Annotated in this window: 198 protein-coding genes, 1 tRNA gene and 1 pseudogene (1 of these 200 cut by a window edge); 103 read left to right on the top strand and 97 right to left on the bottom strand. The window is 72.4% G+C overall.

Annotated elements, in window-relative coordinates:
* Positions 1 to 484: 484 nt before the first annotated feature.
* Positions 485 to 832 carry a PRC domain containing protein gene (locus IO36_RS07660; protein WP_037618426.1) on the top strand — a complete coding sequence of 116 codons (348 nt, stop codon included), beginning with the start codon at positions 485 to 487 and terminating at the stop codon, positions 830 to 832.
* Between the two features lie 482 nt (positions 833 to 1,314).
* The gene (locus IO36_RS07655) at positions 1,315 to 2,556 is read left to right on the top strand and encodes an NAD(P)/FAD-dependent oxidoreductase (protein WP_037617523.1); all 1,242 of its coding nucleotides are present in this window, start codon (positions 1,315 to 1,317) and stop codon (positions 2,554 to 2,556) included.
* 109 nt (positions 2,557 to 2,665) lie between these two features.
* On the opposite strand, the gene IO36_RS07650 is transcribed toward IO36_RS07655, so the two are convergent.
* From IO36_RS07650 to IO36_RS07630, 5 genes are all read right to left on the bottom strand, one after another.
* The gene (locus IO36_RS07650) at positions 2,666 to 5,011 is read right to left on the bottom strand and encodes a SpoIIE family protein phosphatase (RefSeq protein WP_158997268.1); all 2,346 of its coding nucleotides are present in this window, start codon (positions 5,009 to 5,011) and stop codon (positions 2,666 to 2,668) included.
* Between the two features lie 363 nt (positions 5,012 to 5,374).
* The gene (locus tag IO36_RS07645; RefSeq protein ID WP_037617520.1) at positions 5,375 to 5,569 is read right to left on the bottom strand and encodes a hypothetical protein; all 195 of its coding nucleotides are present in this window, start codon (positions 5,567 to 5,569) and stop codon (positions 5,375 to 5,377) included.
* Positions 5,569 to 5,997, bottom strand: a complete 429-nt coding sequence (locus IO36_RS07640; RefSeq protein WP_051900149.1) for a hypothetical protein — start codon at positions 5,995 to 5,997, stop codon at positions 5,569 to 5,571. Before IO36_RS07640 ends, IO36_RS07645 begins: the two co-directional genes overlap by 1 nt.
* 47 nt (positions 5,998 to 6,044) lie before the next feature.
* Positions 6,045 to 7,535: a sensor histidine kinase gene (locus tag IO36_RS07635; protein ID WP_037617518.1), complete on the bottom strand. Its 1,491-nt coding sequence runs from the start codon at positions 7,533 to 7,535 to the stop codon at positions 6,045 to 6,047.
* Entirely contained in the window at positions 7,532 to 8,236 is a 705-nt protein-coding gene (locus tag IO36_RS07630) for a response regulator transcription factor (protein ID WP_037617516.1), read from the bottom strand. The genes IO36_RS07635 and IO36_RS07630 overlap by 4 nt, the downstream gene beginning before the upstream one ends.
* A gap of 238 nt (positions 8,237 to 8,474) precedes the next feature.
* Here IO36_RS07630 and IO36_RS46740 point away from each other — a divergent pair, with 238 nt between their 5' ends.
* Complete coding sequence (locus IO36_RS46740) at positions 8,475 to 9,359, top strand: hypothetical protein (RefSeq protein WP_158997266.1); 885 nt, start codon at positions 8,475 to 8,477, stop codon at positions 9,357 to 9,359.
* Positions 9,360 to 9,640: 281 nt separating this feature from the next.
* On the top strand, positions 9,641 to 10,375 hold the full coding sequence (locus IO36_RS07620; RefSeq protein ID WP_245173166.1) for a DUF4232 domain-containing protein: 735 nt from the start codon (positions 9,641 to 9,643) through the stop codon (positions 10,373 to 10,375).
* Positions 10,376 to 10,728: 353 nt separating this feature from the next.
* On the opposite strand, the gene IO36_RS46735 is transcribed toward IO36_RS07620, so the two are convergent.
* Positions 10,729 to 10,884, bottom strand: coding sequence for a hypothetical protein (locus IO36_RS46735; protein WP_158997264.1), 156 nt, complete (start codon positions 10,882 to 10,884; stop codon positions 10,729 to 10,731).
* Between the two features lie 362 nt (positions 10,885 to 11,246).
* Here IO36_RS46735 and rpmG point away from each other — a divergent pair, with 362 nt between their 5' ends.
* The 4 genes from rpmG to IO36_RS07605 all read left to right on the top strand — a co-directional run bounded on the left by rpmG (position 11,247) and on the right by IO36_RS07605 (position 13,145).
* On the top strand, positions 11,247 to 11,411 hold the full coding sequence (rpmG, locus tag IO36_RS42965; RefSeq protein WP_051900145.1) for a 50S ribosomal protein L33: 165 nt from the start codon (positions 11,247 to 11,249) through the stop codon (positions 11,409 to 11,411).
* 77 nt (positions 11,412 to 11,488) lie between these two features.
* Entirely contained in the window at positions 11,489 to 11,749 is a 261-nt protein-coding gene (locus IO36_RS07615; protein ID WP_037617515.1) for a type B 50S ribosomal protein L31, read from the top strand.
* A 41-nt stretch (positions 11,750 to 11,790) separates the two neighbouring features.
* Positions 11,791 to 11,913: a type B 50S ribosomal protein L36 gene (gene ykgO / locus IO36_RS07610; RefSeq protein ID WP_037617513.1), complete on the top strand. Its 123-nt coding sequence runs from the start codon at positions 11,791 to 11,793 to the stop codon at positions 11,911 to 11,913.
* A gap of 626 nt (positions 11,914 to 12,539) precedes the next feature.
* On the top strand, positions 12,540 to 13,145 hold the full coding sequence (locus IO36_RS07605) for a GOLPH3/VPS74 family protein (RefSeq protein WP_037618416.1): 606 nt from the start codon (positions 12,540 to 12,542) through the stop codon (positions 13,143 to 13,145).
* A gap of 346 nt (positions 13,146 to 13,491) precedes the next feature.
* Here the strand turns inward: IO36_RS07605 and IO36_RS07600 are convergent, their stop codons facing one another.
* Positions 13,492 to 14,649 (bottom strand): hypothetical protein, encoded by a 1,158-nt coding sequence (locus IO36_RS07600; RefSeq protein ID WP_051900142.1) that lies wholly within the window; start codon positions 14,647 to 14,649, stop codon positions 13,492 to 13,494.
* Positions 14,650 to 15,035: 386 nt separating this feature from the next.
* Here IO36_RS07600 and IO36_RS07595 point away from each other — a divergent pair, with 386 nt between their 5' ends.
* From IO36_RS07595 to IO36_RS07570, 6 genes are all read left to right on the top strand, one after another.
* Positions 15,036 to 16,028 (top strand): LacI family DNA-binding transcriptional regulator, encoded by a 993-nt coding sequence (locus tag IO36_RS07595; protein WP_245173164.1) that lies wholly within the window; start codon positions 15,036 to 15,038, stop codon positions 16,026 to 16,028.
* Between the two features lie 628 nt (positions 16,029 to 16,656).
* Positions 16,657 to 17,967, top strand: a complete 1,311-nt coding sequence (locus tag IO36_RS07590; RefSeq protein WP_037617512.1) for an ABC transporter substrate-binding protein — start codon at positions 16,657 to 16,659, stop codon at positions 17,965 to 17,967.
* Between the two features lie 8 nt (positions 17,968 to 17,975).
* Entirely contained in the window at positions 17,976 to 18,956 is a 981-nt protein-coding gene (locus tag IO36_RS07585; RefSeq protein WP_037618411.1) for a carbohydrate ABC transporter permease, read from the top strand.
* Positions 18,953 to 19,849 carry a carbohydrate ABC transporter permease gene (locus IO36_RS07580; protein WP_037617511.1) on the top strand — a complete coding sequence of 299 codons (897 nt, stop codon included), beginning with the start codon at positions 18,953 to 18,955 and terminating at the stop codon, positions 19,847 to 19,849. Before IO36_RS07585 ends, IO36_RS07580 begins: the two co-directional genes overlap by 4 nt.
* A gap of 50 nt (positions 19,850 to 19,899) precedes the next feature.
* Positions 19,900 to 21,225 carry a glycoside hydrolase family 36 protein gene (locus IO36_RS07575; RefSeq protein ID WP_037617510.1) on the top strand — a complete coding sequence of 442 codons (1,326 nt, stop codon included), beginning with the start codon at positions 19,900 to 19,902 and terminating at the stop codon, positions 21,223 to 21,225.
* Entirely contained in the window at positions 21,222 to 23,255 is a 2,034-nt protein-coding gene (locus tag IO36_RS07570; RefSeq protein WP_037617507.1) for a beta-galactosidase, read from the top strand. The genes IO36_RS07575 and IO36_RS07570 overlap by 4 nt, the downstream gene beginning before the upstream one ends.
* Before the next feature lie 43 nt (positions 23,256 to 23,298).
* On the opposite strand, the gene IO36_RS07565 is transcribed toward IO36_RS07570, so the two are convergent.
* From IO36_RS07565 to IO36_RS07520, 12 genes are all read right to left on the bottom strand, one after another.
* On the bottom strand, positions 23,299 to 23,841 hold the full coding sequence (locus IO36_RS07565) for an SMI1/KNR4 family protein (protein ID WP_037617505.1): 543 nt from the start codon (positions 23,839 to 23,841) through the stop codon (positions 23,299 to 23,301).
* Between the two features lie 23 nt (positions 23,842 to 23,864).
* Positions 23,865 to 24,251 carry a hypothetical protein gene (locus IO36_RS47995; protein ID WP_245173162.1) on the bottom strand — a complete coding sequence of 129 codons (387 nt, stop codon included), beginning with the start codon at positions 24,249 to 24,251 and terminating at the stop codon, positions 23,865 to 23,867.
* A gap of 77 nt (positions 24,252 to 24,328) precedes the next feature.
* Positions 24,329 to 24,523 carry a hypothetical protein gene (locus tag IO36_RS47990; RefSeq protein WP_245173161.1) on the bottom strand — a complete coding sequence of 65 codons (195 nt, stop codon included), beginning with the start codon at positions 24,521 to 24,523 and terminating at the stop codon, positions 24,329 to 24,331.
* An 11-nt stretch (positions 24,524 to 24,534) separates the two neighbouring features.
* The gene (locus tag IO36_RS47985) at positions 24,535 to 24,672 is read right to left on the bottom strand and encodes a hypothetical protein (protein ID WP_245173160.1); all 138 of its coding nucleotides are present in this window, start codon (positions 24,670 to 24,672) and stop codon (positions 24,535 to 24,537) included.
* 193 nt (positions 24,673 to 24,865) lie between these two features.
* Positions 24,866 to 25,279, bottom strand: coding sequence for a gas vesicle protein K (locus IO36_RS07555; RefSeq protein ID WP_037617502.1), 414 nt, complete (start codon positions 25,277 to 25,279; stop codon positions 24,866 to 24,868).
* On the bottom strand, positions 25,276 to 25,548 hold the full coding sequence (locus tag IO36_RS07550) for a gas vesicle protein (protein ID WP_037617499.1): 273 nt from the start codon (positions 25,546 to 25,548) through the stop codon (positions 25,276 to 25,278). Before IO36_RS07550 ends, IO36_RS07555 begins: the two co-directional genes overlap by 4 nt.
* The gene (locus IO36_RS07545; protein WP_078943097.1) at positions 25,545 to 26,570 is read right to left on the bottom strand and encodes a GvpL/GvpF family gas vesicle protein; all 1,026 of its coding nucleotides are present in this window, start codon (positions 26,568 to 26,570) and stop codon (positions 25,545 to 25,547) included. Before IO36_RS07545 ends, IO36_RS07550 begins: the two co-directional genes overlap by 4 nt.
* A 5-nt stretch (positions 26,571 to 26,575) precedes the next feature.
* Positions 26,576 to 26,989, bottom strand: a complete 414-nt coding sequence (locus IO36_RS07540; RefSeq protein ID WP_051900138.1) for a gas vesicle protein — start codon at positions 26,987 to 26,989, stop codon at positions 26,576 to 26,578.
* A 66-nt stretch (positions 26,990 to 27,055) separates the two neighbouring features.
* Positions 27,056 to 27,307 (bottom strand): gas vesicle protein GvpG, encoded by a 252-nt coding sequence (locus IO36_RS07535; protein ID WP_037617498.1) that lies wholly within the window; start codon positions 27,305 to 27,307, stop codon positions 27,056 to 27,058.
* Positions 27,308 to 27,317: 10 nt separating this feature from the next.
* On the bottom strand, positions 27,318 to 28,031 hold the full coding sequence (locus IO36_RS07530) for a GvpL/GvpF family gas vesicle protein (protein WP_037617495.1): 714 nt from the start codon (positions 28,029 to 28,031) through the stop codon (positions 27,318 to 27,320).
* Between the two features lie 3 nt (positions 28,032 to 28,034).
* On the bottom strand, positions 28,035 to 28,502 hold the full coding sequence (locus tag IO36_RS07525; protein WP_209441160.1) for a gas vesicle structural protein GvpA: 468 nt from the start codon (positions 28,500 to 28,502) through the stop codon (positions 28,035 to 28,037).
* Positions 28,503 to 28,529: 27 nt separating this feature from the next.
* Positions 28,530 to 28,880: a gas vesicle protein GvpO gene (locus IO36_RS07520; RefSeq protein ID WP_037617492.1), complete on the bottom strand. Its 351-nt coding sequence runs from the start codon at positions 28,878 to 28,880 to the stop codon at positions 28,530 to 28,532.
* A 188-nt stretch (positions 28,881 to 29,068) separates the two neighbouring features.
* Between IO36_RS07520 and IO36_RS46730 the strand changes: the two genes are divergently transcribed.
* Both IO36_RS46730 and IO36_RS07510 read left to right on the top strand, forming a co-directional pair.
* The gene (locus tag IO36_RS46730) at positions 29,069 to 30,034 is read left to right on the top strand and encodes a hypothetical protein (protein WP_037617490.1); all 966 of its coding nucleotides are present in this window, start codon (positions 29,069 to 29,071) and stop codon (positions 30,032 to 30,034) included.
* A 4-nt stretch (positions 30,035 to 30,038) separates the two neighbouring features.
* A complete protein-coding gene (locus tag IO36_RS07510) occupies positions 30,039 to 31,064 on the top strand; it encodes an SRPBCC family protein (protein ID WP_037617488.1) in 1,026 nt (341 codons plus the stop codon).
* A 766-nt stretch (positions 31,065 to 31,830) separates the two neighbouring features.
* Here the strand turns inward: IO36_RS07510 and IO36_RS07505 are convergent.
* Positions 31,831 to 32,433, bottom strand: coding sequence for a hypothetical protein (locus IO36_RS07505; protein ID WP_063764835.1), 603 nt, complete (start codon positions 32,431 to 32,433; stop codon positions 31,831 to 31,833).
* Positions 32,434 to 32,616: 183 nt separating this feature from the next.
* Between IO36_RS07505 and IO36_RS44235 the strand changes: the two genes are divergently transcribed.
* The 4 genes from IO36_RS44235 (at position 32,617) to IO36_RS07490 (ending at position 40,395) form a co-directional block, all read left to right on the top strand.
* Positions 32,617 to 32,790 carry a CsbD family protein gene (locus IO36_RS44235; RefSeq protein ID WP_078943057.1) on the top strand — a complete coding sequence of 58 codons (174 nt, stop codon included), beginning with the start codon at positions 32,617 to 32,619 and terminating at the stop codon, positions 32,788 to 32,790.
* A 434-nt stretch (positions 32,791 to 33,224) separates the two neighbouring features.
* On the top strand, positions 33,225 to 34,778 hold the full coding sequence (locus IO36_RS07500) for an MFS transporter (protein WP_078943056.1): 1,554 nt from the start codon (positions 33,225 to 33,227) through the stop codon (positions 34,776 to 34,778).
* A gap of 313 nt (positions 34,779 to 35,091) precedes the next feature.
* Entirely contained in the window at positions 35,092 to 37,440 is a 2,349-nt protein-coding gene (locus IO36_RS07495; RefSeq protein WP_037617486.1) for a M4 family metallopeptidase, read from the top strand.
* Between the two features lie 408 nt (positions 37,441 to 37,848).
* On the top strand, positions 37,849 to 40,395 hold the full coding sequence (locus IO36_RS07490) for a discoidin domain-containing protein (protein ID WP_037617484.1): 2,547 nt from the start codon (positions 37,849 to 37,851) through the stop codon (positions 40,393 to 40,395).
* A gap of 78 nt (positions 40,396 to 40,473) precedes the next feature.
* Here the strand turns inward: IO36_RS07490 and IO36_RS07485 are convergent, their stop codons facing one another.
* The 8 genes from IO36_RS07485 to IO36_RS07450 all read right to left on the bottom strand — a co-directional run bounded on the left by IO36_RS07485 (position 40,474) and on the right by IO36_RS07450 (position 47,158).
* Positions 40,474 to 40,767 (bottom strand): hypothetical protein, encoded by a 294-nt coding sequence (locus IO36_RS07485; protein ID WP_245173159.1) that lies wholly within the window; start codon positions 40,765 to 40,767, stop codon positions 40,474 to 40,476.
* A gap of 165 nt (positions 40,768 to 40,932) precedes the next feature.
* Positions 40,933 to 41,823: a Ppx/GppA phosphatase family protein gene (locus IO36_RS07480; protein WP_280923717.1), complete on the bottom strand. Its 891-nt coding sequence runs from the start codon at positions 41,821 to 41,823 to the stop codon at positions 40,933 to 40,935.
* Positions 41,824 to 42,074: 251 nt separating this feature from the next.
* Complete coding sequence (locus IO36_RS07475) at positions 42,075 to 42,545, bottom strand: ATP-binding protein (RefSeq protein WP_051900133.1); 471 nt, start codon at positions 42,543 to 42,545, stop codon at positions 42,075 to 42,077.
* Positions 42,546 to 42,665: 120 nt separating this feature from the next.
* Positions 42,666 to 43,094 (bottom strand): OsmC family protein, encoded by a 429-nt coding sequence (locus IO36_RS07470; protein WP_037617480.1) that lies wholly within the window; start codon positions 43,092 to 43,094, stop codon positions 42,666 to 42,668.
* A 51-nt stretch (positions 43,095 to 43,145) separates the two neighbouring features.
* Entirely contained in the window at positions 43,146 to 43,823 is a 678-nt protein-coding gene (locus IO36_RS07465) for a response regulator (protein ID WP_037617478.1), read from the bottom strand.
* The gene (locus IO36_RS07460) at positions 43,820 to 45,178 is read right to left on the bottom strand and encodes a sensor histidine kinase (RefSeq protein WP_051900131.1); all 1,359 of its coding nucleotides are present in this window, start codon (positions 45,176 to 45,178) and stop codon (positions 43,820 to 43,822) included. The genes IO36_RS07465 and IO36_RS07460 overlap by 4 nt, the downstream gene beginning before the upstream one ends.
* A 199-nt stretch (positions 45,179 to 45,377) precedes the next feature.
* Positions 45,378 to 46,226: an ABC transporter permease gene (locus IO36_RS07455; protein WP_037617475.1), complete on the bottom strand. Its 849-nt coding sequence runs from the start codon at positions 46,224 to 46,226 to the stop codon at positions 45,378 to 45,380.
* On the bottom strand, positions 46,223 to 47,158 hold the full coding sequence (locus IO36_RS07450) for an ABC transporter ATP-binding protein (RefSeq protein WP_037617473.1): 936 nt from the start codon (positions 47,156 to 47,158) through the stop codon (positions 46,223 to 46,225). Before IO36_RS07450 ends, IO36_RS07455 begins: the two co-directional genes overlap by 4 nt.
* A 299-nt stretch (positions 47,159 to 47,457) precedes the next feature.
* On the opposite strand from IO36_RS07450, the gene IO36_RS07445 reads away from it, so the two are divergent.
* From IO36_RS07445 to IO36_RS07410, 8 genes are all read left to right on the top strand, one after another.
* Positions 47,458 to 48,078 (top strand): TetR/AcrR family transcriptional regulator, encoded by a 621-nt coding sequence (locus tag IO36_RS07445; RefSeq protein ID WP_051900128.1) that lies wholly within the window; start codon positions 47,458 to 47,460, stop codon positions 48,076 to 48,078.
* Positions 48,075 to 48,836: an LmeA family phospholipid-binding protein gene (locus IO36_RS07440; protein WP_037617472.1), complete on the top strand. Its 762-nt coding sequence runs from the start codon at positions 48,075 to 48,077 to the stop codon at positions 48,834 to 48,836. The genes IO36_RS07445 and IO36_RS07440 overlap by 4 nt, the downstream gene beginning before the upstream one ends.
* A 205-nt stretch (positions 48,837 to 49,041) precedes the next feature.
* The gene (locus IO36_RS07435; RefSeq protein WP_245173158.1) at positions 49,042 to 51,222 is read left to right on the top strand and encodes an MMPL family transporter; all 2,181 of its coding nucleotides are present in this window, start codon (positions 49,042 to 49,044) and stop codon (positions 51,220 to 51,222) included.
* A 240-nt stretch (positions 51,223 to 51,462) separates the two neighbouring features.
* Positions 51,463 to 52,299, top strand: a complete 837-nt coding sequence (locus tag IO36_RS07430) for a PP2C family protein-serine/threonine phosphatase (RefSeq protein WP_037617469.1) — start codon at positions 51,463 to 51,465, stop codon at positions 52,297 to 52,299.
* Between the two features lie 175 nt (positions 52,300 to 52,474).
* Positions 52,475 to 53,470 (top strand): MASE1 domain-containing protein, encoded by a 996-nt coding sequence (locus IO36_RS07425; RefSeq protein WP_037617467.1) that lies wholly within the window; start codon positions 52,475 to 52,477, stop codon positions 53,468 to 53,470.
* Positions 53,471 to 53,631: 161 nt separating this feature from the next.
* Positions 53,632 to 55,272, top strand: coding sequence for a phosphoglucomutase (alpha-D-glucose-1,6-bisphosphate-dependent) (gene pgm / locus IO36_RS07420; RefSeq protein ID WP_037617466.1), 1,641 nt, complete (start codon positions 53,632 to 53,634; stop codon positions 55,270 to 55,272).
* Positions 55,273 to 55,460: 188 nt separating this feature from the next.
* Complete coding sequence (locus IO36_RS07415; RefSeq protein ID WP_037618391.1) at positions 55,461 to 56,492, top strand: medium chain dehydrogenase/reductase family protein; 1,032 nt, start codon at positions 55,461 to 55,463, stop codon at positions 56,490 to 56,492.
* Positions 56,493 to 56,634: 142 nt separating this feature from the next.
* Positions 56,635 to 59,655: an AfsR/SARP family transcriptional regulator gene (locus IO36_RS07410; RefSeq protein ID WP_037617464.1), complete on the top strand. Its 3,021-nt coding sequence runs from the start codon at positions 56,635 to 56,637 to the stop codon at positions 59,653 to 59,655.
* A gap of 28 nt (positions 59,656 to 59,683) precedes the next feature.
* On the opposite strand, the gene IO36_RS07405 is transcribed toward IO36_RS07410, so the two are convergent.
* Complete coding sequence (locus IO36_RS07405) at positions 59,684 to 60,016, bottom strand: putative quinol monooxygenase (protein WP_037617461.1); 333 nt, start codon at positions 60,014 to 60,016, stop codon at positions 59,684 to 59,686.
* Between the two features lie 230 nt (positions 60,017 to 60,246).
* Between IO36_RS07405 and IO36_RS07400 the strand changes: the two genes are divergently transcribed.
* Complete coding sequence (locus tag IO36_RS07400; protein WP_037617459.1) at positions 60,247 to 60,894, top strand: DUF2975 domain-containing protein; 648 nt, start codon at positions 60,247 to 60,249, stop codon at positions 60,892 to 60,894.
* Complete coding sequence (locus IO36_RS07395) at positions 60,894 to 61,121, top strand: helix-turn-helix domain-containing protein (protein WP_037617457.1); 228 nt, start codon at positions 60,894 to 60,896, stop codon at positions 61,119 to 61,121. Before IO36_RS07400 ends, IO36_RS07395 begins: the two co-directional genes overlap by 1 nt.
* 121 nt (positions 61,122 to 61,242) lie before the next feature.
* On the opposite strand, the gene IO36_RS07390 is transcribed toward IO36_RS07395, so the two are convergent.
* The 4 genes from IO36_RS07390 to IO36_RS07375 form a co-directional block, all read right to left on the bottom strand.
* Positions 61,243 to 62,022, bottom strand: coding sequence for a phosphatase PAP2 family protein (locus IO36_RS07390; RefSeq protein ID WP_037617456.1), 780 nt, complete (start codon positions 62,020 to 62,022; stop codon positions 61,243 to 61,245).
* Positions 62,023 to 62,976, bottom strand: coding sequence for a YihY/virulence factor BrkB family protein (locus IO36_RS07385; protein WP_037617454.1), 954 nt, complete (start codon positions 62,974 to 62,976; stop codon positions 62,023 to 62,025).
* A gap of 1 nt (position 62,977) precedes the next feature.
* Positions 62,978 to 64,720, bottom strand: coding sequence for a bifunctional phosphatase PAP2/diacylglycerol kinase family protein (locus tag IO36_RS07380; RefSeq protein ID WP_037617452.1), 1,743 nt, complete (start codon positions 64,718 to 64,720; stop codon positions 62,978 to 62,980).
* Between the two features lie 190 nt (positions 64,721 to 64,910).
* Positions 64,911 to 65,408, bottom strand: a complete 498-nt coding sequence (locus tag IO36_RS07375; RefSeq protein ID WP_037617450.1) for a lamin tail domain-containing protein — start codon at positions 65,406 to 65,408, stop codon at positions 64,911 to 64,913.
* 335 nt (positions 65,409 to 65,743) lie between these two features.
* Between IO36_RS07375 and IO36_RS07370 the strand changes: the two genes are divergently transcribed.
* The 4 genes from IO36_RS07370 to IO36_RS07355 all read left to right on the top strand — a co-directional run bounded on the left by IO36_RS07370 (position 65,744) and on the right by IO36_RS07355 (position 67,919).
* Positions 65,744 to 66,058, top strand: coding sequence for a DUF6400 family protein (locus IO36_RS07370; protein ID WP_037617448.1), 315 nt, complete (start codon positions 65,744 to 65,746; stop codon positions 66,056 to 66,058).
* The gene (locus IO36_RS07365; RefSeq protein ID WP_037617446.1) at positions 66,045 to 66,302 is read left to right on the top strand and encodes a hypothetical protein; all 258 of its coding nucleotides are present in this window, start codon (positions 66,045 to 66,047) and stop codon (positions 66,300 to 66,302) included. The genes IO36_RS07370 and IO36_RS07365 overlap by 14 nt, the downstream gene beginning before the upstream one ends.
* A gap of 396 nt (positions 66,303 to 66,698) precedes the next feature.
* On the top strand, positions 66,699 to 67,190 hold the full coding sequence (locus IO36_RS07360) for a hypothetical protein (protein WP_051900241.1): 492 nt from the start codon (positions 66,699 to 66,701) through the stop codon (positions 67,188 to 67,190).
* 357 nt (positions 67,191 to 67,547) lie between these two features.
* Positions 67,548 to 67,919, top strand: a complete 372-nt coding sequence (locus tag IO36_RS07355) for a hypothetical protein (protein WP_078943054.1) — start codon at positions 67,548 to 67,550, stop codon at positions 67,917 to 67,919.
* Between the two features lie 54 nt (positions 67,920 to 67,973).
* Here IO36_RS07355 and IO36_RS07350 read toward each other — a convergent pair whose 3' ends face one another.
* From IO36_RS07350 to IO36_RS07330, 5 genes are all read right to left on the bottom strand, one after another.
* Positions 67,974 to 68,660 carry a hypothetical protein gene (locus tag IO36_RS07350; protein WP_063764834.1) on the bottom strand — a complete coding sequence of 229 codons (687 nt, stop codon included), beginning with the start codon at positions 68,658 to 68,660 and terminating at the stop codon, positions 67,974 to 67,976.
* Complete coding sequence (locus IO36_RS07345; protein ID WP_037617442.1) at positions 68,657 to 70,312, bottom strand: serine/threonine-protein kinase; 1,656 nt, start codon at positions 70,310 to 70,312, stop codon at positions 68,657 to 68,659. Before IO36_RS07345 ends, IO36_RS07350 begins: the two co-directional genes overlap by 4 nt.
* 127 nt (positions 70,313 to 70,439) lie before the next feature.
* The gene (locus IO36_RS07340; protein WP_280923715.1) at positions 70,440 to 71,303 is read right to left on the bottom strand and encodes an oxidoreductase; all 864 of its coding nucleotides are present in this window, start codon (positions 71,301 to 71,303) and stop codon (positions 70,440 to 70,442) included.
* 69 nt (positions 71,304 to 71,372) lie between these two features.
* Entirely contained in the window at positions 71,373 to 72,428 is a 1,056-nt protein-coding gene (locus IO36_RS07335) for a PucR family transcriptional regulator (protein WP_037617439.1), read from the bottom strand.
* 287 nt (positions 72,429 to 72,715) lie between these two features.
* Entirely contained in the window at positions 72,716 to 73,285 is a 570-nt protein-coding gene (locus IO36_RS07330) for a TetR/AcrR family transcriptional regulator (protein ID WP_037617437.1), read from the bottom strand.
* A gap of 79 nt (positions 73,286 to 73,364) precedes the next feature.
* Between IO36_RS07330 and IO36_RS07325 the strand changes: the two genes are divergently transcribed.
* Complete coding sequence (locus IO36_RS07325; RefSeq protein WP_037617435.1) at positions 73,365 to 73,856, top strand: FBP domain-containing protein; 492 nt, start codon at positions 73,365 to 73,367, stop codon at positions 73,854 to 73,856.
* A 312-nt stretch (positions 73,857 to 74,168) separates the two neighbouring features.
* Here the strand turns inward: IO36_RS07325 and IO36_RS07320 are convergent, their stop codons facing one another.
* Positions 74,169 to 74,930, bottom strand: coding sequence for a hypothetical protein (locus IO36_RS07320; RefSeq protein ID WP_063764833.1), 762 nt, complete (start codon positions 74,928 to 74,930; stop codon positions 74,169 to 74,171).
* A gap of 381 nt (positions 74,931 to 75,311) precedes the next feature.
* On the opposite strand from IO36_RS07320, the gene IO36_RS07315 reads away from it, so the two are divergent.
* The 3 genes from IO36_RS07315 (at position 75,312) to IO36_RS07305 (ending at position 78,436) form a co-directional block, all read left to right on the top strand.
* The gene (locus IO36_RS07315) at positions 75,312 to 75,731 is read left to right on the top strand and encodes an ATP-binding protein (RefSeq protein WP_037617433.1); all 420 of its coding nucleotides are present in this window, start codon (positions 75,312 to 75,314) and stop codon (positions 75,729 to 75,731) included.
* Positions 75,732 to 75,786: 55 nt separating this feature from the next.
* The gene (locus IO36_RS07310) at positions 75,787 to 76,311 is read left to right on the top strand and encodes a hypothetical protein (RefSeq protein ID WP_037617432.1); all 525 of its coding nucleotides are present in this window, start codon (positions 75,787 to 75,789) and stop codon (positions 76,309 to 76,311) included.
* Positions 76,312 to 76,453: 142 nt separating this feature from the next.
* Positions 76,454 to 78,436 carry a glycoside hydrolase family 15 protein gene (locus IO36_RS07305; protein ID WP_078943052.1) on the top strand — a complete coding sequence of 661 codons (1,983 nt, stop codon included), beginning with the start codon at positions 76,454 to 76,456 and terminating at the stop codon, positions 78,434 to 78,436.
* 36 nt (positions 78,437 to 78,472) lie between these two features.
* Here IO36_RS07305 and IO36_RS07300 read toward each other — a convergent pair whose 3' ends face one another.
* Complete coding sequence (locus tag IO36_RS07300; protein ID WP_051900123.1) at positions 78,473 to 79,294, bottom strand: maleylpyruvate isomerase family mycothiol-dependent enzyme; 822 nt, start codon at positions 79,292 to 79,294, stop codon at positions 78,473 to 78,475.
* A gap of 344 nt (positions 79,295 to 79,638) precedes the next feature.
* On the opposite strand from IO36_RS07300, the gene IO36_RS07295 reads away from it, so the two are divergent.
* Complete coding sequence (locus IO36_RS07295) at positions 79,639 to 79,998, top strand: DUF1330 domain-containing protein (protein WP_037617428.1); 360 nt, start codon at positions 79,639 to 79,641, stop codon at positions 79,996 to 79,998.
* A gap of 122 nt (positions 79,999 to 80,120) precedes the next feature.
* Here IO36_RS07295 and IO36_RS07290 read toward each other — a convergent pair whose 3' ends face one another.
* Together IO36_RS07290 and IO36_RS07285 are read right to left on the bottom strand one after the other, a co-directional pair.
* Positions 80,121 to 81,347 carry a chitinase gene (locus IO36_RS07290; RefSeq protein ID WP_051900122.1) on the bottom strand — a complete coding sequence of 409 codons (1,227 nt, stop codon included), beginning with the start codon at positions 81,345 to 81,347 and terminating at the stop codon, positions 80,121 to 80,123.
* A 218-nt stretch (positions 81,348 to 81,565) separates the two neighbouring features.
* Positions 81,566 to 82,204, bottom strand: coding sequence for a TetR/AcrR family transcriptional regulator (locus IO36_RS07285; protein ID WP_037617423.1), 639 nt, complete (start codon positions 82,202 to 82,204; stop codon positions 81,566 to 81,568).
* Positions 82,205 to 82,808: 604 nt separating this feature from the next.
* Between IO36_RS07285 and IO36_RS07280 the strand changes: the two genes are divergently transcribed.
* Both IO36_RS07280 and IO36_RS07275 read left to right on the top strand, forming a co-directional pair.
* Positions 82,809 to 84,188: a lipase family protein gene (locus tag IO36_RS07280; RefSeq protein ID WP_037618378.1), complete on the top strand. Its 1,380-nt coding sequence runs from the start codon at positions 82,809 to 82,811 to the stop codon at positions 84,186 to 84,188.
* 304 nt (positions 84,189 to 84,492) lie between these two features.
* The gene (locus IO36_RS07275) at positions 84,493 to 87,309 is read left to right on the top strand and encodes a hypothetical protein (RefSeq protein WP_037617420.1); all 2,817 of its coding nucleotides are present in this window, start codon (positions 84,493 to 84,495) and stop codon (positions 87,307 to 87,309) included.
* 78 nt (positions 87,310 to 87,387) lie between these two features.
* On the opposite strand, the gene IO36_RS07270 is transcribed toward IO36_RS07275, so the two are convergent.
* On the bottom strand, positions 87,388 to 88,218 hold the full coding sequence (locus IO36_RS07270; RefSeq protein ID WP_037617418.1) for an aldo/keto reductase: 831 nt from the start codon (positions 88,216 to 88,218) through the stop codon (positions 87,388 to 87,390).
* A 273-nt stretch (positions 88,219 to 88,491) separates the two neighbouring features.
* Entirely contained in the window at positions 88,492 to 89,646 is a 1,155-nt protein-coding gene (locus IO36_RS07265) for a S1 family peptidase (protein ID WP_037617417.1), read from the bottom strand.
* A 421-nt stretch (positions 89,647 to 90,067) separates the two neighbouring features.
* Between IO36_RS07265 and IO36_RS07260 the strand changes: the two genes are divergently transcribed.
* The 7 genes from IO36_RS07260 to IO36_RS07230 all read left to right on the top strand — a co-directional run bounded on the left by IO36_RS07260 (position 90,068) and on the right by IO36_RS07230 (position 103,665).
* A complete protein-coding gene (locus IO36_RS07260) occupies positions 90,068 to 91,234 on the top strand; it encodes a serine/threonine-protein kinase (RefSeq protein ID WP_051900120.1) in 1,167 nt (388 codons plus the stop codon).
* Positions 91,235 to 91,509: 275 nt separating this feature from the next.
* Positions 91,510 to 95,346, top strand: a complete 3,837-nt coding sequence (locus IO36_RS48880) for a S8 family serine peptidase (RefSeq protein ID WP_037617415.1) — start codon at positions 91,510 to 91,512, stop codon at positions 95,344 to 95,346.
* Between the two features lie 257 nt (positions 95,347 to 95,603).
* A complete protein-coding gene (locus IO36_RS07250) occupies positions 95,604 to 97,412 on the top strand; it encodes a hypothetical protein (RefSeq protein ID WP_037617412.1) in 1,809 nt (602 codons plus the stop codon).
* Positions 97,413 to 97,692: 280 nt separating this feature from the next.
* Positions 97,693 to 98,970: a glycoside hydrolase family 16 protein gene (locus tag IO36_RS07245; protein ID WP_037617410.1), complete on the top strand. Its 1,278-nt coding sequence runs from the start codon at positions 97,693 to 97,695 to the stop codon at positions 98,968 to 98,970.
* A 75-nt stretch (positions 98,971 to 99,045) separates the two neighbouring features.
* Positions 99,046 to 100,245: a beta-1,3-glucanase family protein gene (locus IO36_RS07240; protein WP_037617408.1), complete on the top strand. Its 1,200-nt coding sequence runs from the start codon at positions 99,046 to 99,048 to the stop codon at positions 100,243 to 100,245.
* A 134-nt stretch (positions 100,246 to 100,379) separates the two neighbouring features.
* On the top strand, positions 100,380 to 102,476 hold the full coding sequence (locus tag IO36_RS07235) for a SpoIIE family protein phosphatase (protein ID WP_051900116.1): 2,097 nt from the start codon (positions 100,380 to 100,382) through the stop codon (positions 102,474 to 102,476).
* Positions 102,477 to 102,564: 88 nt separating this feature from the next.
* Positions 102,565 to 103,665, top strand: a complete 1,101-nt coding sequence (locus IO36_RS07230) for a YihY/virulence factor BrkB family protein (RefSeq protein ID WP_245173157.1) — start codon at positions 102,565 to 102,567, stop codon at positions 103,663 to 103,665.
* 2 nt (positions 103,666 to 103,667) lie between these two features.
* Here the strand turns inward: IO36_RS07230 and IO36_RS07225 are convergent, their stop codons facing one another.
* Positions 103,668 to 105,737, bottom strand: coding sequence for a SpoIIE family protein phosphatase (locus IO36_RS07225; RefSeq protein ID WP_037617405.1), 2,070 nt, complete (start codon positions 105,735 to 105,737; stop codon positions 103,668 to 103,670).
* A 248-nt stretch (positions 105,738 to 105,985) separates the two neighbouring features.
* Here IO36_RS07225 and IO36_RS07220 point away from each other — a divergent pair, with 248 nt between their 5' ends.
* Positions 105,986 to 108,478: a SpoIIE family protein phosphatase gene (locus IO36_RS07220; protein WP_037617401.1), complete on the top strand. Its 2,493-nt coding sequence runs from the start codon at positions 105,986 to 105,988 to the stop codon at positions 108,476 to 108,478.
* Positions 108,479 to 108,523: 45 nt separating this feature from the next.
* On the opposite strand, the gene IO36_RS07215 is transcribed toward IO36_RS07220, so the two are convergent.
* The 5 genes from IO36_RS07215 to IO36_RS07195 form a co-directional block, all read right to left on the bottom strand.
* Positions 108,524 to 110,272, bottom strand: coding sequence for a SulP family inorganic anion transporter (locus IO36_RS07215; protein ID WP_425535511.1), 1,749 nt, complete (start codon positions 110,270 to 110,272; stop codon positions 108,524 to 108,526).
* Positions 110,273 to 110,325: 53 nt separating this feature from the next.
* Complete coding sequence (locus tag IO36_RS07210) at positions 110,326 to 113,049, bottom strand: cation-translocating P-type ATPase (protein WP_037617399.1); 2,724 nt, start codon at positions 113,047 to 113,049, stop codon at positions 110,326 to 110,328.
* 57 nt (positions 113,050 to 113,106) lie between these two features.
* A complete protein-coding gene (locus IO36_RS07205; RefSeq protein ID WP_051900114.1) occupies positions 113,107 to 114,144 on the bottom strand; it encodes a polyphosphate kinase 2 family protein in 1,038 nt (345 codons plus the stop codon).
* A gap of 42 nt (positions 114,145 to 114,186) precedes the next feature.
* Positions 114,187 to 114,693, bottom strand: a complete 507-nt coding sequence (locus IO36_RS07200; RefSeq protein ID WP_037617397.1) for a three-helix bundle dimerization domain-containing protein — start codon at positions 114,691 to 114,693, stop codon at positions 114,187 to 114,189.
* A gap of 575 nt (positions 114,694 to 115,268) precedes the next feature.
* Entirely contained in the window at positions 115,269 to 115,721 is a 453-nt protein-coding gene (locus tag IO36_RS07195; RefSeq protein WP_037617396.1) for a phospholipase, read from the bottom strand.
* 561 nt (positions 115,722 to 116,282) lie between these two features.
* Here IO36_RS07195 and IO36_RS07190 point away from each other — a divergent pair.
* Both IO36_RS07190 and IO36_RS07185 read left to right on the top strand, forming a co-directional pair.
* Positions 116,283 to 116,882, top strand: coding sequence for a cysteine hydrolase family protein (locus IO36_RS07190; RefSeq protein WP_037617395.1), 600 nt, complete (start codon positions 116,283 to 116,285; stop codon positions 116,880 to 116,882).
* Between the two features lie 10 nt (positions 116,883 to 116,892).
* Positions 116,893 to 117,798: a GlxA family transcriptional regulator gene (locus IO36_RS07185; protein ID WP_051900113.1), complete on the top strand. Its 906-nt coding sequence runs from the start codon at positions 116,893 to 116,895 to the stop codon at positions 117,796 to 117,798.
* Positions 117,799 to 117,858: 60 nt separating this feature from the next.
* Here IO36_RS07185 and nhaA read toward each other — a convergent pair whose 3' ends face one another.
* Positions 117,859 to 119,760, bottom strand: coding sequence for a Na+/H+ antiporter NhaA (gene nhaA / locus IO36_RS07180; RefSeq protein WP_037617394.1), 1,902 nt, complete (start codon positions 119,758 to 119,760; stop codon positions 117,859 to 117,861).
* 258 nt (positions 119,761 to 120,018) lie between these two features.
* On the opposite strand from nhaA, the gene IO36_RS07175 reads away from it, so the two are divergent.
* The gene (locus IO36_RS07175; protein WP_037617392.1) at positions 120,019 to 122,406 is read left to right on the top strand and encodes an ATP-binding cassette domain-containing protein; all 2,388 of its coding nucleotides are present in this window, start codon (positions 120,019 to 120,021) and stop codon (positions 122,404 to 122,406) included.
* A 283-nt stretch (positions 122,407 to 122,689) separates the two neighbouring features.
* Positions 122,690 to 123,016: a hypothetical protein gene (locus IO36_RS07170; RefSeq protein WP_037617390.1), complete on the top strand. Its 327-nt coding sequence runs from the start codon at positions 122,690 to 122,692 to the stop codon at positions 123,014 to 123,016.
* A gap of 195 nt (positions 123,017 to 123,211) precedes the next feature.
* Here the strand turns inward: IO36_RS07170 and IO36_RS07165 are convergent, their stop codons facing one another.
* From IO36_RS07165 to IO36_RS07145, 5 genes are all read right to left on the bottom strand, one after another.
* Positions 123,212 to 123,799: a potassium channel family protein gene (locus tag IO36_RS07165; RefSeq protein WP_245173156.1), complete on the bottom strand. Its 588-nt coding sequence runs from the start codon at positions 123,797 to 123,799 to the stop codon at positions 123,212 to 123,214.
* 206 nt (positions 123,800 to 124,005) lie between these two features.
* Positions 124,006 to 127,305: a hypothetical protein gene (locus IO36_RS46725; protein ID WP_037617386.1), complete on the bottom strand. Its 3,300-nt coding sequence runs from the start codon at positions 127,303 to 127,305 to the stop codon at positions 124,006 to 124,008.
* A gap of 561 nt (positions 127,306 to 127,866) precedes the next feature.
* Positions 127,867 to 128,280 (bottom strand): hypothetical protein, encoded by a 414-nt coding sequence (locus IO36_RS07155; RefSeq protein ID WP_037617384.1) that lies wholly within the window; start codon positions 128,278 to 128,280, stop codon positions 127,867 to 127,869.
* Positions 128,277 to 128,651, bottom strand: a complete 375-nt coding sequence (locus tag IO36_RS07150; protein WP_037617382.1) for a cupin domain-containing protein — start codon at positions 128,649 to 128,651, stop codon at positions 128,277 to 128,279. The genes IO36_RS07155 and IO36_RS07150 overlap by 4 nt, the downstream gene beginning before the upstream one ends.
* A 130-nt stretch (positions 128,652 to 128,781) precedes the next feature.
* Positions 128,782 to 133,128 (bottom strand): ATP-binding protein, encoded by a 4,347-nt coding sequence (locus tag IO36_RS07145; protein WP_037617380.1) that lies wholly within the window; start codon positions 133,126 to 133,128, stop codon positions 128,782 to 128,784.
* Between the two features lie 411 nt (positions 133,129 to 133,539).
* On the opposite strand from IO36_RS07145, the gene IO36_RS07140 reads away from it, so the two are divergent.
* Positions 133,540 to 134,028, top strand: coding sequence for a nuclear transport factor 2 family protein (locus IO36_RS07140; protein WP_037617378.1), 489 nt, complete (start codon positions 133,540 to 133,542; stop codon positions 134,026 to 134,028).
* Between the two features lie 37 nt (positions 134,029 to 134,065).
* Here the strand turns inward: IO36_RS07140 and IO36_RS07135 are convergent, their stop codons facing one another.
* Positions 134,066 to 135,238, bottom strand: a complete 1,173-nt coding sequence (locus IO36_RS07135; RefSeq protein WP_037617376.1) for an epoxide hydrolase family protein — start codon at positions 135,236 to 135,238, stop codon at positions 134,066 to 134,068.
* 218 nt (positions 135,239 to 135,456) lie between these two features.
* Between IO36_RS07135 and IO36_RS07130 the strand changes: the two genes are divergently transcribed.
* Positions 135,457 to 136,863, top strand: a complete 1,407-nt coding sequence (locus IO36_RS07130; RefSeq protein WP_158997262.1) for an FG-GAP-like repeat-containing protein — start codon at positions 135,457 to 135,459, stop codon at positions 136,861 to 136,863.
* A gap of 64 nt (positions 136,864 to 136,927) precedes the next feature.
* Here IO36_RS07130 and IO36_RS07125 read toward each other — a convergent pair whose 3' ends face one another.
* Entirely contained in the window at positions 136,928 to 137,305 is a 378-nt protein-coding gene (locus IO36_RS07125) for a winged helix-turn-helix transcriptional regulator (protein WP_037617374.1), read from the bottom strand.
* Between the two features lie 107 nt (positions 137,306 to 137,412).
* Here IO36_RS07125 and IO36_RS07120 point away from each other — a divergent pair, with 107 nt between their 5' ends.
* Positions 137,413 to 137,778, top strand: coding sequence for a DoxX family protein (locus IO36_RS07120; protein ID WP_037617371.1), 366 nt, complete (start codon positions 137,413 to 137,415; stop codon positions 137,776 to 137,778).
* Positions 137,779 to 137,855: 77 nt separating this feature from the next.
* Here IO36_RS07120 and IO36_RS07115 read toward each other — a convergent pair whose 3' ends face one another.
* Positions 137,856 to 139,025, bottom strand: coding sequence for an amidase domain-containing protein (locus IO36_RS07115; protein WP_078943049.1), 1,170 nt, complete (start codon positions 139,023 to 139,025; stop codon positions 137,856 to 137,858).
* A gap of 511 nt (positions 139,026 to 139,536) precedes the next feature.
* Here IO36_RS07115 and IO36_RS07110 point away from each other — a divergent pair.
* Together IO36_RS07110 and gap are read left to right on the top strand one after the other, a co-directional pair.
* The gene (locus tag IO36_RS07110) at positions 139,537 to 140,493 is read left to right on the top strand and encodes a GlxA family transcriptional regulator (protein WP_037617369.1); all 957 of its coding nucleotides are present in this window, start codon (positions 139,537 to 139,539) and stop codon (positions 140,491 to 140,493) included.
* 138 nt (positions 140,494 to 140,631) lie between these two features.
* The gene (gap, locus tag IO36_RS07105; protein WP_037617367.1) at positions 140,632 to 141,630 is read left to right on the top strand and encodes a type I glyceraldehyde-3-phosphate dehydrogenase; all 999 of its coding nucleotides are present in this window, start codon (positions 140,632 to 140,634) and stop codon (positions 141,628 to 141,630) included.
* Between the two features lie 127 nt (positions 141,631 to 141,757).
* Here gap and IO36_RS07100 read toward each other — a convergent pair whose 3' ends face one another.
* Positions 141,758 to 142,690, bottom strand: a complete 933-nt coding sequence (locus tag IO36_RS07100) for a hypothetical protein (RefSeq protein ID WP_037618354.1) — start codon at positions 142,688 to 142,690, stop codon at positions 141,758 to 141,760.
* 165 nt (positions 142,691 to 142,855) lie between these two features.
* Between IO36_RS07100 and IO36_RS07095 the strand changes: the two genes are divergently transcribed.
* Together IO36_RS07095 and IO36_RS07090 are read left to right on the top strand one after the other, a co-directional pair.
* A tRNA-Ala gene (locus IO36_RS07095) sits at positions 142,856 to 142,928 on the top strand.
* Between the two features lie 89 nt (positions 142,929 to 143,017).
* Complete coding sequence (locus IO36_RS07090) at positions 143,018 to 143,335, top strand: antibiotic biosynthesis monooxygenase family protein (RefSeq protein WP_037617365.1); 318 nt, start codon at positions 143,018 to 143,020, stop codon at positions 143,333 to 143,335.
* Between the two features lie 100 nt (positions 143,336 to 143,435).
* Here the strand turns inward: IO36_RS07090 and IO36_RS07085 are convergent, their stop codons facing one another.
* From IO36_RS07085 to IO36_RS07065, 5 genes are all read right to left on the bottom strand, one after another.
* Positions 143,436 to 144,620 carry a hypothetical protein gene (locus IO36_RS07085; protein WP_051900230.1) on the bottom strand — a complete coding sequence of 395 codons (1,185 nt, stop codon included), beginning with the start codon at positions 144,618 to 144,620 and terminating at the stop codon, positions 143,436 to 143,438.
* 176 nt (positions 144,621 to 144,796) lie between these two features.
* Positions 144,797 to 146,032, bottom strand: coding sequence for a bifunctional glycosyltransferase family 2/GtrA family protein (locus tag IO36_RS07080; RefSeq protein WP_037617363.1), 1,236 nt, complete (start codon positions 146,030 to 146,032; stop codon positions 144,797 to 144,799).
* Positions 146,033 to 146,208: 176 nt separating this feature from the next.
* Positions 146,209 to 146,751 carry a hypothetical protein gene (locus IO36_RS07075; RefSeq protein ID WP_063764832.1) on the bottom strand — a complete coding sequence of 181 codons (543 nt, stop codon included), beginning with the start codon at positions 146,749 to 146,751 and terminating at the stop codon, positions 146,209 to 146,211.
* An 8-nt stretch (positions 146,752 to 146,759) separates the two neighbouring features.
* Positions 146,760 to 147,275 (bottom strand): SigE family RNA polymerase sigma factor, encoded by a 516-nt coding sequence (locus tag IO36_RS07070; RefSeq protein WP_037617360.1) that lies wholly within the window; start codon positions 147,273 to 147,275, stop codon positions 146,760 to 146,762.
* Between the two features lie 215 nt (positions 147,276 to 147,490).
* Positions 147,491 to 148,828, bottom strand: coding sequence for an NAD(P)-binding domain-containing protein (locus IO36_RS07065; protein WP_037617358.1), 1,338 nt, complete (start codon positions 148,826 to 148,828; stop codon positions 147,491 to 147,493).
* 253 nt (positions 148,829 to 149,081) lie between these two features.
* On the opposite strand from IO36_RS07065, the gene IO36_RS07060 reads away from it, so the two are divergent.
* From IO36_RS07060 to IO36_RS07045, 4 genes are all read left to right on the top strand, one after another.
* Positions 149,082 to 149,732, top strand: coding sequence for a TetR/AcrR family transcriptional regulator (locus IO36_RS07060; protein WP_037617356.1), 651 nt, complete (start codon positions 149,082 to 149,084; stop codon positions 149,730 to 149,732).
* Positions 149,732 to 151,444, top strand: coding sequence for a GMC oxidoreductase (locus tag IO36_RS07055; RefSeq protein ID WP_037617355.1), 1,713 nt, complete (start codon positions 149,732 to 149,734; stop codon positions 151,442 to 151,444). The genes IO36_RS07060 and IO36_RS07055 overlap by 1 nt, the downstream gene beginning before the upstream one ends.
* Positions 151,441 to 152,091, top strand: coding sequence for an acetoacetate decarboxylase family protein (locus IO36_RS07050; RefSeq protein ID WP_037617352.1), 651 nt, complete (start codon positions 151,441 to 151,443; stop codon positions 152,089 to 152,091). The genes IO36_RS07055 and IO36_RS07050 overlap by 4 nt, the downstream gene beginning before the upstream one ends.
* 227 nt (positions 152,092 to 152,318) lie before the next feature.
* Complete coding sequence (locus IO36_RS07045) at positions 152,319 to 153,245, top strand: SGNH/GDSL hydrolase family protein (protein ID WP_051900107.1); 927 nt, start codon at positions 152,319 to 152,321, stop codon at positions 153,243 to 153,245.
* A gap of 58 nt (positions 153,246 to 153,303) precedes the next feature.
* On the opposite strand, the gene IO36_RS07040 is transcribed toward IO36_RS07045, so the two are convergent.
* Entirely contained in the window at positions 153,304 to 154,737 is a 1,434-nt protein-coding gene (locus tag IO36_RS07040; RefSeq protein WP_037617348.1) for a cellulose binding domain-containing protein, read from the bottom strand.
* 302 nt (positions 154,738 to 155,039) lie between these two features.
* On the opposite strand from IO36_RS07040, the gene IO36_RS07035 reads away from it, so the two are divergent.
* A complete protein-coding gene (locus IO36_RS07035; RefSeq protein WP_051900105.1) occupies positions 155,040 to 155,927 on the top strand; it encodes a GntR family transcriptional regulator in 888 nt (295 codons plus the stop codon).
* 122 nt (positions 155,928 to 156,049) lie between these two features.
* Here IO36_RS07035 and IO36_RS07030 read toward each other — a convergent pair whose 3' ends face one another.
* Positions 156,050 to 158,896 (bottom strand): SpoIIE family protein phosphatase, encoded by a 2,847-nt coding sequence (locus IO36_RS07030; protein ID WP_051900103.1) that lies wholly within the window; start codon positions 158,894 to 158,896, stop codon positions 156,050 to 156,052.
* 180 nt (positions 158,897 to 159,076) lie between these two features.
* Here IO36_RS07030 and IO36_RS07025 point away from each other — a divergent pair, with 180 nt between their 5' ends.
* Positions 159,077 to 160,318, top strand: a complete 1,242-nt coding sequence (locus tag IO36_RS07025) for an AI-2E family transporter (RefSeq protein WP_037617346.1) — start codon at positions 159,077 to 159,079, stop codon at positions 160,316 to 160,318.
* An 85-nt stretch (positions 160,319 to 160,403) separates the two neighbouring features.
* On the opposite strand, the gene IO36_RS07020 is transcribed toward IO36_RS07025, so the two are convergent.
* Positions 160,404 to 160,850, bottom strand: a complete 447-nt coding sequence (locus tag IO36_RS07020) for an SRPBCC family protein (protein ID WP_037617344.1) — start codon at positions 160,848 to 160,850, stop codon at positions 160,404 to 160,406.
* Between the two features lie 107 nt (positions 160,851 to 160,957).
* Complete coding sequence (locus IO36_RS07015) at positions 160,958 to 161,536, bottom strand: hypothetical protein (RefSeq protein WP_037617342.1); 579 nt, start codon at positions 161,534 to 161,536, stop codon at positions 160,958 to 160,960.
* 153 nt (positions 161,537 to 161,689) lie between these two features.
* Between IO36_RS07015 and IO36_RS07010 the strand changes: the two genes are divergently transcribed.
* The 4 genes from IO36_RS07010 (at position 161,690) to IO36_RS47965 (ending at position 163,799) form a co-directional block, all read left to right on the top strand.
* The gene (locus IO36_RS07010) at positions 161,690 to 162,199 is read left to right on the top strand and encodes a hypothetical protein (RefSeq protein ID WP_037617340.1); all 510 of its coding nucleotides are present in this window, start codon (positions 161,690 to 161,692) and stop codon (positions 162,197 to 162,199) included.
* Positions 162,200 to 162,347: 148 nt separating this feature from the next.
* Positions 162,348 to 162,710 carry an ArsR/SmtB family transcription factor gene (locus IO36_RS07005; RefSeq protein WP_037617336.1) on the top strand — a complete coding sequence of 121 codons (363 nt, stop codon included), beginning with the start codon at positions 162,348 to 162,350 and terminating at the stop codon, positions 162,708 to 162,710.
* The gene (locus IO36_RS47970; RefSeq protein ID WP_037617334.1) at positions 162,707 to 163,216 is read left to right on the top strand and encodes an SRPBCC family protein; all 510 of its coding nucleotides are present in this window, start codon (positions 162,707 to 162,709) and stop codon (positions 163,214 to 163,216) included. The genes IO36_RS07005 and IO36_RS47970 overlap by 4 nt, the downstream gene beginning before the upstream one ends.
* Positions 163,217 to 163,244: 28 nt before the next feature.
* Positions 163,245 to 163,799, top strand: a complete 555-nt coding sequence (locus tag IO36_RS47965) for a TIGR03086 family metal-binding protein (RefSeq protein ID WP_037617332.1) — start codon at positions 163,245 to 163,247, stop codon at positions 163,797 to 163,799.
* 149 nt (positions 163,800 to 163,948) lie between these two features.
* Here the strand turns inward: IO36_RS47965 and IO36_RS06990 are convergent, their stop codons facing one another.
* Positions 163,949 to 166,258 carry an FUSC family protein gene (locus IO36_RS06990; protein WP_037617330.1) on the bottom strand — a complete coding sequence of 770 codons (2,310 nt, stop codon included), beginning with the start codon at positions 166,256 to 166,258 and terminating at the stop codon, positions 163,949 to 163,951.
* A 476-nt stretch (positions 166,259 to 166,734) separates the two neighbouring features.
* Between IO36_RS06990 and IO36_RS06985 the strand changes: the two genes are divergently transcribed.
* From IO36_RS06985 to IO36_RS49125, 3 genes are all read left to right on the top strand, one after another.
* Complete coding sequence (locus IO36_RS06985; protein WP_037617327.1) at positions 166,735 to 168,795, top strand: serine/threonine-protein kinase; 2,061 nt, start codon at positions 166,735 to 166,737, stop codon at positions 168,793 to 168,795.
* A 116-nt stretch (positions 168,796 to 168,911) separates the two neighbouring features.
* Positions 168,912 to 169,994, top strand: a complete 1,083-nt coding sequence (locus IO36_RS06980) for a DNA polymerase III subunit beta family protein (protein ID WP_078943047.1) — start codon at positions 168,912 to 168,914, stop codon at positions 169,992 to 169,994.
* A gap of 431 nt (positions 169,995 to 170,425) precedes the next feature.
* On the top strand, positions 170,426 to 171,337 hold the full coding sequence (locus tag IO36_RS49125; protein ID WP_063764831.1) for a lamin tail domain-containing protein: 912 nt from the start codon (positions 170,426 to 170,428) through the stop codon (positions 171,335 to 171,337).
* A 190-nt stretch (positions 171,338 to 171,527) separates the two neighbouring features.
* On the opposite strand, the gene IO36_RS06970 is transcribed toward IO36_RS49125, so the two are convergent.
* The 5 genes from IO36_RS06970 to IO36_RS06950 all read right to left on the bottom strand — a co-directional run bounded on the left by IO36_RS06970 (position 171,528) and on the right by IO36_RS06950 (position 177,339).
* Positions 171,528 to 172,550 (bottom strand): ABC transporter permease, encoded by a 1,023-nt coding sequence (locus IO36_RS06970; RefSeq protein WP_051900100.1) that lies wholly within the window; start codon positions 172,548 to 172,550, stop codon positions 171,528 to 171,530.
* Complete coding sequence (locus tag IO36_RS06965; protein WP_037617323.1) at positions 172,547 to 173,509, bottom strand: ABC transporter permease; 963 nt, start codon at positions 173,507 to 173,509, stop codon at positions 172,547 to 172,549. Before IO36_RS06965 ends, IO36_RS06970 begins: the two co-directional genes overlap by 4 nt.
* On the bottom strand, positions 173,502 to 175,079 hold the full coding sequence (locus IO36_RS06960) for a sugar ABC transporter ATP-binding protein (protein WP_051900097.1): 1,578 nt from the start codon (positions 175,077 to 175,079) through the stop codon (positions 173,502 to 173,504). The genes IO36_RS06965 and IO36_RS06960 overlap by 8 nt, the downstream gene beginning before the upstream one ends.
* Before the next feature lies 1 nt (position 175,080).
* Positions 175,081 to 176,181 (bottom strand): ABC transporter substrate-binding protein, encoded by a 1,101-nt coding sequence (locus IO36_RS06955; protein WP_037617322.1) that lies wholly within the window; start codon positions 176,179 to 176,181, stop codon positions 175,081 to 175,083.
* 144 nt (positions 176,182 to 176,325) lie between these two features.
* Positions 176,326 to 177,339 (bottom strand): LacI family DNA-binding transcriptional regulator, encoded by a 1,014-nt coding sequence (locus tag IO36_RS06950; protein ID WP_037617320.1) that lies wholly within the window; start codon positions 177,337 to 177,339, stop codon positions 176,326 to 176,328.
* Positions 177,340 to 177,498: 159 nt separating this feature from the next.
* On the opposite strand from IO36_RS06950, the gene IO36_RS06945 reads away from it, so the two are divergent.
* The 4 genes from IO36_RS06945 (at position 177,499) to IO36_RS06930 (ending at position 182,475) form a co-directional block, all read left to right on the top strand.
* Positions 177,499 to 180,102 carry a glycoside hydrolase family 2 gene (locus IO36_RS06945; RefSeq protein WP_037617319.1) on the top strand — a complete coding sequence of 868 codons (2,604 nt, stop codon included), beginning with the start codon at positions 177,499 to 177,501 and terminating at the stop codon, positions 180,100 to 180,102.
* A 190-nt stretch (positions 180,103 to 180,292) separates the two neighbouring features.
* Complete coding sequence (locus IO36_RS06940) at positions 180,293 to 181,483, top strand: MFS transporter (RefSeq protein ID WP_037618333.1); 1,191 nt, start codon at positions 180,293 to 180,295, stop codon at positions 181,481 to 181,483.
* A gap of 117 nt (positions 181,484 to 181,600) precedes the next feature.
* Complete coding sequence (locus IO36_RS47955; protein WP_245173155.1) at positions 181,601 to 182,017, top strand: hypothetical protein; 417 nt, start codon at positions 181,601 to 181,603, stop codon at positions 182,015 to 182,017.
* Positions 182,018 to 182,184: 167 nt separating this feature from the next.
* The gene (locus IO36_RS06930) at positions 182,185 to 182,475 is read left to right on the top strand and encodes a hypothetical protein (RefSeq protein ID WP_245173153.1); all 291 of its coding nucleotides are present in this window, start codon (positions 182,185 to 182,187) and stop codon (positions 182,473 to 182,475) included.
* Positions 182,476 to 182,535: 60 nt separating this feature from the next.
* Here the strand turns inward: IO36_RS06930 and IO36_RS06925 are convergent, their stop codons facing one another.
* Positions 182,536 to 183,009: a MarR family winged helix-turn-helix transcriptional regulator gene (locus IO36_RS06925; protein ID WP_051900227.1), complete on the bottom strand. Its 474-nt coding sequence runs from the start codon at positions 183,007 to 183,009 to the stop codon at positions 182,536 to 182,538.
* A 150-nt stretch (positions 183,010 to 183,159) separates the two neighbouring features.
* On the opposite strand from IO36_RS06925, the gene IO36_RS06920 reads away from it, so the two are divergent.
* Positions 183,160 to 183,525 (top strand): HGxxPAAW family protein, encoded by a 366-nt coding sequence (locus IO36_RS06920; protein ID WP_051900095.1) that lies wholly within the window; start codon positions 183,160 to 183,162, stop codon positions 183,523 to 183,525.
* Positions 183,526 to 183,577: 52 nt separating this feature from the next.
* Here the strand turns inward: IO36_RS06920 and IO36_RS06915 are convergent, their stop codons facing one another.
* Complete coding sequence (locus tag IO36_RS06915) at positions 183,578 to 183,976, bottom strand: nuclear transport factor 2 family protein (protein WP_037617314.1); 399 nt, start codon at positions 183,974 to 183,976, stop codon at positions 183,578 to 183,580.
* A gap of 205 nt (positions 183,977 to 184,181) precedes the next feature.
* On the opposite strand from IO36_RS06915, the gene IO36_RS06910 reads away from it, so the two are divergent.
* Together IO36_RS06910 and IO36_RS06905 are read left to right on the top strand one after the other, a co-directional pair.
* Positions 184,182 to 185,081: a COG4705 family protein gene (locus IO36_RS06910; protein WP_037617312.1), complete on the top strand. Its 900-nt coding sequence runs from the start codon at positions 184,182 to 184,184 to the stop codon at positions 185,079 to 185,081.
* Between the two features lie 293 nt (positions 185,082 to 185,374).
* On the top strand, positions 185,375 to 186,055 hold the full coding sequence (locus tag IO36_RS06905) for an SMI1/KNR4 family protein (RefSeq protein WP_037617309.1): 681 nt from the start codon (positions 185,375 to 185,377) through the stop codon (positions 186,053 to 186,055).
* A 131-nt stretch (positions 186,056 to 186,186) separates the two neighbouring features.
* Here IO36_RS06905 and IO36_RS06900 read toward each other — a convergent pair whose 3' ends face one another.
* The 3 genes from IO36_RS06900 to IO36_RS06890 all read right to left on the bottom strand — a co-directional run bounded on the left by IO36_RS06900 (position 186,187) and on the right by IO36_RS06890 (position 188,749).
* Positions 186,187 to 186,558: a VOC family protein gene (locus IO36_RS06900; protein ID WP_037617306.1), complete on the bottom strand. Its 372-nt coding sequence runs from the start codon at positions 186,556 to 186,558 to the stop codon at positions 186,187 to 186,189.
* A 188-nt stretch (positions 186,559 to 186,746) separates the two neighbouring features.
* The gene (locus IO36_RS06895) at positions 186,747 to 187,541 is read right to left on the bottom strand and encodes an ArsR/SmtB family transcription factor (RefSeq protein WP_037617304.1); all 795 of its coding nucleotides are present in this window, start codon (positions 187,539 to 187,541) and stop codon (positions 186,747 to 186,749) included.
* Between the two features lie 272 nt (positions 187,542 to 187,813).
* Complete coding sequence (locus tag IO36_RS06890) at positions 187,814 to 188,749, bottom strand: SDR family oxidoreductase (RefSeq protein ID WP_037617302.1); 936 nt, start codon at positions 188,747 to 188,749, stop codon at positions 187,814 to 187,816.
* A 163-nt stretch (positions 188,750 to 188,912) separates the two neighbouring features.
* Here IO36_RS06890 and IO36_RS06885 point away from each other — a divergent pair, with 163 nt between their 5' ends.
* Positions 188,913 to 189,479, top strand: coding sequence for a TetR family transcriptional regulator (locus IO36_RS06885; protein ID WP_037617300.1), 567 nt, complete (start codon positions 188,913 to 188,915; stop codon positions 189,477 to 189,479).
* Positions 189,480 to 189,621: 142 nt separating this feature from the next.
* Here IO36_RS06885 and IO36_RS06880 read toward each other — a convergent pair whose 3' ends face one another.
* Complete coding sequence (locus IO36_RS06880) at positions 189,622 to 190,539, bottom strand: NADP-dependent oxidoreductase (RefSeq protein WP_037617298.1); 918 nt, start codon at positions 190,537 to 190,539, stop codon at positions 189,622 to 189,624.
* 263 nt (positions 190,540 to 190,802) lie between these two features.
* On the opposite strand from IO36_RS06880, the pseudogene IO36_RS06875 reads away from it, so the two are divergent.
* Positions 190,803 to 191,171: pseudogene (locus tag IO36_RS06875) on the top strand (YrdB family protein); the annotation flags it as partial.
* A 276-nt stretch (positions 191,172 to 191,447) separates the two neighbouring features.
* Here IO36_RS06875 and IO36_RS06870 read toward each other — a convergent pair.
* A complete protein-coding gene (locus IO36_RS06870) occupies positions 191,448 to 191,981 on the bottom strand; it encodes a GNAT family N-acetyltransferase (RefSeq protein ID WP_037617296.1) in 534 nt (177 codons plus the stop codon).
* Positions 191,982 to 192,103: 122 nt separating this feature from the next.
* Here IO36_RS06870 and IO36_RS06865 point away from each other — a divergent pair, with 122 nt between their 5' ends.
* Positions 192,104 to 192,364 (top strand): hypothetical protein, encoded by a 261-nt coding sequence (locus IO36_RS06865; protein ID WP_037617293.1) that lies wholly within the window; start codon positions 192,104 to 192,106, stop codon positions 192,362 to 192,364.
* 62 nt (positions 192,365 to 192,426) lie between these two features.
* On the opposite strand, the gene IO36_RS06860 is transcribed toward IO36_RS06865, so the two are convergent.
* On the bottom strand, positions 192,427 to 192,651 hold the full coding sequence (locus tag IO36_RS06860) for a hypothetical protein (RefSeq protein WP_037617290.1): 225 nt from the start codon (positions 192,649 to 192,651) through the stop codon (positions 192,427 to 192,429).
* The gene (locus tag IO36_RS06855) at positions 192,648 to 193,277 is read right to left on the bottom strand and encodes a ParA family protein (protein ID WP_078943094.1); all 630 of its coding nucleotides are present in this window, start codon (positions 193,275 to 193,277) and stop codon (positions 192,648 to 192,650) included. The genes IO36_RS06860 and IO36_RS06855 overlap by 4 nt, the downstream gene beginning before the upstream one ends.
* 262 nt (positions 193,278 to 193,539) lie before the next feature.
* Here IO36_RS06855 and IO36_RS06850 point away from each other — a divergent pair, with 262 nt between their 5' ends.
* The gene (locus tag IO36_RS06850) at positions 193,540 to 195,183 is read left to right on the top strand and encodes a sodium/solute symporter (RefSeq protein ID WP_245173152.1); all 1,644 of its coding nucleotides are present in this window, start codon (positions 193,540 to 193,542) and stop codon (positions 195,181 to 195,183) included.
* Positions 195,184 to 195,234: 51 nt separating this feature from the next.
* Here the strand turns inward: IO36_RS06850 and IO36_RS06845 are convergent, their stop codons facing one another.
* From IO36_RS06845 to IO36_RS06835, 3 genes are all read right to left on the bottom strand, one after another.
* Positions 195,235 to 196,680: a gamma-aminobutyraldehyde dehydrogenase gene (locus IO36_RS06845; RefSeq protein ID WP_037617287.1), complete on the bottom strand. Its 1,446-nt coding sequence runs from the start codon at positions 196,678 to 196,680 to the stop codon at positions 195,235 to 195,237.
* A gap of 16 nt (positions 196,681 to 196,696) precedes the next feature.
* On the bottom strand, positions 196,697 to 197,098 hold the full coding sequence (locus tag IO36_RS06840) for a YybH family protein (protein WP_037617284.1): 402 nt from the start codon (positions 197,096 to 197,098) through the stop codon (positions 196,697 to 196,699).
* 69 nt (positions 197,099 to 197,167) lie between these two features.
* A complete protein-coding gene (locus IO36_RS06835) occupies positions 197,168 to 198,703 on the bottom strand; it encodes a purine-cytosine permease family protein (protein ID WP_037617282.1) in 1,536 nt (511 codons plus the stop codon).
* A gap of 109 nt (positions 198,704 to 198,812) precedes the next feature.
* Here IO36_RS06835 and IO36_RS06830 point away from each other — a divergent pair, with 109 nt between their 5' ends.
* Entirely contained in the window at positions 198,813 to 200,261 is a 1,449-nt protein-coding gene (locus IO36_RS06830; protein WP_107065655.1) for a PucR family transcriptional regulator, read from the top strand.
* A 34-nt stretch (positions 200,262 to 200,295) separates the two neighbouring features.
* Here the strand turns inward: IO36_RS06830 and IO36_RS06825 are convergent, their stop codons facing one another.
* The gene (locus tag IO36_RS06825) at positions 200,296 to 200,928 is read right to left on the bottom strand and encodes a TetR/AcrR family transcriptional regulator (protein WP_037617280.1); all 633 of its coding nucleotides are present in this window, start codon (positions 200,926 to 200,928) and stop codon (positions 200,296 to 200,298) included.
* Between the two features lie 118 nt (positions 200,929 to 201,046).
* Between IO36_RS06825 and IO36_RS06820 the strand changes: the two genes are divergently transcribed.
* Together IO36_RS06820 and IO36_RS06815 are read left to right on the top strand one after the other, a co-directional pair.
* The gene (locus IO36_RS06820) at positions 201,047 to 201,934 is read left to right on the top strand and encodes an ABC transporter ATP-binding protein (protein WP_037617277.1); all 888 of its coding nucleotides are present in this window, start codon (positions 201,047 to 201,049) and stop codon (positions 201,932 to 201,934) included.
* On the top strand, positions 201,924 to 202,682 hold the full coding sequence (locus IO36_RS06815) for an ABC transporter permease (RefSeq protein ID WP_037617276.1): 759 nt from the start codon (positions 201,924 to 201,926) through the stop codon (positions 202,680 to 202,682). Before IO36_RS06820 ends, IO36_RS06815 begins: the two co-directional genes overlap by 11 nt.
* Before the next feature lie 90 nt (positions 202,683 to 202,772).
* Here the strand turns inward: IO36_RS06815 and IO36_RS06810 are convergent, their stop codons facing one another.
* Positions 202,773 to 203,369, bottom strand: coding sequence for a TetR/AcrR family transcriptional regulator (locus IO36_RS06810; protein WP_037617272.1), 597 nt, complete (start codon positions 203,367 to 203,369; stop codon positions 202,773 to 202,775).
* Between the two features lie 296 nt (positions 203,370 to 203,665).
* Here IO36_RS06810 and IO36_RS06805 point away from each other — a divergent pair, with 296 nt between their 5' ends.
* Positions 203,666 to 204,685: an aldo/keto reductase gene (locus IO36_RS06805; protein ID WP_037617266.1), complete on the top strand. Its 1,020-nt coding sequence runs from the start codon at positions 203,666 to 203,668 to the stop codon at positions 204,683 to 204,685.
* 89 nt (positions 204,686 to 204,774) lie between these two features.
* Here IO36_RS06805 and IO36_RS06800 read toward each other — a convergent pair whose 3' ends face one another.
* Positions 204,775 to 205,161, bottom strand: coding sequence for a S24/S26 family peptidase (locus IO36_RS06800; RefSeq protein WP_037617262.1), 387 nt, complete (start codon positions 205,159 to 205,161; stop codon positions 204,775 to 204,777).
* A 197-nt stretch (positions 205,162 to 205,358) separates the two neighbouring features.
* On the opposite strand from IO36_RS06800, the gene IO36_RS06795 reads away from it, so the two are divergent.
* From IO36_RS06795 to IO36_RS06775, 5 genes are all read left to right on the top strand, one after another.
* Positions 205,359 to 206,066, top strand: a complete 708-nt coding sequence (locus IO36_RS06795; RefSeq protein WP_037617257.1) for a VanZ family protein — start codon at positions 205,359 to 205,361, stop codon at positions 206,064 to 206,066.
* A gap of 228 nt (positions 206,067 to 206,294) precedes the next feature.
* A complete protein-coding gene (locus IO36_RS06790; protein WP_037617255.1) occupies positions 206,295 to 206,990 on the top strand; it encodes a response regulator transcription factor in 696 nt (231 codons plus the stop codon).
* Positions 206,983 to 208,086 carry a sensor histidine kinase gene (locus tag IO36_RS06785; RefSeq protein WP_037617254.1) on the top strand — a complete coding sequence of 368 codons (1,104 nt, stop codon included), beginning with the start codon at positions 206,983 to 206,985 and terminating at the stop codon, positions 208,084 to 208,086. The genes IO36_RS06790 and IO36_RS06785 overlap by 8 nt, the downstream gene beginning before the upstream one ends.
* Positions 208,087 to 208,233: 147 nt before the next feature.
* Positions 208,234 to 208,929 (top strand): RNA polymerase sigma factor, encoded by a 696-nt coding sequence (locus IO36_RS06780; protein ID WP_078943045.1) that lies wholly within the window; start codon positions 208,234 to 208,236, stop codon positions 208,927 to 208,929.
* Positions 208,926 to 210,035, top strand: coding sequence for a CU044_5270 family protein (locus tag IO36_RS06775; protein ID WP_245173151.1), 1,110 nt, complete (start codon positions 208,926 to 208,928; stop codon positions 210,033 to 210,035). The genes IO36_RS06780 and IO36_RS06775 overlap by 4 nt, the downstream gene beginning before the upstream one ends.
* Positions 210,036 to 210,197: 162 nt before the next feature.
* Here the strand turns inward: IO36_RS06775 and IO36_RS06770 are convergent, their stop codons facing one another.
* Positions 210,198 to 211,607, bottom strand: coding sequence for a DEAD/DEAH box helicase (locus IO36_RS06770; protein ID WP_037617250.1), 1,410 nt, complete (start codon positions 211,605 to 211,607; stop codon positions 210,198 to 210,200).
* Positions 211,608 to 212,007: 400 nt separating this feature from the next.
* On the opposite strand from IO36_RS06770, the gene IO36_RS06765 reads away from it, so the two are divergent.
* Positions 212,008 to 213,657, top strand: coding sequence for a sigma-70 family RNA polymerase sigma factor (locus IO36_RS06765; protein ID WP_037617249.1), 1,650 nt, complete (start codon positions 212,008 to 212,010; stop codon positions 213,655 to 213,657).
* Positions 213,658 to 213,732: 75 nt separating this feature from the next.
* Here the strand turns inward: IO36_RS06765 and IO36_RS06760 are convergent, their stop codons facing one another.
* A complete protein-coding gene (locus IO36_RS06760; RefSeq protein ID WP_037617248.1) occupies positions 213,733 to 214,326 on the bottom strand; it encodes a TetR/AcrR family transcriptional regulator in 594 nt (197 codons plus the stop codon).
* A 240-nt stretch (positions 214,327 to 214,566) separates the two neighbouring features.
* On the opposite strand from IO36_RS06760, the gene IO36_RS06755 reads away from it, so the two are divergent.
* On the top strand, positions 214,567 to 215,175 hold the full coding sequence (locus IO36_RS06755) for an ATP-binding protein (protein ID WP_078943044.1): 609 nt from the start codon (positions 214,567 to 214,569) through the stop codon (positions 215,173 to 215,175).
* Positions 215,176 to 215,223: 48 nt separating this feature from the next.
* On the opposite strand, the gene IO36_RS06750 is transcribed toward IO36_RS06755, so the two are convergent.
* Both IO36_RS06750 and IO36_RS06745 read right to left on the bottom strand, forming a co-directional pair.
* The gene (locus IO36_RS06750; protein ID WP_037617246.1) at positions 215,224 to 216,039 is read right to left on the bottom strand and encodes an alpha/beta fold hydrolase; all 816 of its coding nucleotides are present in this window, start codon (positions 216,037 to 216,039) and stop codon (positions 215,224 to 215,226) included.
* Between the two features lie 163 nt (positions 216,040 to 216,202).
* Positions 216,203 to 217,180: an MHYT domain-containing protein gene (locus IO36_RS06745; protein WP_063764830.1), complete on the bottom strand. Its 978-nt coding sequence runs from the start codon at positions 217,178 to 217,180 to the stop codon at positions 216,203 to 216,205.
* Positions 217,181 to 217,498: 318 nt separating this feature from the next.
* Here IO36_RS06745 and msrA point away from each other — a divergent pair, with 318 nt between their 5' ends.
* Complete coding sequence (gene msrA / locus IO36_RS06740) at positions 217,499 to 218,011, top strand: peptide-methionine (S)-S-oxide reductase MsrA (protein WP_037617245.1); 513 nt, start codon at positions 217,499 to 217,501, stop codon at positions 218,009 to 218,011.
* Between the two features lie 373 nt (positions 218,012 to 218,384).
* Here msrA and IO36_RS06735 read toward each other — a convergent pair whose 3' ends face one another.
* Positions 218,385 to 219,875 carry an MFS transporter gene (locus tag IO36_RS06735; protein WP_037617244.1) on the bottom strand — a complete coding sequence of 497 codons (1,491 nt, stop codon included), beginning with the start codon at positions 219,873 to 219,875 and terminating at the stop codon, positions 218,385 to 218,387.
* Positions 219,876 to 220,398: 523 nt separating this feature from the next.
* Between IO36_RS06735 and IO36_RS06730 the strand changes: the two genes are divergently transcribed.
* Positions 220,399 to 221,400 carry an Lrp/AsnC family transcriptional regulator gene (locus IO36_RS06730; RefSeq protein ID WP_037617242.1) on the top strand — a complete coding sequence of 334 codons (1,002 nt, stop codon included), beginning with the start codon at positions 220,399 to 220,401 and terminating at the stop codon, positions 221,398 to 221,400.
* 154 nt (positions 221,401 to 221,554) lie between these two features.
* Here the strand turns inward: IO36_RS06730 and IO36_RS06725 are convergent, their stop codons facing one another.
* Complete coding sequence (locus IO36_RS06725) at positions 221,555 to 221,920, bottom strand: nuclear transport factor 2 family protein (RefSeq protein WP_037617238.1); 366 nt, start codon at positions 221,918 to 221,920, stop codon at positions 221,555 to 221,557.
* Positions 221,921 to 222,174: 254 nt separating this feature from the next.
* Between IO36_RS06725 and IO36_RS06720 the strand changes: the two genes are divergently transcribed.
* The 6 genes from IO36_RS06720 to IO36_RS06695 all read left to right on the top strand — a co-directional run bounded on the left by IO36_RS06720 (position 222,175) and on the right by IO36_RS06695 (position 228,615).
* Positions 222,175 to 222,486, top strand: coding sequence for a WhiB family transcriptional regulator (locus IO36_RS06720; protein ID WP_037617237.1), 312 nt, complete (start codon positions 222,175 to 222,177; stop codon positions 222,484 to 222,486).
* 110 nt (positions 222,487 to 222,596) lie between these two features.
* The gene (locus IO36_RS06715) at positions 222,597 to 222,974 is read left to right on the top strand and encodes a hypothetical protein (RefSeq protein WP_245173149.1); all 378 of its coding nucleotides are present in this window, start codon (positions 222,597 to 222,599) and stop codon (positions 222,972 to 222,974) included.
* Positions 222,975 to 223,120: 146 nt separating this feature from the next.
* The gene (locus IO36_RS06710) at positions 223,121 to 223,723 is read left to right on the top strand and encodes a GNAT family N-acetyltransferase (protein WP_078943043.1); all 603 of its coding nucleotides are present in this window, start codon (positions 223,121 to 223,123) and stop codon (positions 223,721 to 223,723) included.
* Between the two features lie 69 nt (positions 223,724 to 223,792).
* The gene (locus tag IO36_RS06705) at positions 223,793 to 224,341 is read left to right on the top strand and encodes a Rossmann-fold NAD(P)-binding domain-containing protein (RefSeq protein WP_107065654.1); all 549 of its coding nucleotides are present in this window, start codon (positions 223,793 to 223,795) and stop codon (positions 224,339 to 224,341) included.
* 541 nt (positions 224,342 to 224,882) lie between these two features.
* Positions 224,883 to 226,469, top strand: coding sequence for a peptidoglycan-binding protein (locus IO36_RS06700; RefSeq protein WP_051900092.1), 1,587 nt, complete (start codon positions 224,883 to 224,885; stop codon positions 226,467 to 226,469).
* Positions 226,470 to 226,695: 226 nt separating this feature from the next.
* Entirely contained in the window at positions 226,696 to 228,615 is a 1,920-nt protein-coding gene (locus IO36_RS06695; protein ID WP_037617232.1) for a glycoside hydrolase family 5 protein, read from the top strand.
* Positions 228,616 to 228,736: 121 nt separating this feature from the next.
* Here the strand turns inward: IO36_RS06695 and IO36_RS06690 are convergent, their stop codons facing one another.
* Positions 228,737 to 229,152, bottom strand: partial view of a MerR family transcriptional regulator gene (locus IO36_RS06690; protein WP_209441169.1) — the 3' portion only. It continues 220 nt past the right edge of the window; the window shows 416 of its 636 coding nt (coding positions 221-636); its start codon lies beyond the right edge, outside the window; its stop codon occupies positions 228,737 to 228,739.

Here is a 229,152-nt window from a genome sequence, read left to right as displayed (position 1 = left end):
AAAAGCGCGTCCATCGAACGGGTGATCATCGAGGAGTGCGACGAAGACGTCCTCATCACTCTGTGACGTCGATCGATTACCCAGTGAAACGTTCCTGTACTTGCCCCGCCCGGGGTGGTCCGGAAGTGGAGTGCGACGTTCCGGCAGACTTGGCCGTCAATGGTCCAGACCGCAACGAATTTCGGCTGCGTCGTCGGTTTCAAGACAGTCCGGACGTGGTTCTGTGAAGGACCTGTGCGCGGACGGAATCGTTCCGGGGCCGGTCGGAGGGCCGAGCGCGTCGGTGCGGGGCGTCGGAGCGCGTGTCGGCGCGGGCGGGAAATTCCGGGGAGCGGGTGTCGGCGGCCGGGAACGGGACACCCGTCGGTCTCCGGCGCAGAACGCGCCGGGAGATGGTGATCGTCATCCGGTCATCGAAGGGCGCGCCGGGGAATCCGCCACGGGATCGCGGCGCGCATCCGCTGACGAGATGGAGGACTGCTTCGTGAACGAGAACCTTTGGGGTTACGGCCCGACCAGCGGGCACACGCCCGACGCCGACCTCTCCGGCTACCGGGTGGAGGCGATCGACGGCCACATCGGCAAGGTCGACAAGCACTCCGACGAGGTCGGTTCTCAGTACATCGTCGTCGACACCGGCGTGTGGATCTTCGGCAAGGAGGTCCTGCTGCCCGCCGGGACGATCACGGCGGTCAGTCACGAGGACAGGACGGTCCAGGTCGCCCGGACCAAGGACGAGATCAAGGCGGCCCCGGAGTTCGACCAGGAGAAGCACCTCGGAGACCCGCACTACCGCGACCAGCTCGGCGGCCACTACGGCTCGGGCCACTGACGCGACGGCGAACCGCCGGTGCCGTCCCTGCGCGGGACGGCACCGGCGGTTCTTCGCTGTCGTGGGGCGCCGAGGACGGCGGACGCCGTTCACAGGGGACCCCGGCCGGACGGGGGAGACCGGCCGGGGCCGCTTACCTGGTGTGCGGAGGCCGCTCCGCTTCACATAAGGGGCAACAGCGGTACTTATCCTCTTATTCCGTCCTGGCCTCCAGGTTTTCCGGAGTGCCCGCGGCGCCGCCGGGCCTCCCCGGACGGCCCGGCCTCTCCGGGGCCGACGCCCGGACACCGCCTCCGGACGCGGGGGTCAGGACGTGCCGGGGCCGGTCCACCGGCGTGGCCCCGCATCCGCCCGGCGGGCCCGGCGGGAAGATCGGTACAGGAGGGCGCGTGCCACGGCGCCGGCCGGTCGGCCCGTGCCCGGGCCCCGCCCCGCGCGCCCGCCGGCACGCGGACGGACCGGCTGCTGTGAGGATGGTGCCCATGACCGCCAAGCGCGGTGTGCCCGATGTCCTGGTCGTCGGCGGCGGACTCGCCGGTCTGGCGTGTGCCCGCGATCTCGTCGGCCACGGCCTCACGGTCCGGCTCCTGGAGGCCTCGGACGGGGTGGGCGGCCGAATGCGCTCCGACGACCACGAGGGGTTCGTCGTCGACCGCGGCTTCCAGGTCTTCAACACCTCCTATCCGCAGGTCCGTCGCCGGCTCGCCCTGCGCGAGCTGAGGCTGCGGCCCTTCACGCCGGGTGTCCTCGTCCACACGGAGGACGGCCCCATGCGGTTCGAGGACCCGACCCGCGGCAGCAGGCGGCTGGGCGACCTGCGTCCGGGGCGACTCGCGGGAACCCGTGACCTCCTCGCGCTGGCCGCCCTCTCCGGCCGGGACATGCTCGCTCCCGCCGGATGGCTCAAGCGCGGCGAGGACCGTACGACCCGCACCGCGCTGGCCGCGGCCGGGTTCTCCGAGGAGTTCGTCGAGCGGTTCTTCCGTCCCTTCCTGTCCGGCGTGTTCCTGGAGGACCAGCTGGAGACCTCCGGCCGGGTGTTCCATCTGGTCTGGCGCAGCATGCTGCGCGGAACCCTGTGTCTGCCCGGCGCCGGCATCGGTGCGGTGCCGCGCAAGCTGGCCGAGGCGCTGCCCCCGGGCGTCGTGAACCTCGGGAGCCCGGTCGCCGAATTGACGGACGACGGGATCGGGACGGACGACGGGGACGAACACCCCGCGCGGGCCGTCGTCGTGGCCACGGGGCCGGGCCCGGCCGCCCGGCTGCTGCCCGGGCTCGGCCTGCCGGACTACCGCGTGGTGACCACGTACTACCACGCGGCGCCCCGGACGCCGCTGGCCGAACCCGTCCTGGTGACGGACACGCGACGGCGTTTCCTCAACACCTGCGTTCTGAGCGAGGTGGTCCGCGGCTACGCCCCGCCCGGCATGTCCCTGATCGCCACCTCGGTGCTCGGACACGACCAGGAGGGCCAGGAGGGCTGGCTGCGCGACGCGCTCGCCGAGGTGTACGGGACCGTCACGACGGACTGGGACCTGCTGACCGTCCGTACCGTCCCCGACGCCCTGCCCGCGATGCCGCCCCCGCAGCCGCTCTCCCGCACCGCCCGCGTCGCCCCGGGCCGCTATGTGTGCGGGGACCACCGGGCCACGGGTTCGGTGCAGGGCGCGCTGGCGTCGGGCGCCCGCGCGGCCCGCGAGGTCGCGGCCGACCTGGCGCGGTAGCCGGGAGCGGTGGCCGTGCGCGGTCCGTGTGCGGCCGGTGCCGGTGCCGGTGCCGGTGCCGGTGCCGAAGTCGGGCCGGTTGCCGCGGCCCGCCGGGATTCCGCGCCGCCTAGTCGAGCGTCTGCTGCGTCCAGATCGTCTTGCCCTGCGCGGAGTAGCGGATGCCCCAGTTGTGGCTGAGCTGCGCGCAGATGAACAGGCCGCGTCCGCCTTCGTCGGCCGTGCGGGCGTGGCGCAGCCGTGGCGCCGCCCCGCCCGTGTCGGTGACCTCGCAGGTGAGCATCCCGCCCTTGATCAGACGCAGCCGGACGGGCGACGCTCCGTACCGCACGGCGTTGGTGACCAGCTCGCTGACGATCAGCTCGGTGGCGTAGGCGGTCTCCTCGCCCACGCCCCACTCCTGAAGCCGGTCCCGGGCGTGATGCCGTGCCGTCGCGGCCGCCGTGGGTGAGAACTCCAGGGACCACGTGGCGACCCGGTCCGGAGGGAAGGGCCGGGTGCGGGCGAGCAACAGGAGGACGTCATGGCGGCCCGCCGTGTCGCTCATCCGGTAGAGGACCTCGTCCCGGATCTCGCCGAGGGGCCGGTCCAGTCGGGTGAGCGCCACGCGCAACGGGTCCCGGGCGTCGTCGTCCGGTCCTTCGGACACCGGGAACGAGGCGGTGCGCAGCGCGAGGACGCTGCCGTCCCGCACGGGGACCGAGGCGGTGGCGAAGGGCGGCCCGTCCCGGCTGCCCAGCAGCGGGCCCGTCGGGATGCGCGGCACGTGCACCACTCCGTTGGGATGGGCCACCACGGGCGCGGGATGACCGGCGGACGCCATGACGCAGGTCTCCTGGAGCGGATCGTGGATCGCGTACACACAACTGGCCCGCAGCGGCTGCCGGCCCAGCGGATCGCTGGCGGGCAGGGCCGCGCGCTCGTGGGCCAGCCGGACGACCGCGTCGTTGAGGCGGGCGAGCAGTTCGTCGGGGTCCAGGTCGAGCGCCGCGAGCGAGTGGATCACCGTCCGCAGCTGTCCCATGGTGGTGGCGGCGTCGATGCCGCTTCCGGCGACCTCCCCGACAGCCAGCGCGGTACGGGCCCCGGGCAGGCTGAAGGCGTCGTACCAGGTACCCGCTCCCGCGTCGGCCGGGACGTGCAGGGGCGCGAACTCGATGGCCGTCCGCGACGGGGGTTCCGGCGGCAGCAGATGGCGTTGCAGCGCGGCGGCGATCGTGTGCTCGCGGGTGTAGCGGCGGGCGTTGTCGAGGCTCAGCGCGGTATGTGCGGCCAGCTCCTCGGCGACGGTGAGGTCGCTCGAGTCGAAGGCGTCGTGCGGCCGTACGCGGTAGAGGCTCAGGAGTCCGAGCACGGTGCCCCGCAGCGCCAGCGGGACGGTCAGCAGCACCCGGGCGCCGGAGGCGCGGATGGCGCGGGCCCGCTCGGGGTCGGCGTCCAGCCAGGGGGTGTCCGCGTCGAGGGTGACGGCCCGGGGCTTGAGATCGCCGAGCACCTGCGAGTACGGAGTCGGCGCGGGGACGGCCCGCACGTCCCCGACGGGATGGGCCTGGGCGCGCTCGGCGGGTCCGTCGATGCGGAAGGCCGCGCGGCGCAGCGGCACGTCACGCCCCAGGGGGCTGAGGGGCGGGTCCTCGCCCCGCACCACCGCGTCGACCACCTCGACCACCGCGATGTCGGCGAAGCCGGGCACCAGGGCGTCCACCAGCTCCTGGCAGGTCGTGACGACGTCCAGGCTCCGGCCCACCCGCTCGCGCACCGAACCGAGCGCCTCCCGCCGCCTCATGGTCCGCAGTGGCTCCGTGACCTCGGTCATGGAGACGACCGCGCCGCGCCCGTCCCCGAGCGGGAACATCGACAGGTTCGCGAAGCGCTCCCATGCCGACCCTTCCACCGGTTCGAGCCCCACGGGGTGATCGGTGACGGGCGTGCCGTCGGCGAGGGCGCGCCGCAGGACGTCCTCGAACTCCTGTGGCCGGGAGGGACGGCACAGTTCGCCCAGCGGCCGGTCGAGTGTCTGGTCCGCGGCGACGTCGCACAGCGCGGCGGCGGCCTCGTTGACGCTGAGGACGCGCAGCGCGGGGTCGAGGACGAAGAACGCCTCGTGGGCGTTGGCCCGCAGGATGTCGGACACCGAGGTCCGCGTGCCGTCGAGGGCGGTGGAGCCCGTCGCCTCGAAGACGCCCCAGGCGAGGGTCCCGTCGGGGAGCGGCATCACCTGGACCCGCAGGTCGACCGGGTGTCCGCCGGCGTCGTGGACGACCAGGGGAGCGGCCCCGGACTCCGAGCCGCGGCCGGATGCTTCCGGGTCGGCGACGTCGGGCGCGACGAGGGTCAGGGCAGTTCGTCCCACGGCCTCGGCGTCCGAGCGCAGCCAGATCTCGCGTGCCCGGCGGCTCCACCGGACGACGACGCCGGCGCCGTCGACGACCATCAGCGGAGTGGCGGCATTCACCGGTGATCACCTCTGCTGTGCGTCCGGCCGGCACCCCCGTGTCAAGGGACGACTTCGACGGCTGAATCACCGGAGGAGGCCATGTCGGGGACCATGTCTCCTTTGTCGCTCATGGTCCACAAAGTCATCATCCTACGACCCGGCCGTACCGCAAGGCGATGCGGCCGGGGCGGGGACGGCCCGGGCCGGGCGCGGGAGCCCTTGCGCCCTGGACGGGGGACCCACGGCGCCGGTCGTCGTCGGCCACCGCCGATCGCCGCCGAGCGCTGTCGGTCGCCGTCGGTCGGCGGCCGCCGCGGGGCGCCGTACCCGCGGCGGCCGGGTCCCGCCCCCCCCGAGCGCGCACCCCGCCCGGCCCGGGGGTCAGTCGTGGGCCATGTCCGACTCGGCCGAACTCGCCGCGGACTCCGCGCCGTCGACCAGCTTCCGCAGATGGGCGACGTCCGTGGAGGCGGGGGCGGGCGAGGCGGGGGCGTTCCCGGTGTCACCGTGGCCGCCGCACCCGGTCAGGAGCAGCGCGGTCGCGGCGAGGGCGAGTGCCAGTCCTCGCGCGCGCATCAGGAGCCGGCTCCGTCACCGTGGCTCGCACACCACTTCTGGACGTCCGCCAGATCCTTCTGCCGGCTCTCCAGCGTCGGGACGAGCGAGCGCCGGAAGGTGAGCCGGTGGTCGAGGTACGTCTCGATCTGCGTGTGTCCCGCGGACTTGGCGTTGGCGACCCGCTGCTCCAGCCGGGCGATCGAACCGCGCTGCGAGGCGTCCCCGTTCAGCCGGCCGAGGATGCGGTCGATCCGTCGGTCGATCTTCGGGGCGCGCTTGCAGAGGGCCTTGGCGCCGTCGCCCGTCGGCGCACCCGAGGGCTTCGTCCCGCCACCGTCGGCCGACGCGCCGCCCGCGGCGCCGAGCAGGGCGCCGACCGCCAGCAGCGAGACGACGGCCGTCCTGGTCCTCGACGCCGCCGGCGTCTTCCTCGGTGTGCTCGCCATGCTGAACTCCTTCTCGTTCCGGGGCGGTTGCCCGCACGTCCGGAACGCTAGGAGCGCTCTTTGTGGAATTCTTGTGGCCGGGTGCCGGCGGTCGTGATCACCCAGTTGCGCTGCCGGGGCAGCGTCGCCTCGACGTCGTCCGCGCCGTTCGGCAGCGGGAGCAGGACCTCGACGCGGGTCCCCGTGCCGGACGGCGGTTCGAGGACGCGGACACTGCCCCGGTGCAGGTCGATCTGCTGGGCGACCAGGGTGAGTCCGAGACCCGACCCCGGACTGTCGGGGCGGCGCACGAAGCGCTCGAAGACGGTGCCCCTGCGCTCGGGGGCGACACCCGGCCCCTGGTCGTCGACGCACAGGACGGCGTGGCCGCCGTGCGCGCGGACCGTGACGTCGACGCGCGCCGGGCGCCCGTCCGGGCATCCGCCGTGCACCAGGGCGTTGATGAGCAGGTTGTCGACGACCGTGCGCAGTCCGGGCTCCCAGCCGTGGACCCGCAGCCCGGGCGGGCAGTCGGCCGCGATGTGCGCGAGCGGATGGCGCCGCCGCTGCTCGCGGGCGCTCGCCTCGACCACGTCCGCGAGATCCACGGGACCGAAGGCGTCCGCCTCGACCAGGTCGCCGCGGCCCAGTTCGCGCAGCATGACCAACAGGCCGAGCAGTCGGGCGTGTTCGCGGCGCAGGTCGTCGAGGATCTCGTCGCGGTCGGGAGCGGGGAGGGCCGGATGCTCGGTGAGGATCTCCAGATTGGTCTGCATGCTCATCAGCGGAGTGCGCAGTTCGTGCGCGGCGGCCGAGGCGAAGGAACGTGCGGTGGCGAGCGCCTCCTCGGTCCGGGCGGCCTGCTCGTCGTAGCGGCTCAGGACCGTCTGGAGGGCGTGCGCCAGATCGTCGACCTCGGCGATCCTGGCCGGAGTGTGGTCGAGGCGGGCGGCGCTGGTCCGGGGATCGAGGCCGCTCGCGCTGTCCCGCAGCCGTCGCAGCGGACGGCTCGCCCGCCCGGCCACCGCTCCGGCCAGCAGCCCCGACAGCGGTGCGGCGAGCAACGCGACCGTCACCACGCGCCGCCGCACCAGGCGCAGTTGGGTGTCGGAGGCGGTGTCCGGCGCGAAGAGCCAGAGGGTGCCGCGCACTCCGGGGCGGGTCCCGGTCACGCGGGTCGACAGGACCCGCCAGGACGCTCCGCCGGCCCGCAGGGTGACCGGCACCGGAGCGTTCGCGGGGAGTGCCACGCCCGGATCCGGCTGCGGGCCGCCGGTGAACGTCTCCGACGGGCCGACCAGTCGTACGCCGACGTCCAGGGCGGAGGTGAACAGCCGCCGCTCACGGGTCCGTTCGACCGCGGCGGACCGGTCCGCGGCGCTCGCGCGCAGCAGCCCGCGGGCGTCCTTCGCCACGGCCGCGGCGCTCCGCCGCAGATGGGCGTCCTGCTGGTCGTGCAGATCGGCGGCGACCAGCCGCAGCAGCAGCCAGCCGGTGGCCAGCACCAGGACCGGGACACTCGCCCCCACGGCGAGGGCGATACGGGTGGAGAGTCTCATCGTCCGGCCTCCGGTCCCTCGTCGCGCAGGACGAACCCGACTCCGCGGACGGTGTGGATGATCCGGGCCCGGCCGGGTGCCTCCAGCTTGCGCCGCAGATAGCTCACGAACGTGTCCACCGCGTCGGTGCGCACGTCGAAGTCGTATCCCCAGACCCGGTCCAGGAGCTGGTCACGGCTGAGCACGATGCCCGCGTTGTGCGCCAGCACGTGCAGCAGCTCGAACTCCCGCCGGGTCAGCTCCAGTTGCCGCCCGTCCAGACTGACGGTGCGCGCCCCGGGGTCCAGGGCCAGACCGCCCACCCGCACCAGATCGGTGTCCCTGGGCGGCCGGCGGCGCAGCAGGGCCTGGAGCCGGAGCACCAACTCCTGCAGGGCGAACGGCTTCACGAGGTAGTCGTCGCCGCCCGCCTGGAGTCCCGCGATCCGGTCGGCGGTCTCGTCGAGCGCGGAGAGCATCAGGACGGGTACGTCGTTGTCCTCCCCGCGCAGCGTCCGGCACACGTCGATGCCGCTGAGGCCGGGCATGGAGACGTCCAGCACGATCGCGTCCGGAGGAGTCCTCCGGGCCAGGTCCAGTGCGGGCCCGCCGCCGTCGGCGAGGTCCACCGCGAAACCGCTCAGCCGCAGACCGCGTTCGAGTGACCGCCGTATTGCCGCGTCGTCGTCGACGACCAGGACCCGGCTCCGATCTCCGCCCATCACCACACCCCAGCTCGCAGGAACGGTCCGGTCGGGCCGGGCCGTTTCGCCGCCCATGGTGCACCAGCCGTCTCGCGGCGGACGCCCGCGGTCCACCCGCGCGGGCGCCGGCCAGGCACGATACGGTAACGAAGGGAATTGTGAAGGGTGTGTGAAGGCTCGTCGGGCGTAGTCTCCCGCCTTGCCCGGGTGCTCGTGGGGGGTGACCCGGCATGGGGAGGGGAGTGTCATGGCCGCCATGACGCAGGGGAGAAGCATGCCCGGCAGCGCGCGGAGACGGCTGACGGCGGCGGTCCCCGGGGCGCTGCTCTGCGCGGCCCTCGCCGGGTGCGGGCACGGGGGCGCGGCCGCGTCCGCCGCCTCGACGGCCTCCGCCGGCACCTTGACGTCGGCGGCACCTTCGTCCGCCGCCCCGTCCACGCCCGAGCCGACGCCCTCGTCCGCCGCCCCGGCGACGCCGACGCCGACCCCGGCCACCGAGGAGGCGGCCACGACGGCGCCCGCCTCGCAGGAACCGGCCCAGGCGGGCGGTTCGGCGGCCTCGGCCCTGTGGGGCAAGGCCTACAGCGGCACGGCGAGCATCTCCGTCGACGTCTACGACTACTGCTCCACCGACGGCTCCCGGCGGCTCGCGGGCAGCCGGACCTACTCCATGAACAGCACGCTCCATCTCGACCGGCCGCGCACCGGCGGCGACCAGAGCGAGAACAACCCGTTCTCGATGCTGTTCGCGGCCGGAGCCCCGTCCCAGGCCGGCGCGGTGTCCTTCTGGTCCTCGTCGGTCAGCACGGTCTCCAGCCAGGACCTCGCGGGCAACTACCGGGATCCGAACCTCCTGCTGACCTACTGGAACATCGGCTGGTCCGGCGGGCGGATGGACGCCACCCTCACGGACCCGCACGCCCGCGAAGCCGTCGTCCTGAACCTGCTCAACTGGCCCGGCCTGCTGGTCGCCTGCCGCTCCGACCTCGGCCAGATGCCCGGCGGCTTCCCGCACGCGCTGGCGGCCGGTACGACGTTCACGGGCCGCCTCGACGGCTCCGGTGCCTCGCTCACCGCCCGGGGCGGCACCACCGACGGCGTGGTGCAGTTCCGGTTCACCTTCTCCGGCACGCCTTCGTGACTTCGGGCCCGGGCCCGTCCCCCGGCGCACCACGCCCCTGCTCGGCCGGTGTCGGGAGACGGCGCCGGGCCGCCGTTCGAGCCGGCCGACTCTGCCCGGCCGGCCTCGGGAGTCGGCGCCCGGCCGCCGTCCGGACCTGCGGCCCTCGATGACCGGATCCCCGGTCCGTCACCGTCGTGTCACAGCCGTGTCCGCAGGTGAACCGGGCACGCCGTCCCTCGATCTGTAGCGACGAGTGCCGGTGAACGACCGGCGCCCGACCATCTCTATCGGGGGACCTCATGCAGTACGGGATGCACTTCGGACCGCGTTTCCGCGGAGCCGCCCTGGCCATGGCGACCATGTCGGCGGCCACCCTTCTGATGACCGCCTGTCAGCCGGGCTCGGACTCGGCGGATTCCACCGCCACACCGGTGGGCGGCGGCACGACGAAGCCGGCGGCCTCGTCCTCCGCCTCCCCGAAGCCCGGCACGCCCTCCGGCGGGACGGGAACCTCGGCGAAGCCGGCGGGCGACTCCACCCCCAAGGCCCCGGCCTCCTCGACCCCGGCCGCCACCGCGACACCGGCGACGGCGAAGACGTGTGCCGCGGAGTCCCTGAAGGCCTTCATGTACCAGGCCGCCGTGCGTCCCCCGGGCACCGGAACCGGCGCCGCGATCGTCGAGTTCACCAACATGTCCGGAGCGTCCTGCGTGCTGCAGGGGTACCCGACCGTGGCGGGCGCGGCCAACGGCTCGCCCGACAAGAACCGCCCGCTGACCGTGACCCGGACGGGCCCCTCGTCCACGGTCGTGCTCGCACCCGCCGCGAAGGCCTGGGTCAAGCTGACCTTCGTCCAGGTCCAGGGCGAGGCCGACGGCTACTGCAAGTCCGGTTCGACCCCGGTCTCCTACCCGACCCTGGTGGTGGGCCTGCCCGGCAGCGGGGCGAACCAACTCGCGCTGGAGGACGGTGTGCTGGCCGGGTGCGACAACAAGGTCACGGTCACCGCGGTCACCGCGACGAAGCCGTCCTGACCCGTCACCGGTGCGCCGGTGGCCGCCGCGGTTCGGCCGCCCCGGCGCACCGGGTGGGTGTGCGGGGACACGGGCCGAGTGGGGAGTGCGGCGGCTCGGTCCGTAGGCCCCGGGAGCGGACGAGGGCGCGGATCGCGTGCTCCCGGCGGGTTTTCGTGCCGCGGTGCGGGTGACCGCAGGGCCGGACCTATGGACCGGGCCGCGTTCCGACCCACGGACGGGGAGGGCGCCGGCGGCCCGGAGACGTCCGGAGTGCCGGACCGGGGCGGGCGCATCGAGTCGGCCGGGTTCAGTGGGTCAGGCGGGGTGGGTCGCGCTGAGTGGGCGATGCCGGGTCGATCACGCCAGGCCCGTCACGTCGAGGCGCTTCTCGGTGCCGTGAGCGCCACCGTCGTGTACGACATCGTGGAGCAGCCTCCCAGCGCGTCGACGGCGGCGCCCACCTCGTCGAGGACGGCGGCCAGTGCGTCGACGGGAAGCCGGGTCAGGGTGCCCTGGGCAGGCATCACGTCCAGCCACGTCCTCCGGGTGTAGGACCACTCTCAGGTGAAGCTCCACTCCTCCGGCGCGCCGGGCTCTGTCCGGCCGTGTGCCTCGCGCGTCGCCCCGCCGTGTGCCTGGCCACGTGCGATGCGCTCTGCCCGGCTTGCAGCCGGTCCGACGCGCTCCGCCCGGCCGGCGACCGGTCCGGCGTGCCGCCGCCTCCGCCGCGGTGGGTCGCGGCTGCCGCCACACGCGTCACCGCAGCTGCCCCGGCGTGTCGCGCGTCACGCGCGGAGGTCGGGAATGCCGACGCCGGGGCCGCTGTTACAGAGCACGTAACTGATTGGCATGCGCGAGTCAAGGCTCGTGCGTGGACGAAGGAGGCCTCATGGCACGCAGCACCGCGCGCCCCGTCGTCACGCTGAAGTCGACAGCCGGGACCGGCGCCACGTATGTGACGCGCAAGAACCGCGGGAACGACCCCGACCGGCTCGTCCTGCGCAAGTACGACGCGGTGGCCGGCCGGCACGTCACGTTCCGCGAGGAGCGCTGACCCCGCGCCGGACGCGCCGGGCCCACCCGCCCGTCGCCCCCGCGCACGCACCCGTCCGCAACCGAGGAGGGAACCGCATGAGGCCCGACATCCACCCCGTATCCCGTCCGGTCGTCTTCCGGGACCGCGCCGCCGGAACCGCGTTCCTGACGCGGTCGACCGCGCGCTCGACCGAGATCGTGGAGTGGGAGGACGGTACCGTCCGTCCCGTCGTCGACGTGGAGATCTCGTCGGCGAGCCATCCGTTCTACACCGGGACCTCGCGGGTCCTGGACACCGCCGGCCGGGTGGAGCGCTTCGAGCGCCGCTACGGCCGCACGGCGCCGCGGCGGCCCTGACCGCCGCAGCGCGCCCAGTTCGTCAGGAGGAGGCCGGAGCCATGAAGGTACGCAAGTCGCTGCGCTCGCTGAAGTCCAAGCCGGGGGCCCAGGTGGTCCGCAGGCGCGGCGTGGTCTTCGTCGTGAACAAGAAGAACCCGCGTCTGAAGGCCCGCCAGGGCTGACGGCGCATCAGGGAGGGAACACCGGTCCGGCCGGCGCACCGAGCGTCGGCCGGACCGGCCGCGCGTACCGGCGTGCCCCCGCCCCTCGGCCGGACCGGCCGCACGTACCGCCGTGCCCCCGCCCCTCGGCCGGACCGGCCGCGCGTACCCCCGTGCCCTGCCTGTCTGCCGGACCGGCCGCACGTACCCCCCCGTGCCCCCGCCCTCGGCTTTGCCGTCCTCGGCCGGTCGGCCGCGCGTGCCGTCGCGCGGCCCGGCCGCCTCAGCCCTCGCCCCCTTGTCCCCAGCCCTCGCTCCCCCCGTGTCCCCGGCCCTCGGCCGACCCGGCCACGCCCGGCGGATGCCCCTGTCGTGGTCCTTCCGCCGACAGCACGGCCACGACAGGGCGGAGCCCCGCCCCTGGTCGGCGACGCGATCACGGAGGCCGTCCCGGAGCGGCGGCCTCTCGACCCGCCCGCGCGGCACGCGGCTCGATGACGCACGGGTCCGCCGGGAGTTACGATCACGACCGTGACGTGCCCTTCCACCGCGGGCGACCCGGTCGCCCGCGGAGGGCGGTGCGGTGGATGCGCTGGATCCGGTGCGGGACGGTCGTGCCGGGCGAGGTACACCGAGGGGAGCCGTTCGTGACCACGGCCAGGGACTTGTTCATCATCACGATGGACAAGGAGCCGGAACGTTCTGTGGGGCAGGGCGACCTGTCGCTCGCCCTCGCGGGAGCCGAGGTGATCGATCTTCTCGCCGGCGAGGTCATCACCCTGGACGGTGACAGGATGACGCCGGCCAGGCCCCCGGCGACGGACGACCGGCTTCTGGGCGAGGCGGCGTCCTCGCTCGTGCGCCAGGTCCCGTACGAGCGGGTCGAGGACTGGCTGTGGCGCCGGGGCCGGGATCTGGCCAAGGCCTATCAGACCGACCTCGAACAGGCGGGCCAGCTCACCCGGCAGCGGCGCAGCCGGCTGCCGTTCGGCGGCGAGCGCATGGAACTGGTGGACTCACCGGCCCGCAGCCGCGCGATGCACCGCTGGGCCGCGGACGAGCCGGTCCTCGCGGCGCTCGCCGAGGTCGTCGGCATCTCGTCCGAGCAGCCGGACGACAACTCCTCGGTGGAGGACGAGGCGGTGACCACGGTCCTGGTGGCCGTGCACGACGCGGTGATGGAACTGGAGGCCGTCCGCCAGCGCCGGGCCATCGAGAACGCGGCGTTCGCCAACATCTGGCGCGGCGCCTGACGGCACCCGAGGACGGGCCGGGCCGGGGCCGCGCGGCCTCGCTCGGCACCTCGCGGCGTCGCCGCACCCCCCGATCAGAGCCGCCACGCGGATGGACAACACACCGCCGCACCCCCGATCACGCACGCCACGCGGACGGACAACACCACGCCCCGTGGTGCGCTGCTCCGGCCCCAGGCGATCCGAAACGACACGGTCCAGGGCACGTGGGCAGTGTCCCGCCCGTCCGATGCCCACCCGGCAGGGCCGGCCCGCGGCAGCCGCCCCGGCTGTCACCGGAGGCCCCGGCTCCGAACGCCGGTGAGGGCGCGGGGGCGGAGCCTGGGCCCCGCCCCCGCGCCCGCCGTCACTCGGAGGCCTCGCGGGCCAGCCGCTCGCTCTCCCGCGCCTGCTGGAGCTGGGTCTCCACGCGCTGTGCCCGCCGGGGCAGCAGCGAGTCCGTGACGCGCTGAAGCGTCTTCGTCAGCGGGTGCTTGTCCTGCCCCTGCGCCGTACCCCGCACGGCGGACGCCGCGTCGCGGTACTCGGCCATGTCGGCGAGCGCCGCGTGGGCGAGCTCGGTCGCCTCGCGGTACAGATCGCGCGACTTCGTCATGGCCTCCAGGGCCTCGGAGTACGAGGCCACCAGGGCACGCGCGTGCGCGAGTTCCTCCTCCATGGTCAGCAACTGCCAGTCCTCGCGCAGCGCCGTGAGCGCCGTCGCCGCGTCGTCCGGCAGCGGCCAGGGCAGTGCCGCGAACTGGGCGATCTTGTCGAGGAGTTCCGTCGGTTCCGAACCGTCGAGGAAGACGCTGCGTACCCGGAACGCCTGCTCGTCGAACCCGGTCCTGGCGGGGTTGCCGGACAGGATGACGGCCCCGCCGCGCGGCACGGACGTCCCCAGGTCGCCGAGCGCCCAGTTCACGGCGTGGAACTGCTCGGGCGTGGCCCGGTGTTCCACGAGGCGGTGCCGCAGCGCCGGGGGCAGCAGCCGGGCCAGCGGGAGCCGGCCCTCGGCGTCGGGGGTCATGGCCTCGTGCACGACGACGTTGATGCTCCAGCTGTGCCGGGCGATGTCCTTGAGCAGCCGGCGCAGCGCCGCGTCGTCCTTCGGCAGCGGGTTGATGTCCTGGAGCAGCAGCCCGCCCGCCGCGTCACGGTCCCAGGAGAGATCGCTCCGCTCGGGCCACAGCAGCGCGGCGGGGGAGTCCCACTGGGGGTCCCACGGCCGTTCCGCCTCGGCGGCCAGGGTCCAGCGCCGCTCGCCGTCCACGTGCGGACGTGCGTCCGTGGCGAGCCGCGCCCGCACGGTGACGTCACCGTCGACGAACCAGCGCGCCTCGAAGACATGGTCCTCCGGCGTCGCTGGGTTCTCCTTCTCCAGGAAGTCCTGGATCCTTTCACTGTTCTTCAGTTCCCGCAGATGCTCCCGGAGCGCGTGCTGCGGGGCGGGGCCGGTGTGGAGCCCCGCGGCCAGCCAGACTGTTTCCGGGGCGGTGGGACGCTCTGTGGAGGACTTCGGCATGAGTCACTTTGCTGGTGGGGTGCGGTGTGCTCTCCCAGTATGGTCGCCTTTGGCCGTGAGCCGGGAGGCGAGGCCCCCTGGGATCACGGACCTCCGCCATCGGGTGACTATGGGCGTTTCGTTGACGCTTGACCGTATCGGGGTCATCGCGAGGTATGCGAGCGGTCCGCCGCGTGCCGGGGCGGCCCGCCCGGGAGAGCCCCGCGGCCGTGGTCCCGGCCGGTGCGCCGAGAGGGAGCGAAGGGCGCGTATCAGGGGAGCGAAGGGCGTGGGCCGGGGGTGGCGGCTCGCGGACCTGCGGGGACGCGAGGAGGGTCGCGCTCGGCCGTGACCTCGCCGAGGTGCGGGCGCCGGTAGGGTTGCGGTCGGAGAAGGGGCGGACGCGAATGCGGCAGCGGGTGACCATGAGCGACGTGGCGCGGGCCGCGGGAGTCTCGTCCGCCACCGTCTCGTACGTGCTGAGCGGAAAGCGCCCGGTCACGGAGGAGACCCGCAAGGCGGTCGAAGCGGCCATCGAGCAGCTCGGCTTCAGTCTCAACCCCGTCGCCCGGAGCCTGCGTACGGGCAAGTCCACCATGGTCGCCCTGGTCGTGCCCGACATCGCCAACCCCTTCTACGCGCTGCTGGCCCGCTCGATCCAGGACGAACTGCGCGGCCGCGGCTACCACGTGCTGGTGAGCAGTACGGGAGCGCGGCGGGACGAGGAGGAGGCGCTGCTGCACGAGGCGGTGCACCAGCGGTTCGCCGGCGTCGTGATGACACCGTTCCGGCTGTCCGCCGACGCCTTCGACGTGCTGCGCGCCGCCGGGGTCCCCGCGGTGGTCAGCGCCGACGTGCCCTTCGGGGACGTCGATCTGGTGACCCCCGACGCCGACGACGCCGTCCGCGAGGCCCTCGCGCATGTGGTGGCCACCGGCCGGCGGCGCATCGGCGTCCTTGCCGGACCGATCGACGCCGCGGGCGGCGATCCCCGCCTGGAACGTGTCAGGAGACACGCCGTCGAGGCGGGGCTGCACATCGCCGAGGAGCACATCGTGCACGGCGAGCACACCCGGGAGGCGGGGGCTGAGGGCTTCGAGCGGCTGATGCGCGCGCGGCTCCGGCCCGAGGCGGTGCTGTGCGGCAACGACATCACGGCCGTGGGCGCCATGGACACGGCCGAGCGGCTCGGGCTCGACATCCCCGGTGACGTGTCCCTGGTGGGGCACGACGACATCGAGTTCGCCTCGCTCGTCCGGCCCCGTCTGACGACCATCCGGTACCCGGCGCGCGAGGTGGGCCGGGTGGCCGCCCACCTCCTGCTGGAGCAGATCGACGGCCGCACGCGGCCGAGGACGGTACGGGTCGGCGCGGACTTCGTGGCCCGCGCGTCGGTCTGACGCGCCTTCGGGCCGCTTCGGCCCAGGACCGTGTCGGAGGTCCTCACCGGTCCCTCCAGGCTCCTCCCGTCATCCCCCTCCCGTTCCTCCCGTCGCCCCCTGCCCGCCCCACGGCTTTGCCGGATCGATGTCGAGGGACTGTGGCGTAATCGATTACGTTGCGCGAGACTGAGTCGCGGGCACAGGCCCGGCCAGGGGTGGACGACCCCGTGAACGCCACCGATCTGTCGGATTCGGTGGGGAGCGGCACCCGAGTCGATTTGTGCTGCCACTAAACAAAAACACCCACTCCATGTTTGCTTTTGGGTGTCCGCGTCGCAAAAGCCAACAGCGTCAATACGGGGCGGCGCGACCGTCTCGTACGGGTTCGCGCACTCGGCGGGGGCTGGTCCGGGCGGCTCGCGCGGGCGCGTGCCCGCACGGTCTTCGGCTGTCCGTGCGGGCCGTGAATGGGCGTAGGCGGTACCCGTGACGTATCGGTCACGTTTCGGGCACGGCGGGCGCGAGGTCTTGACGCGGTGACGACATGAGGCTGTCATTACGCCCACGTTGTTCGGTCGAGTTGGTTTCTGATCGATTTGGCCTCTCGCCGTCCGACCCGATCGAGCCCCAGCCCTCAGGAGCCGTCATGCACCTTCCCCTCTCGGGACCGTTCGCCCCGACGCCCAGCCGTCGCACCCTCCTCCGCGGAATGGGCGGCGCGGCCGTCCTCGGCGCCGGCATACCCCTGCTGAGCGCCTGCGGCAGCACGGACGCGGCCGCGGACCCGAAGACGGTCACCGTCGGCTCCAACGCCTCCGACGCCGTGCCGAAGAAGGCCTTCGCCGACGTCTACGCGGCCTTCAAGAAGCAGTCCGGCATCACGGTCGACGTGAACACCAAGGACCACAACACCTTCCAGGAGCAGATCAACTCGTATCTGCAGGGCACCCCGGACGACGTGTTCAACTGGTTCGCCGGGTACCGCATGCAGTTCTTCGCCGCCAAGAAGCTCGCCGCGCCCATCGACGACGTCTGGGACAAGATCGGTGGCAACTTCCCCGACGCGATGAAGAAGCTCAGCAAGGGCGAGGACGGCAAGTACTACTTCGTCCCGATGACCACGTACCCGTGGGCCGTCTTCTACCGCAAGAGCGTCTTCCAGCAGCACGGCTACAAGGTCCCCACCACCTGGGACGAACTGATCGCCCTGTGCAAGCAGATGAAGAAGGACAAGCTGGTCCCGATCGCCTTCGGCGACAAGGACGCCTGGCCGGCGATGGGCACGTTCGACCAGATCAACTTCCGTCTCAACGGCTACGACTTCCACGTCCAGCTGATGGCGGGCAAGGCCTCCTGGACCGACGCCAAGGTCAAGGCCACCTTCGACCACTGGGCCGAACTCCTCCCGTACCACCAGGACGGCTTCATGGGCCGCACCTGGCAGGACGCCGCGCAGACGCTGGTGGCCAAGAAGGCCGGCATGTACCTCCTCGGCACCTTCGTGGCCCAGCAGTTCACCAACAAGGACGACCTGGACGACCTCGACTTCTTCCCGTTCCCGGAGATCGACTCCGCGTACGGTCAGGACACCGTGGAGGCGCCCACCGACGGTCTCATGGTCAGCAAGGCCCCCAAGAACCACGCCGGTGTCCTCAAGCTGCTCGAGTACATGGGCAGCCCGGCCGCCGAGGAGCTCTACCTCAAGGGCGACCCGAGCGTGGTCGCCGCGTCCAGCAAGGCCGACACCTCCGCGTACTCGCCGCTCCAGAAGAAGGCCTTCGACATGATCGGGGGTGCCAAGTCCCTGACCCAGTTCATGGACCGCGACTCCCGGCCGGACTTCACCGCGACGGTGATGCAGCCCGGACTCCAGAAGTTCCTCCAGAACCCCAAGGGCGTGGACGGTCTGCTGGCGTCCATCGAGCGCCAGAAGAAGCAGATCTTCGCGACCTCGTGAGCGACCTCATGACCACCGACAGCACCACGAAGTCCCCGGAGGCGGCCAGCGTGCCGCCTCCGGGCGCTGCCCCCGCGCCGAAGCGGGCCGCACGCGGCCGCCGCCGTCTGCTGACCCGCCGTGACCGGTTCACGCTCGCCCTCATGGCGGGCGTGCCCACGGTCCTGCACGTGGCCCTCGTCTGGGTCACCGCCCTCGCCTCCATCGCCCTCGCCTTCACCACCTGGGACGGCATCGGTTTCGACTCGATCAAATGGGTCGGCCTGGAGAACTTCAAGCAACTCTTCAACGACAACCCGCAGTTCTGGCCCGCCGTCCAGCACAACATCATCTGGTTCGTCGTCCTCATCCTGATCCCCACACCGCTCGGCCTCTTCCTCGCCGTGCAACTGGACAAGAACATCCGCTTCAGCCGCGTCTACCAGACCGCGTTCTTCCTGCCGGTCGTCATCTCGATGGCCTGCATCGGCTTCGTCTGGCAGCTCGTCTACAACCCGGACACGGGCCTCATCAACAGCCTCATCGGCGCCAACAAGCCCGGTCACTACATCGACTGGATCGGCGACCCCGACCTCAACCTGTGGGCCGTCCTCGTCGCCGCCTCCTGGCGGCACACCGGCTACATGATGATCCTCTACCTGGCCGGCCTCAAGGGCGTCGACCCCTCGCTCAGGGAAGCCTCCGCGCTGGACGGCGCCAACGAATGGCAGACGTTCAAGAACGTCATCTTCCCGACCCTGCGCCCCACCAACACGGTCGTCCTGGTCGTCACCATCATCGAGGCCCTGCGCGCCTTCGACCTGGTCTTCGTCTTCAACAAGGGCGCCCAGGGAACCGAGTTGCTCTCGATCCTGGTGACCAACAACATCATCGGCGAGTCCAGCCGCATCGGGTACGGGTCCGCCATCGCGGTGGTCCTGCTGGTCATCTCGCTGGTCGTGATCGTCCCCTACCTGGTGGCCACCTTCCGGAAGGAGCGGCGATCATGAGCGCCCCCACCCTCGCGTCCGGGGCGCCCGAGCGGCGCGCACCCGTCCGCCCCGCCCGCGTGCTCCTGCACGTCTTCCTCGCCGGCACCGCGCTCGCCTGGCTCGCCCCGCTGCTGTGGGCGATGTTCTCGGCCCTGCGCCCGTACGGCGAGACCAGCACCAAGGGCTACGTGTCCTGGCCGGACACCCTGAACTTCGACAACTTCAAGAACGCGTTCGTGCAGTCGGACATGACGCACTACTTCGTCAACACCCTGCTCATCGCGGTGCCGGCCGTCCTGCTCACGCTGTTCCTGTCGTCGATGGTCGCCTTCTACGTCAGCCGCTTCGACTTCCGGCTCAACCTCGCGCTGCTGCTGGTCTTCACGGCCGGCAACCTGCTCCCGCAGCAGGTCATCATCACCCCGCTGTACCGGATGTACCTGCTCACCGACCTGCCGGGCATCACCCAGAGCGGCAAGCTCTACGACTCCGCGCTCGGCCTGGTATTGATCCACGTGGCCTTCCAGTCCGGGTTCTGCGCGTTCGTGCTCAGCAACTACATGCGCTCGCTGCCGCACGAACTGACCGAGGCCGCGCTCGTGGACGGGGCGTCCGTGTGGCGGCTCTACTGGCAGATCACCCTGCCGCTGTGCAAGCCGGCGATGGCCGCCCTGGCGACCCTGCTGTCGATCTGGATCTACAACGACTTCTTCTGGGCCCTCGTCCTGATCTCGACCGGCGAGAACATGCCCATCACCTCGGCCCTGAACAACCTCTCCGGCCAGTACTTCACGGACCCCAACCTGGTCGCCTCCGGCGCCCTGCTCACCGCGATCCCCACGCTCGTCGTGTACTTCGCGCTCCAGCGGCAGTTCGTCAGCGGTCTGACCCTCGGCGCCAACAAGAGCTGAGACGACACCACCCGAAAGACTCCAGGCGGCTCCACGTGAAAGAGAACGACGTGTCCCAAGCCTTCACCCCCGTAGCCTCCGTCCCCGTGGACCCGAGCACCGCGCGGGTCCACGAGGAGGGCTGGCAGTCATGGAGCCCCAGCGGCTCCTACGCCCTCGACGCGACCCCGTACCGCCCGACGAACGACAACTGGGCGACCGTCTGCTACCGGCCCGGCCGCAGCGTGCCGCCCGGCACCTTCCAGGGCGAGGGACTGCTCGCGCTGGACCCTGGCGACGGTTCCCCGGTCCGCCTGTGGGCGGCCCCGGACCCGGCGGGGGCCGTCCCCTCGATCCGGCTGACCGTCCGGGACGGCCGGGCCGAGATCACCGCCGACGGCCCCGTCACCGAGTCCTCCCACCCCGGGCCGGACGGGATCCAGGGCGCGCTCGCCGCCTGGGCCGAGGCCCTCGCGCTTCCCGTGCCGCTCCCCGCGCCCACGGTGTGGTGCTCCTGGTACGAGTACTTCACCGCTGTCACCGAGGACGACATCCACGAGAACCTCCGCGCGATGGACACCCTCGACCTGCCCGTCGACGTCGTCCAGATCGACGACGGCTACCAGAGCGCGCTCGGTGACTGGCTCACCCTCTCCGGCCGCTTCCGTTCCCGCGCGGCCATGGCCGCCGCCATCCGGGAGCGCGGCCGCCGCGCCGGCATCTGGACCGCCCCGTTCCTCGTCGCCCCGCACAGCGAACTCGCCGCGCGGCACCCCGAGTGGCTGGTCCACGACGCGGACGGCGCGCCCCTGCACGCGGGCCACAACTGGAACCACGACCTGTACGCCCTCGACACCACCCACCCCGAGGCCCGGGCGTATCTCTCCGAGGTCTTCACCACCCTGCGCGACGAGGGCTACGACTACTTCAAGACCGACTTCCTCTACGCGGGCGCCCTGGACGGCGTACGGCACTCCGGAGCCGACGCGCTGACCGCCTACCGCGACGGCATCGCCCTGATCCGCGAGGCCATCGGCCCCGACGCCTACCTCCTCGGCTGCGGAGCCCCGGTCCTGCCGTCCATCGGCCTGTTCGACGCGATGCGGGTCAGCCCCGACACGGCCCCGCACCGGCGCCCCGAGGCCGACGACTACAGCCAGCCGGGCCAGGACGCCGCCGAGTTCACCGGCGAGGGCCGCCAGTGGCAGCACCGGCGCCTGTGGACCAACGACCCCGACTGCCTGATGGCCCGGCCCGCCGTCGAGACCCGCGAACGCTGGGCGGCCCATGTCGAGGCCACCGACGGCCTGATGGCCTCCAGCGACCGGCTGCTGTCCCTCGACGAGTGGGGCGTGGCCACCACCCGCCGCCTGCTGTCCTCCGGAGGGGCCGCATGACCACCCCCGAACGCACCCTGTCCGTCCCCGGCATCGTCTACGGCGGCGACTACAACCCCGAACAGTGGCCCGAGGAGACCTGGGCCGAGGACATGCGCCTGATGCGCGAGGCCGGCGTCACCATGGTCAGCGTCGGCATCTTCGCCTGGGCCCTCGTGGAACCGTCCGAGGGCGTGTACGACTTCGACCGGATGGACCGGATCCTCGGCCTCCTCCACGAGAACGGCATCGCCGCCGATCTCGCCACCCCCACGGCCGCGCCGCCCGCCTGGTTCTTCCGCGCGCACCCCGAGGCGCTCCCGGTCGACCGGGACGGGCGCACCCTGACGTACGGCAGCCGGCAGACGTTCTGCCCGAGCAGCCCCGCCTACCGCACGGCCGCCCTGCGCGTCACGGCGGCCCTCGCCGAACGCTACGCCGGACACCCGGCCGTGGTGATGTGGCACATCCACAACGAGTACGGCTGTCACAACGCCGCCTGCTACTGCGACACCAGCGCCGGAGCCTTCCGCCGCTGGCTGCGCGACCGCTACGACGACGACCTGGCGGCCCTCAACCACGCCTGGGGCACCACGTTCTGGAGCCAGTGGTACTACGACTGGGAGGAGGTCCTGCCGCCCCGCGCCACCGGCGCCGTCCCCAACCCCACGCACCAGCTCGACTGGCGCCGCTTCTGCTCCGACGAACTGCTCTCGCTGTACACGGCGGAGCGCGACCTCCTGCGCGCCGCCGCGCCCTCGACACCGGCCACCACCAACTTCATGGTGATGGACGTCTTCGACGCGCTCGACTACTGGCGGTGGGCCCCGGAGCTCGACATCGTCTCCAACGACCACTACCTGATGTCCGCCGACCCGGCCTCCGAGATCGACGTCGCCCTCTGCGGCGATCTGACCCGGTCGCTGGCCGGCGGGCCCTGGCTGCTCATGGAGCACTCCACCGGCGCCGTGAACTGGCAGCCCGTCAACCGCGCCAAGGTCCCCGGGGAGATGCGGCGCAACGCGCTGTCCCACGTGGCCCACGGCGCCGACGGCATCGCCTACTTCCAGTGGCGGGCCGCGAAGGCGGGCGCCGAGCAGTGGCACTCGGCGATGCTCCCGCACGCGGGCACGGACAGCCGCATCTGGCAGGACGTGGTCCGCCTCGGCGCCGACCTCAAGGCCCTGGCCGAGGTGCGCGGCAGCACGGGGGTCGCCGAGGTCGCCGTCGTCTGGGACTGGAACGCCCGCTGGGCCCTCGAACTGCCCTCCCAGCCCAGCGGCGACCTGAGCTACAAGGACCTGGTCCGTGCCTGGTACGAGCCGCTGTGGCGGTCCGGCGTGGCCGTCGACTTCGTCCGCCCGGACGCGGACCTCTCGGCCTACCGCCTGGTCCTCGCCCCGAGCCTCTACCTCGTCGACGAGGCCGGGGCCGCGAACCTGGCCGGGCACGTCGAGCGCGGCGGCACCCTCGCGGTCGGCTTCCACAGCGGCGCCGTCGACGAGAACTGCCACATCAGACTGGGCGGTTACCCCGGCGCGTTCCGCGAGGTCCTCGGCGTCCGCAGCGACGAGGTCTTCCCGCTGCTCCCGGGCGAGTCGTCCGGGCTGACCGGACAGGTGCCCACGGGGGCCACGGCCACCCTGTGGTCGGAACGCGTGCGGCTGGACGGCGCCGAGGCGGTCGCCACCTACGCGGACGGCCCCCTGGCCGGGGTCCCGGCGGTGACCCGGAACGCCCGGGGCCGGGGCACCGCCTGGTACCTGGCGACCTTCCCCGACCCGGACACCCTGGCCACACTGCTGGGCCGCGTCCGCACCGAGGCGGGCATCGCGGACGCCGGGGACACCCCGCCGGGGGTGGAGACGGTCCGCCGCCGCGGCGTGGACGCCGACTACGTGTTCCACATCGACCACGCGGGCCGCGGCGCCGAGATCCCCGTCCCCCCGAACGCCACCGAACTCCTCACCGGCAAGCCCCTGTCGGGCACGGTGCGGGTCGATCCCGGCGAGATCGCCGTGGTGCGGGAGCCACGGGTGACGGCGGCTTAACCCACGGACGGTGGAGGCGGTTCCCGGTCGCCTCCACCGGTCGTCACGCCAGGATGTCGTCGTTGGAGTCGAACTGATGGCTGTCGGAGGGGAGGTCGGGAAAGTACTCGGTCCTGGCCTCGCCCGTCAGGACGGCCAGGAGGAAGGTTGCGCAGGATTCGGCGTGGCTCTCCCATTCGGGGCCTCGGCCTTCGTTGAGCAGGACGGTCCACTCCTCCGGTTTCTGCGACGGCCGCCGCAGCCAGTACAGGTAGGCGCCGCTGTCCTCGACGTACGCCCAGGGCACGACCTGTGCCTCCGCCTCGTCCTGGAGCGCCGTCGGTTTCGCTTCGGTCCGCCACAGGTCGGCGAGGATCTCGGCGCGTGCCGTGTGCTGGGACAGGAGGTTGTAGTCCTCGTCGGGGCACTCCGGGTCGAGGAGCCAGACGGTCTCGTCGAAGACGCCGCCCCCGTAGGTCTCGACGAGGTCCTTGTAGTCGTCCGGCAGAGATGTGCCGAGCCTCCGCTCGACCGCCGCCCAGTCGCGTGAGCGTGGCGGAGTGCCCGGAGGGAGGATCTTGAGCAGGCGTTCCACTGCCGGGTGCATGGCGGGACCTTTCTATAGCGGTGCTAGCGCTTGGGTGTCTCGAAAGCGGAGAACTTCGCGCCGTCCATCGCCATCTTTCCGGCGGCTGCGACACCCCGGACCTCTTTCGGCGTCTTCAGGGCCCGCTCCACGCCCCGGACGACCTCCATCGTCCCGCGCACTGCGGAACCGAGAGCTGTTTCCTCCTCTTCGACGCGGCCGACCAGCGCCACCACCTTCAGCGCCCGCTCACCGGCCATCAGGTTCGACGCCACCTCCGACGCGCCCGCTGTGAGGACCGACAGGGCCAGGCCCGCGATCTCGAACTCGACGATCTCCGCGAGGATCACGCCGATCTCGGACAGCAGCTCGTGCGCCTTGTCCGCGAAGTCGTCCAGCGCCTTCGCGCCTTCCCGCAGTGAGTGCGCCATGTCCATTGCTCTCGTGACGGCGGCCTTGGACCGTTTGTGGAAGGCATTGGCAGCCTCTCCCTCCCATCTCACTCCAGCTACGGCCCGGCCAGCGGCGGTTGACGCGTCCTCCAGCCCTTTCGACAGACGCCGCCATCTCTTCGCGATCTCCCGTCCCCGTCCGGATCCGCCGCTGGATCGGAGATGCCCAGGAACTCCAGGCCGCCGGCGACCGAGGCGCCGAACATCGGGTTGAACTTGTCGATGTAGTGAAGCGGGTTCAGATCCACCATGACGCGACGGCTCAGCCCCTCTGCGTGGGGGCCTGGGCTGCCAACAGCACGTCCAGCAGATCGAAGGCGTCGGACACCTCACCGATCAGCTTCGCCTCCGCCCGCCATTCCTCTTCCAGCTGCTCGACCAGCCCGGAGAGGGTGGTCATGCCTTTCGCTATCTCGGCCTTCGCCCCCAGCAACGACCCAGCGCTCCCAGCGCCCCCAGGTCGTGCCGCTGATGCCTGAAGTCCGCCAGCGGCTTCGTCGTGTGATGCCCTACCGTGCGCAACCCCGACGCCGCTTCGTGCGCGGGTACGGCGATGGGACGTGGACAACCGAGAGCGGGGAACGTCTGCCCGGTCAGCCGGGCGGGGGCAGTAGTGGGCCCAAGGGGCCGAGGTCGAGGTTGAGGTCCTCCAGGGTGAGGCCGTGGCTCTCGCACAGGGCCGCCATCCGGTCGTGCAGGACCATCAGGGTCTCGCCCAGCCGCTCCTCGTCCTCCTCGCTGAGGTCGCCCTGGTCCACCCGGCGCAGCGCCTGCCGTTCCATGACCTGGCGCAGGAGTTCGACCAGTGTCAGGACCAGTCGCAGCAGATCGCGTTCCACCGTTTCGGGGTCGGTGTTGATCCGCCCGGCCACCCGGTGGCCCCGGTCGTCCGGTGCCGGGGTGTCCGCGGGCCCGGCCGGGAGCAGCCGGAAGGCGCGCGCCGCGGCCTCGGCCGCCGCTTCCAGGGGATCCGCGGGTCCCGGGGCGCCGTCGCCGTCAGCCGTCATGGCCGCCTCGCGGGGGGACCGGAGTGCTCGAAGGGCGACGGATTGTCCGGGCCTACGGACACGATCAGCGCGCGCAGCGAGACGCGGACGAGATCGATGTCGGCGACGGACAGGACCACGTCACCGGCCAGGACCACCCCTCCGGCGAGAAGCCGGTCCAGCAGGTCGACGAGCGCGACCTGACGGTCCGCCAGCGGTTCGGCGACGGGCGCGACGGGCGCGACGGGTGCGACGGGCGCTGCGCGCACCGGGTCGGCGGTCTCGGTCATGGCGGGCCACCTCGTGCGGTGCCGCCCCTGTCGCTGCCGTCACGGGTGCTGTCGCTGTCGCTGCCGTTGCCGGCGTCACCTGTGTTGCCGTCGCCGTCGCTGCCCGGTGTGCCGGGCGGGTCCGTTGCTCCGGGGGTGCCGGGCCGGTCCGTGGGTGCCCCGGTCGTGGTGTCCGTGTCCGGCGGGGCGTCCTGGGGTACGGCGAAGGAGTACGGGGCCCAGGGGCCCGTGACCTCCACGCGGACCCCCGCCAGGCCCCGGCCGGCGTCGGCCGCCTCCGTACGGAACGCCTCGCTGTGCCCGCGCGGCACCAGGAACGCGTCGTTGAACACGTTCTCTCCCGTGTCGCCCGCGAGGACGCCCTGCTGGGGCCGGTGGGCCGCCCGGTCGGTCGCGTGGGCTCGGGCCACGACCGCCACGCGCTCGGCCGCCTCCTGAGCGGCCCGGTAAGCGGCCTCCCGGTCGTTGCGCTGCCGTCGTCGGGCCCTGAGGTAGGCGCGACCCGGCGTGAGGTCCGCCCCCGAGGAGGCCGGGGCGGGCTCCGAAGCGTCCTCGGCGGAGGACGCCCCGGAGGAGTCCGCGGTCGCCTCGACGTAGATCTTCACTCCCCATTCGACCTGGTCGGCGAGGTGATCCAGGCGTTCGGTGAACAGCCGCACCGCCGAGCGCAGCATCGCGCGCGCACTGCCGTCGTCGAGGTACACGGTCGCCAGCCGCAGCGGGAGAGCGGGGGTACGGGCCGCGACCCCCTCGACGACCGCGTGGTGCGCCCGCGCGACCGCCTCCAGCCAGTCCAGGTCCTCGAGGTGCCGTCGGAGCCCCGCCTCGCCGAAGTCCGCGGCCGGCACCTGGCTCACCACGAGCACGATCTCCCCGGCCCCCTCCTCCCCGGCGCCCTCGGTGATCAGACGGACCGGGGCGCCGGTCACGCCCACGCGTCCGGTCAGGGAGGCCGCCAGGTCCGGGTGCGCGCGTGCCACGGCGTACGCGTAGGTGACCGGTTCACTCGAAGACGTCGTCATCGCGTTCACTCGGCGTCGTCGTCATCGCGATCGGCCCGCGGGCGGGAGGGGGCGCGCGGTTCCGCGTCCACCTCGGGGATGCCCCGTTCCCGGCGCAGGGCGTTCAGCTCGGCCCGCAGCCGGCGGTTCTGCTCGGTCAGCGACCGCTCGTCCGTGGCGCGCGACGACAGCGAGGGGTCGTGTTCCCACCAGTCGATGCCCATCTCCCTGGCCTTGTCGACCGAGGCGACCAGCAACCGGATCTTGACCGTGAGCAGTTCGATGTCGAGGAGGTTGATCCGTATGTCGCCCGCGATGACGATGCCCTTGTCCAGGACACGTTCCAGGATGTCGGCGAGATTGGCGGACGAGCCCTGCGCGTACTGCGGTGTGGCCCGGGACGGATAGTCGCCCAGGCGGTTGGAGAGCGGTTGACTCACGACGGTGTCCTCGAGTTCGCCCGGGTCAGGGCCGGGATGCGCGGGAAGCGATCGGGATCGGGCCGGTCAGGGTGGTACGCCCTGTTGGTACGCCCTGATCTCGTCCAGTCGGTCGAGCAGTTGGTCCTCGACCCGGTCGAACGTCTCCTCGTCGATCTCACCGGCGTTCAACTGGCTTTCCAGATCGGCGAGTTGGAGCCGTATCGGCGTTGGGTCGTAGTACTCGTCCTCCGCGGCCTCCAGCACCCTGTCCATCACCCAGGCGACTCCGCGCACGGGTGCCAGGGGAAGCGTGACGAGTTGCGTGAACAGGCCCATGACGTCTCCATCAGATGAAGCTGTACGGAGGGAGGGGGCCGTTGAGCCGGAACTCGAACCCCTCGCCCATCTGGTGCGCCAGGCTCAGCTCCGTGGCGAGGAAGAGTTCGTCCTGCTCGTCGCTCACCAGGAACGAGACGTTGAGGAAGTCTGTACCGGTGGGCGGAGAGGAGTCGATCTCCCGGGCGAACGGGCGGAGCGCCTCGATCACGCCCGAGGCCAGTGCCTCCTGCCGGGCCCGGACCTCGTTGGCGACCATCTCGCCGAGCCGTACGGCCGTGTCGGGAGCCGCCGTGCCGGCGCGGATGTCGTCGTTGAGCTGCCGGGCCTGCTCCGAATCCGTGAGGATCTCCCGCAGCAGCATCTCCTCGTCCTGCGACGCCTTCAGGTTGTACTCGACGCAGCCCTCCAGCAGGCGCAGTCGGTCGGCGAACTCGTCGCCGCGCTCCTCCAGTGTCTGCTTGACCGTGTCCTCGTCCGGCGCGGTGTAGCCGAACCGGAGGGGCAGCACGGTGCCGTCCGCCAGCAGGCGCTGCTGCACCTCCTGGTGTCGGCCGATGTCTCGGCGTTTGGGGCGCAGTTCCTCCGGTGCGTCGCTCACGACCGCGCAGAGCGGCCCCGCGGTCACCGTGCGCAGCGGGGAGGCCGAAGCGCCGACCCCTTCGAGCCCGTCGAGGCGCAGCGGATGATCCTTGAACGTGATCGAGTAGATGTATACGGCCATGGCTCACTCCTCCGCGCGGGACGTGCTGCGCTCCCGCCGGGAGGATCGTTTGGCAGGCCGCCGCCGTCGTTCCGTCGTCTCCTCCTCCGGCTCGTCCTCGTCGTCGCCCTTGCCCGTCACTCCCCGGATGGTGTCGGTGACCGCCTCGGCGGCGCCGCTCAGGGCTCCCTTGGACTTGCCCTTCGCGCCGGATTCCAGGGTGTCGCCGACGATGTCGGTGAGCTTGGACGGTGCTTTGTTGCCGGATTCGAGGTCGAGGCGGTTGCACGCCTCGGCGAAGCGCAGGTAGGTGTCGACGCTGGCCACGACGATGCGTATGTCGATCTTCAGGATCTCGATGCCCACGAGGGACACACGGATGAAGACGTCGATGACGAGCCCGCGGTCGAGAATGAGTTCAAGAACGTCGTAGAGAGTGCCGGATCCGCCGCTCCGGGCGAGGTTGCCACTACTCTGCGGCACCATAGTCATGGTGCCTCCCTTCACCGGCGTGGTGTTTCAGCGCCGGTCGATCTGTCCGCGCGTATAGCGGCGCTTCCGCTCGTAGGCCACCAGATCGCCCTTCTTGTCCAGGCTCACTCGGTACGTGGCCATCACGCTGGTGGTCTCGGGAACGCGCTCCAGCTCGAGTACCTCCACATCCGCCTCCCAACCGTCGTCCGTGGGTCTGATCGCGGAAACGGACTCGGGGGTACGGCCCAGCAGGGTGTCCAGTTGTTCCACCGCCGAACGGATGGCCCGGGCCGCGCCTCCGGAGCGTGAGGGGGTCGCACGCTCCGCCGCGGGCCGCCGGCGCGCGGCACCGCCCTCGGCGCTCGGTCGCCGTTTGGCGGGCTCTGCTGCGGCCATGGTGTCTCCGGTCGTCGTAATGGACGCCGTACTTGGATAAAAGCGTGCAATCTCATCATATAGGGGTACTTGGGGCGTCAGGTGTGGATGACGTGCCCTGAGGCCGCCCCGTCGAGCGCGTGGCCCAGGGGCTGGTAGCGCGCGGCCCAGGGGAGGTGCGGGCCGCGCGGTCCGAAGGGAAAAGGTTCATGAATGACACGACCAAGATCGCTCTGGCCGCGGCTGTCGCCGGAGGCTATGTGCTCGGGCGCACGAAAAAGGGCCGCCTCGCGTTCGCCGTGGCCACCTACATCGCAGGGCGCCGATTCGCGCTCGATCCGAAGCAGTTGGCCACGGAAGGGCTGAAGCGGCTTTCGGACGTACCGGGCGTCGCGGAGCTCCAGGAACAGATGCGGGGCGAACTGCTGGACGCCGGACGTCAGGCCCTGAAGGCCGCGGCTGACCGTCGCCTCGGTGACCTGGCCGAGAGCCTCCACGAGCGGACACTGCGTGTCGGCCAGATGCCCGAGAAGGACGAGGACGAAGAAGAGGGAGAGGAGGACGTCGAGGAGGACGCCTACGACGAGGAGGACGAGGGGCCGGAGCGGGAGGACGACCGGGACGTCTACGCCGAGGAGGACGAGGAGGACGAGGGCGCGCCGCAGGGCGAAGCCGAGGAGCCGGAGGAAGAGGAAGAGCCGGAGGACGAGGAAGAGGAGCCCGAGGACGAGGCAGAGGAGTTCGAGGAAGAGGAAGAGGAGCCCGAGGAAGAGGAAGAGAAGGAGCCGGAACGACCGCGAAGGCAACGGCGGAGCGCTCGAGGCACGGAGGGTAGACGTGCCGCCGAACCCGCTTCACGGAAGCGGACCGCCAAGAAGCCGGCCGAGAAGCCCGCGGCGAAGAAGGCGCCCGCCAAGAAGGTGGCTCCGGCCAAGAAGGCAGCTGCCAAGAAGAGCTCGCCCCCGGCGAAGAAGGCCGCGGCGAAGAAGGCCGCGGCGAAGAAGGCGCCCGCGAAGAAGTCCGCTCCGGCCAAGAAGACCGCGGCCAAGCGATCCCCCGCGAGGAGGACCGCTCCGGCGAAGAAGGCCGCCGCGAAGAAGGCGCCCGCCAAGAAGACCGCCGCGAAGAGTTCTTCGTCCAAGACGGCCAAGAGCGCTTCCGGACGACGGAGGTAGGGCCATGGCCACCAAACAGAGTGAGAAGGACAATGCCGGATCCTCGGGTTTCGACGCGCTGCGCGAGGAGTTCACCGGGTTCCTGGGCGCCCAACTGCAGAACCTGGTGGAGAAGGCCGGTGACAAGATCGCGGATGTCACCGACGACCTCGCCGACTCCGCAGAGAACGGCGGCCCCCTCCTCGCGGCCGGGTCTCGCGTCCTCAAAGGGGAATCACCGCTGAAGGCGTTCGTGTCGGAGAAGGCCAAGAGCGCCAAGGACAGCGTCGTGGACAAGGTCAAGGGCGCCCTCGGCGGCCGCGGCAAGGGCAAGTCCGGCAGCACCAAGACCATGAACATCATCGAGGTGCTGGACGTCGGTGTGCCGCTCCGGAAGGCCTACGACCACTGGTGCCAGTACGAGAAGTTCAGCAGTTTCACCAAGGGCGTGCGCAGCGCCTCCCAGGACGGCGAGGGCGGCAGCGACTGGAAGGTGAAGGTCGGCCCGTCCACCCGGGGCTGGAAGGCGACGGTCCGGGAACAGATCCCGGACGAGCGGATCGAATGGAGTTCGGAGGGCGCCAAGGGCAGCACGCGCGGCTGCGTCAGCTTCCACGAACTCACGCCGACCCTGACCCGCATCGTGCTCGTCGTCGAGTACTACCCCTCCGGCTTCTTCGAGAAGACCGGCAATCTCTGGCGTGCCCAAGGCCGCCGTCTGCGCCTGGACTTCAAGCATTTCCAGCGCTACGTCACCCTGACCGACGAGGAGGCCGAGGGCTGGCGCGGGGAGATACGGGGCGGCGACGTGGTCCGCACGCACGACGAGGCGCTGGAGGAGGAGGAAGCGGCCGCCGCCGAGGAGGAGGACGGCGAAGGCTACGACGAGGAGAACCCGGAGGAGGACGAGGAGGAGACCCCGCAGGGCGAGGACGGGACTCCCGAGGACGACCTCGCGGGCGAGTACGACGACGAGGAGGACGGGGAGTACGCCGACGAGGACGGGGAGTACGAGGAGGAGGACGGGGAGTACGAGGACGAGGAGGAGTGAAGGCGGAGGCCGCGGTGAGGGACGGCGGACGAGCCGCGCCTCCGTCTTCGTACTGGGTCGGGCCGGGGCCGTCTCCGCACCGGGTCCGGCCGCGGCCGGTGCGGGACAGCCCGCGCATCCCTCTCCTCGCCGGGTCGGGCCGGGGCCGTTGCCGTGCAGAGTCCTGCGGGGCCGGTTCCGCCGCCCCGGCCGACGGGACGCCACGGAGCCCCGGTCGCCGACTCGTCCGACGGTGCGCACGCGCCTGAACCCTCCTCGGTCATCTCCCGTGCCCCGCCGCGCAGTTGCCGACGGCCGGTTTCCTCCCGGCGCGGCGGGGGACCCGTTCCGACGGCCCGGAGTCATCGATCGGGCCGTACACGACGGACCGGGCGCGCGGGACGCGGCCGGAGGCAGAAAGGACGAGAGACAGCCATGACCGCGGACAACGGCACCAGGAGCACCACGCGACCGGAGACGGGATGGGCGAAGGCCCGGCACGGGCGGCGGACGGCCCCGCGGACCTGTGTTCCGGCGAGGGCCGCCGAGACGGCCCGGTGGGACCGTGGCGCCGCGGAGGGGAACATCGTCCGGGGCGAGGACTGAGGGAGCGTCAACACGGTCCGGGCGAGCGGGCGTTCGGCGTCGCGGTGCTTGCGTACGGTCGCCGCCGCGTGAATTTGGGTGCGAGCCGGTCGCGCCCGCTTCCGAGCCGGTCGCGCCCGTCTCCGAGCCGGTCGCGCCCGTCGCCGAGCCGGTCGCGCGCGTCGCCGAGCGGCCGTGCGCCTCAGGGCGCCCTGTCCGTCTCCGAGCGCAGCCGGCGGACCTCGTCCTCCGGCGGACGCCGCTGTCCCTCGTCCACGAGGCGTTCGGGGATGTCGTCCTCGGGCAGCAGGCGGCCGGTCGTCCCCTCCGCGGGATCGGGGCCGTCGTCGTCGCCGACGTGCTCGACGATCATGTCGTGCTCGGCGTCGTCGTGGGCGCCCACGTCGAGGGCCAGAAGGTGTTCCGCGGGGTCCTCCGCACCGACCTCGTCGTCCGGGAGCCCCACGTCCTCGTCCGCCAGATCGGACCCGCCGTCGTCCTCGTCCATGTCCTGGAGGGCAGGGTCCAGACGTTCCTCGGCCAGCTTCTCGTCCAGGCTCTCCCCCTCGCGCTGCTCACGCACGGTGGTGCCCCGGTGGTTCACCGCGAGTGGGCGCTCGGGCGGCGACCACCCCTCGTCGAACGGGTCCGAGCCCCGGTACTCCAGGGTGTCCTCCGGATCGAGGATGCCCTCGTCCTCGCGGATGTCAGGACCTCCCGGCTGGTAGACCTCATCGCCCATGACGTCGTCCTCGCTCTGGCTGCCCGATTCGGGCACGACGCTCCGGACGGATCCGAGTGTCATCGGCCCATGACTCCAGGCTCGCCCAGCCCGGCGGTTCCGGCATGCCGGAACCGCATGCGAACACGGAGCGTCACCGTATCCGGAACAGGGATTCTCGGATGTCCACGTTTGACCCCGGCGTGACGGGTCACCCGGTGTCTCGACAGACACTCGAAGCCGACCGTGATGGGGAAGTGAGACATCGTGAGTGGCGAGCAGAAGGCCAAGGCCAAGATGGAACAGGCCAAGGGCAAGACCAAGGAGGCGGCCGGGCGCGCCGTCGGCAACGAGCGGATGACCGCCGAGGGCCGGGCCGAGAAGGCCAAGGGTGACAGCCGGCAGGCCAAGGAGAAGATGAAGGACGTCTTCAAGGGCTGAACCGCCCGACCCGGCCGTACCCGCCGACTTGGCCCCAAAGGCTGCGGCAGCCGCGACGGCCGCGCACTCGGGAGACCGGCCGGGCGACCAGGGGCAGCTCAGGCCCCGGTGGCCGGTAGGGCCGTCGTCCCGAGCCCACGTGGGGCCCGCTCCGGGGAGCGGGCCCCACGGCTGCGCCCGGAGGTGCCCGGCCCGACGCGCCTTGACGCGCTGCCCGGACGGTCGCCGGCCCGACGCGCTGCCGGGACGGTCCCTGGCCAGACGCGCTGCCCGGACGGTCCCTGGCCAGACGCACAGTCCGGAGGTGCCCGGCCCGACGCACCGCCCGCACGGCCCCCCGGCCCGACGCGCCGCCCGCAAGGGCCCGCGGCCAGGTGACACCGGTGCCGGAACCGAGCCGAGCCGTCCATGATCTCGAGTTGCCGCACGCCCCCATGGACCGACGATGGTGGGGGCGGCGGAGAGGAGTCCCCGGCGTGGAAGCCGACGCGCGGGCAGAGGGACCGGCGGGCCCGGCGCAGGGGCCGGCCGAGGGCGCCGATCCACGGCGGTGGCGCGCCCTGTGGGTCACGCTGACCGCGGGCTTCATGAGCCTGCTCGACGTCACCATCGTCGCCGTCGCCCTGCCGTCGATGCAGCGGGCCCTGCACGCCTCCGCCCCCTCGATCCAGTGGGTCGTCTCTGGCTACGCCCTCACCTTCGCCCTCGTCCTCGTCACGGCCGGACGCGTCGGCGACGCCATCGGCCGGCGCCGGATCTTCCTGCTCGCCCTCGCCGCCTTCGTCCTGTGCAGCGCCGCGGCCGGCGCCGCGCCGACGATCACGCTCCTGATCGTGGCCCGGCTGGCCCAGGGCATGGCCGCGGGATGCCTGGCCCCCCAGAACTCCGCCCTCATCCAGCAGATGTTCCGGGGAGCCGAGCGGGGGCGGGCGTTCGGCCTCTTCGGTGCCACCGTCGGCATCTCCAGCGCGGTGGGTCCGGTGATCGGCGGCCTGATCCTGATGCTCGCCGACGGTCCCGAGGGCTGGCGCTGGATCTTCTACGTGAACGCCCCGGTCGGCGCCGTCGCCTTCCTGCTCGGGCTGCGGCTGCTGCCCAAGGTCGCGCCGCGCCGCCGCGAGCGGCTCGATCTGCGGGGCGTCGCGCTGCTCGGATGCGGGGTCCTGGCGCTGATGCTGCCCCTCATCCTGGCCGAGTCGGGCGGTGTCCGCAGGCTGTGGTGGCTGTTCCCGGCGGGGCTCGGGCTCCTCGTGGTGTTCGCCCGGTGGGAGCGGCGCCTGACCGCGGCCGGCGGGCAGCCGCTCCTCGATCCCCGCCTGGTCACCGGCACCCGGGGCTACGCCGCCGGGGCGGCCATCGGCGCCCTGTACTTCGTGGGGTTCGGCGGGGTGTGGCTGGTGTTCGCGCTGTACTTCCAGAACGGGGAGGGCTACTCCCCGCTGCGTTCGGGGCTCGCGGTGACGCCCTTCGCCATCGGTTCGGCCGCGGCGGCCGTGGTGGCCGGACGGCTCGTGGAGCGGCTGGGCCGGCTGCTGACGGTCTGCGGTCTCGTCGCCGTCGCCGTGGGTCTCGGCGCGGCCGTGCTGGTCCTGCGCCTCGCTCGCGGGGAGCAGGTCCTTTGGTTCGCGGCTCCGGCCCTGTTCGTCGGGGGCGTGGGCAGCGGGTGTGTCATCTCGCCGAACGTCACGATGACGCTCCGGGACGTGCCGGTGCGGATGGCGGGCGCGGCCGGGGGCGCCCTGCAGACGGCCCAGCGGCTGGGCGGCGCCGTGGGCACGGCGGCGCTGCCCGGGCTGTTCTACGTGGTCCTGGGCACGGACGGGCACGACTTCCGCTCGGCGATGGCGATCTCCGTCGGCTCCGGGATCGCGGCCGTCCTGTGCGCCCTCGGCCTCGCGGTCCACGACTGGCGGCGGGACGTCGATCCGGGCCCTTCGGGGCCCCCGTCGGGCCGGGCCCAGGGCCCCTCACACGCGCGCCGGCCCTGAGGCCCCGATCGGGCCGGGCTCACAGCTGACTCACAGCGGCCGAAAGGTTTCGGGGAAGCGGCGAACGCGCAGCGTGCCATGGTCAGTTCAAGCCGATGTCTTGACGTCTTCATGACAAGACCATCCGGATGATGTCACTCTGCTGTCGGACCATCACGCTTCGTCCACACATCCTCCTCCGCGTCTTCGTGCGGCATTTCGCGCTGCCCCCGCACGCCCCGCCGGCCCTCCGACCCCCGTGACCGGCCGCACCCCGCCGGTCCCGGACGCCCGGGGCTCCACCCGGGCCCACCCCCCGCAGAAGGAGATGGCATTGAACCGGCAGAACCCCTCCGCCAGCCCACACCACCCCTCCGCCCGCCGGCGCAGACGTGCCGCCGTCCTCGCCCTCACCGCCGCGACCTCGTTACTGGCCCTGGCCGTCCGGCCGGGTTCCGCCTCCGCCGCCTCCGCGGACCTCACCACCGCGCGGCCGGTGACGGAGGTCGCCGCCCAGGGGCACACGGTTCCCGCCCGGGCCGTCACCCGGATCGCCGCCGAGCCCCGGCACGGCGCGCTCCCGGCCCCCCTGTCGCCCGCCCGGCGAGCCGCCCTCGTCGCGGGCGCCCGCTCGGCGGCCGGTGCCACCGCCGAGCGGCTCGGCCTCGGTGCCCGGGAGCGGCTCGTCGTGCGGGACGTCGCCCGGGACGAGGACGGCACGACCCACACGCGCTACGAGCGCACCTACGCGGGACTGCCCGTCCTCGGCGGCGACCTGGTCGTGCACCGGAGGGACGGCCGGGACACGGTGTCCGAGGCGAGCGGGGCCGCCCTCCGCCTGCCGGGCGTCACGCCCGGGATCCCCGCCCGCGTCGCCACGGCCAAGGCCCTCGCGGTGAGCCGGAAGGAGTCCGTCACCCGGTCCCGCGCCGACGGAGCGCCCCGGCTCGTCGTCTGGGCCTCGGACGCCCGCCCGGTCCTGGCGTGGGAGTCCGTGATCGACGGCGTCCGCCGTGACGGCACGCCCAGCGAGCTCCATGTCATCACCGACGCGTCCTCCGGCAAGACCGCCTCCCGGTACGAGGCCGTCGAGACGGGCACGGGAACCGGCCAGTACGTGGGCACGGTGCCGCTCTCCACCACCCCTTCCGGATCGTCGTACCAACTGGTCGACGGCGACCGCGCCGGCCACCGCACCTACGACCTCAACCAGGGGACCTCAGGCACCGGAACCCTGTTCACGGACGACAACGATGTCTGGGGCAACGGCGCCCAGAGCGACCGACAGACCGCCGGTGTCGACGTCGCCTACGGAGCGGCGGCGACCTGGGACTACTACAAGGACGTCTTCGGCCGCAACGGGATCCGCAACGACGGGGTCGCCGCCTACAGCCGGGCGCACTACGGCAACAACTATGTCAACGCCTTCTGGCAGGACAGCTGCTTCTGCATGACCTACGGCGACGGCGCGAGCAACACGCATCCGCTGACCGCCCTGGACGTCGCCGCCCACGAGATGAGCCACGGCGTGACCGCGGCCACCGCCAATCTCGCCTACTCGGGTGAGTCGGGCGGCCTCAACGAGGCGACCTCGGACATCTTCGCCGCGGCGGTCGAGTTCCACGAGAACCTCGCGGCCGACGTCCCCGACTACCTGGTCGGCGAGAAGATCGACATCCGCGGCAACGGCACCCCGCTGCGCTACATGGACAAGCCCTCCCGCGACGGCTCCTCCCGCGACGACTGGGACTCCTCCCTGGGCGGTCTCGACGTCCACTACTCCTCGGGTCCCGCGAACCACTTCTTCTACCTGCTCTCCGAGGGCAGCGGCGCGAAGACCGTGAACGGGGTGTCGTACGACAGCCCGACCCACGACGGCCTGCCGGTGACCGGCATCGGCATCGAGAACGCCGCCCGGATCTGGTACCGCGCGCTGACGACGTACATGACCTCCACGACCGACTACCACGGCGCCCGGACGGCGACGCTGCGGGCGGCGGGCGACCTCTTCGGGCAGTACAGCCCCACCTATCTCGCCGTCGCCGACGCCTGGGCCGGCATCAACGTCGGCGACCGGATCGCCCTCGGGGTCAACGTCGCCCCGGTCGGCGACCAGACCTCCGGAGTCGGACAGGAGGTCTCCCTCCAGGTGGACGCGTACACCACCAACACCGGCGCGACCCTCACCTACACGGCCACCGGGCTGCCCGAGGGCCTGGCCATCGGTGACACCGGACTGATCTCCGGAACCCCCGTCACCCCCGGCACCAGCGACACGACGGTCACCGTGACCGACAGCACCGGGGCGTCCGTGTCCGCGGCCTTCCACTGGCGGATCGCCTACGTCTACGCCAACGGCACGCGCGTGGACATCCCCGACCTCGGCCCGGCGGTCGAATCGCCGATCACCATCACGGGCCGGCCGGGCAACGCCTCGGCGGCCACCGAGGTCTACGTCGACATCGTCCACACCTATCGCGGTGATCTGACGGTGGATCTGGTCGGCCCCGACGGCACCGTGTACTCCCTGCTCAACCGCAGCGGGGGCTCGGCCGACAACGTGGACCAGACGTTCGTCGTGGACGCCTCCGCGCAGCCCGTCGAGGGCACCTGGAAGCTGCGCGTGCGCGACCTCGCCTCGATCGACGTCGGCTACATCCGGCAGTGGAGGATCACGCCCTGACCCGGAACTGAACCCGTCCCGTCCGGACCGCCGCAGCGGTCCGGACGGCCGCCGTCCGCAACCGAACGGCCGCGGGCGTCCCGTCCCCCTCGTAGAGGGCGGCGGGCGCCCGCGGCCGTTCGGCGTGTTCAAGCCTTGACGGATCCGGGGTGCGGTCCGCCCGCCGGCCACCCCCCACTTGCAGGTCACGGCCCCGGATGCGCCCGCCAACCCGGCTCCCGGGCACACGAGTTGAAGAAACTCGTGTCACGGGACTTGCCACCCTGATGGTTCATTACTTAAATCAAAGCGTGAACTAAGCGAGCCGGAAGGCCGGTTCACGTTTCTCCCCTCGTAAGCGGCTGTTCCCTCAGTCGCTCAACAAGTGTGTCCACTCCGCTCGTCACCCCACCCGCATGGAGTAACGGCATGAAACTCAGAACCCTGGGTGTCGCGCTGGCCGCAATGGCCGCGCTCGTCACCCTGCCCTTGCAGCAGAGACCGGCCGCCGCGGCCGATCTCCCGCTGTCCCAGGGCAAGACGGCCACGTCCTCCTCGGACGAGAACGGCGGCACCCCGGCCGCCTACGCCGTCGACGGCAACACCGCCACCCGCTGGTCGTCGGCCGCGACGGACAGCCAGTGGCTCCAGGTCGACCTCGGCTCCTCGGCCACGATCACCAAGGTCGTGCTCAACTGGGAGACCGCGTACGGCAGCGACTACCGCATCCAGACGTCCGCGGACGGCAGCACCTGGACCGACGTCAAGACCGTGACCGGCGGCGACGGGGGCACCGACAGCCTCGACGTCTCCGGCCAGGGCCGCTACGTCCGGATGTACGGCGTCCACCGCGCCACTCAGTACGGCTACTCCCTCTGGGAGTTCCAGGTGTTCGGGACCGCCGGCACCACCACGCCCGGCACCTGTGACACCGCCAACGCGGCGCAGGGCAAGGCGGCCACCGCCTCCTCCAGCGAGAACGCGGCGAACTCCGCGTCGGCCGCCTTCGACGGCAACACCGCCACCCGCTGGTCCAGCGCCTTCTCCGACCCGCAGTGGGTCCAGGTCGACCTGGGTGCGTCCAGCGACCTGTGCCGGGTCGACCTCAACTGGGAGGCCGCGTACGGCAAGGCGTTCCAGATCCAGTCCTCCACGGACGGCCAGAACTGGACGGTTCTCAAGAGCGTCACGGACGGCACCGGGGGCACCGCCTCCTACGACGTCTCCGGCAAGGGCCGCTACGTACGCATCTACGGGACGACCCGCGGCACCGCGTACGGGTACTCACTGTGGGAGGTCGCCGTCCACACCGGAACGGGTACCAGCACCCCGCCCGTTCAGGGCGGCGGGGACCTCGGGCCCAACGTCATCGTCGTCGACCCCTCGACGCCCGATCTGCAGGGCAAGTTCGACCAGGTCTTCGCCCAGCAGGAGTCGAACCAGTTCGGCACCGGCCGCTACCAGTTCCTGATGAAGCCCGGCACCTACAACGGCATCAACGCCCAGGTCGGCTTCTACACCTCGGTCTCGGGCCTCGGCCTGAACCCCGACGACACCCACATCAACGGCGACATCACCGTGGACGCGGGCTGGTTCAACGGCAACGCCACCCAGAACTTCTGGCGTTCGGCGGAGAACCTGTCGATCACGCCGTCCAACGGCACCGACCGCTGGGCCGTCGCCCAGGCGGCCCCGTTCCGCCGCATCCACGTCCAGGGCGGGCTCAACCTGGCCCCGAACGGCTACGGCTGGGCCTCCGGCGGCTACATCGCCGACTCCAAGATCGACGGAACCGTCGGCCCGTACTCGCAGCAGCAGTGGTACACCCGTGACAGCTCCGTCGGCGGCTGGACCAACGGCGTCTGGAACATGACCTTCACGGGCGTCCAGGGAGCGCCGACGACGAACTTCGACTCCGGCCCGTACACCACCCTGGACACCACCCCGGTCTCCCGCGAGAAGCCCTACCTCTACCTGGACGGCAGCACCTACAAGGTGTTCGTGCCCTCCAAGCGCACCAACGCACGCGGTGTGTCCTGGCCGAACACGGCCGGTACGTCCCTGCCGCTCGACCAGTTCTACGTCGTCAAGTCCGGTGCCACCGCGGCGACCATCAACGCGGCCCTCGCCCAGGGGCTCAACCTGCTGTTCACCCCCGGCGTCTACCACCTCGACCAGACGATCAACGTGACCCGGGCCAACACGGTCGTCCTGGGTCTCGGCCTCGCGACGATCGTGCCGGACAACGGCATCGACGCGATGCACGTGGCCGACGTGGACGGCGTCAGGCTCGCCGGATTCCTCATCGACGCCGGGCGTTCCAATTCGAACACCCTGCTGCAGATCGGCCCTTCGGGTTCCTCCGCGGACCACTCGGCCAACCCCACCACCATGCAGGACGTGTTCGTGCGCATCGGCGGCGCGGGCCCCGGCCTCGCCACCAACTCGGTCGTGGTCAACAGCGACGACGTCGTGATCGACCACACCTGGCTGTGGCGCGCCGACCACGGCGAGGGAGTCGGCTGGGACACCAACCGCGCCGACTACGGCCTCGTGGTCAACGGCGACGACGTCCTGGCCACCGGCCTGTTCGTCGAGCACTTCAACAAGTACGACGTGCTGTGGAACGGCGAGAACGGACGCACGATCTTCTTCCAGAACGAGAAGGCGTACGACGTGCCGAACGCCGCCGCCGTCACCCACGACGGCATCGTCGGATACGCGGCCTACAAGGTCGCCGACTCCGTCTCCACGCACGAGGCATGGGGCCTGGGAAGCTACTGCAACTTCACCTCGGACCCGTCGATCGTCCAGGCGCACGGCTTCCAGGTCCCGGTGAAGACCGGGGTCAAGATGCACGACATCCTGGTGATCTCGCTGGGTGGCAAGGGACAGTACGCCCACGTGATCAACAACACCGGCGCGCCCACCTCGGGCACGGACACCGTCCCGTCCAAGGTCACGCAGTTCCCGTGATCCCCGACGGCGCCGGCTGAGCGTCACACGGGTGCCGGTGCTCCCCCTGGTCCGGGGGAGCACCGGCACCCTCCCGCGTCAGCGGGCCGGGACGTCGTGGGTCCGGGGCGTCTCGCGGTCGGGCGGCCCCGCCGGTTCCACCCCGGCCGCGTGGGCGAGGAGGCGACGGGCCAGTTCACGGGCCTCGGCGGGGGTGAGCGAGGCCCACACCCCGTGCTCGTCGCCCTGGTCGGGACCGACGTCCAGCGTCACACGGCCGATCCCGCGGCCGGGCGTGGGCAGCGTCAGTTCCTTCACGGAGATCCTGCGGCCGCAGGACGTCACCAGGGGCAACTCGCCCGCCCGTAGCCGTCGTTGTCCGGACGCCGTCATCGCTCTCACGCCTTTCCACGAGCAGAACCGCCGGTGGGTCCACCGCACCGGGTGGAACTCCGCGCTCCGGCATCTGCCGGACTGTTCACGTCAGCGTCGACTGGTACGGGTTTGTTCCCGGCCGACGGCCCGGCGCGGCCCGGTCCGCGGTGTGGGCGCCGTGCGTCAGCGGTTCGCGGTGCCCTTGGTCCGCAGGGCCCCGAGACGCTCCAGCAGCAGGCCCTCCCTGGTGGACCAGGGGGAGATCTCCACCGCCGTGGCCCGGCAGGCCTCCATCAGTGCTTCGGCGACCAGCGCCCCGGCCAGCGACTGTCCGGCCCGGTGCCGTGAGATGCCGGGCAGCCGGCCGCGGCCCGCGGAGCCGTTCCTGGCGAGCACGTCCACCGCGGCCCGTACCTCGTCGAGGGTCAGCCGCTGCGGGGTCCGGGACCGGTCGCGGTCCCCGGAGGTATAGCGGGCGAGCTGGGTGAAGGTCTTGGAGCAGGCGAGCACACGCCCGTCGGGATCGGCGTGCGGCAGGTCGGGCACCTCGGCGAGGCGCCGGCCCAGATGGTCGCGCACCTCGGCGAGCCGCCGCTTCGAGGACACGGCCTCGTCGAGCTTCCAGGCGCGGGTGACCGTCCGGGCGCCCAGCGGCAGGGAGTGGGCGGTCCGGGGCCGCCGGGACGTACCGGACGCGACCTCCACGGTCCCGCCGCCGATGTCGAGCACCAGCAGCGGACCGGACTCGTGGCGCGCCCAGTGGTGTGCGGCCACATAGGCCAGCCGGGCCTCCTCCTCGCCGGACATCACCCGCAGCCGGGTGCCGGTGGCGCTGGCCACCTGGGCGAGGACCTCGTCGCGGTTCGGCGCGTCGCGGATCACCGACGTGGCGAACGCGTAGACCTCCGGCAGGTCCCCCCGGTTCTCGGCAAGCGTCTCGGCCACGGCCCGCTGCACACTGCGCACGCCCGACTTGCCCAGCCGGCCCGTCGCGTCCAGCGTCTCGTGCAACTGGAGCCGTACCTTTCGGGACAGCACCTCCTCCATGGCGACACCGGCGCGGCGCCGCGCCACGGTGAGCAGAGCGCTGTGACACCCGACGTCTAGTACACCCGCCTGTCGCACTGTGTTAACCACCCGTTTCCCTGTCGACGGCGATCCGCGAACGCACCATTGTCCCGCAAGGCGGGCGTTGTGACGCGACACGATTTCGTTTCGGCTCGTCAGGCACCCTTCGGGGCGTCAGGGAGCCGCCGTGCGACGGCCGGAGGGCACGCCCGGCACGCTGCGGTGTGTCCGCCGTCACAGCGGCGGGGGAGCCGGCGTCAGGACGCCGAGGGACTCAGATCGATGTCCGGCGTGTCGGCCAGCGCCACCACGGCGGTGATCCGTTTGCCGACCGGTTCGCGGCGCACCTCGAACGCGTGGCACAGGGCCATGACGATCTCCAGCCCGTGCTGGCCGACACGGCCCGCGTCGGCGGCGCGCGCCACCGGAAGGGTCGGGTCGGAGTCCCAGACCGTCGCCCGCACGCTGCCCCGCTCGACCTCCAGGGACAACAGACAGGGGCCGCCCGCGTACTTGACCGCGTTGGTCACCAGTTCGCTGACGACCAGCGGGACCGTGCCCATGACCCGGGTCGAGACGGGCAGCCCGGCGACCGCCTGCACCCGCGTCAGGAAGTCCCGGGTGAAGGCCCGCGCCTCGGCGATGCACACGGAGTCACCGTCGTACGCGACCGAGGCCTCGATCAGCGCACCCCGCCGTCCCTGCTGTTCCGCTTCGCTCACCGGCATGCCCACACGATCCGTTCCGCGTCCACCTCTTCGACGTTCGCCGTCTGCCCCGGAAATCCGGCTTCACTCCTCCCGGCGGAGTGATCGTCCCCGCGGACCCGAAGCCGGCCCCCGGCGAGGTCAGGCGTCGGCGACCGTCACGGTGACCGGGGTGCCGGCCTCGATCGTGCGGCTGACCGTGCAGAGCCGGTCGTGCGAGGTCTTGACCGCGCGGGGGAGGATGGCGCGGGCGCGGTCCCCGGACTCGCCGTCCGGGAACGTCACGGTGAAGGTGACCGCGAGACCGGTCATCCGGTTCCCCTCCTCGTCACCGATCTTGTCGCCGGTGACCGTGAGGGAGAACCGCGTGGGCTCCGTGTGACGGCTGGTCGCGACGTCGACGTCGGCCGCGGTGCAGCCCCCGATGGCGGCGAGCAGCAGCTCGACCGGGGTGAACTCGGCGTCCCCGGTCGTCCCGAAGGCGATCGTCCCGCCGCGTTCGTTGGTCGCGGTGAAGTGCCCGGTCGCGGTCCGCTCGACGGTGACGCGGCGCAAGGTGTCGTCAGTCATACCGCCGACCCTAAGCGTGCCCCGCGCCGCCCGCCTCGGGGGACCACGGCGTCAGGCCGGCGGGTTGGGGCGCACGACACCGAGGTCGTAGGCGAGGATGACCGCCTGGACACGGTCGCGGACGCCCACCTTCGCCAGCACACGGCCCACATGGGTCTTGACCGTCGACTCCGCCACGACGAGGCGCTCGGCGATCTCGTTGTTGCTCCAGCCCTCGCCGATGGCGACGAAGATCTCGTACTCGCGCTCGGTGAGGGCCCGGACGCGGGGGTCGTCCACGGGTCTGCTGCCCGACGGATCGTGCGGGAGGTGCCGGGCGTAGGCGTCCAGGAGACGCCGGGTCAGGGCCGGGGCGATCACCGCGTCGCCCGCGGCGACCGCCCGGATGCCGGCGAGCAGCTCCTCCGGATGGGCGTCCTTGAGGAGGAAGCCGCTGGCGCCCGCGCGTAGCGCGGCGTACGCGTACTCGTCCAGGTCGAACGTGGTCAGGATCAGCACTCGGGAGCGGCCGCCGGAGGCGACCACCCGGCGGGTGGCCTCGATGCCGTCCATACCGGGCATCCGGACGTCCATGAGGATCACGTCCGGGCGGAGTTCGGCGGCCCTGCGGACGGCGTCGGCGCCGTGGGAGGCCTCGCCCACCACGTCGGTGTCCGGGGTGCTCTCCAGCAGCATCCGGAAGCCGAGGCGCTGGAGCGGCTGGTCGTCGACGATGAGCACACTGGTCACGCCGCACCGCCCGCCACGGCCGGCGGGGCGAGATCGGACCCGGCTGGCGGGGTGAGGTCGAGGGTGGCCCGCAGGGTCCAGCCCCCGTCCGGGCCGGGGCCGGCGGCCACCGTCCCGTCGTAGAGGCCCGCGCGTTCTCTCATGCCGGCGATCCCGTGTCCTTCGTCGTCGTGCGGCCGGGGACGGACGGTGCCGGTGCCCGGTCCGGTGTCGTGGACGTCGATGGTCAGCCGCGTCCCCTCGACGCCCACCGCGAGATCGACGCGGGTGTCGCGGCCCCCGTGCCTGAGCGCGTTGGTGAGCGCCTCCTGGACGATGCGGTACACGGCCAGCTGGACCCCGGGGTCCAGTGTGCGCAGGTCACCCTCGGAGCGGTGCACGACCCGCGGGCCGGCGGCCCGGATCCGCTCGCACAGGGCCTCGATGTCCCCGACGCCCGGCTGCGGGCTCAGTTCCGGTGCGCTGGGGGCCAGTGGCTGCTCGCGCAGGACGCCGAGCATGCGGCGCAGTTCGCCGAGTGCCTGCCGTCCGGTGTCGCCGATGAGCAGCAGGGCCTCCTTGCCGCGTTCGGGCGCGCGGTCGTTCGCGTACGCCCCGCCGTCGGCGAGGGTGATGATGACGGAGAGGTTGTGCCCGACGATGTCGTGCATCTCCCGGGCCACCCGGGTGCGTTCGGCGGCGGCGGCCAGTCTGCTGCGCTGGTCGCGTTCGACCTCCAGCCGGGTCGCCCGGTCGCGCAAGACGGAGAGCTGGGCGCGCCGGATCCGCACGGCCAGTCCGAGCGCGACGGCCGCCGTTATGGCGCTGAAGAGGAAGAACAGCGCGTCGAGCACGTGCACCCCGGTCGGGAGCCGTGCGGCGACGAGACCCAGGGCACCGGCCGTGACCGCGCAGGCCATGGGCAGCCGGCGCAGTTCCCCGTGCAGGACCAGGCTGTAGAGGGCGATCAGGACGGCGACGTCGGCGCGCAGCCAGACGCCCAGCGCCAGCTGGAGGACGAACACCGCGGTGATCACACCGAAGGCGGGGAAGGGCCGTCTGCGCCGCCACAGCAGCGGCAGCACCAGTCCGGCCTGCAGCGCGAGGGTGCCCGCCAGCGACAGGTGCGTGAACTCGGGGTCGAACGGATGGTGCCGGCGGTCCCCGTCGTGCACCAGGTCCGGCACGCAGAACAGGAGCGCGACGACGGCGGTCACCGCCGTGTCGAGGATCCACGGCCGGCGCCGGTCGCCCTGTTTGAGCCGGCGGCCGAGCCGGGACAGGGCACGGGCCAGCGGGTGGTTCCACGGCAGGTCCGCCTCCAGGAGGGGAGGGGGGTCCGTCGGCCCGCGCGGGGTGGTGTCGTCGAGGTTCATGGGAGTCACCGGTCCGCGTTCATGGGTCTCACCCGTCCATTGTGGGTCGGCCGCTCTGTCGTCGGTGCCCCCGTGTCCCCCGAAGCGGCACGGCACTCGGCCGGGTGGTCCGGTCGGGTGCCGCGCCGGCCGTCCCCCCGCCCCGCCTCGGCAAGGGAGGGGGAGGGGGACGGTGCCAGGCGCTCAGGCGCTCAGGCGCTCAGGCGTCCGTGCGGACGAGACGGTACGCGGCGCCCGCCAGGGCGAGCACCGTCCAGCCGAGGAAGACGGCCAGCCCGGCGCCGGGGGACAGCGAGGTGGCGTCGTGGGTCAGGGCGAACATCGACTCGCCCGCGTTGCTCGGCAGGTACGGGCTGATGTTGTCCTGCCACGAACTGGGCAGCAGCGAGATCAGACCGGGCACCAGCATCAGGGAGGCGACCAGTACGGAGATGCCGCCGGCCACCGAGCGCAGCAGGGCGCCCAGGGCGGTGCCGATCACGCCGACCAGACCGAGGTAGAGGCCCGCGCCGAACAGGCTCCGGACGACGCCGGAGTGGGACATCGTGAGGGCTGCGGGCGTGCCCGAGACGATCCCGCTGTCGATCGTGAACGCGACGAAGACGCCGGCGGTGGCGACCACGAGCGCGACCAGGCCGAACACGGAGGCCTTGGACCACAGGACCGGCAGCCGGCGCGGCACGGCGGCCAGCGTGGAGCGGATCATCCCGGTCGAGTACTCGCCCGCGGTGATCAGCACCCCGAGCACGCCGAGCGCGAGCTGCGCGAAGTTCGTACCGAACACCGAGAGGCTGAGCGCGGTGGCCGCGACGTCGTCCCGGTGCAGCGGACGTCCCGAGTCGAGCTCGGACTTGTAGTGCGCGGCGGCGATCACGCCGAAGGCGACGAGGAACAGCAGTCCGAGCCCGAGCGTGATCCAGGTGGAGCGCAGGGACCACAGCTTCGCCCACTCGGAACGCAGCACCCGGCGCCCGGTGACCTTGTACTCGGGACGGGCGGTCCGCGCGGGTGCCGGCGCGGGGCTGCCGGTGACGGTGACGGTGCTCATGCCGCCCTCCCGGGGGTCTCGACGGTGGCGGTGGCGTGGTACTCGACGGCGTCGCGGGTGAGGTCCATGAACGCCTCCTCGAGCGAGACGGTCCGGGAGCTGAGCTCGAAGAGCGGGATGCCGTGCTCGGCGGCCCTGAGGCCGATGGTCCGTGCGGTCAGACCGGTCACCTGGAGTTCCTCGGATCCCGAGGCGCCGGTGATCTCGACGCCGGGTCCGGCCAGGACCTCGCGCAGCCGTGCCGCCTGGTCGGACGCCACGGTGACGGTGTCACCGCCGGCCTGCCGGACCAGGTCCCGCACGGTGGTGTCGGCCAGCAGGCGTCCGCGTCCGACGACGATCAGATGGTCGGCGACCAGCGCCATCTCGCTCATCAGATGCGAGGAGACGAAGACGGTGCGGCCGTCCGCCGCGAGTCCGGTCAGCAGGTTGCGGATCCACAGCACGCCCTCGGGGTCGAGGCCGTTGACCGGTTCGTCGAGCATGACCGTCGCCGGGTCGCCGAGCAGGGCCGCGGCGATGCCGAGCCGCTGGCCCATGCCGAGGGAGAAGGCGCCCGCGCGCTTCTTCGCCACGGACTGCAGGCCGGTCAGCTCGATGACCGACTCCACCCGGCGGCGCGGAATGCCGTGGGTGTGGGCCTGGGCCATGAGGTGGTCGAAGGCGGAACGGCCCGGGTGGATCGACTTGGCCTCCAGCAGCGCGCCGACCTCCTGGAGCGGGGCGGTGTGCCGGGCGTAGGCCTTGCCGTTGACCGCGACGCTGCCGCCGGACGGCGCGTCCAGTCCGACGATCATGCGCATGGTGGTCGACTTGCCCGCGCCGTTGGGGCCCAGGAAGCCGGTGACGGTGCCGGGCTTGACGGTGAAGTCCAGCCGGTCCACCGCCGTCTTCTCCCCGTACCGCTTCGTCAGCTGATGTGCCTCGATCATCGAAGTTCCCTTGCTTTCGGGGGCAGGCCCCCCTCAGGACTGCTCACCCACCACGCTAGGAGACGACGATCACCGATCCGTGGTACCGCGGAGCCCGGTCCGGGTGCGCGGCGTAGTACCGCGGTATCACCCGGCTACGGCGCTCGGATGACGGGACCGGGGCCGCCGGCCGGTCAGGGTCGGGACATCCGGCCCCTGCGGCCGCCTCCGGGCCGGGATCAGCGGGCCCCGATCGGGCCCTCGGCGAACTGGCAGGGCTGACAATTGACAGAACCGGCGCCTGTGGTGAGGGTGTCACCATGCCAGAGAGAACCGAGGGGCCCGGTCTGCGCGAGCGGAAGAAGGAAGAGACCCGGCGCACGCTGCGCGAGGCCGCGGGACGGCTCTTCGCGGAGCGCGGGTTCGCACAGACGACGGTGGCCGACATCGCCGCCGGGGCGAACGTGTCGGAGCGGACGTTCTTCCGCTACTTCGACAGCAAGGAAGCCCTGCTCCTGCCGGACGGGATCGAGCTCTTCGCCCGCATAGAGGAGGCGTTCCTGGCCCGGCCGGACGACGACTCCCCGCTGGAGGCCGCCTGCGGTGCCATCACCGACGCGGTCTCCTACTTCGCCTCCAGCAGTCTGACCGCGCTCGCCCATCCGCTCGGCGAGATCCGCGAACAGGCGCGCGAGGGACTGTCCCGTCAGTTCCAGCAGTTCGAGGCCCGGCTGACCGCGCTCGTCCTCGAACGCCTCCCGGCCGACGAGCCGGACGCCGACCTCCGGGCGGCCGTCATCGCCAACTGCGCGCTGGGAGCCGCGCGCGCCGTCCTGCGGACCCTGCGCGACCGCCGTACGGCGGGAGTTCCCGTGGAGCCCGACCGTCTGCTCCCGCAGGCGTTCACCTTCCTGACCATGATCGGAGCCACCCCCTCGTGAGCCGTCGCCGTCGACTCGTCGTCACCGCCATATCCCTGACGGCCGTGGCCGCGGCGGCCACGGCCACCGACCTCGTCGTGGAACACCGGGTGGCGGGCCGGGTGGCGGACACCGCCCGGTGCCGCCTCGGCGCGACCAAAGGGGTGCAGGTCGACCTCGACGACACCCTGGCCGGACTCAAGGCACTCACCGGCACGGTCGGCGCCGTCCACGTCAGCGCCGAGGGGGTGCGCCGCCAGGGCACCGACATGGACGTCGACGTCCGGCTGCGGGACGTGTCGACCGGCGGTGCCACCTCGGGCGGGACCGCCACCGCCACCATCGCGTACGACGCCCTGGACCGGAGCGCCGGTGTGCGGGGCGGGTCGGACGGCCTGAAGACGGGCACGGACGGCACGCGTCTGACCCTCACGGGCGCGGCGGGAGCCGCCGGACTGCCCGTCACCGTGGTCACCACCCTGTCCACCACTGCCCACAGCCTGACCATCACGCCCGCGAGCGTCCGTGTGCTCGGCCGTGACGTTCCGGTGTCGACGCTCTCCGCGCTGCCGGGTTCCGGGGGGCTCGCCGCCAAGCTCAAACCGCGCACGGTCGACATCCGGAAGCTGCCCCGGGGCACCCGCCTCGTCGGCGCGCACGCCGAACCCGCGGGTCTCGTCCTGGACTTCGAGGTGGCGGCCACCGGGGCGCGGACGGCGGTACGGGCGGACGGCGCGGGTGCCTCCTGCGCCACCGGCGGCGGACAGGTGGACAGTTGACGGCCTGACGCCCGACGAGGCCGCTTGAACAAGGTAGTTGGGCGCCCGCCGGGTGCGGGGTGCGGCGTGCCGCGGGCGGGGTCCTGCGTCTGGGGCACCCCGGGGCAGGACCCCGGAAAGAAAAAAATGGCAGAGCTGACAATTGACGGCGCTGCCATCTTTCCGCTTGGGTTGTGGCAGTCCTGCCACTTCTCCTGGAGGCGCGGTGTCCCTACCCCCTGCCCCGCTGTCCCTGGCGCCTCTTCCCGTCGCGCCCCGGCCGTCCGCCCTGCACCGCACGGGCGCGTTCTGCGCCCGGCACTCCGTCTGGGTGATCGCCGCCTGGCTGCTCGTCCTGGTGGCCGCGTTCGCGGGCCGGCACGCGGTCGGGGCGACCTTCGGTGACGAGGTCACCCTCCCCGGCAGTCAGGCGAGCGCCGGCTCGGACCTGCTGAAGAAGTCCGACCCGGCGGCGGGCGCGCCCGGCGGGAAGGTCGTCTTCCATGTCGGCTCGGGCGCCGTCGCCGACCGCGCCGCCGCGCTGGAGGCGACGCTCGGCCGGCTGCGGGACCTGCCGCATGTCACCGCCGTCGCCGAGCCGGTGACCAGCACGGACGGCGCGACCGCGTACGCCGCGGTGTCCTTCGACCGGAAGCTCAAGTCGCTCGGCCACGATTACACCGAGCGGCTCGACGAGGCGACGGCTCCCGCCAGGGACGCCGGGATCGGCGTCGGCTACGGAGGAGACCTGCACGACATCGTGCGCGCCCCCGCGAACGACGTCGCGGCCGAGGCCGCCGGTGTCGGCGCCGCGCTGATCGTGCTGCTGCTCGCCTTCGGCAGCGTCGCCGCCGCCCTGATGCCCCTGGTCACGGCCCTGATCGGCGTCGGTGTCGGCCTCGGTGTGGTCGGCATCGTCGCCGGCACCCTGACCTTCGCCACCTCGGCGCCCACCCTGGCCACCATGATCGGGCTCGGGGTGGGCATCGACTACGCGCTCTTCCTCATCACGCGCTTCCGTCAGTACCTGATCGACGGCGACGATCCCCGTACGGCGGTCGGCCGCACGACCGCCGCCAGCGGAAAGGCCGTTCTGGTCGCCGCCGGCACCGTCGCCGTCGCGCTGCTCAGCCTGTACGCCTGCGGTCTGACGATGATCGGGCGGCTGGGGCTCGCCGCCACCGTCGCCGTGGTCGTCACCGCCGCCGCGGCGCTCACCCTGGTGCCCGCGGCCATGGGGCTCGTGGGGCGACGGGTCGACGTCCTCAGGGTCCGCCGCCGGCCGGTCGCCGAGAGCGCCGGCGACCACGACGGATGGCACCGCTACGCCCGCCTGGTCGCCCGGCGTCCCTGGACCTTCTTCACCGCCGGATTCGTCCTCCTGGCCGTGTGCGCGACACCGCTGTTCTCGCTGCGTCTCGGGCACATCGACGACGGCGCGGATCCGGCGGGGAGCACCACCCGCCAGGCCTACGACTGGATCGCCGACGCCGACGGTCCCGGCTTCGGGCCGGGCGCCAACGGCCCGTTCACCCTGGTCGTCGACCTCGCCCACGCGACCCTCCCCGCCGACCGGGTCGCGGCCCGCCTCACCGGCGACCTGCCGAAGACCCACGGCGTCGCCCACGTCACGCCACCGGTGACCAGCGCCGACGGCGAGGTCCTCGTCACCACGGTCGTCCCCTCCACCGGCCCTCAATCCGCCGAAACGGGCGCCCTGTTCGCCACGCTCACCGACACGGCCGTGCCGGCGGCCCTCCACGGCACGGGCGCGACGGGGCACTTGACCGGAAGCACCGCGGGCCAGCTCGAGTTCCGCGACACCGTCACCGGACGCCTGCCCCTCATCATCGGCATCGTGCTGGTCGCCGCGTTCCTGCTGCTGACGGTCGTGTTCCGGAGCCTGGTGATCCCGCTCAAGGCGGTCGTCCTGAACCTGCTCACGACCGGGGCCTCGTACGGTGTCCTGGTCGCGGTCTTCCAGTGGGGCTGGGGCGACCGGCTGCTCGGCATGAGCGAGCCCGTGCCGATCGAGTCCTACGTCCCGATGATGATGTTCGCCATCGTCTTCGGCCTGTCGATGGACTACGAGATCTTCCTGCTCTCCCGCATCGCCGAGGAATGGCACGCCACCCGGGACAACGAGCGGGCGGTCGGCATCGGTCTCTCGCTCACCGGACGGGTCATCACCTGCGCCGCGCTCATCATGACGGCCGTGTTCCTGTCCTTCACGGGATCGCCGGCCGTCGTGGTGAAGATGCTCGCCCTCGGCCTCGCCGTCAGCGTGGTCCTCGACGCCACCGTCGTACGCCTCGTCCTGGTGCCGTCCCTCATGTTCCTCATGGGACGGGCGAACTGGTGGCTGCCCGCCTGGCTGGACCGCCGCCTGCCGCACACCACCGTGTGACGCCCCAGGGTCGCGGCGGGCGCGCGGGGGCCGGTCGGGCGGGTACGGCCCGACCGCGTCCCGGCTGCCCGTGGGGCGGCCGGGTCCGTCCGTGCGGCGGCCGGGCCCGCCCGTGCGGTGGTGCGTGGGGAGCGGCCGGGGAAGCGCCGATGTCGGGTCATGCCTCCGTGGTCGCTATCATCTGATAGTGCCCATTCGCTGACATTTGTTTCCTGTGTGGCCTCTGCTCCGGGGTGGTCGATGTCCCGCAAGCTGCCGACGACGGACGGCGGCGACGAGCTGCTAGCCCGGCTCGGATCGCTGACCGCCCAGGCGCGTGAACGCGCGGAGTTCCAGCGCTCGCAGGTCGAACTGGCCATCGCGCTCCAGCGCGGCATGCTCCCCGACGAGCTGCCCTCCGCCCCGGGATTCGACGTGGCCGTCCAGTACGCGCCGGCCTGCCACGGACTGAACGTGGGCGGGGACTGGTACGACGCCTTCACCCTGCCCGACGGGCGCATCGGCCTGTCCATAGGCGACGTACAGGGCCACAACATCGAGGCGGCCGCGTTCATGGGGCAGGTCAGGGTCGTCCTGCGGGCCCTCGCCTCCGTCGCCGGCGACCCCGGCGAGCTGTTGGAACGGACCAACGACCTGATCCTGTCCATCGGCTCCGACCTCTTCGCGACCTGCACCTTCATGCGGCTCGACCCGGCCACCGGCATGCTGGAGGGCGCCCGGGCCGGGCACATACCCTGCGTCTGGGCGTCGGCCGACGGGAAGTCCGGCGTCATCGAGGACGACGGCGGCCCCCCGCTCGGCATCGAGCCGGGGACGCGGTACCCGGTGACCCGGCACCGCCTCACCACCGGCGGCGTGATCGTCCTGCTGACCGACGGGGTCGTCGAGGGCCCGTCGATGCCCGTGGACGAGGGGCTCGACCAGGTCGTACGCCTCGCCGGGGTGGCCGCCGTGGCGGGTCTGTCGGCCGGTTCGCTGGCCTCCGCGGCGATCAAGGGCGCCGAGCGCGTGGGGCACGAGGACGACGCGGCCGTGCTCGTCGTCCGCCACGGCCCGCCCACCCTCCGGCTCCGCTGACGCCTCCGGCGCGGGACCCGGCCCGTGTCCGCGCGGGCGTCCGGTGACACCTCCGGCGCAGGTCCCCGGGACGCCACCGCTACGGGACCCGGGCTGATGCCCCGGCCGCCCCGCCGTGCGGCACGAGGGCGGTGCTCGCCTCGCCGACAGGGCCCCGGCGGTGTCTGATGGCTCTGTGGTGGCCACACGGGAGATGCGCCGACCCGCCGTCGTCGCTCTCCAGACGCTCGTGATCGCCGCCTGCTACTACGGAGCAGGGCGGCTGGGACTCATGCGGCGGCTCTCCGTCGAAGGAGCGGTCTTCACCCCCATCTGGCCGCCCACAGGCGTGGCCGTGGCCGCTCTGCTGCTCGTGGGGATCCGGGCGTGGCTCGGGATCGCGATCGGGGCCCTGCTGGTCGTCCTGTCCCTGTCCTCGTTCTCCTCGCTCGAGCCCTCCTCGGCGGGCATCGTCGCGGGCAACACCGTCGCGCCCGTCTGCGCCTACCTGCTGCTGCGCGCCGTGCACTTCCGCGACGACCTCGGCCGGTTCCGCGACGGACTGGCCCTCGTGTTCCTGGCGGCCCTCGGCGCCATGACGATCAGCGCGAGCGTGGACGTCGGCCTGCTCGTGGGCACCGGGAAACTCGCCCTGGACGACTTCTGGCCGGTCTGGCTGGCGTGGTGGGTGGGTGACGCGATGGGCGTCCTGATCGTCACCCCGGTCATCCTGATGCTGTACACGCTGCGCCCGCCGGTGAGCCTGACCCGGTGGAAGGAGGCCGCCATGATCCTCGTCGCCGCCGCCGTCCTGGTGCCGATCGCCACGCGCAGTTCCATCAGCATGCTGTTCCTGATCTACCCGCTGCTGATCTGGGCCGCCCTGCGGTTCGAGCTCCCGGGCAGCCTGGTGTGCGCCCTCTTCGCCTCCGTCATGGCCACCGTCGCGGCCACCGAGGGCGTCGGTCCGTTCCACCGGCTGAGCCACACCGAGGTCATGATCAAACTCCAGGCCTTCAACGGGACCATGGCCCTCACCGCCCTCCTCCTGTCCGCGGTCATCACCGAACAGCGCAACACCCGGCGCTCGGTGGAACTGGCCTGCCAGGAACTGGTGGAGGTCCTGGAGCATCTGACGGCCGGGAATCCCACGCCCCGACCGCCTCCGGCGCGTGAGGACGGCCGCGGCTGATCCCCCGGTGCCGCCGTCGCCCCGTTCCCGAGTGCCCGGACGCCCGCTCGAAGGGGTGCGGGCACCGCCGCGGGCCGCCCTCGGGCACGGTGCCGCCGCGGGGCCCGGTGGGGAAAGATGGGAGCACCAGCGATGAACCACCGATGCGGAGGTGCGGGTACATGCAGCACGAGCGAGCGGGCCGACCGGCCGGCCCCGAGGACCTCGTCGACGTGGCCCGGTTGGTCACCGCCTACTACGCGCTCCACCCCGACCCCGCCGAACCCGGCCAGCGCGTCGCCTTCGGCACGTCCGGACACCGCGGTTCCTCACTGGCGACCGCGTTCAACGAGGACCACATCGCCGCCACCAGCCAGGCCATCTGCGAATACCGCGACGGCCAGGGCATCGACGGCCCCCTCTTCCTGGGTGCCGACAGCCACGCGCTCTCGGAACCCGCGAAGGTCACCGCCCTGGAGGTGTTCGCGGCCAACGACGTGACGGTGCTCCTGGACGACGCGGACGGCTACACGCCCACCCCGGCGGTGTCGCACGCCATCCTCACGTACAACCGCGGACGGTCCGCCGGCCTCGCGGACGGTGTGGTGGTCACCCCCTCCCACAACCCCCCGGCCGACGGCGGCTTCAAGTACAACCCGCCGAACGGGGGCCCCGCGGGCTCCGAGGCGACCTCCTGGATCCAGGACCGGGCCAACGAACTCATCAGGGACGGCCTCAAGGACGTACGGCGCATCCCGTACGCGCGGGCGCTCGCCGCGCCCGGAACCGGCCGGTACGACTTCCTCGGCACCTATGTGGCCGATCTGCCGCAGGTGCTGGACCTGGACGCGATCCGCTCGGCCGGTGTCCGCATCGGCGCCGACCCGCTGGGCGGGGCCTCCGTCGCCTACTGGGGACGCATCGCCGAGGAGCACGGTCTCGACCTGACCGTGGTGAACCCGCTCACCGACCCCACGTGGCGGTTCATGACGCTGGACTGGGACGGCAAGATCCGCATGGACTGCTCCTCGCCCTACGCGATGGCCTCCCTGATCGAGCGGCGCGACCGGTTCCAGATCTCCACGGGCAACGACGCCGACGCCGACCGCCACGGGATCGTCACCCCGGACGGCGGGCTGATGAACCCCAACAACTACCTCGCCGCCGCCATCGCCTACCTCTACACCCACCGGGACCGGTGGCCCGCCGGGACGGGGATCGGCAAGACCCTGGTCTCGTCCGGGATGATCGACCGGGTCGCCGCCGACCTCGGGCGCCGGCTGGTCGAGGTGCCCGTCGGATTCAAGTGGTTCGTGGACGGACTGGTGGACGGCTCGCTCGGGTTCGGCGGCGAGGAGTCGGCGGGAGCCTCCTTCCTGCGCCGCGACGGCTCGGTGTGGACGACGGACAAGGACGGCATCATCCTGGCCCTGCTCGCCTCCGAGATCACGGGAGTCACCGGGAAGACGCCCTCCGAGCACTACACGGGTCTGACCGAGCGCTTCGGCGAGCCCGCCTACGAGCGCATCGACGCTCCCGCGACGCGCGAGGAGAAGGCCCTGCTGGCCAGGCTCTCGCCCGCGCAGATCACCACGGACACCCTCGCGGGGGAGCCGGTCGGCGCGGTCCTCACCGAGGCGCCGGGCAACGGCGCGCCCATCGGCGGCATCAAGGTGACCACCGAGAACGCCTGGTTCGCCGCCCGGCCGTCGGGCACCGAGGACGTGTACAAGATCTACGCCGAGTCGTTCCTCGGAACCGACCACCTGCGCCGGGTGCAGGACGAGGCGAAGGCGGTGGTCTCGGCGGCCCTGTCCGCCTGAGCCGGCCCGCGCGGCGCCGTTGTCTCCCGTGACACGGCGCCGTCAGCCGTGCCTCGCCGCAGGAGAAGGGCCCGGCAACCCTCGGCGTTAGAACCTCTAACAGAAGCTCTTGACGCTCACGCCCGTCAGTTATAGCCTCTAACTAAAGCGAGAGTTGATAACGCGCCAAGAGTGCGGTGGAGGTCGTCATGCACGCCGAAGGACTCGTCGAGGTCGTCCTGCCGGGCAAGGTGGAGCCGGAGGGGCTGGAGATCCGGCACGGCGCCGTGCCCGTCGCGGGCCCCGGTCAGGTCGTTGTCCGGATGGAGGCGACCGGTGTCTCCTTCGCCGAACAGCAGATGCGCCGCGGGCGGTACTACGACCAGCCGCCCTTCCCCTTCGTGCCCGGCTACGACCTCGTCGGCACGGTGCTGGCCACCGGCCCGGGAGCCGACCCGGAGCTGGCCGGCACCCGCGTCGCGGCCCTCGTCAAGGTCGGCGGCTGGGCCAGCCATGTGCGCGTGGACGCGGCCGACGTCGTACCGGTGCCCGACGGCATCGGGGCGGCGGAGGCGGAGACCGTGGTCGTCAACGGCATCACGGCCTGGCAGATGCTGCACCGCAAGGCGCGCGTCCGCCCCGGTCGGACCGTGCTGGTCCACGGAGCCAACGGCGGCGTCGGCTCGGTCCTGGTCCAGCTCGCGCGCGCCGCGGGCGCGAAGGTGATCGGAACGGCCTCGGAGCGCCACCACGAGGCCCTGCGGGAGCAGGGCGTCGTCCCCGTCGACTACCGCGCCGGGAACGTCGCGGCACGGGTGCGCGAGCTCGCGCCCGGGGGCGTCGACGCCGTGTTCGACCACGTCGGAGGCCGCAGCGCCGTCGACTCCTGGCGGCTGCTCGCCCCCGGAGGCACCCTCGTCTGCTACGGCAGCGCCTCCACCCGCGACGACACCGGATCCAAGCAGTGGCCCGTGCTCAAACTGCTCGGCCGGGTCTGGGCGTGGAACACCCTGCCCAACGGCCGCCACGCGTACTTCTTCAACATCTGGGCCGGCCGTGCCCTGTCGAGGACCCGGTTCCGGGCCCGGCTGCACGCCGACCTCACCCAGGTGTTCGCCGCCCTCCAGCGCGGTGACGTCACCGCCCGGATCGCCGCCCGGCTGCCGCTGACCGAGGCGGCCCGGGCCCTGCGGCTGGCCGAGTCCGGCACGGTCGCGGGAAAGGTCGTCCTCAACCCGTAGGCGCGGAGCGTCCTGGTCCGGACCCGCGGGCCGGTGGCCGGACCTCGACCTGCCCCGTCGGCGTCCCGTCCCGCCCCCGATATCCTTCAGGCCGTTCTCCGTCCACGACTTCGGGTGCCCCCACCTGGAAGGGATCGCACCTGTGGAGTTCCGGCTGCTCGGCACGGTGTCCGTCGACACCCTCGTGGGGCCGCTGCCGCTCGGCCCGGCCAAACGCCGCAGCCTGCTCGCGGCGCTGCTGCTGTCCCTCAACACCCCCGTCTCCGTCGGGCGCCTGACGGACTGCCTGTGGGACGACGCGCCACCGTTGCACGCCCGCAGCGTCATCCAGGGGCACGTGTCCCGGCTGCGGGCCCTGCTGGCCGGCGCGGACGCAGCCGACTACGGGGTCGAACTGGCCACACTGGGCGACGCGTACACCCTGCGGGCCCCCGAGACGCTGCTGGACGCCCAGCGGTTCGAGGAGCTGCTCGCGCTGGCCCGGGAGCAGCAGGACGCCCACGACGCCGTACTGATGCTCAAGGACGCCCTGTCGCTCTGGCAGGGGCCCGCCCTCGCCGGTGCCTTCCCCGGCCCGCCGCTCCAGGCCGCCGCCCACGCGCTGGAGGAGTCGCGGCTGGCCGCGGTCGAGCAACTGGCCCGTGGCTACACCACGTTGGGGGAGCACGACCGTGCCGCCGCCGTCCTGCGCGCGGAGGCGGTCGTCCACCCCATGCGGGAGCCCCTGGCGGCGTCCCTGATGACCGCGCTCTACCGGGCCGGGCGCCAGTCCGAGGCCCTCGACTGGTTCCACCGCACCCGGCGGCTGCTGGTCGACGAACTCGGCGTCGAGCCCGGGCGTGAACTCGCCCAGGTGTACGCGCTGATCCTGCGGGGCGACCCGCTCGGCCAGGACGGCCCGGACGCCTCGGCGGACCCGGTTTCCGTGCCGCCCCAGGAGAGGTCCGGGGAGCGCGGTTCCCCCGTTCCCGGGGCGGGGGAGCAGGGGGCGGGACGTCAGGCGGCGGGACCCGGGCCCGGGTCGTACGGCGCGGATCCGGCCGCTTCGTCCTCCGGGACGTCCGTGTCCTCCGGGGTGTTCGGGTCCTCCGGGGTGTTCGGGTCCTCGGGTGTGTCCGGGTCCTCGGGCGGTGCGGACGGCTCTGCGCACGTGCCGCCGTCGGCACCCGGTATCCCCGTGGGCGAGGCGCCGGGATCAACGGCCGTTCGCACGGATCCCGTCGCCCTTCCGCCGGCGGCGGGCCCGTCCTACCCCACCGATCTGCTGCCGCGGGCGCCCCGGGGGTTCCACGGAAGGGAGGCTGAACTGGCCGCCCTGACCCGGGCCGCGGCGGGCGAGGCTCCCGTCTGTCTGGTCACCGGGCTGCCGGGCGTGGGCAAGACCGCGCTCGCCGTGCAGTGGGCCCACCGCAACGCGGACCTGTTCCCGGACGGGCGGCTCTTCGCCGACCTGCGCGGTTTCAGCGACGCCGGCGAGAGCGCCCTCACCGAAGTCCTCCGTGAGTTCCTGCCGGCGCTCGGCGTACCCCCGCGCCGCGTGCCCGAGTCGGCCTCGGCCGCCGCCGCGCTCTTCCGTTCCCTCACCCACCGGCGCCGGCTGCTCGTGGTCCTCGACAACGCCCGCGACTCCGCCACCGTCCGCGCGCTGCTGCCGAGCGGCGCCGGCTGCGTCACCCTGGTCACCAGCAGGCACCGGCTGGACGGACTCGTCGCCTCCGAAGGGGCCGGAGCGCTCCCGCTGGACAGCCTCGAACCCGGCGACGGCACGGCCCTGCTGGCCGCGGTCCTCGGCGAGGACCGGGTGCTCGCCGAACCCGGGGCCGCCCGCAGGCTCGCCGAGCTGTGCGGGGGACTGCCGCTGGCCCTGCGGGTCACCGCCGCCCGCCTGGCCGGACGCCCGCGACGGACGCTGGCCGACCTCGCGGACGAACTCGCCGACGAACAGAACCGGTTGACCTATCTCGACGTCGACGACGCCAGTGTCGTCGCCGCCCTGCGTCTGACCGTGCAGCAACTGCCGCCCGACGTACTGCGTCAGTTCAGCCGGCTCGGCCATCATCCCGGCTCGCACTTCGACCCGTTCACCGCCGCGGCGCTGGCCGACACCGCCCCGCCCGTCGCCGCCGCGGCACTGGAACGCCTGGCCGCCGCCCACCTGGTGACCGAGACGGCACCCGGCCGCTGGGAACTCCACGACCTGGTCCGCCTCTACGCCCGTACCCTCGACCAGGAGTCAGGGCTGGAGGCCCTCACCGGCGTCCTCGACCACTACATCGCCACCGCGCTCGCCGCCACGGACACCGCCCAGCCAGGCGGCGAGCCCTGCTTCACCCTCCCGGAAGGCTTCCACCGCCCCGCCGCCGTAAGGGACTTCACCGACCGGGCTTCCGCCATGGGATGGCTGGCCGGCGAACGCGAGGACCTCGCCCTGGCCGTCGGAGCGGCCCGGGCCGCCGGCCTCGACGACCGTGCCTGGCGCATCATCCTGCTCCAGTGGCCCCAAGTCGTATGGCGGGTTAGGGACAACTGGGTGCCGCTGCTGAAGGTCGCGCTGGAATGCGCCCGGGCCGAGCGCGACCCGTACGCCGAGTCCCGTGTCCTCACCCTGCTCGGCTGGGTGCTGAGCGAGGAGGGCCGGCCCGCCGAGGCCCTCGCCCTGCTGGAACTCTCCCCACCGCTCGCCCGGCAGGCCGGCGACCGGCTCGGCGAGGCGACCGCGCTGGTCAACCTCGCCGTCGTCGAGGCCGAACAGGGCGACCTCGCGGCCGGGCTGGAGAACTGCGCCCGTGCCATCGAGCTGGCCCGCGAGGAGGACGACGCGCACACGGAGATGCTCGCGCTGCAGCACCTCGCCCGGATCCAGCTCACCGCGAACCAGCCCCGGGAAGCACTCCGCTCCGCCCGTACGGCCCTCGACCTCGGCCCCGAGCACGAGGAGGCGGCGCGCCGCGCGCTGCTGCTGACCGTCTGCGGCGAGGCCCACCTGGCGCTCGGGGCCGAGGACGAGGGAGTCCTGCTGCTCGACCGGGCCGCCGCGGAGGCCGAACGCGCCGGCTACGACGAGGGCGCCGTCCAGGCACTGGCGGCGCTGCTGCGGGTGACCCCGGGGGCGGACTACCGCACGCGGCACGAGGACGCGGTGCGCCGGATCGCCGCCGGCTGACCCCGCCCCCGGAGGACCCGGACGGCGCCTAGGCCTGCTCGTCGACGCTCATCTCGCCCAGGAGCGACCAGTCGTCCTGGGGGACGTCCATGTTCACGATGCGCGGGGTCGCGGCCAGATGGCGCGGCAGGGTCCGCTGCGCCTCCCGGAAGTGCGCCGACTGGACGTGGGACGCCCCGGCCTCGCCGTCCCGGAACGCCTCGACCAGGACGTACTCCGTCGGGTCGTCGAGGCTGCGGGACCAGTCGAACCACAGACAGCCGGGCTCGGCGCGGGTGGCGGCCGTGAACTCGGCTGTGATCTCCGGCCACTTCTCCGCGTCCTCGGGGCGGACGCTGAACTTGGCGGTGATGAAGATCATGAAGGCTCCTCGGTTCGGTGTCGGGACGTTCTGTTCCGTCCGCGGCGGTCGACACCATGATCCCGTAGCCCGGCCGGGGGAGACGCCCGCGACGAAGGCACGCGGCGAAGGCCCGCGGCGACGGCCCGCGGCGAAGGCCCGGTTTTCCACAGCCGCTCGAACGGCCTTGCGGCCGCCTGTCGGGCTCTGTATCGTTTTTCGATAACATCGATAATCGATACGGGGGAGTCATGGTGAGGGTACGTAATCCATTGGAGCCGCTGTCGAGCGCGGTCACGATCATTGTTTCGATGTTCGCGATCGCCCTGGTCCTGGGCGTGTTCGGCTCGATGTTCGCGGACGGGGTGCACATCCTCGGCATCGGCGAGAAGCAGATCTGCGTCACGGACAGCAGCGTGTCGGTGGGAGGCGGTGGCCCGGAGGGGCCGATCGGTATCAAGGCTGCGCCCGGAGCCAAGGTGCTCCTGGACGCCAGCCCGAGCTTCTGCACCGAACATCCCAGCACCGCCCAGGCCGTGCTCAACACCGCGACACAGCTGCCGTCCTTCCTCTTCACCGTCGGAGTGCTCCTGCTGGTCCTCCAGTTGATCCGGGGCGCCGAGCGCGAGGGCCTCTACACCCCGCGCACGGCTGCGCGGCTGCGCGGGGTGGGCTGGTGGATGCTGGCCGGCAGCGTGCTCGCCGCGATCGGGAAGTCCGTGAGCGAGAACGCGCTGATCGACTCCCTGAGCCGGGGCGGCGACGCGAGCGCCCTGACGGGGCTGCTGACGTGGGACGCTCCCTACATGGCGATACTCACCGGTCTCGGCATACTGTCGTTCGCGCGGATCATGCGCGTCGGCGTCGCCATGCGAGAAGACCTCGACGGAACGGTCTGATGCCCGAGGACAAGGAAGAGCACGCGATCGAGGTCCATCTCGACCGTCTGCTGGAAGAGCGCGGAATGACCCTGGCGGAGCTCGCGGACCGGGTCGGTGTCACCCATGTGAACCTGTCGATCCTGAAGAACGGCCGGGCCAGAGCCGTACGGTTCACCACGCTCACCCGGCTGTGCGAGGTGCTGGAGTGCCAGCCGGGGGACATCCTCAGTCACCGCCCGAGCTGAGGCCGGCGGGCGCGGAGGTCCCGTCGTACGCGCCGGGGCGGGGCTCATGGGGAGGCGCCGTCGTCCGAGCCCCGGGCGGGGCTCGCTTGGAAGCCCCCGCAGTCCGAGCCGGCGTCGGCGCTCACGCGGAGGCGCCCGCCTCGGGCCGCTCCTCGGTGAGTTCGGGTTCCAGGCCCTCGCCGACGGCGGCGGGAGGCCTGCCCGTGTCGGCCCGCCAGGCGTCGAAGGCGCGAGCGGTGAGGGCGACGACCGTCAGCCCGAGCAGCCAGCCGCCCAGGACGTCGCTGAACCAGTGGACCCCCAGGGCGACCCGGGTGAAGCCGACACCCACGACGGAGAACACGGCCGCGCCCCAGCACAGGGGGCGCCAGGAGCGCGGCACCAGAGGCAGCAGGACCAGCAGCAGCACGGCGAACGAGGTGGTGGCGGTCATCGCGTGACCCGAAGGGAAGGAGAACCCGGGCGCCCGCGCCACCGGATCCTGCAACGACGGACGCGCCCGCTCGACGACCACCTTCACCAGGAGCCCGATGCAGCCGCCCGCCACGGCCGTCACCGCGGACCACGCGGCCAGCCGCCACGCCCGGCGGTACACCAGCCAGCAGGTCAGCAGCGCGACGGCGGTGCGCAACGTGACCGGGTCCCAGACCCGGTCGGAGAGGAAGCGCAGCACGCTCGTCCAGACCGGATGCCCCAGCGCGATCTCGTGCAGCCGACGGGCGGCGCCCGCGTCCACCCGGCGCAGGGGACCCCACCGCCCCTCGACCAGCACGAGGAGCAGGCCGAACGGCACCGCGGTGACCGCCGCCGCCGCGATCGAGCCGAGCAGCCGGGCACCGAAGCGGCGGTCGGCCTCCCGGCGGGCCTCCCGCCGGCTTCGGAAAGTCGCACGCGTCGCCATTCAGACTCCCGGGTCGGGCTGGACCGGACCGGGGCGCCGCGCGCGGGAGGCCTCCAGCTGCGCGGCGAAGGACAGTCCGAGAAACAGGGCGATGGAGGTGAGATAGGCCCAGAGCAGCAGCGACATGAACGCGCTCAGCGGGCCGTAGACCGTGTCGAAGGAGCCGCTGATCCCGAGATACAGGCTCAGCAGCCAGGTCAGGGCGGTCCACAGGACCAGATAGACGGCGGCGCCGAAGACCAGCCAGGTGTAGCCGGGCTGACGGCGGCGGGGAGAGCGGCGGAAGATCGCGCTGGCCGAGATGAGGGCGAGGAGGAGACCGGAGGGCCAGCGCAGCACGTCCCAGGCCGTCTTGGCGGCCCCGTCGAGGTGATAGACCGTCACCACGGCCGAGGCCAGGTCGCCGCCGGCCACCATCAGGACGAAACCGAGGCCCAGCGGGATGCCCGCGCTCAGGGACATCACCAGACCGCGCAGGTACTTCCGGTGGAACTCCCGGTCGCGCTCGTTCCCGTAGATCCGGTTCGCCCCGCGCTCGATCTGGCACATCGCGGTGGTGACGTTGACCAGGGAGAAGCCCAGCCCGAACCACAGGGCGACCTGTGCCCCGTCGCCGGCCGTGTGCCGGCTGCGGCGCAGCGCGTCGTCGACGACATCGGCGCTCGGGCCCGCGGCGATGCGGCGGATCGTCAGTTCGGCGACCCTGCCGATGTCCTCGGTGTGCAGGGCCGAGGACAGGCCCACGAAGGCGATGGCGAGCGGGATCAGGGCCAGGACCGTCTGGAGGGCGAGCGCGCGGGAATGGCTGAAGCCGTCGGCGTAGCGGAACCGGACGAACGCGTCCCGGAGCAGGGGCCAGCCGCCGTACCGGCGCAGGGACGCCAGGGCCTCGTCGGCGGAGAGCTCGTCGCCGGACATGGCACGGGTCTCCGGGACCTTGGTCGCGGTACCCATGTCACTTCTCCGCGGAGGGCAGCAGGACGGTCAGCACGCCGGGGCGGACCTCGGCGGTGAGGCGCCGGCCGGGTTCCACCGGATCCCCGTCGAGCTCACGGGACTGCGGGGTGTCGAAGGTGAGCTCGGCGCGCCGGAAGGTGAAGAACTCGACGGGGACCCCGCGGCCGCCGTCGCCCTCGGCCTTGAGGGTGGTCAGGGTGGACGGCCGGGACGGCGCGGTGCGCCCGCGGAGCAGCGTTCCCACGGCGCGCAGCCATCCTCCCGGTCCGCGCGGGTCGAGGACCAGTAGGTCGAGGAGCCCGTCGTCGGGGCGGGCGGCCGGCACGAGGGTGATCCCGCCCTGCACGGTTCCGACGTTGGCGACGAGCACCATGCGGGCGGTGCGGCGGAACGCCGGGGCCTCGTCCAGCCGGATCGTCACCCGCATCCGGGGCGTGCGCAGGGTGCCCAGCCCGGCCAGCGCGTAGGCGGGCCAGCCGAGGGCGGCCTTGGCCCGGCGGTCGGTGTGCTCCATCATCGCGGCGTCGAGTCCGGCTCCGGCCATCGCCGCGAAACGAGTGGCCGGCAGACCGTCGCCCTCGATGCCGGCGAGGTCGAGCCGACGCGGGGCCCCGCCGAGGGCGGCGTCGAGCGCGGCGACCGGGGAGAGCGGCAGACCGAGATTGCGGGCCAGCAGATTCCCGGTGCCGCAGGGGACGACGACGAGGGGAATCCCGCTTCCGGCCAGGGAGTCGGCGACGGTGCGGACCGTGCCGTCCCCGCCGCAGACGACGACGAGCGTCGCTCCCTCGCGGAGCGCGTCGGCCGTCTGGCCGGACCCGGGATCGTCCGCCGTGGTCTCGAGGAACCGGGGTTCGCGGTGTCCGTGCCGTTCGAGGGCCTGCCGCAGCGCGTCGCGGGTGGAGGCGTCGGTCACCGTGGGATTGAGGATCACGGCGGTCGACCCCGGCGGACGCTCGTCGGCCGTACGGGCGGCGCGAGTGCCGCTCTTGGACGGCCTCGCGGTCGGCGCCCGGTCCGTCAGCAGGGCGCGTCCGACGATCAGCAGGGACAGCCCGCCGTTGACGAGACCGCCCAGGACGTCCGTCGGGTGGTGCATGCCGCGGTAGAGCCGGGCGAGGCCCACGAGCAGCGGCAGGAGGAGCAGCAGTGCGGCCACGACCCGGCGCCACGGTCCGCGGATCCGGTCGAGCGCGAGAACCGCCAGCCCCGCGTAGAGGGCGGTCGCCGCCCCGGTGTGTCCGGAGGTGTAACTCGACGTGGGCGGGGAGGCGTCGAGGCGGTCGACCTCCGGCCGGTGGCGGTCGACGGACTCGGTGACGGCCAGGAAGACCAGCGACTGGAGCGACACGGCGACGGCGAGGAACGTCGCCTGACGCCACATCGGGAGGCGGGGTATCAGGAGCAGGCCCAGACAGGTCAGCAGCGTGACGGCGACCACCGTGAGGGTGTTGCCCGCCTCGGAGGCGATGGACGACAGCGTGGTGAGGGTGCCCGTGCGGGCCGCCTCGAGGTGTTCGTTCACCGCGTCCTCGGCCGAGAGCGGCCAGATTCCGCGGGCCGGTCCGGTGATCAGCAGCCCGAACCCGATCACCGACGCGGCCTGGCAGGCGGTCAGCGCGGCGATCCGGGCGGTGGTCCGGCCGGTGCCGCGGGGCAGAGCGAACGAGCGTGCGGAGCGGACGGGTTCGGCCCGGCCGCCGGTGAGGTCGGCGGCTCCGTCCGGTACGGCGGTCGGCATCGGGGACTCCCAGGGGCAGCGCGGTGCGTCCGGATTCCGCCCGGGCCGCGCCTCCTCCCGGGTTCACCGCCGTCTGCCCCCGATCGCCCCGGTCAGACCTGTCGCGACGCGGATCCGGACGGGAACCGCCCCGGGCGGAACGACCTCGCGGCCGTTCCGCCCGGGGCGGTCGGTGTCCTCGGTGCCCGGCTCAGCCGTGGAACGTGATGTAGCCGTTGCCGTCCCGGTCGTTGGCCGACTTGGTGTAAGCGTGGGAGTCGGCGTGGGCGCCGGACGACTTGTACAGGTAGATGCTGTCCTTGTCGTTGTTCCAGATGAAGTTGCAGTTCTGGCGGTAGACGACGTTGCCGGCGTCCGAGTCGGTGCCGTGGCCGCCGCGGAGCTTCACGTAGTCCCCGGGCTCCAGGTAGTGGTTCGCCGGGAAGGTGAACTTGTTGCCCGTGGCGTCCTTGACGACGTAACCCTTCAGGTTGACGGTCGTACCGGCCGAGTAGTTCTTGATCGTCAGGTACTCGTCGCGGGTGTTGCCGCTGGAGCAGCTGTTGGAGTCCCGGCCGGGAGCGTCGTACTGGACGCCCTTGATCTTCAGCGCGGACGAGTACTCGGTGGCCTGGGCCGGGGCCGCGGCGATGGCGGCGAACGTGCCGGCAGCGGCGGCGGTGACGGCCAGGGCCGTGCGGATGCGCATGAGGAATCCCCCCTCGATGGTGCGGATGGAGCCCCAGGAGCATACCGATCATGTGATCGGCTGATGACGGATATGTGGGAGATCCGTGAACACCCGCCGCTCCTGAGGCCCTCGCGCGGCCCGGCGAGGCCGGAGCGCCGCACCTGCGGGGGTGCCCGGCGAGGCCGGAACACCGCATCCGTGGGGGTCCCCGACGAGGTTGGCACGCCGAACCCGTGGGGCCTCGCGGACGGGTCCTGGGGCCGGTCGCGGATCCGTCGGCACGGCCCCGACCTGCTGTGACTTCGCCCACCTCCTCTTGTCCCGACAAGGAAGGCATTCCTAAGTTCTCTCCCATGGCCCCACGAAACACCCCGCTCCCGAACGGCCCCGACGGCGCCGGAGCGCCGCGTCCCACGGGTACCGGGCGGCCGGACGCCTCCGGGCTGGTCGCGTTCGACGTCGACCTCACCGCCCAGGAGGTCCTGCGGCAGGCCCAGGTCCTGGCCGTCCTCGGTCCGGACTGGGACCCGGTCGAGGTGATGCGCCAGGAGGAGGCCGCGTACGCGCTCCTGTACTCCGGCCTCGACGACGAGCAGCAGCGCGTGTACGACGACCTCGTCGCGGCCGGTGTGCTTCCCCGCCGTGGAGACGGCCGTGCTGCCGCTTGACCCGGGGGCGGACGTCGGACGGCGCGCCTGGGTGGCGTGCCCGAACTGCGCCGACAGCCGCGGCTGCGCCTCCTGCGAGCAGCGGCGGTCGTGCTCCGACCACTGGCGCTACCTGCTCTCCACCACCGGAAGCCTGCTCCACCTGCAGTGTCCGTCCTGCACCCATGTGTGGTCCCACGAGACCGGATTCGGTGCCACCCGTTCCTTCTGGAGCCGCGTCACGCGCGGGCGCACCGGACGCTGAGGGGCGGGCCCGGCGCGGCCGGAGAAGATTTCACCCACCCCCCAGGTCACACGGGTCGCGGCGGGGTTATCCTCAGGGGCCCCAGGCGGGTCGAACTCGTCCGATGCGCCGCTGTGGGAAGATCGCAATCCCGCGCGACAGCAGTCCGGGCCCGCGCACGCCATCGCTCGTAGATTCGAGGACGCTCGCGGCCCACCGGTGAATGACGGACCGGCCCGCGCGGGTAAAGAAACTCCATGCGCATCTGCGCGAACTCCCACTGCCGAAGGACTGCCGGTCTTGGACCTCCCACACTCCGAATCACCTGCCGTGCGACGTCCGGGACGCACGTGGACCGTCCGTATCTCGGGCCACAGCGACCGCACCGCTTCGGTCACCTGCTCCTCTCCCTGCGCCATGCCGCCCCGGTCCCGTGACCTCGCCGCACTGCGCCGGTTCGCCGAGGCCCATGTCGGCGCGCACGCGCGTGCCGCCACCGTCCACGCCGACGCCGCCTGCGCCTGCCGGCAGACGCAGTGCGCCTCCCACGAGGGCACCCAGGTGCACTGCATGGGCAGTGTGCTGCTGGTGCTGCGCCATGATCCGGCCATTGCCCAGGTGTGGACGCTGATGGAAGTCTGCGCCGCCTGTGCCCCGTTGATGACGCACACCCGCGTGGTGGGCCGGGCGCTGCCCCGTACACGTACCCCCTCCGCGCCCTCCGCCCCGGCGGCCACCGCCGGTGCCCCCGCGGTCGCTCCGGCGGTTCCCGGCGGGTTCAGCGCCCCGAGCGGGCCCGGGTTCAACAGCGCGGACGCGCCCCCGGCGCCGTCCCGCCGCCGGTCCGGCGGACGGGGCCGCACGCAGCCCCGGCAGGGCCGTCGTGACCAGGGCAGATCGCGCGGCTGAGACGTTCTTCGCAGCCGGTCACGGGCTCCCTCGTGCCCGGCTGGACCACGGTCCCGCCCGCACCGGGCCGACCGTCCTTCGTGGCCCTCCGGCACCTTGCCGCCGCGGCCCCTCCCGACCTCGGCGCGCCCTCGGGGCGCGGCGGACACGCCGGTCCGCCGCGCGGCGGACCCATGACGAGCCGAGGCAGGCGCAAGTCCCGGCTCGGAACAACCAGGTGAACGGCACCGACGCGGTTGAGCGTTCACCCGCGACTGAAAATTGTTGCAGGACTTTGCGCAAGTCTTGCAGGCGTTGCAAGGTGGCACGCGCCGCGGCTCCACGGCCGCCGCTCCCGCCGACCCGAAGGACGCCACCATGTTCACCACCAGCCGCTCCGTCCACCCGCGCGGGCTCAGCGCGGCGCTGGGTCTGTCCGTCGCCGTTCTGGGGCTGCTGGGCGCCGCCGGGGCACCGGCGCAGGCGCGGGACGGCGGCCGGTCCGTTCCCGCCGGCCAGGCGGCCGACCCGGCCCCCGTACCCGACTGCGTCCACTACTACAGCGACTGGCGCTACACGACCGTCGTCAACGACTGCGACACCACCGTGGACGTCACCGTCCAGTACACCGACGGGCAGGGTGCCCCGTGCCGCACCCTGGATCCCCGGGCGATCGCCACCTTCGCCGGGTACGGCCCCCAGCTCAACTACGTCACCGGCCTGAGCGGCTGCACGCCGCCGAGCGCCTGAAGCCCGCCGGACGAGGCCGGGTGACGGGGCTTCCCGCTCCTGATCCCCGGCCCCTCACGGGCACTGGTAGGTGAACTCCGTCGAGACGGTGCGGCGCACGGGCGAGAGCAGGTGCAGCTCGGCCCGTGCCTCGTAGCGTCCCTCGCCCTGGAACGTCCACAACAAGTGCAGCCTCGCCCGCTTCTGATGGAGCGTCACGTCCTCGTGCAGCACCTTGGAGGAGGTGCCGTCGCTGCGGACCCAGCGGTAGGACAGTTCGCCGGGCCTGCCGTTGGTCGTGACCGTGCCGGTGATGTCGGCGGTCCCGCCGCACCCGGGGGAGGTCCGCTGGGCCGCCACCTCGACGTCGTCCACGCCGAGGGACGGCGTGGCGCGGTGCCACAGGAGGAAGGCGAGGACGGCCAGCAGCACCACGGCCGGCAGCGCCTGGCGGCGCCAGGTCCGGCGACGTACGGGCGTGGCCACCGGGGCCGCGCCGAGCCGGCGCATCGTGTCGGCGTTCACGCCCGGCCCGAAGCGCAGCAGGGTGCCCTCGACCCGGTCGGGCGCGACGCCCTCGGCCGGGGGATCCTCGACCTTGGTGCCCTCCGGTCCGGTTACCGGCAGCGCGAGGGTCGCCCCGTCGTTCAGGGCGAGCGTGTCGGGGGAGTCCGGCCGCTGGATCCAATGACTGGCCAGCACGGTCGCGCTGTAGTCGTCGTCGAAGGAAGGGGCGCCCGGGGCGCCGGGGTTGTCGCTCATGTCAGCGTGCACCGCCGGGTGAGAAGCTGCTGGAAGGCGCCGCCGTCCGCGGAGGCCGGCTGGGTGCGGGCCTGTACACCCCAGTAGCAGCCCGCGCCCGAGAACGTGTGGTCGAGGGCGATCGTGTACTGGGTCGCGCCGCTGCGCGTGTACGTGTCGGCCGCCCCGTCCTGGGTGCCGGGCTGCCCGCTGACCTCGCCGGTGGACCAGGAGACCGTGAGGGTGATGGGCCCCGTTCCGTCGGTGGTGACGGTGACCGTGGCCGCCGCCGTCGTATTGCCCGTCTGCCGGAAGCCGCCGAACGAGACGGACTTGACGCTCACGGTGGGGGAGGGCGACGGGGACGAGGAGGAGGGCTCGGACGTCGGAGTGGCCGTCGTCGTCGGAGGGGCGACCGTGGCCGAGGCGGTGGTGTCGGTGGTCGCGGACGCCGACACGGTGGGCTGCGCGGTGGCGTCCGAGGCAGATCCGGACGGGGTGGGCGAAGCCGACGGGGACCCCGAGGAGGACGGCGTGGGGGAGCCGGGTTCCGCCGTCGCCGTGGGGCCGCCGCCACCGGCCGGCTGCGCGCTCGTGGTGGCCAGCGCCTCCGCGGCCCTGCGCGGGGTGCCGAAGTCGGGGGCGTGCCGGTCGATGCCGTACGTCAGCAGGAGGGCGGCCACGAGCGCCGCACCCGACACGAGCAGTCCGCGCAGGCTCGGCCGCCAGGCCCGGAGCCAGTCCGGCACCCGGCCGAGGACCGTGCGCGCCGTGTCCGTCGCGTGGCGGGGCATGGAAGGCGCGGCGGGAGCGGGGACCAGGAGCAGACACAGGGCCGCGAGCGCCGCGAGACGCCGGCGGCCGCGCTCCTCCCACTCGGGACCGTAGGCCCCGCCGGCCGTCGCCTCCAGCTCCGCGACGAAGTCCTCGGCGTGGGCCGGCCGTTGCTCGGGCGTCTTGGCCAGACCCCGCAGCACGAGGGCGCGCACGGGTTCGGGGACGTCGTCGGCGGGGATGACCCCGTCCACGTGCTGGAGCGCGAGTTCGGCCAGGTTCTCGCCCGTGTAGGGCTTGCGGCCGGTCAGACACTCGTAGAACGTCGCGGTCGCCGCGTACACGTCGGCGGCCGGTGAGGCCGGAGCGCCGGTCCACTGCTCGGGAGCCATGTACGACGGGGTGCCGGCGATACCGGCGGTGGTGCCGTCGGTGGCGGCGATCCCGAAGTCGACGAGTTTCGACGTGCCGTCGGCGCGGACGAGGACGTTCTCCGGTTTGTAGTCGCGGTGGACCACGCCGAGACGGTGGGCGTCGGCGAGACCGAGCAGCGAGCCCTTGAGGAGGACGAGCGCCGCCTCCGGCTCCAGGGGGGCCTGCCGGCCGAGCAGGGTCCGCAGCGACACCCCGTCGACCAGTTCCATGACGATGGCCGCGCCCTCGGGACCCTCCACGTACTCGTAGAGACCGGCCACGTGGTCGCTGCGCAGCCCGCCGAGCAGCCGGGCCTCGGCGCGGAACTCCTGCACGAAGCCCGGCCGGGTCCGCAGCGAGTCACTGAGGTACTTGACCGCGACCGGATGACCGGTCTCCTCGTGAACGGCCAGCGTGACCCGTCCGCTCGCCCCCGAACCGAGCTCGCGGGACTCGGCGTAGCCCGGTACCGCCCATGTGCTCATGACCCCTGCCTCCCCAGGACACGGGGCGCGCGGGGTGTTCCGGTCCCCAGGCGCTCCGGTCGTGTGCTGAGACACGATAGGGGCCGCTTCGGTTGCAGACGGCGGCGAAGGGATCGTCCGGCGCCGGTCACCCCAGTTCGGCGAGGTCCTCCGCGGTCAGTTCGAGCGACCCGGCGGCGATGTTCTCCTCCAGGTGCGCCAGGGAGCCGGTGCCGGGGATGAGGAGGATGTTGGGCGAGCGGGCCAGGAGCCAGGCCAGGGCCACCTGGGGCGTGGTCGCGTCGTGGCGGGCCGCCACGGCCTCCAGGTGTTCGGCGGTGACCGGCTGGAAGCCGCCGACCGGGAAGAAGGGGACGTAGGCGACCCCGGCCTCCGCGCAGGCGTCGACGAGCGGGTCGTCGCCGCGCTGGGCCAGGTTGTAGAGGTTCTGGACGCAGGCGATCGGCGCGATCCTGCGGGCCTCGGCGAAGTCGTCCGCCGAGACGTTGGAGATGCCCAGGTGCCGGATCAGGCCCTCCTCGCGCAGCGCCAGCAGCGCCTCCAGCGGCTCGGCCAGGGACACGGCGTCGCTCCCGCCGAGGTCGCCCATCCGGAGGTTCACCACGTCCATCCGGTCCAGCCCGAGCGAGCGCAGGTTCGCCTCGACACCCCGGCGCAGGTTGTCGGCGGTCAGGCCCGTCTTCTCGGCCGCGGGCAGGGCGATGTCGGAGCCCTCCACCAACGCGCCCACCTTGGTCACGATCACCAGGTCGTCCGGATAGGGGTGCAGTGCCTCCCGGATCAGCTCGTTCGCCGAGACCCCGTCCCGGTCGTAGTAGTACGAGGTGTCGATGTGGTTGACCCCGAGCTCCACGGCGCGCCGCAGGATCGCCAGGGAGGTCTCCCGGTCCGGCCGCTCGCCCCTCGGCCAGCCGGTCAGCTTCATCGTGCCGTACCCGATGCGCGCGACGCTCAAGTCGCCGCCCATGTCCCATCGTTCAGTCGTCGTCACGACGACCACCCTAGGTGCTGTCGTCGTACCGCCAACGGCATCCGCTCGTCGCGTCGGGCGGCATGGCGGTCACAGGCTCCGGGCGGGCCAGTCCAGCAGGCGGGCGCCGATGACGGCGGTCTGGAGTGTGTAGCGGTGTGCGGGGTCGGCCGGGTCGGAGCCGGTGAGCTGGTGGATGCGTTCCAGACGGTACGTCAGGGCGCGCACGCTCAGGGAGAGACGGCGGGCGGCCGCGGCGGCGACGCAGCCCGTGTCGAAGTACGCGGTGAGGGTGTCCAGGAGTGGCTGGGCACCGCCGCGGGCCCCGGTGAGCGGGCCGAGCGCGACGAGCACCAGGTCGGCCATCGCCTGCCGGTCCCGGGTCAGCACCGGGTACACCAGCAGGTCGGCGGCGTGCAGCACGGGTGTGTCCAGGCCGAGCCGCCCGGCCAGTTCGAGGGCGTTCAGCGCCTCCTCGTAGGACTGCACGATGCCGCCGGGGCCGGGCCGGGCCCGGCCGATCGCCACCTGTCCGCCCCCGGCCGCCGCGTGCGCCTGCTGGGCGAAGTGGCCTAGGACGTCGTCCTGTTCACCGGGCGCGATGCACACCATCCTGCCGTCCTTGGTGGTGAACAGGATGCTGCGGTCGCCGAAGCGGGCGATGAGCGCGCGCTCCACCTGGCGGGGCACGGGCGCCGACTCGTCGTAGGCCGTCGGACCCTGAGCGACGGCGACGGCGTGGGTGGGGGAGAGCCGCAGGCCGAACCGCTCCGCGCGTTCGGCCAGGCGCCCCAGGTCGCTGCGGCCGTAGAGCAGGTCGTCGATGAACTCCCGCCGGGCGGCCTCCTCCTTGCGTACGGCGAGGAGCTGGGCCCGGCCGTACCCTTCCGCGAAGGCGTCGATGACCTGCTGGACCGCGGCGAGCGCCAGGTCGGCCGAGCCGCAGGAGGCGGGCCAGGCGGCGCGGGCGGCGGAGAGGTGCGCGCTGACGAGGGCGGGCAGGCCGTGGCCGGCGTCCGCGGCCCGTTCGCCCAGGCACCGCCGGGACTCGATCTCGTCCCGGGTGAGGCGTCTGCCGGTGAGGGAGACCTCGGTCAGTATCCGGGCGTAGCCCTCCAGATACTGCTCGGATGTCCGGCGCTCCATCGGTTCGTCCCCCGGGTCTCGTGACGGCCCGGTGTCGACTTCTCGACGGTGACCGGCACGCAGAGCCTAAGCAACACTGCCGGGAACCGGCAATGCGCCTGTGACGCACGGCGATGCACGATGTCGGCAGGGGAGCAGGACGGACGGTTCTGTGCCGGACACCGGCAGCGTCGGCGGGCCCGGCACAGAACCACGACGACCGGACGCGGGCCGCCGCCGGGAAGGCGGGCGCGGTCACCACCGGAAGGGCGGCGGCTTCCCGTGCGCGCCCGGCGGAGGCGCCTGATTCAGGGTGCGGGCCAGTTGCGCAGGAGGGCGTCGAGGGCGTCCAGGACGCGCGCCCAACTCTCGTCCGAGTCCGGGGCGCTGTGGCTGAATCCTCCGCTCGCCTCCAGGCTCACATAGCCGTGGAACACGCTGCCGAGCATCCGGACGGCATGGGTCTCGTCCGGTTCCGTGAGGTCGTAGCCCCGCAGGATCGCCCGCATCATCCGCGCGTGCTTGACGCCCGCGCTCGCCGCCGCGGTTTCCGGGTCCAGTCGGAGCTGGGCCGCGGCGTAGCGTCCGGGATGTTCCCTGGCGTAGTCGCGGTAGACGTTCGCGAAGGCGGTCAGGGCGTCCCGTCCGGCCCGTCCGGCCAGCGCGGCGGCCCCACGCTCGGCGAGTTCGTCCAGGGCCAGCAGGGCGATACGGGTCCTGAGGTCCTGGGAGTTCCTCACGTGCGAGTACAGACTCGCCACCTTGACGTCGAACCGCCTGGCCAGCGCCGAGACGGTCACCTCGTCGAAGCCGACCTCGTCGGCCAGTTCCGCCCCGGCACGTGTCAGGCGTTCGGCGTTCAGTCCAGCGCGGCCCATGACCCTCCTGCACTCCAGCTCGTCGACGTTGCCGATTATGCATTTGCCTAAAGCTTTTAGGCAAATTACCGTGAGCTCTATGAAGCCGTTGACCGAGCAAGAGATCCGCAGCGCGTTCGTGAACTGCAGCAAGGGTGAGGCGAAGCGCCTCTCCGTCCCGCGCGACCTGGCCGAGCGGCCCTGGGACGACCTGGACTACCTCGGCTGGCGGGACCCGCAGGCGCCGGACCGCGCCTATGTCGTGGCCGAACTGGGCGACGGCTTGAAGGGCATCGTGCTGCGCTGCCCGAGCGCCATGGTGGGGCAGTTGCGGCGCAGCATGTGCTCCATGTGTGTGACCACCCACACCGGTGGTGTCTCCCTGATGGTCGCGCCCAAGGCGGGCAGGGCCGGTCAGCAGGGCAACTCGGTCGGCGCCTACATCTGCAGCGATCTGGCCTGCTCGCTGTACGTACGCGGGAAGCGGGACGCGGGTGTCGGCGGGCGGCTGCACGAGTCGCTGACCCTGGAGGAGAAGATCCGGCGGACCGTGGACAACCTCGCCGCGTTCATGGCCAAGGTGACGGCCTGAGGGCATCGGCGGGGTGACGGCCCGGGCGCGCCACCGGGTGACATCCCCTGCCGTTTCCGGCGCGGCTTCCGGGCGCGCGGCACCGCGTCGGTGACATGCCTTGCGGTGGCCCGGGGCACGGCTGCGGCCCGGGGCACGGCTGCGGCCCGGGGCACGGCGGCGGGCCGCGGCGCGAGCGCCGCGGCCGTGGCACCGGACTTCACTTACGCGTGCGGGGCCGGAGGGGGCGCGAAAGGCTCAAGTCCCTTATGCCGACGCTTCGGTGCCGACCGGCTCGGCCGCCGTCCGGTTCAGCCCCCGTCCCGGTCCGGGTCAGTTGCTGTGCGTCCCCGCGCCGGCCTTCGCCTTCGCGCCCGTCTTCGCCTCGGTCTTCGTCTCGGCCTTGGTCTCGGCCTTCGCCTCCGGCTTCACCGGCTGTTCGGTGCCGGGCGCCGGCACGGACACGTCCTCGGCGTCGACGGAGGTGTAGAACACGGACGTTCCCTGCTTGGCGCGGTGCGCGTGGCTCTTGGCCACCAGGTTCTCGAGGGAGGTCCGGACCACGTTCGTCTGGATGCGACGCTCCGGATGGGTCTGCTCCAGTGCCGTGGAGACCTCGGCGGCGGAGCGCGGTTCCCGTTGTTCCGTCAGGTAGCGGCGGATGAGTTCGATGAGGGTGGGCTGGGCCGAGGCGGCCGCGGCCGCGCGCTTGCCGGCTCCGGACGTCCGCGCCGCCGGGGCCTTGGAGTTGGCCTTGCCGCCGTCGGCCTTCCGCGTGTCCGCCTTCTTGGCGTCGGCCTTCCGGACACGGACCCGCTTGCCCGCTGCGGGCCCGGCGGACGCCTTCTGACGGGGCACGGAGGGTGCCACGGCCGGCTCCGGGTCGGCGGCGACCGGCGATGCGGCCGTGGCCCCCAGCGCCTGCTGAAGGTGGGTCAGGACGGCGTGGTCGTGCCGCAGGGCGTTCAACTGCTCCTGCAGCGCCTCCATTTCCGCCCCGATGCGCTCCTGGTCCTTGGCGTTGCGTTCCAGGTCGGCGACGACCTGGGCCGTGTACTGCGATGTCAGTTCGGTGGGAGTCCTGGTCTCGGACACGATGGGACCTCTCTTCCGTACGCGGTCGCCACATGAAGTCCCCGGAAGGTGTCGCGGGGCAGGGCGTGTTGGCGGGAGACCGCTGCTGCGTGGCTGGGCGAGCGCACTTGATGCGTATGCCCCGGGTTACAGATAGTACGGACACTGTTGGCGTGTTGTTCCATTCGCGTGCCGGTTCGCCCCAAAGAGGAGTTCGCGTCAAGGTGTTGTCATGACTGCCCCCACACGTCCTCCGGGTTCCGGCCGAGCACATGTACGTGTCCCGTGGGCCCGCCCGCCGGGCACATGAAGGCCCCCGGGCGGCGGACTGCGCGAACGGCTTGCGGGTAGACGGCCCGTACGGCAGGACATGAAAGACGCGAAGGGAAGCGGGGTCGGACGATGGCGGTCAAGGCGATGGGCTGGGCGCACTCGTTCCCGGTGTCCGGCGGAGTGAGCGCGGGACGGCGCTGGACCCGCCGGCACCTGGAGTCGCTGGCGTGGACCGCGGAGGAGCCCGAGACGGTGGACGCCGTCGTGCTGACGGTGTCGGAGCTGCTCACCAACGCCCACATCCACGCGCACAGCGACGCGCATCTCGTGCTCACCTGGGACGGCGACCGCCTCCAGGTGAGCGTCCACGACGAGGACCCCACGCTCCCGCGCAGGCGGGAACCGGAGCCGGGCGCGGTGTCCGGCCGCGGGGTCGGGATCGTGCGGATGCTCGCCGACGAGTGGGACATGACGAGCCGGGGCCACGGCAAGACGGTCACGGCGTGCTTCCGCCGTCCCGCCGCGCGACGGCGGGACGAGGGCGACTGACCCGTACGGCCTGCTCGCCGGGCACGGCCAGGGCCCGCCGCCTATCGTGAAACGGGTGAGTGGCTCCAGCGTTCCGCCCGAGAGCGACGACGGCGCAGACCGGACGGCCGACCACCGGACCGACTACGCGGGTGCCATCTACGGCTCGATCCTGGCGGCCTCCGTGGTGGCCACGGCCGGGACCACGGGGGACTACCCACGGCTCCAGGCCGTCGTGCTGCTGGTGATCACCGGACTCGTCTTCTGGGCGACCCACGTGTACGCGCAGCTCGCCGGGGAACGCATCGTCGGCCAGCGCTGGTCCGTGCGCCAGATCCGCCGGATCGGCATGCACGAGTGGTCCATCGTCGAGGCGTGCACGCTGCCTGCCGCGGCCGTGGCCCTCAGCTCCGTCTTCGGGACGAGCGTGAGCACCGGCCTGTGGATCGCTCTGGCCGTCGCGGTGGCCCAGCAGGTCGTGTGGGCGTGCCTGGGAGCCGTCCGCGCCGGCGCCTCCCGGGGGCTGGTCGTCGCCGAGGGCGTCGTGAACCTGGCCCTCGGACTGATCATCGTGGCCGCCAAGGTCGTCCTGAAGCACTGAGCACCGAGCACCGAGCACCAGCACTGAGCGCCGAGCACCAGCGCTGAGCGCCGGGCGCTGAGCACCGAGGCGCCGGGCCCCGGGCGACTCGTTAGCCTGGAGCGGAGGGGGAGGCTCGGGTGACGGCCCAGAGGAGGCCGGTATGGCCGGTACGGCAGACACGAACCCCGGGGTCGGCGAAGCGACCCGGGAGACGCCCCCGGGCCCGTACGGCGCCTCGCGCGGCGCCCCGTACGGCGAAGGGACCCCCACTCCGCCCGACGCCCCGTACGAGGACGGGACCTCCGGCGCCCCCGGCACCGCGTACGGCACGGGCACTCCCCGCTACCTGCCGATCGCCGACCACGGTCTGATCGGCGACCTGCGCAGCGCGGCCCTGGTCGGCACCGACGGCACCATCGACTGGTACTGCTGCCCGCGCTTCGACGCGCCCAGCGTCTTCGCCTCGATCCTGGACGCCGACCGGGGCGGCCGCTTCGAACTCGCCGCGGACGTCCCGGCACGGACGAAGCAGTTCTACTTCCCGGACACGAACGTGCTGATCACCCGGTTCTTCGCGGACGACGGGGTGGGGGAGATCCAGGACTTCATGCCGGTCGTCGACGAGTCCCGCGAGGCCGACCGGCACCGGCTGATCCGCCGGGTGGTGTGCGTCCGCGGAACCCTGCCCTTCCGGGCGCGGGTGGCCCCCCGCTTCGCCTACGGGACGGTCCCGCACACCGTGCACGTGGATGCCGGCCAGGCCGTCTTCGCCACGCCCGCGCTGAAGCTGGCCCTGACGTCCACGGTGCCGATCGAGTCCGCGGGCCCCGACGTGTGGTCGCTGTTCAAGCTGCACGAGGGGGAGACCGCCGTCTTCGCGCTCGACCGGATCACCGACGAGGTGGCCCCGCGCTTCTGCGCCGTGACGGAGGCGGAGCGGGACTTCAAGGCCACCGTCCGCTACTGGCGGCACTGGTTGTCGCAGTCGCGCTACCGGGGCCGCTGGCGGGAGATGGTGCACCGCTCGGCGCTCACCCTGAAGCTGCTCACCTACGCCCCCACCGGCGCCATCATCGCCGCGCCGACCACCAGCCTGCCCGAGCGGATCGGCGGCGAGCGCAACTGGGACTACCGCTATGTGTGGATCCGCGACGCCGCCTTCTGCGTGTACGCCCTGCTGCGGCTCGGCTTCACCGACGAGGCCGAGGCGTTCATGGGCTTCCTGTCCGAGCACGTCCAGACCGGGGTGCCGGAGGACATCGGCCCCGACGGTCCGTTGCAGATCATGTACGGCATCGATGGACGCCGTGACCTGCCCGAACAGCAGCTCACCCATCTCGAGGGCTACCGCGGATCGGCGCCCGTACGGATCGGGAACGGCGCCGTCGGCCAGCTCCAGCTGGACATCTACGGCGCCCTGATCGACTGCCTGTACCTCTACGACAAGTGGGGCCAGCCGCTGTCCAGCGCGCACTGGGACAACATCCACGGACTGGTCGACTGGGTGTGCGAGCACTGGGACCAGCCCGACGAGGGCGTGTGGGAGACCAGGGGAGGCCGCAAGCCCTTCCTCTACTCCCGGGTCATGTGCTGGGTGGCCATCGAACGGGCCATGCGGCTGGCCCGGCACCGGGGTCTGCCCGCCGACATCCTGCGCTGGGGCGACGCCCGCGACGCGATCTACCAGCGCATCATGAGCCAGGGCTGGTCCAGCAGACGCAACGCCTTCACCCAGTGCGAGAACAGCGACATCCTCGACGCCTCGCTGCTGATGATGCCGCTCGGGAAGTTCATCTCCCCGACCGACCCGAAATGGCTCGCCACCCTCGACGCCCTCGGCGAGGACCTGGTCTCCGACTCCCTGGTCTACCGCTACGACCCGCAGACGAGCCCCGACGGGCTGGAGGGCGAGGAGGGCACCTTCTCGATCTGCTCGTTCTGGTACGTCGAGGCACTGACCCGGGCGGGCCGTCTCGACGAGGCCCGGCTCGCCTTCGAGAAGATGCTCACCTACGCCAACCACCTCGGCCTGTACGCGGAGGAGATCGGCCACACCGGCGAACAGTGCGGCAACTTCCCGCAGGCGTTCACCCACCTCGCGCTCATCAGCGCGGCCTTCAACCTCGACCGCAGGCTCGGCTGACCCCCTCGGCACCGCCGCCGGAAGCGGTCCGCGTGCTCAGGGCGCGGTGAACAGGCCGGGGAAACGGGGCGCGAGCCAGGGCTTGCGGCCCCGGACGAGGATCCGGCCCCGGAGGAGGGGGCTCACCTGCCCCTGCCGGCCGAGCGCCATCAGCAGGAAGGTGACCGGCTCGATGGAGATCGTGCAGTCCGCCCCGGCCGGGGGCTGCTCGTCGACGCTCACCACACCGTCGGTGAGCGTGACGCCGAACGCCCCGCCGCCCCACAGCCGTATCGCGTAGCGGGCGTTCATACCGGCGGTGTTGCGCGGTTCGGCGACCCGGGGCATCGCCCGGAGCAGGAACGGCACCGTCAGCCCGACCCGGGCCCGGTCGAGCATGTGCGGCCGGCCCAGCGCGCGGGCGAGGTCGTAGCCGTGGCCGAGCATGTGCGTCAGCAGGTACGAGCCGAGCTCCCGGGCACTCATCGTGCCGAGCGGCGTGTCCACGGGCCCCTCGGGGCCGCCCTCCTCCAGTGCCTTCGCGCAGGCGTCGGCGTGTTCGACGATCATCGCGGCCAGGGGCTCGGGCCGTCGTTCCGTGAACTCCGCCAGCGACCGTTCGTTGGCACCGGCGAGACTCTGCGGGGTGCCGTCCCCGTAGGGTCGCGCGTGTCCCGCCGCTATCGCGGCCATCAGTTCGTTGGCCAGGGCCAGATGCGCCGCCGCCTCGCCGACGCTCCACTCGGCGCCGGGGATCCGGCGCTCCATGTCGGTGCCGCCGGGCAGCAGCGCGGCGATGTCCGCGGCGGTCCCGTGCAGCGCCGCGCCCAGTCCCTCGGGCAGCGGCCGTCGTACGTCCCGCCCCGCCACTGAGTCCACGTCGTCCCGCCCTTTCCGCCGGCCCCGCCCCGTGCCGGGCCGACCGGCGGACCGTGAGGAGGCGAGGCGCCCTGTGTGCGCACCGGTCGTACAGAAGACCAGGCATCGGAGGCGGCGGCAAGACCCTGAGCAGGCAGAACGCGGCCGGACGGCAGGACGTCGAGGGCAAAGCGGGCATTCGCCGCGGGAGCGGAGCCCGGCGGCCCGGGGGATTCGTGTCCCCGGGTGTGCGGCCTTCCCGCGGCGGGCCCGCCGCCCCTGCTTACCTCCCGCGTAATCGACGGTCTCCCGGGCGACTGGCAGGGTCGTTCCCACAAGGAGCCCGAACCGTCGGAAGGGACGCCATGACCGCGTACGTCATCGGAAGTCTGCGGGAAGCCGCGCCGCACCCCGAGATCGCCGAGTACATCGAACGGATCGGCGCCACCTTCGAACCGTACGGCGGCCGCTTCCTCGTCCACGCCGCGCAGCACGAGGTCCTGGAGGGCGGCTGGCCCGGGCACGCCGTCGTCATCGGCTTCCCCGACGTCGCGCAGGCGCGCGCCTGGTGGGACTCGCCCGCGTACCGGGAGATCGCCCCGCTGCGCTCACGGCACATCGTCGGGGACATCGTCCTGGTGCCGGGGGTTCCCGAGGGCTACGACCCGGTGGCCACCGCGAAGGCGATGAGGGAGGCTCCGGCCCCTGCCGGGGACACGCGGTGAGGGGACGGCGCCGCCCGGACTTCGGGTGACGCCGTCCCCTCGGGGTACCGCGCGGCGGGAGGCCGTGAGCCGCAGGCGCCGGAGGGGTCCCTAGAGGGGTCCGTCCGGCGCCGGGGCGGATGTCAGCAGGCGCCCTCGTCCTGCCAGGGCCCCCAGTCGGTCGCGGCCGGCGTCTCGTTCTGGGTCCACCACTTGGCCTTCCAGTTGTGGTGGTTGTACGAGGCCTCGTTGCCCGCGGTGTACACCGTGCTCGCGCTCCAGGCCGCCTTGCAGGCGCCGCCCGGAGGCGTGGGTGTCGGGGTGGGAGTCGGCGTCGGGGTGGGCGTGCCGGTGGGCGGGGTCGCGCCGGCGAACTTCACCGAGTACTTGGCGAAGTCCCAGGAGTTCTGCGCCACGCTGGAGCAAGTGCCCGACGTGCGGCCGCCGTTGTCGGCGGGCGAGCACTGGCGGTCGCGGTTCAGGGACCAGAAGGTGAAGCGGTCCATGCTGTGGCTCGTCGCGAAGTCCAGCACCGTCTGGAAGTCGGCCTGGGAGAAGTACTCGCCCGTGTCACTGCGGCCGTTCATCCCGGAGAAGCCCTCGTGGGCGTACGCGGTCGCCTGGTCCCAGCCGAAGGTCGACTGGAGGATGGTGTTGAAGTTGGCGAGCGCGCTGGTCTGGGAAGCGGCGCCGTTGAAGCCGCCGTCGAACGGCATGATGGAGAAGTTGTTGGGGGTGAAGCCCTGCGACTTCGCCTCCAGCAGCATCTGCTTGCCGAACCAGCCCGTGCCGTCCGCCGTTCCGGCCGTGGTGACGGACACGTACAGACCCGGGTTGTTCTGCTGGAGGATCTTGGCGGCGCCGATCTCGTTGTGCACGGCCGCCGTGTTCTCGTACTCCGGCTCCTCGAGGTCGAAGTCGATGGCGTGCAGGCCGTACTTGGTGATCACCTGCTGGTAGGCGGCGGCGGTGGAGGCCGGGTCCGAGCACGCCTGGCCGAGCTTGGTGCCGCCGTAACCGCCGATCGAGACGGAGACGTCGCCGCCCTTGGCGCGGATGGTGTTGATGACCGACTGCACGGCGGTGTCGGAGGACACCGCCGACGTCCCGCCCCAAGTGGGCGAGCAGCCGCCGCCGTTGGGGGCGAGGATGAAGGCGAGCTGGAAGGCCTTCAGGCCGGTCGCGTCCATGATGGCGCCCGCGTCCGGCGGGTCGTTGTCCGTCGGCATCAGGTAGGGGGCGGCGGCGTACCACCGGTTGCCGAGCGCGGTCGTCGCGCCCGAGGCGCTGCCCGCGACGAGAGCGGTCGTGCCGACCGCGGCCAGGCTCACGGCGGCCGCCGCGCCCAGACATGCGCGAAGACGTCTCACTGTGCCTCCAGAGGGGTGGGGGAGGCTCACAGCTTCCGGGCTCTGTCGCGATCACGTCAATATGTTGGACTAGACCAAATAGCTCTTTGGACTAGACCAGGCGAAGTCTTTACCCGCCCGCGCTCACTCGGTCGTGCGCGACTGTCCGGCCGTTCGCCGTCCCGCTCTTGCCGCACGGTGGCACTGAGGGTCAACTGGTGCGTCGCGAGGCTTCGTTGTCAGTACGGCAGGCCCTCCGACGCCGCGTGGAGCGCGGCGTGCAGACAGGCGGCCAGGTCCTCCTCCGAGGCGTGCGCCCGGTCGGCGAACCGTACGGCGAAGTCCTCGGCCGCCGCGCGCAGGGCGCCGTTGACGGTGGCCGCGTGCACCTTCACCCGCAGGTCGTCGGCGCTGCGGCCGGAACGCCGGGCGAGGGCTTCGGTGAGGACGGGGAGCGCGTCGTCGTGCGCCTGGAGCCAGACGGCACGCAGTGCGGGCTCCGTGGGGGTCATGCGGATCAGGTCGAGCACCGCGGGGTCCGCGGACGGCAGCGTCCCGTGGCGGCAGGAGAGGGTCAGGAAGTCCAGTAGGCCGGTCTCGGGCGGCCAGTGCCGCAGTCGATCCGTGGCGGCGTCGAGTCCCGCGGTGAGTAACGGGCGTACGCAGCTCTCCTTGGTGGGGAAATGCCGCCAGAGCGTGCGGGTCGAGACGCCCACCGCCTCCGCGATCTGGTCCCCCGTGGTGGTCGTGACGCCCTGGGAGACGAACAGGCGCACGGCCTCGCGGGCTATCTCCAGCCGGAGGGCCTCCTTGCGTCGTTCGCCCAGTGACGGCCTCGCTGCCGTCGCGGTCCGGTCTGCGGGTGCCGCATCGCGCACCGTCGCCCCACCACCCCTGTCCCCTCGACGGGAGGCAGCATACCGAGCCGCTCAGAAATGACGCACGCAGACATCTTGTCACTGAGTGACATCCACTCCTACTCTCCAGATGTAACTCGGGAGTAACTAGCGGGTGTCGAACGGGACTTCGGCATCCGCACCTGCCGAGAACACCTTCAGGAACAGGGCGGCAGGGACAGCGGGACAGCACGTCACAGCGGAGCCGTAGCCACGAGCACCCGGGCTCCACCGGACACGGCACCCCCATGCCGTACCGCCCGCCCGACGTCGTACGACGTACCGGCGGACGCCGCACCGCGCACCGCCGGGCCGACGGCGCGCGGGCGGTTCCCACGTCCTGTCCACCTCCGCGACGCGGCCGGGCACGGTCCTGCCCTGCCCGCTTCCGGAGCCGATCCGCCCTTCCCCCTTCACCGGCCCGGTCCGCCACCCGTCAGTCCCGCGGTGGCGGCCCGGACGGCACCCCAGCCACCACCGGCGTCACTCCATGGACGCCGTCGGCCGCCCGCACGACCCCCACGTTTTGACGAAGCAGGGAGTGAGCCGTATGCAACGACCCCACAACACCCGTCAGCCGCACCAGATGCCCGGACGGCGTCCCCGCGCGGAGCGCCCCACCCCCGCCCCCCGCCCCGCGCCCGCCGCACGCGGCCGTCTCCTCGCCACCGCGCTCGCGGTCCTCGCCTGTCTGAGCGTCCAGGCGCTGCCCGCCGCCGCGGCCGACGCGAGCGACGTGGTGTCCCGCGGCGTGACCATCCCCGCGTTCTACACGCCGCCCACGAACCTCCCCGCCGCCAACGGCGCCCTGATCCGCAGCGAACCCCTTCCCCTCGCGCTCAGCCTGCCCGGCCTCGACGGTCCGCTCCCCGGCACCGCGACCCGCATCATGTACAAGTCGACCGACTCCAACGGGCAGCCCGTCGCCGTCACCGGCGCCTACATCGAACCCTCGGCCGACTGGAAGGGCGACGGTCCGCGCCCCCTGGTGGCCCTGGCACCCGGCACCATGGGGCAGGGCGACCAGTGCGCGGCCTCCATCGGCCTCCAGCACCCGATCACCTTCAACGGCCAGACGGTCTCCGTCGGTTACGAGGACCTCGCGATCTACCGGCTCCTGGCCTCCGGCGTCTCCGTGGTCGTCACCGACTACGTCGGGCTCGGCGCCACCGACCGGCTCCACACCTACGTCAACCGCCTCGACGGCGGGCACGCCCTGCTCGACGCCGTCCGCGCCGCCCGCCGGCTGACCGGGGCATCGGTCACCGCCGCCTCGCCCGTCGGCCTCTACGGCTACAGCCAGGGAGGCGGCGCCAGCGCCTCCGCGGCCGAACTCCAGCCCGGTTACGCCCCGGACGTCACCCTGGCCGGCACCTACTCCGGCGCGCCGCCCGCCAACCTCTACGACGTCATCAAGGGCATCGACGGCAGTGCCCTCGCCGGCGCGCTCGGCTGGTCCCTCAACGGCTTCCTCCAGGCCGACCCCGCCCTGCAGTCCATCGCCGACGACCACCTCAACGCCTCCGGGAAGGCCGCGCTCGACGACCTGTCCACGATGTGCGTCGGGGACGCGATCCTGAAGTACGCGTTCAAGAAGAGCACGTCCTGGACGAAGGACGGCGAATCCGTCAGCGACCTCGTGGAGAACTCGCCCGAGCTCCAGCGGACCCTCGACAACCAGCGGATCGGAAACCTGAAGCCGACCAGTCCCGTCCGCCTCGCCACCGGCGTCCAGGACGACATCGTCCCGCACGCCCAGGCCCGGCAGCTCGCCGTCGACTGGTGCCGCAAGGGCGCCGACATCACCTACGACGCCGTCATCCTGCCGAACCTCGGCGACAAGCTGCTCACCAACCACATGGCACCCCTGCTCACCGACCAGGGCGACGCCATCGACTGGATCACCGACCGCCTCGCCGGCAAGCGTGCCACCTCCAACTGCTGGACGATGCCGCTCCAGCCCTGAGCCGCACGGTGCGGGCCCCGGCGCCGGTCACCGGAGCCGGGGCCCGCACGCGCGATCCGCGACGCAAGCCGTCGCAGGCGGTCTGCGCCGGTACGGAAGTCGGCCGCAGCACGTCCGACTCCGTGCGCCGGTGGGGAAGTTGGCCAGGAAACGTCAGACTCCGCCCGCCGGTAAGGAAGTTGGCCGTGAAACGCCCATGACGTGAGGCAACCCTCCTGCCTCCTCCTCCGTCCTCGTGGGACGGGGGAGCGCTCCGGGACCCACGGGGCGACGGGGGCGCAGGCCGACCAGGAGGAGAAGAGACTTGTTCCGTGTCCGGCGCACAGGTGTTGTCGCCGCGGTGCTGCTCGCAGCGGTCGCGGGAGCACCAGGATCGACCCAGGCACAACAGGAGCCGGCCGGCTCCGCGCGGCCCGCCGGACAGGCGTCCGCCGCGGACGCCGGCAGCGGACTTCCGAAGGGCTGGAGCGTCACCGGCGAGGGAGCGGCGCGACAGCTCGTCTGGCGCTCGGACCAACCGGTGCCCGTCAGCGACGCCGGTGTCGCGTTCTACGACGGGGACCGCTTCCTCGGCCGGCCCGTGGGAACCGCGGACGGCCGCTCCTTCCGGCTCGCGCTGGGCACGGCCCGGCTCGCGAACCCCACCGGGCTCCAGGCGCGGACCGGCGCGAGGCGCCTGGACGCGGCCGGAGCCGCGACGGGCGGGTCCGCCGGACCGGCCGGGCCCGGCGCACCGCCCTCCATAGCCGCCCGGCCCCCGTCCCCGTCGCCCGCGAACTCCGTGGACCCGGGCAAGCCCGGCCACTACCGGACCGCGACCGGCGACTACGACCTTCCCTCGGTGCGGCTTCCCGGCCTCGCCCGGAGCGTGGAGATGCACGCCGTGGTGGTCGCGCCGACGAACGCCCCCGGACACCGGCCGCTGGTCCTGTTCCTGCACGGCCGCCACGCCACCTGCTACAGCGGCCACGGCCACGACACGACCGGCGCGTGGCCCTGCCCCGCCGGCACCCGCTCCATCCCCAGCTACCGGGGCTACCTAGCCGACCAGAAACTGCTGGCCTCGCAGGGGTACACGACCGTGTCCATCGCCGCCAACGGCATCAACGGACAGGACTACGCGGCGGAGGACGGTGGCGCCCAGGCCCGGTCCTCGCTGGTGCGACAGCACCTGGCCCGCTGGGCGGCCTGGTCGGCGAAACCGGCCACGGCGCCCCCGATCGTGCGGCGGACCGCCCCCGCCGACCTCGCACGGGTTCTGCTGGTCGGCCACTCGCGCGGCGGCGAGGGTGTGAACCGGGCGGCCATGGACAGCCAGTACGCCGCTCCGGCCGACCAGGACGGCTACCCCGGACCGGTGCGCTGGCACATCCGCGGCACCGTGCTCATCGGCCCCACGCTCTTCGGGCAGAATCCGGCGCCCGACGTGCCCTCGGCGACGATCCTGCCCGGCTGCGACGGCGACGTGTCCGACCTCCAGGGCGAGATGTACCTGGACGCGACCCGGGGCGTCAGCAGCGGAACCGCCCTGCACAGCGCCGTCTACATGGTCGGCGCCGACCACAACTTCTTCAACAGCGAATGGACGCCCGGCCAGGCCCAGGCGCCGGCGGAGGACGACTTCTGGAACGGGGACACCCCCGACCGGGTGTGTTCACCGGGCACCGCCACCCGGTTGACGGCCCGTCAGCAGCAGACCGCCGGCGCGACGTACATCGCCGCCGCGGCACGGCTGTTCGTCGCTGGTGACGACCGGGTACGGCCGCTGCTCGACGGTTCGGGACGGCGGGCGCCCTCCGCCGGTCCCGCGCGGGTCCTCACCCACGCGGTCGGCGGCCGCCGTACCCCGGCGTTCCTGCCCGACGCCCAGGTGTCCGTCGACGGGGGCAGGCTGTGCGAGGAGGTCACCGAGGTCGTCTCGGCGGCCTGCCTCGGCTCCGGCCGCGGCGGCGTCTCGCCGCACTTCGCCTCCTGGGCGGCGTCGGACGAGCCCGGACGCCATGCAGTGGCACTGCGGTGGACGGCGGCGGGATCCACCGTCCGGGTCCGCCGGGACCGGCCGGTCTCCCTCGCCGGATCCCAGGCCCTGGCGCTGCGCCTGATCGTCCCGCCGAACAGCAGGGACAACCGGTTCGACATCCGGCTGACCGACAGCTCGGGCCACCGGGCCACCCTGGGGCAGGTCCGGCTCGACGGCCTGCCCGGGACCGACCGCACCGCCTCCTACTGGGGCCAGGAGGTCCGGCTGCCGCTGACCGCGGCCGCCCGCGCGGGAGTCGATCCGCACCGGGTGAAGGCCCTGGAGATCGTGCCGCGCACCCGCTCCGGACAGGCGTGGCTCGTCGACGCGTGGGGATGGCGGGCCGGGACCGCCCCGGTCCGGGCCGCGGACCTCGTCCGTGTCGACCTCGGCCGGCTGACCGTCGACGAGGGTGACGCGGGTGTCCGGACCTACCACGTGCCGGTGCGGGTCACCGGGCACGGGAGCGGCACGGTCCGGCTGTTCGTCGCCGATCCGGACACCGGCCGGACCACCTCGCGCGAGGTGACCGTGCGGCCGGGCGGTGAGGTGCCCGACGTGGCGATCGAGGTCAGGGGCAACAAGCGGTACGGCTACGACGTGGCGCACGACGTCTTCGTGAAGGCGGTCCACGGCGCGGTGACCGGCGCGTTCCGGGGCGGTGTCACCGCGCGGAACGACGACGCGGCGCCCACCGTCCGGGTCACTCCGGCCGCCGCGAGCGCCACCGAGGGCCACAGCCTGACCTGGCACGTCAAGCTCTCGGAGGCCGCGGACGCGGAGATCGCGGCCGACGTCGTCGTCCTGCCCGTGACCTCGGGCGCGGAACTGTCCACCACCGACGTCGATCCCCGGTGGCTGACGACCTACTCGGCCGAGGCACCCCTGCCGTCGCGACCGCTGTCGCGGCTGCGCGGCCTCTCCCTGTACGCCGACATCCCGCCCGGCCGGACGAGTGCCGAGATCACCGTCCCCGTCGCGGCCGACACCCTGACCGAGCCCGCGGAGACGGTACGGATGCGTCTGAGGGTCTACGAGGGTGAGGACGGCACCCGCCGCAACGGTCCCGAGTTCACGGGGACCGTGCACGACCCGGCGTAGCCCGGCACCCGCCCGTGGCCGGCACGCGCCTTCCCTCTGCCGAAGGCGCGTGCCGGCCACAGCCATGCGGGAGAGGCCTCAGAACTCCTCGTGCGTCGTGGGGTCGCCGCCGAGCCGGCGGTGCGGACGATCGCCGACCGCCGCCATCTCGGCGGGCGTCAGCTCGAACCCGAAGACGTCGAGGTTCTCCCGCTGCCGCCCGGCGTCGGCGGACTTGGGGATGGGGACCGCTCCGAGCTGGGTGTGCCAGCGCAGCACCACCTGGCCGGGCGTCACACCGTGTGCCTCGGCGATCTTTCCGAGCGCGGGGTCGTCCAGCAGCCGGGAGCCGCGGCCCAGCGGACTCCAGCTCTCCGTGACGATGCCCTTGGCGGCGTGGAAGGCGCGCAACTCGTCCTGGGGAAGCGCGGGATGCAGCTCGATCTGGTTCACCGAGGGCAGCACCCCGGTCTCCGCCTCCAGCCGGGAGACGTGCTCGGCGGTGAAGTTCGAGACGCCGATCGACCGCACCAGGCCCGCCGCGCGGAGCTCGATCATCGCCTTCCAGGAGTCCACGTACTTGTCCACGCGGGGCAGGGGCCAGTGGATCAGGTACAGGTCCACGTAGGACAGCCCGAGGCGGGCGCGCGACTCCTCGAAGGAGGCCAGCGTCTCCGCGTGGCCGTGGTGCCTGCCCGGCAGTTTGGTGGTGACGACGATCTCCTCGCGAGGGACACCGGAGCGGGCGATGCCCCGTCCGGTGCCGGTCTCGTTGCGGTAGTTGGCCGCCGTGTCGACGAGCCGGTAGCCCAGGCCGAGCGCGCGGCCCACCGCCTCCTCGGCCTGGGCGTCGTCCATCGGCCAGGTGCCGAGTCCGACCGCCGGGATGTGCGTACCGTCGTGGGCCGTGCGGTCCGGGATGCTGGTCACGAAGAGCCCTTCCGAAGCTGCGAGAGGTACGCGCCCATCGTGCCCGGCGGTCGTCCTCGCCGTGCCCCGGGCGCGCCGCCGCCGACGGGGCCGGACGGCGGACGTGCGCACTCCCTCACCCGCGCGGCTCCGCGGGCGCGGAAACGGCCGGTGCGACGGCCGCGGAGGCGGCCGACCCCGCCAGGTGCTGCCGGAGGTTCCCGCCGCGTGCCCCGCACCCCGCCGCGTGCGCCGGCCCGCCCGCCGGGCGAGCGGGCCGGCGTCCGCCCCGGGTCAGGCGGTGTGCAGTCGGAGCCCGTAGCGGTTCAGGATCTCGTTGACGGGCTGGAACCAGGTCTGGCCGCCGCTGGTGCAGTTGCCCCAGCCGCCGGAGGTGACGCCCTGTGCCTGGTCACCGCTGATGAACGAGCCCCCGGAGTCGCCGGGTTCGGCGCAGACGCTCGTCTTGGTCATCTGGTGCACCGCGCCCTGGCTGTAGTTGACCGTCTCGTTCTTCGCGAGGACGGTGCCGCAGTGCCAGTGGGAGGTGGAGCCGGAGCGGCAGATCGAGGCTCCGACGGGTGCCTCGCCCGAGCCGCGGACGAGCTGGTCGGAGACGGTGCCCCAGCCGAGGACCACGGGCACGGTCCACCAGCCGCTGCCCACGTTGACCCAGGCGTAGTCGTTGTCCGGGAACGAGGAGCCCTGGAAGTTGCCTATGTAGCTGCCGTCCCAGCCGCGGACCCCGGCGCCCGGCTGGGCGCAGTGCCCGGCGGTGACGAAGCCCCCGTACACCGAGAAGCCGATGGAGCAGCGGACGTTGCCCGTGTAGTACGGGTCGCCGCCCACCGTGCCCGCCGCGAACGTCCTCGGCGCCCGGTCCGTGGTGTGCACGACGACCGGACCGGCCGCGCGGGCGCGGGAGACGAAGGCGCGGACATCGTTGTCACCGCGGTGGGCCGACACCACGTCGACGACCACGGAGCCGGCCTCGGGGTCGACGTGCCAGCCGGCCACCCCCGCCGGCGCTTCGAGCGCGTCGATACGGGTCTTCGTGGTGTCCAGCTGCCGCTGGCTGTGCTTGACGAGGGTGACGCGGGCCCCGGTCGCCGCCACGGCCTCGCGTGAGGCGGCCTCGGTGACGGCCACGACGAGCCTGCCGCTCGCGGCGTCGAACCACGAGCCCCCGTAGGAGGCGCCGGCCGCGCGCCGGGCGGCGCGCTCGACGCCGCGTGCGGCGGTTTCCTGGGCCAGCCGGTCGGTGGCCTGCTGCCGGGTGAGTCCGAGATCGCGCTGCATGGCCGACACCAGTGCCGATGAGGCCGGCGCCCTTGATGTCGTGATGCTGAGGGGAGCTTCGCTCGCGGCGGCCCGGGTGAGTCCGAGCGTCGCGGCGCTGACGAGCAGGCCCGCGGATAAGGCGGTGCGCAGAACTGTGGTGCGTCTCACGGGAGTTGCCTTTCGTCGGTCCGATGGACGGTGAGTGGGGCGAAGGGCAGGAGAGAGCGCTCTCAGAGTTGCGTGGAAGAGGGTAGTGTGAGGCTCCGGCAAGGTCCATACCAATGCGCGGACCGGTTGTCCGGCTCGTGCCGGAACGTGCCCGCTCTCCCGCCCTCCCCGGCGGCCGGAACGACCTTCGTCCGCCCATGTCACAGGCGTCGGAGCGGCTTTCGGGATCACGTTCCGTCAGAGTCCGGTGGCGCACCGGAGGGTTCTTCGTGATCTTGTGGCCCTGGGTGAACAGCGTCTGATCACGGTCCTGTTGGCAGTAGGCTCAACCTGCCGCGGCGCCCCGATGATCACTGATGCTCGGTAGGGCATTGTCCGATGGCGACCGACGGAATCCCTACGGCGTGAGGATGAAGCACAAGTGCTGATAGCGGGACGGTATCGGCTGCAGACCACTCTCGGGCGGGGCGCGATGGGGGAGGTGTGGCGGGCCTACGACGAGATGATCGGGCGATCCGTGGCCGTGAAGCTCCTCCTCTCCCAGGACGCCGACCCGACGGCCGCGGCCCGGTTCCGTCTGGAGGCCCAGACCGCGGGCCTGCTCAACCACCGTCATGTGGTGGGCGTGCTGGACTTCGGGGCCTTCGAGAACCGGCTGTTCCTCGTGATGGAGCTGGTCGAGGGCGACAGCCTCGCCAGTGTCCTCACCGGCGCCGGGCGGCTGCCCGCCGACCGGGTCGCGCGGATCGCCGCCGAGGCGGCCGCGGGGCTGGCCGCCGCGCATCAGCAGGGGATCGTGCACCGGGACATCAAGCCCGGAAACCTGCTGCTGGACGCCGAGGGAAGCGTCAAGATCGGCGACTTCGGGATCGCCCGCTTCATGGACGACCCGGCGGGCGGTCTGACCGCGACCGGGCAGATCGTCGGCACCAGCCTGTACCTGGCTCCCGAGCGGGCCCTCGGCAAGACCGCGGGGCCGCCCTCCGACATGTACTCCCTGGGCTGCGTCCTGTACCAACTCCTCACCGGACGGCCGCCGTTCCAGGCGGGCAGCCCCGTCGCGGTCCTCCACCACCACCTCGACACCGCCCCGACCCCGCCGCGCGAGCTCGGTGCCGAGCTGCCGCCCGCCTTCGAGAACTACCTGCTCAGCCTGCTCGCCAAGCAGCCCGAGGAACGGCCCACCGCCGTTCAGGCCGCAGCCTGGTACGGCTCGGGCGCCTGGCGGGGACGTCCCGAGCCGCTCCCGGCCGCGACGCCTGAGCCGCGACGGCACCGGCAGGACGTGAGGGCCACCGGTCCCGCGACCACGTACGCCCTGCCGTCGGTGATGAGGGACGCCGCGGGAGGCGGTCACCGCTCGCGCCGGCGCCCGCGCTCGGGGGTCGGTGAACTCCTCGAGGACCGGCGGCGGGTGGTGGGGGCCGCGGCCGGAGCCGTGGTCTTCCTGCTGGCGGTGCTCGTCGGTGTCGAGGTGTTCTCGCCCGACAGCAGCTCCGCGGAGACACCGACGCCCGGCTCGACCGTCCCGGTGAACACGTCCTCTCCCGCTCCCACGGCGCCGGGGGGCACTCCCACCGGTTCCTGACCGGGCGGGCGGCGGCGCGAGGGCGGGACGACGGGGCCGGGAGGCGCCGACGGGCCAGGGTTGCGCGGGTGCCGACGTGGCGTCAGCCGACGCTGCGGGGCCGACGGGCCCCAAGCTGCCGAGAGGCCGCCGCAGGCCGGGACCAGGAGTGCGGCGATTGAGATAACTCCCCTGTATTTGTGGGGAGTTCGTCGATCTGGCACATGTGAGACGTGGCGCTTTCGTGCCATCGTCCGGCGCTCCCCCGACGACGCCGGGCGGGTAGAAAACGCACCATGATCTCCCGCATACCTCCCCCTCGCAGCAGTCGAAGAGCCCTCGCGGCAGCGGTGGGCACCCTCTCCGTCCTCACCTCACTGGCCCTGCCCGCCGGTCCGGCACTGGCCGATACCACATCAACACCCGCCGCACCCGCGCCTGTTGCGGCCACCGGGTCCGGACAGCACACCGTGACCCTCCTCACCGGCGATGTCGTACGCGTCACCGGACTTGCCGGCGGCGGGCAGACCGCCGACGTCACCCGCCCGTCCGGCGCCCTCGGCGGCGTACGCACCGAGACCGTCGGCGGGGATCTGTACGTCTACCCGGACGAGGTGATGCCCTTCCTCGCCGCGAACCGGCTGGACCGGCGGCTGTTCGACGTCACCGCCTTGATCGAGCAGGGCTACGACGACGCCCACAGCGCGGGCATCCCCCTGATCCTGGGCTACGGTTCCAAGACGGCGCCCTCGGCCGCGGCCACGCCCGGCGGCGCCACCCGGGTGCGCGACCTCCCCGCCATTCATGCGACGTCCGTGCGCGCGGCCAAGAAGCAGGCCCGGAAGCTGTGGCGGTCCGTCGCTCCCACCGCCTCCGCCGCCGGTGCCTCGGCGAAGGCCCTGAACGGATCGGCGTCCGGTGCTCCCCGGCTCGCCGACGGACTGTCCAAGATCTGGCTGGACGGCCGGGTCGAGGCGACGCTGAAGGACAGCACGGCGCAGATCGGCGCGCCCGACGCTTGGGGCAAGGGCCTCGACGGCAAGGGCGTCAAGGTGGCCGTGCTGGACACCGGCGTCGACACCCACCACCCCGATCTCGCCGACCGCGTCGGTGCGTCGCAGAGCTTCGTGCCCGACGAGACCGTCGAGGACGGCCACGGCCACGGCACCCACACGGCCTCCACCGTGGGCGGCAGCGGAGCCGCCTCCGACGGCGCCGAGAAGGGGGTGGCGCCGGGCGCCGATCTGATGGTCGGCAAGGTGCTCTCGAACGACGGCTACGGCCAGGACTCCTGGATCATCGCCGGCATGGAGTGGGCCGCCGGGCACGGCGCCCGGGTCATCAGCATGAGCCTGGGTTCCTCGGAACCCTCCGACGGCACCGACCCGATGAGCCAGGCCGTCGACAAGCTCACCGAGGACACCGGCGCGCTCTTCGTGATCGCGGCCGGCAACTCCGGCGGCGAGGCGAGCATGGGCAGCCCCGGCGTCGCCGACGCGGCGCTGACCGTCGCCGCCGTGGACTTTGCCGACAAGCGCGCGTCGTTCTCCTCGCAGGGCCCGCGCCTGAACGACTACGCCCTCAAGCCCGACATCTCCGCCCCCGGCGTCGCCGTCCTCGCCGCCAAGGCGGGCGGCAGCGCCGAGACCGGCTGGTACCAGTCGATGAGCGGCACCTCCATGGCGACGCCCCATGTCGCGGGCGCCGCGGCGATCCTCGCCCAGGAGCACCCGGACTGGAAGGCCCGGCAGCTCAAGGACGCGCTGATGAGCACGTCCAAGAAGCTGACGGCGTACACCGCCTATCAGGTGGGCGCGGGACGCGTGGACCTGACCGCCGCGACCGCCACGACGGTGACCGCCACCGGTTCGGCCTACTTCGGCATCGACATCTGGCCGCACGAGGGCGCGCAGTCGGTCGACCGCACCGTCACCTACACCAACAGCGGTGACACTGCGGCTGAGTTGAACCTCGCCCTGAACGCGACCGTCGCGGGCGGTCCGTACGACACCGACCCCTCCGCCGACAAGGGCAAGCCCGCCCCCGACGGGATGTTCACCCTCTCCGCCGACACCGTTACCGTGCCCGCCCACGGCACCGCCACCGTGACCGCCACCGCGAAGCCCGGCCTCGGCGCCGACGGCCGCCGCTACCTCGGCGAGATCACCGCCACCGACGCCTCCGGCGCGGCACTGGCCCGCACCCAGGTCGGCCTCTACCGCGAGGACACCCGGCACACCCTGCACATCAGCCTCAAGGACCGGTCAGGCAAGCCCACCGCCGGCTATGTCGAGATGCAGCAGTTCGGCAGCGACCTGGACCCGTGGGCCGTGTACGTGGACAACAGCGGCGAGCTCGACCTGCGCATGCGCGAGGGCACCTTCAGCCTGCTCGCGTTCCTCGACGTACCCGGCAGCCGCGGCCCGGACTCCGTCGGCATGGCCCTGCTGGGCGACCCCGAGGTCGTGCTCGACCAGGACCGGGACGTCGACCTCGACGCGAGCAGAGCCCGTGCGGTGACCGCCGAGGTCCCGCGCCGGACCGAGGACCGCACGCTCTCGATGAACTGGTACCGCGCCGACGGCACGGACGCCAACCAGTACGGGATCGGCATCCTGGAGGTGCAGTACCTGCTGGCCGCCAAGTACGACAGCATGTACGTACTGCCCACCCGCAAGGTGACCACCGGCTCCTTCGAGTACGAGACCCGCTGGCGCAAGGCGGTCCCCTTCCTCACCCTCACCGACGACGGCCGTGAACTCCGGCCGATGGGCCAGGCCCGCTCCGCGCTGTACGACGGGCACAAGCGCCTCGACGTGGTGTACGCCGGCACCGGCACCCCAGCCGAGTACGCAAAGCTCCAGGTCAACGGCAAGGTGGCCCTGGTGACCCGCTCGGACGTCCTCTCCGCCGCCGACCGTGGACAGGCAGCGGCCGACGCCGGGGCCGCGCTGCTGATCGTCGTCAACGACGGGCCCGGCAAGCTCCTGGAGTACGTCGGCACCGGGAGCGGTGACTACAGCGCCGTGCCGGTGTTCTCGCTGACCGCGCGCGAGGGCGCGCCCCTGGTCGCCGAGGCGAAGCGCTGCCGGCTGCGGCTCGACGTCGAGGGAGTGCCCAACTCTCCTTACGTGTACGACCTCTCCGACGCGCACCCGGACCGGATCCCCTCCACCGGGCTGAGCTACCGTCCCCGCCCGTCCGAACTGGCCACGATCGACATGCGGTTCCACGGAGCCGTCAAGACGCCCAGCGGCGAGTACCGGTCCGGCTTCCGCCCCTACCGCAAGTACGGCTCCGGGTTCCTCCAGCGTCTGGACATCCCCGGCACCCGCACCGACTACGTCTCGACGCAGCCGGGCACCCGGTGGGTGGAGAGCCTGGGCACCGGGCCGGGACTGGTGCTGTCCTCGCAGAGCGTGCGCAACGCCTACGAGCCGGGCTCCCGTCAGGTCCGTGACTTCTTCGGAGCGGTGACACGCCCCGCCAACGGCGGCACCTACTGGTGGTCGCAGCGCCAGAAGGCGCAGATCGCGTTCAACGTCCAGCCCTGGTCGGACAGCGGTGCCGGTCTGCACGCCGGCGTCATGCAGAGCGGCAACACGATCGGCCTGAAGGTGTACCAGGACGGCACCCTGATCAAGACCAGCACCTCGCAGGCCGCCACGATCTACCCCGCGCCGAAGACCCCGTCGGTCTACACCCTCGACCTCACCGCCGAACGCGACGCGGACACCTACCGGTTGTCCCCCCGCACCCATACGGTGTGGCAGGTGACGTCCGACCCGGTGACGGACCCGACGAGGATCGACAGGATGGCCGTGCTGCAGATGGACTACGGCGTCGACACCGATCTGGCGGGTGACGCTCGTGGCGGCCGCCAGACGCTCCGGCTGACCCCGCGTCACCTCGAGGGCGCGGCCGGTGCCGGGACGGTGCAGGGCGCGACGCTGTCGGTCTCGTACGACGACGGGGCGACCTGGACACCGGCCAAGGTCACCGGCAGGTCCGGTACCTGGACGGCCGTCTACGACGCCCCGCGCCACGGATACGTGTCGCTGAGGGCCGAGGGCTGGGACGACGCGGGCAACCGCGTCACACAGGAGGTGATCCGCGCCTACGGCCTGAAGTAGTCCGACCGCAAGGGCCGTCGCCCCGGCCGTCGTGCCGCCGTCCCCCGGCGGCCCGACCGGGGCGGCGGCCTCCGGGTTCCGGCGGCCCGACCGGGGCGGAGGTCTCCGGGTTCCGGCGAAGGCAACCGACGGCGCAACGGCCTGAGTTCGGGCGCTGAAGGGAACCAACAGCGGAGCGGCCCGAGTTCGGGCGGTGAAGGCAACCATTGCGGGCACTTGGCCGTCCTCTGGTCAAGGATCCCGGACGGGAGGCGCCGATGGGGCTCGTGCGTGTACTGCTGCCGTTGTCGCGGACGGCGGCCCGGCTGAGCCCCGGCCCCGGCCGGCGCCTGCTCGGCGCCACGCTGACCCGCTGTCTCGCCCCGCGCTGGGTGCTGCTGCGACCGCCCCCGTCGGGGCGCCGGCTGGCCTGGGCCGAGGAGGCGGCGGCCGTGTACCGGGAGCTGGCCGGGGCGAGGAAGGCCCACCAGCGGGACCGGGACCTCCTGGCCCGCGCGCTGGTGTGGCACGCCCACACACTGATGCTCGTCAACCGCTGCGAACAGGCGCACGCGGCGCTGGACGCGGCCACGGCCGTACCGGGTGCGCGGTGGTCGCCGGCGCAGCGGGCCTTCGCGCTGCATCTGCGGGCACAGGCGCGGTTCGGCCTGGCGCGGCTCGACGACGCGCTGGGATCGGCGGAGGAGTGCGTGGCCGTCTACCGCCGGCTCGTGCCCACCCGGGGCGAACGTCCCCTGGGCGGACTGCCGGGGGCGCTCCGCACGTACGCGCTGGTGCTGAGGGCCCTGAACCGCACGGAGGACTCGGTGGCCGCCTACGAGGAGTGCGCCGGGCTGCTGCGGGACATGTCGCTGCGCGAGCTGAGCCGCGTGACCCTGGTGCGGGTCCGGGTGCTGTGCGAACTCACCGCGGGGCTCGTGGCGTTGGGCCGGCACGAGGAGGCGCTGGCCGTGGGGCGGGAGGCCCGGGACAACGCCGATCCGGTCATGCTGCGGGTCGTACCCGAGGTCGTACGGCCGCTCAGGGCGCGGCTCTTCACGGACCTGGCGCGCGCTCTGGAGGTGACGGGTGACCCGTCCGCGGCGCGGACGACGGCGCAGGAGGCCGTGGCCGAGGCCCGGACCGTGGTGCTCCGGGACCGGGCGACGGGCGAACCACTGCTCATCCTGGCGCTCGACCGCCTCGCCGACCAGTTCCGCGAACTGGGCGACCCGGCCGCCGAGTCGGCCCCCCGGCGGGAAGCGGTGGACCGGTGCGCCGGTCTCGCCGACGAACGCCCGGACGTCTACGCGCCCCTGCTCGCCGTCTGTCTCGAGCGGCTCGCCGACTGCCACCGGGAGGCGGGCGATTCCCACGAGGCCGTCCTCGTGGGGGAACGCGCCGTGGCCGCCCACCGGCGGGCGGTCGACCTCGACCCCACCGCCCACGAGCCGCAACTGGCCCGTGCCCTGACGGACCTGAGCCGGCTGCGGCTGGCCGGCGGCGACGCCGACGGAGCCACGGGGGCCGCACGGGAGGCGGTCGCCCTCACCCGCCGCCTGGCCGAGTCGCACTGGTCCGCCTACCACGCCCTGACGGCCCGCCGGTTACGGGTCCTCGGCCGCGCCCTGCGCCGCGCCGGCGACCACGGGGCGGCCGTCGCCTGCTACACGGAGGCGGAGTCCATCCTGGTCGACGAGTCGTCGGGACCCGACGACCGCCGGTACGCGACCTCGCTGTCCGCCGCGCGGTCCGGGCTCGCCCGCGCGCTCGACGCCGAGGCCCGCGCCCATCTGGCCGACGGCCGGGCCGACGACGCCGTCGCGGCGCTGCGCTCCCTGCTCGCGCTCACCCACCGCACCGGCCAGACGCACGTCCACGCCCGCTGTGTCACCTCGTTCGCCGACGCCCGCGCGCAGTACCCGGAAGCGGTCGTGCCGGCCTGGAGGCGGGCGACCGGTGAGGAATTCCCGACCTTCGTGTACCGCTTGTCCGGGGCCGTGAGCGGGGAGTCACCGGCCGCCGGAAGCCGACCTCCCGAGGCTGGGCGGGCGGATCCGCGACAGACCGGGCAGATCGCACCGTGAAGCGGAGGGCTTCTTCTTAAGTGCGGGTTAAACGCGTCTTAAGCAACCGTGGGTGCCCTCCGCTTCCTCAAGTAACCGCAGGTCAGGGCGATTTGGTGAACGGCCGGGACAGTTGGCCTCGCCATGACTCGTGCGTAGCATCAGGGCCCACCGGTACGGACCAGTACGGGCAGAGAGCGCTCTCAGGGACGGAGAGCCGCTGTCGCCGCCCGCGCGGGGGGGCGTGGTCGCCGCGCCGGTCCCCACTCCCCACAGCCGCACAGACAAGGGGTGTTCAGTCATGGCTGTTCATCGCGCACGCCGATGGTCCCTCGGGGGACTGGCACTGCTGCTCGCCACCGGCGCGGCCGGTGGTGTCCTGTTCACCGCCACGGGTCCCTCCGCCGGCCGGGCCCACGCCGCCTCGGCCGTGCAGACCTGGTCCGACGAGTTCGACGGAGCCGCCGGAACCGCGCCGAGCTCCGCCAAGTGGACCCTGGAGACCGGCGGTTCGGGCAACGGCAACCACGAGCTGCAGTACTACACCAAGAGCACCGACAACGCGGCCCTCGACGGCAACGGCCACCTGGTCATCACCGCGCGCAAGAACGGCGACGGCGGGCTCCAGTGCTGGAACGGAACCTGCCAGTACACCTCGGCCCGGCTCAACACCGCGAAGACCTTCACCCAGGCTTACGGCCACTTCGAGGCCCGCATCAAGATCCTGCGGGGACAGGGCGTCTGGCCCGCGTTCTGGATGCTGGGCGACAACCTGGGCAGCGTGGGCTGGCCGAACAGCGGCGAGATCGACGCCATGGAGAACGTCGGCAAGGAGCCCGGAACGGTCCATGGGACCATCCACGGTCCCGGCTACTCGGGCAGCGGCGGCATCGGCGCCGCGTACACGCTGCCCGACGGCAAGGCCTTCGCCGACGACTTCCACGTCTTCGCCGTCGACTGGAGCCCCACCGCCATCACCTGGTCCGTGGACGGGCACGCCTACGAGACCCGCACGCCGGCCGACGTGAACGGCAACAAGTGGGTCTACGACCACCCGTTCTTCGTCATCCTGAACCTCGCGGTCGGCGGTGACTGGCCCGGCAGCCCGGACTCCTCCACCTCCCTGCCGCAGAGCATGACCGTCGACTACGTGCGGGTCACCGCCGCGGACTCCGGCAAGCCCACCACGGGTACCGGCACCACCGGCCCCATCAAGGGCATCGGCGGCATGTGCGTCGACGTGGCCGGCGCCTCCAGCGCCGACGAGACCCCGATCCAGCTGCACGGCTGCAACGGGGCCGACGCCCAGAAGTGGACCGTGGGCACCGACGGCACCGTACGGGCGCTCGGCAAGTGCCTCGACGTACGCGCCGCCTCCACCGCCGACGGAGCCCCGGTCCAGCTCTACGGCTGCAACGGTACGAAGGCCCAGCAGTGGAGCGTCGGCTCCGGCGGAGCCCTGACGAACACCGGCTCGGGCAAGTGCCTCGACGCCAAGGACAACTCCTCGGCCGACGGAACCCGGCTGCAGATCTGGACCTGCGCCGGCACGGCCAACCAGAAGTGGACGCTCGGCTGACCCGACGGCCGCCTTCGTCCCTCCCACCCCCCACCGCCTCTCCATCAGGCGCAAGCACCAAGGAGCACAACGCACATGACGGCTCGTCACCAGCGGAACCTGACCCGTCGCAAGACCCTGTTCGCCCTCGGGGGCGCGGCCGTCGCCGCGCCCGCCATCGCGGCGATCGCGCCGTACGCCATGGCCGGTCAGACGGGTGCCTCCACCAAGGCCGCCGCGGGCTCGCTCCCGCTGACGATCGTCAACAACAGCGGCTCGTTCGGCAACCGGTCGGTGCACGTCTACATCGTCGGCAACCAGGACGGAAAGCAGGTCCGCGTCACCCAGGACGGCAAGCTGGCGCCCGTCTCCCTCGCGGACAACCGGGCGGACGGGTTCACCGACTACGCGCTGACCCTGGCGGCGAGCGGGGAGACCCGGCTGAACCTGCCGTTCATGTCGGGTCGCATCTATGTGTCCCTGGGTGCGAAGCTCAAGTTCAAGGCGGTCAAGGACGGCAACGGCAACGCCGCCCTGCAGTTCCCGGCCGGCTGGGTCAAGTCCGACCCCAGCTTCGGAGTGCTGCACGACTGCGCCGAGTTCACCTTCAACTCCGCCGGCATGTTCTGCAACACGACCATGGTCGACATGTTCAGCGTACCCATGAACATCCGGCTGACCGGGGCCAAGCAGCAGACGACCGGCACCATCCGCAAGGGCGGACGGGCCGCCGCGTTCGCCGCGATCAAGCGGAACCCGGACTTCGCTCCCCTCGTGGTCGGCGACCTCCGCATCATGGCCCCGGGCCACGGACTCGACGCGGGCGTGTTCGCCAAGGACTACCTCGCCCCGTACATCGACCAGGTGTGGAGCACGTACACCGGCAAGAACCTGACCGTCAGGACCAACGCGGGCACGTTCACCGGCCGGGTGCGCGCCGACAGGTTCACCTTCACGGGGCCCGCCTCCGTCTCGTTCGCGAAACCGTCCACCCGTGACGTCCTCTTCTGTGACGGCACCCTCGCCGCGCCCAACGACGGGACGACCGGTCCTGTGGCCGCCGTGCTCGGCGCCGGGTTCAACCGTTCCACCCTGCTCGGCAATCCGGCGCAGCCGACCACCAAGGCGGCGGACTTCTACCGGACCAAGCTCACCAACCACTACTCCAAGGCCGTTCACGCGGCCACCGTGGACGGGAAGGCCTACGGCTTCGCCTTCGACGACGTCGCCGACTTCGCCTCCTTCATCCAGGACACCGCCCCCACCGCGATGCGCCTGACCCTGTCCCCCTTCTGAGGTCCCGATGCCCCGCCCCGCGTGGGCGGGGCATCCGGTCCGGCGGCGCTCCGGTCGCGCGTCGCCGATGAGCGCATAAGGTGGAACCCTGACAAACCGGAATGTTTAGGTGGTCAACGGTCTACGGAAGTGTCATGGTTGCATCGCTGGGCGGACATGGCCGACCGGGGTCGGAGCTGGACCACGCCGTTCTCGGGGCCCTCTTCTCCGAGTCGACGGTCGGCCTGCACGTCCTGGACCCGCAGCTCCGTCTGGTGCGCTTCAACACGGCGGCCCGCTACGTCAAGGCGTTCGCCCTGGAAGAGGCCCTGGGACGTCATCCGAGGGAATGGGCCGGCGACTTCTACTCCGGGAACTACGAGGCGACGCTCCTGGAGGTGCTGGACACGGGCGTGCCGTCCCTGGACGTGGAGGTACGCGGCCATCTCAGTCCCGACCAGCCCGAGATCGTGCTGTCGGTGTCCTGCTTCCGGCTGGAGGACACGGCGGGCGGCGTCCTCGGACTGGCGACGGCGGTCGTGGACATCACCGAGCGCAAACGGGCGGCGGCGCGACTGGCCCTGCTGGAGCGCGCGGGCGGGCGCATCGGCACGACCCTGGACATCTTCCGCACGGCGCAGGAGTTCGCCGACGAGATGGTTCCCGCGCTGGCCGACACGGTGGTCGTCGAGGTGCTCGACTCCGTCCTGCGGGGCGAGGCCGGCGCGGCGGGCACGCCCTTGGACTACGGGGCCCTGCGGTGCACGAGCCGTCGCAGCGCCGCCCTCGACGCCGAGCGCTATCTGCCCTCCATCGGCGAAGCGCTCGGGCTGTCCGCCGCGACGCCCTTCGCGCTGTCCCTGTCCGACCTCCGGCCCCGCATGGTCGAACACCTCGGTCCGGAGACCGGCTGGCTCGTGGGGGAGCCGGTGCGGGGCCGGCGGCTGACCGAGGCCGGGGCGCACTCGCTGCTCGTGCTGCCGCTCACCGCCCGCGGGTCCGTGATCGGGGTGGCCCACTGCTACCGGAGCCGCACCCCGCACGCCTTCGACGAGGGCGAACTGGCGCTGGCCGCCGAACTCGCGGACCGGGTGGCCCTGTGCCTGGACAACGCCCGGCTCTACGCCAGGGAGCGGTCTGCGGCCCGTGTCCTCCAGCTCAGCCTGCGTCCGGCCCGGGTGCTCGGACACGGAGCGGTGGAGACCGCCTACAGCTACTGCCCGCTGGGCGCGGGCGGGGACTGGTTCGACGTGATCCCGCTGTCCGGGGCTCGGGTGGCCCTGGTGGCCGGCGACACGGCGGGCCGCGGCCTGGAGGCCGCCGCCACCATGGGCGAGGTGAGGGCGGCGATCAGCGCGCTGGCGGTCCTCGACCTGTCCCCCGAGGAGGTCCTGGAACGGCTGCACGCCCTGGTGACCCGGCTCCACGGAGAGCGGGACCGGCGCCCGGACACCGCGGTCGACGACGAGCGCCGGGACACCACGTGCCTCTACCTCGTCTACAGTCCCGTCACCCGCCGCTGCGCCGGCGCCAGCGCGGGGCATCCGCCCCCGGTGCTGGCGCTGCCCGACGGGACCGTCGAGTACGCGATGGTGCCGTCCGGGCCGCCGCTGGGCCGGGGCCTCGCGAAGTACGGCGCCGCCGAGTTCGAGCTTGCCGAGGACAGCGTCCTCCTGCTGTCCAACACCGCCCTGCTCCGGGCCGTCTCCGACGACCCCCAGGTCCAACTCGAGCGGGTCGGCGACGCGTTGCGGCCCACCGGCCGGCCGCTCCAGGAGATCTGCGACGAGGTGCTGTACAAGCTGACACCGGAGCAGATGGAGAACGACGCCGTCCTGCTGCTGGCCCGCACCCGGGGCCTCGGACCGGACCAGGTCGCGGCGTGGACGCTGCCCAACCACCCGGCGTCCGCCGGAGAGGCCCGCACCCGCACCGAGCGCGCGCTGGAACACTGGGGCCTCGCCCGCCACGCCTTCACCGTGACCCTCGTGATCAGCGAACTCGTCACCAACGCGGTCCGGTACTCGGACGGCCCGATCGGCGTGCGGCTCATCCTCGACGGATCCGCCGTCGTCTGCGAGGTCACCGACGACAGCAGCACGGTGCCGCACCTGCGGCACGCGGAGGAGGTCGACGAGGGCGGCCGGGGCCTCTACCTCACCTGGCAGGTCAGCCGCCGCTGGGGGACCCGGCCGGAGACGCGAGGGAAGACCATCTGGGCGGAGGTGTCCGTGTCCGAGGACGACGACTGAGCCCGACCGGTCCTGTCGTCGTCCGAGGACACGCGACCTCCCGGCCGGCGCGCGCTCCGCTCGTACCCGAAGGCGTCGTGGCCCGGCCGTGTCGTCCGCGGCGGCCCGGGACCGTCCGTTACGCTCGCAGCGCCATGGCGGGCCCGAGGAGACGGAGGACAGCACGGCGGGGATCAATCGCGAGCGCCTCGTCCGGACGCTGACGTTCTGGCTGCGTCCCGCCTTCGCGCTGCGGGTCGTCAACAGGTTCCAGAAGATCGTGGGCTTCGACCGCTCGATGGCCCTGGCCTCCAGCGCGCTCACCGCGCTCATCCCGCTCACGATCCTCATCGGCGCCCTGCTGAGCAGCTTCTCGAACTACGACGCCGCCGACCGGATCATCCAGCGCTACGGCCTCACCGGCCAGGGCGCCGAGGCGGTCAAGTCGCTCCTGGACCCGGCGGAGAGCGCCAGTGCCGGAGTGGGCGTCTTCGGGAGCCTGTTCCTGATCATCTCCGTCCTCAGCTTCGCGCGCGCCTCGCAGCGGCTGTTCGAACAGACCTGGGAACTGACCCCGCTGAGCGTCCGCAACACCCGGAACGGACTGTGGTGGATCCTCGGACTCGGCGGCTACGCGGTCGTCACCGGCTGGCTCCACGCGCTGCTCGGCGGGGGCAAGCTGGAGGTGGTGGCCTCCGCCTGCGAGATCCCGGTGAGCGTCGCCTTCCTCGTGTGGAGCGGCTGGGCGCTGTCCGCGAAGCGGATCCCCTGGCGCGACCTGCTGCCCTTCGCCGTCACCGCGGGTGTGCTGACCGCGCTCTACTCGGTGGGCGCGGCCGTCTATCTGCCGCGCCTGTTCAACTCCTACGCCGGGCGCTACGGGGCCATCGGTGCCGTCTTCGCGATGATCTCGGCGCTCTTCGCGGCGATGTTCGTGATCGTCGCGTCGGCCGCCCTCGGACGCGAGATGCGCGACGAACTCGTCCGGATCCGCGCCGGTGACCGTCCCTCCGACGACGAGGTCCGCCGCGAGTGGGACAGCGTGGTCGAACAGGCCAGGTCCCGCTGGCGCACCACCCGCGACCAGGTCTCCTCCCGCCGGCGCGCCAAGGACGCGAAGAACGGGAAGGCGAAGGGTGCGAAGGCCGCGAAGGAGGACCCCGGGGACGTGCCGAAGGACGACCCCGAGGACGGTCCGGTTGGGCTGTAGGGCTAGGTCGCGCGGGCGATGAGCAGCGCGACGTCGTCGTGGTCGTCGGAGTTGCGCAGCCCGTACAGGAGGAGGTCGCAGATCTCCTCCAGGGGCCGGTCCGCGTCGTCGAGGAAGCCGAGGAGGACGTTGAGCCGGTCGTCGATGGCGTGCAGCCGGGTCTCCACGAGACCGTCCGTGTAGAGCACGAGCAGATCGCCGGGGTCGAGTCCGACCGTGGTGGTCTCGAAGGACACGCCGCCCACCCCGAGCGGGGCGCCCGAGGGCAGCTCCAGGAGCTCCGGAGCGGCGCCGGAACGCACCAGCGCGGGCGGCATGTGTCCGGCGTTGGCGATACGGCACTGTCTGCTGTGGGGGTCGTACACGGCGTACAGGCACGTCACGATGTAGTGCTCCAGATCGCACGTGATCTTGTCGAGGTGGTGGAGCACCTGGCCCGGGTCCAGGTCCAGGTCGGCGTAGGCGCAGGTGGCCGTGCGGAGCCGGCCCATGGTGGCGGCGGCGTCGATGCCGTTGCCCATGACGTCGCCCACGACCAGCGCCGTCCGGTCGCCCGCCAGCGGGATCACGTCGTACCAGTCGCCGCCGACCTCGCTGGTGGACTGGGCCGGCTGGTAGCGGGACGCGACCTCGAGGCCGGTCAGGTGCGGGGGATGCTCGGGCAGCAGACTGCGCTGGAGCGTGACGGCCGTGTTGCGCACGCTCTGGAACCAGCGGGCGTTGTCGATGGCGACGGCGGCGCGGGTGGCCAGCTCGCCCGCGAGCACCACGTCGTCCTCGTCGAAGGGCAGGGGGTTGCGGGTGCGCTTGAGGTCGAGGGCGCCGAGCACCTCGCCGTGCGCGATCAGCGGCACCGCGAGATAGGAGTGGACCCCGGCCTGCGCCAGCAGGGCCGTTCCCTCGGCGTCACGGGCGATGCGCGGCAGGTCCCGTTCGCCGACGTGCCGCACCAGGACCGGCCGGCCGGTGTGGACGCACAGGGTCACCAGCCGGTCGCCGTCGTATGTCGCCAGGTCGCCGGGATGGTCCGCGGCACGCAGGGCCACGGTCGGGTGCGAGGCCTTCAGGGCGAGGGCCCGGAAGAACTCCGGGCCGTTGTCCGGACGGCGCTTGCGGCGCAGCGCCAGGACGGAGTCGAGGACGTCCACCGCGACCACGTCGGCCAGTTCGGGGGTGGCGATGTCGGCCAGCTCTCTCGCGGTCTGCTCCACCTCCAGGCTGGTGCCGACGCGGGTGGAGGCGCTGGCCACGAGCGCCAGGCGGCGCCGCGCCCGGTCGGCCTCGGCCGCCGCGCGATGGCGTTCGGTGACGTCGACGACCGAGGTGGCCGCCCCCAGGACGCGTCCGCCCGGGTCCGCGAGCCGGTAGAAGGACAGCGACCAGGCGTGTTCGTGCTCGGGATCGGCCGGCGGGCGGCCCACGTGGTACTGGTCGAGCAGCGGGGTGCCGGTCGTGAGCACCTGCCGCAGCGCCGACTCGACGGTGTCCACGTCCGGGAAGGGCAGCGTCTCCCGCAGATGCCGGCCGACGTGGTCCTCGGCGGGGATGCCGTCGATCCGCTCCAGCGCCGGATTGACCATGAGATAGCGCAGGTCGGGGTCGAGCAGGGCCAGCCCGATGGGGGACTGGTTGATCAGCTGCTCGGAGAGGGCCAGATCGGTCTCGACCCGCTGGAGCAGGGTGTGGTCGGCCGCGATGCCCAGGGCGTAGACGTCCCCGAGGTCGTCCAGGAGCCGCATGTTGCGGAACTCCATGAGCCGGGTGCTGCCGTCCTTGTGCCGGATGGGGAACGCGCCCGCCCAGCTGCGCCCCGTCTCCAGCACGTCGGTGAACAGCTCGGTGACGGACTGCAGGTTCTCGGGATGGATGATCAGCCGCGCCGCGTACTTGCCGAGGGCCTCCTCCGCCGTGTACCCGATGAGCTCCTCGGCCTGCGGGGTCCAGAACACGATGCGTCCGTCGGCGTCGAGCACCAGCGCGCCCACCCGCAGGACGTCCAGCAGTCCGGTCGGCCGGGACGTCCCGGTTTCATGGCTGCCCGCAATGTCGGACTGCGTGGACTCGGCTTTCATCCCTGGCCCTCCTCCACCGGCCGGCGCGGTGTGCCGGGCTGCGTGGCCGCCGCCGGGCACGTGGGTGCCGAACCCGGCCCTTCCATGCTGCGCCCTGCCCCCGGGCTTGCCCACTCCAGCGGCCTCCTTGGCATGTCCGGGTACAGAGGTCGGGGTGCGGCGGGGCGGCGTCGCGGGGGTGATCGCCCGCCGGGCCTGCGCATCGGACGGACAAGCAGGAACATGGTCGTGTAGAGGATGAGAGCTTCATGGTTTCTTCGCAGGAAGGTTCCGACGCGCCCGTGTCCGAAGGACCGGGCGATCCCCTTGACGCGTCCACGGACGCCGCGGCGGTGGTGTCCGGCGACGGGGTGGTGACCGGCTGGACCAAGGGCGCCGAAGCGCTCCTCGGCCATCCCGCGGCCGAGATGGTCGGCACCTCGGCCGCGCGTCTGCTCGCGATCCCCCGGGACCCGTCACGGGTGGCGGCGGTCGCCGAACGCTGCCGCGGCGGCATGGGGTGGAGCGGCCACATCCCCCTGCGGCACCGCGACGGCCGCCGCGTCGACGCGGACCTGCGCGTCTCCGCCTCCTTCCGCATGGGCGGGAGCGAGTGCTTCCTGATCTCGGCCCGCGACCGCTCACGCCAGTGGACGGTGGGCCCGGCCTTCCTCGACGGCTTCCTGACCCGCTCGCCGGTCGGCATGGCGGTGCTCGACCTCCAGCTGCGCTACGTCTGGATGAACGACACCCTGGAGCACCTGGGCGGGGTGCCCCGGGGACAGCGGCTCGGGCGACGTCTGACCGACCTGCTGCCGGGACTCCAGGCGGAGACCATCGAGGGACTCATGCGCAAGGTCCTCGCGACCGGCGAACCGATGATCGACTACGAGTACCTGGGCTGGAGCTGGGCCGACCCGCACCGCAGGCACGCCTACTCCTCCTCGTTCTTCCCGCTGCTCGGCGTCGACAACTCCTACACCGGCGTGTGCTACATGGTCCTGGACGTCACCGAGCGCTGGAACGCCCGGCAGCTCCTGTCACTGGTCAACGAGGCCGGGACCACCATCGGCGGGACCCTCGACGTCATGCGCACGGCCCAGGAGATCGCCGACTTCGCCGTTCCCCGGTTCGCCGACTTCGTCATCGTCGACCTCCTGGAATCCGTCCTCAGCACCGAGGGACACGGAGCCTGGCTGTCGGACGCGGGCCCCGCCCCCGCCAAGCCGGTCATGCGGCGCGCGGGCATGAGGTCGGTGCGGGAGGGGTGCCCGGAGGCGGTGGCCCGGGTCGGCGACCGGGCCGACTTCCTGCCGCCGCCCCACGACGTGCACCTGCTCACCAGCGGCGAACCGGTCCTCATCCAGGTCCTCGACCCGGACGACGACCTGTGGCTCGCCGAGGAGCCCGCGCGCGCGGCCAGCATCCGCCGGTACGGGCTGCACTCCCTCATCTCCGTGCCCATGCGGGCGCGCAACACCGCCCTCGGGCTCACCACGTTCCTGCGCTCGCTCAACCCGGTCTCCTTCCAGCCCGACGACGTCCTGCTGGCCCGCGAGGTGGTGGCCCGCGCGGCGCTGTGCGTCGACAACGCCCGCCGCTACACCCGGGAACACACCGCGGCGGTCACCCTGCAGCGCAGCCTGCTGCCCCATGCCCTGTCGGGCGGGACGGCCCTGGAGGTGGCCTCCTCGTATCTGCCGGCGGACCCGAGCGGCGGGGTCGGCGGCGACTGGTTCGACGTCATCCCGTTGTCCGGGGCCCGGGTCGGCCTGGTCGTCGGCGACGTGGTCGGCCACGGCATCACCGCGGCGGCCACCATGGGCCGGCTGCGCACCGCGGTGCAGACCCTCGCCGACATGGAACTGCCCCCCGACGAACTGCTCGCCCACCTCGACGACCTGGTGCTCCGGCTCAGCGAGGAACGCACCCAGGAACAGCGGGCCGGCCGGAGCACCCCGGAGCAGGAGGCCGACCGGAACACGACCGCGTCCTTCCTCGGAGCGACCTGTCTCTACGTCGTCTACGATCCCGTCACCAGGCGCTGCACGATGGCCAGGGCCGGACACCCGCCGCCCGTGCTCGTCGGCCCCGACGGACGGTTCTCCTATCCGGAACTGCCCGCCGGGCCCCCGCTCGGCCTCGGCGGGATGGCCTTCGAGAGCCGGGAGGTCGAGCTCGACGAGAACACCCTGATCGGCCTCTACACGGACGGTCTCGTGGCGGGGGCGCACTACGACATGGAACTCGGCATGGCCCAACTCGGGGACCTGCTGGCCCGGCCGGACCCCGACCTCGACGCGCTCTGCTCGGACGCGGTACGGCAGTTGGTCCCCGTTCCCCAGCCCGACGACATCGCCCTGCTCCTGGCCCGCACCCACACGCTCGGCGACGACCACGTCGTCTCCTGGGAGGTCCCGGTGGACCCGGCTGCTGTCTCCGCGATGCGCGCCCGCGCCACCGGCGCCATCGAGGGATGGGGACTCGGGGACCTCACGATGACCACCGAACTCATCGTCAGCGAACTCGTCACCAACGCCATCCGCTACGGCGTCCCGCCGATCCGGCTGAGGCTGCTCTGCGACACCCGGCTGACCTGCGAGGTGTCCGACGCCAGCAGCACCGCCCCGCGGCTGCGGCACGCCCGGAGCACGGACGAGGGCGGCCGGGGCCTGTTCCTGGTGGCCCAGCTCGCCCACCGCTGGGGCGCCCGCTACACGGCGGAGGGAAAGATCATCTGGGCCGAGCAGGAGATTCCCTGAGCGGTGCCGCTCAGTCCGGGCCGTCCTCGTCACCAGCGGTGGCGCTCAGTCCGGGCCGTCCTCGTCACCCGGATCGACGCCGTGCTCGCGGCACCAGGAACGGAACGCGGCGACCGCCGTGGGCAGCGTGGGGAAGATCCGGTCCTCGCCCACGGACTCGCTCAGCCCGTAGGCGTCCAGGTCGTCGCGCAGATCCTGTTTCACCCGAGCCATCCCGAACTCGACTCCCCGCTCGCCGAGTTGGCGCCGCAGCTCGTCCAGCGAGTCCAGCGCGGTGATGTCCACCTCCACGTTGGCCTCCGCGTTGAGCACGAACCACCGGACCGGGACCGCCTGTTCGTCCACCGCGAGGAGGGCGCTGCGCCGGAAGTCCTCCGCGTTGGCGAAGAACAGCGGGGAGTCGTAGCGGTAGACCAGCAGACCCGGGATCACCCGGGCGTCCGGGAAGTCGTCGACGTCGTGCATGCCCGCCAGGCCCGGAACCAGCCCCTGGACCGCGTCGTGCGGGCGCGCCACCCGGCTCAGCAGCTCCGCGACCGACAGACCCACGGCCACCAGCACCCCGTAGAGGATGTCGAGGGCGAGGACGCCGATCAGACAGCCGACGGCCAGCAGGAGTTCCCGGAGCCGGAAGGACGCCAGCCGCCGGAAGCCGGCCAGGTCGATCATCCGGATCGCCGCGTAGACCACCAGCGCGCCGAGGACGGCCGACGGCGTGTCGGTGAGCAGGGGACTCAGGAACAGCAGCACCGCCAGCACGGACAGCCCGGCCGTGAGCCCGTACGCCTGGGTGCGCGCGCCCGTGGACTGCGCGAGGGCCGTACGGCTGGCGCTGCTGCTCACCGGGAACCCCTGGAGCGTGCCGGCCCCGAGGTTCGCGGCGCCCAGCGCCAGCAGCTCCTGGTTGGCGTCCATCGCCGTGCCGCCGTCCTCGGTGGTGAAGGCGCGCGCGGTGAGGATGAAGTCGGTGTACGCCACGAGCAGCACCCCGACGGCGGGCAGCAGCAGTTGCGGCAGGGTGTCGAGCGGGGGGAAGTCGGGGCGGGGGAGCCCGGCCGGGATCTTCCCGATCACCGCGAGACCGTGGTCCTTCAGGTCGAAGGCCGCGGACACGGCCGTACCGGCGACCAGGACCAGCAGCGGCCCCGGGACCCGCCAGCGGAACCGCGTGGCCACGTACAGGACGGCCAGCGTCGCCGCGCTGAAGGTCACCGTGGCCGGATGGATCTCGTCCAGGTTCCCGAGGAAGGAGAACAGCTTCGGGAAGAACTCCTCACCGTCCGTCGGGACACCGGTGAGCTTCGTGAGCTGATCCACCATCATGATCAGTGCCACGCCCGCCAGATATCCGATCAGCACGGGCCGGGACAGCAGATCGGCGACGAACCCGAGCCGGGCCGCCCAGGCGACCAGACACATCAGTCCGACGGCGACCGCGAGCGCCGAGGCCAGTACCGCGTACCGCTCCGGATCGCCGCCCGCGAGCGGCCCGACGACCGTCGCCGTCATCAGCGCCGTCGTCGACTCCGGCCCCACCGACAGCAGCCGGGACGATCCCAGCAGGGCGTACAGCACGATGGCGGGCAGGATCGCCCACAGGCCCACCACGGGCGGGAGCCCCGCGACACTGGCGTACGCCATGACCTGAGGCACCAGATAGGCCGCCACCGTCACCCCGGCCAGCAGGTCGCCGCGCAGCCAGGTCCGCCGGTAGTGCCGGAGCACCGGGAGGCCGGGCAGCGCCGGCACAGGGGGCCGCCACCCTCCGTGCGGGATGCCGTGGTGCTTCGACACGGGCCAGTCCTTCGGATCGTGCCGGCGGGCTCGGGGACAGGGGGCCCGCGCGGTCAGTCGGTGCGCCGCGCCCTGCGGGCCAGGAGCTTACCCACCTCCCACACGACCAGGAGAGCGACGGCGGACAGCAGCGCCCAGCCGAACTGCCGCGCGTCGATCTCGGTGGTGCCGAGGATGCGGCGGAAACCGTCCAACTGCGTCACCGCGACCGCGAGGACGAACTGCGCGAGCGCCGTCCAGTTCATCTGCTTGCTGTCGAAGGTGCTCGCGGACAGCACCGACTCCGTCTCGCTGCGGCATTCGAACGCGGCCACGATCAGACAGAGCGCGAACGCCGTGAACGCGATCGAACTGCCGATGCCGACACTGTCGTAGCGGGACTCGCCCAGTTTGATCAGCCCGAGCAGGATCAGAGTGATCGCCAGTCCGCTGAGACCGACCGTCACCATCACGGGCCGGGTCAGCACCGACTCGCCCCGGGGACGCGGCCGGCGCTGCATCAGCCCCACGCTCTCCTGGTCGAAGCCGAGCGCGAAGCCGAACGAGGCGTTGACCACGAAGTGGATCCACAGCACCTGCGGCGGGGTGAAGGGTTCACCGGCCGCGATGTTGAAGATGGTCGCCCCGAGGAACGTCAGGACGAAGGTGACCAGCAACAGCAGCACGAAACGGATGTACTTGGTCAGGTTGTCGTAGAGCTTGCGGCCCTGCTCCACCGCGTACACGATCGTCGTGAAGTTGTCGTCGGACAGGATCATCCGGGCCGCGTTCTTCGCCACGTCCGTACCGCTGCCCATGGCGATGCCGATGTCGGCGGCCTTGATGGCCGGGGCGTCGTTGACCCCGTCGCCGGTCATCGCGACGACGGCGCCCTTCTTCTTCAGCGTGTCCGCGAGCAGCACCTTGTGCTCGGGTGCGACCCGTCCCACCACGCCGATGCCGTCGATCCGCTCCAGCCGCTCGCTCTCCGACAGCGCGGCGAAGTCGGCGCCGAGGACCGCCTCGCCCGGAATCCCCAGCTGCCGTGCGATCGCGGCACCCGTGGTGACGTCGTCCCCGGTCACCATGCGGACCCGGATGTGGGCGGCCTGGGCGCTGGCCACGGCCTGCTTGGACTCCTCGCGCGGCGGGTCGACCATCCCGACCAGACTCGTCATCCGCAGCCCGACGACATAGCCGAGCAGGTCGCCGCCCGGGTCGAAGTCGGCCGGGTCCAGGTCGCGGGTGGCCGCCGCCATCACCCGGCGCCCCTCCCCGCCCATGCGCTCGCCCTGCGCGTCGGCCCGGCTGTTCAGCTCCGTGTCCCACGGGACGGTCGTGTCGCCCGAGAGCGCGGTCGTCGCGCGGGCCTGCACCGCCGGGGCCGCGCCCTTGACGAAGCAGCGCACCACCGGACGCCCGCCGGCGTCCACGGTGGAGTTGAAGGTGGCCATCAGCTTGTACGTCGGGTCGAAGGGCAGCGTGGCGAGCCGGGGCAACCGCTCGCGGGTGGCCTCGATGTCCAGGCCGGCCTTGTGGGCCAGCACCAGGAACGCGCCCTCGGTCGGATCGCCCACGACCTCGCCGTCCACCAGCTTCCCGTCGTTCGCGACGAGGTACGGGAGGATCGCCTCCTCGATGCCCGCGGAGGAGCCCGCCGCGTGGTGGATCCGCCCATCGAGGCCGTACCCCGTGCCCGAGACGGTGTAGCGGTCGGTGGTGGTGACCACCTCGACGGCCGTCATCTGGTTCATGGTCAGGGTGCCGGTCTTGTCCGAGTTGATCGCCGAGGTGAACGCCAGGGTCTCGACGGACGGCAGCTCCTTCACGATGGCGTTGCGCTTCGCGAGGTTGAGGCTGCCGACGGACAGGATCGCCTGGGTCACCGTGGGCAGGGCCTCGGGGATGGCGGCGATGGCCAGCGAGACCGCGCTGACGAACAGGGCGTCCCACGCCTGGTCGCGGCGGTACCCGAGCGCGAACATCACGATCATGGTCAGGCCCGCGGCGGCCGTGATCCACAGCGTCAGCGTGTCGAGTTCCCTGGTGAGCGGCGCCTCCTCCTTCTCGGTCGCCGACAGCATCTCCGAGATCTTGCCCAGCTCGGTGCCCTCACCCGTCCCGGTCACGATCACGAGACCGCTGCCGTGGGTGACCGGGGTGTGCATGAACGCCATGTTCGACTGGTCCCCGGGACCCAGCAGGACCTTCGGCAGGGTCAGGGCGTCCTTCGACGCGGGGACGCTCTCGCCGGTGAGCGCCGACTCGTCGATCTGCAGCGCGTGGGCCTCGACGATCCGTCCGTCCGCCGGGACCTGGTCCCCTGCGGAGATGTGCAGGACGTCGCCCACCACGACCTGTTCCGCCGGGATCTCCGACTCCGTCCCGTCCCGCCGGACCCGGGCCGTCGCGGTGAGCATCGACTGGAGCGCGTTCATGGCGCTCTCGGCCTTTCCCTCCTGCCGCAGTCCCACGACCGCGTTCAGCAGGGTCAGCAGCACGAGCAGGATCGCGGTGGTCCACTCCGCGATCGCCAGCGACACGACCGCGGCCGCCAGGAGGACGACCTGCATATAGCTGCGGTACTGCTCGACGAACCGCCGCCAGGCCGGCTTCGCCTTCTCCTCCGGCAGCGCGTTCGGCCCGTTCTCGGCCAGCAGTTCGGCGACCCGGGCCGCGGTGAGTCCCGACGCGGGGTCGACGCCGAAGGCCGACGCGACGTCCTGCGGATCACGCGCGTACCAGAGCTCCGGAGCGGCACGCTCCGGAGCCTTCGGACCGCTCGACTGCATCGCCATCTCTGCTCTCCGATCTGGATCCGGTCCGCCGCCGGTGCCCCGGACGGCGTGAGGGACCTACTCGCCCTTGCGCTTCCCGGTCCGCGAGGCCCCGCCGGACACCTTCGACCCCTTCGCCCCGTGGCCGCCGCTCCGCTCTTTGCCGCCCGCCTCCGGGACCCGGTGCCGGGCCGCGTACGGATCGGCCGGCGCACCCTTCGGAGCGTCGGCCTCCAGTTCCCGCCGCGCGGCCCGGAGATCCTTGCGCGCCTCCTTGCCGAGCACCGGGAACGCCGGATCGATGTCCATGAGCGTGTGCACCAGTACCGCCGCGGTGGAGATGCGCGCGAACCACTTCCGGTCCGCCGGCACGACGTACCAGGGCGCCCACGGCGTACTGGTGTGCGTGAGCATCTCGGAGAACGCGTGCTGGTACTCGTCCCATCGGCGGCGTTCCCGGACGTCGGCGGCGGAGAACTTCCAGTTCCGCTCCGGCACGTCGAGCCGCTTCATGAACCGGGTGCGCTGCTCTTCCTTGGACAGGTTCAGGAAGACCTTCACGACCTTGAACCCGTTGTCCGTCAGATAGCGCTCCCAGTCGTTGATCGCCCGGTAGCGGCGGTCCCAGATGTCCGGGCCGCGCACGTCCTTCGGCAGCCGCTGCCGTTCGAGGACCTCCGGGTGCACCCGGACGACGAGCACCTCCTCGTAGTGCGAACGGTTGAAGATCGCGATGTCGCCGCGGGCGGGCAGCCGGGCGGCGTAGCGCCACAGGTAGTCGTGGTCGAGCTCCTCGGTGGAGGGCTGCTTGAAGCTGCTGACCTTGACGCCCTGCGGGTTCACCCCGCTCATGACGTGCCGGATCGTTCCGTCCTTGCCGCCGGCGTCGAGCGCCTGAAGACACAGCAGCACGCCGTACGTGTCCTGGGCCGCGAGCCGTTCCTGGTACTCGGCGAGCAGCGAAACACCGGTGCGCAGCAGCTCCACCCCGTGCTTCTTCTTCAGACCGCCCTTGTACCGGGGGTCGAAGTCCTTGCCCAGGTTCACCCGGGAGCCCGGCTCGACCCGCAGCGGCGCGATCAGCCGTGCGACGCGTTCGGCCCTGTCATCCGTCATGACGGCCCCGCCCCTTCTTCTGTCATGGTGAGCACCGCACGGTCATGGGCCGTCACCGGCACCACCCAGGTCGGACGCGGACGCGGGGGCCGGGCGCAGCCGTGCGGGTATCCACCGGCCCAGCAGGGGAGTGCGGCGCGGACGCTCGGCGGACCGTTCGGCCGTCCCGGCCGTCCTCGGCGCGGCTGAACCCGTGTCGCCGGGGGCGGTCCCTCCCGGGGTGCCGTCCGCTTCCCCGTCGAGGCCGGCGAGCAGGGCGCGGACCCGGCGCTCGACCAGGATGGGGACGTAGGTCCTGACCTTCGCCTGCCGGAAGGATCCGCGGGCGGTGTCCACGACCTGGTCCACGACGGCCGGGTCGACGGAGGGGTAGGCGGCCTTCAGACGCGCGGTCAGGCGGCCGAGGGCGACGGCCTCGTCGTGGCGGGTGTTCCCGGGGGGCGCCGGGTCCCCCGGCGGAGCGCTGTTCGCGGGCGGGGCGGGCGCGCGACTCGCCCCGCGTGATGCCCGGCTCTCGTCGGCCGCTGCTTCCGGTTCGTCCGTCTTCATCGTTCGACCACCCGCGCGCTCGCAAGTCCCGAGCCTCAAGGGGCCGGGACCGCAAGGCCAACGGTCACGCTCCGGCTGCCCCGAGACGGCTCGACGGCCGGGTACGAGGCCGTCCCCATCATTCTGAATCCGACCGGTCGAAACCGCCTCACGGACGATCGCCGCACGCGGGGCCCACCCCGCCCCGGGTGTGCCGGTCCGGGGCGGGGCGGGCCCCGGGCGCCCGCGCCGCCCGCCCCGGCTCACGGCGGTCCGTACCGCGCACGGCTCACAAGGGCCCGTGCCGTCCGGCTCGCGCCCTTGGTCATGACCGGGTCCCGGGCGGTCCGGTGGACGGCACGGGGACGAGGGCAGGACGGGGTGAGGCGGGGCGGGCGGTGCGGGGTGCCTCGCGGCGGTACGCGTGGGCCAGGGGTGGGACGGGCGGGGTCGGCCATCCGTGAGGGAACGCGGAGGGCGGTCCGTCACCGGGCTTCGGCCGGGGCGGGTCGGCCGGGATCACACCGGTGCGCGGGCGGACTCGGGTCGTCGGCCGCGGGTGTCGCCAAGGGCGTCGGCCGTGGCCGGCCCGGGCGTCAGCCGAGGGCCTTGACGGCCTGGTAGTAGGTCCAGGCGGTGCTGTCGCACGTGGTCTTCGTCGCGCCGCTGTAGTTGGCGCAGACCCGGCCCAGATCCGCGTACAGGGCGCTGTCGAGGCGCGCCTTGTTGGCGCTGAACGTGCCGGCGGCCTTGTAGTTGCGATAGCCGAAGTCGTGGCGGGCGCACGAGGTGGCGAACGGGAAGCCGAACGGGTTGTCCGGCGAGGTGGAGCAGTAGTCGGTGGACCAGTCGAAGGCGTACGCCGACCAGGCCGACTGGTTGGCCCGGGCGGCGACCCAGGTGTTGTAGCTCGACGCGCTGGTCTGGGTGAAGTTGGACAGGACCTGGGCCTTGTCCGCGGGGACCGCGCTTGCGGCTGTTGCGGTCGCCGTGACGGCTGCGAGGGCCATGGCCGAGGCGGCGAGGCCGGTGGCGAGTCTTCGGTGCATCCCAACACCTCCATGAGGCTGCGACCCGCCGATCGGGTTGCAGGTTCATGACATGGATGATCGGCACCGCGACCCCTCTTGCCTAGTCTCTGGACCCCAACAATCAATTAACTCGCGGGAGTTGGGGGGACATGTTTCATGCCCCCGACCACCATGACGGTCTATGGCTGGATGTGTTCCATGGGACAGCAGGTGTCCCGATCCCATGCCATTGGCCCCACCCCTGCTCCTCGACCGGTGTTCATGCCTCATGCGGGGCTGCGTTCATGGGTTCACGCGTTGATGGGTTCACGCGTTCATGCGTCCATGGCCGGCCCGTGTCCCTGTCCGCCCCGTGTTCATGTGTGGGGCTGCCCTGTTCATGTGTCCATCGCGGGCGGGCGCCGGAAGACGGGATCGGGTAAACGCTGGTGGCACCCGCACCCGCACCCGCACCCGCACCCGCATCCGCCCGCACCCGCACCCGCGCACCCGGACCGACGGCGGGTGTGACCGGATCGGTCCGGACCCGGACCCGATGCGGCCTGTCCGGGGGAGTGGCGGGGCGGTCAGAGTGGGGGCATGACCCGAGCACTGATCGTCATCGATGTCCAGGAATCCTTTCGTGCCCACCCGCTGTGGGAGACCATCTCCGAGCCGAAGATCGCCCAGCAGGTCGACCGGCTCGTCGGGCTCGCCCGGCGGGCCGGGGACACCGTCGTGTGGGTGCTGCACTCCGAGCCCGGCAGCGGCGACGTCTTCGACCCCGCCCTCGGCCATGTCCGGCTCATGGACGAGCTCCGGCGCGAGGACGGCGAGCCGCTGCTCCACAAGACCTCCCACAACGCCTTCACCACCACCAACCTCCAGCAGCTCCTGACGGAACGCGGGGTCCGCGAGGTCACCGTCTGCGGGATCCGGACCGAGCAGTGCGTGGAGACCACGGCCCGCGTCGCGAGCGACCTCGGCTACCGGGTCACCTTCGTCACCGACGCCACCGCCACCAACCCCATCCCGCACCGCGACGCCCCCGAGGGACAGAGCGTGGCGGACCTGCTGGCCGACCCCCGCACCCTGAGCGCCGAGGACGTCGTCAAGCGCACCGAGTACGCCCTGGCCGGACGCTTCGCCGCCATCGCCACGGTCGAGGCACTGGAGACCGCGGCCGCCTCTCGGGCATGATGACCGGATCGTGAGCCACGTCGTCTTCTTCCTGGTGCCCGGAGTCCATCTGCTGGACCTGGCCGGACCCGCGCAGGTCTTCTCCACGGCCGCCGACTTCGGGCACCCCTACACCCTCGGCTACGTCGCCGAGCGGCCGCAGATCCTCACCGCCCAGGGCCTGCCCCTGGTGACCGGGCTCGACTGGCCCGAGCTCGGCCCCGAGGACCTGATCGTCGTGCCCGGCTGGCGCGCGCTCACCCTCGCCGAGGGGCCCGCCATCGACGAGGCGAGCCTGCGGGTCCTCGCCGGCCACCACGCCCGCGGCGGCACCGTCGCCAGCGTCTGCGCCGGCGCCGACGCGCTCGGCCGGGCCGGGCTGCTCGACGGCCGCCGGTGCACCACCCACCACGACGTCCAGGACGAACTCGCCCGCCGCCATCCCCGGGCGGTCGTGGTCCGCGACGTGCTGTACACCCAGGACGACCGGGTCGTCACCTCGGCCGGCATCGCCAGCGGCATCGACCTCGCCCTGCATCTGATCGCCACCCGGCACGGCCCCGCGGTGGCCGCGCAGGTGGCCCGGGACATGGTGGTCTACGCCCGGCGCAACGGCCACGAACCCCAGGCCAGCGCGATGCTCCGGCACCGCTCCCACCTGGACGACACCGTGCACCGCGCCCAGGATCTCCTCGACGCCCGCTTCGACGGGCCGGTGCCCCTGCCGGAACTCGCCGCGGCCGTCGGCGTCAGCGAACGCACCCTCACCCGCCTCTTCGCCCGCGCGACCGGCGGCCTCACCCCCCTGCGCTACCAGCAGTCCCTGCGCCTGGAGCGCGCCGAGCATCTCATCAGCCGTGCCACCGGACCTAGCCCTCATGGCGCGTCCGTGCCACCGGACCTAGCCCTCATGGCGCGTCCGTGCCACCGGACCTAGCCCTCATGGCGCGCCCGTGCCACCGGACCTAGCCCCTTGGCTCGCCCGTGCCACTGGCCCTCAGCCCTCCTGGCCCGCCCCCGTGAGCGTCGTCCGCTGTCGCGCGGCGCGCACGGCCTCCGTCAGCGAGACGATGTCGTAGGCGCCGTAGTGACGGCGGCCGTTGACGAAGAACGTCGGCGTGCCCGAGACACCGCTGAGGTCGGCCGACTCCACGTCCCTGGCGATCCGGGCCGCGCCCGGGCCGCCCCGCAGGTCCTCGCGGAACCGGGCGCCGTCGAGACCGAGCCGGGCCGCGTACCGGAACAGGTCCTTCGCGCCCAGCTCGCCCTGGTGGCCCATGAGCAGGTCGTGCATCTCCCAATAGCGGTCCTGACGGGACGCGGCCTCGGCGGCCTGCGCGGCGAGCTGGGCGTTCGGGTGCACGTCGTTGAGCGGCAGATGCCGCCACACATAGCGGACGTCGCCGAAGTCGGCGAGCAGCTCGCGCACCACGGACTCGGCCAGACCGCAGTACGGACACTCGAAGTCCCCGTACTCGACGAGGGTCACCGGCGCGTCGAGCGGCCCGCGCACATGGTCGCGCTCCACGTCGACGGGCTCGCTCAGGTCGACGATCGCCTGCCCGGTGCCGAGCAGCGCCCGCGCCCGGGAGCGCCCGGTCAGGGCACCGAGCACCAGGGTGACGAGCCAGGTCAGCAGGAACGAGCCCGCGACCGCCGCCAGGATGCCGATCTTCGCCTGTTCCAGCCGGTCGCCCTCGAAGGCCAGCGACGCGATCAGCAGGGCCACGGTGAAACCGACCCCGGCCAGCGTGCCGCCCGCGGTGATGGCGCCCCAGCCCACCGGCGGGTGCAGCCGTCCCCGCGCGGCGCGGGTGGTGAGCCAGGTCCCGGCGATGACACCGACGGGCTTGCCCACCGTGTAGCCGAGCAGGATGCCGAGCGTCACCGGCGAGGTGAAGGCGTCGGCCAGCTGCCCCGCGCTCAGCGTGATACCGGCGTTGGCCAGGGCGAACAGCGGCACGATCACATAACTGGTCCAGGGATGGAACATCTGCTGGAGCCGCTCGTTCGGGGAGAGCGTCGAGGCGAGACCGCGTCGTACCGTGCGCTCCAGCTCCGGCGTCGGCTGCTCGCGAAAACGCCGGAACAGCCGGCTGGCGTGCTCCAGATCGCCGCGCTCGGCCGCGTACGCGTAGGTCAGCATGCCCATCGCCAGACCCGTCACCACCGGGTCGATGCCCGACTTCAGCAGCGCCACCCAGATCGCCACGCCCAGCACCCCGTACAGGGACGGGACCCGGGCCCCGATCGTGCGCCGCAGCAGCAGGACGACCGCGAACAGGGCCAGCGCCGTCAGCAGCGCGGGCACCTCGATGGTGTCGCTGTAGACGAGGACGACGACGGCCAGCGCCAGGAAGTCGTCCACGACGGCGATCGTGAGCATGAAGACCCGCAGCGCGCCGGGCAGCCGTGAGCCGAACACGGCCAGCATGCCCAGCGCGAAGGCCGTGTCCGTCGACATGGCGGCACCCCAGCCGTGCGCGTCCGGACCGTGGCCCGCGGTGACGGCCAGGTACACGACCACCGGGACCACCATGCCACTCAGCCCCGCCAGCAGGGGCAGCGTGACCCGGCGGCGCTCCCGCAGCTCGCCCAGGTCGAACTCGCGGCGCGCCTCGAGACCGACGACGAAGAAGAACAGCGTCATCAGCCCGCTGTTCACCCACGCGCGCAGGTCGAGCGACACCCCGCCCGATCCGAGGCGGACCGACAGCTCGGTGCTCCACACCTTCTCGTACGAACCGGGACCGAGGTTGGCCCAGGCCATCGCCACCAGGGCGGCGGCGAGCAGCACGGCCGCGCTGCCGGTCTCCGTGCGCAGGAACGCGTGCAACGGGCTGCGGGCGCGGCCACCGCACTCGGTGCGACCGGACATGGGCGAGGCGTCGGAAGGCATGGTCACCCTCCGATTCTCGCTCGGGACCCGACACTTCCCCACGCGGTGAGGATCTCGGGACCCGACACTTGCCCACGAGGTCAGGAGCTCCCGACCCGGCACTTCCCGACGAGGTCAGGATTCGAGAAGCGCCCGCGGCCTGTTTTCGCCTAGCGTGGCGCAAGGTGCGCCCTGACGGCCGCGCGACGCCGGCCGGAACGGGGCCGGCGATGCCGGCGGGAGGCGTGAAGGCGGCCCCGCCCGACAGATGGAGACACGATGAGCAAGGCCACGAGGACGGACACGCGGCAGTCCGCGCCGCACGGTGCCGACAGCCACGATCTGATTCGTGTGCTCGGCGCGCGCGAGAACAACCTCAAGGACGTCAGCATCGAGATCCCCAAGCGCCGGCTGACGGTGTTCACCGGTGTGTCCGGCTCGGGCAAGAGCTCCCTGGTGTTCAACACGATCGCCGCCGAGTCCCAGCGGCTGATCAACGAGACGTACAGCAGCTTCGTGCAGGGCTTCATGCCCACGCTCGCCCGGCCCGAGGTCGACGTCCTCGAAGGACTGACCACCGCGATCATCGTCGACCAGCAGCGGATGGGCGCCGACCCGCGCTCCACGGTCGGCACCGCCACCGACGCCAACGCGATGCTGCGCATCCTGTTCAGCCGACTCGGCAAGCCGCACATCGGCCCGCCCAGCGCGTACGCGTTCAACGTCCCCTCGGTCAGCGCGAGCGGGGCCATCACCGTGGAGCGCGGCGCCAAGACGGCCGTCAAGGCGAGCTTCAACCGCACCGGCGGCATGTGTCCGCGCTGCGAGGGCCGTGGCACGGTCTCCGACATCGACCTCACCCAGCTCTACGACGAATCCAAGTCGCTCAACGAGGGCGCGATCACCATCCCCGGCTACGGCTCGGACGGCTGGAACATGCGGCTCTACAAGGAGTCGGGCTTCGTCGACCCGGACAAGCCGATCCGCAAGTACACCAAGCGGGAGCTCCACGACTTCCTTCACCACGAGCCGACCCGTATGAAGATCGCGGGCATCAACATGACCTACGAGGGTCTGATCCCGCGGATCCAGAAGTCGATGCTCTCCAAGGACAAGGAGGCGATGCAGGCGCACATCCGGGCGTTCGTGGACCGGGCCGTCACCTTCGCCCCCTGCCCCGAGTGCGAGGGCACCCGGCTCAGCGAGGGCGCCCGCTCGTCGAAGATCAAGCGGATCAGCATCGCCGACGCCTGCGCGATGCAGATCAGCGACCTCGCCGCATGGGTCCGCGAGCTGGAGGAGCCCTCCGTCGCGCCCCTGCTCTCCGCGCTCCAGCAGACCCTCGACTCGTTCGTGGAGATCGGTCTCGGCTACCTCGCCCTGGACCGCCCCGCCGGCACCCTGTCCGGCGGCGAGGCCCAGCGCGTCAAGATGATCCGCCACCTCGGCTCCTCCCTCACCGACGTCACGTACGTCTTCGACGAGCCCACCGCGGGACTGCACCCGCACGACATCCAGCGGATGAACGACCTCCTGCTGCGGCTGCGGGACAAGGGCAACACCGTGCTCGTCGTGGAGCACAAGCCGGAGACCATCGTCATCGCCGACCATGTCGTCGACCTCGGTCCCGGCGCCGGAACGGGCGGCGGCTCCGTCTGCTTCGAGGGCACCGTCGAGGAACTGCGCAAGGGCGGCACCGTCACGGGCCGCCACTTCGACGACCGGACCCACGTCAAGGAGAGCACGCGCGAGCGCACCGGCACGCTGGAGATCCGTGGCGCGTCGGCGAACAACCTGCGGGACGTGGACGTCGACATCCCGCTCGGCGTGCTGGTCGTCGTCACCGGCGTCGCCGGCTCCGGAAAGAGCTCGCTGGTGCACGGGTCCGTGCCGGCCGACGAGGGCGTCGTCTCGGTCGACCAGGCGCCGATCCGCGGGTCACGGCGGAGCAACCCGGCGACGTACACCGGTCTGCTCGACCCGATCCGCAAGGCCTTCGCGAAGGCCAACGACGTGAAGCCGGCGCTGTTCAGCGCCAACTCCGAGGGAGCCTGCCCCACCTGCAACGGCGCCGGCGTCATCTACACGGACCTGGCGATGATGGCCGGGGTCGCCACCACCTGCGAGGACTGCGAGGGCAAGCGGTTCGACGCCTCGGTCCTGGAGTACCACCTCGGCGGCCGTGACATCAGCGAGGTCCTCGCGATGTCGGTGGACGAGGCCGCGGAGTTCTTCGGCGACGGCGAGGCGCACACCCCGGCCGCGCAGCGCATCCTCACCCGCCTCGCCGACGTCGGACTCGGATACCTCACGCTCGGACAGCCCCTCACCACGCTGTCCGGCGGCGAGCGCCAGCGGCTCAAGCTCGCCACGCACATGGCCGAGAAGGGCGGCGTGTACGTCCTCGACGAGCCGACCACCGGGCTGCACCTCGCCGACGTCGAGCAGCTGCTCGGCCTGCTCGACCGGCTCGTGGACTCCGGAAAGTCGGTCATCGTCGTCGAGCACCACCAGGCGGTCATGGCCCACGCCGACTGGATCATCGACCTCGGCCCCGGAGCCGGCCACGACGGCGGCCGGCTCGTGTTCGAGGGCACCCCCGCCGACCTGGTCGCCGCCCGCTCCACCCTCACCGGCGAACACCTGGCGGCGTACGTCGGAGCCTGACCGGACCATCGACACGTGGGACGAGGACCGGGGGCGGTCGTCGTCCCACGCGGTTACTGGTCAGGGAGCTCACCGGCGCCTGGCTCGCCGGTCCCGGGCGCGGTGCGCGAGGGACCGGCGAGTGCCGGATGCCCGTCCGGTCGTGGCGGGCCTCTCCGGCCCCCTCGGCTCCGCGCGCGCCCTGTCCGAAATGCACCTACGGTTGACGCATCCAGTGGCGCCGGCGGACACCGATTCCCTCCGCCTGCAGCGCCCCCGTCCGCGCATCAGGAGACCGGCAGCCATGACCACTGCATCAGACACCCCTGTCCTCGACACCATCGCCGCCATGACCGTCGACTCGGTCGAGCGGTGCGAACTGCCCACGGACCAGCTCCTCCTCACCCGTATCGCGGCCCTCGCGGCCTCCGACGCGCCGCCCATCTCCTACCTCGCGCACATCGACCCCGCCATCCAGGCCGACCTGACCATGGCTCAGGTGCAGGACGTCCTGGTGGCCATCGCGCCCATCGTGGGCACGGCCCGGGTCATGACGGCGGCCGGCAACATCGCGAGGGCGTTCGGTATGGCGATCGCGGTGGCCGAGGCCGAGATCGACTCGGAGGGCTAGGGCCCGTCTGACAATTCCCGTCTGCCCGGCGGGCCGCCCTCCGGGCGACGACGCGAATTGTCAGACAGGCCCTAGAACCCGTCCGACGGCAATCGTCGGACAGCGCCTCAGGGCGGACAGGGCCCTGGTGCCCCGGCATCGACGACCGGTGCCGGGGCACCAGGGCCCCGGTCACGACGGGACCCTGACCCCGGATCAGTCCTCGCTCGGTGGAGCGCCGCCCGGCGCGCCGGACCCGGGGACGCCTGGTGCGCCGGGCGGCGACGCCCCCTGCTGGAGCCTGCCCTGCTGGACCGCCGAGACCAGCAGCCGGGCAGCCACACCGATCAGCAGCACGTTCACCGCCATCTGCCCCGTGACCAGCGCCCGGGCCGTCTCGCTGCGTGCGGTGATGTCCCCGAAGCCGACCGTGCTGAAGACGGTCACGGTGAAGTAGAGGGCGTCGGTGCGCGTCAGCGCCTCACTGAAGCTGCTCGGCGCGCTGCGCTCCATCAGGTAGTAGACGATGGCGAACAGGAGCAGGTAGAGCGGGGCGCTGGTCGCCAGCGCCTCCATGGCCCGCAGTTCGGGCCGCCTGGCCCGGGTGATCTCGCGGATCTGCCAGGACAGGAGCACCCCCACCGCCGCGATGCCCGAGACGAGTGTGAAGACGGTCTTCGGGGAGAAGGATTTGTCGAGCGGCAGCAGGTAGTACAGGGTCACGAGGACCGCCGAGGTCAGCAGCGATCGCAGGGCGGAGCGGAGCGCCTCCCGATGGCGCCGCCAGAAACCCCTGCCCACCACTGTGCCCCGCCGCCTTCTGCCACGAACCGAGCGACGACCGTGCCGGCTCGTCGCGCCAGCCTCGCCGGTTCCGGCTGCTCCGCGCCGGAGGCGCACCAGCGGGTCACCGGGATGGCGGTGTCCCTCCGGGACGAAGGACGGCGGCGCGTCACCCACGCCGTGCGCGGGCGACGGGCCGCCGCCTGTTCCTGTGAGAGCCCCGGCAGCTAGATGCTTTTGGCTTCCACCTCCGTCAGCCCGTACCGCACGGCGATCGGGTTCCACAGCGTGGCGAAGTCCCGCTTGGCCTCGTTCGCCTCGTCGTCGTGGTCCTTGGGCAGGTCCGCGAGGGTGCGCGTCTCACTCTTCCCGCACGCGTAGACGCCGTACTCGTCGATCCAGTCGGCGGTCTGCGACACCCAGGAGGCGTAGCCCCGGTCGGCGTCGGCCGATGCCGACCAGGCCCGGGACAGGTCGCCCAGCGCCTCCGCGAGGTCGCCGTCCGCCTGCGGGGCGAGCAGGTCGACCTGCCGGGCGAGGTCGTCGCGCTTCCCCGCCACCTTGAGCAGGTCCTTCTGCGCGTCCCTGACCGGCCGTGATCCGTTCGAGCAGTTCTGGCCCGTGGTGATGGCCTTCGACACCCGTCCGCGCTGGAGGGCGCTCTCTCCCAGCAGGCTCTGTACCTGGTTGGCGATGTCCTCGGGCGACAGCTGTGACGCCGAGGGCGACACATCGGAGCCGGAGGGCACGGTGGACGGGTCGACGGGGGCGGCCGGGGCCGGCGTCGACGACGTGGAGGGGGCGCCGGCGCCCGGGGCGACGGCATCCTCGGTCGCGCGCGTGGTGTGCGACGAGGTGGCCGACCGGTCCGAGGTCAGCCACACCCCGGCGGCCGTGACGCCCCCGGCGACGACGGCGCTCGCCACGAGCGTCACCACGACGACACCCCACCCGATCTTGCGCCGTGCGGGGTGCGGCACGGGTGCGTGAACGACCTGCGGCATGGGGGCGTGAACGGCGTACGGCGCGGGGGCGTGAACGCCGTGCGGCACCGGCACGGAGGCGTGGACAGCAGGGTGCGCGGGTGCCCGAAGGGTCGGGTGCGCGATGCCGGGGTGCGGCATGCTGCCGGTCGGCAGGTTGGCGAAGGCGGGGGCGGCCGGGGGCGCGGGGGGAGCGGCCGCCGGGGTGGGCGCGGCCTCCGTCCCGGCTTCCTCGGCGCGGTGACCCTGCCCGGCGTCGGACGTCACCGTCGGGGCGTCGGCAGGAGCACCGACCGCGGTGGGAGCGGGCCCGGCCGACGGGTCCACGGGTACGGCGACTTCGTCCCCGTCAGTGGCCGGTTCGTCCGCCGATGCGGATGCCTTGTCGACCGACGTGGCCGGTTCGTCGGTGGGTTCGGCGGGTTCGACCGCCGCAGCGGCCGGTTCGTCCGTGGGGACGGCGGGTTCGTCCGCCGACGCGGCCACCGTGTTCGCCGCCGCGGCCACCGTCTCCGCAGACGCGGCCACTGTGTCCGCAGACGCGGCCGGTTCGTGCGTCGGTTCGGCGGGCTCCTCGGCCGACGTGGCCGGTTCGTCCGCCGGTTCGGTCGCCTCAGCCACAGGTTCGGCCTGCTCGTCGGCCGTCGCGGTCGACTCACCCGCCGGTTCGGCTGCCGGAGCGACGGTCTCCGTGGCCGGGCCCGCCGGGTCGGCTTCTTCGGTCGGGTTCGCCGCAGAGGCGGTCGACTCACCCGCCGGGTCGGTTTCTTCGGTCGGTTCGTCCTCCGCGGGACCCGGTTCGTCGGTCGGTGCGGTGGACCCGGCCGGTTCCGTGGCAGGGGCGGGCACCGTCTCGTCCGCGGTCTCCTCAGTGGAGGGCGCCGATCCCGCACCGTCGGCAGGGGCCGACTCAGCCGGTGCGGCCTCCGGTTCCGTCACCGGCGCCGACGGCACCGACGGTTCCAGGGACGGGGCGACGGCGGCCGGGACGACGGACGGAACCGGCACGGGGACGGGGACGGGGGCGACGGTCGGGGCGTGGGCGGGAGCGGGGGCCGTGAAGGCGACCGGCACGGCGGTCGACGCGGAGGTGCGCCGGCCCCCCAGCCGCTCGCGGACGGCCGAGAACCCGAGGACGTCCTCGATCCGCGCGATCCCGAGCCGGCGGGCCAACGCCGGTACGCCGAACGCGCCGAGCGCGGCCCACACCGTCGCCGCCAGCAGGACGCCGGGGACGGACGGTCCGACCGCCAGCGCACCGCCGTCGGTCGGCGAGATGTCCAGGAACATCGCGAACACGTAGGCCAGGGACGACCCGTCGTCGAACGAGGTCGACAGCTCGACGGCGATCCCCGTGGTCACCGCCAGCAGCAGGAAGCCCGCGACGAAGCACACCAGCGCGCGTACGGCGGCGGCGGGCCGAGCCGACTCCCGGAGGACACCCGCGCCCAGCACCACCGCGGCCACCACGCCGAGCAGCACGGACAGCCAGACCCATCCGCCGAGTTGGTGGAGGTCGAACAGGGAGACGGCGATGTCCGAGCCGTCGCCGCCCGGGTCCGAGGAGGAGTCCGTCATGACGAGCGTGTTCGTGAAGTCGACGGACGCTCCCGAACCGAGGGCCAGGAGGGCCGTACCGAGGTTCGGGGCGAGCAGCACCGCGGGTATCAGGGCGGAGAAACCGCCTTCGGACACCAGGAACACGACACCGACGACGCCGGCCAGCGCGACCGGGACGGCCAGCGCCAGACCCGCCCCGCGCGCCGCGCGGAGCCAGTCACCGAGGCCCGGCCGGCGGACGGTCCACGTTGACATCGATGTCCGGCAGAGCGTGGGGAACAGCACCACGGACGCCAGCACCAGGGTCCACCCGGCCGCGCGCAGCGGGGAGCAGGTCACCGACAGCGCGATGTCCGGAAGGTGCATCAGACGCGCCAGGTACGGCGCCGACGTGTCGGAGGTGTCCGACTGGGCCGGAGCGACCGAGGTACCGGCCGCCCAGGCGAGCAGGAGCGACCCGAGCACGGCCGACAGCACGCTGCGCACGCCGAGCAGCAGGGATTCGCCGGTGTCGAGGTGCTTTCCGGCGGCCGCCGCGCCGCGGAGGTAGATGCGGCCGCCGAACCACAGGGCCGCCGCCCACAGCAGCGTCACTCCCAGCGGTACGAAGGAGAGTTCCAGCGAGGCCAGCGGCGAGCCCTGCTCTGCCAGTTCGATTCCGGGCCGGGCGCCGAGGGCGGACAGCACGACGGCGAGTGCCGTGGGGAAGGCGTCGCCGAAGGGGACGTCCTCGGCGGTCGACGCCAGGATCAGGGACAGCAGCAACAGGAGCGCCGCCGGCAGGGCGGCGATGCGGGCGGGCCCGACCCAGTCGCCCTTCAGCAGACGGGTCAGGGCCGTCGTCGCGGCGGACGGCGTCTGCCCGGCGCCCGGGGCGGCCGGCGGCGATGAGGGAAAGGGCGGCGGCGTCGCCGGGGACGGGGCGGACGCCGGAGCGGCGGTCGGCCGGCCGCACGAGGCGCAGTGGAGCGCCTCGACGGTCACGGAGCCACCGCAATGCGGGCAGAAAGCAGGCATCGGTTCCCTCGGTGAAAACAGCTGAGCAGATGTGAAGGTGGTGAAAAGGCCGGAGCGGGCTCCTCTTCGCGGGGAGGCGAAGAGAACGGGGCCTGTCGGCAGGCCCGGGAATCGGCGCGGCCCGACGCCGTCGCCGGCCGTGGAGCACGGCCGGTGCGGGGTGTCGTGACCGATCGGCGGCCCGAGGTCAGCGCTCCGTCGGAGCGTGCCGCCGAAGATCCCGGGGTGTGGCCCAGGGTGTGGCCCAGGGCGTGGCCGCTAATCGTGCCGCGCGGGTGAGACGGGTCGTCAAGAGCTCTCTCAGGTCGTCTGGATGTGAAGATCATGTAAGCAAGATGTGGTCATAGATATCAGGGCGTGAACTCGTGATCAATAGATTCGGGGCAAGTAGCTGCGGGTTGCACGAGTCGCCTGAGGCATCCTTGTCGGCGGCCGGGTCCGGGGGAGCGGGTCCGGTGGTGCCAACTCGGCTTTCCCTCAGGCGACTTCGCGTGCGGTGCGGTGGCGCGGTGCGGTCGTCTCCGGGTCTCAGGGACGGATGAGCGTCACCTCGCGGCCGTGGGCGTCCTGGACGGCGGGGGACCAGTCGCCGGTGCAGTAGACGGACACCTCGCTCATCGAGCCGTCCCGCACCTCGGCGCGCAGCATCTCCCGGCAGTACCAGGTGCCTTCGGCGTCCTCCCAGCGCTCCTCGAACTCGAGGACCATCCCGGTCCCGGTGACGTCCACGCGGTGGCGTGGAACGGTGCCGAGGGCGGGGTGGCTGCCTTGGCGCAGGGCGACGAGGTTGTCGCGGCCCGCCGTCTGGAGCCGCCACTGGGGCAGACTGAAGTCGACGAACACATCGTCCGTGAACAGCCCCTCGGGGGCGCTGTTCGTCTCCAGGAACTCCACGAACAGATCGGCGAGTTCCTTGGCCCGGCGGGCGTCGAGGGCGCTCATGACGTCGCCTCCGCGAGATTGCGGCCGACGGTCCGCATGGTGCGGTCCAGCTCGGCGGTGGGGCTGAACTCGACGACCTCGGTGCCCGCGAAGAGGAGGGGCAGATGCCCCGGCGCGCCGTAGTAGGCGTCGCCCGCGTGGAAGACCTCGTCGTGGTCGGCGTACCGGAACACGATCTTTCCGGAGAGCACCTGGCCCCAGTGCGGGCACTGGCACCGGTCGTCGGGCAGCCCCCGGAAGAGCGGACCCGGATCCATGTCCGCCTTCATGGTCTCGTACGAGACGGTGTACGGGCCGACCTCGGCGTACCGGCCCTCGATCACCGGCTCGTCGACCTTCAGTTCCGCTTCTGCCTTGGCTGTGCGCGGCATGACGTCCGCCCTTCGTTCCCCGGCCGTACCCGGTTCCGTACGGCGCCTTCACCCCACAGGCGTGAGGCCGGACGGCACGATGTGAGGTGCGGGCTCACCCGGTCCCGGCCCCCGCTCGGACGTTCCGGGCTCACAGCCGCCAGGCGGGCGGGTTCTCCGGCTCGTAGACGCACAGGGTGCCCGTGCGGACGGCGGTCCCCAGGTGGCGTCCCAGCTCCGGGTGCACCTCGGCGACCCGGCGTACGGCGGCGCGGACCCGGGCCGTCACGGCCGTACGGGCGCGTTCGGCGGGGGAGCCGGCGCGGCGGACCCGGCCGCCGATGCCGTAGGCGGCGGACAGCTGACGGACGAGCGCGTCCTTCTCCTCGGCGATCCGGCGCGACCGTGCCGCGTCCCCGGCGGTGTCGGCGTCCTCGGCCTCCTCCTCCAGCTCGCGCAGCCGTCGCCGGTACGCGGCCCGCGCGGTGGCGTCGACGACCTCGCCCAGATCGCCGGGAGCGTGCAGATCACCGGCGTCCGTCCCGGCGGGGCCGGCGTCACCGGCGGTGCCACCGGGGGACGCCAGGTCGACCGCCGGGACCGGGGTGCCGGGGCGGCCGAGAAGCACCGCGATGTCGTGCAGACCTTTGCTGTCGGGCAGGCGGGCCTCGCGGCCGGCGTACACGAGGAGCCACAGGGGGCCTTCGCGGCGGAACTGTGGTGCGGGGGGTGGCGGGGCGTCCGCCTGCGGCCCGGTCGCGCCCGGTCCGGCCGTCCCCGGCCCCCTCGCGCCGGCTCCCGCCGGGCCGGCACCCGGGGACGCGCCCGGTCCGGCAGTTCCCGGGCCCGTCACCCCGGTTCCCGCCGGATCCGCCCCCGGCCCCCTTACGACGGTTTGTGTCGGGTCCGCACCCGGTCCCCTCAGGCCGGTTCCCGCCGGGACCCCGGTCCGCACGTCGCCAGAGCCTGTTTCGGGCGGGCCGTCACCCCGCCCGCCCTGTACCGGCGGGGCGTCGCTGAGCCCGCCCTGCATCGGCGAGCCGCCATCCCGTCCGCTCAGCGCCGGTGAGCCCTCACTGCGCCCGCCCGCCACGGGCAGGTCCTCACCCCGCCCATCGGTCCCTGGCGGGGCGCCGCTCAGCTGACCCCGCACCGGTAGGCCATCTTTCCGCCCGCTCTGCACCGGCGGGCGCTCACTGCGCCCGCCCGTCAACGGCGGGTTGTCTTTCCGCCCACCTTGCAACTGCGGGCCGTCATCCCGCCCGCCATGCACCGGCGGGGCGTCGCTAGGCCCGCCTTGCATCAGCGGGTCGTCACCCTGCCCATTCTGCACGGGTGGGCCCTCACTCCGCTCGCCCCGTACCGGCGGGCCCTCGTTCAGTCCGTCCCGCAGCCGCTCGGTGTCGGCGCGGAGCTCCGGCGGTGCCGGTACGGCCGGCCCGGGCGTGGTGTCCGTCCGCGGGATCGCTCGCTCCGCCGCCGTGCCGGTGAACCCCGCGGACCCCGCTGCCGGGGACGTTCCCGGAGTCTCCTCCGCGATGCGCTCGGCGAGCGCGGACGCCCCCGCCTCGGCCGCGGCCCGTACGGCGCGGTCACGGTGCGCGCGGGCCGCCCGCCCGTCCCCCATGGACCGGGCCAGGAGCGCCAGATGACGGTCCACCGGGCCCCGGATCGCCGCGCCGATGCCCTCCACCGCGAACAGGCCCGCGTACGGTGCGAGGGCGTCGTAGAGCGAGGACGCGGCCGCATGGGTGCCCACCGCGCCGACCGTCTCCGCGGCCTGCGCCATCGTCGGCAGCCACTCGCTGTCCCGGGGCAGGGTGGGCAGGGCGGGCAAGACTCCGGCGAGGCGCCGCGAGGCCTCCTCCGGCTGCCCCGACTGCGCCGCGATGAGCGCCAGGGTGACGCGCGGCCACACCCCGGGCATCCGCTCCAGAGGCGCCCGCTCCCGGAGCCTTCGCAGGTTGTCGCGGTCGCCGGAATCCGCGTAAAGGCACCAGCGCTGCGTCTCCGCGAGCAGGGCGGCGTTGGGGCTGCCCGCCGCCCCGCCCAGTGCCTCCACCTCGTCGAGCGCGGCGGCACAGTCCGCGTGACGTCCCTCCATCAGCGCCCGGGTGCCGCGCCACAGGGGCACGTACCAGGCGTAGAGCGGCTGACGCAGAGGCCGGGCCGCGGTGTCGTACGCGGCTGCCTCGGCGTCCGCCCCGGCGAACTCGCCGGTCTCCATGAGCGCGACCAACCGCAGCCGCCTGCCGAGGAGTTCGAGCGGGAGGTCGTGCCGGGCGCGGGCCCCGTCGATGATCTCCCGGGAGCGGTCGAGGCGTTCGCGGCAGTGGTCGGGTCCCGACCGGGCGTCGCACAGGGCGGCCAGGGCCGGTCCGAGGGCGGCCGGGTCCTCGGCCTCGCGTGCCGCGGCCACCGCCTCCTGGGCGAGCGCGACCCGGTGTTGCTCGGGTTCGAGGAACCCGGCCGCGAGCGAGAGCCGGGCGGTGACGGCGGCGCGCAGCGCGGCGTGCGCCGCGTCGCCCGCGAGGGCGGAGCGGGCCTCGGCGAGCAGGTCGGCCTGTTCGCGGTCGGCCGCGTCGACCTCGAAGCCGGCGGGGCCCGTGCCCAGGCCCAGAGCGGCCCGCGCCAGCAGATCGGGACGGCCCGCGCGCCGGGCGAGCGAGGCGGCGCGCAGCAGTGCCGCCCGCGACTTCTCCCAGTCCCCGGACCCGAGCCGCGCCGCCCCGAGCCCCAGCAACACCTCGACGAGCGTCCCGTCGGCGACACCCTCCCGGCTGCCCGCCCCGCTGACCTCGCCGATCCCGGCAGTCCCGGCGGCCGAGGTCTGGACGGCGTCCTCGCGGCCGGTGCCTCCGTCACCGTCGGGTCCGTTTCCGGCGCCGCTGCCTGCCCCAGGCGTCCCGGTGGTCGAGGTCCGTACGGCGTGACCACGGTCAGTGCTTCGGCCGCCCGCGGGCCCGTGCCCGACCCCGTCGCCAGCCCCGGTTGTACCCGTGGTCTGCACGGCGCCCCCGCGGTCGGCGTCTCCATCACCGTCGGGTCCATTGCCGGCACCGTCGCCGACCCCCGGCGTTCCGGCCGCCGTGGTCGGGACAGCGTCCCTGCGGCCGGTGTCACCGACACCGGCGGGCCCGTACCCGGCGCTCTCGGGCCCGTACCCCGCACCGGCGCCGGCGGTGGTCCCGGCGGCCTCCGAGATGTCGGCTCCCGCGGTCGCGTACGCCTGTACCGCCCTCCCGTACCAGCGGGCCGCCTCCTCGAACGCGAGGAGCGCTGCGGCGCGGTCGGCGGCCTCGTGGCAGTGTTTGGCGGCCTCGTGGGCGTGTTCCGGGCCCGCGAGGAGGAGATGGTGGGCGACCTCGGCCGGACCCGTGTCACGGCCGCGCCGGGCGTGGCCGGCCAGTACGGTCGCCAGCGCGCGGTGCAGCTCCGCCCGCTCGGCCGGCCCCGGCCTGCCGGACAGGGCCTCGCGCAGGAGATCGTGTCGGAAGCGACCCTCGTTCGCCCCGGCCTCCGCCAGCAGCCCGGCCCCCGCCGCCTCCCCGAGCAGTGTCCTCACCTCGTCGAGGGGAACGGCCGCGGCCTCGGCGAGCACGTCGAGCCGGAACCGGGTGCCCAGCAGGGCGGCGAGATCCAGCAGCCGGGCGGCCCGGGGCGACAGTCCGGCGGTACGGGCGCGCACCGCGTCCCGGATCCGGACCGAGACGGCCGTCGCCGTGGCCCCGGGCGCGGGACCCTCGACTCCGCCGCCCGACCGGAGGACTTCGGTCACGAAGAACGCCTCGCCGCCCGTGTACCGGGCCAGGGCGTGCACCGCCGAGGGCGCGGGTGTGCGGCCCGTCGCCGCGTCGAGCAGCGCCGCCACGTCCTCGTCCCGCAGCGGCCCCACCGGCAGCACGCTTCCGCGGCGCAGCAGCCGGGCGCGGGCCCAGCCGCGGTCCTGCCACGCGGCGTCGTCGTCCCGGGCCGTGGCCAGAAGCAGGACCCGGGCCCCGCGCACCGCGTCCGCGGTCTCCATGAGCAGCCGCAACGAGGAGGCGTCGGCCGCGTGGACGTCGTCGAGGACGAGCAGCAGCGGCCGCCGCCGGGCCACCGTGGTCAGGATCTCGGCGACGTCCCCCGCCAGTCTCAGCCGCGCCGCCTCCGGGTCCACCTCGGCCGGTCCGTGTGCCGCGGACCCGGCGAGCACCGCCCGCAGCGGGGGTGAGGCGGCGGCCAGCCGCCCGCAGCGCACGTCGTCCACGACGAGTTCGCGCAGCAGCCGGGACCAGGGCCTGAGCGCGTGTTCCACGGCGTCCGGCGGACACCACGTCCACAGCGTGCGAAAGCCCTCGGCCCGGGCGGCGGCCTCCTCGGCGACGCACGTCTTGCCCGCCCCCGCCGGTCCCGTCAGGGTGACGAGTCCGCCCCGGCCGACGGCGGCTTCCTCCCGTGCCCGGCTCAGCTCGCCGAGCACGTCCTCGCGTCCCACGAACGGGAAGCCCGTCACCATGGCAGTCCTCGCCGGTCCCTCGCCGCAGCGCTCTCCTCTTGAGCCTAGGCAGGGCGCGCGCGGGCCGCGAGGCGCCGGGAGGAGAGGAGGCCATCCGGTGCCGGGCCGCCCGCTGGGCCCGAGAAGCGGTGACGACGGGGGAGGAGGGCAGGGGGTGCCCGGGCTGGCGGGGCGTACGTGCCCAGGGCCGGACGCGTCCGAGGCTCCGCCGCCCGCCGGTGCGGCCGGCGGGAGGGGCGTCCGGGCCGCCAGGGCTGTCGGGCTGCACGTCGGGCCGGGCCACATGGGGACGACCGGCGGGGGGGCCTCCCGGGGCCGCCAGGGATGCCGGGCTGCGCGGCGGGCCGGGCCACGCGGACGCGGGGCGGAAATCAACTCGTGTGCCCCGACAGCCGGTTGATATCAAGAGGGATGACCACACACGATCTCGATCCGCTGCAGCGCCTGCTCGCCGAACGCGCCTGTGAGCGGCTGGTCCTGGAGCTGGTGCGCCGGCTCGACCTCGGTGAACCGGGCACGGTCTGCGACCTGTTCACGGCCGACGGCGTCTGGCAGTGGCCCGACGACGAGCGACGGATCGTGGGCCGGGACGCCCTGCGCGCCTATTTCGGCTCGCGCCCTGCGGACCGCCTCTCCCGCCGGATGTGCAGCAACATCCTGATCACCCTCGACTCGCCGGACACCGCGACCGCGACGACCTACTTCGTCACCTACCGGGTCGACGGTCACACCGAGGGAACCCTGGTCCCCACCCCGCTGCCCGCGAACGCGGGCCACTACGAGGACACGTTCCGCAGGGTCGACGGCGAGTGGCTCATCGCGAGCCGCACCCTCTTCCTGGCGTTCGGCGGGCCGACGCGGAGGCTGGACCCGACGGACGGCTCCCCCGCTCCCCGGTGATCCCGGTGGCCCGGCGCGGACGGCGGGCCGGCCGCGGTCAGTCGACCGCCGCGCGGTAGGGGCGGAAGAACGCGCGGAGTTCCTCCGCGTAGAGCTCGGGTTCCTCGAAAGGGGCGAAGTGGCCGCCGCGGGGCGGCTCGGTGAGGCGCACGAGGTTCGTCGTGCGTTCGAGCCAGGCCCTCGGCGGGCGGACGAGGTCCCCGGGGAACAGCGAGAAGCCGGAGGGCACCTCGACCCGGCGGGCCAACTGGGCCGCCGGGAGGGCCGCGTTGGCGGCGTACATCCTCATCGACGAGCCGATCGTCCCGGTGAGCCAGTAGAGCGTCACGTTCGTGAGGATCTCGTCCTTGGTGAAGGCCCGCTCGACGTCGCCGCCGCAGTCGCTCCACGCCCGGAGCTTCTCGACGATCCAGGCGGCGAGCGCGGCCGGGGAGTCGTTCAGACCGACGGCGGCTGTCTGGGGTCTCGTGCGGTGCATCGCGGCGTACGCGCCCTCGGCGGCGCCCCAGGCCGCGGCGTCCGTCAGCCACGCGCGCTCCTCGGGCGTGAGATCGGCCGGGTCCCCGGTGAACACGGGCAGTCCGCCGTCCATGCGGTGTACGGCCACCACACGGCCGGGGTGGTCCAGTGCGAGGTAACGGCTGACGTGGCTGCCGATGTCACCGCCGGCCGCGCCGAACCGCTCGTACCCGAGGACGTCCATGAGCCGGGCCCACAGACCGGCGACGGCGACGGAGTCGAGCGGCGCTCGGGCCGGGCGGTCGGAGAATCCGTAGCCCGGCATGTCGGGCACGATCACGTCGAAGGCGTCGGCGGGGTCGCCCCCGTGCGCGCCGGGGTCCGTCAGCAGCCCGATCACCTTCGTGTACCGCCAGAACGAGTCCGGCCAGCCGTGGCCGAGCACCAGCGGAAGGACGGGGGCGGCCGGGGCCACGGCCCGGGCGTGCACGAAGTGGATCCCGAGCCCGCCGAGCCGGACGCGGAAGCGGGGGAGCCGGGCCAGCTCCGCCTCCCGGGCCGGCCAGTCGAACCCATCGGCCCAGTACGCCACGAGCTCGCGCAGATAGCCGAGGTCGGTCCCGAGGGACCACCCGGCGTCCTCGGGGGCGTCCGGCCAGCGCGTCGCGCGCAGCCGTGACCGCAGATCCTCGAGCGCGGCCGGGTCGGTGCGCGCGGTGAACGGCTCGGGGCGGGAAGAGTCGTCGGACATGCCCGCATCCTAGGGAGCGGTCCGGTCGGTTCTGGGTCACCGGCTCCCACCGTGGTCGCGCGGGCCTCCGGACGGCCGCATCGCGGTGAACCGGAGGTGACGCGGCGGCGTACGGCCCTCGCCCGCCGCGTACAACCATCGGTGCCGGGCGCGGGTCTTGTGGGACACCAGCCGTCGGGATGCCCCGTCGCGCCGTCACCGTCCTCAAGGGGTGCGTCTTGTCCTCGCGAAAGCTCCGCCTGCCCGCGGCCGCAGCGGCCGCCGTCGTCCTGGCCGTCACGGGTGCCGCGCCCGTCGTGGCCTCCCCGGGCCATGCCCCGGCGACCGCCCGCACCGCCGCCGTCCCGGGCGCGGTCCGGGCCGACTTCGACGGGGACGGATACCTGGACGTGGCGATCGGCGCCCCCGGCGGCACGGTCAACGGCCGTGCCGGGGCCGGGTACTTCACCGTCGTCTACGGCATGGGCCAGGGCCCCGACGGCATCAAGCGCCAGGTGATCAGCCAGAACCGCTACGGAATCCCCGGCACGGCGGAGGCGGGCGACCGCTTCGGCAGCGACCTGACCGCCGCGGACCTCGACGGCGACGGATACACCGACCTCGTCGTCGGCTCGCCCGGCGAGGACGTCGGCAGCGCCCGTGACGTGGGGCGTCAGACCGTCCTGTGGGGGAGTGTGGGCGGACTCGTCACCGCGGCGATCGTCGGCGAGGGCAGGGCGGCGACCCGGGCCGGCGACTTCAACGGGGACGGCCACATGGACCTCGTCACGGCGTACGAGACGCGGTACGGGCCGATCAGCCGCGCCGGTGTCCCGGCCCGCACGGGTCCGCTCGTCGACGCGGACGTCCGGGTCTACGGGATGGCCCAGGGGGACGTGGACGGCGACGGCACGACCGACCTCGTCATCAGCGCGGGACCGTGGGACTCGGACGGAGACGGGACGGTGCCCCCGCCCCGGCTGCAACTCCTGTGGGGTACCAGGGGCGGCTTCGCGGAGGGCCCGCTCATCGCGCCCGCCGACACCGTGTCCGCCGACAGCATCGCCCTCGGGGACGTCGACCACGACGGCCGCCCGGACGTCGTCTTCGGCCGCAGCACCGCCCCCGGAGGCGGACGCGTGGGCGTGGTCCGGGGCGTGCCCGGCGGATTCGCCGCGCGGGCCACCCTCATCGGCCAGGACACCCCCGGAGTCCCCGGGACGGGCGAGAGCGGCGACCGCTTCGGCACCGACGTCTCCGTCGGGGACGTCACCGGCGACGGCTACGACGACGTCGTCGCCGGGATACCCGGGGAGGACCACGCCGGACGCACCGACGCCGGCACCTTCGCCGTCCTGCGCGGGAGCGCGGCCGGTCTGTCCGGCGGCGCCGTCCAGGTCTTCAGCCAGAACACGGCCGGCGTGCCCGGCACGGCGGAGAACGGCGACGCGTTCGGCGCCCGTACCGCCGTCGTCGGCGGGTACGTCGTCGTCTCGGCGCCCAAGGAGAACAACGGCAACGGGGGCGTCTGGGTCTTCCGCGGCACCGCCTCGGGCCTCACCGCCGACGGATCGGTGAGCTACGGACCCCACGCCCTCGCCGCGCCCGAGACCGGCGCCCAGCTCGGGGCCGCGCTCCAGCGCTGACCCCCGGCCGCGCACCCGGCCCCACCGACATCAGCCCGCCCGCGTTCCCCGGCCCCCACCGGATTCAGCCCGCCCGCTCCCCGTACGCCGCCCTGCTGGCCTCGATCTCCGCGATGTGCTCCATCGCCCAGCCGGCCAGGGCCAGGGCCGGCGGGATGAGGCTGCGGCCGGTGGGGGTCAGCGCGTACTCCACCCGGGGCGGGACCTCCGCGTACACCGTCCTCGACACCAGGCCGTCGCGCTCCAGGTTCCGCAGCGTCAGCGTCAGCATCCGCTGCGAGATGCCCGGGATCTGCCGCTGCAGATCCGTGAACCGCAGCCGGCCCCCTTCGAGGGTCGTCACGATCAGCAGCGTCCACTTGTCGCAGATCCGGTCGAGGACGGCGCGGATCGTCTGTCCGCCGTCCCCCCGGATCATGCAGGTGTGCTCGTACTGCGACACGACAGCTCCCTGTGGGTAGCGCACATCCCTGTGCCTTTTGTGGACCCCTCGTCAGTAACTCATCATGGGGCAACTTACGCCTGGTAACCATCGTGCGAGGGGCCGCCATGAACGTCGCCTACTGGATCGTCGCAGCGCTGCTCGCGGCCTTCTACCTCTATGCCGGAGGCATCAAGATCCTGCGGACGCAGGAGCAGTTGCGGCCCATGATGGGCTGGGTCGACCGCATTCCCATGCCGGTCGTGCGGGGCATCGGGACACTGGAGGTCCTCGGCGCCGTGGGCCTGGTCCTGCCGCCGCTCACCGGGATCGCGCCCGGGCTCGCCGTCGCCGCCGCGACCGGTCTCGTCCTCGTCCAGATCGGCGGCATAGCCGTCCATCTCGCGCGCGGCGAGGCGCGGATGATCGGCCTCAACATCGTCCTGCTGGCCGCCGCGGCGGCGGCCGTGTGGCTGGGCACCACCTGGCTCTGACCCGTCCGGCACGCGGCAACGCGAAGGGCGGGGGCCCGGCACAGGATGCCGGGCCCCCGCCCTCGGAACGCGACCGCTCAGGTGCGGTAGGCGTAGTACGCGGCGTTCGGGTACGACGCGATGATGCTCGCCAACGACCGGTTGTAGGTGTTGGTGGAGTGGTACGACAGGTACGGCACACCCTGGGGGCTGCGGTACGTGACGATCATCGTGTGGTCCTTCGACCCGTCCTTGTTGAAGTCCATCTGGACGACATCACCGATGTCGGCCTGATAGACGTTCGCGAGGCTGGTGACACGCTTCGAGGACAGCGCGAACCACGAGAACTCGTTGACACCGACGAACGAGTCCGACTGGATGTCCGAGTTGCCGAACCACTTGTGGAAGTCGTTCACGTAGCCGGGAACGTGCTTCCAGCCGCCCGCCTTCAGGGACTGGCTGACGAAGTTCGTGCAGTCCCCGCCCGCGCCCTCCCCGTTGAAGTTCGGGTACGCCGGGTTGTAGTTCTTCCAGTACTTCGCGGCGTACGCGGCCATGGCCTTGTAGTCGTAGCCCGACGCCGTGAAGTTCTTCGCCTTGGCGGGCGCCGGCCACGTGGTGGCGGAGCGCGTCGCCGACGGCGGCGTGCTGTCACCGGTCATCGGCGTGGCGACGAACGCCGTGGCCTGGACCTGGTTGACCGCGACCCCGTCGTCCGTGTCACGGACGTTCGTGAGCTGCCAGTTGCCCTCACGGTCGGCCTTGAACGTCAGCGTGTGGTGCGCCTCGAAGCCGGTGGTCTTCGGCTCCGTGCCCGTGGCCTTGTCGTAGGCCAGGGTCGTCGTCTCGGTGACGTCGACCGAGGCGTGACGGCCCTTCACCCGCGTACGGTCCAGCGTCACCTTGGTGTTCGCCGAACGGTACTTCTCGCCCAGCTCCGCCAGACGGGCCTTGCGGCTCTCCAGCTTCGCCAGCGCGGACTTCTCGGCACGCGACTGGGCCGAGGACAGCCGTACGTCGCCGGAGAACCGCGACGTCTTCTGCTTCGCTCCGTCGTCGCCCACCAGGGCGTCGGTGCGGTCGGTGAAGACCGCGTCCGCCAGCCGCTGGAAGGTCGCCTTCGTGGCGGCGTCCACCGTGGGGTCGGCGACACTCGCCGCTCCCGCGGACCAGTTGGGCAGCAGGGCTGCGCCGGCGACGACCGAGGCGGCCGCCGCGCCGACTATGGTTGCGCGTTGCCGCTTACGGCTCAGTTTCCTTGATTTCAATGGGGATCCCCTCTACACCGGTATTCGATACCGGAGCCGCATCCTCGCACGGCGTGTGTGCCTCCTGTGAAGGGGGTTGCCGAAGCGGTATCAAGGCGTCGTGGTGGAAAGCCGCAGCTAGGCGCTCGTGCGGGCAATCCCGGCGCCGGCCCGCTCCCGCCCCGCCGGGGCCACCGCGCCGGAAGCCTCCGGGGCCACCGTGCCGGACATACGCCGATGTGGGTGGTGGGGCGTCACATACCGGTGTGAGACGTCGTACTGAAGGGGAGGGCGTTGCGCCGGACGCCCCGGGGCGGGACCGTCGCCGGGAGGCGTGACCGGCCGGGACGCCCGTGTCCGCACCGGGCGCCGCGGTACGCAGGGTCGGCGGGCGGCGTCGACGGTCCGACGCGAGTTTCGCCGGGCCGGCCCCGGTCCGCCGGTCGGCACGCGCAGTTGGCGGGCGGCGTCGACACCGCGACGCGAGCACGCCGGGCCGGCCCGGTGGGTCCGGCCACGTACCCTCGTCACCGTGCCGGCATCCCCCTTGCATCGCGTCGCCGTCCTCGTGCTCGACGGGGCCAAACCGCTCGATGTCGGCATCGCCGCCCAGGTGTTCACGACCCGGGCGAGCATGCCCTACGAGGTCCGTGTGTGCGGCGCCGAACCCGGACTGGTCACCGGCGGCGACGGCCTCTCATACCACGTCGCCCACGGGCTCGAACAACTCTCCTGGGCCGAACTCGTCTTCGTCCCCGGCTACCGGCACCCGGACCGGGAGGACCCGCCGCCCGCCGTCGTCGACGCGCTGATCGCCGCCCACGCACGGGGTGCCCGGCTCGCGGCCATCTCCACCGGCGCGTTCGCGCTCGCCGCCACGGGACTGCTCGACGGCCGGCGCGCCACGACGCACTGGCACTACACCCGGGCCCTCGCGGCGAAGCACCCGCTCGTCAACGTCGACGAGAACGTCCTGTTCGTCGACGAGGGGAGCGTGCTCACCTCGGCGGGCGCCGCCTCCGGCATCGACCTGTGCCTGCACATCCTGCGCGGCGACCTCGGCGTGGCCGCGTCCAACCACGCCGCCCGCCGTCTGGTCGCGGCCCCCTACCGCAGCGGCGGCCAGGCCCAGTACGTGCCCCGCAGCGTGCCCGAACCGCTGGGCGAACGCTTCGCCGCCACCCGCGAATGGGCCCTGCACCGGCTCGGCGAACCCCTCACCCTGGAGACGCTCGCCCAGCACGCGGCCGTGTCGCCCCGCACCTTCTCCCGGCGCTTCGCGGAGGACACCGGCTACACCCCCATGCAATGGGTCATGCGGGCCCGCATCGACATGGCCCGCGAGCTCCTGGAGCGCTCGCAGTGGAGCGTCGAGCAGATCGCCGCGGGCGTCGGCCTGGGCACCGGGGCCAATCTGCGGCTGCACTTCCACCGGATCCTCGGCACCTCCCCGAGCGAGTACCGGCGCACCTTCACCCAGGGCGAATGACCCGCGCGGACGGTCCCCGGCCTGCGCAAAGCGCCCGGTGGGCACCCTGGCGCGATCCTTGCGGACCATGGCGATCTCGCCGCTGTCACCGACCCCGGCGGCGCGCGAACCTGGAGGGGAGCCGAAGGGACACCACTCATGACACGTATCGCCATCAATGGATTTGGCCGCATCGGACGCAACGTTCTGCGCGCCCTGCTGGAACGCGACACGGACCTCGAGGTCGTCGCGGTGAACGACCTCACGGAGCCCGCCGCCCTGGCACGGCTGCTCGCCTTCGACTCGACCTCCGGCCGCCTGGGCCGCCCGGTCACGGTCGACGGCGACACCCTCGTCGTGGACGGCCGTCGCATCAAGGTGCTGGCGGAGCGAGACCCGGCACAGCTGCCCTGGGCCGAACTCTCCGTGGACGTCGTACTGGAGGCCACCGGCCGCTTCACCTCGGCCAAGGCGGCCGGGGCGCACCTCGACGCCGGTGCGCGCAAGGTGCTCGTCAGCGCCCCGGCCGACGGCGCCGACGTCACGCTGGCGTTCGGCGTCAACACCGACGCCTACGACCCGGCCCTGCACACGATCGTCTCGAACGCGTCCTGCACGACCAACGCGCTCGCCCCGCTCGCCTCGGTCCTCGACGACCTGGCCGGAATCGAGCACGGCTTCATGACGACGGTGCACGCCTATACCCAGGAGCAGAACCTCCAGGACGGTCCGCACCGCGACCCGCGCCGGGCCCGTGCCGCCGGCGTCAACATCGTGCCGACCACGACCGGCGCCGCCAAGGCGATCGGCCTGGTGCTGCCCAACCTCGACGGCAAGCTCTCGGGCGACTCGATCCGGGTGCCGGTGCCGGTGGGCTCGATCGTCGAGCTCAACACCACCGTGTCCCGCGACGTGACCCGCGACGAGATCCTCGCCGCCTACCGCGCCGCGGCCGAGGGCCCGCTCGCCGGTGTTCTCGAGTACTCCGAGGACGCGCTCGTCTCGTCCGACATCACGGGCAACCCGGCCTCGTCGATCTTCGACTCGGCCCTCACCCGCGTCGACGGCCGCCACGTCAAGGTCGTCGCCTGGTACGACAACGAGTGGGGCTTCTCGAACCGCGTCATCGACACGCTTCAGCTCCTCAGCGCGAGCTGAGCCACGCCCCGGCGCGGGCACGAAACCCTCCGCCCCCACCGTGCCCGGCCCGAATCGGCCGGTCGCGGTGGGGGCGGCTTCCTTCGCGTCCGGACATGATGGCCCGGCGGGCCCGTCGGGGCAGGGCTCAGCTGCGGGGCCAGTCCGCGCCGAGGGTCACCTCACGTGCGATGCGACGCCACGCGCCTTCCCCTCCGGGCAGGGGCCAGGCCCACGTCGGCTGTTGTGCGGTGTCCAGGTCGTGGAGGAGACGGGCGAGCCGCGGGCCGGCGGTGGCCGCGCCGTCGGGGACGGTGGGACCGTGGACGGCGCGGAGTTCGGCGAAGCGTGCCAGTTCGTTCTCGTAGGAGCCCACGGCTTCATCGGTGCGCGCGGCCAGGTCGTCGCGCGGCACGGTGCGGTGCAACTGCAGCAGCGGAGGCTCGACGGACTCGGCGATTGCCGCGGCGAGTCGTGCGTGACCGTCGAGGATCAGATGGCAGTCCAGACCGCTGACCCACCAGAGCAGAACGGGTGGGAGCGTCCCCTCACGGGCCTGCTTGCGGTACGCCTTGACCCGGCCGTCGTCCGGGCCGGGCACGGGCCGCAGCGGCAGAACCTCCCACTCCGTGGAGTGGAAGTACCAGTCGATGTATCCGTCGGGATGGCCCTCGACGAGCATCGAGCTCCAGTACTCGGAGTGCGACGTGGAGGCGTGGCGCCGGCGCGGGAGCGGGCTCTCGGGCGAGAGCAGCCATCGGCCCCCGTGCAACGGCCCGCCCGGCGAGTCGACCAGGTGACGGGCGAAGCGGTGGGCCCACCGCTCGGGGCTCCCCGCCAGGGCACGCCCCGTGTCGGCGCGCAGCGGTGGGACGAAGGAGCGGTACGCGTCGGTGCGCCAGAAGTCCACGCCCTGGAGGGGCTCTTCGACGACGGCGAGCAGTACGGGCCGGGACAGCTGGGAGAGCAGCAGCCGCGGCCCGGCGCTGAGAACGCACAGGTCCGGCCGGCGGCGGTCCGGTACGTCCAGGGACAGTCCCACCCATGTGCCGTCGTCCCGCGTGACATCGCTGCGCTGCATGCCGAGAGCGTAGAAGGCGCCCACGGGGCGCCGGTGAACCGGCCCGCACGATCACAAAACCCTTCGACCGGGACCCCGGCGGCTTCGTAGCATCAGGGCACGCGACCTGCCTCGGATCGCGGTTGGCCTCGGCCGACAAGGGCGACTGCCCGGAGCGGGGCGGTTGGCTCGTAAGCTCAGTCGGCCAGAGCTCCCGGCAGCTCGTCGGGGCGCGCGGGTTCGAATCCCGCCGAGTCCGCGAAACCCCGAACGCGACCGCTGTGTGCCCGGGCCCGGCTCGGGTGGCCCCTGAGCGGTTCGGCGGCCGCCGTGCGGCAGGATGGGCTCATGAGCGTAGTCAAGATCAACGTCCTGAGCGTGCCCGCGGAACAGCGGGAGACCCTCGAGAAGCGGTTCGCCTCGCGGGCGGGAGCCGTGGAGAACTCCGACGGCTTCGAGTGGTTCGAGCTTCTCCGCCCCGTCGAGGGCACCGACGACTATCTGGTGTACACGCGCTGGCGTGACGAGGAGTCGTTCCAGGCCTGGATGGAGGGTCCGATGAAGGCGGCCCACCAGGGCGGCGCCGACCGTCCGAAGCCCGCCGCCAGTGGGTCCTCGGTCTGGTCCTTCGAGGTCGTGCAGCAGGCCGCGCCGAAAAACGCGTGACCCCTGCCGCGGACGGGACGCGCCTCGCGTACGGCGCCCGACGCCCGCCCCCCTGACGGAACGCGCCCCGCGCCGGTGACCGGTCGCGGGGCGCGTCCCGTCACGGGATGCCCACCTCGAACAGGACGTACCCGGCGTAGGACCCGGAGGCGAGGGCCGCGACCGTGAGGACCGCGCACAGCACCGGTGTGGTGAGCCTGCGCATGGCCGTCGCGCAGGGGATCAGGAGCGGGAAGGCCGGGAGCAGATAGCGGGACACGTTGCCGAAGATCTGCTGGCTGCCCAGGACCAGTGCCATGGTCAGCAGGGTGCTGACGGTCAGGACGAGGGGCGGGCGCAGCCGGAACAGCAGGGGCAGGATCATCAGCGCCAGCAGGACGGTGGCCGCGCCGATGACGTCCTCGTGCGGGTAGGCGTAGAGGTAGTCGTAGTGGCCGACCATCAGGGACGTGAAGACCTTGACGGTGTGCCGGCCCCAGTCGAACGAGTGGGCCCAGGCCTTGTCCTGCAGGGTGAAGTAGCCCCCGTAGTCGCCCATGCGGTACCCGACCCAGCCGAGGTAGCCGGCCAGTCCGAGGGGGGCGATCAGCACGGCGGCGATCGGACGCAGGACCGCGTCGCGGCGCCAAGTGCGGTGCGGGACAGGGGGGTTCTCGTGGAGGAGGTGCGGCGTACGCCGTTGCCGGACGAGTTCCGCGAGGGCGGCGAGGGCGAGGGCCGCGATCAGCGCGGTGGCCGTCGGCCGGGTGAGCCCGGCCGCGCAGGTCAGCAGACCCGCGGTGAGCCAGCGCCGGCGCATGACGGCGTGGCAGGCCCAGACGGCCAGGGCGATGTAGAGCGACTCCGAGTAGCCGGCCCACTCGACACCGGAGCCGGGCCACACGGCCCACAGCCCGGCGGCGGCCAGTCCGGCGCGCCGGCCGCTGATGCGGGCGGTCACGGCGAAGATGCCTACGGCGGCCACGAACGAGGCGACGACGGAGACCGCCAGTCCCGCGCCGAGGAGACCGAGCCCGGTGCACGAGGAGACCAGGCGCATCAGCGCCGGGTACAGCGGGAAGAACGCGGCGGAGTTGCCCTCGAGGGTGATCAGACCGGTGGCGCCGTGGACCGGTACGAGGGCGGGGTGGTAGCCGTGCGCGGCGATCTGCTGGTACCACCAGCCGTCCCAGGTGGCCAGGACGTCCCAGACGTGCGCGCCGCCCCCGAAACGGGGGTTCTTGTGGCGGAAGTCGCCCGACGAGTCCAGCAGATACATGAAGACGCAGAAGCCGACGAGTTTCATCGAGCCGTAGAGGGCGAGGACCGGGGCGTGCCTGCGTGCGGCCCGGCGGACGCGGCGCCGGAGGGAGAGGTCGCCGGCCGGGACGGGGCCGTCGGTGGGGACGACCGTGGGCCAGCGGACGCCGGTTCGTGGCCGGTCGTCCTGCCGGGCCGTGGCGGTGGCGAGGGTGGAGTTGTTCATCGTGCTCCGCCGTCCGTGTCGTCGCGCCGGGCGGTCGCGGGCGTGAACACCCAGCGGCGCAGGAGCAGGAAGCGCAGCACGGTCGCCGTCAGGTTGGCGGCGACGAGGACCGTGATCTCGGTGGGGCGCCCGGGCGCCCGTGTCCCGTGGTGCAGCGCGGCCAGGGCCCCGCTTGTGAGCGCGAGGCCGAGGCCGAAGACGGCGAGTCCCTTGGCCTGGTGGCGCAGCGCGTCGCCGCGGCCGCGCAGTCCGAAGGTGAGCCGCCGGTTGGCGGCCGTGTTGGCGACGGCGCACACCGACAGCGCCCACAGGTTGGCGGCCTGAGGGCCCGTCACCGGCCGCAGGGCCGCGTAGAGGAGTACGTACGCGATCGTGCTGAGGGCGCCCACGGCGCCGAACCGCAGCAGCTGGGCCGTCAGGGACACCGGTGGCGCGTCCTCGCAGGAGCGCCCGAGCCGTGCCGTGGGCAGGGTGCCGCGGGCCAGCGCGCGGCCGATCCTGGCGATGCCCCGCAGGTCGGCGACGGCGGTGGAGACCAGGTCGACCCGGCTGTCGGGGTCGTCCACCCAGTCGACCGGCACTTCGTGGATCCGCAGCCCGGCGCGTTCGGCGATGACCAGCAGTTCGGTGTCGAAGAACCAGCCGGAGTCCTCCACCAGGGGCAGGAGCTGTTCCGCGACCTCGCGGCGGATGGCCTTGAAGCCGCACTGCGCGTCGGAGAAGCCGACGGCGAGGGCGGACCTCAGCAGGACGTTGTAGCAGCGGGAGATGATCTCCCGCCGGGGCCCGCGGGTCACCCGGGAGCCGCGGGCCAGCCGGGTGCCGATCGCGATGTCGGAGTGCCCGGATATCAGCGGGGCGACCAGGGGCAGCAGCGCGTTCAGTTCGGTGGACAGGTCGACGTCCAGATACGCGAGCACCGGTGCGTTCGAGCCCGACCAGGCGGTGCGCAGGGCCCGCCCGCGGCCCTTCTCGTCCAGGCGGATCCATGTCGCCTCGGGCAGGTCGGCGGCCAGCCGGGCGGCGATCCGGGGGGTGGCGTCGGTGCTCGCGTTGTCGGCGACGGTGATGCGGAACGGGTACGGGAACGTGGCGCGCAGGTGGGCGTGGAGACGGCGCACGCTCGGCTCCAGGTCCGTCTCCTCGTTGAACACGGGGACGACGACGTCGAGCACGGGTTCCGTGTGGTCCGCCGGCAGCGGGAGCCGGGCGGGCAGCAAGGTCTTCGTCATGGTCTGTCCTGTTCTGTTCCCTGTCGTGGGGTGTGGCGGAGGAGCTCTCGGCCGAGCCGCGCCGACAGGGTGGGTGTGTACGTGCTGTGGGGGCCGGGGTGACGGCCCGGCCGGGTCTGGAGCTGGAGCTCGAACTGGGTCTGGATCTGGGTCTGGAGCGGGGCGGGTGCCGGGTGCTATCCGGTGCTGGCCCCGGCCGAGGAAGTGGGTTCGAGGCCGTCGAGGCCGGACGGCGGCGGTGACGACGTCGGGGTGTTGCTCGGCGTGGCCGGTTCGGTGGCCGGTGCGCTGGTCGTGGCCGTCCCCGGGCCCTCGGTGTCGGAGGCGCCCGACGTCGAGCTCCCCGTCGTGGTGGGCGTCTCGGGCGGACCGGACGTGCCGTCGGTGTTCTCGGCCGTGGCGGTGCCGGTGGCCGACTCGGTCGGGCTCCCGCTCGACGACGGGGTCGGCGACAGGGTGGCGTCGGGGGAGGTGGGGGTGACGGAGGGCCGCGGTACGGGGCCCAGGGGCCGGTCCCGGTCCGGGGCGTGCGGCAGCAGGAACAGGCCGAGGCTGATCCCGGCGGCGGCCAGGACGCAGGTCGCGGCCTTCTGTGCCGCGCGGACCCGGCGGCGGACCCGTACTCCGGCCCGGAGGCTGTTCTGCTGGGCGGGCTCGAAGGGGGTGTACTCCTGGGAGTCGCGCATCATCCGCGCCAACTCCCGCTCGAATCGGTCCATTCTTCCCTTCACCCCACCGGCTCGATGACATCCGCCAGGATCTGGCGCAGCCGCGCCACACCGCGTGACGCGTGGGAACGGGCGGTGCCCAGCGGGCAGCCCAGGACCTCGGCGACCTGCTTCTCGGGCAGGTCCTGGTAGTAGCGCAGCACGACGGCCGCCCGCTGCCGGGGCGGCAGTTGGGCGAGCGCCGACTCCAGGCGCGACCGCTCCACCACGGCCGCGGACTCGTCGCCGGTGTGGGGGAGGTCCGGCAGCGCCTCGACGGGCCGTTCGCCCCACCACCGCCGCCGTGCGGAGCGGGCGGCCGCACGGGCCATGATCTTCCTGACGTACGCCTCGGGTGCCTCGTCGGCCACCTTCGGCCAGGCGAACCACAGTTTGACCAGGGCCTCCTGGAGCAGATCCTCCGCGCGGTGCCGGTCGCCCGCGCAGAGCAGACGCGCGAGATGGAACAGCGCCGACCAGCGGGCAGCGACGAACTCGTCGAACCCGCCCGTCCCCTCGGCTCTTGCCTGTCCCATCCGCACCGTCCCCGCACTTGCCGGCTCGTACACCTGGAGAAAGACGCTGGCGGGCGCCTCACTATGCAGGCGAGCGGCGTGATCTGGGTCACGCGAAGTCGTACGGGACGCGCGGGCCGGGCGGAGACGCGGGCGGGCGCGAGGGTGGGCGGGTCGACGAAGGCGCGGCGCGGGTGCGGGGGTGGGCGGGACGGCCCGGCCCGGTGCGGGGATCCCTACTGGCCCGTGGCCCCCCGCCGGGCCCGGGCTGCGCCGTTGCGGCGTTCCCTCTTCAGTTCCCGGAGGTAGGGCTGCGCGTCCACCTGGATGGTGTGGCGGGTGGAGGCGACGTAGCGGCGGGTCAGGTTCGCGCGGTAGGTCCTGGTCTCCTCGCGCATGCGTTCCGGAGTCGGCAGTGCGCAGCGGCCCTGGAGGAGGTCCGCGACCCAGTGCGCCTGGGCCTCCGCGAGCGGCATGATCGCGCCGAGCGGCTGGACGAGGCCGATGAAGTACAGGCCGGGGCGGTCCGGTGCGACGACCCGCTGGTATAGCTCGATGTCGTTGTCCGACGGGTCGATCACCTCGTCCTTGAGGAACGGGAACGCGATGTCGTAGCCCGTGCAGTAGACGATCGCGTCGATCTCCTCCGTGCTCCCGTCCTCGAACGTCACCCGGTCGCCCTCCAGGCGTACGGGCGCGGGCCGCACCGTGAGGTCGCCGTGGCCGAGGCGTGAGAGCAGGTCGTCGGAGATGGTGGGATGGGCTCCCAGGACGCGGTGCCGTGGCCTGGGCAGCCCGTAGTCCTCCAGCCGGCCCCGGCTGAGCCGCAGCAGCAGCCGCAGGCCCAGTTCCTGCACGGCCAGGGGAGCCCTGGCCAGCCAGGACCCGGTCAGATGGTCGGTGGGTACACCGAACAGGTACTTGGGCAGGATGTGCGCGCCGCGGCGCATCGCGAGGACCGTGCGCCGGGACACCCGGGAGGTCTCCACCGCGATGTCACAGGCCGAGTTGCCGATGCCGAGGACCAGGACCCGCTTGTCGGCGAAGGGGTCCGGTGTCCTGTAGTCGTGCGCGTGCGTCTGCGTGCCGGAGAACTCATCCGCGCCCGGAAGCGCCGGCCGGGGCCAACGCGGCTTCCAGTGGTGGCCGTTGGCGACCAGCACGGCGTCGTAGACGTGTTCCGCGCTCTCGCCCGAGTCCAGGTGCCGGGTCGTGACGCTCCACCGTCCGCCGGGGCCGGGCTCGACGCTCACCACCTCGGTGCGGAAGGCGATCGACGGCCGGAGCCCGAAGTGGTCCACGAAGCTGTCGAAGTACCGGGCGATGTGGGCGTGGCCGGGGTAGACGGGGCAGTCCCGCGGCATGGGGAAGCTCGCGTACTCCATGATCTGGCGTGAGGTGTTGATGTGCAGCGAGCGGTAGGCGGACGACATCCCGTTGTCGTTCAGGTAGCGCCAGTTGCCGCCCACCTGCGATCCGGTCTCGTAGCAGTCGTAGGCGATCCCGCGTTCCGCCAGCACCTGGCAGGCGGCGATTCCGGACGAGCCCGCCCCGATGACACACACCCTCTCCATGCGACGCCTTTCCGTGTCGACGACTGTGACCACCCGGTCACATGACCGGGTGGTCACAGGCTCCGGGCCGTCGGCCGTCCTGTCAATGACCGCGACATGAGCGGGAGTTCGGAGAGGCAAGGTAACAACTGCGAAGTCCCGGCCGCCCGTTCTCCTCGGCCCGTTCCTGCCGGACTCGTTGACAGGGCATGTACACGGCACCGACCATGACCGGGCGGTCACATGACCGCCCGGTCATCCGCAGGAGACACGCATGCCCACTTCCACCTGGACCCGCCTGTCACCGGTGCGGCGCGAACGGGTCCTGGTCGCCGCGATGGACGAGTTCGGCACCCACGGCTACTCCACCGGAAGCCTCAACGTCATCGCCCGCGAGGCCGGCGTCGCCAAGGGATCACTGTTCCAGTACTTCGAGGGCAAGCTCGACCTGTTCGCCTACGTGGCCGAGCAGACGTCCCTGCGCGTCCACGCGGCCATGCGGCCCTGGCTCGACGGGTACGACGGCAGCACGGAGTTCTCCCGCTACCTCACCGACGCGCTGGAGGCGTGGCTCGACTACTTCGCGAGCCATCCCCTGGAGCGCGGGGTCACCGCCGCCACCAACATGGAACTCGACCCGGCCGTCCGCAACGCCGTACGCGCTCCGGTCCAGGACACCTACCTCGCCGGACTGCGCCCCCTGGTCCAGCGGGCGGTGGACACCGGCGACCTGCGCAAGGGTGCCGACGTCGACGCGCTGGTGTCCCTGCTGCTCATCCTGCTGCCGCACTTCGCGCTCGCGGCCCACACCCCCGGCCTCGAGGGCCCGGTACGCCTCGCGGGCGACCACCCGGAGGTGCGCCGGGCGAACATGGCCCGGCTGATCGGCCCGGTCCTCGCCGACTTCGTACCGAAGGACCGCTGATGGACACTCCCGACTACGACGTGCTCGTCATCGGCTCCGGATTCGGCGGCAGCGTCACCGCGCTGCGCCTCACGGAGAAGGGGTACCGCGTGGGGATCCTGGAGGCCGGCCGCCGCTTCGCCGACGCCGACTTCCCCCGGACCTCCTGGCACGTGCGGGACTATCTGTTCGCCCCCCGCCTCGGCTGTACGGGCATCCTGCGCATGACCCTGCTCGGCGACGTCCTCGTCCTCACCGGCGCGGGCGTCGGCGGCGGCTCCCTCGGCTACGCCAACACGCTCTACGAGCCGCCCGAGGCCTTCTACCAGGGCTCGCCCTGGGCCCGCATCACCGACTGGCGCGGCGAACTCGCCCCCTACTACGCGCAGGCCCGCCGTATGCTCGGCGTCACCCCCAACCCCCTGCTCACCGACGCCGACCGGCTTCTGCGGGACACCGCGGAGGACCTCGGCTGCGCGGACACCTTCAAGGCCGTGCCGGTCGGCGTGCACTTCGGGCCGCCCGGCACCGAACCCGGGACCCGCGTCGCCGACCCCTACTTCGGCGGCGCCGGACCGGACCGCGACGCCTGTCTGCACTGCGGGGCCTGCATGACGGGCTGCCGGCACAACGCGAAGAACACCCTGCCCAAGAACTACCTCGGCCTGGCCGAACGCGCCGGCGCCGAGGTGCTGGCCCTGCGCACGGTCACCGACGTCATCCGGGACGGCGACGGCTGGGCCGTCACCTCGGTCCGCACCGGCGCCGGCCCCATGCGCCGCACCAGGACGCTGACCGCCCGGCACGTCGTCTTCGCCGCGGGCTCGCTCGGCACTCAGAAACTGCTGCACCGGCTCCGGGAGCGCGGTTCCCTGCCTTCGGTGTCGCCACGCCTGGGCCGGCTGACCCGCACCAACTCCGAGGCCATCCTCGGCGTCCGCTCCCGGGACAGGGCCACCGACTACAGCCGGGGGGTCGCCATCACCTCCTCCGTGCACCTCGACGACAACACCCACGTCGAGGCCGTCCGCTACGGCCGCGGAAGCAATCTGCTCGGGCTCCTGGGCGCCATGCTCGTCGACCCCGTGTCCGGCCGCTCCCGGCTGTTCACCGGACTGGTGGCGATGGCCCGCAACCTGCGCGGCCTGCCGAGCCTGCACAATCCGCGCCGCTGGTCCCAGCAGACCGTCGTCCTGCTGGTCATGCAGTCCCTCGACAACTCCGTGACGACCTACCTCCGCCGCACCCTCACCGGACGCAGGCGGCTGACCAGCCGCCCCGGCGAGGGCACCCCCAACCCGGCCTGGATACCCGCCGGACACCGGGCGGCCCGCCGGGCGGCCGAGCGCAGCGGCGGCCAGCCCTGCGGCACCTGGGCCGACCTGTTCGACATCCCCACCACCGGACACCTCATCGGCGGCTGCACCGTCGGCGAGGACCCCGAGACCGGCGTGGTCGACCCCTACCACCGGCTGCACGGGCATCCCGGGCTGCATGTCATCGACGGCTCCACCATCTCGGCCAACCTCGGCGTGAACCCCTCCCTCACCATCACCGCCCTCGCCGAACGGGCCGTCGCCCTGTGGCCCAACCACGGGGAGGAGGACCCCCGCCCCGCACCCGGCGAGGCCTACCGCCCCGTACCGCCGGTACCCCCCAGGCACCCCGCCGTGCCCGCCGGCGCACCCGCAGCCCTGCGGCTCGCACCCCCCACCGGAAAGGACACTCCGTGACGAGCTACCCCGAGGAACCCTGGCACCTGGCAGGCCAGATGTACCTGTCGCTGTGGCTCGTGCCGCGGCGCGAACTGCCCCCGGCCGCGGACGGCACCCGGCCGCTCACCGTCGCCGGGCGCGGCCTCGTCGGCGCCGCCTGGGTCGTCTACGAGAACGACAGCGTCCTGCACTACAACGAACTGCTCCGGGCCGTGCTGGTACGGGACGGACGCCGCCCGCGGGTCTGCATCACCGACATCTGGGTGGACAGCGCCGCCTCCCGGGCCGGCGGCCGCGAACTGTGGGGCATCCCCAAGGAGATGGCCGAGTTCGACATCGACCGCACCGCCGGGGTACGGGCCGGAGCCGCCACGGAGCGGGACGTCCTGGCCACCGCGGCCTTCGACCCCGGCCGCCGGATACCGGGCCGCTGGCCCCTCACCTACCGGGTCGTCCAGACGCTCGACGGCGCGCTGAAGACCAGCGCCGTCCGCTCGCGCTCCGCCGTGCGGTTCGCGCGGGCCCGCTGGATCGCCCAACAGAGCAGTCCGCTGGGGGAGTTGAGCCGACGCACTCCGCTGCTCAGCCTGACCCTGGAGGACTTCACCCTCCGGTTCGGCGACGCTGCGCCCGTGCCTGCCGAGAGGCCGGCCCCGACGACGTAGCCGGGCGGCGCGAGGACGCTCCACACCGGGCGCTGTGCCCGGATGGATGAGAGTTGGACAAGTGGAGGGCGATCAAACCCTGTTCCGGCGGCCTACCGGCCGGTATACAGACCGGGTTGGGTCTGCCGGGCAGGAGCCGTCCGGTCCTCCGCGGCGCCGCGATGACGTGCGCCCGCGGGCAACCGGTACCCGTTCAGCAGGCTGTCATGGCACCAGGGGAGGGCACGATGAACGATCACACGCGTCCGGAGAACACCGCTTCGAGGCGACGGGGCGGGATGGCGCTGGGGGCCGCGCTGAGCAGCTGCGCGCTGGTCGCGGGCGTCGCTGCGGCGGCCCCCGCCGAGGCGGGCGAGGGGCACGGGAAGCACGGCGTGGACTATGTCGCCCTGGGCGACTCGTACACGTCCGGGCCCCTGATCCCCCAGCAGGTCGACGCGAACTGCGCGCGCTCCGACCACAACTACCCCTCGATCACCGCAGCCGCCCGCAAGGTCGCCTCGTTCACGGACGTCAGCTGCTCCGGCGCGAAGACCGACGAGATGTGGAAGGCGCAGGGGACCAACGGACCCCAGCTGAACGCGGTGAAGCGGGACACCGACCTGGTGACCCTGCAGATCGGCGGCAACGACATGGGCTTCGGCCCGATCATCTCCACCTGCGCCGGGCTCAGTTCCAAGGACCTCGCGGGCAACCCCTGCCAGCAGTACTACAACGCGGCCGGGTACGACCAGCTCACCGTGAACATCCTTCAGACGGCTCCCAAGGTCGCCCGGGTGCTGCGCGAGATCCACGCACGGGCCCCGCACGCCCGCGTGGTCGTCGTCGGCTACCCCGACCTGCTGCCCGACGACGGCAGCGGCTGCTACCCGACGGTGCCGTTCGCCGCGAAGGACTTCCCCTATCTGCGTGACACCGGCAAGAAGCTCAACCTGATGCTCCGCACGGTCGCCTTCCTGAACCGGGCCGAGTACGTGGACACGTACCGGCCGACCGTGGGCCACGACATGTGCAAGGCGCCCGCCGACCGCTGGATCGAGCCGCTGCGCCCGACCTCCCCCGCGGCCCCCGCACACCCCAACGCCCTGGGCCAGCAGGCCATGGCCCAGGCGGTCCTGGCCGAACTGAACCGGGGTTCGGGCCACCACCACTGACCCGTTGCGGGGCCCGTCCCGGCCATGGCCGGGACGGGCCCCGTGCGCGGCGGCCGGGTCAGGAGGATGGGACCTCGTCCACGAACGCCGTTCCGGCTCCGCGGTAGGCGGTCACCTTGGCGGTCACCTGGGCCGGGGTGAGGACCTGGTCCTTGACGTGCAGGACGTAGTCGACCTGCTCGTCGTACGCGCGGGCCGTGGTCGAGGTCTGGCCGGCGAGGTCGATCAGCCACTGGTTGAAGTTGATCGACATCGGCCGCTCGGGCAGGTACTGGGCGTCATGGGTGCCGAACAGCTGCCCGTCGATGTAGTACTTGATGCTGCTGCTGTCGATGGTGAGCACCAGGTCGTGCCAGCCGGCGTAGCTCTGGCGCGACTCGGTGTGCTGGTTGACCGCCTGCCAGGGGTCGGGGTTGTACGTCTCCCAGGAGGTCGTGTACAGGATGTTGCCGGTCTCGCCCCAGCCGCCGTTGGGCAGGTACTCGAAGTCGTACTCGGCGTAGTCGTCGGCCATCGGGGCCGTGAGGTCGTTGATGGTGAAGAACGTCTGGACCAGGTGGTCGCCGTCCGGGCCGGACTTCGGGGCGTCGGAGAACTTCACCCGGGCCGCGTAGGTGCCGTTCTTGAACTTCATGCTCTTGGTGAGGACCTCGGTCTGCCGGGTGGACTCGCCGGTGCCCGCGGTCGAGGTCTCCAGGTTCATCACCTTGTTGCCGGACACGGTCGGGAAGGTGACCTTGGACGGGTCCCAGGTCGCGCCGGGGACACCCGGGCCGCCGGAGTTGGAGCGGACGTTCCAGCCGTGCGCGGAGATCGCCGGGTCGCTGGACGACGTGTACGAGAAGTCGTCGAACAGGGCCTGGCCGCCGCCGGGCGGGTCCGTCGGGTCGGTGGGGTCAGTCGGGTCCGTGGGGTCGTTACCGGCGGGCGCCGTGCCCCACACGGTGGCTCCGGCGAGCTGCGCGGTGACCTTGTTCCAGTCCGCGTACGAGGTCTGGGTCCCGCCGAACGAGTAGTCGTCCGCCTGGTTCAGCGGCTGCCAGCTGGACTGGTAGAAGCGCAGTTGCATGTCGCCGGTGTCGGCGCCCGGTGCCAGCGTGCCTGCCCCGGAGGTGAAGCCGATCTCCAGGTACCGGTCCGCCGTCGCGGTGGGGTGGGCGAGAGTGCCGAACGTGCCGGTGACGTTCGCGCAGCCCTTGACGGCCCAGGAACAGGCGAAGCGGTACGTGGCGCTCGCGGAGTCCGCCTTGAAGTAGTAGCGGATCCTCACCTGGCTCAACTGCACCGACGCGGAGCCCGTGTTGCGCACCTTGAACCAGGGCTCGCTCTGGTCGGCGGTGGCCCCGCTCGCGCTCGTGCGGTACTGGACGGCGAGGCCTCCGGCCGCCGCGGCGGGGACGGACATCGGGACGGCGACCAGGGCGGTGCCGCCCAGCAGCGCGGACAGGGCGAGGGCCACGCGGCGGCGGCCGGAGAGGGGGCGCTTGCTCATGCTGGTTCCTTTCGGTGGGCTCCCGCCGGGCGGGCCGTGGGAGGTGGGGGTGCTCAGGAACACGGGGAGACATGCCATGCTTGACCAGTTGGCAAACGGGTTTACCAGTTGGCGTCGCCTGAAAGTGGCATAGACCAATGCGCTCGTCAACCCTCCTGTACTCAAAGGAAGTTGGGTGGAGGGGGAGGGGTGGGCCACCTGGCGCGGGCAAGCATCCGGGATGCAATCCCTTTGACCAGCAGACCAGTTAAGGTCGGAGGCCGTACCAGTTGGCCGGAACCGACGACGAGCGAGGATCCCGCATGGAGATCGATCCCGCCGCCTCCCGCGCGGTACTCAAGCGGGAAAGGGTCAGAGACACGATCCTGGAGCTCATCGAGGAGCGCCGCCCCGGCGACGCCATCCCCTCCGAGCGCACGCTCTGCGCCCAACTCGGCGTCTCCCGGCCCACCCTGAGGGCCGCGGTCGACCAACTCGTCGTCGCCGGACTGCTGGTGCGGGAGCACGGACGGGGCATGTTCGTGGCCGCCGAGAAGATCACCCAGGAACTCGTCCCCGACCGGAGGAACTTCAGCCTGCCCCAGGCCGCGGGCACCTGGACCAGCAGACTCCTGGAGTTCAGCACGGTCCCCGCGGGCGCCAGGGTGGGCCGCAGGCTGCGCATCTCTCCCGCGGCCGCCATCCGGTACGTGGCACGGCTCCGCCTCGTCGACGGCTCGCCCATGGCCATCGAGTACCTCCACGTCCCCGCGATACTCGTGCCCGACCTGACCAGTGACGAACTGGAGAACGGCGACCTGTACGAGCACCTCGGCGAACGGCACGGCATCGAGGTCGCCGAGGCGGTCCAGTCGATCGAGCCCACCGTCCTGACCCGTGACGAGGCCGGCCTGCTCGACGTGCCGGAACTGTCCCCGGCCCTGCTGTTCGAACGGCTCACCTCGGACGCCTCGGGCCGGCCGGTGGAGTACGTCCACTCGATCTACCGCGGAGACCGCTACCGCATCGTCTCCCGGCTGGCCCTCGGCCCCCGCTCCGGGCACTCCTCACCCCACGACGGCCACCATCCCGGGATCCCGCCGGGGGACTTCCTGCCGGGCGAGCCGGTCACCTTCTCCACCCGGGGCGTGGTGGCCGACGGCCTGTTCGGACAGGGCGGCGGAGCCGGCGGGGGCGCACCCGTGGCGTGAGGGCGCGGGCGCGAGGTGCCGGCCCGGCTCAGGACGACGCCGGATCAGGGTGCCGGATCAGGGCCCCGGCTCAGGACGATGGCTGAACACGCCGGCTCGGAACAGTGGCTGAAGACGCCGGCTCAGGACGGCGGGACGGGGGATCCGGCAGGCCCGTCCCCGGCCTCCTCCTGCTCCGCCGTCCCCGGCAGCGCCTGCTCGGTCCAGATCGCCTTGCCCTCCGGGGTGTAGCGGCTGCCCCAGCGCTCGCACAGGGCGTTGATGAGCTGGAGGCCCCGGCCTCCCTCGTCGGTGTCCGTGGCCCGCCGGATGCGGGGCATCGTCAGACTCGCGTCGGACACCTCGCACACGAGCGTCCCGCTGCACAGGAGCCTCAGTCCGATGGGGCCGTTGGCGTGCCGGATGACATTGCCGACCAGCTCGCTGGCCAGCAGCTCCGTCGTCATGACCAGGTCCTCGAGGTGCCACTGGGCCAACTGCTCCCGTACGTGGCGACGCGCCTCGCCCGCCGCCTCCGGACCCTCCGGCAGCGCCCAGGAGGCCACCTGGCGATCGGCCACATGGTGCACGCGAGCGATCAGCAGGGCCGCGTCGTCGGTGGTGGCGCCGTCGGGCAGCAGCCCCGCCGTCACGGAGTCGCACAGCTCCCCCAGGTCGGGGCTTCCCGCCCGGTCGGCCAGCAGACCGGCGAGCAGGCCCATGCCCTGGTCGATCTCCCGTTGCGGTGACGTCACGAGCCCGTCGGTGAACAGGACGAGCAGGCTCTCCGCCGACAGCTCCAGCCGCGTCGTCTCGAACGGGGGGAACGCCGCGCCCAGCGGCGGGTTGACCGCGACCTCCGGGAAGCCGGCGGTGCCGTCCGGCCGGACGACGAGCGGCGGCGGATGCCCCGCCCGCACCATGGTGCAGGACCCGTCGGTGGAGTCGTAGAGCGCGAACAGACAGGTCGCGTACGAGTGTTCACCGAGGCCGCTCACGATGTCGTTGAGGTGGCCCATGATCTCGTCGGGCGGCAGTTCCAGGGCGGCCAGCGTGTGCAGCGCGGTGCGCAGACGCCCCATGGTCGCCGCCTCCGACAGCCCGTGGCCCATCACGTCCCCGACGACCAGGGCCACCTGACCCGCCGACAGCGGGATCAGGTCGTACCAGTCCCCGCCCACGTCCGCGGTCTGCCCGGCCGGTACGTACCGGGCCGCCGCGGTCGCCTCGGGCACGGCCGGGAGCTCCCGCGGGAGCAGCGCCTGCTGGAGTTCCTCGGAACGGGTGAGCTCGGCCTCGTAGAGCCGGGCCCGCTCCAGCGCGTGCGCGACCAGGGCGCTGATGGTGATGAGGAGCGTGCGTTCCTCGGACGTCAGACGCCGCGCCGTGTCGAAGGCGATGACGCACACGCCGAAGGTGTGACCGGAGGCCGTCAGCGGGAGGAACGCCCACGCCTCCTTGTCGGTCGGAGGACGGCTGCCGGTGTCGGGGAAGGCCGCGGCCCATTCCTCACGCGACGAGTGGAAGCGGGGTTCGCCGGTCAGGACCGCGTCCCCGAGGGGGCCGGAGTCCGCCACCTCCATGCCGCGCGCTCCGTGCATCAGTTCCAGGAAGGAGCTCGGATAGCCGACGGACCCGATGTGCACCAGCTTCTCCTCCTCCATGACGAGGACGAGCAGGCCCTGGGCGTCGAACAGGGGAAGGACGCGCTGGGCGACCGCCGCCACCACGTCCTCGGACGTGGTGGCCGCCGCGAGCTGGGTGGTCAGCTCCGCCGTCCGGCTCGCCCGCTCGGCGGTGGCGCGGACGGCCGCCGCCTGCTCGGCCTCACGGTGGCGGCGGTCGGTGACATCGGTGAAGTACACCGTGAGCCCGCCGGGGACGGGCACGATCCGCAGGTCGTAGCAGCGTCCGGTGTCGGCCAGCGTGATGTCGAAGCCCGCGGCCGTCGACCGGGCCGCGCCGCCGCGGCACTTCTCCTCCAGGTCCGGCACCTGGCGCAGGGCCGGCAGGTCCCACAGGTTCCGGCCGAACAGCATCTCGCCGGCCGAGCCGAGAACCCGCTCCGCCTCCAGATTGGCGAAGGTGATCCGCCAGTCCTCGTCCACGGACAGGAAGGCGTCACTCATGTGCCGCAGGGCCCGGCTGAGCGCGTCACGGGTGGAGCGCGCCGCGTCGCTCGCCCAGCCCCTGCCGACGATGCGCGCGACCTGGCCCGCGTCGTCGAGCTCGACATGACCGGACGCGCGGGTCCACGTGTAGCCGCCGTCGCTGCGCCGCACCCGGTACTCGGCCTCGAACGGCGCCTGTGTACGGATGGTGCGTTCGACGGCGGCCAGGGTGCTCGCGAGATCGTCCGGGTGCACCACCTTCATCCAGGTCTCGACCGCGGGAGCGAACTCCCGCGGCTCGGTCTGGTAGACCCTCATGGCCGTGCGGTCCCACGTCAGCTCACCGGTCCGCACGTCCCACGCCCAGGATCCGACCGGGGTGGCGTCGAGGTCGGTGCCCAGCCGCGCAGGCGCCGGCATCTTCTTCAGCCGGTTCGTCGTCCAACCGGCCACCGCCGTCAGGAACGTCCACTGTTCGGCCGTCGGCTCCTGGTTGTCACCGGTCAGACAGGTGATGGCCCCGATGGCGCGGCCCTCGTACATCAGGGGCACGGAGAACCAGCCGGACCGCGACAGCAGGGGTGCGGTCGGTTCGTCCACGTCGGAGGGGAGCGCGGCCACCCACACGCGCTCGCCGGAGCGCACGGCGCGCGCGGTCGCCGTGGGCCCGTCCTGGTCGACGATCTCCCAGGCGCGGGTGGCCGACGACGGCAGTCCGGTGGAGGACACCAGACGCAGGGCCGACATGGGGCCCCGCAGGTAGACGGCCCCGCCGACGCAGCCCAGCTCCGCGATGGAGTGCTGTAGGGCGAGCCGGAAGACCTCGCTTTCCGTGATGCCGTCGTCAGCGGTGTCGAGTAGGTCCAGCCGCCTGATCACAGACCCAATATAGGGGCGAATGCCGTAAATGACATGAAAGGAAAAATGTGCCGATGGTGCCCTCGCCCCGGTCGGGGAACGCGGGTTTCCCCGGTTGCGGGGTGCGGTGAGCGACACCAACCTGGCCAGGACGCCCGTGCGGCGGGACGGACGCGACGACGGGAGGGCGGTGGCACACAGGTGAACGCCGGATCGCGTCGTCCTCGCCCGCGGCCGGGCGAACCCGGCTCGGCAGGCGCCGGGCGCCGAGCGGGCCGTGCCAGGGGCAACCGCTCCTCTCGTGGGGCCCGGTCGGTCGCCCGGGCCCGCGCCGACGCGCGCCACGGCACCGAGGACCTGCGGACCCCGGTCGGCCACGGACTCGTCGTCGCCGCGGCCTACGCGTGGCGGGTCCTCGTCGTCGGCATCGTCGCGTACGCGGTGTTCGGCCTCCTGGGGCGGCTGCAACTCGTCGCCGTGGCCCTGTTCCTCGCGCTCGTCGTCACCGCGGTCCTGCGTCCGCTCGCCGATCTGCTGGCACGGCGCATGCCGAGGACCCCGGCGGTGATCCTGAGCATCCTCGGGAGCATCCTGCTGGTGCTGGGTGTGATGGCACTGGTCGGCGGAGTCGTGGCGGGCGAGTCGGGGAAGCTGGGCCACGAGTTCGCCGGTGGCCTCGGGCGGATCGAACGATGGCTGGAGGGCTCGCCGTTCCATCTGAGCCACGCCGTGCTGTCGGACTTCCAGGGCAAGGTGGCCGATTTCGTCTCCGGACACCGTTCCGAACTGATCAGCAGCGCCCTCAGCGGTGCCGGCCGTGCGGTGGAGTTCATCACCGGCCTGGTGCTCGCGTTGTTCTGCTCGCTGTTCTTCATCCGCTCCGGGGACAGGTTCTGGCGCTGGTTCCAGGAACTGCTGCCCGAGGGTGTGCGGGACCCCTGGGACCGCGGCGGGCGCGCGGCCTGGCGGACCTTCGCCGGGTACACGCGCGGCATCATCATCGTCGCGGCCACCAACGCCATCCTCGTCGGCATCGCCCTCTACGTGCTCGGTGTCCCGCTGGCCCTGCCGCTCACCCTGCTGGAGTTCTTCGCCGCGTTCATCCCCCTGGTGGGCTCGCCCGTCGCGCTCGGTGTGGCCACCGTCGTCGCGCTCGCCACCAAGGGGCCCGTCGTCGCGCTCATCGTGCTCGCGCTGATCGTCGTCATCGGCCAGCTGGAGGGGCACGTCCTGCACCCGCTCGTGCTGAGCTGGGCCGTCCGGCTGCACCCCGTGGTCGTGGCCGTCTCCGTCATCGCCGGCAGCATCCTGGCGGGGGTGACCGGTGCCGTCGTGGCGGTACCGATGGTGTCGGTCGCCTGGTCGGTGATCACCGAACTCCGGGCAGGCCCCGAGCCCGAGCCCTCGGGACGCTCACCGGGAGGGAAGACCGCGCCGCCCTGAGCGGGGGCACGGTCCCCCATGGCCCTGTGGCCCGCAGGCGCCATCGCCCTCATGGCATCTCGGGCGGCATCGCCCTCACGGTCGCTCAGGAGGCCTCCACGGCCGCCTTGATCCGCGCGCCGAAGGCGTCCGCGTCCTTGCGGGCCGCGCTCAGCGCGAGGCCCACCAGGAGCTTGCCGATGCCATGGCCCTCCAGGACGTTGAAGATCCGTACGCGGGTCGTCCCGGGCCCGGTGGACTCCAGGTCGTAGCCGCCTTCCTTGGCCATGACGGCGTTCTTGGAGACCTCCGCCCAGCGGATCCGCCGGGACGGCTCGAACTCGGTGATCCGGAACTTCCGGCCCGTCTTCATCCCGGCGTCCTTGACCGTGCTGGTGAACACCGTGCCCACGCCCGTCGGGCCCTCCGGGGTCTTCGCGATCGACTGCACCCTGGGGCTGAACTTGGGGTCGTTCGTACCGGCGGCGAGGAAGGCGAAGACCTCCTCGATGGGCCGGTTGATCTCGGTTGTCGCCTCGAACTGACCGGACACGGTTCCTCCTGTGCTGCGATCACGGACCGCCCGCTGAGGGGGTGCGCGGGTACCGCGCCCGTTCAGCCTAGGGGGCGAGGGGCTCGCCGGCGCGTCGCACGGGCACCTCAGCGTTCGAAGGAATCCGTCAGGCGCACGGTGTAGCCGTCCTCCTCCATCAGGACGACGGTGACGCCGAAGGGGTTGGGATGGTCCAGCTCCAATGGAGTGAAGGCGTACTCGACGGCGGCCCCGACCGGCGGCGGGAGATCGCCGCCCGGCTGCGGGGCGGGGACCTCGTCCCAGTCGAGGTCGGCCGCGGACCCGTCAGGACCCTCGGGGCCGGCCGACAAGGGCGGCGCGCTGTAGGGGAACCGGTGCAGCACATGGCCCTCCGGGGTGGCCCGGACCATGTTCAGGCACGGGGAGGGGCCGACGACGGGCAGCTCGCAGGCGCCGGCGACCTCCTGGGTCTCCCAGGCCAGGACCACCTCGTCCGCCTGGGCCGCGGCGGCGATGTTCGACAGCGCGGCGATGCCCGTGAGCGCGTCGGCCCCGGGCGCGGTCGGGCGGACCCAGATCAGTCCGACCAGCTCTCCCCGCACCAGCGGCATGATGACCGGCCGGGGCACCGCGCCCTCGCGCACCCCCTTCGCGTAGGTGCCTTTCATCGAGCCGACCAGTGCGTCCCACGTCCGTGCGTCCACCCGAGCCCCCTGTACCGCCGCCGTCTTCGATCACGCCGACCCTGTCACGCGGGGTGCCCCAGTGTCAGCGGGATCCCCGGCGGACGACCCCTTCGGGGCCCCGGCGCACACCGCCGCCGACCGTTCGCGGGAGCGCCCTCTACGCTCGGTGGGATGGCACGTGTGGAAGTCCTCCAGCTGCTGGTCTCGGGCGTGCACCGGTTCGAGGGCCGGCCGGGTGACGGGGTGCCCCCGCTGCCCGGCACCGACCTGGTGACGACCGCCCGGGTGCGCGCCGGGCTCGGCCTCGTCGGCGACCGCTACTTCAACCGTCCGGCCCATCGCAACGCGTCGATCACCGTCATGGCCGCCGAGCGCCTCCCGCGGGGGCCGGCCGGGGAAGCCGGCCTCCGGGAGACCCGGCGCAACGTTCTGCTGCGGGGCGTGGACATCGACGCCTTCGTCGGGGCGACGGTCTCCCTGGACTGCGGCACCGGACCCGTGGTCCTCGCCGTGCGCAGCGCGGCCCGTCCCTGCGGATGGATGGACGCCACGCTCGGCCCCGGCTCGCGCCGGGCGTTGCGCGACGGCGGCGGTGTGCGCTGCCGCCCGCTGACCGACGGCGTCCTCACGGTCGGTCCGGCCGAGTTCGTGGTGGTGGAACCGGCGCCGGGGAAGCACTGAGCGCCGACCCGACCGCCGTGACATCTCACCCCGTGTCCCTGCTGTCCTCGTTGTTCAACCGGCCGGTTGACTACGGCGTGGGGGCAGGCGTACGGTTGTTCAACCGAGTGGTTGATTAACCTTCCGGTTGAGGAGGTGGAGGCGCGAGGTGTCCGACGACCGGCTCTCCCGGGTGTTCTCGGCCCTGGCCGACCCGACCCGGCGCGACATCGTGGCCCGGCTGGCCACGGGGGACGCCACGGTCAACGAACTGGCCGCGCCCTACGACGTGACGGTGCAGGCCGTGTCCAAGCACATCAGGGTGCTGGAGGACGCCGGCCTGGTCAGCCGCAGCAGGGACGCCCAGCGTCGGCCCTGCCATCTCGAGGGGGAGGTCCTGGACCTCATGACGCGATGGATCGAGCGCTACCGCCGCGAGGCGGAGGACCGTTTCCGCCGGCTCGACACCGTCCTCGAGGAGATGGCGGACGGGCCGGCGGAAGGACCGGCGGAGAAGGAGGCGGCCTCATGAGCACCGCGAACGGCGGCGATCGGCGCGAGACACGGATCGAGGCCGACCCCGAGCTGCCCACCATCCTCATCACCCGTGAGTTCGACGCCCCTCGGGAGCGGGTGTTCCGCGCGTACACCGACCCGGGTCTCGTCGTCCGGTGGCTCGGCCCGCGCCGGCTCACGATGCGGATCGACGTCTACGAGGCGCGCACCGGAGGCTCGTACCGCTATGTGCACAGCGAGGACGACGGGACGGAGTACGGCTTCCGCGGCGTCTTCCACGAAGTGCGCCCCGCCGAGCGCATCGTGCAGACCTTCTCCTACGACGGTCACCCGGACGGCGTCAGCCTGGAGACCACCGTCTTCGAGGACCTCGGCGGCCGGACCCGGGTCACCACCACGTCGCTCATGGGCTCCGTCGAGGCCCGGGACGCGATGATCAGAAGCGGGATGAGCAGGGGCGTGCGCGAGGGCCACGAGCGCCTGGACGAACTGCTCGGCGACGGGCCGGGCGAAAGCGCGTGACGAAGGACCGGACGGAAGGCTTGAGATCATGACGAGCGCAGCCGACGAACACCGCACCGTGGCCGGGGGCTTCACCGAGAGGGTGCGCGGAGCGCGCCCCGGGGCCTGGGACGATCCCGCGCCCGTCGAGGGCTGGGTGGCCCGGGACGTGGTGCGTCACCTGGTCGAGTGGTTCCCCGACTTCCTCAGAGCGGGCGCCGGGGTCGAGCTGCCGAAGGGGCCGTCGGTGGACGACGACCCCGTGAAGGCCTGGACCGTGCACAGCGACGGGGTGCAGGCCCTCCTCGACGACCCCGCCACGGCCCACCGGACGCTGTCGAACCCGCACATCGGCGAGCTCCCGCTGGACCAGGCGGTCGACCGCTTCTACACCGCCGACGTCTTCATGCACACCTGGGACCTGGCGCGCGCCACCGGCCAGGACGAGCGCCTCGACCCCGCCCGGTGCGACCGGATGCTCCAGGGCATGCTGCCGCTCGACGAGATGCTGCGCGCGAGCGGGCAGTACGGGCCACGGGTGGAGGTGCCGGAGGACGCCGACGTGCAGACGCGTCTGCTCGGCTTCATCGGGCGCACGCTCTGAGGAACCGTGCCGGAGGGCCACGCCGTGCGCCGGCCCCCCCGGCACGCTCACCCGTGTGTCTGCCCCCTGCACGCTCACCCTCCCGTGCGTTGCCGACCTGCCCGCGCGCTCTCACCTTCCCGTGCTTGACGGCCTGCCCGCGCCCCCCGTCACCTGCCCGTGCGCGCACCGGCCTGACGAGCGGCCGCCGGATGGCTTTCGTCGTCCTGGGCCTCGGGCGGCGGCTCGTCCGGGCCGCTTCCGCCGATCCCCGTGAGCTCCGCCGCGAGGGTCCGCAGCCAGGTGTCGATGTCGACCAGCGCGGGCAGCACGGGCACGGGGGCGGCGGCCGCCACCTCGTGCGGAAGGGGGACCGGGGCCGCCCGTACGCCACCGGGCGGGAAGTCCGCCGCGCCGTCCATCGCCGTGGCCAGGCGCGCGGCCGACTCCCGCGCCCACTCGACCGCTTCGGGCGGCGCCGGGCCGTACGCCTGGCGCGGCAGCCAGTGGGACCCGGTCACCGTGTGGGAGGCGCAGTTGAGCGCCAGATGCCAGTCCGGTCCGCTGTCGACGGGGTCCCGGCCGCCCTCCGTCCGGTACTGCGCGTAGGCACCCTCGGCGATGCGGAGCCGGTGCCGGGTCAGCCGCATCGCCTCCTCGGCCGTCCCACGCCCGGACCGAGGCCCGTCTGACGTGCCCTCTGCCCCGGAGGTGCCGGCTGCCCCGGAGGTGCCCGCTGCCCCGGACGCGGCGGATGTGCCGGACGCGGCGGATGTGCCGGGTGCGCCGGACCACTCCGACTGCCCGGACGCGTGGACCACCGCGGACGCGGTGACCTGCACCAGGGGCGCCGCCGCGCGCAGCACGTCGGCCACCCCGCGCCGTACCTCGGCATGGGCCCCGGCCGGCCAGGCCAGCACCCCGCAGATCAGCCCGATCGTGCAGCCCGCCAGGACGTCGAGCAGCCGGGTCTCCGCGAGCCGCCAGGTGGCCGGGGCGAGCTGGCTGAACGCAGCGGCGACGACCAGGGTGAACAGCCCCTGCGCCCAGGCCGGCCCCGCGATCGGCCCCACCGAGAACGCGATGAACATCGCCGGTACCAGCACGGCGGCGTACACCTCGACGGTGCCTCCGGCCTCGAAGATCAGCGCTCCGGCGGCCAGCGCTCCCACCAGCGTTCCGGTCGCCGCCGAGCGGACCGTGGACCAGGTCGCCCCCGCCGTCGTACGCCCCAGAGTCAGCACGGCGAGCAGCACCCAGAAGCCGTGCTCCAGGCCCAGGACACCGGCCACGAGCCGGGCCGCGCCGAGTCCCAGGGCGGTGCGCACCGCGTTCTGGAACAACACCGAGCGCAGGGTGAGGTTGCCGCTCAGACGCAGTGCCAGGAGCTTGGGCGTGGAGGGCCTCGCGTACCAGAACTGCTCGGGCGGCAGCCCCGCCGCGTCCCGGCGTCCGCCGATCGCCACGGCCACCGCAGCCTGGACGGTCAGCGCCGAGACCGCGGTCACCAGCAGGTCGGAGCGGCATTCCAGCAGGCGCCGCGAGGCCTTGGTGTCCGCGTGGAGCCCGCCGGAGGGACGTCCGCGGACCGCGACGAAGCCGGCGACCATCTCCTCCAGGGCCTCGGGCCCCGGCACGGCGCGGGTGCCGCGCAGCGCGGCCGCCGTGGCGGTGCAGGCCGCCGCGACGCCCCGCAGCAGCTCCTCGGACGGAGGATCGGCGGCCGTCTCCGACTCCGGCCGCTCTGCCATCCGGGAAAGCTGGTCCAGCACCCGCCGGGTGGCGGCTCCGGCCTGCGCCAGCCCACGGTCGGTCCGGCCCGCCCCCGTCGGACGCGAGGCCGGTGGCGCCTGCGACAGCCGCAGCCCCCGTCCCGCCTCGCGCAGCCGCCCTGCCCGTTCCGGGGCGTGGCGGTGGCCCTGGGCGAACGCGAGCGCCGAAGCGGCCGTGAGGTCCAGGGCGGCGGCGATCCGCGCGCGATACGGCTGAACGGGTGGGGCGGGCAGGAGCAGCAGCTCGAAAAGGACCAGCAGGGCGACACCGGCGAGCAGACCGCAGAGCCGCTGCGGCAGGGTGTCCGGCTCGTACGGCGGGAAGCAGGCCAGCACGTAGAAGAGCAGCAGCCCCGGGACGGCACTCGCCGCGGCCGGCCCGTACGCGGAGGCGAAGGAGAGGGTGAAGCCGATCACCAGCATCCCCGCGACGGCCGGGGCGGTGGACACCGCGAGCGCCGTACCGAGGGCCGTGAGCGCCATCGCCGCCGGCAGCACGCACAGGACGGTCCGGGCCCGGTCCCGGCCACCGCCGGGGATCGGGGAGAGGAGGCCGAGCGCGATCGGCGCGAAGAGGGCGTAGACGGCGACCACCGGCCGGTCCAGGACGTACAGGGCCGTGTAGAAGCCGGTGGCGGACGCGGCGGTGACCCGGGCGGCCTGCCGCGTGGCCCGCGCGCGACCGGGGGAGGGGGGCCGCTTCCGCATGGGAGTTCCTTCCCCGGCGCCTCCCCGGGTCCGTCCCCGCCGTACGCCCATTGTCGGCCGGGAACGGGACGGGGGCACGGGCAGCGCCCCGGCCGGCCCGGGATCCGCGCGACGGACGGGGGCGCCGCCGACAGGTCCCCTCGGCCGTCCGCTGCGGCCGGGCGGGCGGGAGTCCGCCCTCCGGTCTTTCGTAACGGAGAGTCACGGTGCGGAAGTTGAACGAAATGGTGCCAGGTGGCGGCAGGTCGCCCGCGGGTCCCACCGTGCGATCCGCCTGCGTGTCGGCGCTCGGCCGGTGAGAATGTGCCGTCTGATCAGGGGTTTCTCTACCCAGGAGGCGGGTGAGCGCATAACATCCGGACGGGAAGTCACCCAAAAGGCATGCCGCGGCAACCTGCCGGGTCCCGGCCCCGCTCTTGACCACCCGTCACATCTCCGCCTGCTCGACCGTTCAAGGCCGCACGAAGGAACCATCAGTGAGCGAAGCCGGATCCTCCGGAAGAGTCCAGCCGGCTCAGGCCGGCGATCCCTCCCGAATAGGTCCGTACCGGATCGTCGGTCGTCTCGGTGCCGGCGGCATGGGGACCGTCCATGCCGGTGTCGCCTCCGACGGAATGCGGGTGGCGGTGAAGGTGATTCACCCCGCGCAGGCCCAAGAACCCGAATTCAGGGCCCGTTTCAGGCGCGAAGTGGACATGTCCTCGCGTGTCGCCGGCCCGTACCTGATCCCGCTGCTCGCCGCCGACGCGAACGCCGCGAACCCGTGGCTGGCCACCGAGTACGTCGCCGGTCCGACCCTGAAGCAGCAGGTGCTCGCCCAGGGCCGGGTCACCGGATCCAGTCTGTACGCCTTCGCGGCCGCCACCGCCCAGGCGCTGTCGGCCGTCCACGCCGCCGGTGTCGTGCACCGCGACGTGAAGCCGCAGAACGTCATCCTCACCCCCTCCGGTCCCCGCGTCCTGGACTTCGGCATCGCGCACGGCGACGACGACACCCGGGTCACCCGCCCCGGAGCCACCACGGGAACGCCGGGCTGGATCAGTCCCGAGCAGTACCGGACCGGGGCCACGGGATCCGAGGGCGACATGTTCGCCTGGGGCGCCCTCGTGGCCTACGCGGCCACCGGCAGATCCCCGTTCGGGACGGGCGCGCCCGACGCGGTCGCCTACCGTGTGACATCGGGTCAGCCCGACCTGGACGGCGTACCGAGGCCCCTGCGTGAGATCGTGGCCAGGGCCCTGGCCAAGGAACCGGGGGAGCGGCCCTCGGCCGCCGACGCCGCCGAGGAGTGCTTCGAACTCCTCGCCGCACAGCTCGTCCAGGCGATGCGCGCCGACACGATGTTCACGCGGGCCGAGGACATGATCACGGCGGTCTGGGACATGCCCCCCATCGACGATCCGGCCTGGCCGAAGCCCGTGCGGCGAGGGCGAAGGCCCTGGGCGGGCATGGCCGTTGTCGCGGCGGCGGTCATCGGGGGCCTGGCGGGCGGAGTGGTGGCCCTGATGCCCGGCAAGCCGGAGTCGGGGCGGCACGGGACCTCGAACGCGTCCTCCGTTCCCGCCTCCGCCGCTCCCGCCCCCTCGGCCGCCGCCTCCGTCTCGGCGCCGGCCTCCTCCCCGGCGGACTTTCCGCAGCCCTCCGGTACGGGCGCGCGTACGACGTCCACGGTGTCGGCGACGCCGAAGCGGGCCGCGAGCGTCGCCCCGGCCGGTGCGGACAGCTGGGCCGCGGCCAGGCCGGCACGCGGCGAGGGCGAGCACGACGTCGCCCGCGCGGTCCTGCACGACCAGGGGGTCCTCGTCCAGGAACTCGGCTCCGGCATCGACCTCGCCCCGAAGGCCGTGCGGTTCCACCCGTCGCGCGGGGAGGTCTACCTCTCGTACCGGCTCACCGCGGACGAGCCGGGAACGCTGTACGCGGAGACGGAGGTCGCCTCCCTGATGTGCCGCACCCTGCGGGACGTCGTCGTGCGGCTGCACCCGGAACTGCCCTACCGCACCTTCGTCATGGTGAAGGAGGCCTCTGGCCGGGACCCGCAGGTCACGTGGGACGACGACTTCCTCGCCGACGCGCGGTGCGCGCCGGCGGACGACGGAGCCGTCAACACGTCCGCCGACCGTCCGGCCTGGACGCCGGACGAACGCGGTCTCGCGCACGCCATGGTCCCCAGCACCGACGGCGGCGAGATCGCCGTCGCCGGCCGAGCAACCCGCAGGATCATCGAGCGGACCAACGCCCTGCGCACGGCGCTCGGCACGGACCGCGTGCTCGGCAACGCGGAGCTCAAGCTGGGCTTCGACCCGGGAGAGTCGGCGATGTACGTGTGGTCGGACTACGGCATGTGGAACCAGCGGCAGGCCGCGGTCTGGGCGGACATGGCGGCGGGCGAGGCGTGCCGGGCCCTGGTCCGGCAGCGGGCCGGCGCGGGGGAGACCTGGCCCTACTCCCGTTACGCCGTCGCGGAATGGGGAGGTACGGGCTATCTGATGATCCGTTGGGGAACGGCCCGAACCCTGGCCGACTGCCCGGCGTGACCCGGGCGCGGCCGAGGGGCGTTCGAGCGTGACGCACCCGGCCGCGGGGACGGGACCCCGGCTGGGTTGACCCTCGACCTGGTCGAGGGCCGAGGGTTGCGGGTGTGGAGAGCGAGATGCGCAGCATTGGCGAGATGGCCCGGGACAGCGGGCTGAGCGTGAGCGCCCTGCGGTTCTACGACCGCGGGGGCGTGCTGGTCCCCGCCTGGGTGGACCCGGTGAGCGGCTACCGCTGGTACGGACCCGAGCAGTTGGAGGAGGCGCGGTTGCTGGCCCGGCTGCGCCGGGCCGCCATGCCGCTCGCGGACATCCGGCTGGTGCTCGCGGGCTGGTCCGGTGCGGACACCGGTCTGGTTCGCGAGCTGCTGCGGGCGCACCTGCGCCGTCTGGAGGCCGGTCTGTCCGATGCCCGTGACGAGTTCTCCGCGCTCCGAGCACTTCTCGACAGCAGGGAGAAACCCATGCCTTTGCCCCGCACCGACGTCGTCCGTCTGTCCCTCGCCGGACCCGGACTCGCCGACGCATTGGACGCGGTCCGCTTCGCCGTGGGCCGGGACCCGGACCTGCCGATGCTCGCCGGTGTCCTGTTCGACATCGAGGGCGGGTCGCTCGACGTCGTGGCCACGGACCGGTACCGGATGGCCGTCGCGCGGACGGGCACCGGCGGGCACGACGGCGGCCGGGTGCAGGTCGTCGTTCCGGCTCCGCTCGTGGACGCCATGCGGGCCCTGCTCGGCGACGGGGAACCGGTCCGGTTCGCCGTCGACGGCGACCGGGTGACGCTGGACAGCGGCTCCGGGCAGACGGCGGGCCGCTGCCTCGACCACGAGTTCCCCGACTACCGCCGCCTCGTCCACACCCCCGAGGGCTCCCAGGCCGCGGTCGACACGGCGGCGTTCCGGAAGGCGGTGGAGACGGGGCCGGTGGTCGCGGGCGAGCCGAGCGGTCCGGGTGAGCCCGCCGCCGAGCTCACCCTGCTCCAGGTGACGGGCGAGGGGGAGGTGACCCTCGGCGACGACCGCGGGAGCGACCTGAACCAGGTCGCCGTCAACCGCGCCTACCTGCTGGACGCCCTCGACGCCGGCGCCCGCGACCGGCTGACCCTGGAGATCGGAGCCCCCACCGCCCCCATCACGATCCGGCGCCCCGACGACGAGCACACGTTCTCCCTGCTGATGCCGGTCCGCCTGGACGACTGACACGGCTCGCCGGTGCGTCGGAGGCATGGCCCCAGGCTAGGCGCGGCACCCGCTGCCGGCGACGGGATCACCGTCCGGCGACACGGCCTCGACCGGAATCGTGTTACTCACTTTCGGGTGACCCCGTGATGACGTGTGCTGACGTGAAAGATGCCCCGTTTCTGTCAGAAAGCTGTGGGAGTGCGGGAGTTGATGAGGGCAGTCCATCACTTTTCAGCTTTCCGTAGTTAAAGGCCATATACAGGTGCCTGTAACTGATATGTCCGTAATTGGTAACAGCGGTCTGGTGTCGCCCGTCATGGGCGGGGATGTGCAGCAAGTTATGAGTCCTCGGCCACCGGGCCGGGACTCGCACAGGGTCGCACCGTGCGGGCTCCCCCAAAGGGACGCCCGCACGGGGTGTGCCGGCTCTCGAACCTTGAGGAGCTTTCATGTCCCTTTCCACGTCCGTCACTGCCCGCCGTGTGGCGGCCGCGGCCATCGCGGCCGGCGCTCTGGTCGGCTCGGCCTCCGTGTCGGCCTCGGCCGCCGAGCCCCGCTTCGAGCGCTCGCACGTCGAGATCAGCCGGGTCCAGGCCAACGCGCCGGGCTTTGACGACCGCTCCGCCCGTTCCCTGAACGCGGAGTGGGTGGAAATCACCAACTCGGGCCGTCGTGGTCTCAACCTGAACGGCTGGACGCTGTCGGACCGGGACGGCAACCGCTACACCTTCAACCACTACCGCCTGGCCGCACACTCCACCGTTCGTGTCCACACCGGCTACGGCCGCGACACCAGCCGCGACCTCTACCAGGACCGCCGCAACGAGGTGTGGGACAACCGCTCCGACGAGGCCACCCTGCGCACCGAGCGCGGCCGCTTCGTCGACAGCGTCTCCTGGGGCCGGTTCCACGACCGTGACTGGGACGACCGCGGCCACGGCCGCCACGACCACCGCGGTCACGGGGACAACTGGGGCCACGACCGCGACGACCGCCGTGACCACCGCGGTCCCGGCCGTGACGACCACCGCGACCACCGTGGACCCGGGCGTGACGACCACCGTGACCACCGCGGCCACGGCGACGACCGCGGGCGGGGTGACGACCGCGGGCGCGGCGACAACCGCGGGCGTGGCCAGGGCCAGCACGGTCAGCAGGGTCAGCAGGGCCAGCAGGGTCAGCAGGGTCAGCAGGGCCAGCAGGGCCAGCAGGGCCAGCAGGGCCAGCAGGGCCAGCAGGGCCAGGGTCAGCAGGGTCAGGGTCAGCAGGGTCAGGGCCAGGGCCAGCAGGGCCAGGGCCAGCAGGGTCAGGGCCAGGGCCAGCACGGTCAGGGCCAGGGCCAGCACGGCCAGGGTCACTGAACCCACCCCGGGCATCCCGTTCGGAGTCCGCTTCGGTGGGATCCGCTCAGGACAGGGAGATGACCGGCCGTAGCCCCGGGCCCGCCCGGACCCGATGAGGCCGGGATCCCCGCAGGGTCCCGTCGTCACGGAAGACCCGCACCGACCGGTGCGGGTCTTCCGTGTTCCGGAGGTGTACGCGCTCCACGCCTCACAGCACCCGGCGCCGCCGCCCCAGCCAGGTCTGCGCGACGACGACGACCGCGAGGAAGGCGCCGCTGACGACCTGTTGGTAGGCGGAGTCCAGGGAACCGATCTGGTTGATGACGTTCTGGATGACCTTCAGGAGCAGCACCCCGACGAGTGACCCGCTGATGAAGCCGAACCCGCCGGTGAGGAGCGTGCCGCCGATGACGACCGCGGAGATGGCGTCCAGCTCCATGCCCGAGCCGAGGATCGTGACGCCCGAGGCGAGCCACGCCGCGTTGAGCGCCCCGGCGAGTCCCGCGCACAGCCCGGAGAGCGTGTAGACGGAGATCTTCGTACGGGCCACGGGGGCGCCCATCAGGGCCGCCGCGTCCTCGTTCCCGCCGACCGCGTACACGTACTGCCCGAACCGGGTGCGGCGCAGGACCACCGCGCCGAGCACGAACAGCACGACCGTGATCCACACGGGCACGCCGACACCGAGCAGCGAGCCCTGGCCGAGCTTCGCGAAGAACGAGCCCTTGCCGACGAGATAGGTCGTGGAGCCCTCGTCGGTGATGGAGAGCAGGATGCCCCGGGCCCCCAGCATCGAGGCCAGTGTGACGATGAACGGGGCGAGACGGGACCGGGCGATCAGCAGGCCGTTGACGAACCCGATCAGTCCGCAGACGAACAGGGGCAGCAACAGGGCCGCCACGAAACCGTATGGGGAGGCCCAGGCCGCGAGCACTCCGCCGAGGGCGAAGAGCGAACCGACCGACAGGTCGATGCCGCCGGTGATGATGACGTAGGTCATGCCGAGCGCGACCACGGCGAGGAACGCCGAGGAGAGCGCCATGTTCTCCAGGTTGTCGCCGGTCAGGAAGGTGTCGAAGCTGAGGGACGCCACGGCCATCGCGACGAGCAGCGTGACCAGCGCGCCGTGCTGCTGGGCCAGGGCGCTCAGCCGCTCGGAGCGGCCGGCGCCTGCCGTCTCCTCCTCGGTGGTGTCCTTCGCGTGCACCGGGATGTCCACGTCGGTCGTCATCGCTTTCCTCGTTCCCGTGCCGCGTAGACGGCGAGGACGATCACCACGGCCTGGGCGATCTGGGTCCACGACGGCGGCAGATCGTGCTTGATGAGCGTGGTGGTGAGCAGCTGGATGAGCACCGCGCCCGCGACCGTGCCGCCGATCCGGATGCGCCCGCCGCTCAGCGGTGTCCCGCCGACGACGACCGCGGTGATGGCGGACAGCTCCATGAGGTTGCCGAGCGAGGAGGGGTCGCTCGCGGTGAGACGGGCGGTGGCGAGGACCCCCGCGACGGCCGCGAGGACGCCCGAGCACACGTACACGAGGATGAGCACCCGGCGAACCGGCAGTCCGGCGAGTCGGGCGGCGGGGCGGCTGTCCCCGATGGCGAGGAGACTGCGGCCGAAGGTCGTGCGGCGCACGACGAAGCCGACGAGCACGGCGAGGGCCGCCGCGATCAGGACGACGTAGGGGACGCCCAGCGCGTCGCCGGAGCCCAGTTCCGCCATGGCCGGGTCGTGGACGTCCTTGAGCTGGGGGAGCAGCACGAGGGCCAGTCCGCGCCCGGCCACCATCAGGGCGAGGGTCGCCACGATCGGCTGGACCCCGACGAACGCGATGAGCGAACCGTTCGCGAGGCCGACCACCGCCCCGCCCACGAGCGCGATCAGGACCGCGATCCCGGGCCCGTAACCGAGATAGAGGGACAGGAGCGAGGTGGACAGGGCCATCACCGAGCCCACCGCGAGGTCGACGCCCTCGCTGCCGATCGCGAGCGCCATGCCGAGCGCCACGATCAGCACCGGGGCGACCTGGACCGCCTGGGTGCGGAAGTTCTCCGTGGACAGGAAGTGCGGGGTGAAGACGGTGTTGACCAGGAGGAGGACCACCACGCCGAGGTAGACGCCGTACTCCTGGAGCAGGGCGAGCAGCCGGTCGCGGTCGGCGGTCACCCGGCCGAGTGTCAGGTCAGTCATCAAGGCCTCCCGGGCCGGTGTCCTCGCCGGCGGCGGCCGTGACGGTGGCGGCGGCGGTCGTGGCCGTCGCGGTGGACGCGCCGGCGATGGCGCGCATCAGCCGGTCCTCGGTGACGGCGTCGCCGGTCAGTTCCTCCACGACCGCGCCGTCCTTGAGGACGATCACCCGGTCGCTGCCCTCGATCAGTTCCTCGGGGTCGGAGGAGATGAGCAGGACGCCCAGTCCGTCTCCGGCCAGTTCGTCGATCAGTTTCTGCACCTCCGCCTTGGCGCCGACGTCGATGCCCCGGGTCGGCTCGTCGAGGAGCAGGACCTTGGGCTGCATGGCCAGCCAGCGCGCCAGCAGCACCTTCTGCTGGTTGCCGCCGGACAGTTCGCCCACCTTCTGCTGCGGGCTCGCCGCCTTGATCCGCAGCCGCTCCATGAACGTCTCGACGATCCGGTCGATCCGTGCCTCGTCGACCAGGCCGAAGCGGGAGAGCCCGGGCAGCGCGGCGAGCGCGATGTTCTCGCGGACCGAGAGTCCGGGCACGATCCCCTCGGCCTTGCGGTCCTCGGGCAGCAGGCTGATGCCGGCCCGGATCGCGGCGGGCGTCGAACCGGTGCGTACGGGGACGCCCGCCACGACGACCCGTCCGGAGTCGGTGGGCAGGGCGCCCGCGATGGCCTTGGCGGTCTCGGTGCGCCCCGATCCGAGAAGCCCGCCGAGGCCCACCACCTCACCGGGGCGCACCGACACGGACACTCCGTGCAGATGGTGACGTACGGTCAAGTCCTGTGCCTCCAGGACGGGTTCGGCCTCGGTGTCATGGCCGCCCGCGAACTTGGTCAGGCCCTCCTGCCGTACGTCCGCGATCTCCCGCCCCAGCATCAGCGCCACGAGCCTGAGCCGTTCGAGTTCGGCGATCCGGCCCGTGTGCACGACCTTGCCGTCGCGCAGCACGGTGACCGCGTCACAGATCTCGTACAGCTCGTCGAGCCGGTGGCTGACGTAGATCACCGCGATGCCCCGTTCGCGCAGCATCCGGATCACCCCGAACAGGGTCCGTACCTCGCGTGGTTCGAGCGAGGAGGTCGGTTCGTCCATGATGACGACCCGCGCGTCGACCGAGACGGCCCGCGCGAGGGCCACCATCTGCTGAGCGCCGACGCCCAGTTCACGCAGCGGCCGGCGCACGTCGACGCTCAGGCCGAGGTCGCGCAGCGCCTCCTCGGCCCCCCGGTGCATGCTCCGGAAGTCGATCAGGCCGAGGCGGCCGCGGGGTTCGCGGCCGAGGAAGAGGTTGCGGGCCACGCTCATCAGCGGGACCAGGTTGACCTCTTGGTAGATCGTGGAGATTCCCGCGTGCTGCGCCTGGAGCGGGGTGGCGAAGCGGACCGGGGCGCCGTCGTACGTCACCTCGCCCTCGTCGGGCTGGTAGACGCCGGTGAGGACCTTGATGAGCGTCGACTTGCCCGCACCGTTCTCACCGATGAGTGCGTGCACCTCCCCGGCGCGGGCGGTGAAGTCCACGGAGGACAGCGCCTTCACGCCGGGGAAGGTCTTCGACAGGCCGGTCACTGACAACATGTCAGAAGGCCTTGCCCAGGCCGGCCTTGGCGTTGTCCTTGGTGTACGCGCTGTCCTGGATGACGATGTCCTGGGAGACCTTCTCGCCCTTGGTGAAGGTGTCCAGGGTCTGGAAGGCGAGCGGGCCGAAACGCGGGTTGGACTCGATGACGCCGTCGATCCACCCGTCGACGATGCCCTGGACGGCGTTGCGGGTGCCGTCGATCGTCACGATCTTGACCTGGCCCGGCTTCTTGCCGGCGCCCTTGAGGGCGTTGACCGCGCCGAGGCCCATCTCGTCGTTCTCGGCGTAGATGCCGGTGATGCCGGGCTTGGACTGGATGAGGTTCTCGGTGACCGACTGGCCCTTCTCCCGGGCGAAGTCGCCGGTCTGCTTGAAGACGATCTTGAGACCGGGGGCCTTCTCCTTGATGCGGTCCTCGAAGCCCTTGGTGCGCTCGGTCGTCACGTTGTTGCCCGCGGCGCCGAGCAGGATGGCGATCTCGCCCTTCCCGCCGGTCGATTCGATCATCTGGTCCGCGGCCCGCTTGCCCTGCTCCACGAAGTCGGAGCCGATGAAGCTCACATAGTCCTTGCAGGCCGTGGCGTTGATCTTGCGGTCGATCGTGATGATCGGGATGTGCTTGGCGGAGGCCGAGCGCAGGACCGGCTCCCAGCCGTCGGAGTTGAGCGGGGCGATCACCAGGAGGTCGGCGCCCTTGGCGATCAGGTCCTGCACGTCGCTGATCTGCTTGGAGAACTGCGACTGGGCGTTGGCGGTCAGCAGTTTCACGCCCTGCTTCTGCGCCTCGGCCTTGATCGACGCGGTCTCGGCGATCCGGAAGGGGTTGGCCTCCTTCTCGGACTGGGAGAAGCCGACGGTGGCCGACTTCAGGTCGAGCTTCTTGGCGCCGTAGGCGTCGATGGCGCAGGTCGGGCCCGAGCCCGTGGACGGGGAGGCGACGACCTGCCCCTGGTCGCTCTGGCTCGCGGAGCCCTTGTCCTTGTCCGCGGAGTCGTCCTCGGACTTCGCGCAGCCGGAGACGAGCGCAAGGCTCGTGATGAGGCCGGTGGCGAGGAGAGTTCTGGCGGAGGTGCGGTGACGTACTGCGAGCGGCTTCATGGAGTCCCCAAACGGCGCGGCCCCGGCGCTGAGAGCGCTCCCGGGGATGATCGGCTCTTGCGGTCAACTCGGTGTACTCGTCGTTCCGGGGAGGTTTTTACATCGTTGGAAGAGACCTGTAAAGCCCCTCCGTCCGAAATCCCGTCAGCGCCGGCCCAGCGTGCTCTCGCGCTCGATGAGCCTGAAATCCGCGGTCAGTTCACGTCCGCCGGGCTCGGTCCGGCCCGACAGACTGCGCAGCAGCGAGGCCACCGCCATCCGTGCGATGGCCTGCTTGTCCGGCGAGATCGTCGTCAGCGTGACCGCCCCGAACCGGCCCTCCTCGATGTCGTCGAAACCCACCACCGCCACGTCCCAGGGCACCCTCAGGCCCCGCTCGTGCAGCACCCGCATCGCACCGATCGCGACCAGGTCGTTGTACGCGAAGACTGCGTCGGGACGGACCCCGGAGTCCAGCAGCCGGGCCATGGCCCGCGCGCCCTCGTCCCGGTCCCAGCCCCCGACCGGCACCACGAGCTCGTCGGGCGCGGGCACCCCGGCCTCCGTCAGCTCCTCGCGCCAGCCCGCCAGTCGCAGATGCGCCGGACGGTTGGCCGAATCCGTACGGGCCCCGAGGTAGGCGATCCGCTGGCGTCCCCGGCTCAGCAGATGACGTACGGCGCTCCGTGCGGCCGACACGTTGTCGATGGCGATGTGGTCGTAGGGCAGTTCGTACTCCCGCTCGCCGAGCAGCACCAGCGGCACGTCGTCGGTACGTGAGCGCAGGTCCTCGTCCTCCAGCTCCAGCGGGCTGAGGATCAGACCGTCGATCACGTTGGCCCGGAAGCCCTGGCTGACCAGCACCTCCTGCTCACGGTCGCCGCGGGTGTGGTCGAGCAGCACCGTGAACTCGTGCTCGGCGGCCGCGTCGATGACGGCCCCCGCCAGTTCGGCGAAGTACGGGTTGCCCAGCTCGGGGACGGCGAGGGCGATGATGCCCGTGCGTCCTTTGCGCAGGTGACGGGCCGTCAGATTCGGCCGGTAGCCCAGTTCGTCGATGGCCTCCTGGACCCGGGCCCGCATGGCCGGGGTGACGTGCGGATAGTTGTTCACGACGTTCGAAACCGTCTTGATCGAGACGCCGGCGTGCTCCGCGACGTCCTTCAGGCTGACCCGCAAGGGATCTCCTCTTCATCGATGTGCGCTCCTGCCACCTGGGCGTTTGTCATGACCCTGGACAGAGGCCGGGACCCGTGCTGTGATGCCCACTCCCGCTACTTCCAACGTTGTACAGACTGAAGCAACGAGCCGCCACCCTTCCTCAGCCAAGGAGGATCCGTGCGCAAAAGCAGACTCCGAACCCATATGGCACTCCTGTTCGTCGCCGTACTGGGCCTCGCGGGACTCACCGCGACCCCCGCCGCCACAGCCGCGAACGACCCCGTCGAAGTGCACGGCCTGAAGGGCGAGTACTACACCCAGTCCGCCCCGGGCGCCTTCGACTTCCACGAGCTCAAAGCCACCGGATTAGACACCAATCTCGATTTCGACAACCTGGAGCCCCGGCTGGCCTTCGCCACCGGACAGTCGGACGACGTCAACGTCCGCTGGACCGGCCGGATCGTCCCCGAGAAGACCGGCGCCCACACGTTCTCGGTCATCGGCGACAACGGCTTCCGGCTCTGGATCGACGGGCACCTCGCCATCGACCACTGGGTCGACGACTGGGACCGCGAGCAGACCTCCCAGCCCATCGACCTGACCGCCGGACAGGCCTACGACATCAAGGTCGAGTACTTCGAGCACTTCGGCGGCTCCAACCTCCATCTGCGCTGGACCCCGCCCGGCGGCACCAAGACCGCCGTCCCCCAGTCGGCCCTCCGGCTCCCCGACGGCTACGCCTACGACGGAGCGATCGCCACCGCGGTCCAGGGCGACGGACGCACCCTGCGCCTCGACTTCGCCCAGCCGCTCACCGCACCCCCGGCGGGTCTCACCGACCACGTCGAAGCCGTCATCGGCGGTGCCAAGTGGCCCCTGTCCTCCGCGAAGCTGGACCCCACCGACCCCAGGTCGCTCATCGTCGGCCTGAAGGAACCCGTCGTCGGCAACAAGACCGGCACGGCCAGGGGTACCGCCGACCTGCGCTACGACGGCAAGGGCGGTCTCTCCGGCACGAACGGCAACGTTGTCAGCGCCTTCTGGAGCAGCGGTCCCAACCGCTCCACCCATGAGCTGCGCACCAAGTGGGCCGACCAGGTCGACGCCGGCAAGGCCCGCACGGAGTACCCCCGGCCCCAGCTCACCCGCTCCGACTGGCGCAGCCTGAACGGCTCCTGGCAGTTCGCCGCCGCCCAGGCCGGCGAACAGCCCCCGGTCGGCAGGAAGCTCGCCGAGAAGATCCGCGTGCCCTACCCGGTGGAGTCCCAGCTCTCCGGCATCGAACGGCACGAGGACCGCATGTGGTACCGGCGCACCTTCACCGTTCCCTCCGACTGGAAGGTCGGCGGCGGCAAGCACCTCCAGCTCAACTTCGGCGCCGTCGACTGGCGGGCCGAGGTCTACGTCAACGGCACCAAGGTCGCCGAACACCAGGGCGGCTACGACAAGTTCAGCGCCGACATCACCAAGGCGCTCAAGCCCGGCCGCACCCAGGAACTGATCGTCGGCGTCTACGACCCGACCGACGCCCAGAACGGTGAGAACCCGCCGGTCGGCAAGCAGCGCCTCGACCCCAGCGGCATCTGGTACACCCCCTCCTCCGGCATCTGGCAGACCGTGTGGATGGAGCCCGTGGCCGCCGACCACGTCGACTCGCTCAAACTGACGCCGGACGTCAAGAACGGCACGCTCACCGTCGAGCCGAAGGGCGTCAAGGACGGAGTGCCGGTCACCGCCACCGCGTACGCCGGTCACCGCAAGGTCGCCACCGTCAAGGGCCGCACCGGGCAGCCGCTCGTCGTGCGGATCACCGACCCGCACCTGTGGTCACCCGACGACCCCTTCCTCTACGACCTGAAGGTGAGCGTCGGCGCCGACCGCGTCGGCAGCTACTTCGGCATGCGGTCCATCGCCGTCGAGCAGGTGAACGGAACCCCGCGCACCGTCCTCAACGGCAAGCCCGTCTTCATGATGGCCACCCTCGACCAGGGCTTCTGGCCCGACGGCCTCTACACCGCGCCCACGGACGAAGCCCTCTCCTACGACCTGAAGATGCACAAGAACATGGGCTTCAACGCGGTCCGCAAACACATCAAGGTGGAACCCGACCGCTGGTTCTACTGGGCCGACCGGCTCGGCCTCATGGTCTGGCAGGACATGCCCGCCATGACCGCCGGGGTCGATCCCGGCGCAGCCTCCCGCGCCGAGTACGAGCGCGAGATGAAGCAGATGATCGACGAGCACATCAGCAGCCCCTCGGTCGTCATGTGGGTCACCTTCAACGAGGGCTGGGGCCAGTACGACGAGGCCCGCATCGCCGACCAGGCCAAGGCCTGGGACCCGACCCGCCTCGTCAACTCCATGTCCGGCATCAACCTCGGCGTGGACGGCGGCACCGGCGACATCATCGACGAACACGGCTACCCGAGCCCCGCGCTGCCACCGAACCCGGACGGCAAACGGGCCCTGGTCAGCGGCGAGTACGGCGGTCTCGGACTCGCGGTGCCCGGACACGCCTGGTCCGTGCAGCAGTCCTACGTGGACGTCGACCCCTCGGCGTACACCGACGACTACCTCGCCCGGCTCGCCGAGGTGCACAAGCTCGCCTGCAAGGGCGGCAACGGCGCCGTCTACACCCAGATCTCGGACGTGGAAGGAGAACTGAACGGCCTGATCACCTACGACCGCTCCGTGGTCAAGCCCGACGTGGCCCGGCTCAAGGCCGCCCACGAGGCGCTGATCCACGACGCGTCGCAGGCGGTACCGGCCGGTTGCTCCTGACGACGAGGCACCCGGCACACGCCTCCCCGCACCACCCGGTGCGCCTCGTCCCGGCTCCCCGACGGGCCGTCGGCGCGGTCCGCCCTCCCCGCGACGGGAGGGCGGACCGCGCCCTTGCCCGCTGCCCATGGCGCCGTACGGCGGCACGTCGGGCCGGACGACGACCGCCCACGACGTTACTGTCGGCGCCATGGACGGTGATCGCCAGGGCTGGCGCCAGTGTTTGCTCAGCGGGGCGGTGTTCGCCGTCTGCATGGCCGGCACCACCCTGCCGACCCCCCTCTACGGCCTCTACCGGCAGAAGTTCGGCTTCTCCGAGCTGACCGTCACGGTCGTCTACGCCGTGTACGCCTTCGGGGTCATGGGCGTGCTGCTGCTCGCGGGCAACGCCTCGGACTCGATCGGCCGCCGCCCGGTGCTCCTGTGGGGCCTCGGCTTCGCGGCCGCGAGCGCGGTCTGTTTCCTGTGCGCCACCGGCCTCGGCTGGCTGTACGCCGGGCGGCTGTTGTCCGGCCTGTCCGCGGGCCTGTTCACCGGGGCCGCCACCGCCTACGTGATGGAACTGGCACCGCCGGGCGGCGCGGGCAGGGCCACGTTCGTCGCGACGGCCGCCAACATGGGCGGCCTCGGCTGCGGTCCGCTGATCGCGGGACTCCTCGCGCAGTACGCCCCCTGGCCGCTGTACCTCCCCTTCGCCGTCCACCTCGCCCTGGTGGCCCTCTCCGCCGTCGTAGTGCTGCGGCTCCCGGAGACCGTCCGCGAACGCCGGCCGCTGAGCACCGTACGACCGCAACGGCCCGGCCTGCCCCCTCAGGTGCGGCCGGTGTTCACCTCACCCGCGATCGCGGCGTTCGTGGGCTTCGCCCTGTTCGGCGTGTTCACCTCCGTCAGCCCCGCGTTCCTCGCCGAGTCCCTGGACGTGACCAACCATGCCGTGAGCGGCCTGGTCGTAGCCCTCGCCTTCTTCGCCTCGACCGCGGGACAGCTCGCCGTCGGCCGCGTCGGAGCGGGGCGGTCCCTGCCCCTGGGCTGCGCCGCGCTTCTCGCCGGTCTCGCCCTGCTCGCGGGCGCGCTGCACTGGGACCTGATGGTCCTGGTGGTGCTGAGCGCGGTCGTCGGCGGAGGCGGCCAGGGCCTGGCGTTCCGCGGCGCCCTCACCACCGTGGCCGCGGCCTCGCCCGAACACCAGCGCGCGGCGGTGATCTCCACCCTGTTCGTGGTCGCCTACGCGGGCATCTCGCTCCCGGTGATCGGAGTGGGCCTCCTGGTGGGCCCGATCGGCCTGGAGGGAGCGGGACTGGTGTTCATCGCCTGCATGGCAGTGCTGGTGGCCGGGGCGGGGGTGTACCTGCTCCGCAGGCCGGCTCCGGCCGGCCATTAGGATCCGACCCCGGGCCCACACCGCCGGCGACCGGAGAACCGGCACCATCCGGCGGTCCGGCCCCTCCGACGACCCGGCGGACCAGGTCACCCGACGTCTTTTCAAGAGGAGTTCGCCGTGTCGCCCCGTTTCGAGACCGCCCGGTTCCACGTGCAGTCCGGTCCCGACTCCCTCTTCGTACGAGTCCGCCACATCCTGCGCGATCCGGTACGGCTGACGGCCCGGGGCGGTCACGTCGTCGAGCGGATGCGTCAACGGGAAGCCCCCGTGGAGGAGTTGCTCCTTCTCGATCCGGGGACCTGGGACCTGGTCTCGGCCGAGGTGCGCACGGACACCGGCAAGTGGGTCAAGGCGACCTGGCGGGTGCGGGCGGACGGGCGGGACTGGTGGGTCGTGGTCGGACTGGGCAACGCCCTCGTGACGGTGATCGACGTCGATCCCTGGCGCCGGGGGAGGGGCCCGGACATCGTCGCCGACGGTCCCCTGTACGCCAAGGTCGACGCCGTCAACGCGGAACTCATGCGCGGGGCCTGACGGCCGGCCCCGGAGCCGGACACGCACGGGCGGAGCCTGATGACGTTCGCTGCGGGACGGTCATCCGGCGAGAGGACCCGAGGGTCGTCCTCGCGTGGTGAAGGCCCATCTGGCGCGGGCGAGTTGCCGATTTCGCGGTGCGCGCGGTGCTGATTATGATCTTGGCCATGTCTGTGCAGAACCCCGACAAGGCCCTGTCGCGCAAGCAGCGACTTCAGGAGAAGCAGCGCCGCCAGCTGGCGGTCGTCGACACCGTGGACAAGGCCGAGGCCAAGGTCCGTAAGGCGGAGGTCGAGGTGGCCACGGCCGTCACCGAGGCGGTGCAGGTCTTCGGCGGCGTGCTGGAGGCGTCCGAGGGGCTCGACATGCCGGTCCAGACCGTCGAGCGCTTCCTCGGTCTGGCACAGGACGAGGCGGCCGCCGCCAACAGCGCCGCCGAGGCGGTCACCGCTTCCTGAAGCTCTGATGTGTGACGGGCCGTCGCCGGAGCGTGGCGGCCCGGTTCCCTCGCCCCCACCTCACCCTCGACCGGACGAGGTTCCGTCCCCCTCCGGTGAGCCCGGCGTTCCCTCCCGGATCTCGTGCAGTGCCTCTGCGAACAGGATGCGGGCCCGGGTGAACCAGTCCGTCAGTACGGCGATCTCGTCCGGCCCGTAGTCGCCGAAGAGGGACCCCAGCCGCTGATAGACGGGCCCGTAGATCTCCAGGATCCGGGCCTGGGCGTTCTCCTCCATCACCACGTAGACCCGTCGGCGGTCGCCCGGGTCCGTGGTCCGCCGGATGTACCCGGCCTTCTCCAGCCGGTTCAGGACGCCCGTGACCGCTCCTGTGGTCAGCCGGGCCCGCTCCGCCAGGTCTCCCGCGACCAGCGACTCGCCCGCGGCGGAGGCCTCCATGAGGAATCCCAGGCAGGTCAGGTCCGTGACGTTCAGCCCCATCCGGCGGGCGATGTCCTGCTGCCCGAACTGGGCGGTGGCGATCATCCGGTCCATGGCGAACAGGGCCTGTTCCGCCGTCGCGTCCGGGCGCGCCTTGTGATCACTCACGAGTCCTCTTAGTATCTAAGATAATTAGCTCGCGAGGTAAGAGATCTCGCGACGGGGTCAGCCCCACCATTTTCACAGCTCTCGAGGAGCGGGATCATGTTCATCCATGGTGACGACGACCAGGACCTGGGCCACACCGTGGCCGGCTGGACGGGGACGGGCATCGCGACCCTCGGTTTCGGGGCGTGCGGACTCGCCCTGGTCACGACGTCCGCGCTGCTCGCGCTCGCGGGAGCGGCCCTGCTGGTGCTCGCGCCGCCGGTGACCTGGACGCTCCACCTCGCGGGCTGGGGCAAGCCGAGCGGTCCCCGTCCGGCCGACCAGTGGGACTGGCGGGTCAGGGATCTCACCGCCCGGGACGGTCATCCCGGCTGCGTGGGCTGCTGCCTCGCGGGACGGCGGCCGGCATCTCGCGGGCAGGTCGTCGAGTGTCCCGCGGAGCTCGCCGCGGCCGACGCCTGAGCTGCGGCCTGGGGCGGACCCATGTGGTGCACGGCGGGCGGTACGAGGGGAATCAGGGCTCGTCGTACCAGGCGACCGCCGAGATGAGCCAGCCCTGTGCCGTGCGGACGAACTGGATGGTCTTGGTCCCGCCGCCCTCGAACGGCTCGCCCTCCAGGATCCCGGACTTGCGGTACTCACTGGTCCGGGACGCCACATCGCCCGTGATCTCCGTCCGCTCGGAGGTCTCCCACTCGGAGAACTCGACCAGCCGGCCGTCGGTCAGCAGCCGGCGGCGCGGCTCGATGAACTCGTCGACGGTGTAGACCGTGAACTCCGGTCCCGTCTTGACGATCACGCCCTGCGGCAGGACCAGTCCGCGGATCCGGTCCACGTCGGCGGCCGTGCCGCCCCGGTTGTCGAAGGCCCCGAAGAACTCGGCGGTCACGGTGTCTATCGCGTGCTTGGACATGGCGGTGACGGTAACAGCGGGGACGCCGGGCGGGGTGAGCGGCCGTGCGGGGAGTGTCGGCCGCGCCTGAAAGGCTTTCAGGATCCGTTCAGGCAGGGTTCGTCAAGATCGGGACGACGGCCGCGGAAGGCGGCCGCCGCACAGGGCGCTCGTCCCGATCCGGGGGCGGGCGCTTTGCCGTTTCGACCGGACAGGAGCCATTGACTTGAAGAAACCGGAGGTCCTCACCGACCTCGACATGGCGAGCATGTCGAACACGACCACGTCGGTGATGAAGAAGCTGCCCGAGGTCACGCTGGCGTTCTGGATCATGAAGATCGCGGCGACGACCCTGGGCGAGACGGCGGGCGACCTCTTCGCACAGACCCTGAAGCTCGGCTACTTCCTCACCACGATCGCGCTGTTCCTGCTGTTCGTGGTGACACTGGTGGTCCAGCTGAAGTCCAGTCGGTACCACCCGTTCCTCTACTGGACGGTGATCCTGTCGACCAGCATGGCCGGCACCACGATGTCCGACTTCATGAACCGGGACGCCAGCGCCAAGTACCTCTCGAACGGGGCGACTTCCCTGGGCTGGGGTCCGCAGGGGCTCGGTCTCGGCTATCCGGTCGGCGCCGCGATCCTGATCTCGGTCCTGCTGGTCATCTTCGCCGTCTGGAAGGCGAGCGGGATGACGTTCGAGATCCGCGACATCGTCACCTTCCGGGGCGAGGCCCTGTTCTGGTCGGCGATCCTCGTCTCCAACACCCTGGGTACGTCGATGGGCGACTTCCTCTCCGACAGCTCGGGCCTCGGCTACGCGGGCGGCGCGCTGCTGGTGACCGGGGCGCTCGCCGTGCTGGTGGCCCTGATGAAGGCGCCCGTCGTGCCGAACGTGCTGCTGTTCTGGATCGCCTTCGTCCTCACCCGCCCGCTGGGCGCCACGGCGGGCGACTTCCTGACCAAGCCGGTGGCGAAGGGCGGCCTCGACCTCGGCACGGCGGGCTCGTCGGCCGTCCTGCTGGCGATCCTGTTCGGGCTCATGGCCTATGCGCAGGTACGGGAGCGCCGGGGGAGCGGAGTGGTGGAAGAGGAGCGCGAGCCCGTCACCGAATCGGCGGGGTGATGGTGAGGTGCGTCCCGGGAGTGGGTGACGGTCCGTAAGGCACCTCGGGGGCGGGGGGGCGGGGGCAGGGGCGCGGGCCGGGCGTTGCGGCAGTGCGGCGACCGGCCCGCGTCGGCGTGCGTGTCGTCGGCGTGCGCTCGGGGGCGTCCACCGTCGTCCGGGCCGGAGCGGATTCCCGCCGTGGAGTAGGGAGCGAGGTGTCCGCGGGGCCGGGAAACGGCCTTCATCCGGGTCGGACGCCCTGCCGGAAAAATCCCGTGTCCCCGTGGGGGGCCGCTCACTAGCGTGGGGCCATGAGTGAGGACATGTGGGCGGGAGTCCGGGACCGGGTGCTTCGTCTGGGCCGACGCCCGGGGGCGGACAAGGTGTTCGGGGCGCAGGGGCACGGGTTCCGGCTCGGTCGCGTCATGAGCGAGGACCAGCTCAGGTCGCTGGAGGCGGACTTGGGTCTCGGCCTGCCCGAGGAATACCGGAGCTTTCTGCTGCTCGTCGGAGGAGGGGGAGCCGGTCCCGAGTACGGCCTGATGACACCCGTCCTGGTCGACGGCGGGTGGACGTGGTGCGGACCGGGACTCACCTACCCTGCCCAGCCGACCACCGCCGCGATCGCCCGAGCCCCGTTCGCCGCCGAGGCGCTGCAGGGGCAGCTCGACGTCCACGAGACGCACGTGCCCCGGCAGGACGCCTTCGCCTCCGAGGAGGAGTTCCGCCGCGCCTGCGCGGCCTGGGTCGCGCGGCGCGACGAGCTGGAGGACGCTCAGGAGGCGGGCGCGGTGTTCCTCACCCAGAAGGGGTGCGGCTATGCGTCGCTCCTGGTGATGACGGGGCCGCACCGGGGTGCCGTGTGGGAGGACATGAGGGCGGCGGACGAGGGAATCGGGCCGACCGTCCATGACTTCGCGTCCTGGTACCGCGACTGGCTCGACCGCACCGAGCACCAGCTCGGGCTCACACCTCCCGTGGTAGCCGGCTGAACGGACACGCCCTGGCTTGGGGGGATCGCCGCCGGGCGGGGCGGCGGCGGGGGACGGATACCTGGTCCCTGAAGGGGTGCGGGTGCGGGCCGGTCCGCCGGTGCCCCGCGCCCCGACCGGCGCGGAAGGTCTCAGCCGACGAGGGTCGCCTTCGGGCGTACGACGCAGAACTCGTTCCCCTCCGGATCGGCGAGCACGGTCCACGACTCCTCGCCGCTCTGCCCCACGTCCGCCCTGCGGGCCCCGAGCGCCAGGATCCGCTCGATCTCCGCCTCCCGGTCCTCGGCCGCCGAGGTCAGATCGAGGTGCAGACGGTTCTTGACGACCTTGCCGTCCGTCACCGGCATGAAGCAGATGCCCACCGGCGCCGTCTCGTCCGGCCCGATCACGACTTCCCGCTCCCTTTCGGAGAGGATCCGCCACCCCAGTACCCCGGCCCAGAACCGGGCCAGTGAGGGGAGGTCGTGCGCGTCGATGACGATGTGATGCAAGGAGAGGGGCATATGTGCCAATGTGCCCTGGTTCCGCGCGGGCGGCAGTGCGGGGAGGGTGTCAGGGTGGCGTCCGGCGGACAGATCGATACCGGTCCTGCCGAGTCGTGAGCGTCGTCGAGGCGCAGCCTCTCCTGACGGCGCGTGCGGGCCGGGTCACCTTGCCTGCCTGCGGCATCGGTGAGCCCGGACCGGGAAGGTCACGCGTCCTCCGGCAGCGGTTCGCCGGTCTCCAGAAGCGACTTCAGGCTCGCCACGACGCTCGGCCAGCCGTGGCCGACCATCTCCGCCAGGGTCGATCCGGGCTCGAAGCCGTCGTGCACGACAGTGAGCTTCACGACCTGCGACGCGGACTCCTCGATGGAGAAGGTGACCTTCGAACGGGCCTCGCCGGACAGCTTGGCGAGCATCTCCTCGTCCCAGTCGAACCGCTTGGCGAGCTCCGGGGTCATGCTGTGCCAGGTGTAGGAGAGCCGGCTGTACGGGTCGGCCTCCAGTACGACCTGCTCGGGGTCGGTGATCTTCACGCCGTGGTTGTCCCAGATCATCTCCGAGCCGGCGGACCAGTCCGTGGTGAACTCCGTCGCCCAGTAGCGGCGGGTGAAGGACGGGTCCGTCAGCGCCTGCCAGAGCTTCTGCGGGGTGGTGCGGATGTAGGTGGTGTAGACGAAGGTCGGCGCGTCCATCGGGATTTCCTCCAGTGCGAGTTTCAGGTCCGCCAGGGCCTGGACCCTGGGCCGGTCGTAGCGGCTGATCCACCGTTGGGCGATCTCGTGGACGGGCGCGGCGTTGAGGTAGTGCAGCTTCTCCCGTCCCTGCCGCACGCTGTTGACGAGACCGGCCTCCTCCAGGACGGCGAGGTGCTTGCTGACCGACTGCCTGGCCATCTCGAGTCCGGCGCACAGTTGGCGCAGTGTCTGTCCGTTGCGGGCGTTGAGCGAGTCGAGCAGCGCGCGCCGGGTCGGATCGGCCAGAGCCTTGAAGACCTCGTCCATGTGCGCCTCCCACCCGAGCCGCCGCCCATCGATAGGCAGCCATCCAGCTGCCTTTAACTTAGGCAGCCAATCAGCTGCCTGTCAATCGCTGGACGGCGACACCCGACTTCCGGTCGCGGCCACCCGCACCGACCTACTGGTCGACCGCAGGCTGAGTGAACCGGCAATGGCCTGGGAAACGGCGGGGGCCTTGTGTGGCACAACGGCGCGACAGGCGGCGCGTCCGTGTTCGCCCCTCGGGCACCCGGTGCGAGCACACCGGGTATCGGTGCCTACTCCCCGGGCGTCCGGAAGTAGTGGCCCTTGTCGAGGTCCTCGATCAGGCCGGGGCCGGTCGGGTTCCAGCCGAGCAGGGCTCGGGTCCGCTCGCTGGAGGCCGGGCTGTCGAGGCCGATGAATCCCGACAGCCAGGTGAAGTGCTCGGCCGCCTCCTCGGCGGGGACGGAGCGGGTGGGCACGTCGAGGTGGCGGCCGATGACCTCGGCCACGGAACGCAGCGGCACGCCGTCCTCCGCGCTCGCGTGGAGCACCGATCCCGCCGGAGCCTTCTCCAGGGCGAGGCGGAAGATGCGGGCGGCGTCGTCGCGGTGTGCGGCCGGCCAGCGCTGCGAGCCGTCGCCGACGTACCCGGCGACGCCGGCCGCGCGGGCGATGCCGATCAGGGCCGGCACGAACCCGCCGTCTCCCTCGCCGTGCACGGTCGGAGGGAGCCGTACGACGGACGAGCGGACGTTCCGGTCGGCGAGGGCGAGGGTCACGTGGGCGGTGCCCATCCGGGTCCGCGGGCCGCCCGGCAGGTGCGCGGACGCCTCGTCCGGTGTCCGCCCGTCCTCTTCGGTGCTCATCCGGCCCGGGGCCACGCCGATCAGCCCCGAAGCGATGACGAAGGGCTTCCCGGAGCCGGCGAGCGCGTCGCCGAAGGTCTCCACGGCGCGCCGGTCGGCGTCCGCGGCGTCCTGGAAGGCGCCCGTGAAGGCGAGGTCGTGCTTGAACGCGAGGTGGATCACGCCGTCCGACGCCTTCGCCGTCTCGCGCAGGAGGTCGAGGTCGTCGAGGGTGCCGGAGACCGCCTCGGCCCCGGCATCGGCCAGGGCGGCGGCCGAGGCCTCCGAGCGGGCGAGCCCGACGACCTGATGCCCCGCGCCGATCAGTTCGGGGACGAGTGCGGAACCGATCCATCCGGACGCTCCGGTGACGAAAACACGCATGAGAAAAGCCTTCCGTCGGGTGGCCGCCCCGCGCCGGGAGGGCGCGTGCGGCGGCGACCGAGCGATGTCAGTGACTGTCATCAAACGTAGCACCTGATGTCAGTGACTGTCGTCGAACCTCGCGGTCTGATGTCAGCGACTGCCGTCGAGTACGATGCCGGGCATGGGTCGATGGCAGCCGGACGCGCGCGGCCGCCTCGCGCGGGCGGCACTGGAGCTCTACGTCGAGCGCGGTTTCGACCGCACCTCCGTGGCGGAGATCGCCGAACGGGCGGGGCTGACGGAGCGGACGTTCTTCCGGCACTACGCGGACAAGCGCGAGGTGCTGTTCGCGGGGTCGAGCGAACTCCAGGACGTGCTCGCGCGTGCCGTCGCCGGGGCTCCGGAGTCCGCCGCGCCCATGGACGCCGTGGCCGTCGCCCTCGAAGCCGCCGCGGGCGTGCTGGAGGAGCGCCAGGAGCACGCGCGGCAGCGGCAGTCCGTCATCGACGCGAACACCGAACTTCAGGAACGCGAGCTGATCAAGCTCGCGTCGCTGTCCGGGACCCTCGCGGACGCCCTGTGCGAGCGGGGTGTCGACGAGGCCTCCGCGGGTCTCGCCGCCGAGGTGGGGATCGCCGTCTTCAAGTTCGCGTTCCGGCGCTGGGTCGACCGGGCCGAGGACAAGGAACTCTCCCTGTTCATCCGGGAGTCGCTGGCCGGGCTGAGGGCAGTGACCGCGGACGCGTGAGCGCGTTCCTGGACATCCCGAAGTCGCCCTCGGCAGCGGGCGGTTCGGTGCTCCCTCCCGCAACCGGGAGGGAGCGGTTCACCACCTCGTCGCGCAACCCGACGGCCGGCGTCGGCGACCATGCCGCCGACCGCGGCCGGTCTCAGGGGCGGAGCACGATCTTTCCGTGGGTCCGCCGCAGTTCCAGCTCACGGAACGCGTCACGGACCCGCTCCAGCGGGTAGACGGCGGCGATCGGCACCTCCAGTTCGCCGCGCGCCGCGAGCCGGGCCAGCTCGCCGACCACCACCGCGGACGCCGCCGCGCCCTCCCCGTACGTATGGGCACCGACCCTCGCCGCCGCTCCCCAGTCGCGGATCGTGTTGATCCGGTCGGGCCGCACGCCCAGTTCCACGGCCAGGTCCACATAGCCGTCGCCGAACGTGTCGATGAACGCGTCCACGCTCCCGCCGGCAGCCTGCCGGATCCGCTCGGCGACGCCCTCGCCGTAGTCGAGCGGCACGACACCCTGCTCCTTCAGCCAGGCGTGGTTCCGCTCGCTCGCCAGCCCGATCACGGTGGCGCCGCGCCGCCGGGCGAGCTGCACGGCGAGGGACCCGACGCCACCCGCCGCGCCGGACACCACGACCGTGTCGGAGGGACCGGGGTCCACCGCGAACACCGTGGCGTACGCGGTCGTACCCGCCACGTACAACGACCCGGCCACCTCCCAGGGCAGACCCTCCGGGCGGGAGACCAGCTTCACGTCCTCCACGGCCACGAACTCCGCGTGGCTCGCCCTGTCGTGGGTGAAGCCCAGGACCTCGTCGCCCACCGCGAAGCCGCGTACGTCCGGACCGGTGTCCACCACGACCCCGGCCAGGTCGCTGCCCTGTCCCGAGGGGAAGGTCGCGGGCCAGCGTTTGTGCCGTGCGCCCTCGCGGATCATCGTCTCGCCGGGCTGGATCCCGGCGGCGCGCACTTCGACCAGTACCTCCCCGGCTCCGGGCTCCGGTCGCTCGACCTCCTCGACGCGCAGCACATCGATACCGCCGTACTCGTGGAACCGGACCGCCTTCATCGCGTGATCACCGTTCTTCCTCGTTCGGACAGACCTCGGAGAGACCTCGGGCAGGCATCGGACGGCGACACCTGCGGCGGGCGGAGCCCAGTGGTGCCGCTTCGGCCTCAACAGCCCAGCCGTGGCGCCGTGTTCCCGGGTGCGAGGATCTCTGTGACCCGCGTTCGGCGACCTCGGCGCGGCCGGCCCGAACCGGGTTCGGTGAACGTCCACGTCGAGCCGCGCGGCCCTGTCATGCTGGCACCTCCGAAGGAGAGGACCTCATGTCGACGGACCCCGGAGCGGCCGTGTTCGCCCAGCGACCCTGGTTCGCGGCCAACGAACTTCTCGCGTTCCTGCTGGAGTTGGCCGCGCTCGGCTGTCTTGCCTGGTGGGGATTCAGCACCGGGGACGGCTGGTTGCCGCACCTTCTGCTCGGGGTGGGCACCCCGCTTCTGGCCGTCGTGCTCTGGGGGTTGTTCGCCGCGCCCAAGGCGCGGTTGCGGCCCGGGCTGCCCCTCGTCCTGCTCGTGAAAGCGCTGGTGCTGGGCGGTGGCGCGGCGGCCGTCTACGGGGTGGGGCACCCCGTCGCCGCCGTGGTCATGGCGATCGTCGTGGTGGTGAACACGGCGTTGGCCGAGACATTGCGCCGCGGCACTCCGACCGCACCCGTGGGTCCGGGTGCCACGCCGACCGCGTCCGCCGGGCCGGACGGCGAGCCGGCCGCACCTGACGGACCGGGCGGCGAGTCGACCGCCCCCGCCGGGCCGCGGGACGCGACCTGACCGGGGCTGTCCCGCTCGCCGAGTCCGGCTGAGGCCCGCACACCGGAGTCCGGCCGAGGCCTGATCGCCCTCGTCCGGCCGAGGTCTGATCAGCGGAGTCCGGCCGGAGGCCCACCGCAGCGGGCCCGCGTGCCGCGTGGTGGATCAGGCCTGGAACTCGGTGAGGTCGATCGCGTGGACGCTCAGCGGGAAGCCGTACTCGGGGTGTTCGATCGTCCGCTCCGGTTCCATGCCCAGCTTGCGGACGACGTTCAACGAGGCCTGGTTCTGCGGCCGGTCGACGCTGATCACACGGTCGAGTCCGCGGTCCTGGAGGGCGAACTCCAGTGTGGCGTGGGCGGCTTCGGACGCGTAGCCCTGGCCCCAGAACGGTGTGCCGAACCGCCAGTCGACCGCCACAGCGGGCATGAGCTCGGGCAGGTACTCGGGGACCGACAGCCCGACGGCCCCGGCCAGTTCGCCCGAGGCCAGCAGCTCGACGGCGAAGACCCCGAAACCCTCGTCGTCCCACTCCTCCTCCCACCGCTCGATCTCCTCGGCCGTGGCGTCGAGGTCGCGGACCGAACCGTCGCCGATCCAGCGCATGACCGCGGGGTCCGCGTTGATGTCCGACAGGGGGGCGAGGTCGTCGTCGTACCAGCGGCGGAGAAGGAGGCGGGGCGTGCGGATCTCGGTCATGGCGTCCATCCTGCCCTACGGGTGTGTCACCGGTCGGCGACCGTGCGCCCGGCGTCCGACGGAGGGCCCCGGGTCCGGGCCGGCCCTTGTTTCGGTCCTGCCGGCCGGGGCAACCGGCCGTCATGGAGACCAACGACCGTACGGACGAAGTGATCGAGACCCGAGGCGACGAGCATCACGTTGTCCTCAGCGCCGACACCAACGGTGACGGAAAGACCGATGTGTGGATGACCGACACCACGGGTGACGGCACGGCTGATCTGTACCAGTTCGACACCACCGGTGACGGGGAGATCGACCTGACGATGGTCGAGCGGGGCGACGAGCCTGGCGTCGACCGGGTCGTCGTCGAGGGTGACGGCGGCCACCCGATGGAGACCTGAACCCACCGGCGCCTCGATGCCCCACGGGTCCCACGACCCGGCGGGTGCCCGTCGCGCGATGTCTACGAGGTGCCAGTGAGGGGGCGCAGGGCCGCGGCGCCGGCGCGCAGGAGCGCGGACAGCGGCGGTCCCACCCACCGGGTCAGCTCGCGCGGCACCGCGGGGTCCAGCTCGATCGTCACCCGGACATAGCGCGTGTGCAGCCGGGCCACCCTCGCCTGCCGGGGCGCGGTGTCGTCCGGTTCCCGCTGCAGGGCCGCCCGGTAGGTGTCCTTGCGCTGGTTCACATTGCTTCCTGACGTTTGATGAGCTCGTCGGCGAGATCCATGTACGCCGATTCCTTGACCGTGACGGGGCTGCCGAACGACTGGGAGTAGAGGTCGAGCCGGGGGATGTGGGTGGACAGCACGTCGAAGCCGCGTTCCGTGAGCGCCTCGCGGGCGTCGGCGTCGGGACCGGTGCGGGTCGCGTCCGGACGGTTCGTACGGTTCAGCAGGACGGCGGAGCGGGCCGGCCGGGCCCGCAGGGACTGCACGTCGCCCATCTCGCGGCCGATGGGCGCCATGCGGTCGAGCTCGATGGGGGAGGGCGTCACCGGCACGATCCACTCGCTCGCGTACCGCATGACGCTCCGGGCGATGTGCGCGTGGTCCTCGAGCTGCGGGGCGTCGAACACCACGGCCTGCCGGTCGCCGAGGAAGTCGTTGACGCGTCGGTGCACGTCGCCCACGGGGAGCGAGACCACGGGGAAGGGGAACCCCCCGGCCAGTTCGCTCCAGCGCAGCGCCGAGGACGCCGGGTCGCTGTCCACCAGCAGCGGTGAGAAGCCCGACTCGTGCAGCGCGTGCGCCAGCCACACCGCGCTCGTCGTCTTGCCCACTCCGGGTTTCAGGTTCACAAAGGCATAGCTCATCGACACAGGGAGCCACGCTAGTGATCGCGGGGGACCGGTGGTCGGCCGAACGGGGCCCACCGCCCCCGCGTTCACCCCGCCGCGCCGGTGATTCATTCCCCTGGACCAACGCGGGCCGGCACATCCTCACAGTCCCGGCGGCCGGTCCAACGGCCCGGCAGGGTGTGCCCTCGCACAACCCCGCCCCATGAACACTGTGCGCACGCCTCCCCCGCGCACCGTTCCCTGGACGCGCTCCCGCCCTCCTGATGCCATGCCCGGCATGTCTCCCGCGTCGCTCGCGTCCCCGTCGTCCCCGGCGTTCCTCGCCTCCTCGTCCCCGCTGTCCGGCGACGGGGAGTCCTTCGCCGTCGTCGTGTTCCTCGGCTTCGTCGCCGTGTCCCTGCTGCTGTGCGGCCTGGCCGCGGCCGACTCGGACGACCCCGAGCACTTCTACGCGGGCGGCGGCGCGGCCTTCGGACCGGTCGGGGGCGGGCTGGCCGTCGCCGGCGACTACATCTCCGCGGCCACCCTGCTCAGCACCACCGGCGCGGTCGCCCTGGACGGCGCGGACGGCATCCTCTTCGCCTGCGCCACCGTCGTGTCCCTCTTCCTGGTGATGCGGATCCTGGGCGAACCCCTGCGCCGGAAGGGCGTGTTCACCCTGGGGGACTTCCTCGCCGACCGTCTCGGCGCCCCCTCCGTGCGCCGGCCCCTCGGCGTCGCCTGCCTCGTCGTCCTCGCCCCGCTGCTCCTGGTGCAGCTGTCGACCGCCGGACGGATCATGGCGGCGATGTTCGGGCTCCCGGACGGCGCGCTCACCGGCTGCACGGCCGCCGGCGGAGCCCTGATGGTGTGCTACGCCGCCTTCGGGGGGATGCGGGGCGTCGGATACGTACAGATCCTGAAGGTCGGGGTGGCGCTCACCGCCATGCTGCTGCTCGCCGGGGTCGTCCTCGCCCGGTACGGGTGGTCGGCGCCGGCCCTCCTCGGCGCCGCGCGCGAGCATTCCGGGGCGGGCGCCGACTACACCCGTCCCGGGCTCCACTTCGGCCACTCCCTCGCCGGGCGGCTGGACCTGATCGGGTTCACGGCCACCCTGCTGGTCGGGGCCGCCTGTCTGCCGCACCTCACCATGAGGCTGCACCCGGTCCGGGAGGCACGTACCGCACGGCGTGCCGTCGGCTGGGCGGTCGGCCCGGTGGCGCTCGTGTGCGGCGGGGTGGTGGTGGCCGGCCTCGGAGCCTGCGCCCTGCTGGGGCGGGGTCCCGTGCGGGCCGCGGATCCCGGGGGAGCGACCGCGCTGCTGATGGTGACGGGGGCGCTCGACCCGGCCGCCGGGGGAGCCCGGCACAGCATGCTGTTCGCGATCGTCGCCTGCGCCGTCTTCGTGACCACCCTCGCGGCCGTCGCGGGCATCACGCTGGCGGCCGCCTCCAGCCTCGCCCGCGACTTCGGCGGGCGGCCCGCCCACGGCGTCGGCAGCGGGGCGGCCGCCCGGGAGATCCGCCGGGCACGGCTGGGGATCGTGCTGGTCGGAGCGGTCGCCGTCGTCGTCTCGGCCGGCCTCGGGGACCGCGGCCGACTGACGCTGATCTCGCTGTCGTTCGCCGTCGCGGCCTCGGTGCTCGCCCCGGTCCTGCTCCACGCGCTCTTCCTGCCCGGCCACTCGGCCACCGGGGTGCGCTGGACCGTCTACGGGACCCTGCCGTTGATCCTGCTGCTGCTCGCGGGGTCGCCCGCGGTGTCGGGCACCCCGTTCGCCGTCTTCCCCGATCACGACGTCCGCTGGTTCCCGCTCCAGACACCGGGGCTGATCAGCATTCCGGCCGGCTTCCTGCTCGGGCTCGTCGGCCGTGACCGCCCGCGCACCCCGGAGCACCGGCCCGCCCGGCAGGACGGCGCCCCGTACGCGCGACAGGGGTGAGCCCGGCGAAGGCGCCGGACCCACCCCTGTCCTCGGTACTCGTGCGGCCGCTCAGCCGTCCAGCGACGTCATGACGTGCTTGATCCGGGTGTAGTCCTCGAAGCCGTACGCCGACAGGTCCTTGCCGTAGCCGGACTGCTTGAACCCGCCGTGCGGCATCTCGGCGACCAGCGCCATGTGGGAGTTGATCCACACACAGCCGAAGTCGAGCTTCCTCGACATGCGCATCGCCCGCGCGTGGTCCTTCGTCCAGACCGAGGAGGCCAGTGCGTAGTCGACGCCGTTGGCGTAGGCGACGGCCTGGTCCTCGTCCGTGAAGGACTGGACGGTCATGACCGGGCCGAAGACCTCGTTCTGGATGATCTCGTCGTCCTGCCGGAGGCCGGAGACGACGGTCGGGGCGTAGAAGTAGCCCTTGTCGCCGACCCGGTGGCCGCCGGCCTCGATCCGCGCGTGCTCGGGCAGCCGCTCGACGAAACCGCTGACCTGGGCGAGCTGGTTCGTGTTGTTGAGCGGTCCGAACAGCACGTCCTCGTCGTCCGGCAGGCCGGTCTTCGTCCCGGCGGCCGCCTTCGCGAGCGCGGCGACGAACTCGTCGTGCACGGACTCGTGGACCAGGACGCGGGTGGCGGCCGTGCAGTCCTGGCCGGCGTTGAAGAAGCCGCCGACGACCAGGTCCTCGACCGCCTTCGTCAGATCCGCGTCCTCGAAGACCACGGCCGGGGCCTTGCCACCCAGCTCCAGGTGGACCCGCTTGACGTCCTTGGCCGCGCTCTGCGCGACCTGGATGCCGGCGCGCACCGAGCCGGTGATGGAGGCCATCGCCGGGGTCGGGTGCTCCACCATCAGCCGGCCGGTCTCGCGGTCGCCGCAGACCACGTTGAAGATCCCCCGGGGCAGGCCCAGGTCCTCCAGGACCCCGCCGATGATCTCGGCGATCAGGACGGTGGAGGCCGGGGTGGTGTCCGAGGGCTTGAGCACGACCGCGTTGCCCGCGGCGAGGGCCGGGGCGAACTTCCACACCGCCATCAGCAGGGGGTAGTTCCAGGGCGCGACCTGGGCGCAGACGCCGACGGGCTCGCGGCGGACGATCGAGGTCATGCCCTCCATGTACTCGCCCGCGGAGCGGCCCTCCAGCATCCGGGCCGCGCCCGCGAAGAAGCGGACCTGGTCGATCGCGGGGCCGAGTTCCTCGCTGAGGGTCAGGTGCAGCGGCTTGCCGGTGTCGCGGCTCTCCGCGGCGACCAGTTCCTCGGCCCGGGCCTCCATCGCGTCGGCGATCTTCAGCAGCGCGCGCTGGCGCACGGACGGGGTCGCGTCGCGCCAGACGGGGAAGGCCGCGGCGGCGGCCGCCATCGCCGCGTCGACGTCGGCGGCGCCCGAGAGCGGGGAGGTCGCGTAGACGTCACCCGTGGTGGGGTCCACCACGTCGAGCGTCCGGCCGTCGGCGGCGTCCGCGAACGCACCGTCGATGTAGTTGCGGAACGTGCTGCTCATGGAACGTCTCTCCTGGTCAGGCGGCGGTGCGGGGGGACAGGTGCTCGTGCACGGCGAGCCAGGCGCCGTCCTCGGAGCGGGCGAAGACGATGGTCTCCCGCTCGAGCAGGGTCTCCTCGCCGGCGTGGGTGGCGACGCGGGTCTGCACGTCGTGGCTGAAGACGGCCGTGTCGCCGAAGGGCTGGACGAGGGGTTCCGACGAGACGCAGCCGAGGACACGGAAGCCGTCCTCCTCCACCCACCGCTGCCACAGGGCGCGGTACTCGGCCGTCGAGCCGAGGCGCTGGGGGGTGGTGTGGAAGACGAACGTCGCGTCCGGGGCGAAGGCGCCGAAGTAGTCGTCGAGGCGGCCCTCGGCGAAGGCGGCGACGAGCGCGTCCGCGGCGGTCCGGATCTCCTGGACGGTGATGGTGCTCATGCTCGGCTCCTGATCAGGGGCGCCCGGTGGTCAGGACCGGGCGCCCGGTTCGTGGGTGGCGGGGTTGGGTCAGGCGGCCGCTGCGGGCTCGGCGGACCGCTCCTCGGTGCCACCGGTGACCGGCGTGATCCCGGCGTCGGACGACGGGACGAAGCGGGGTCCCTCCGGGCCGAACACCGCGCGCGGCTCGGGGAACAGGGTGAGCGCCGCGAAGTAGAGCACCACCGCGAGGGCGAGGCCGACCGGCAGGGAGATGTCCGCGCCGCCCGCGAGGTTGCCCAGGGGGCCGACGAACTGGCCCGGCAGGTTGGTGAACAGCAGGGCGACGACGGCGCTGACGAGCCAGGTGCCCATGCCGCGCCAGTTCCAGCCGTGCGCGAACCAGTAGCGGCCGCCGCGCTGGCGCCGGTTGAAGACCTGCAGGTCCTCGGCGTCGTACCAGCCGCGCCGGGTGACGAAGCCGAGCGCCATGACGATCATCCACGGCGCCGTGCAGGTGATGATCAGCGTGGCGAAGGTGGAGATGGACTGGGTGAGGTTCAGCGCGAAGCGGCCGATGAAGATGAACGCGATCGACAGGACGCCGATGAAGAACGTGGCCTGCACGCGGTTGAAGCGCGGGAAGACGCTGGAGAAGTCCAGGCCCGTGCCGTAGAGGGACGTCGTGCCGGTGGACAGACCGCCGATCAGGGCGATCAGGCACAGCGGCAGGAAGTACCAGCCGGGGGAGATCGCCAGCAGTCCGCCGACGTAGTTGGGGGCGGCAGGGTCGACGTACTTCGCGGCCTTCGAGGCGATGATCGACGCGGTGGCCAGGCCGAACAGGAACGGCAGCAGGGTGGCGATCTGGGCCAGGAACGCGGCGCCCATCACCCGGCGGCGCGGCGTGTTCGCGGGGATGTAGCGGGACCAGTCGCCGAGGAACGCGCCGAAGGAGACCGGGTTGGAGAGCACGATCAGCGCGGCGCCGATGAACGAGGGCCAGAACATCGCGTCGTGGGTCGAGGCGAAGGCGCCCGCGTAGCCGGGGTCGAAGTCACCGGCGAAGGCGAAGGCGCCGAGCACGAAGAGGGCCGAGGCCGCCATCACCGCGATCTTGTTGACCAGCAGCATGAAGCGGAAGCCGTAGACGCAGACGACGAGCACGAGTCCGGCGAAGATCGCGTACGCGATGCCGTAGGTGACGTCCGACTCGGGGACGTGCGCCAGTCGGTGCGCGCCGCCGACGAGCGCGTCTCCCGAGGACCACACCGAGATCGAGAAGAACGCGATGGCGGTGAGCAGGGAGAGGAAGGAACCGACGACCCGGCCGTGCACCCCGAGGTGCGCGGAGGAGGAGACGGCGTTGTTGGTGCCGTTGGCAGGGCCGAACAGCGCCATCGGGGCCAGCAGCAGCGCGCCCGCGACCAGGCCGAGGACGGTCGCCGCGAGCCCCTGCCAGAAGGAGAGCCCGAAGAGGATGGGGAAGGCGCCCAGCACACAGGTCGCGAAGGTGTTGGCGCCGCCGAAGGCGAGCCGGAACAGATCGATCGGCCTGGCCGTGCGGTCCTCGTCCGGGATGCGCTCGACGCCGTATGTCTCGATTTCGGTGACCGATGTCGTCACGGCCCCTCCCATCTATGTTTGTACACCACTCAAATATCGGCACCCACAGTGTGAGGCCCCCGGTGACCTGCGACAATGGTGGGCATCACAGATGCGTACGATGTCTTTTGTGGCCGGCAACAAACTGACGATCCAGGATCTGCTCTCCTCGCCCGCCCTCCAGCTCACGCTGAAGGCCGGCGGCGGCCTGGACCGGTCCGTCTCCTGGGCCCACGCCAGCGAGCTCGTCGACCCGACGCCCTGGCTCCTGGGAGCCGAGCTGATCATGACCGCGGGCCTGGCGATCCCCCGGACCGCGGGTGAACAGCGCGCCTATCTGGAGCGGCTCGACGACGCCGGGGCGTCCGGTCTCGCGCTCTCGGCGCAACTGCACATGCCGCCGCTGCACGACGCCTTCTTCCGGGCCGCCGAGGAGCGGGACTTCCCCGTCCTGGAGGTGCCGCTCGCCGTTCCCTTCATCGCCGTCGCCCAGGAGGTCGCGGCCTCGGCCCAGGAAGAGGCCCGGCACCGGCTGGGCGCACAGCTCCAGGTCTTCGGCGCGCTGCGCTGGCTGGTCACGGAGAACCTCGACACACCGACCCTGCTGCGCCGGCTCGAAGGGCTGTCGGGCTACGACGTCTTCCTCTGCACGCCCCAGGGGCGCCCGCTCCTGCCCGGAGTCCCCGTGCCGGACCCGGCCGTGCTGCCCACCTCGGTCGACGCCCCGCCGACGATCCCCGGCGGCTTCGTCCTCCCGGTCCCCGCGCCCGGCGGCCCGGCCGGCTTCCTCGTCGCGTACGAGCGCGAGGGTGCCCGGCCCGCGGGGCTGGCCGTCGCCCAGCACATCGCCACCGTCGCGGCGCTGCGGCTGGCCATGGTGCGCAACGAACGCGAGACCCTGCGCCGCGAGGGGGCGGAGACCTTCGCCGAGCTGCTCCAGGAGGTGCTCGACCCGGAGGCGGCCCGCCGCCGGCTCGCCCGGCACGCGATCGAGGGCGACACCGTGCTGCTCATCGTGCGCCGCACCACCGACGAGGCCCTGCTGCGCTGTCTGGAGGACCGGCCGCATCTGCTGCTCACCCGCGGCGAGGACCGCTATGTCCTCGGGGCGCCGGAACTGGCGGCGGCCGTCGGCGCGCTCCCGTCCGTGGCGGCCGGGGCGAGCCGCCCCTTCGAGCCGGGCGCCGCGCTGAAGGTCGCCCAGCGCGAGGCGCTGTGGGCGGTGTCCAAGGCCGTCGAGTCCGGCCGTGCCGTCGTCCACTACGGAGACGACGGGGCGGGACGCTGGCTGCCCGACGACCCCGCCGTCCTGACGGCGCTGGTCGAGCACGTGCTCGGTGACGTCCTGCGGTACGACGAGAGCCACGACTCGCAGCTGCTCGTCTCCGCCCGCACCTGGATGGAGCGCGACCGCCGCACGGAGTCGGCGGCCGCCGCGCTGCACATCCACCCCAACACGCTCGCCTACCGGCTGCGCCGTTTCGGAGCGCTCGCCGAACGCGATCTGACGTCGACGGGGGCACTGGCCGAGGTGTGGCTGGCGATCCAGGCGGCGGGAGCGCTGGGCCTCACCGACTGACCGGCTTCCGGACCCTCACCGCGGGTCCGTGCGGTCAGCGGGAAGGCCGGGCCGCGGCCTCGACCATGCGGCGGATGTCGGCGAGGTCGGCCTCGAACTCGGCGGTGAGGTCGAGGGGCAGGTCCAGCCACGGCCCGAGTGCGCGGTGACCGGGCAGTTCGCTGTCCGGGAGGAGTCCGCGACGCCCGCGCGGGTCGAGGTCGCCGGGGGCGAAGCGGCCCGCGGCCTCGGAGGCGGCGAAGCCGATGACGAAGGTGCTGATCAGGCGCTCCAGGCGCGGTACCTCGGGTTCGGGGACCCCGGCCTCGATGAGCGCGGTGTAGATGATGTCCACCGCACGCAGGCCGTCCGGGGTGACGGCCGGCCGCGAGAAGAGCAGATGAGCGGCCCAGGGGTGCTGCTGGGTCACCTTCCGGCAGGCGTGCGCGAGGGCGTCGAGCCGCTCCTCCCACGTGTGGTCCGGCCTCGGCTCCGGGGGCAGCAGCGCGGCCAGCAGCCGCCCGACCATGCCGTCCAGCAGCGCCGCCTTGTCCTTGACGTGCCGGTACAGCGCCATCGGTGTCACACCGACGCGGTCCGCCAGCGCGCGCATGGAGACGGCGTCGACGCCGTGCTCGTCGGCGATGGCCAGTGCCGCGTCCAGGATTTCTTCCCGCCTGCCACTCATGGGTGTACAGCGTAGACGTGTACGCCGTAGACGCGGGCCGCGCGAGGTGTATACGGTGTAGACGTATACGCCGTAGACCTATGCGGCGAGGGCATCGAGGAGGCGTCGTGGAGGAAGCATGCTGATCGCCGACGGGCTGGTGAAGCGCTACGGGCCGCGCAGGGCGCTCGACGGGTTCGACCTGACGGTCCCGGCCGGGGAGATCGTGGGCCTGATCGGTCACAACGGTGCGGGCAAGACCACGTTCGTCGAGATCGTCGCCGGTCTCGTGCGTCCCGACGCGGGCCGTGTCACCATAGCCGGGCTCGACGCGCTGCGCGGGGGCCGGGCCGCGCGCCGCTTCCTCGGCGTGGCCCCGCAGGAACTCGCCCTGTACGGCACCGTCACCGCGCGGGAGAACCTGCGGCTGTTCGCCGGACTGGCGGGACTCCGGGGCCGGCGCGGAGACGCCGAGATCGCCCGGGTCCTGGACGAACTGCGTCTCACGGACGTCGCGGACCGGCCTGCGGCGGCCCTGTCCGGAGGGCAGCGCCGCCGGATCCAGGCGGCCACCGCCATGGTCGGCTCACCGCCGCTCCTGCTGCTGGACGAGCCCACCGCCGGAGCCGATCCGGAGACCCGCGCGGCCCTGCTGAGCGCCGTCAGGGCCCGGGCCGAAGCGGGCGCGGCCGTCGTCTACACGACCCACTACCTGCCGGAACTCGTCGACCTCGACGCCACGCTGGCGCTCGCGCGGGCCGGGCGGATCATCGCCCGCGGTACCCAGGAAGAACTCACCCGCCACCTGCCCGGCGAGCTCAGGGTCACCTTCGCCGACCCGGCCGAACCCGAGCTGCGCCGGCCGACCACGGACCCCGGCGCCGATCTGGCCGCCCTGCTCGCCTCCGGCCGTACCCCCGCGTCCGTCGACGTACGGCGCCCCGGACTGGACGACCTCTACCGCTCCATGGAGACCGCGGACCCCGCGACCGCCGCGACCCGCAGGGAGGTCCGCGATGCCGCGTGAGTCCGCCGCCCGCCTCCGGGTGCTGATCCGCCACAACGTGCTGCTCATGGCACGCGAACCCGGTCCGCTCCTGAGCCGCATGATCCTGCCCCTCGTCTTCATCACGCTCCTGCGCCCGCTCTACACCGCCGGGCAGGGCGAGCGCGCCGGCACGGAACAGGCCGTCGTCGGCACGCTGGTCACGTTCTCGTTGCTGGCCCTCGGCATCAGCGGCAGCGCGATCCTGACCGAACGTCTGGGCCGTACCTGGGACCGGCTGCGCTCGACCGCGCTGCGCCCCGCCGAACTGCTGGCGGGCAAGGCGGTTCCGGCCTTCATCGCCCTGCTCGCCCAGCAGTCCCTCATCGTGGGCTTCGCGGTGTGCGCCCTCGGTCTGCCGGTCCCGCACCCGTTCCTGCTCCTGGGCGTCCTGCTGAGCTGGAGCTGCGCGCTGCTCGGACTCGGCACCCTGCTCGGCGTGGCGGTCCGCACACTGGGCGCGCTCTCGGCGGCGTACGACATCGGCGGCATGCTGCTGAGCAGTGTCGGGGGTGCGCTCGTCCCGCTGGCCTCCCTCCCGGCCTGGGTCGCGGACGTGGCCCCGGCCTCGCCCGGCTACTGGGCCGCCCGTGGCCTGCGTGCCGCGCTTGCCGGGGACCCCCGGATCGTGGGGGAGTCCTGCGGCACGCTCCTCGGCGTGGCGCTGGTCTGCGGCACCGTGGCCTCGGTCCGGCTGAGGGGCCGCGGTGGCCGGTTGGCGGCACTCTAGGCTCTGCCCGGCATGTCGCGCCGTCGCCGGAGGGGTGGCCACGGCGTCACCGCCCGGCCGGGAACCGTCGGGCGGGCCCCTGCCGGGCGGTCACGCTCCTTCGGTGGGGCGCAGGCCCGCGACGAGGGTCTCGACCAGCCGCCGGGCGTCGTAGCGCGGGTCGTTGTGGGCGCCGATGCAGAGGTTGCCGATGCCGCGCATGAGTTGATAGGCCGTCAGGCCGGGGCGGATCTCCCCGGACTCGGCCGCGGCGTCGAGGAGTTGGGCGCACACGGGGAGAAGGCGGTCCAGGAAATAGGTGTGCAGCGCGTCGAACGCCGTGTTGTCGGGCTGGAGTACGGCGGCGAGTCCGTGCTTGGTGACCAGGAAGTCGACGAACCGGTCGATCCAGCGGGACAGTGCCTCGTAGGGGGACGCGCACTCGTCCAGCAGGGCCGGCCCGGCCTCGGCGCAGGCCTCGACCTGGTGCCGGTAGACCGCGACGATGAGATCGGCCCGGGTCGGGAAGTGCCGGTAGATCGTGGCCGTACCGACGCCCGCGCGTGCGGCGATGTCGCGCACGGGGGCCTCCACGCCGGAGGCGGCGAAGACCGCGGCGGAGGCGTCGAGCAGCGTCTCCTGGTTGCGCCGGGCGTCCGCCCGTCTGGGGCGGGCCGCCTTGTCCGTCGTCGCGTCGCTGTCGCTCATCGCGTTCCTTTCCCTCCGTGCCCCTTGTCGTCCCGGTTCGTCGTCCCGGCCCTCCCGGGGGATCCGCGGGCCGGCCGCGGCGCTAAACGGGACGTCGTTCCGTATCACCTTGCCAAGCGGGACAGTGTTCCGTATCGTAAAACGGGACGCTGTTCCGTTTGTTCATGATGGCAGACCAGGGGCTCGGTGGCCACTTCGTGCCGCCGTGGCGGCCCTCCCGTGACGCGGCCACGACCGCGACGCCCGGGACGGGGCCCCGACGGCCGGGTCCCACCCCGCTCGAAGGAGACACAGTCATGCAGTACCGCACGCTCGGCCGTACCGGTGTCCAGGTGAGCACCCTCGCACTCGGCGCGATGAACTTCGGCAGGATCGGGCGCACCACCCAGGACGAGGCCACCGCCATCGTCGACGCCGCCCTGGAGGGCGGGATCAACCTCATCGACACCGCCGACAGGTACGGCGACGGCGAGTCGGAGGAGATGGTCGGCAAGGCCATCGCCGGCCGCCGCGACGACATCGTGCTGGCCACGAAGGCGGGCATGCCCATGGGAGAGGAGCGCAACCACGTCGGCGCCTCACGCCGTTGGCTGACCGCCGAGCTGGACGACAGCCTGCGCAGGCTCGGTGTCGACCACGTCGACCTCTACCAGATCCACCGATGGGACCCGACCACCTCCGACGAGGAGACGCTGTCGGCCCTCACCGACCTCCAACGCGCGGGAAAGATCCGCTACTTCGGGTCCTCGACCTACCCCGCGCACCGCATCGTGCAGGCCCAGTGGGCCGCCCGGGAGCACCACTTGAGGCCCTACGTGACCGAACAGCCCAGCTACTCGCTGCTGCAGCGGGGGATCGAGGCGCATGTCCTGCCCGTGACACAGGAGTACGGGCTCGGTGTGCTGGCCTGGAGCCCGCTGGCCTCGGGCTGGCTGTCCGGCGCGGTCAGGAAGGGCCGGGAGATCGCCACCAGCCGCTCCACCTTCCTGCCGCAGCGCTTCGACCTCACCGTCCCGTCGAACCAGGCCCGGCTCGACGCCGTGGAGAAGCTGGCCGAGGTCGCCGACCAGGCGGGGCTCAGCCTGATCCAGCTCGCACTCGGTTTCGTCACCGCGCATCCCGGCGTGACGAGCGCGCTGATCGGCCCCCGGACCCTGGACCACCTGCGCAGCCAGCTCGCCGCAGCGGACACCGTGCTCTCCACCGACGTGCTCGACGCCGTCGACGCCATCGTGCCCCCGGGGGTGGACCTGGCCCCGGAGGAGAAGTTCGACACCCCGCCGTCGCTCCTGGACCCGTCGCTCCGCCGCCGCTGAGCGCTGACCGGGGGTCGCTGACCGCAGACCGCAGACCGCAGACCGCAGACCGCTGACCGGGGGCCGGGGGCCGGGGGCCTGGGGCCGGCTCAGGGCCGTGCTTCTCCGTCCTCGGCCCCGGTGGCCCCCTCCGGCTTCCGGACCTTCGCCGTGGCGCCCGGCCGGGGTGTGCCGTCGACCGTGAGGCAGATGCCGAACACGCGGTCGTGGCCCGTCCAGCCGTTGACGTGGCCTCGGTTGTTGCTGATCTGCACCCGCTTACGGGCGGCGTCGACGGACGACACCAGGTGCAGGTACACGCTTCCGGCGACTCGGGCGAGGACGATGTCACCGACCGCCAGCTTCGACGGGTCGACCGGAGCGACCGCCACGAGTTGCCGGCTGCGGATCAGCGGGACCATCGAGGCGCCGCTCGGCCGGAACTCCACGGTCTCTCCACCGGCCACTCTGCCCGCCACACCGTCCAACGCTCCCATGGGACGAGGGTGACAGGCGCGGGCGTGCCGGCCCACCGAATTTCCGGCAGCGGCGGCCCGGCCCCGGGGGCGGCGTCGTGCGGTGCGCGCCGATGCCCCCGGACCCGGGGACCACTCGTCTCCAGGGGCTCCGCATATCGTCGGCGTATCGAAAAGCGCATACGCCCCCGCAACCAGCCGCACCCTTCACTGGGAGCATGGGTCCCAACGCTCCCTCGTCCGCACCCCGCCGCGTCCTTCGGACCGTACTTCCGAGTCTCGCGGTCCTCTGTGTGGCCGGTGTCCTGTTCAGCACCCGGCGGATGCTCATGATGTCCGCCCCCAGGTGCATGGCCGGGCGGTGGCACGGCTGCTACGACACCTTCAACGGCGTGATGCTCATGACGCTCGTCGCGGTGCCCCTCTCCGTGCTGGTGGCGTGGGCCCTCGCGTCCTGGCGCCGTGCGAGGGGCGCCGGCTCCACCTGGGCGTGGCGGTCGTCGCTCGCCGAGGTGGGCATGGTGCACGGGACGGTTCCCTTCGTGTGGCTGACGATGATGCCGGGCCTCGCGCCCGGCGTCGCTCCCCGCCGGGTCAGCCTGGTGCCGCTGCGGGACCTCGTCACGATGGGGACGGGCGGGATCATCGGAAACCTGCTGGTCTTCGCGGCGCTGGGGTTCTTCGCCCCGATGCGCTTCGCGTCCCTCGCGTCCGTACCGAGGGTCCTCGCACTGGGGGCGGCCTGCTCGGTCCTGGTCGAGGTGGCCCAGTACGTGCTGTGGCTCGACCGGGTGTCCTCCGTGGACGACGTCCTCGTCAACGCGACCGGTGCCCTGCTCGCGGGACTGGCCTCCCGCCGCTGGTGGCGCACCCCGGCGGACACCCCGTCCGACCGGCCGGATCCCGTGCCGGCCCCGGTCGGCTGACGTGCGCCCCCGCCCCGGCGTGCTCGGGACACGCCCGCGTCCCGGGGTGCTTGGGATGCGCCCGCGTCCCGGGGTGCTTGGGATGCGCCCTCGTCCCGGGGTGCTTGGGATGCGCCCTCGTCCCGGGGTGCTTGGGATGCGCCCTCGCCGCCGCGCGCCGGCGATGCGCCCCCGCCGCGACGCGCTCGCGATACGCCGCCGATACGGCGCGCTGCTTAGGCTTCCGACATGCGTGTACTGATCGTGGAGGACGAGCCCTACCTGGCCGAGGCCGTCCGGGACGGTCTGCGGCTGGAGGCCATCGCCGCCGACATCGCGGGCGACGGCGACACGGCCCTGGAACTGCTCGGTCTCAACTCCTACGACCTCGCCGTCCTCGACCGTGACATCCCCGGCCCCTCCGGCGACGAGGTCGCCCGGCGCATCGTCGCCTCCGGCAGCGGCATCCCGATCCTCATGCTCACCGCCGCCGACCGGATCGACGACAAGGCGTCCGGCTTCGCGCTCGGCGCCGACGACTACCTCACCAAGCCGTTCGAGCTGAGGGAGCTCGTCATGCGGCTCAGGGCGCTCGACCGCAGACGCGCGTACGCCCGGCCGCCGGTCCGCGAGATCGCGGGCCTGCGTCTGGACCCCTTCCGCCGCGAGGTCTTCCGCGACGGACGGCACGTCGCCCTCACCCGGAAGCAGTTCGCCGTCCTCGAGGTCCTCGTCGCCGCCGACGGCGGTGTCATCAGCGCCGAGGAACTGCTCCAGCGCGCCTGGGACGAGAACGCCAACCCCTTCACCAATGCCGTCCGCATCACCGTCTCCGCCCTGCGCAAACGGCTCGGCGAGCCCTGGATCATCGCCACGGTGCCCGGTGTCGGGTACCGGATCGACGCAGGCCCGGACGCCTCCCACCCCGACGGCACGCATGAATAGGAGCCCCGGGCGCAGCGCCCGGCTGAAGCTCACCCTCAGCTATGCCGGCTTCCTCTTCGTCGCCGGCACCCTCCTGCTGGCCGTGATGTGGGTCTTCGTGCTGCGCTGGCTGCCGACCCAGGACCCCAGGCTCATCCAGAAGACCTACGGTGCCGTGATCATCATGGGTCCCAACCGCTCCGACCTGCTGCGCGGTTTCGCCCCCGCCGCGGCCGTCGCGCTGGCCTTCCTCCTGGCCTTCGGTCTCCTCGGCGGATGGATCCTCGCCGGCCGCATGCTCTCGCCCCTCACCCGGATCACGGACGCGGTGCGGACCGCCGGAAAGGGGTCGCTGTCCCACCGCATCCGGATGACGGACCGCCAGGACGAGTTCCGCGAGCTCTCCGACGCCATCGACTCGATGCTCGAACAACTGGAGTCCCACGTAGCCGAACAGCGGCGGTTCGCCGCGAACGCCTCGCACGAACTGCGCACCCCGCTGGCGATCTCGCGGACCCTCCTGGAGGTCGCCCGCCAGGACCCCACCCGCGACCCCGGCGAACTGGTCGAGCGCCTGCACACCGTGAACACCCGGGCGATCGACCTGACCGAGGCCCTTCTGCTGCTCAGCCGCAGCGACCGCCGGGACTTCCCCCGCGAGAGCGTCGACCTCTCCCTCGTCGCCGAGGAAGCCGCGGAGGCGCTGCTGCCGTCCGCCGAACAGCGCGGGATCACCCTCGACGTCACGGGCGGTACGGCCTGGACCGGCGGCTCCGAGGAGCTCCTGCTGAGGATGGTGACGAACCTCGTCCAGAACGCCGTCGTCCACAACCTCCCCGAGGGCGGCACCGTCACGGTCCACACCGGGGCGGACGGTGACACCAGCGTGCTGCGGGTCGAGAACACGGGTCCCGTGCTTCTGCCGGACCTCCTGCCGACCCTCACCGAACCGTTCCGGCGGGGGACGGAACGCGTACGCACCGACGAACACGCCGGAGTCGGCCTCGGCCTGGCCATCGTGGCCGGCGTCGTCCGCGCCCACGGCGGAACCCTCGACCTCACCGCCCGCCCAGCCGGCGGCCTCGTGGTCACGGTCCGGCTGCCCCGCACGCCGTAGAGGTGTCCGGCGCCCGGACGGCGTGACAACCGAGTGGCGTGCCGCGCACCGTGTGAGCCGGAACACCCCGCGCGCGTGAACCCGTTCGGGCCCGGACGACAAGTACCGGGTGAACGCTGTCCTTTCCACCGACCACACGGACCACTCATGACTGATTCGCTGTGCCTTCCCCCACCGGGGGACGGTCCGTCCGGCGTCGACACCGCGCGGTCCGGTACCGCGCGGGCCGACGGCGTGGGACCCGACGACGCACGGGCCGACGACGCGGCCCTGATCACGGCGTCGCTCGACGAACCGGAGCGGTTCGCGGCGCTCTTCGACCGGCACGCGCCCACCATCCACGGGTACGTCGCGCGGCGGCTCGGGGGCGACGCCGCCGACGACATCACCGCGGAGACCTTCCTCACCGCCTTTCGGATAAGGGCCCGCTACGACCGTGACCGGGCCGGAGTGCGGCCCTGGCTGCACGGCATCGCGGCCAAACTGATCAGTCGTCACCGGCGTGAGGAGATCAGGGCGTTCAGGCTCCTCGCCCGGACCGGCCAGGACCGGATCGCCGAGACCTGGACGGACTCCGCCGACGACCGCGTCACCGCGCAGGCCGCGTCCCGGTCCCTGGCCGGCGCCCTCGCCAGGCTCTCCCAGGGCGACCGGCACACCCTTCTGCTGTTCGCCTGGGCCGACTTCACGTATCAGGAGATCGCCGAGGCCCTGGACATCCCCGTGGGCACCGTCCGATCCCGGCTCAACCGCGCCCGCAGAAAGCTCAGAGCGGCGACCGGCGAACACGACCCGCTGACCGGCCCCCGCGAACTGCCCGTACTCGAAGGTGATTCCGCATGAACGAGCTGAGCGATCCGAACGACCTGAGCGACCTGAACGAGCTGAGCGACCTGAACGAGCTGCGCGACTTGAACGAGCTGCGCTCTCTGCGCGGGGACGCGCCCGTGCCCGACACCGACCGGCTCGCGCCCCGACGAGCCCTGCTCACGGCCGAGATCACGGCACGCTCCGAGGCTCGCCGGCCCGCCCTCGCCCGGCCGAAGCCACCGGGGCGGAGGGCGTTCCTGGCGATCGCGGGGGCCGTCACGGCCCTGGCGGTGACGGGCGGGGCGGTCGTCCTCCTGTCCGACGGCACTCCCCGGGAGGCCGTCGCCTCCTCCGGCCGCCAACTGCTGTCCCCGGGGGCCTCCGCCGACACCCTCGAACTGGCGGCGGCGACGGTGGAGAAACTCGGAGCGAAGGAGCCCGGACCGAAGCAGTGGGTCTACGAGAAGTCGACCTCGCTCGGCCAGTCCGCGCCCACGACGGCGGAGGCGTGGACGCGCTGGGACGGCACGGGCTGGGCGCGTCTTCCCGGTATTCCGCCGTCCGGCCGCATCAAGGACTGGGACCCGAACAAGCTCCAGGTCACCTACGGACCCAACCAGGAGGAGAAGTGGAAGAAGGAGGGGTACGACGACCGTTCGCAGCGCCAGTTCTACCGCTTCCTGGCCACCCTGCCGAGCGACCCCGACCGGATGATGCGGCGCATCCGTGACGAGCACGCCATCGGCGACATCGAGGGCGAGACCCCGGCGCAGCGCAACTGGCGGGAGATCGCCGTTCTCTACCGTTCGGTGCTGATCCCGCCGAGGGTGCAGGCAGGTCTGTTCCGGGCTCTCGCGAAGATCCCGGGGGCCCGCGTCGAGAAGGGGATCAAGGACCCGATCGGCCGTCCGGCGATCGGTGTGACGGTCACCTACGACAAGCGCGCGGCCTCCGGTGCCCAGGGCAAGCAGGAGTTCTTCTTCGACCCCGCCACGTATGTGTACCTGGGCGACGCGGCGGCGCTCCCCGGCTTCAAGGGCACGGACTTCTCGAAGGCGGACCCCGAGCACGGCAGCCCCGCGATGATCAGCGTCCGCAACGCCTGGGGCGTCGTGGACAAGCCGGGCGCGCGACCCTGAGGAAGTCGGCCGGGACAGGTGGGCGCGTGAACTGAACGCCCCCTGCCCGCGCGACCGGACGTCCGACGCGCGGACAGGGCCCGTCCGACTCGTTCCGTCCGTCCGGCGGGCGACGGTGTCGACCGTCGGGCGGGTCCTGGGGTCGGGCGGCCGATCCCGGTGTCAGCGCCCCTTGCGTACCCGGGCCGCCGCGCGTGCCTCCGCCGCCTTGCGGGCGTCCGCGGCCTTGCGCGACTCCTTGGCGGGGCGTCCGGGACGCGTGCCGATGCCGCGGAAGGGGGCGTTGCCGGTGCTCGACTTCGCCGGTGTCGGCGGCCGCTTGGCGCCGGTGATGGCGGTCAGCGCCGCCTCGCCCGAGCGCACCTGGGTGACGGTCGGCCGGATGCCGGCCTCGGACATCAGACGGTTCACCTCGCGCCGCTGGCCGGCGGTGACGAGGGTGACCACCTTCCCGGACTCCCCGGCGCGCGCGGTGCGTCCGCCGCGGTGCAGATAGTCCTTGGCCTCGGCGGGCGGGTCGACGTTGACGACGAGGTCGAGGTCGTCGACGTGAATGCCGCGGGCCGCCACGTCGGTGGCCACCAGCACGGTGACCTCGCCGTTCTTGAACTGGGCGAGCGTGTGCGTGCGCTGCGGCTGGGACTTCCCGCTGTGCAGGGCGGAGGCCCGGATGCCGCTGGCCCGCAGATGGCGGGTGAACTGGTCCACGCCCGCCTTGGTCTCCAGGAACATCAGCACCCGGCCGTCCCGGGCGGCGATCTCGGTCGCCGTCGCGTACTTGTCGGCGCCGTGGATGTTCAGGACGTGGTGTTCCATCGTGGCGACCGAGCCCGCCACCTGGTCGACGGAGGCGAGGACAGGCTCGTGCAGGTGGTCGTGGACGAGCTGGTCGACATTGCGGTCGAGCGTGGCGGAGAACAGCAGGCGCTGTCCGTCCGCGCGCACCTGGTCCATGATGTCGGAGACCTGGGGCAGGAAGCCCAGGTCGCACATCTGGTCGGCCTCGTCCAGCACCGTGATGCCCACCCGGTCCAGGAAGCAGTCCCGGCGCGACACCAGGTCGGTCAGCCGCCCCGGGGTCGCGATGAGCACCTCGACTCCGGAGCGCAGCTGCGCCTGCTGCCGGTTGATGGACAGTCCGCCGACCACCGTGCCCAGGCGTACGTCCAGGATCCGCGCGTACGGTTCCAGCGCGTCGCCCACCTGCTGCGCGAGCTCCCGGGTCGGCACCAGGACCAGCGCCAGCGGCCGCTTGGCCTCCGCCCTGCGGCCCGCGGTCCGGGCGAGCAGCGCCAGCCCGAAGGCCAGCGTCTTGCCGGAGCCGGTGCGCGCCCGGCCGAGGACGTCGTGCCCGGCCAGCGCGCTCGGCAGGGTGGCCGCCTGGATCGGGAACGGCCGTGTCACCCCGAGCCGCGTCATCTCGGCCACCAGCTCCGCGGGCAGGCCGAGGGCGTCGAACGAGGCGACGGGCGGCAGTCCGGTGCCGGACGGCGTCGCGGTGCCGGCGTCTTCGGGCGCCGGCCGGTGCCCGCCGGTGTCGGGGAGTCCAGGGGCCGGCCGCTTCGCGTTCATGGGGAACCTTCCTCAGTCTGACGCCCGGAACGCCCCGGGGCCCGTGCCACTCGGCACGGGCCCCGGCGACTTCGAAGCGTTGCTCCCATTTTACCAGCGGGCCCACGGTCGCCGACCGGCGCGGCGGCAGGGTCCGTCCAACCCCCGGGCGCCGGCCGGCACGGTGGCCCGACCCCGACCCCGACCCCGACCCCGGTTGTTCGCGGGCCGCCGTGCGCGTGTACGGGGCCGGCCGGCGCGGCTGCCGGGCCGCCTCGATGTGACCTTCTTCCTTGCCATCGGCGCCCCGGTGTGGGAAGCATCTGCGCAACGAGTCTCCGAAGAACTGTTATTCGAGGTTCCGCGGGCGGTCTCCCAGGCAACGGCAGCATCGTTCGGAGTCGAGGACAGGGAAGTTTTCATGAGGAGACAGCACGCGGTCGAGCCGACGGACCTGGTGACGGCCGCCCGGGCGGGCGACCCGGCGGCTCAGGACGCCCTGGTGAGCGCCTATCTCCCCTTGGTCTACAACATCGTCGGGCGCGCGCTGAACGGCTCGGTCGACGTCGACGACGTCGTGCAGAACACCATGCTCCGCGCCCTGGACGGCCTGGAGGGCCTGCGGACGCCGGAGAGCTTCCGCTCCTGGCTGGTGGCGATCGCGATGAACCAGGTGCGGGCGCACTGGCGGGACCGGCAGCAGGCCCCGGACGGCGTCGAGGAGGCGGAGGACCTGGCCGACCCCGGCGCCGACTTCGTGGACCTGACCATGGTGCGGCTCCAGCTCTCAGGACAGCGGCGGGAGACCGCGCTGGCGACCCGCTGGCTCGAACCCGACGACCGGGGCGTGCTCTCTTTGTGGTGGCTGGAGTGCGCGGGCGAGCTGACCCGGACCGAGGTGGCCGAGGCGCTGGAGCTGTCGCCGCAGCACACGGCGGTCCAAGTACAGCGGATGAAGGCGCAGTTGGAGACGGCCCGGGTGGTGGTACGGGCGCTCGCGGCCCGCCCCGCCTGCGAGGAGCTGCGGGGTGTCCTCGCGTCCTGGGACGGCCGCCCCTCGGCGTTGTGGCGCAAGCGGATCGCCCGGCACGCCCGCGACTGCGTCCGCTGCTCCGGACTGTGGAGCGGACTCATGCCCGCGGAAGGACTGCTGGCCGGTCTGGCCCTGATCGCCGTGTCGCCGGGACTGGCCGCGGCGCTGCGGAGCGCCTCCGGCGGGATGGCCGCCACGGGCTCGGCGTCCGGGGCGAAGGCAGCGTCCGGGCACCGGGCGGAGGGCTCGTCGGGGGCCGGACACGCGGAACCCGGGGGACGGGCGGCCGCGCGCGGCGCGGCCCGCCGGCGCAGGAAGACACGGCGGCGGGCACTGGGCGGAGCCCTCGTGGCGGTCTGCGTGGCGGGCGGCTTCTGGTACTTCGACCTCGGGCCCGGCTCGGGCACCGACGAGGCGGCTCCGTCGCGGACCGCCGGCGCCCCCGTCAAGGACCTCTCGGCACCGGACGCCTCCGCCACCTCGGCCCCGGCCACCGCTTCGCCCTCCGCGTCACCGTCGGCCTCCCCCTCGAAGAAGGCCACGCCGAAGGCGTCGAAGACGCCGCGAGCCGCCGCGCCGACCAAGTCCGCCACGGCGTCCTCGGCCGCGCCGACCCGGAAGGTGTCCGGTCTGCCGCAGACGCAGGCGGCCCCGACGACGACGGTGGCCCAGGTGGTCGCGCTGGTGAACAAGGAGCGGGCGGCCGCCGGCTGCGGCCCGGTCACCGAGGACCCGCAGCTGGAGGACGCGGCCCAGGCCCACTCCGACGACATGGCAGCCCGCGACTTCTTCGAGCACACCAACCCCGACGGCGCCGACCCGGGCCAGCGCATCACCGCCGCGGGTTACCACTGGTCCACGTACGGCGAGAACATAGCCATGGGCCAGCAGACCCCGGCGGCGGTGATGAACTCCTGGATGAACAGCCCGGGGCACCGCGCGAACATCCTCAACTGCTCGTTCAAGAACATAGGGGTGGGCGTGCACAAGGGGTCGGGCGGCCCCTGGTGGACGCAGGACTTCGGGGCGAAGCTGTGAGGTCGCGGGCCTCCTGAGGGGCCGGGGCGCGCCGCTCGGGCGGCGCGCCGGCCGAGCGCTGGTCCCGGACCCGCGTCAGGTGGCGTGCCAGCCGGGTTCGAGCCGGTCGAGGAGCACGCCGAACGCCGTGTCCGCGGGATCCCGGCCGCCTTCCGTCAGGGAGGCGACGAGCAGGCCGAAGGTCGCGTCGACGAGGAGGGTGGCCTCCGTACGGGCCCGTACGTCGGTCATGCCGAGGTTCCGGAAGGCGGAGGAGAGCAGGTCCGTCCACTCGGTCAGTACGTCACGCAGCAGGGGTCCGTACCGGTCGGGCTCGATCAGACCGGCGGTCATGATCTCGAGATACAGGGGAAGGGCGGGGCGCAGGTCCGGGGCGTCGAACCGGCGCCAGATCTCCTCCATGAAGCGGCGGACGTCCGCCGGGGTCCGGGGGGAGAGGGCGTCGAGCAGCTCCCTGGCTCCCCTGAGCGGCCGGCGCTCGTCCAGGGCGAGGGCCTCGGCGACCATGGCCTCCTTGGTCCCGAAGTAGTACAGGAGCATGCGGTCGCTCGTGCCCAGCGTCCGGGCGAGCGGACGCAGGGACAGTCCGGCGAGGCCGTGGCGCACCAGGTACGCACGGATCCGGTCGGTCAGTTCACGTCGTTTGTCCTGGTCGGGCGGTCGTGGCATGGCGCTCCCGAGGGCCGCGGGGCGGCCCTGTCGTGGCGGTGTGATGCCGAACACATTCCATATGTCGTGGCGAGTACTCTTGGAAAGGATTTTTACCGTAGCGACCGCTACATGCATATTTGTTATCGTGACGGGCGTTACGTGAACGCGTGACCTGACAATGTCCGGACCGGTCGACGACGACGGGTTCGTGCCGCTCAAGCGGTGTGGTCGCCGGCAGCGCAGAAGGGACTGATTCCCATGGCCCCTGGGGCCATCGACCTCCTGGCGACACCTCGCCGGGGGCGCTTTGCCTGGCTCTACCGTCGGCCCGAGGGATCGGGGCACGAGGAGGCCACGAGACGCGATCAGGAGAACGAGATATCCGTGGAGGCTGCACCCACCTCGTGGCTCGCCCGGAACCGGGCACTGTGGTCGCGCGTACTCGAACCCATCCGTCCCTTCGACGCCCCCCGCGCCCGGGTCACCCCCTGGGAAGCCTCCTGGCCGCTGTCGCGGGAGCTGACCTCGGCCCGCCGTGCCCGCCGCCTGGTGACGGCACAGCTGGAGGAGTGGGATCTGGAGGAGCCGGCCGAGACGGCGGAACTCCTGGTCAGCGAACTGGTCACCAACGCGCTGCGCCACACCCGCGGCCCCCTGCGCCTCAATCTCTGTCTTCGGGGCGACATGCTGGTGTGCGAGGTCGAGGACACGGAGCCCGTCTGTCCCGTACGGCGTGAGCCCGACGCCGACGCGGAGGGCGGCCGGGGGACCGAGCTGCTCGACCTGCTCGCCGAGAGCTGGGGCAGCACCTGCACCCCCACCGGCAAGACCATGTGGTTCGAGATTCCGGCGGACACCCCGTCGTAGGACCCGCCGAGCCCCCGGCGGGGCTCGGCCGACGACCGGCCCGGACCCTCAGGGGCGGCCGGTCACCCGGGCGGCGAGGAAGCCGAGGAGCTCGGCGTTGAACTTTCCGGGCTGTTCGGCGCCGGGCAGGTGGCCGGCGCCGTCCACGACCGTCAGGGTCGCGTGCGGGACGAGCGCGCGCATGGCCTCGGCGTCCGCGACCGGCGTGTAGACGTCGTCCGCGCCGACCACGATCAGCACGGGGCACTCCACGGCGGCGAGCGTGTCCCTGTAGTCGGGACGTTCGGCCCGCCCGCGCAGGGCCGCCGCGGCACCCCGGGGATCGGTGGCGCGCATCATGGCGAGGACCCGCCCGGCCACCTCCGGCATCGCGGCCACGTTGTAGTCGGCCAGCATCCTGCCGATGACCTCGTCCGCGTAGCCGTCCATCCCCTCCGCCAGCAGACGGTCGGCCAGCCGGTTGCGGAAGGCCTTGCCCTCGTCCGTCTCGGCCGGCGCGGAGGTGTCCGACAGGACGAGCGCGCGGACGCGGTCCGGGTGGGCCCGCTGCACCTCCATGGCGATCTGCCCGCCCATCGACACGCCGCCCACCACCGCCCGCTCGATGTCCAGGTGGTCCAGGAGCGCGACGAGGTCGTCGGCGAAGTCGGAGAGGTACACGGGCCCGTCCTCCACCGCGCTGTCGCCGTAGCCGCGCAGGTCCGGGGTGACGACGCGGTGGCCGGCGGCGACGAGCGCCTCGGCCTGAGGGGCCCACAGGGTCCGGTTGAACGGGTGCCCGTGGATCAGCAGGACGGGCAGCCCGGCCGGGGAGCCGGCGTCGTCGTAGTGGAGCGTCGTGCCGCGCAGGGCTATGGAGGTCATGTCAGGCACCCTAGGGGCTTGGTGTCGGTGCCCGCACGAAGATCGTTCCGAGTGCCGTTCCGAGTGTCGTGCCGTGCCGTGCCGTGCCGTCCGCCGGACATGACGAAGGCCCGGCACGAGCGCGAGTTCGGTCGCGTCGGCCGGGCCGTTGTCGGGTGAGGGGTTACTCCCCTTCGTACCGGGCTCCGTAGGAGGCGCCGGCGCCCGGCTCCCCGTACTGGGGCGCGCGCTCCTCGGCGGCGGGCCACTGGGGCGCCGTCGAGGCCCACTGGCCCCCCTGCGGGGTGGTGTGCGACAGGGCCGAGGAGTCCTGGTTGCCGGCCACGTGCACGGGCATCGTGTTTCCGCGTGCGACGACCTTGGAGCGCCCCGTGGACTTCTTGCTCCCGTTGCCGTCGCCCAGGATCAGGACCGGGTCGAACATGACGATGGCCGCGGCGATGATGAGGAAGATGATCGGGCCGAGGAGCATCGGCAGCAGGAGGGAGGTGCCCTCCTGGCCGCCGGCCGCGGACTCGACGGTGCTGTGGATGGTGTTGTGCAGGTGGACGCTCACCGCGGCCATGCCCGTGTAGTGCATGCCGGTGACGGCCAGGCCCATCACGAGGCTGGCGCCGAGCGTCGGGAGGAAGCCCCGCACGGAGACGGCGGCCCACAGTGCGGCGGTCGCCGCGACGAGGGCGATGATCACGGACAGGGTGACCGTGAGGACGTTGTAGTGGAGTTCCCCGTTGAGCTGCATGGCGAACATGCCGAGGTAGTGCATCATCGCGACGCCGAGGCCGGTGATGGAGCCGCCCACGGTGAGGGCCGCCCGCGTGGCACCCCGGTGTCCGACGATGAAGACGCCGGCGGAGACCACCACGATCGCCACGGCGAGGCTGAGCACGGTCAGCGGGATGTCGTAGGTGATGGGCGTCTCCGCGACGGAGAAGCCCGTCATGGCGATGAAGTGCATCGTCCAGATGCCACAGCCCAGGGCGCTCGCTCCCAGGGCCAGCCAGCCCAGCCTCCACCCGGGCTCGTGGTGCACCGTCCGCACCACACAGCGCAGCCCCAACGCCGAGCCCACACAGGCCATGACGTAGGCGGCCACCGGTGTGACCAGCCCGTAGCTGAAGCCGTCGATCGTGCCGTTCATCCGCTCCCTATCCCTTTACCGCTGACATACGAAGGACATTGAGCCCTTTTCCTGGTAGCGATAGCAAATTCTCACGGCGAACTTGGTTGAAACTTGCGCGATCGTTATCGATCTCCGTCCGGACCCCGCGCCGGGCCGTTCCGCCGGGTCCGGGTCCCCGTCATGTCCCGGGTGCCGGAACGGGAATTTCGAGTGCCCCTTCGAGCCTTGTGCTGAGCGGTGCCACGCCGCCGTGAGGGGCGGGGCGGACGGACCGGCGGCGGCGCGTGGAGCGGTGCCCGTGCGAGTTCGACGAGTACTAGAAGAAGGGTGCGTGCGATGAGCCGGAACGAGGAGAAGGCGCTGCTGGCCGGCGGCTGCTTCTGGGGCATGCAGGAACTGATCAGGACGTTCCCGGGTGTTCTGGACACGCGGGTGGGGTACAGCGGTGGGGACGTGCCCAATGCGACGTACCGCAACCACGGCACGCATGCCGAGGCGATCGAGATCACCTTCGATCCCGCGAAGACCGACTACCGGACGATCCTGGAGTACTTCTTCCAGATCCACGACCCGTCGACGGCGAACCGGCAGGGCAACGACATCGGTCTCAGCTACCGGTCCGCCATCTTCTACGTCGACGACGAGCAGAAGCGGGTCGCGGAGGACACCATCGCGGATGTCGACGCGTCCGGGCTGTGGCCCGGGAAGGTCGTGACCGAGGTCGTCCCGGCGGGCCCGTTCTGGGAGGCGGAGCCGGAGCACCAGGACTACCTCCAGCGTTACCCCGACGGCTACACCTGCCACTTCGTACGTCCGAACTGGCGGCTGCCGCGACGCGCGAAGGCGTGAGCGGGAACCCGAGCGGGGTTCGAGCGGGGTCCGAGTGCCTGGGCCCCGCCGGGCCGCGGGCGGGTTCGCGGGGGCCCCCCGGGGGTCTGCTCGGGTCGGAATGCCCGTTCGGTCCCGCGGGTCTGCTCGGGGCGGAATGCCTGCGCGTTCCTGGCAGGTTGAGGCCGGCGACCCGTGACCGGCGCGCCATCCGTCTCCCGGCCGGTTGCGGCTGGGACCGGTGACGGACCCGCCGTCCGTTTCCCGGCTGGTTGACGGATGGGGCCGACCCGTCGCTCCGGCGGTCGCGGGGCGGCCCGCCGTCGTAGAGGGCTCGGGGACGGCGGCGGACCCTCGTCGCGTGGGGCCGTCGGGAGGCCGTCCGGGAACGTGGTCAGGGGGTGGCCGGGTATGTGGGGCGGCGCGCTGTCATGACCGTGGCGGACACCGCCGCGGCGGCCAGGATCACCGAGGCCGCCCCCAGCGCGTGCTGGGCGGCGGTGCGTGCGTCGCCGCTCGCCCCCAGATAGATGCCGCCCATCACCGCCACGCCGAGCGTGCCGCCCAGCTGCTGCACGGCGTTGAGCAGGCCCGCGGCCGATCCGGTCTCCTGCGGGCCGACCCCGCTGAGCGCCGTGCTGAAGAACGGCGGGGTGAACAGCCCCGTGCCCAGACCGGCGACGGCGAGCGCGGCGGGCAGCAGCACCGGATACGTGCCCGGGTCCGCACCGCGGTATGCGAGGACGGCCGCGGCCAGACCGATGGCCAGGACGGCGACGCCGGTGTGCAGGACACGTGTCCCGTACCGCGTGACCAGGTGTGTGCCGGCGGCCCAGGAACCCGCCGCCAGCCCCACGGACCAGGGGAGCAGCGTTAGCCCCGCGGTCAGCGGCCCGTCGTGCAGGCCGAGTTCGAGGTGCAGGACCACGATGATCATGACGCCGTTCATGACGGCGAAGAACAGGGTCGACGTGGCCAGGGCGGCGGGGAACATCCGGCCCCGCAGCAAGCCCGGCTCGATCAGCGGAGCCTGCCCGCGACGGCCGGCCCGGCGCTGGTGCACGACGAACAGGGCCAGGACGACGGCTCCCGCGGCCGCGACGGCCCACCCCGTCGGTCCGGGGTTCCCGGACGCCAGGGGGCACACGACCAGAGCGGTGCCGAGCATGGCGAGGAGGGTCCCGGCCGGGTCGAGACCGGGCCGTACCGGTGCGCGGTCCTCGGCCAGGAACACGGACGCGGCCAGGACAGCGGCCGCCGGCAGCAGGTTGACGAGGAAGACCGCACGCCACGAGGACCCGAACACGTCCGCGTGCGTCAGCACACCGCCGAGAACCGGGCCCAGGACGGCGGACAGGCCCATGACCGGACCGATCATGCCGAGGGCCCTGGTGAGCTCGTCACCCTCGTACATCGCTCGGATCAGCCCGAAGGTCTGCGGGATGATCGCGGCCGCCGCCGCACCCTGCACGGCGCGCAGCGCGATCAGCGTCCCGGCGCCCGGAGCGAGCGCGCAGGCCAGGGAGGCGGCGGCGAACACGACGACGCCGAGGCGGAAGACCCGCCTGCGGCCCGCGATGTCGCCGAGCCGGGCGCCGGTCAGCAGACCGAGGGCGAACGCCAGGGTGTAGGCGGCACTGAACCACGGGATCGTCGCCCGCGCGCCGCCCAGGTCGGTGTGGATGACGGGCCCCGCGACCTGGACGATCGTGGCGTCGAGCAGGTTCATCGCCTCGGCCGTCAGCACCGCCGCGAGGGCGAGCCCACGGCGGCGGCCGGCGCCCGGTGGGGCGGCGCGGGCGAGCCGGCTGCGGCCGGGCGAGGGTCGGGTGGACGCGGGTCGGGTGGGCTGGGCGGATGCTGCGGGCTTCGCTGTGCGGGACATGGGTCTCCCCCCGGGGATGCGACGGTGGTTGTTCCGGGCTTGTGGTCGTGGGGTCGTGGTGACGGCTGCGGCCGCAGCCGCGGGTGTGGCGTCGGTGCCGGTGGCGGTGTCTACGGCCGCGGTGTCGGCAGCGGCGCCGGCAGGCGTGGTGCCTTACCGGCGGTGGTGGTGGTCGTGGTGACCGCTCCGGCGATGGGGACGGCAAGGCCTTGGCACCGGTGCAGGTGCAGGTGCCGGTGACCGTGGTGCTGGTGCTGGTGCTGGTGCTGGTGCTGGTGCTGGTGCTGGCAGTGCTGCGGTGAAGGGCGAGGTGGCTGTGGCTGTGACAGGGGCAGTTGCCGCGTCGGCGTCGGCCTCGGCCTCGGCGACAGTGGCGCCCCTGGTGGTGGCCGGACGGCCGGACGGTGAGGGCCGCGTGGCCCCGCGGCGCCGGTGACAACCGTGCCGCCGCGCAGAGCCCCGCTTCCACTTCTTCGGACGACTTCAGTGATTTCTTCCATCAGGGTCGGCTAATTTGACGAGTGTGCTCGTACTGGACGAACTGGACCGGGGACTGATCCACGCCCTGCACGTGGACGCCCGGGCGCCGTTCACCCTCGTCGCCGATGTGCTGGGCTCCTCGACCCAGACCGTGGTCCGCCGCTATCGCCGGCTGCACGCGCGGGCGGGGCTGCGTGTCGTCGGCCTGCCCACACCTCGCAGTTCCGGTACGCACCAGTGGTTCGTACGACTGACCGCCGCCACGCGCAGCGCGCACGACATCGCGGTGGCGCTCGCCCGCCGACCCGACACCTCCTGGGTGCGGCTGACTTCGGGCGGGACCGAGATCGTCGCGATCATCCACACCGCGCCCGCCGGTCCCGACGCGCACGCGCTCCTGCTGCGGGACATCCCCCGCACCGCCGGCATCACGGCCGTGTCGGCCCACTATCTGCTGCACACCTACCTGGGCGGTCCGACGGCCTGGCGCGGCCGGATCGACGCCCTGGACGCGGACCAGGTGGCGCGGCTGCGTGCCGGGATCCCCACCGCGAACGCTCCGGACCCCGACGACTCCGCCGTCGCCGAGGCCTCCGTCCACCTCCTCACGGACGCGGACCGTCTGCTGATCTCCGCGCTGCGCGAGGACGCGCGACTGAGCTACGCGGAACTGGCCGCCGCCACCGGCACCCGCCCCTCGACCGTCGCCCGCCGGTTGTCCGAACTGCGGGCACGCGACGCGCTCTTCTTCGACATCGACATCGACCCGGCGCTGCTCGGCGTGACGGTGTCGGCGCTGCTCTGGATGCAGGTGGCGCCCGCTCACCTGGACGCGGTGGCGACGGAGCTGGCCGGCCACGACGAACTCGCCCTGGTCGCCGCGACGACCGGGCCGACGAACCTCGTCGCCCACGCGCTGTGCCGCGACGCGGAGGCCCTGCACCACTATCTGACGCGGCGGGTGGCCTGGGAGGCCGTCACCCGCGTCGAGACGGCGCCCGTGCTGCGTACGTACAAGGCGGCCACGACGCTCCGCGCCAACTGACCCCGCCCGACCGGCCGGGAGGTCTCGGTCGACCGGCGGCCGGACAACGGCGAAGGGGGCGACCCACGGGCGACCGGGATGACCTGGACGAAAGGGGAGCGACGGATCAGAGGGGCAGAGGGTCAGAGTGTCAGGGGGGCAGGGGGGCAGGGGGTCAGAGGTAGTCGTTCCGTTTGAGTTCGATCACCCAGGCGCGGCGTTCGCAGATCTTCCCGTCACGCATCCGGAACACCTCGGCCATCGACATGCGCATCTGCTCGCCCGTGTCGCGCTGCACCGTCCCGGTGAGTTCGGCCATGACCACGTCGTCCTCCTCCACCATGCGCACGACGTCCAGCCGGGGAGGCGGGACGAAACCGGGGCCCTCGATGGCGGCGTCGTACGCCTCTTTGCCTGTCAGATGGAAAGCGCCGAAAACTGTCCACTCGATGTCATCGGTGAGACAACTAAGGATCTGTTCGTGATCGTTCTTGCGAAAACCGTCGAGATACGTCTCGACGGTCTGTTTGTTGAGTGACATGACTCCTGCTTTCCGTAGTGAGGAAGGGAGATGGGTGCCCCCTCGTGCCGCGGAGGCGCTGATCCGGACCGTGAACCGTCGGGGCACCTCCATAGCGCTGCCGCGCCCGAGAGGCAAGCGAGGCTCACTCGAAGGTGTGGTGCCGTACGGCAGATAGAGTTGCGGTCCTCGAAAGGCGTAGTGTCATATGCCTGTTGCCCAGGGCAGGCGGGCAACTCGCAGGCGGGGGCCAGGGGAGAGGACGGCATCACGAGATGACGAGCACCGACTGGAGCGATCGAGGATTGTGCCGTACGGCCGATCCGGACGACCTTTTCGTCGAGGGCGCGGCGCAGAACCGGGCCAAAATGCTGTGCATCGGCTGCCCGGTGCTCACGGAATGCCTCGCATACGCGCTGGACCATCGCATCGAGCACGGTGTGTGGGGAGGCATGACCGAGCGCGAGCGCCGTGCCCTGCTGCGCCGTCGGCCGACGGTCACCTCCTGGCTGAATCTGCTGGAGACGGCGCGGGTGGAGCACGAACGCTCGCAGGACACCGCGGCTGTCGCCCAGCGGGCGAGCTGACCTCTCGGAGCGGCGCGCGCGTGCGGCGGTCCCGAGGGCGCGGCCGCTGGCCGGGCCGTCGCGGACGGGCGGAGCCCGCGGGGCGCCGAACCGTGCAAGTGCCAGTGCCAGTGCCAGTGCCAGTGCCAGTGCGCTTGACGAATGCCGATGTCGTCCTCGTCGGCCTTTTCTCCGCCAAGGAGAAGAACGTCGTCGCGCTCATGGACGCGGCGGCGGCCGAACTGGCGGGACGCGGCGCCCGGGTCGTGGGGCGGATCGTGCAACGGCGTGGTGTCTCGGACGGCGGTGCCCGGAAGATGACGTTGCCGTATTCGTCCCGGACTCTGCTGAGTTCCGGGAAAGTGCTGGAAGTGGCCGCGTGTTGTGACGAGGTCGAGGCCGACCTGGTGGTGTTCGCCGGTCCTGTGACGGAACGGCAGCGGAAAGTACTGACAGGGATATTCGGCCGTCCCACGGTGGGCCTCGCCGGGATCGACACGATCGGTTGAGTGCGGGCGCGGGGCGCGTGGGTGCTTTTCGGCCGGGGCGTTGGCCGTGCCGTGTTTTCGCGGGCCTTTGGAGGGCCGGGGGCCGGGCATTCGGCGGGCCGGTTAATCGCGTTGGCTCCGGGCCGGGGCGGCCGTAGCATTCGGCCATGATCGATTCCGCCGGGCCCCGGGACGACGAGCACGACACGGAGCCGGAGAGGCCACTGGCCTGGCGTTCCGCGTCCATAGGCCTCGCGGCGGTCGAGGCCGACGACGCCGAGCTGTTGCACGGCTGGCGTTCCGACCCCGTGAACGCCTACGAGTTCTGCACCTGGCCGCGCTCCCTCACCGCGCTGCGCGAGCGCATCGAGCGCGACGCCGACGACGACGAGCGCGACGACTTCCTCGTCCTCCTTCCGGACGGCACCCCCGTCGGCCAGACGGCGCTCAGCCGCCAGAACATGATCGACGGCACGGCGGAGGTCGAGCTGATCCTGGGCCCGGAGCATCGGGGCCACGGTCACGGCACGGACGCGCTCGACGCCCTCGTGGACCTGGCGTTCGGTGAACTCCCGCTGTACCGGCTCACGGCGGAGACCCACACGGGCAACGCTCCCGCCCGCGCGGTCCTCGCGAAGTCCGGCTTCGTCCACGAGGGCGTGAGCCGAGGGGCCTGCCTCCATCGCGGCCGGCGCCACGACCTCGCCGGCTACTCGATGCTCCGCCCCGAATGGGAGGCGCTGAACCGCCCCCGCGCCTGGGACGCCTGACCGGGTCGGACCGCGCGGATTCCGTCCCGAACGGCGCCGGTTCCGAGCCTTCGACCCACCTTCGACCCGATGCCCGCCATGGCGCGCTGGCACCACGAACGCGAGCGGATCGTCGGCGCCTCCGGCATACCCGCGACCTTCCTGCGGCCCGGGGGCTTCATGACCAACGCCCTCGACTGGCTGCCCACCCTCCGCGAGGCGGGCCATGTGCTCGACCCGACCGGCCCCGGCCGCCACGCGCCGATCGACCCGGCGGACATCGCCGAGGTGGCGGCCCTCGCCCTGACCGAGGACGGTCACCAGGGCAAGGGGTACGCCCTCACCGGCGACGAGACGTTCACCGTCGCGGAGCAGGTCCGGATCCTCTCCGCGGCCGTCGGTCGGGACATCGAGGTCCGGGAAGCCCTGACACCTGACGAGGCCGTGCGCTTCCGCTTTCCCGCCGGGGCGCCGAAGGCGCTCGCCGACGCGATCGCGGAGGGCCTCGCGCTCATGCGGGCCGACACGATCGGCTTCCGCACCGACACCGTGGAGCGACTGCTCGGGCGCAGGCCTCGCACCTTCGCCGAGTGGTGCGCGCGCAACGCCAAGACCTTCCGGCGCCCCCGCGCCGCCTGAGGCGCACAGCGCCGGCCGGAGGTCACGTCCTTTGTCCGGGCGATTCCCGCCTTTCGCTCGGCTCGTGCAAAAAGAGGCCGGAAGTGCTGCGGCGAGACGGAGTTCGGAAAACGGCCATCAATTCACAAGCCGTCGCGCGTGCGCATGTTCCAGCCATCGACCTCGATCGGATCGCGCCAGTTGTGTGGCTGGATATTGTGCACGGAGGCTTGAGGTGTCACCGTCATGCGCGGAATCACAGCCACCCGATCACGACATTCGATGACGTCAACTCCGTTGCTGTGCAGGTCTGTTGACTTGCTGCGGCGCAGGCGGGGACAAAAGCCGATCTCCTCTCCCGTTACCGGCCGCAGGCCCGACGCGGGCGTCCGTCGGGCGGGCGGCGCCTTCCGCGAACGACACATCACGGCCGTGTGCGGTCCCGGCCCGGACGATCTCCGACGGCCCGCCCCGCACCCAGCGAAGGGGACTTTTCGCCGTCATGAAAAAGAGTTCATTTCGTGTGTGCAAGGACAGACCGACGGTTCAGGGGAAAAGCGCCATGAGCGCGAGACCCGGCTGGAGGGTCAGGACCGGGGTGTTCGCCGCCACCGCGGCCCTCCTCTCGGCGGGCACCCTCGTCGGCGCCGCTCCGGCATCGGCGGCGCCCGCGGCGGTCAGGCTGACCTCGGCCGCCTGCCCCGGCGTGATCCAGCAGGGGCAAGTGAGCGGCTGTGTGACGGAGTTGCAGAACCTGCTCAACGCCCACGGTGCCGGCCTCGTGGTGGACGGCTCCTTCGGGGTGAAGACGCTGTACGCGGTGCGTGAGTACCAGGCGTCCACCGCGATCGCCGTGGACGGGCTCGTGGGCGCCCGGACCAAGGCCAAGCTGTACGCCACGGGCGGCTCCGCCCCGGCCCCGGTCCGTCTCACGTCGTCGTCCTGCCCCACCAACATCGTCCAGGGCGACAAGGGTGGCTGCGTCACCGAACTGCAGCGGCTGCTGCGGCACTTCGGTTACGCGATCGACGTGGACGGCGACTTCGGCCCGGCGACGAACAGCGCCGTCCGCGCCTTCCAGTCCTCCAACGGCCTCTCGGTCGACGGCCAGGTCGGTCCGAACACCAAACGGGAGCTCTACGACACCGACGAGTCGCCGTCCACCGCGCTCGACCTGCGCTCCGCCACCTGTCCGTCGAACATCGTCCAGGGGCAGAGCGGCGGCTGTGTCGCGACGCTCCAGGCCCTGTTGAACGGCAAGGGGCAACACCTGGACGTCGACGGCGAGTTCGGGCCCCTCACGCTCGCCGCGGTGAGATCGTTCCAGTCCTCGGCGGGCCTGTCCGTCGACGGTGAGGTCGGACCCGACACCAAGTCCGCCCTGTACGCGAACATCAGCACGGGCGGCGGCAGCGGCGCGCCGGCGCCGATCAACCTGACCTCCGCCTCGTGCCCGGGCAACATGGTGAAGGGCCAGCGCGGTGGCTGCGTCACCGAGTTGCAGAGCCTGCTCAACCACCACGGTGCCGATCTCGCCGTCGACGGAGACTTCGGACCGCTGACGGACAGCGCCGTGCGGGACTTCCAGGCCGAGAAGGGCCTGTCGGTCGACGGTCAGGTGGGCCCGAACACCAAGGCGGCCCTCTACGGCGCGGTCACCCCGCCCTCGACGCCCGCGCCGGGCGGCGGCTACGGCAAGATGCTCGACGTCGCCGCCGCCGAGGTCGGCACGGTCGAGGGGAGCGCCCGGGCGAACAGCTACGGATCGGCCGTGGGACTGTCGCTGTCGACCAGCAACTACGCCTGGTGCGCCACCTTCGTGAGCTGGGTGGCCAAGCAGACCGGGGCCAGCTCCTACCGGAGCACCTATGTCTCGGGCTGGGTCAAGCAGGCGCGGGCCGGCAACTACCACCTGTCGGTGACGAGCAGCCCGCAGCCCGGCGACATCGTCGCCTTCGACTGGAACGGGGGCAACGACTACACCGGCGGGCACGAGCACATAGGCATCGTGCGCACGGTGAGCGGCGGCTCCGGCTTCACGACGGTGGAGGGCAACACCGGCAACCCCAACGGCGGATCCGACGGCGTCTACGTCAAGACCCGCAGCACCGGCAGCGGATACGACGTGCTGTTCATCCGGGTGCGCTGACCCGCCCGCCAGATCGGTGAACTTCCTTCTGGTGCTTGGAAGTTCACTCTCTTCCGGCCGATCGGCGGGTGCCCGACCCCGACCGTCGCCCGGGGCGGCCCTTGCCGCTAGGCTCACGAGCCGGCTTCTCCCGTCACGCCGGATCACGGCGGGCGGCACCCGCTCCGTGGACGCCGGCGGGCACCGACACCCGCGTCCGCGTACCGACACCCCTCACAGAGGTCCGATGCCTACCCTCAAATTTGGCAAGTACCTGACATTAGCGGCAGCGGCTCTCCTGTTGCTGGCCACCGCACCGGGCGCGGTGGCCGCCACGCCACCGGCCGCGGACGACGCCCGGGCGGTCCCGGCCGCCGACTCGGCCCCGGCGTGGCAACCCCCGCTCTCCACCCGGGGGCGGTACATCGTGGACGCCGACGGCAACCGCTTCCGGCTGAAGTCGGCCAACTGGGACGGCGCGCAGGGATCCTGGACGGGCAGCGGAAGCGCCGACGACCCGGCCAACCATCACGCCGGACAGGATTCCTACGGCATCCCCCTCGGTCTGGACCGCGCGACCCTGCCCCAGCTGATGAACGACTTCCACCAGCTGGGCATCAACAGCATCCGGCTGCCGTTCTCCAACGCGATGATCCACTCGACGACGCCGGTGCCCGACGTCGCGGTCACGGCGAACCCGGGGCTGCGCGGCAAGACCCCCCTCCAGGTCTACGACGCCGTGGTCTCGGCGCTCACCGGGAGCGGGTTCGCCGTCATCCTCAACAACCACACCAACACCTCGCGCTGGTGCTGCGGTGTGGACGGCAACGAACGCTGGAACAGCAGCCAGTCCACCCAGCAGTGGGCCGACGACTGGGTCTTCATGGCCCGCCGCTACGCCGGCGACCCGCGCGTGGTCGGCGCCGACCTCTACAACGAGGTGCGCCGTGACATCCTGGACGACCCCAACTGGGGCCTGGGCGACGCCCACGACTGGTACGCGGCCGCCCAGCTCGCCGGGGACCGCATCCTGTCCGAGGCCAACCCCAACCTCCTGATCGTCATCGAGGGGATCAACTGGACCGGTCTGCCGGTCGACGGCCTGCCGCACGGCCGCCCCACCCTCACCCCCGCGAGGAACCTCTCGCACACCCTCGTCGCCGCGCACAAACTCGTGTACTCGGCCCACTTCTACGGATACACCGGCCCCAACCACAGCGGGGCCACCGGGATCGGCGAGACCCACGACGCCCGGTACCAGGACCTCACCCGCGACCAGCTCTACCAAGTCCTGAACGACCAGGCGTTCTTCGTCTCCTCGGAGGCGAACCAGCACTTCACCGCCCCCGTGTGGATCAGCGAGTTCGGCATCGGGGCCGGGGAGACCGGAGCGGCCGCCCGGACCTGGTTCGGCAACATCACCGACTACTTCGCCGACCACGACGTGGACTTCGCCTACTGGCCGCTGGTCGGCTGGCAGGGCCACGACGACTGGTCACTGCTGCGCTACGACACCTCGGGCAACCGGTACGGAATCCTGGACGCGTCCGACTGGCGCGGCACCGCCTGGAACCGGCTCATGACCGCCGACAGCCGCACCGGGTCCGTCGCCGCGGTCCCCAGTTGGCGCATGCTCGCCACCGACCACGGCGACTACGTCCAGTCGCTGCGGGTGCGTTCGGGCGGCGACTGGAACTCCGGCGCATCCAAGGCTGTGTGCCCGGACGGCGAGCGGCTGATCGGGCTCGGTCACAGCGGCGTCCGCGCCCTGTGCACCGACGTCTCCACCGGCGATCTGCGCTCCTCGGCCGCCACCCAGACGGTCGTCACCGACGAGCGCTACGTTCCCTCGGGCGGGGACTGGGCCTCCGGGTACACCAAACTGCAGTGCCCCGCGGGGAACTTCCTCATCGGCTACAGCCGGCGCGGTGGCCGGACGTCGGCGGCCCTGTGCGTACCGGCCGCCGGCTCGCTGGCAGGTGCCGGGCGGACCGTGTGGTTCGACCGGTCCGACAACCGGCCCGCGGGCGCGTCGGGAGGCGACTTCGCCTACGGCGACTACAAGGGCCAGTGCGCCGACGACGAGTACGCCGCCGGCATCGCGTTCACGACCCGTATCGGGGCGAGTCAAGGTCCGGCCGCACTGCTCTGCCGCAAGCTGAACTGAGCACGGTCCGGCCGGAGTTCAGGCGGCGCGCACCCGGGCGGACGGTGTCCGGGTGCGCGCCGCGTCGTGTGTGACGTACACCCGTGTCCGTACCCCCGGCGCTTTCGGAAGCCCCGCGCCTTCAGAGCCGCCGGGCGGACTCCTCCGCGTGGGCCATGCGCCGCAGGCTCAGCAGCACCGGTTCGTACAGCACCGTCAGTGCGACGGCCGCCTCGATCTGTTCGGTCGCCGTCGGCTGCTCCTCGACCAGGTCCAGGTCGGTGACCGCCAGTTGCGCCGCCAGCCGTCCGTACGGCAGCAACTGCTCGGTGCCGCAGGGGTACCCGAGCCGGACCAGCGCCGTGACCGAGTCGATGAGCCTGCGGTGGGCGGGGCTGAGCAGGTCCGTACCGGAGTCGGGGGCCCAGCCCAGTGCCTCCAGCAGCCCGTCCACGGAACGGCGGGCGGTGGCCACGGCCGGATCGTCCTCGTCGGGCCGTTCGACGCAGGGCAGCGACCGGGTCGCCGCGCCGAGGCGCAGATGGTGGTCGAGCGACT

This window comes from Streptomyces aureus (genome assembly GCF_000725495.1).
Taxonomy (GTDB): Bacteria; Actinomycetota; Actinomycetes; order Streptomycetales; family Streptomycetaceae; genus Streptomyces; species Streptomyces aureus_B.
Note: the sequence above shows the minus strand (reverse complement) of the source record. Positions and strands in the feature narration are given on the sequence as shown.

Coding starts and splice junctions, on each gene's coding strand:
- IO36_RS06785 (WP_037617254.1), top strand. CDS start 206,983: ATGAATAGGAGCCCCGGGCGCAGCGCCCGGCTGAAGCTCACCCTCAGC.
- IO36_RS07055 (WP_037617355.1), top strand. CDS start 149,732: ATGGACACTCCCGACTACGACGTGCTCGTCATCGGCTCCGGATTCGGC.
- IO36_RS07400 (WP_037617459.1), top strand. CDS start 60,247: ATGGTGAGGGTACGTAATCCATTGGAGCCGCTGTCGAGCGCGGTCACG.
- IO36_RS07315 (WP_037617433.1), top strand. CDS start 75,312: ATGGCGGTCAAGGCGATGGGCTGGGCGCACTCGTTCCCGGTGTCCGGC.
- IO36_RS06925 (WP_051900227.1), bottom strand. CDS start 183,009: ATGGACCGGATGATCGCCACCGCCCAGTTCGGGCAGCAGGACATCGCC.
- IO36_RS06930 (WP_245173153.1), top strand. CDS start 182,185: ATGTCTGTGCAGAACCCCGACAAGGCCCTGTCGCGCAAGCAGCGACTT.
- IO36_RS07220 (WP_037617401.1), top strand. CDS start 105,986: ATGGTTTCTTCGCAGGAAGGTTCCGACGCGCCCGTGTCCGAAGGACCG.
- IO36_RS07010 (WP_037617340.1), top strand. CDS start 161,690: ATGGCACGTGTGGAAGTCCTCCAGCTGCTGGTCTCGGGCGTGCACCGG.
- IO36_RS07135 (WP_037617376.1), bottom strand. CDS start 135,238: ATGTCCGACGACTCTTCCCGCCCCGAGCCGTTCACCGCGCGCACCGAC.
- IO36_RS07455 (WP_037617475.1), bottom strand. CDS start 46,226: ATGAGCACCGTCACCGTCACCGGCAGCCCCGCGCCGGCACCCGCGCGG.
- IO36_RS06750 (WP_037617246.1), bottom strand. CDS start 216,039: ATGACCTCCATAGCCCTGCGCGGCACGACGCTCCACTACGACGACGCC.
- IO36_RS07390 (WP_037617456.1), bottom strand. CDS start 62,022: ATGGCGACGCGTGCGACTTTCCGAAGCCGGCGGGAGGCCCGCCGGGAG.
- IO36_RS07155 (WP_037617384.1), bottom strand. CDS start 128,280: ATGAGCGCCCTCGACGCCCGCCGGGCCAAGGAACTCGCCGATCTGTTC.
- IO36_RS07065 (WP_037617358.1), bottom strand. CDS start 148,828: ATGGAGAGGGTGTGTGTCATCGGGGCGGGCTCGTCCGGAATCGCCGCC.
- IO36_RS07370 (WP_037617448.1), top strand. CDS start 65,744: ATGGCCCCACGAAACACCCCGCTCCCGAACGGCCCCGACGGCGCCGGA.
- IO36_RS07280 (WP_037618378.1), top strand. CDS start 82,809: ATGCCCGGACGGCGTCCCCGCGCGGAGCGCCCCACCCCCGCCCCCCGC.
- IO36_RS07295 (WP_037617428.1), top strand. CDS start 79,639: ATGACCGCGTACGTCATCGGAAGTCTGCGGGAAGCCGCGCCGCACCCC.
- IO36_RS06820 (WP_037617277.1), top strand. CDS start 201,047: ATGCTGATCGCCGACGGGCTGGTGAAGCGCTACGGGCCGCGCAGGGCG.
- IO36_RS06885 (WP_037617300.1), top strand. CDS start 188,913: ATGGGTCGATGGCAGCCGGACGCGCGCGGCCGCCTCGCGCGGGCGGCA.
- IO36_RS07210 (WP_037617399.1), bottom strand. CDS start 113,049: ATGGCGATGCAGTCGAGCGGTCCGAAGGCTCCGGAGCGTGCCGCTCCG.
- IO36_RS07530 (WP_037617495.1), bottom strand. CDS start 28,031: ATGGCCGTATACATCTACTCGATCACGTTCAAGGATCATCCGCTGCGC.
- IO36_RS07080 (WP_037617363.1), bottom strand. CDS start 146,032: ATGACGAAGACCTTGCTGCCCGCCCGGCTCCCGCTGCCGGCGGACCAC.
- IO36_RS06940 (WP_037618333.1), top strand. CDS start 180,293: ATGGACGGTGATCGCCAGGGCTGGCGCCAGTGTTTGCTCAGCGGGGCG.
- IO36_RS06970 (WP_051900100.1), bottom strand. CDS start 172,550: ATGACGACCGACGTGGACATCCCGGTGCACGCGAAGGACACCACCGAG.
- IO36_RS06755 (WP_078943044.1), top strand. CDS start 214,567: ATGGCCCCTGGGGCCATCGACCTCCTGGCGACACCTCGCCGGGGGCGC.
- IO36_RS06855 (WP_078943094.1), bottom strand. CDS start 193,277: ATGAGCTATGCCTTTGTGAACCTGAAACCCGGAGTGGGCAAGACGACG.
- IO36_RS07545 (WP_078943097.1), bottom strand. CDS start 26,570: ATGACGACGTCTTCGAGTGAACCGGTCACCTACGCGTACGCCGTGGCA.
- IO36_RS07345 (WP_037617442.1), bottom strand. CDS start 70,312: ATGAGCACATGGGCGGTACCGGGCTACGCCGAGTCCCGCGAGCTCGGT.
- IO36_RS06980 (WP_078943047.1), top strand. CDS start 168,912: ATGCGCAGCATTGGCGAGATGGCCCGGGACAGCGGGCTGAGCGTGAGC.
- IO36_RS06960 (WP_051900097.1), bottom strand. CDS start 175,079: ATGTTGTCAGTGACCGGCCTGTCGAAGACCTTCCCCGGCGTGAAGGCG.
- IO36_RS07510 (WP_037617488.1), top strand. CDS start 30,039: ATGGCCACCAAACAGAGTGAGAAGGACAATGCCGGATCCTCGGGTTTC.
- IO36_RS07485 (WP_245173159.1), bottom strand. CDS start 40,767: ATGACGGCGTCCGGACAACGACGGCTACGGGCGGGCGAGTTGCCCCTG.
- IO36_RS07630 (WP_037617516.1), bottom strand. CDS start 8,236: ATGGGCGGAGATCGGAGCCGGGTCCTGGTCGTCGACGACGACGCGGCA.
- IO36_RS07475 (WP_051900133.1), bottom strand. CDS start 42,545: ATGCCGGTGAGCGAAGCGGAACAGCAGGGACGGCGGGGTGCGCTGATC.
- IO36_RS06760 (WP_037617248.1), bottom strand. CDS start 214,326: ATGCCACGACCGCCCGACCAGGACAAACGACGTGAACTGACCGACCGG.
- IO36_RS07570 (WP_037617507.1), top strand. CDS start 21,222: ATGACCACCCCCGAACGCACCCTGTCCGTCCCCGGCATCGTCTACGGC.
- IO36_RS07380 (WP_037617452.1), bottom strand. CDS start 64,720: ATGCCGACCGCCGTACCGGACGGAGCCGCCGACCTCACCGGCGGCCGG.
- IO36_RS47990 (WP_245173161.1), bottom strand. CDS start 24,523: ATGGTGGATCTGAACCCGCTTCACTACATCGACAAGTTCAACCCGATG.
- IO36_RS07070 (WP_037617360.1), bottom strand. CDS start 147,275: ATGGGACAGGCAAGAGCCGAGGGGACGGGCGGGTTCGACGAGTTCGTC.
- IO36_RS06840 (WP_037617284.1), bottom strand. CDS start 197,098: ATGAGCACCATCACCGTCCAGGAGATCCGGACCGCCGCGGACGCGCTC.
- msrA (WP_037617245.1), top strand. CDS start 217,499: ATGAGCCGGAACGAGGAGAAGGCGCTGCTGGCCGGCGGCTGCTTCTGG.
- IO36_RS07195 (WP_037617396.1), bottom strand. CDS start 115,721: ATGCACCGAAGACTCGCCACCGGCCTCGCCGCCTCGGCCATGGCCCTC.
- IO36_RS06695 (WP_037617232.1), top strand. CDS start 226,696: ATGCCTACCCTCAAATTTGGCAAGTACCTGACATTAGCGGCAGCGGCT.
- IO36_RS07170 (WP_037617390.1), top strand. CDS start 122,690: ATGACCACTGCATCAGACACCCCTGTCCTCGACACCATCGCCGCCATG.
- IO36_RS07445 (WP_051900128.1), top strand. CDS start 47,458: ATGCCAGAGAGAACCGAGGGGCCCGGTCTGCGCGAGCGGAAGAAGGAA.
- IO36_RS07235 (WP_051900116.1), top strand. CDS start 100,380: ATGGTTGCATCGCTGGGCGGACATGGCCGACCGGGGTCGGAGCTGGAC.
- IO36_RS06745 (WP_063764830.1), bottom strand. CDS start 217,180: ATGAACGGCACGATCGACGGCTTCAGCTACGGGCTGGTCACACCGGTG.
- IO36_RS07500 (WP_078943056.1), top strand. CDS start 33,225: ATGGACCGACGATGGTGGGGGCGGCGGAGAGGAGTCCCCGGCGTGGAA.
- IO36_RS07580 (WP_037617511.1), top strand. CDS start 18,953: ATGAGCGCCCCCACCCTCGCGTCCGGGGCGCCCGAGCGGCGCGCACCC.
- IO36_RS06900 (WP_037617306.1), bottom strand. CDS start 186,558: ATGCCCCTCTCCTTGCATCACATCGTCATCGACGCGCACGACCTCCCC.
- IO36_RS06870 (WP_037617296.1), bottom strand. CDS start 191,981: ATGACCGAGATCCGCACGCCCCGCCTCCTTCTCCGCCGCTGGTACGAC.
- IO36_RS06720 (WP_037617237.1), top strand. CDS start 222,175: ATGACGAGCACCGACTGGAGCGATCGAGGATTGTGCCGTACGGCCGAT.
- IO36_RS07525 (WP_209441160.1), bottom strand. CDS start 28,502: ATGACTATGGTGCCGCAGAGTAGTGGCAACCTCGCCCGGAGCGGCGGA.
- IO36_RS47965 (WP_037617332.1), top strand. CDS start 163,245: ATGACGAGCGCAGCCGACGAACACCGCACCGTGGCCGGGGGCTTCACC.
- IO36_RS06815 (WP_037617276.1), top strand. CDS start 201,924: ATGCCGCGTGAGTCCGCCGCCCGCCTCCGGGTGCTGATCCGCCACAAC.
- IO36_RS07240 (WP_037617408.1), top strand. CDS start 99,046: ATGACGGCTCGTCACCAGCGGAACCTGACCCGTCGCAAGACCCTGTTC.
- IO36_RS07350 (WP_063764834.1), bottom strand. CDS start 68,660: ATGAGCGACAACCCCGGCGCCCCGGGCGCCCCTTCCTTCGACGACGAC.
- IO36_RS06795 (WP_037617257.1), top strand. CDS start 205,359: ATGGGTCCCAACGCTCCCTCGTCCGCACCCCGCCGCGTCCTTCGGACC.
- IO36_RS07305 (WP_078943052.1), top strand. CDS start 76,454: ATGGCCGGTACGGCAGACACGAACCCCGGGGTCGGCGAAGCGACCCGG.
- IO36_RS06710 (WP_078943043.1), top strand. CDS start 223,121: ATGATCGATTCCGCCGGGCCCCGGGACGACGAGCACGACACGGAGCCG.
- IO36_RS49125 (WP_063764831.1), top strand. CDS start 170,426: ATGTCCCTTTCCACGTCCGTCACTGCCCGCCGTGTGGCGGCCGCGGCC.
- IO36_RS06955 (WP_037617322.1), bottom strand. CDS start 176,181: ATGAAGCCGCTCGCAGTACGTCACCGCACCTCCGCCAGAACTCTCCTC.
- IO36_RS07600 (WP_051900142.1), bottom strand. CDS start 14,649: ATGCCGAAGTCCTCCACAGAGCGTCCCACCGCCCCGGAAACAGTCTGG.
- IO36_RS07150 (WP_037617382.1), bottom strand. CDS start 128,651: ATGCCGCGCACAGCCAAGGCAGAAGCGGAACTGAAGGTCGACGAGCCG.
- IO36_RS07085 (WP_051900230.1), bottom strand. CDS start 144,620: ATGAAACTCGTCGGCTTCTGCGTCTTCATGTATCTGCTGGACTCGTCG.
- IO36_RS07615 (WP_037617515.1), top strand. CDS start 11,489: ATGAGGCCCGACATCCACCCCGTATCCCGTCCGGTCGTCTTCCGGGAC.
- IO36_RS06775 (WP_245173151.1), top strand. CDS start 208,926: ATGAACGAGCTGAGCGATCCGAACGACCTGAGCGACCTGAACGAGCTG.
- IO36_RS06915 (WP_037617314.1), bottom strand. CDS start 183,976: ATGTCCAAGCACGCGATAGACACCGTGACCGCCGAGTTCTTCGGGGCC.
- IO36_RS06865 (WP_037617293.1), top strand. CDS start 192,104: ATGGAGACCAACGACCGTACGGACGAAGTGATCGAGACCCGAGGCGAC.
- IO36_RS06700 (WP_051900092.1), top strand. CDS start 224,883: ATGAGCGCGAGACCCGGCTGGAGGGTCAGGACCGGGGTGTTCGCCGCC.
- IO36_RS07120 (WP_037617371.1), top strand. CDS start 137,413: ATGAACGTCGCCTACTGGATCGTCGCAGCGCTGCTCGCGGCCTTCTAC.
- IO36_RS07430 (WP_037617469.1), top strand. CDS start 51,463: ATGTCCCGCAAGCTGCCGACGACGGACGGCGGCGACGAGCTGCTAGCC.
- IO36_RS06920 (WP_051900095.1), top strand. CDS start 183,160: ATGTTCATCCATGGTGACGACGACCAGGACCTGGGCCACACCGTGGCC.
- IO36_RS06895 (WP_037617304.1), bottom strand. CDS start 187,541: ATGGACGAGGTCTTCAAGGCTCTGGCCGATCCGACCCGGCGCGCGCTG.
- IO36_RS07200 (WP_037617397.1), bottom strand. CDS start 114,693: ATGAAGACGGACGAACCGGAAGCAGCGGCCGACGAGAGCCGGGCATCA.
- IO36_RS46730 (WP_037617490.1), top strand. CDS start 29,069: ATGAATGACACGACCAAGATCGCTCTGGCCGCGGCTGTCGCCGGAGGC.
- IO36_RS06705 (WP_107065654.1), top strand. CDS start 223,793: ATGCCCGCCATGGCGCGCTGGCACCACGAACGCGAGCGGATCGTCGGC.
- IO36_RS06845 (WP_037617287.1), bottom strand. CDS start 196,680: ATGAGCAGCACGTTCCGCAACTACATCGACGGTGCGTTCGCGGACGCC.
- IO36_RS06825 (WP_037617280.1), bottom strand. CDS start 200,928: ATGAGTGGCAGGCGGGAAGAAATCCTGGACGCGGCACTGGCCATCGCC.
- rpmG (WP_051900145.1), top strand. CDS start 11,247: ATGGCACGCAGCACCGCGCGCCCCGTCGTCACGCTGAAGTCGACAGCC.
- IO36_RS07360 (WP_051900241.1), top strand. CDS start 66,699: ATGCCGCCCCGGTCCCGTGACCTCGCCGCACTGCGCCGGTTCGCCGAG.
- IO36_RS07325 (WP_037617435.1), top strand. CDS start 73,365: ATGAAGCCGTTGACCGAGCAAGAGATCCGCAGCGCGTTCGTGAACTGC.
- IO36_RS07175 (WP_037617392.1), top strand. CDS start 120,019: ATGAGCAAGGCCACGAGGACGGACACGCGGCAGTCCGCGCCGCACGGT.
- IO36_RS07225 (WP_037617405.1), bottom strand. CDS start 105,737: ATGAAAGCCGAGTCCACGCAGTCCGACATTGCGGGCAGCCATGAAACC.
- IO36_RS06725 (WP_037617238.1), bottom strand. CDS start 221,920: ATGTCACTCAACAAACAGACCGTCGAGACGTATCTCGACGGTTTTCGC.
- IO36_RS06890 (WP_037617302.1), bottom strand. CDS start 188,749: ATGCGTGTTTTCGTCACCGGAGCGTCCGGATGGATCGGTTCCGCACTC.
- IO36_RS07565 (WP_037617505.1), bottom strand. CDS start 23,841: ATGCACCCGGCAGTGGAACGCCTGCTCAAGATCCTCCCTCCGGGCACT.
- IO36_RS07415 (WP_037618391.1), top strand. CDS start 55,461: ATGCACGCCGAAGGACTCGTCGAGGTCGTCCTGCCGGGCAAGGTGGAG.
- IO36_RS06800 (WP_037617262.1), bottom strand. CDS start 205,161: ATGGGAGCGTTGGACGGTGTGGCGGGCAGAGTGGCCGGTGGAGAGACC.
- IO36_RS47985 (WP_245173160.1), bottom strand. CDS start 24,672: ATGACCACCCTCTCCGGGCTGGTCGAGCAGCTGGAAGAGGAATGGCGG.
- IO36_RS06805 (WP_037617266.1), top strand. CDS start 203,666: ATGCAGTACCGCACGCTCGGCCGTACCGGTGTCCAGGTGAGCACCCTC.
- IO36_RS07590 (WP_037617512.1), top strand. CDS start 16,657: ATGCACCTTCCCCTCTCGGGACCGTTCGCCCCGACGCCCAGCCGTCGC.
- IO36_RS06905 (WP_037617309.1), top strand. CDS start 185,375: ATGAGTGAGGACATGTGGGCGGGAGTCCGGGACCGGGTGCTTCGTCTG.
- IO36_RS07060 (WP_037617356.1), top strand. CDS start 149,082: ATGCCCACTTCCACCTGGACCCGCCTGTCACCGGTGCGGCGCGAACGG.
- IO36_RS47995 (WP_245173162.1), bottom strand. CDS start 24,251: ATGGCGCACTCACTGCGGGAAGGCGCGAAGGCGCTGGACGACTTCGCG.
- IO36_RS07450 (WP_037617473.1), bottom strand. CDS start 47,158: ATGATCGAGGCACATCAGCTGACGAAGCGGTACGGGGAGAAGACGGCG.
- ykgO (WP_037617513.1), top strand. CDS start 11,791: ATGAAGGTACGCAAGTCGCTGCGCTCGCTGAAGTCCAAGCCGGGGGCC.
- IO36_RS06850 (WP_245173152.1), top strand. CDS start 193,540: ATGTCTCCCGCGTCGCTCGCGTCCCCGTCGTCCCCGGCGTTCCTCGCC.
- IO36_RS07385 (WP_037617454.1), bottom strand. CDS start 62,976: ATGGGTACCGCGACCAAGGTCCCGGAGACCCGTGCCATGTCCGGCGAC.
- IO36_RS07250 (WP_037617412.1), top strand. CDS start 95,604: ATGGGGCTCGTGCGTGTACTGCTGCCGTTGTCGCGGACGGCGGCCCGG.
- pgm (WP_037617466.1), top strand. CDS start 53,632: ATGCAGCACGAGCGAGCGGGCCGACCGGCCGGCCCCGAGGACCTCGTC.
- IO36_RS06810 (WP_037617272.1), bottom strand. CDS start 203,369: ATGAGCGACAGCGACGCGACGACGGACAAGGCGGCCCGCCCCAGACGG.
- IO36_RS06765 (WP_037617249.1), top strand. CDS start 212,008: ATGAGGAGACAGCACGCGGTCGAGCCGACGGACCTGGTGACGGCCGCC.
- IO36_RS07505 (WP_063764835.1), bottom strand. CDS start 32,433: ATGACACTCGGATCCGTCCGGAGCGTCGTGCCCGAATCGGGCAGCCAG.
- IO36_RS07355 (WP_078943054.1), top strand. CDS start 67,548: ATGTTCACCACCAGCCGCTCCGTCCACCCGCGCGGGCTCAGCGCGGCG.
- IO36_RS07035 (WP_051900105.1), top strand. CDS start 155,040: ATGGAGATCGATCCCGCCGCCTCCCGCGCGGTACTCAAGCGGGAAAGG.
- IO36_RS47970 (WP_037617334.1), top strand. CDS start 162,707: ATGAGCACCGCGAACGGCGGCGATCGGCGCGAGACACGGATCGAGGCC.
- IO36_RS07405 (WP_037617461.1), bottom strand. CDS start 60,016: ATGATCTTCATCACCGCCAAGTTCAGCGTCCGCCCCGAGGACGCGGAG.
- IO36_RS06965 (WP_037617323.1), bottom strand. CDS start 173,509: ATGACTGACCTGACACTCGGCCGGGTGACCGCCGACCGCGACCGGCTG.
- IO36_RS07645 (WP_037617520.1), bottom strand. CDS start 5,569: ATGCGCGCGCGAGGACTGGCACTCGCCCTCGCCGCGACCGCGCTGCTC.
- IO36_RS07205 (WP_051900114.1), bottom strand. CDS start 114,144: ATGACGGATGACAGGGCCGAACGCGTCGCACGGCTGATCGCGCCGCTG.
- IO36_RS07585 (WP_037618411.1), top strand. CDS start 17,976: ATGACCACCGACAGCACCACGAAGTCCCCGGAGGCGGCCAGCGTGCCG.
- IO36_RS07640 (WP_051900149.1), bottom strand. CDS start 5,997: ATGGCGAGCACACCGAGGAAGACGCCGGCGGCGTCGAGGACCAGGACG.
- nhaA (WP_037617394.1), bottom strand. CDS start 119,760: ATGCCTTCCGACGCCTCGCCCATGTCCGGTCGCACCGAGTGCGGTGGC.
- IO36_RS07335 (WP_037617439.1), bottom strand. CDS start 72,428: ATGGAGCGCCGGACATCCGAGCAGTATCTGGAGGGCTACGCCCGGATA.
- IO36_RS06735 (WP_037617244.1), bottom strand. CDS start 219,875: ATGTCCCGCACAGCGAAGCCCGCAGCATCCGCCCAGCCCACCCGACCC.
- IO36_RS07140 (WP_037617378.1), top strand. CDS start 133,540: ATGACCACACACGATCTCGATCCGCTGCAGCGCCTGCTCGCCGAACGC.
- IO36_RS06780 (WP_078943045.1), top strand. CDS start 208,234: ATGACTGATTCGCTGTGCCTTCCCCCACCGGGGGACGGTCCGTCCGGC.
- IO36_RS07075 (WP_063764832.1), bottom strand. CDS start 146,751: ATGGACCGATTCGAGCGGGAGTTGGCGCGGATGATGCGCGACTCCCAG.
- IO36_RS07520 (WP_037617492.1), bottom strand. CDS start 28,880: ATGGCCGCAGCAGAGCCCGCCAAACGGCGACCGAGCGCCGAGGGCGGT.
- IO36_RS07595 (WP_245173164.1), top strand. CDS start 15,036: ATGCGGCAGCGGGTGACCATGAGCGACGTGGCGCGGGCCGCGGGAGTC.
- IO36_RS07375 (WP_037617450.1), bottom strand. CDS start 65,408: ATGCGCATCCGCACGGCCCTGGCCGTCACCGCCGCCGCTGCCGGCACG.
- IO36_RS07460 (WP_051900131.1), bottom strand. CDS start 45,178: ATGAACCTCGACGACACCACCCCGCGCGGGCCGACGGACCCCCCTCCC.
- IO36_RS07535 (WP_037617498.1), bottom strand. CDS start 27,307: ATGGGCCTGTTCACGCAACTCGTCACGCTTCCCCTGGCACCCGTGCGC.
- IO36_RS07470 (WP_037617480.1), bottom strand. CDS start 43,094: ATGACTGACGACACCTTGCGCCGCGTCACCGTCGAGCGGACCGCGACC.
- IO36_RS46740 (WP_158997266.1), top strand. CDS start 8,475: ATGACGCAGGGGAGAAGCATGCCCGGCAGCGCGCGGAGACGGCTGACG.
- IO36_RS07635 (WP_037617518.1), bottom strand. CDS start 7,535: ATGAGACTCTCCACCCGTATCGCCCTCGCCGTGGGGGCGAGTGTCCCG.
- IO36_RS06990 (WP_037617330.1), bottom strand. CDS start 166,258: ATGCGGAAGCGGCCCCCCTCCCCCGGTCGCGCGCGGGCCACGCGGCAG.
- IO36_RS07190 (WP_037617395.1), top strand. CDS start 116,283: ATGACCCGAGCACTGATCGTCATCGATGTCCAGGAATCCTTTCGTGCC.
- IO36_RS07555 (WP_037617502.1), bottom strand. CDS start 25,279: ATGACGGCTGACGGCGACGGCGCCCCGGGACCCGCGGATCCCCTGGAA.
- IO36_RS07395 (WP_037617457.1), top strand. CDS start 60,894: ATGCCCGAGGACAAGGAAGAGCACGCGATCGAGGTCCATCTCGACCGT.
- IO36_RS07620 (WP_245173166.1), top strand. CDS start 9,641: ATGCAGTACGGGATGCACTTCGGACCGCGTTTCCGCGGAGCCGCCCTG.
- IO36_RS07330 (WP_037617437.1), bottom strand. CDS start 73,285: ATGGGCCGCGCTGGACTGAACGCCGAACGCCTGACACGTGCCGGGGCG.
- IO36_RS07040 (WP_037617348.1), bottom strand. CDS start 154,737: ATGAGCAAGCGCCCCCTCTCCGGCCGCCGCCGCGTGGCCCTCGCCCTG.
- IO36_RS07245 (WP_037617410.1), top strand. CDS start 97,693: ATGGCTGTTCATCGCGCACGCCGATGGTCCCTCGGGGGACTGGCACTG.
- IO36_RS07550 (WP_037617499.1), bottom strand. CDS start 25,548: ATGACCGAGACCGCCGACCCGGTGCGCGCAGCGCCCGTCGCACCCGTC.
- IO36_RS06770 (WP_037617250.1), bottom strand. CDS start 211,607: ATGAACGCGAAGCGGCCGGCCCCTGGACTCCCCGACACCGGCGGGCAC.
- IO36_RS07145 (WP_037617380.1), bottom strand. CDS start 133,128: ATGGTGACGGGCTTCCCGTTCGTGGGACGCGAGGACGTGCTCGGCGAG.
- IO36_RS07655 (WP_037617523.1), top strand. CDS start 1,315: ATGACCGCCAAGCGCGGTGTGCCCGATGTCCTGGTCGTCGGCGGCGGA.
- IO36_RS06790 (WP_037617255.1), top strand. CDS start 206,295: ATGCGTGTACTGATCGTGGAGGACGAGCCCTACCTGGCCGAGGCCGTC.
- IO36_RS07090 (WP_037617365.1), top strand. CDS start 143,018: ATGAGCGTAGTCAAGATCAACGTCCTGAGCGTGCCCGCGGAACAGCGG.
- IO36_RS07100 (WP_037618354.1), bottom strand. CDS start 142,690: ATGCAGCGCAGCGATGTCACGCGGGACGACGGCACATGGGTGGGACTG.
- gap (WP_037617367.1), top strand. CDS start 140,632: ATGACACGTATCGCCATCAATGGATTTGGCCGCATCGGACGCAACGTT.
- IO36_RS07490 (WP_037617484.1), top strand. CDS start 37,849: ATGAAACTCAGAACCCTGGGTGTCGCGCTGGCCGCAATGGCCGCGCTC.
- IO36_RS07045 (WP_051900107.1), top strand. CDS start 152,319: ATGAACGATCACACGCGTCCGGAGAACACCGCTTCGAGGCGACGGGGC.
- IO36_RS48880 (WP_037617415.1), top strand. CDS start 91,510: ATGATCTCCCGCATACCTCCCCCTCGCAGCAGTCGAAGAGCCCTCGCG.
- IO36_RS06880 (WP_037617298.1), bottom strand. CDS start 190,539: ATGAAGGCGGTCCGGTTCCACGAGTACGGCGGTATCGATGTGCTGCGC.